Source organism: Streptomyces sp. NPDC049541, assembly GCF_044465725.1.
Taxonomy (GTDB): Bacteria; Actinomycetota; Actinomycetes; order Streptomycetales; family Streptomycetaceae; genus Streptomyces.
Genome location: NZ_JBITLY010000002.1, coordinates 856,372 through 1,080,348, shown reverse-complemented (window position 1 = coordinate 1,080,348; position 223,977 = coordinate 856,372). Strand labels below are relative to the sequence as shown.

Sequence of the window (223,977 nt, the reverse complement as noted above, 5' to 3'; positions counted from 1 at the left end):
CCCGCCAAGCACGCCGGCGCCCACTACCGGGAGACCGGCCACCCGGTGATCCGCAGTTTCGAACCGGGCGAGGAATGGTTCTGGAACTTCGACACCGACGAGCTGTACGAGTCCGGGCCCGACCTCGCTCCCCCGGTGAGCCATCCCGCGGACCAGCCCGCGCCGGGCCCTGCGGGGCGGGTGCCGGCGAACTGGGCGCAGACCTTGCGCTAGGCGCTCCGCCGATGAGTGTGCCGTCGGCCGTCAGCGGCTGCGTCCTGGCTGGTCGCGCCCGCGCGGCGGAGCCGCACAGTGATGCAGCCCCGCGCCCCTTTGGGGCGCTCCCGAAGCGCAGCGGACTTGTCAGTGGCGCGTGCCAGGATGGATGCGTGCCGCAGACCATGTTCACCACACCGCTCATCGGGCGGGACGAGGAGATCGCCCGGCTGGCCGGGGTGCTGGAGCGTGCCCGGGGCGGGGAGGCCCGGGCGGTGCTGCTCGCCGGGGACGCGGGGGTGGGCAAGACCCGGCTGCTGGACGAGGTCGCGGGGCGGGCCGCCCGGGCCGGGATGACGGTCCTCACCGGTCACTGCGTCGACCTCGGTGACGTGGGGCTGCCGTATCTGCCGTTCACCGAGGTCCTGGGCGCGCTGGCGGCCGACGAGCGGTTCGCGGACGCGCTGGCCCGGCATCCGGTGGTGGACCGGCTGCGGGGTGCGGGCCCGGAGGCGGTGGGGGACGAAGGAGATCTCGGCACGCGTTCGGACAGCGGCGGAGGGCGGCTGCGGCTGTTCGAGGGCATGGCGGGGCTGCTGGCCGACCTGTCGGAAATCGCTCCGCTGCTGCTGGTCCTGGAGGACCTGCACTGGGCCGACCAGTCCTCCCGGGACCTGCTGCGCTTCCTGCTCAGCCGCGGCATCCTGCAGCGGCCGGCCGGCGGCGCGCCCACGCACCGGCTGGCGGTGTTCGCCTCCTACCGGGCGGACGATCTGCACCGCCGCCACCCGCTGCGCCCGCTCCTGGCCGAGCTGGTACGGCTGCCCGCCGTGGAGCGGCTGGAGCTGCGCCCCATGGCGGATGCCGAGGTGACCCGGCTGGTCCGCGCGCTCGAGGAGCGCCCGCTGCCGGAGGCCACGGTCCGCGGGATCGTCGAGCGCGCCGAGGGCAACGCCTTCTACGCGGAGGAGCTGCTCGCCGCCACCGACACGGGGGCGGCCGGTGTCCCCAGCGGCCTGGCCGACGTCCTCCTCATCCGCATCGAGCAGCTGTCCGACACCGCGCAGCAGGTGCTGCGCACCGCCGCCGTCGCCGGGCGGCGGGTGGAGCACGACCTGCTGCGCGAGGCGGTCGGGCTGCCCGAGGACGAACTGGAGGCGGCGCTGCGCGAGGCCGTAGGCCGCCAGCTCCTGGTCCCCGGTGACGCCGACACCTACGCCTTCCGGCACGCTCTGGCCCGGGAGGCGGTCTACGCGGATCTGCTGCCCGGCGAACGGGCCCGGCTGCACGGCGCGTTCGCCCGGCTGCTCTCCGGACGCGGGCACCCGGCGGAGAGCGCCGCCGAGCGGGCCCACCACTACCGCGAGAGCCATGACCTGGCCGAGGCGCTCGCCGCTTCCCTGGAGGCGGCCGAGCACGCCGGCCGGGTGGGCGCGCCCGCAGAGGAACTGCGGCACCTGGAGACCGCCCTCGACCTGTGGGCGTCGGTGGACCCGGCGGCCCGGCCCGCGGGCGACGGCATCGACCGGGTGACGCTCACCCTGCGCGCCTCGGCGGCGGCCGCGCACGCCGGTGAGTCGCACCGGGCGGTGTCCCTCACCCGGGCCGCCCTCGCCGGCATCGGCCAGGACACGGACTCCGAACTCGCCGCCCGGGTCCGGTACACCCTGGCCGGCAATCTGATGAGCGTCGACAGTCTGACGGCCGCGTTCGCCTACAGCAGCGAGGCGCTCGCCATGATCCCCGCCGAGCCGCCGACCCGGACCTGGGTGTGGGCGGCGGCCACGCATGTCATGGCGGCCCGCCAGATCGGGGACGAGGAGACGGCGCTACGGGTCGCCCACCGGGCCCTGGACGTGGCCGAGCAGCTGCGGGTCACGGACGCGCAGGCCGACCTGCTCATCTCGCTGGCGGTCCTGGAGGGCGGCGGCCGGCGCACCGTCGAGGGCCGCGAGCGGTTGAAGGAGGCCCGGGAGCTGGCCCGACGGGCGGGGAACGCGCCGGTGGAGATGCGGGCCCTGTTCAACCTGGCCGTCGGCTGCTTCGAGGCGGGTGACCTCGAGGGCTGTCTGCCGTGGGTGACCGAGGGTCTGGAGCGCGCCCGGCGGGCCGGGCTGCTGTCCTCGCTGTATCCGCTGGAGATGCGTTATCTGCATCTGCTGGCGCTGTACACGCTGGGCCGCTGGGACGAGTGCGTGCGGGCCGCGGCGGCCGATGAGGCCGTGCTGCCCTCGGCGGGCGGCTATGCGATGGGACCCGCGCTGTATGTGGCGCTGGCCCGTGGGGACATGAGCGCCGTCGAGCGGGCGCGGGTGCTGCTGGAGGGGCCCTTCGACTGGATGGCCACGCTGGTCGCGGGCATCGCGCTGACCGAGGCCGCCGTGCTGCGCGGAGAGCCGGAGGCGGCGGTGGAGCGGGCCCGGGCGACGGTCGCGGCGCTGACCGACGAGGCGGGCCATCTGCCCTACGCCTCGGTGCGGTTCGCGGCTCTGGCCCTGACGGCGGTCGCCGACGCGGCCGTGGAACTGCGCGCGTCCGGCGGCGAGTGGCACCGCTGGAAGGACACCGCGGACGAACTGGTCGAGCTCGCACGGCATTCGGCCCTGCACGGCGAGGACGGCAGCCCGCAGGGGCCCGAGGGGATGGCCTGGCTGGCCCGTGCCGAGGCGGAGTGGCTGCGGGCGGTGTCCGGGCCGGACGCGGCGGCCTGGGAGGAGGCGGTGACCGCGTTCGGCTTCGGGGACGTGTACGAGCGGGTCCGCTGCCAAGTGCGGTTCGTCGAGGCCCTGTTGGCGGCCGAGCGGCGCGAGGAGGCGGCCGTGCAGGTCCGCGAGGCGCGAGCGGTGGCGGAGCGGCTCGGCGCGGCACCCCTGCTGGAGCGGATCGACGGCCTGATACGCCGCGGCCGTCTGGCCACTGCCCCGTCGGACGGGGAGCGCCCCTCGCCGCTGACCGCCCGGGAGCAGGACGTGCTGCGGCTGCTGGCCCGGGGCCGCAGCAACCGGCAGATCGGCGAAGAGCTGTTCATCACCGGCAAGACGGCCAGCGTCCACGTCTCCAACATCCTGGCCAAGCTGGGTGCTTCGAGCCGTACGGAGGCGGTGGCGATCGCCTACCGGCAGGGGCTGATCGCACCGGAGCCGACGGCATCGGGCTGACCTCAGCCGCCGGAGTGCCGGGCGGCGCAGTCGAGGCTCCTCAGGTCGACGGCGTCTGCCAGGGCCCGCATGCCCTTGTCGTTGGGGTGCAGATGGTCGCCGCCGTCGAAGACGGGACGGACGCGCTCGGGGTCGTAGGGGCTGCGCAGGACATGGTCGAAGTCGGTGACGGCGTCGAACTCGCCGCTGCCGCGGATGAACCGGTTCACTTCCCCGCGTACCTTCTCGCCGGCCGGATCCCATTCCGGCCAGCCCTTGTACGGGGCGACGGTCGCGGCGACGACGCACTTGCCGGCCGCGTGCACCCGCTCGACGATCTCGCGGTAGCCGGCGATCAGGTCCTGGGCGGTGACTCCGGTATGGGCCTTGATGTCGTTGACGCCCTCGAAGAGGAAGACGGTGCGCAGGCCCGGCTGGGAGAGCACGTCGCGCTGCAGACGCTTCAGGGCGCTCTGGCCGCCGCCGTCCGCGAGGACCTGGTTCCCGGAGATCCCTTCGTCCGCCACGCCTTCGACATGGGTGGCGGAGGACCGCAGCCGGCGGGCGAGGTAGTCGGTCCAGCGGCGGTCGAGGTCGGCGGTGGACTGCCGGCCGTCGGTGATGGAGTCGCCGAGGGCCACGACCGCTGCGGTTCCGGCCGGCGGACGTACCGAGACGGCGTCCAGGTAGAACCAGGAGTCGGTCGTGTGCGTCCAGTGCGCGGCGCCGGTCTCGGCGGTGTGGTCGCCCTCGCTCGTGTAGGACGTCTGCAGGGCCAGCCGGTGACCGGTCGCGGGTCCGGCCGCGTCCGGTGAGTGGATGCTGACCACGAGGTCGGTCGCGGCGGGCAGCCGGCCGGGCAGCGGATCGCTGAGGACGGCGGCGCCCGCGGGGACGGTGACGGAACGGGCGCCGTCGAAGGTCAGCCGGTGGTTGCTGCCCGGGACCAGTCGGGCGCCCTGCTGCCGCAGACCGGCGTAGGCGCTGTCGAAGGTCACCGGCCGGTCGCCGAAGGCGTTGGAGAGCCGGATCCGCAGATCGCTTCCGGCCGTGCTGGTGTGGACGACGAGCCGGTAGCCGCGGTCGGCGACCGCATCGTCCATGCGCTCGGCGCTCGCGCCCCAGGTGACGACCTCACGGTGGCCCGCGGGCGGTCCCACCACGGTGAACGGGGCCGGATCGTCGGTTGCGTGCACCGGGGTCGCCTGGATGGCACCGGCCAGCAGCAGGAGGGCGCCGAGTCGGCCGGCTCGGGTGAAGCGGGCGTCCACCGGGCGATGCCCTTCCAGATGACGGTGCCGCTCGCCGAGGTTTCCGGGGGACATCCACTCCTCCAGTCAGACGGGCTTCGGGCTCACCTGCGGGAGACACAGCTGTCTGCGCATTGTCGCACTTGCGTTCGGCCCCTGCAGTGCAGTGATGACCCGCCCTTCGGAAGCCGGGCGCTTCAGAAGAGGGTGGATGTGCCGGATCCGGGCGCCCCCACCTGACTGGGGCGCCCGCACCGGTGTCACCATTGCGCGGTCAGCGGTGTGCGGCCGGGGTGTTGGCCGAGGTGACGTTGACGGCGGCCCAGGCCTGGTCCACCGTGGTGTACTCCGTGCTGTTGGCACCGTAGAGGTCCTTGGCCGCCTTCAGCGTCGCGTTGCGCGCGTCGTGGAAGTCGGTCGTGGAGACCATGTAGCGGGTCAGGGCCCGGTAGAAGATGGCCGTGGCCTTGGTGCGGCCGATGCCCTTGACCGTCGAGCCGTCATAGGTCGGCGAGTCGTACTGGACGCCGCCGATCGTCTTCCGGCCGCTGCCCTCGGCGAGCAGGTAGTACGCGTGCGAGGAGACGCCGGAGCCGGCGTGCACCTCGGCGTCGTACACCTGGGGCGACCAGTAGTCGATGCTGTGCTCGAGCCGGTCGAGCGACGGGTGGTCGAGGCGACGCAGGAACTTCTGGGCCAGGCCCATCTTCTCGCCGATGAGGTAGTCCGGCTTGTCCGAAGCGTTGTTCGTGAAGAACTCGACGTTGGAGCCGAAGACATCGGCGAGCGACTCGTTCAGCGCGCCCGGCTCGCCGTACTGGTTGTCATGCTCGTCGATGCGGGTGGGTTCCAGCTTGGCGGTGGCGTCGACGACGCCGTGGGTCAGCTCGTGGCCGGTGACGTCCAGGGCGACCAGCGGCTTCTTCAACTGGTCGCCGTCGCCGTCGCCGTAGAGCATGCAGTCACAGACCGAGTCCCAGAACGCGTTGCCCACCTTGTTGCCGAAGTGGACCATGGCGTGGGCGCCCTTGCCGTTGTTCTCGATGCCCTTGCGACCGAAGGTCTTGTTGTAGAAGTCCAGGGTCTTGGTGATGCCGTACTGGGCGTCGGCGGCGGCAGTGTTGCGGCTGGTGACCCTGCCGTTGCCGAAGACGTCGTTGGTGGTGGTGATCTTCTTGCCGCGGGAGAAGTTCTCCAGTTCCTGGCCCTTGGCGTCCCGGGTCTCGGTGCCCCAGCGGGTCGGGTCCTTGAGGAGGTAGGTGGTGCGGGCCGTGCGGGTGGTGGTCAGCGGGACCGTGCCGACGAAGAGGGTCTTGCCGGTGCCGTGGGCCGTCGACGGGTAGCGGGTGGCAGCGGAAGAGGCCGACGCGGCCGTGAATCCGGCCGTCTGCGTACCGGCGGCCGTGGCGGGGTCGAGTTTCTCGCCGCGCTCGCGCAGGGTGTCGAGCAGCGCGGGCGAGAGGAACTCGTCGCTGTCGGGGGTGTTGCTGCGCACCTTGCCGGTGACGGCGTCGACGACGACCGTCCGGGAGCCGCCGGCCTCGGTCGTACCGCTGTCGCTGACCCGCACCTGGTAGGCGAGGGCGGAGGCACCGTCACGGGCGTCCACGACGAGTTCGGCGGGGCCGGCGTCGCCCTGGGCGGCCGTGGCCGCCTTCTGCTGCGCCTCGGCGGCCGACAGCTTGGCCGCGGTGGCGGCAGCGGGCTTGACGGTGTGTCCTGCGGCCCGGGTGACACCCGCGTACGTCAGCTGCCTGGTGAGGTGGACGACGAGGTCGCCGCCGAGCACCTGCATGCCCTGGTGCGCGCGGGTGAACCGAACGTGCCGGGCGCCCTCCGGGTCGATCATGACGTCCTCGACCTGCAGTGCGTCGCCCTGTAGGACGCCGGTCGCGGACGAGTGGGCGAAGGCGGCGGCGCGGGCGGCGGCCACCACGGACGCGGCCGAGGTGCCGGCGGTGGCAGCGGTGCGGTCCGTCCCCGCGGTGGTGCCGAAGGCGGTGCCGGCCAGGCCCGTGGCGGCCGTCGTCACGGCGACGGCAACCGCCACGCTGCGTATGTGCGGTCTACGCACTGATGAGGGTTCCTTCCTTGCAAGGCGGGCGGGATCACCAAGCGCCTTGACGCATGGCGCCGTTGAGCGCCATGGGGGCTGGTCGGGCCCCGGCAAGAAACCCTTTCGGACGAGTCATGTCCATGTAAAGACTAAAATATCGCTTTCCGTGCGATACATGGCATTACTTTGCAAATCCACATCGCTCAGTGATCAGTGGGTGACCAACTGTGCGTCGACTGTGGAGATGTGACGACACGGAAGAAAGTTGCCTCACGTGAATGTGACTCATCTCGCATCCAAGGGCACGGTCCTGGGAACGGTCGTGCTCTCCCTGCTCGCGGTCCCCTCGTACGCCACCCCCACCGCGCCGCTGCCCAGGCCCGACCTGGTCAGTCTGCAAAGCCATCTCGCCACCGCGCTGAAACAGGGCGCACCGGGCGCGATCGCCCGGCTCGACGACCACGGCAGGGTCGAAGGGGCCGCCATGGGCGTCGCCGACCGCAGGAGCAGACGGACGATCAGCCCTGCCGACCGGTTCCGCATCGGCAGTGTCACCAAGACCTTCACGGCCGTCGTGCTGTTGCAGCTGGCCGACGAGGGCAAGCTGCGGCTCGACGCCCCGGTCGACCGGTATCTGCCGGGGCTGCTGCCGGACCGCACGATCACGGTGCGCGAGATCCTGGGCCACCGAAGTGGCCTGTACGACTACACGAACACGATGTTCGCGAAGACGGTCCCCGGCTTCCAGGAGGTCCGCAGCAAGGTCTTCACCTACCGCGAGCTCGTCCAGCGCTCGCTGTGGCACCCGCGCACCAGCGCCCCGGGCGCGTTCTCGTACTCCAACACCAACTTCGTCGTCGCGGGCATGCTCATCGAGAAGCTGACCGGCCACTCCGTGCGGACGGAGTACGAGAACCGCATCTTCAAGCCGCTGAAACTGCGCGACACCTTCTACGTCCACCCCGGCACGCAGATCCCCGGCCGCCACGCCAGGGGCTATCTCGCCCCCGACCAGAAGGACGCGCCCCTGGTCGACGCGACCGAGCAGACGATGTCCTGGGCGCAGACGGCGGGCGCGATCATCTCCAGCACCCACGATCTGAACACCTTCCTCTCCGCCCTGCTCGGCGGCCGGCTGACATCGCCGGCGCAGCTGCGGCAGATGGAGCGCATGGTGCCGGTCAGCAGCACCCAGGGGTACGGGCTGGGGCTGGGGCGCCGCGACCTGTCCTGCGGAGTATCGGTCTACGGGCACACGGGCGTCGTCCAGGGCTACTACACCTACGCGTTCGCCACGAAGGACGGCCGGCGCAGCTTCACGGCCGTGGCCACCACGTCCAACAACGTTGCCGTGCTCAACACGATGCAGGGCACGATGGAGTCGGCGTTCTGCGGCAAGCAGTCGAAGACGCGGCGCGCCGTACCGCCCGTCGAGCGCTACGAGGACATCGCTCCCGGGATCGCCCGGAACTGAGCCGGTGGGAACCGGGCCGCCCCGGTGGACGTTGTCCGGTGGAGCCCATCGCGGGATGAGCGACGACACCGGGGCGGCGGGATGAGCGAGTTGGTGGCCGGGGCCAACATGCCCCTTCCGGACGGTGCCTTGACCGTCCGGGTGCCCGGCCCCTTCGACGTGTCCGCGCTGATCACGGACGACGGGGGCAGGGTCCGCGGCGACGAAGACTTCGTGTTCTACAACCAGCCCTCCGCACCGGGCGCCCGACTCGACGGCGACACCCTCACCGTCGACCCGCCCAGGCTGCGCCCGGCGGCCACCAAAGTCACGGTGGTCGTCAGCCCGGCCGAACCCGGCACTCCCCTGGCCCATCTGCCCGCGCCCACGCTCCATGTGTCGGACCTCGGCGGCCGCCTGCTCGCCCGCTTCGCCCCGCCACGACCGGGCCAGGAGGCGGTGCTGCTGCTCGCGGAGATCTACCGGCGGGGCGGCGGCTGGAAGCTGCGGGCCCTGGGGCAGGGCTACGCCGACGGGCTCGCCGGGCTTGCGCGGGACTTCGGCGTGGACGTCCTCGACGCAGGGACCGGGACGGCGCCCGCGACACCGGGTGGGCAGCCCGGCTCTGCGACGCGCGGTGCGCCCGGGGGGCATGCCTCGGCCCCGACACCGGTATCCCCGCCCGCACCGGCGGCCGCTCCCTCCCGCCCCACGGCCCCGGCCGCACCGCGCGCCGGAACCCGGCCGACGCCCGCGACACCGCCGCTGCCCCGGGCCCGCTCCCAGTCCCCCGACCCGGACGGCTTCATCGGCCTGGTCAACTCCGCCCGTTCCGCGGCCGGTTCACCCCCCGTCACCCCCGACGCCCGTCTGACGTCGGCGGCCCGCGCCCACGCGGCCGCCATGGCCTCGGCAGGCAGCCTCGGTCTCGAGGGCGAAGACGGTCTCTCCCTCTACCAGCGCGTCACGGCCGCCGGGTACGCCTATCTCACCGTCGGCGAGCACCTGGTCTCCGGCCCGCGTACGCCCGCCGAGTTCGTCCGCTACTGCCTGAGCCAAGAGCAGTCCGGCCGCACCCTGCGCGACCCGGCCTTCCTTCATGCCGGGCCGGCGTACGTCGGCGACGGCCGGTCGGGAGACATCTACTGGACCGTGCTGTGGGCCAGGCCGCTCACCCCGGGCGACCTGGCGCGGACGGCGGCCGAGGTCGTCGCCCTCACCAACCGGGAGCGCGCGGGCGCCGGTCTGCCACCTCTGGCCACCGACCCCCTGCTCACCACCGCGGCGCAGGCGCACAGCGCGGACATGGTGGCCCGCGCCTTCTACTCGCACACGTCCCCGGAGGGAAGTCAGCCCTGGGACCGGGCTGCCGCCGCGGGGGCACGACGGCGCTCGATCGGCGAGAACATAGCCTGCGGTCAGCGCTCACCCGCCGAGGTCGTCGACGGCTGGATGAACAGCCCCGGCCACCGCGCCAACATCCTCAAACCCGACTTCACCCACATCGGGATCGGCTTCGCGGGCGGCGGCCCGGCAGGCATGTACTGGACCCAGCTGTTCGGCGCCTGACCACCGGAAACCGACCCTCCCCGCGATCTTGGCGGAACGGAGTCCTCCGGGACAGGATGCCCGCATGAAGGGTTCCCTGTTTTCCAGCGAGCACATGGTCCAGCCGGCCACCGCGCCCGGCATGACGGTCGAGAACGCCAAGTGCATCAAATACGCGGTGAACGGCGAGATGCTCGCCCGCCAGGGCGCGATGGTCGCCTACCGCGGCAACCTCCAGTTCGAGCGCAAGGGCCAGGGCGTGGGCGGCATGCTCAAGCGCGCGGTCACCGGGGAGGGGCTGCCGCTGATGACGGTGCGCGGGCAGGGCGAGGCCTGGTTCGCGCACGAGGCGCAGAACTGTTTCATCGTCGAGGTGGACCCCGGTGACGAGTTCACCGTCAACGGCCGCAACGTCCTGTGTTTCGACGCCTCGTTGTCGTACCGGATCGCAACGGTGAAGGGCGCGGGCATCGCCGGCGGCGGCCTGTTCAACAGTGTCTTCACCGGACAGGGCCGGCTGGGTCTGGTGTGCGAGGGCAATCCACTGGTCATCCCGGTCTCGCCGCAGTTCCCGGTGTACGTGGACACGGACGCGGTGGTCGGCTGGACGGCCGGTCTGCAGACCTCGCTGCACCGTTCGCAGTCCATCGGATCGATGCTGCGCGGCGGCAGCGGGGAGGCCGTGCAGCTGATGCTCCAGGGCGACGGTTACGTGGTCGTACGGCCGAGCGAGGCGACCCCGCAGAAGGCCCAGCAGCACTGAGCCCCACGGAGTGATCTGCGCCTCAGGAGCAACCTCTTGGGCGCCGGCGACGTCTTGATCCCCAACAGGTGACGCCCTGGCCCCTGGGCCAGGGCCCATTTTTCGACCCTCTATACACGCCATGTATACGCGAAATGTATAGAGGGCGTGTATACATGCCACCGAAAGGGATCCATGTACGGCAAGGCATTCGCCCCGGAATACCAAGGCGCCCTGAACACCCTCTCCGTGAACTCCTCGCTGACCGACGTACTGGCCGTCGGCACGCGGGAGTTGAGAGCGGCCGAGCGGGCCGGGCGGCACGGAGAGGTCGCCCGTTCCGGCCTCGCGGTGGCCGAGGCGCACCGCCGGCTGGGGCAGGTGAGGGACGCCGACCGGGCGTGGAAGGCCAGCTACCGTGCGGCCCGCGCGGCCGGGGACACGGCGGCGATGGCGTGGGCGCTGTGGAGCGGCGGCACCCTGGCCCGGCAGCGCGGCGCGTTCCCGCTGGCCCGGCGGCTGCTGCGACTCGCGGCCGAACTCGGCGAACAGGGCGGCGACGTCGTCGTACGCGGCTACTCCCTCGCGGGACTCGCCGAGACCGGCCGCATCCAGGGCGACTACCAGGCCGTCCGCAGGCTGCACGAGCAGCTGCTCGCCGAGGCCCGGCGGCGCGGCGAGGCGCGGCACACGGTGTGGGCACTGGAGGGCATCGCGCAGATCCACCGCAACACGGGTGAGTACGACACCGCGTACGCGCTGTTCGAGGAGGCGGCCGAGATAGCCGCGCGCGCCGACGACCGGCGTGGCCACGCCTGGGCGCTGCGCGGGCTCGCCGACATCGTGTCCGTGCGGGACGGGAACGTCGAGCGGGCGCTGGCGCTGCTGTCCGAGGCGGAGAGGACCTGCCGGGAGATGAAGCTGTCCAGTGCGCTGGCCTACAACCACAAGATGCGCGGCAACGTCCTGTACCGAGCGGAGCGCTGGGCCGAGGCCCGCGACCTGTACGAGCAGGCTCTCGCGGAGTTCCGAGCGATGAGCGAGCCGCGCGGGGAGGCGCTGGCGCGGCTGGGGCTGGCCAAGTCCCTGGCCCGGCTGGGCCGCGACCGCGCCGAGACGGCAGCCGAACTCGCGGAGCTGGCAGGCGAGTTGGAGCGGATCGGGCTGCGGCATGCGCGGGAGATGGTGGCGCGGGCGCAGCAGGAGTTCGGCGTGGCCGCGGAGGTCGTACGGTGACGGCGCTTCCCCCGACGCTGCGGGCACCGGTTGATGCGCCCCAAGTCCTCGACCGCTGCCGCGAGTGGGTACGCCCCGCGCTGGTGGAGGCCGTGGGGCGCATGCATCCGTGGGTGGGTGAGATGGCCGCCTACTCCTTCGGCTGGTGCGAGGTGGGCGGTGCGCCCACCGGCGTCTTCGGCGGGAAGGGCGTGCGGCAGGCGCTGGCCGTGCTCGGAGCCGAGGCCGCGGGCGCGCACGGGCGGGCCGGGGTGCCCGCGGCGGTCGCCGTGGAGCTGGTGCACACCTTCTCCCTTCTGCACGACGACATCATGGACGGCGACGCGGCCCGACGGCGCCGGCCCACCGTCTGGAAGGCGTACGGCACCGGGCCCGCCGTCCTCGCGGGCGATGCCCTGTTCGCGCTGGCCGTCGAGACCCTCGCCGCGGCACCGGGCGGGCCGCAGGCGGTGCGGGTGCTGTCGGTGGCGCTGGGAGACCTGGTGCGCGGCCAGGCGGACGACCTGCTGTTCGCCGGGCGCCCGTGGACGGGGCCGCAGCGGGTGCGGCCGGCGGAGTACCGGGCGATGGCCGAGCACAAGACGGGCGCGCTGCTCGGCTGCGCCACCGCACTCGGTGCCCTGCTCGGCGGCGCGGCGCCTTCGGTGGTCGACGCTCTCGACCGTGCCGGGCGGCACCTCGGGATCGCCTTCCAGGTCGTCGACGACGTCCTGGGCATCTGGGGCGACCCCGCAGTCACCGGGAAGCCCGTGCACGGCGATCTGCGGGAACGGAAGAAGACGTTCCCCGTGCTGGCCGCACTCGACTCCGGCGCCCCCGCGTCCCGCCGGCTCGCCGCACTTCTGGATGCGGGCGGTGAGCCCGCGGAGGCGGCCGCGCTGATCGAGACGCTGGGCGGCCGGACGGAGGCGCTGGCCGAGGCGCGTGCGCACATCGCCGCGGTGGAGGCGGCTCTGACCGATGTGGCCCTGCCCGCCCGGCCGGTGGAGGAGCTGCGGTCCTTGCTGGCGTATCTGGTGCGGCGGGACCTCTGAGGCTCGCGGGGCGCCGTCGCCCTTCGCCCGCCATGAGCGGCCAAAGCGTTTGACCTGAGCCGTCTACGGCGTCAGGGTGCGAAGGGGCACGGGCCCTCGTCTCCCCCGTGCCGGGAAGGGTGACTGTCTTGATCGGAATCTCCGAGGTCGAAGCCGTGGCCGAGCGCATCGCCGGGCACGTCGTGCGTACGCCGACGCTGCCGAGCCCGGGACTGGCCGCGCTGCTCGGAGTTCCGGTCACCGTGAAGCTGGAACTGCTGCAGCGCACCGGGTCGTTCAAGGTGCGCGGCGCGACGGCGAAGCTGCTGTCGCTGAGTGCCGGTGAGCGGGCCGCCGGAGTCGTGGCGGTCAGCGGTGGCAACCACGGGATCGCCGTCGCGGTCATGGCGGCCGCCCTCGATGTGAAGGCCACGGTGGTCATGCCGCGCTCGGCACCCGCCCGCGCGATCGAGATCGCCCAGGCCGCGGGAGCGTCGGTGCGGCTGACGGACGCCATGGACGAGGCGTTCGCCCTGATGGAGCGGCTGCAGGAGGAAGGGCTGACGCTGGTTCATCCCTTCGACGACCCGGTGGTCGTCGCCGGACAGGGCACCGTCGGGCTGGAGTTCGCCGCCGACGCGGGTGACGTCACCGACGTGCTCGTCAGCATCGGGGGCGGCGGACTGATCTCCGGCGTGGCGACGGCGCTGCGGGACCGGTGGCCCGGGGTGCGGATCTGGGGCGTGGAGACCGAGGGCGCCCAGGCCATGTCGGAGGCGCTGGCGGCGGGCGGCCCGGTGCCCGTCACCCTGTCGTCCCTCGTGAGCACGCTCAGCGCACCGTCCGTTTCGCAGCTGACCTACGAGCATGTGTCCGCGCTGGTCCACGAGGTGCTCGTGGTGCCGGACCGGGAAGCGGTGCAGGGCACACTCGACCTCGCCGACCATGCCAAGGTGTGGGCCGAACCCGCGGCCGGCTGTCTGCTGCCCGCGGCCCGGCAGGTCCTGCAGCGGGTCGGTGAGGGCGCACGGCTCGGGCTGGTCGTGTGCGGGGGCAACGCGACGACCGCCGATGTCACGGGGTGGGCGGAACGCTTCGGGCTGCGCTGAGTTCCCGGCTCGTGGGCGCCGATGATTTGTGGATCCTTTGAACACACACCGTCGCGCTCCCCGTACCTCTGTGAAAGGTGAGACCCAGGGGTACGACGAGGGATGGCCATGGTCAAGGCGCATGTCTTCACGCACGAGTTGGTCGCCGGAAGGTACCGGCTCGTCGATGTCGTCCACCAGGAGACGAACCGCATCTGCTGGTACGGCAAGGACGTCAACGTCGGACGGGCCTATCTCCTCACCCAGATCGCGCTCCCGGACGACCCGGACGCCCAGGCCGCGCCCCGGGCGACCGCCCGTGTCATCCGCATGTCCGAGACGATGGGGCTGATGTGCCCCGGCGCGGTGGCAACGGTCGTCGACGCCGTGGAGCAGGACGGCACGCTGTGGACCGTGACCGAATGGATCGACGGGACGCCGCTGAGCGAACTCGTCGCCCAGCAGGCCACGTTCAACTATGTGCGGGCGGCCCGTATCGGGCTGGAGCTGCTCGAGGTACTGGAGGCGGCGCACGGCGAGGGCATCACCCACGGCGAACTCAGCCCCGGCCAGGTCTATGTGCAGGAGCGGGGCGGGATCGTGGTCACCGGCTTCGGCCTGGCCGGCGCGACCCTGGCACCGAGGCTCTCCGCACCGTCGTACGCCTCCCCCGAGCAGGCCCGTGACGAGCGCATCGGGCCGGCGGCCGACCTGTGGGCGCTGGGCGCGATCCTCTACACGATGGTCGAGGGACGTCCTCCGTTCCGGGACCGGGACCGGCCCGAGGCCACCTTGAAGGGCGTGGACCGGCTTCCGCTGCGCACCCCGGTGCACGCCGGGCCCCTCACCCCCACCGTGCAGGGGCTGCTCCGCAAGAACTCCAGGGAGCGGCTGACCCGCCCGGTGGTCCGCGAGGCTCTCACCCGCGTCCTGACCGAGGACCCCGACACGCTCTCGGCCAGCGTGCCGCGGCCCCGGCTGCGCGGGGTGTACACCGCCGCCTGCCATGCCGCTCCCGGCTGGAGCAGACGCACCATGGCCATAGGGACCGCACTGGCCGTGCTGACCGTGACGGCCGCCGTACTGGCCGCCACCGATCAACTGCCGGGCACCGGCACGTCCTCGACGGACACCGCGCCCCGGCCGCAGGTCTCCGCCACGGCGTCCGCCACGCCGCCGGAGAGCCGCACCGACGGCAGGAAGTCCGGCCCGTCCGCAGCGCCCGAGCCGACCGCGTCACCGACGACATCCGCGCCCTCCCCCTCGTCCTCCGCGTCGGCCGGCGCGCTGCCGCCGGGTTTCCGCCGCTACACCGCACCCGAGGGCTTCTCCGTCGCCCTCCCCGAGGGCTGGAAACGGGTGAACAGCTCGCGGGTCGGGAACCTTTCGACCCGGGTGACGTTCGGCGCGGACGGCGATCCCCGCACTCTCGCGGTCACCTACAGCACCGTCGTGGGCCCCGACCCGGTCGCCGTCTGGCGCGACGACGTCGAGCCCCAGCTGGAGAAGGACGACGGCTTCCAGCGCATCGGCGAGATCAAGGCCACGACGTACCAGGGGCACAAGGCCGCCGACATGGAGTGGCTCTCGGTGGCCGACGGCACGCGGGTGCGTACCTTCGGGCGCGGTTTCCTGCTCGGCGGCGGCCGCGGCTTCTCGCTGCGCTGGACGACCCCGGCCGCCGACTGGAACGACGCGGCGAACCGGCAGGCGCTGGAGCTCTTCCTGCGGACCTTCCGGGTGACGTCAGGCTGAGGTCCGGGGCGCGCGCAGCGCACGCAGCGGGGGGCCGTGCAGCGGAGTGGTGTGCCACCGCGCTGTGAAGGTGCGCTCCGCCAGCGCGCAGGTGACGGTCAGCCGGTGCGGTGTCTCCAGGAACACGACGTCCACGGCGAGGGTGTCCGCGTCGGTCCATCCGCCGCTCACGGCGGTCGGCAGCGGCTCGTCGGTGACGGTCCAGTCGCCCTCCCCGATCCGCAGTCCGAGTTCGTACCCGCCCTCGGTGAGGCACAGGGCCCAGCCGTCCGCACTTCTCGTCACCCCGGCCCGGGTCAGCTCCGGCTGGTCCGGACAGACGCCGCCGAACGGGGTGAACTCGGCGCCTGCCCAGTCCTGCGGCCGCTCCGGCGGTGCGGGCTTTCCCGCGGCCGGGGGCAGCGCGAGCCGCGTCAGCCGCTCCCGCAGGGCCGCGTCCTGGTGTGCGCGGTCCGGCAGCGGTGCGGGGCCGAAGGCCGGCAGAAGGTGCTGCCAGACGAGATCGAGCAGCAGCTGCGTCTGCTCGGTCGCCGCGGTGGTGGCGATCACGGCGTCGTGCTCGGGCAGCACCAGGCAGAACTGCCCGTAGGCGCCGTCGCCGCGGTAGCCGTGCCGGGAGTTCCAGAACTGGAGGCCGTAGCCCTGCTGCCAGTCCGGCAGCGCACCCGCGGCCGTACCGTCAGCGGTGCCGATGTGCGGGCGCGTGGCCTCGGCCACCCACCCCTCGGGCAGCAGGCGCCGGCCCTCCCACACCCCGTCCTGCAGATACAGCCGGCCGAGCCGGGCGACGGCGTCGGTGGTGGCGTGCAGCCCGCTGAAGCCCAGTTCGCGGCCGGCCCGGTCGCGCAGCCAGGCCGTCTCGCCCACGCCGAGCGGGTCCAGCAGCCGCGGGCGCAGGTACTCGGTCAGCGGCTGACCCGTGACGCGCTGCACGATCGCGGCGAGGGTGTAGGTGGTGGGCTGGTTGTAGGCGAAGGCGGTCCCCGGCTCCCGCTCGGGCGGTAGCAGCAGAAAGCCGCGCACCAGGTCCGCGCGGTCGGCGGCGAGCGCCCGGTCGAGGGTCTCCGCCTCGTGCCCGCTGGCCATCGACGCCACGTGCCGCACCAGCATCGCGCGGCTGCGCGGATCGGTGATGTCGGCGTCGAACTCGGGAAAGTACGAGATCACCGGGTCGTCGAAGCGCAGCAGCCCCTCCCCGGCGGCGATCCCGGCGGCCGTCGCCGTGAAGCTCTTGCTGAGGGAGTACAGCAGGTGCGGTCGTTCACAGGTGTACGGCGCCCACCAGCCGGACGCCACGAGCCGGCCGTGCCGCATGATCATCAGGCTGTGCGGTTCGATGTCCGGAGCGGCTTCGAGGGCGTCGAGGAAGGCGTGGATGCCTACGGCGTCGACGCCTTGGGCGGCGGGGCTGCCGACGGGCAGCGGGCGGGCGCTCATGAGGGCATCCTCCCCGCTGCGCGGAGGCGGATCGAGGGCTGTTTTCCGCTGCCTGTACCGGGGACTCGGTGGGCATGGTGCAAATCGGATACACGATGATGACCGAGCAGGCCGGCCCCCGTGACCTCGTCGACCATCTGGTGCGGGCCGAGGGCGCCGGATACGACTTCTCCGTGACCTCGGACCACTACTTCCCCTGGCTGCGCTCGCAGGGTCACTCGCCGTACGCGTGGAGCGTGCTGGGCGCGGCGGCCCAGGCGACCTCCACCATTCCGCTCATGACCTACGTGACCTGTCCCATCGTCCGCTACCACCCGGCGGTGGTGGCGCAGAAGGCGGCCACGATGCAGTTGCTGTCCGAGGGCCGCTTCCGGCTGGGGCTGGGCTCCGGGGAGAACCTCAACGAGCATGTGGTGGGCGGCGGTTGGCCGTCCGTGGACGTGCGCCACGAGATGCTGGAGGAGGCGGTGGAGATCATCCGGGCGCTCTTCAAGGGCGGCCATGTCAACCACCGCGGCACCCACTTCGACGTGGAGTCGGCCCGGCTGTGGGACCTGCCGGACGAGGCGCCGCCCATCGGCATCGCCGTCTCCGGCGAGCAGTCCTGCGCCCTCGCGGGCAGGCTCGCCGACCTGGTCATCGCCACCGAGCCCAAGGCGGGCCTGCTGACCGCGTTCGACGAGCACGGCGGTGCGGGCAAGCCGCGGGTGGGCCAGCTGCCCATCTGCTACGACCCGGACCGGGACACGGCGGTGAAGCGCGCGCACGCGCAGTTCCGCTGGTTCGGCAACGGCTGGAAGGTCAACTCCGAGCTGCCGCACCCGGACGCCTTCGAGTCGGCGACCCAGTTCGTCACCCATGACGACGTCGCCGCCTCGATCCCGTGCGGCGACAACCCGGACGACTTCGTCGAGGCCGTACGCCCGTACGCCGAGGCCGGCTTCGGGGAGGTCGCGCTGGTGCAGATCGGCGGCGAGTCCCAGCCGGCGTATCTGGACTGGGCGGAGAAGACGCTGCTGCCGGCGCTGCGGGACGCCTTCGGCTGATCGCGGAATTCCGGCGGACGGGCCCCGATAGGCTGCCGGTCTGCGCTTTTGCAGTCCGCCCAGCTTTGCACAGGAGAGTCGTCCGTGACCCTAGCGATCGTCCCGTCCGAGTCGTCCCCCGCCCCGCTGTCCGACCTCGTCGCGCGGGACGCGCGCGAGTTCGGCGTGTACGCGCGGACCGGAGGGTGGGCCTTCGGCCTGATGGTGGCGCGCAGCGTACGGCCCGGCGGGCAGGGTGCGGAGGAGACGCCGAAGGTGTCCGCGAAGGAGTTCGCGGAGCTGGCCGGGTGCTCTCCCGAGCGCGTCATGCGGTACTACAAGGCCTGGGACCGGGCCGCCGACGACGGCATGGTCCCGCACTTCGAGGCGCTGGCGCCGGGCCAGGAGGTGGAGCTGCCGGACGCGGACGTGTGGCTGAGCTACTACGTGTCCCGCAACAGCGCGACCTCCGAACGCGGCACCGCCATCGCGGAGGCCGCCGAGGCGGAGGGCATCCGGCCGACGAAGGCGCTGGAGGTCGCCGAGAACCCCACCGCCCTGCGCGCCGCGATCCTCGCGGACCCCTCCACCGCGCGGGCGGCCCGGCAGGCGCTGCTCGACCGGGTCCGTGAGGACCCGGAGCTGCAGGCCGAGTTGGCGCGGGACGTGGTCCGCACCGACGACCTGAAGAAGGCCGTGGCCACCGAGAGCCGGGCCGCCGACCGGATCGGCTATGTGCGTCAGATCGCCGAGTCGGGACAGGTCAAGACCCCGGCGGGGCAGACCATCGACGCGCCGGTCGAGCTGCGCCAGGAGGCCGAGCGGCACCTGTCGCTCATCGACGAGCTCGAGGACGACGAGGACACCGGCGAGTGGGCCGGCGAGGCCTACGACACGATGAAGGCCCTCGTCGCCGAGGTCGTGGAGGCCGATCCCGAACTGCGGGTGCAGGAGCGGCGGACGAGGTTCTACAGCAGTCTGCAGAAGGCGACGAAGGCGTTCGAGGAGCTGACCTTCGACGATGTGCAGGACTTCGTCGAGGACGACATGGTCCAGCGCCTGGAGGAGCTCCAGCAGGCCATCGTGATGTGCCTGAGCGCGCTGCGCGGCGACAAGGGCTGAGGATCCGGACCCGGGCGGCGCTGAGTAGCCGTACTCATGCCGCCGTCCACCCGCTCGGCCAGCATGGGGCTTCACGAGGAGGAGCCCCCATGACTGCTGTCCTGCACTCCGCCGTTCCGCGGCGGCGGCTGCCCGCCCTGCTGGCCGTCGCCGTGGCACTGGGACTGGCCGCCTCGGCCTGGGGCGCGCGCGATCGCACCACCTGGTTCCTGGAGACGGTGTGGGTGCTGGCCGGGCTGCCGCTGGTGGTGCTGACCTGGCGCCGCTTCCCGCTGACGAACCTGCTGTGCTGCCTGCTGGCCGCCCATGCGCTGGTCCTGGCGGTGGGCGGCCACTACACCTACGCGCAGGTGCCGCTGGGCGACTGGGTGCGGGACACCTTCGGCCTTGCCCGCAACCCGTACGACCGTTTCGGCCATCTGATGCAGGGCTTCGTACCGGCTGTTCTGGTACGGGAGTTGCTCAGCCGTACCTCGCCGCTGCGCGGCAGCCGCTGGCTGGCGCCGCTGACCGTGTGCGCGTGCCTCGCCTTCAGTGCCGTCTTCGAGATGCTGGAGTGGCTGGCCGCGGTGACCGGCGGGCATTCCGCGGATGCTTTCCTGGCCACGCAGGGCGACGTGTGGGACACGCAGTGGGACATGTTCTGCGCACTGATCGGCGCCACGGTCTCGGTGCTGCTGCTCTCCCGCCTGCACGACCGGCAGCTCGACGCCCTGGGTGTCACTCCGTATGGCGGCGCCGGGTCCACAGCGGCACCGCGTACCAGCACAGCGCGTACCACGCGACCACTGCCGTGACGAGCCAGGGCACGGCCCCGTTGTGGGTGGCGACCCGCAGGATCAGCAGCAGCGAGGAGGTCATGGTGGCGAGCAGGAGCGCCAGGCCGACGAAGGTCATCCGGGAGGCCCACTCCACGGCCTGCGGCTTGACCCGCCGCCCGGACACCAGGCGGTGCAGGGAGACCGGCCCGATCAGCGCTCCGGTCGCGGCGGCGCCCAGCACCACCGTCACGATGTAGATGGTCTTGTCGGTGTGCGCCAGCGAGTCGTACTTCTGCTGGAACACCACGGTGAGCAGGAAACCGAACAGGATCTGCACCCCGGTCTGGGCGACCCTGACTTCCTGGATCAGCTCACCCCACTTCCGGTCGGCCCTCTCCTCCTCGGTCTCGTGCCGCCCCCACTCGTTCAGTTCTGCTCTGCTGTTTGTGGCCGGCAAGGTTCCTCCCGGCTCGATCGCCCCGGATGCCTGTCCTGACCCGGGTTCCCTCTTCGCGCGGAATTGACCGGCCCCTGCGCAATCGGCCCCTGTTTGGGCGATCAACAGACGGTTACACGGAACGCATGGCGTACGACGACCACCCGAGGAGTCCGACGACCATGTCCGGCAGCGAGCTCACGGTCACCGTCAGCGGCGGCACCGCCGCGGACGCACGCGCAGTCGTGCGGGTCCTGGAGCCCGCCTTCGGAATGCCGAAGGAGGAGCTTCCCGCCGACGACGGGGTCACCGTCCACACGGCGAGGTTCGAACACGATCCGGCAGGCCGGCCGTCCGAGTCCGGTCCCGGCGGCCATCTGTCCGGGGCGGTGACGCTGACCGTGCAGGGTTCCCCCACGGCGGTGGCGCAGGCGCGGGAGACGCTCACCCACGCCTTCACGGCCCAGGACCAGGGCTCGGTCTCCGGCGACCAGGAGGAGGAGTGGCAGCTGCTCCTGGAGCCGTGAGCCGATTGCCGCGGTTACCAGCGGGCTTCCACCTGGTCCTTGATCCGGCGGTCGTAGAGGTCGCGGATCGCGGTGAGTGTCTCGTCCGTGAGCGGCGGGAGCTTGGCGGCGGCCGCGTTGGCGCGTGCCTGCTCGGGTGAGCGGGCGCCGGGGATCACGGTGGTCACGCCGGGCTGCTGCACGATCCAGCGCAGCGCGAGCGGGGCCGGGGTGTACCCCTCGGGCGCGAGCGCGGAGAACTCGGCGGCCGCCTCGACGCCCGTCGTGTAGTCGACGCCGGAGAAGGTCTCGCCGACGTCGAAGGACTCGCCGTGCCGGTTGTAGGTGCGGTGGTCGTTGGCGGGGAAGACGGTGTCCTTGGTGTACTTGCCCGACAGCAGACCGGAGGCGAGCGGGACCCGGGCGATGATGCCGACGCCGGCCTCCTGCGCGGCCGGGAGGACCTCGCGCAGCGGCTTCATACGGAAGGCGTTGAGGATGATCTGGACGCTCGCCACGTTCGGGCGGGCGATCGCGGTCAGCGCCTCGGCGCAGGTCTCCACGCTGACCCCGTAGGCCGCGATGCGCTCCTCCTCGACCAGGGTGTCCAGGGCGTCGAACACCTCGTCCGTGGAGTACACGGGCGTGGGCGGGCAGTGCAGTTGTACGAGGTCGATGCGGTCGACGCCGAGGTTGCGCCGTGAACGGTCGTTCCAGGCGCGGAAGTTGTCGAGGACGTAGTTCTCGGGGATCTGCTCGACGCGGCGGCCCATCTTCGTGGCGACCAGCACATGCAGGTCCGGCCTGCCGCTGAGGAACGCGGCGATGGTCTGCTCGCTGCGCCCGTCGCCGTACACGTCGGCGGTGTCGAAGAAGGTCACCCCCGACTCGGCCGCCGCCTCCAGCACCGCCAGGGCTTCCTTGTCGTCGACGTCTCCCCAGTCGGCGCCCAGCTGCCATGTGCCCAGACCGACGACGGATGCGTGCTGACCCGACCTACCGAATGTGCGCTCTTCCATGGGGGCAGTCTGTCATCCGTCACGCCTGTGCACGGAACCGGCCGCTCCGGAGCGCCACCTGGGAAACATTCACTCGGACGAGTGATGGTATTGGACACGAATCCTGCACGTGTCAACGGACCCCTAGCGTGAACCCGTGACTGATCGTTCAGCGAGCAACTCATCGTCCGGGTCGTCGGAGAACTCGTCGTTGAGCCGCCGCGGTTTCCTTGCGGGCGCGGCCGCGCTGGCCGCCGTCCCCGTGCTGATCGCGGCCGATCCGGCCCTCGCCGCGCAAGAGCTGCCGGACTTCCCCGCGGATGTCGCCCTGTATCGCTCGGCCTACCGCAACTGGGTCGGTGAGATCACCGCGGACGGGCTCTGGGCCTGCGCTCCGGCCGCCGCCGGTCAGGCGGTCGAGGTCGTCAACTGGGCCTGGCGGCACGGGTGGCGGGTGCGTGCCCGGGGTTCCGCGCACGGCTGGTCGCCGCTGACGATCACCGAGGGCACCAGGTCGGACGCTCCCGTTCTCCTCGTGGACACCGCCCGTCATCTCACCGGCCTCGCACTGGAGTCGGCGACCGCGGTGCGCGCCGGCACCGGCGTCGCGATGGAGGCCCTGCTCACCTATCTGGAGGAGCACGGCCTGGGGGTCACCGCCGCGCCCGCTCCCGGTGATCTCACCCTGGGCGGCGCGCTCGCGGTCGACGCGCACGGCACCGCCGTACCGGCGCGGGGCGAGCAGCGGCTGCCCGGGCACACATACGGCTCGCTCAGCAATCTGGTGCTGTCGTTGACGGCGGTGGTGTGGGACGAGACCTCCGGAGCGTATGTGCTGCGGACGTACGAGCGCGACGAGACGGACTGTGCCGCGCTGCTCACCCATCTGGGCCGTGCGCTGGTGACGGAGGTCGTGCTGCGGGTCGGCGCCAACACCAGTCTGCGGTGCGTGAGCCGTACGGACATCCCCGCAGCCGAACTCTTTGCGGCGCCCGGCTCCGAGGGGCGCACCCTCGCGAGTTACCTCGACACGTCGGGACGGGTGGAGGCGATCTGGTTCGCCTTCACCGAGTTCCCCTGGTTCAAGGTGTGGAGCGTGACGCCGACGCGGCCGCTCACCTCCCGGCATGTGACATCGCCGTACAACTATCCGTTCTCCGACAACGTCCCGACCGTGGTGGCGGACCTGGTCGGGCGGATGACCTCGGACGCGGCCTGGTATCTGGCTCCGGTGCTGGGCAACGCGCAGTACGACGTGGCGGCGCTCGGGCTGGTGGCGACGCTGTCGGCGGACATCTGGGGGCCGTCGAAGAACACCCTGCTCTACATCAGGCCGACCACGCTTCGGGTGACCGCGAACGGCTACGCCGTGCTCACCACGCGGGCCCAGGTGCAGCGCGTGGTCGCCGAGTTCACGTCCTTCTACCGGGAGCGGCTCGCCGCGTACGCGGCGCTGGGCCGCTTCCCGGTGAACGGTTCGGTGGAGATCCGGGTGACCGGCCTCGACGACCCGGCCGATGCCGGACTGGAGGGTGCCCGCGCGCCGTTGCTGTCGGCGCTGCGGCACAGCGACACCCACCCGGAGTGGGACACGGCGGTGTGGCTGGACGTCCTGACGCTGCCGGGCACGCCGTACGCGGAGGCGTTCCTGCGCGAGCTCGAACAGTTCCTGCTGCGCACGTTCGACGGGGAGCACGCGCTCACCCGGGTCGAGTGGTCCAAGGGCTGGGCCTACACGGACGAGGCCGCCTGGAGCGACGAGGAGGTGCTGGGCACGACGGTGCCCGCGTCGCTGGGCGAGGCGGCCTGGGGGCAGGCGGCCGGCATCCTGGACCGGCTCGACCCGCACCGCGTGTTCGGCAACGGGTTCCTGGACCGGTTGCTGCACTGAGCGGCGCCTTTGCCGTCGGCATGGCTACGGCCGTGGGGTGCCTGCGCCCGGTGTGAGGTGCGCCTGCAGCGCGGGCGCGTAGCGGGCCACGATCTCCTCCAGCGCGGCGCCCCGCACCTGGGTGCCGCGCGCGATGCCGTACATCACCCCGAGGCCCAGCAGGTTCGCGACGGCCAGCTCGGCTCGCAGGCCCGCATCGGGGCCGTCGAGGCGTTCGGTGAGGCGGTCGGTGACCTGGGTGCGGAAGTTGGTGCGCAGGATGTCGCCCTGCGCGCCGTGCAGGGGCGCGAAGACGATCCGCAGGAGCGGGTCGGCGCCCTCTTGCGACTGGCTGACCAGCACATGACGCACCATGTGCCGGCCGAGCTCGTCCAGCGGCGCGTCCAGCAGGGCGTCGGCGTCGGTCTCGAAGGACATGACGCGGGCGAAGAGGGTGTCCTTGTTGCCGAAGTACTTCAGGATCAACGGCGGGCTGACACCGGCCCGTTCGGCGACCGCCTTGAGCGTGATGTCGGCGTGGGCGTGCCGGGCCAGCAGGTGGCGGGCCGCCTTGAGGATGGCCGCCTTGGTCGCCTCGGCGTCCCGGCGGGCAGGCGCGGAGGTGGTGGGGGGAGTGCTCACGGCACTCATGCTCCCTCCAGCGCCTCGTCCTGGGGATCCGGGGTCCGCTCGCGGGCTCGGGGTGTCCCGCCCCTCTTCGCGTCGCCGGGGATGGTGAGGGCCGCGGCACTGGCCGCCAGGGCGACCGCGCCGGCGATGCCGAAGGCGAGCAGATAGCCGTGCAGGGTGGGCACGGGGACTGAGCCGACGAGGCTGGTGTGGTGGACCAGTACGGCGGCGACGGCGGAGCTGGAGACGGCCTGGCCGATGGTGCGCATCAGGACGTTGACGCCGTTGGCGGAGGCGGTCTGGTCGGCGGGGACGGCACGCAGAATCAGGGTGGGAAGGGCCGAGTAGGCGAGGGTGGTGCCGGTGGACACCACCGTCGCCCCCAGGATGATCATCCAGAGGTCGCGGCTGTCGGCGATGCGCACCACGTAACCGCAGGCGATGACCGCCGCCCCGAGTGCAAGAGTGATGCGGGGGCCGCGGGCGGCGGAGATACGGGCCGAGAGGGGTGAGAACAGCAGCATGGTGACGCCGCCGGGCAGCAGACACAGGCCCGTCTGCACGATCGACAGCCCCAGTCCGTATCCGGTGGCCTTGGGCGCCTGCACGAGCTGGGCGGTCACCAGCGAGTTGGCGTAGAAGGCGAACCCGGTGAGCAGCGCCGCCACGTGCGACAGGCCCACACGCGGCCTGGACACCAGCCGCAGGTCGACCAGCGGGAGTTCGGTGCGCAGCTGCTGCCACCACCACAGGGCGAGTACGACGACGGCACCGAGGAAGAGACCGACGACACGGGTGCTCCCCCATCCCCACTGCCCGCCCTGCGAGACACCCAGCAGCAGACACACCAGCCCTACGGCCAGCCCCAGCGTGCCCGTTATGTCGAAGCGGCCGGGCTGCCGTACGGGCGACTCCTTGACCACCCACAACACCGCCGTCACGCCGAGCGCGCCGAGGGCGCTGGTCAGCCAGAACATGGTGTGCCAGTCGGCGTACTGCACGACCAGCGCGGCCAGCGGCAGGCCCAGGGCGGCGCCGATGCCCACGGTGGAGCTCATCAGCGCCACCGCGGAGCCCCGGCGCTCCGGCGGCAGCTCGTCGCGCAGGATGCTGATCGACAACGGCACCACGGAGGCGGCGGCGCCCTGCAGGGCGCGGGCCGCGATGAGGACGACGATGTCGGACGACAGGGCGCACATCACCGAGCCGACGGTCATCAGGACGAGGGCCGACGTCAGCACCCTGCGCTTGCCGTACATGTCGCCGGCCCGGCCGAGCACGGGGGTGAGCACGGCGCCGGACAGCAGGGTCGCGGTGACCATCCAGGAGACCGTCCCGGCGGAGGAGCCCGTCAGCCGCGGCAGATCCGGCAGGAGCGGTACGACGACGGTCTGCATCACGGCCATCAGGATGCCGCCGAACGCCAGCACCGGAATCGTGAGCCGGTCACGGACCATCGGGACTCCAAGCGGTTGGTACCGGAAACAAAAGGTGAATGACGATTCACCATAGCGGGTGAATGGCAATTCACCCAAGAGGAATCCTGTGCACGGCCGGCTGGGTCGTTGATCACTGATGCGGATCACGCCAGTTCTGCGAGGTGAGACAGGCCACTGGCGGCGCAGGCGCCCGCGAAGGATCACCTCGAGCAGGGGGCACTCGGGAAGGAATTCCCCGTTCCGGGGGCAGGTGGGCCCCCACCTAGGCAAGATCGACTTCGTTCAATCTTGCATGACATGTACAGAATTGTCCTGATCACGGCCAACCACTCTCGGGAGATTTCTCCCGTTCGCCGCGGGGCCGATAGGCATTCCGGGTCGTCAATCGAACGCACCCTGGAGACCCGTATGCCGACCCTGACCCGAAGGCGCGCGCTCACCGCGGCGGCCGCCCTCACCGCGGCCGCCGCCCACACCGCCGCCGCGCCTGCCGCGACCGCCGCGGACCACCAGCACCCCGGCTCCCCCGAGCCGTTCGACGAGGTCTACAAGGGCCGCCGGATACAGGGCCGGCCGGCCTCCGGGGGCGGCCACCACCACGGCATGGGCTACACCGTCCTCGTCGACGGGGTCGAACTGCACGTGATGCAGAACGCCGACAGCACCTGGATCAGCGTCGTCAGCCACTACGCCCCGGTGCCCACGCCGCACGCGGCCGCACGTGCCGCCGTCGACGAGTTGCAGGGCGCCCGGCTCGTCCCCCTTCCCTCCAACTGACCCGTTCCGCAAGCCCTTTGGGAGCACCTGCAGCATGACCGTCCGCAAGAACCAGGCGAGCCTGACCCCCGACGAGAAGCGGCGCTTCGTCGCCGCCCTCGTCGAACTCAAGCGCAGCGGCCGCTACGACGCCTTCGTCACCACCCACAACGCCTTCATCCTCGGCGACACCGACAACGGCGAACGCACCGGCCACCGTTCACCGTCCTTCCTGCCCTGGCACCGAAGATTCCTGCTGGACTTCGAGGGCGCACTGCAGTCGGTGGACGCGTCGGTCGCGCTGCCCTACTGGGACTGGAGCACCGACCGCTCGCCGCGTTCCTCGCTGTGGGCCCCGGACTTCCTCGGCGGCACCGGGCGCGCGCGTGACGGCCAGGTGATGGACGGCCCGTTCGCCGCGTCCGCCGGCAAGTGGCCGATCAACGTACGGGTCGACGGCCGTACGTTCCTGCGTCGCCAACTGGGCGTGAACGTCAGGGAGTTGCCGACCCGGGCCGAGGTCGAGTCGGTGCTGTCCACGGCGACGTACGACATGCCGCCGTGGAACAGCGCCTCGGACGGTTTCCGCAACCACCTGGAGGGCTGGCGCGGCGTGAACCTGCACAACCGGGTCCATGTCTGGGTCGGCGGACAGATGGCCACCGGGGTCTCCCCCAACGACCCGGTGTTCTGGCTCCATCACGCCTACGTCGACAAGCTGTGGGCCGAGTGGCAGCGGCGCCACCCCGGCTCCGGCTATCTGCCGGCCGCCGGAACACCCGACGTGGTCGACCTCGACGAGACGATGAAGCCGTGGAACGACGTACGGCCCGCCGATCTGCTGGACCACAGCGCCCACTACACCTTCGACACCGACTGACGGCCGCAGCCGGCGGTGTTTGGTCAGCAGGTCAGGGGTACCCGCGTCGGACGCAACCGACGTAGAGCGAAGGAGGAGTTCGCCCGTGTCGCAGGTCGAGGAATCCATCGAGGTCGGCGTCCCGGTGCACACCGCCTACAACCAGTGGACTCAGTTCGAGACGTTCCCCGAGTTCATGAACGGCGTGGACCGCATCGAACAGCGCACCGACACGCTCACGCACTGGGTGACCAGCGTCAACGGCGTGCACCGCGAGTTCGACGCGGAGATCACCGAGCAGATCCCGGACGAGCGGGTCGCCTGGACGACCGTCGCGGGTCAGGCCCGGCAGGCCGGGGCGGTGACCTTCCACCGCCTCGACGACAACCACACCAAGGTCATGCTGCAGATGGACTTCCATCCGGACAGCATCACCGAACAGGTCGGCGACAAGCTCGGCTTCGTGAAGCGGCAGACCAAGGGTGACCTGGAGCGCTTCAAGAAGTTCATCGAGTCGCGCGGCCAGGAGACCGGCGAGTGGCGCGGCGTGGTCACCTGACCCCCGCCCGGCCCTGAACGGTGTGCCGTACGGCCCCGGCCCTAACCGGCCTCCGCCGTACGGCACTCCGGGTGTCCCCAGCCCTGCCCGTTCTTGGCGATGGGCTCGCCGGCCGCATAGGAACGGCCGCACGGGCAGCGGCCCGGGAACTTCGCCTTGATGGTGCGGGACGACGAGCCCGCACGCTGCCGGGAAGCGGTCGGCTTGCGGCGCGGGGCGCTCGCCTTCGGGGTGTCCGGGGAGGGCGGCGGCGCCGGTGAGCCGAGGTCGCTGCCCGCGGGCTCCTGGACCTTGGCGGCCTGGCTGGCGGCGCGGTCGGCGAAGTCGTTGAGCGGGTCGCCGTCGACCTGGTGGGCAGGCACATAGCGGAACTCGACCGTGCGGCCGTCGAGCAGTTCGTCGATGCGTACGACCAGTTCCTGGTTGGCGACCGGCTTGCCGGCGGAGGTCTTCCAGCCGTTGCGCTTCCAGCCGGGCAGCCAGGTGGTGACGGCCTTCATGGCGTACTGGGAGTCCATGCGGACCTCGAGCGGGACGCCGGGGTCGGTCGCCGCCAACAGGCGTTCCAGGGCGGTGAGTTCGGCGACGTTGTTGGTCGCCGTGCCGAGCGGCCCCGCCTCCCAGCGGGCCGGGGTCTCGGAGTCGTCGGAGACCACCCATGCCCAGCCCGCCGGTCCCGGATTCCCCTTCGAAGCCCCGTCGCACGCGGCCACCACACGTTCACGCATGGCCTCGATCATGCCACGGGCGCACCGGGACCTCGACCACCGTCCGGCAGACGCCCCCGCAGGTCCTAGACGTCCTTCGTCTTCGGCATCTCTCCCTCGGTCCTGGTGAGGTCGATCACCGAGAAGCTCGCGCCCTGCGGGTCGCTGATCGCCGCGAACCGCCCGTAGGGGCTGTCCATCGGCCCGAAGCGCAGGACGCCACCGAGTTTGGTGGCCTTGGCGACCGCGTCGTCGCAGTCGGGGACGACGAAGTAGAGATTGATGTAGGACGGCACCTCGGGCGGGAACTCCTCGCCCATCTTCATCCGGCCGAGAACCGTGTTGTCACCGAGGTTGAACATGCGGAAGTCGACGTTGTCGTCGACGATCTGCTGTGCCGTGTACGGGAAGACGGCGCTGAAGAACGCGTCGGTCTTCTCGGGTTCGCGGGTGAAGACCTCGGCCCAGCCGTAGGCGCCCGGCACGGCGGTCGCCTCGAAGCCCTCGTGGGTGCCGCCCTGCCACAGGCCGAAGACGGCGCCGCTGGGCTCGCGGGCGATGCACATCGTGCCGAACTCGCCGACCTGCATGGGCTCCATCAGCACCTCTCCGCCGTTCTCCCTGATCCTGGCGGCGGTGGCGGCCACGTCCGGTGAGGCGAAGTAGAGGCACCACTGCGAGGGGGCCTCCTGGCCCGGCATCGGCGGTACGACGGCGGCGACCGCCTTGCCGTCCGCATAGGCCTGGGTGTAGTTGCCGTACTCCGACGACGCCTCGCCGAAGGTCCAGCCGAGGACATCACCGTAGAAGCTCTTCGCTCCCTCGACGTCGCCGAACATCGCGTCGGCCCAACAGGGGGTTCCCTCAGGTTGTACGGCCATGGCTGCGGCCCTCTCCCGAATCGGCGGATGGTCCGTTTCCTCACGCTAGTCATGCATGCGGTGAAGCGCGCGCCGAACGCCCGGGCCCGTTCCAGACTGGACGGACAGGGCCTCGGCAACACCTTCGATGCGGCGGACGGGGTGCGGAATGACGGACGGGACGATGCGCGCGTGGTCGGTGGTGACTCCGGGGCCGCTCGCGGAGCACGGACTGCACCTCGTGGAGAAACCGGTGCCGGTGCCTGGCGAGGACGAGCTGCTCGTGCAGGTGCGCGCCTGCGGGGTGTGCCGCACCGATCTGCATGTCAGCGAGGGGGATCTGCCGGTGCACCGGGCGGGGGTGACGCCCGGGCACGAGGTCGTGGGTGTGGTGGCCGGGGCCGGGGCGGAGGCAACCGGCTTCGCGACCGGGGACCGGGTGGGGGTGGCGTGGCTGCGGCGCACGGACGGCACCTGCGGGTACTGCTCGCGCGGGGCCGAGAACCTGTGCCCGTCCTCGCGGTACACCGGCTGGGACGCGGACGGCGGGTACGCCGAGTACACGACCGTGCCTGCCGCGTTCGCCCACCGCCTGCCGGACGGCGTCGACGACGCGGCGCTCGCGCCGCTGCTGTGCGCCGGGATCATCGGCTACCGCGCGCTGCGGCGGGCGGCGCTGCCGCCGGGCGGACGACTGGGTCTGTACGGGTTCGGGGGCAGCGCCCACCTGTGTGCGCAGCTCGCGCTGGCCGAGGGCGCCACCGTGCACGTGATGACCCGCGGGGCGGCGGCGCGGCAGCTCGCGCTCGACCTGGGCGCCGCCTCCGCGCAGGACGCGTACGCCATGCCGCCCGAGCCGCTGGACAGCGCGATCCTGTTCGCACCGGTCGGCGACCTGGTACCGGTCGCGCTGCGGTCCCTGGACCGCGGCGGCACCCTCTCGATCGCCGGCATCCACCTCAGCGACACGCCGCCCCTTCGCTACGAGACCGATCTGTTCTACGAGAAACAGATACGCAGCGTCACCTCCAACACCCGCGAGGACGCCCGCGAGTTCCTGACCCTGGCCGCCCGCCACGGCGTCCACGCCACCACCCACACCTATCCCCTGACACGGGCCGACGAGGCCCTGCGGGACCTCAAGGCCGGGCGATTCGACGGGGCGGCCGTACTGGTGAACGACCTTTGACCCCCTGCCGGAGATCCAGGTCCTTGTCATCGCAGGGTGGTCAGCGCCGCCTCTTGGTACGTGGCTCCGGCGTTCCAGAGCAGGAAGGAGTTCATTCCGTCCCCGGCCGCGGCTCTGATCTGGTCGGCGACTTCGGTGGGGCCGTAGTGGACGCCCAGGGAGAAGTCCTGGAGCCAGGGGACGATCGCGGCCCCGGTGCCCTTGACCTGCTTGGCGAAGTCGGCCAGCGACCGGTTGACGATCTCGTACGGGCTGTTGTTCGGACTGGCGACCCCGTACTCACCGGCTGCCCAGTGCGAGGGGTAGACCATGGGAGCGATGTAGTCGGCGTGTCGGGCCATGGCGGGAATGTCCTGGGCGATTTCGGTGGGCCGGGTGGCGGCGACGCCGAAGACGGAGACGCCGAGGTACTTGCCTTCGGGCTGGATGCGTCGCTGGGTCTCGGCGACGAACTCGGCAATGGACTCTTCGGGGGTCTGGTCGCCCAGGCCGGGGAAGCGCATGGTGGAGAGCTTCCCGTCGGGGCGGCGCACGTAGTCGTACAGGATGTCGTCGAAGCCCAGCTCGGCCGCTTCGGTGGCCAGGGCGATGTTGTACTGGCGGACCTCCGGATCGGCGAAGTTGGTGAACGAGAGTGTGCCGTAGTGGCCGCCGTCGTACGGGCTGCCGTCAGGGGCCTGGACCAGGCGGTGGTCCTTGCCCTGGTGGTGGGAGGCCTCGGCCAGGATGGGGTCACGGAAGGCGACGATCCGGCCGATGACGCGGGCTCCCATGCCGTGCAGGGTCTCGATCACCTTGTGTGCGTCGTAGCGGTTCTTCACGGCCCCGATCTCGCGGGCCAGCGGCACCGAGGAGTCGTAGCCGACCTCGCCGTTCTCGTCCTTGATGTCGAGCTCGACGGCGTTGAGCTTCTTGTCCTTGACGAGTTGGAGAACGGGGTTGCGGACCTCGGTCGAGGACCAGCCGATGGCGGTCAGGTGCGCGGCCCGGGTGAGGGGATAGGGCACGATCGCGTTCACGTGCTCGCGGGTGACGTTGCCGGCCGCGTCCGTGGCCGCCACCTCGATCCGGGCGGGGGGCTTCTCGAACCGGCGGGAGAAGGTGCCGTCGTCGCCGACGGTCACGGGCGCACCGGCCATGGACACCTTCACCTCGCTGGCGTCCTCGACCCGGCCGCGTACCGTCACCGGTGCGCCGGGTCCGGTGGCTTTGGCGGGCGACAGCCGCAGTTTCGGGGCGGTGGTGTCCACGGTGAACGTCCGGGACATGTCGTCCAGGAACGGCAGGCCGCTGCGGGAGGTGGCCGTCAGTTCGTGCTTCCCCTCGGCGAACGAGGGGATGTCGAGTATGAGGCGGCCGCCGGCTTGGTGGGTGTGCACCGGACTGCCGTCGAGCCGTATCTCCAGCCCGGCCAGGTCGGCCCCTTCCTCGGCTGTGACGGCAAGGCGCGGATTGCGGGCGTCGGCCCGGCCCAGCACACCCTTGCTGCTGAGCCCTTCGACCTGGAGCCGGCTGGTGGAGGACTGTATCGCGAAGGCCCCTACCGCCGCGCAGACCGGGACCAGCAGGGAAATGGCTATGACGGTGAATCGCGTTCGGAGTCGTTTTCCGTGCATGGTCACTCTGCCGTTCTCGAAAGAGGGTTCCTTGCGATATGACATAGCCGCCACGCCGTCCACCCGAGATGTTTCGAGCGGGTAATCATGCATTCGGCCCATCGTGCCGGGGTGTGGGTCACGGTGTTGCCCGAGGCTTGGAAGCGGCGGGGAGCATCTCGTTCACATCCGGAGGCATCATGCGCCCATCCCACCGAAGCGGCGGCGCGGTCGTCGTCGCATCGGTCATCCTGCTGGCCACCGCCTGCTCGGCAGCCCAATCGCCGCCGGGAGGGGGCCAGGACGGGCCGTCGGTGCAGGCGCGCAAGGCCGGCGGGCAGGTCACGGTTGCCGACCCGGCGGCAGTGCAGGCCGACGAGCTCGGTGCGGTGCCGGTGCTGATGTATCACCAACTGGTGGCCGAGCCCAGAAGTGTGTACGACCGCACGCCTCAGGATTTCCGCGCCGAGCTGGAACGGCTGGCCCGGGAGAGATACGTACCTGTGACCGCACGGGAATTCAGCAGTGGGAAGATTGACATTCCCGCCGGTACCCACCCCGTGGTGCTGACCTTCGACGACTCGTCCGTCACCCAGTTCCGCCTCGCCGCGGACGGCCGGCCCGAATCCGACACCGCGGTGGGCATCCTGCTGGACGTCGCCCGGAAGCACCCCGGATTCCGCCCCGTGGCCACTTTCTTCGTCAACGCCGATCCGTTCGGCGAGCCAGGCGGCCGAAAGTCGTTGGACTGGCTCGTCAAGCACGACTTCGAGGTCGGCAACCACACGCTGCGGCACACCGCGCTGGGGACGGTGGACGAGGACACCGCCCAGAAGGCCATCGCCGACAACCAGCGGGCGATCACCCAAGCCGTGCCCGGCTTGTCGGTGGTGTCGATGGCACTCCCCAACGGTTCGATGCCCCACTCCCGGCAACTGGCGCTGCAGGGAACCGCCGACGGTGTGCACTACCGGCATCAGGGCGTCTACCTGGTGGGCGCCGACCCCGCCCCCGCCCCCTTCTCGACCGCCTTCGACCCGGGCGCCGTCCCGCGCATTCGCTCCCAGGCGGCGACCGGCCCGGAAGCCCAGTTCACCTCGACGGTCTGGCTGGACAAGCTCAGCGACGGCACGGTCAGGCGTTACACCTCGGACGGAAACCCGAAGAAGATCAGCTTCCCCAGGTCCGAGACGCCCCGCCTCGCCCCGGCTCACCGGCAGGCCGCCCAGCCTTACTGAGCGGGCGGGACCACGATCCCTGCGCTGCGGGACGCGGTCGTGGACCGGTCGAAGGGCGCGTCAGCCGGCCCGAAGACCGAGCGCCAGCGTCAGTTCAAGGACCCGCTGCGGGGATGCGAGATCCGGAAACAGCTCCCGCAGCTGCGACATCCGGTACCGGACCGTCTGGGGGTGGACGAACAACGCCGCCGCCACCTCGTCCCGCCTGCCCTGGTGCAGCAGCCACTCCCGCAAGGTCTCCTCCAGCCGCCGTGCCGTCGCGACGGGCAAGGTCCTGAGCGGTGCGAGGGCTCGGGCACGCAGGTCCGCGAACGCGTCCAGGTCGGCGCTCAGCACCAGCTCGGGCAGGTGGTCCTCGGTGTCGCGGATATCGGTGGAAAGGGAGCGTGCGCGCAGGGCTCGTGCGTACGAGGCGGAGGCACGAGTCCATGGCCGGGCCGGGCCGACCACGGCGGTTCGGTCGGTCAGCTGCCGCAGGAGATGTGATCGGTCGGCATCGGGGACGAGCAGCACACCCGTGGCATCCGGCAGATCGTCGAGGACGAGGGTGCTCGGGTCGAGCACGCGGTAGGCGGGCCGGGCCTGGTCGGCGGGCAGCAGGACCGCGGTCAGCGAAACCGGAGGCTGCCACCCGGCCCGTTGGACAGAGGCCAGCAGCACGTCCGGGCTCGCGCCGGCGAGGAGGTCGCGGGCCAGGTGTTCCAGGTGGCGCTCCTGGGCCCGGCCCCGGGCGGCCAGCTCGTCGGCGTGACCCGCGGCGCTCGCCGCGGACAGCTCGTCGATGTAGGCGAAGGTCAGCTCGGCGAACTTGGCGACCTCGGCGGCGGGCAGACCCGCGGGTACGGCACCCGCCGCCAGGCACCGCCAGGCCACACGGGCGCCGACGCGGTAGGCGCTGAGCAGGGCGTCCATCGAACGCCCGTCGCGCACCTCGCCGCGGCCCAGCTCGTAGGCTGCGTCACTGGCGTCGCCACCTGTGGCGTTCCCGCTCGCGAGGTCCAGGTAGTGCCCCAGGGCGGTGCGGACGGCTCGGCGGATGGTGGCGCCCATGTGGCCCGTAAGGGCGTTGGCGTAGGGAGGGACCTCGTCAATGATCGCCTGGACGACCTCGTCGGCAGTGGTCCTCAGCGCGGCCCGAAGCGCGGTGACCGTCGTCTCATCCAGGGCCAGTTCGCTGACCCTCCGCATTGCATGGCTCACGTTTTTTATTCCCTGCGAACAATTCAGCCGATCGGATTCACGTCCTGCGGTCAGGACTTTACGCCCTGAGGCACAGCAAGCTGGAGTCATGATGAGTGCGGCCCTCCGCGGCAGGGCGTGGAAACTGCTGGAGATGGTCACGACGCCGGTGCTGCCGTCGGACTACCTCGACCTGGTCAGCCCGCTGCGTGCGGGCGCTGACCTGCGTGGGCGCATCGAGGCCGTGCACCCCGAGACGCCGGACGCCGCGACCGTCGTGATCAGACCGGGACGGGGCTGGCGCGGCCACACGGCCGGTCAGTACGTGCGCATCGGGGTCGACGTCGACGGGGTGCGCCTGTGGCGTGCCTACTCCCTCACCTCACCGACGAACCGCCCAGACGGCCGCGTCACGATCACCGTGAAGGCGATCCCGGACGGCAAGGTCAGCAACCACCTGGTCCGCAGGGCGAAGCCGGGCACGCTGATCCAGCTCGACCAGCCGACCGGTGACTTCGTGCTGCCGCAGGGCACGCCCGCCAAGGTGCTGTACCTGACGGCCGGCAGCGGCATCACGCCCGTGATGGGCATGCTGCGCGACACCGAGTTCGCCGATGTCGTCATGGTCCACTGCGCGCCACGTGCGCAAGACGTGATCTTCCGCAAGGAACTGCACGACCTGGTCGCGGACAAGAAGCTGCGGCTCACCGAGGTGCACACCGACACGGACGGCATCCTCGACATCGCCCGTCTCGACGAGCTCGTGCCCGACTGGGCCGAGCGCGAGACCTGGGCCTGCGGGCCCGCGGGCCTGCTCGACGCCGCCGAGAAGCACTGGAGCGAGCACGGCGTACCGGAGCGCCTGCACACCGAACGCTTCCGCCCCAGCGTCGTCGCCACCGGCGACGGCGGCGAGGTCACGTTCAGCGCCACCGGCAGGACCGTCGACGCGGACGGCGCCACGCCGTTGCTGGACGTCGGCGAGGAGGCCGGCGTACTCATGCCCTCCGGGTGCCGCATGGGCATCTGCTTCGGCTGCGTCACGCCGCTCAAGGCGGGCGCCGTACGCGACCTGCGCACCGGCGAGATCACCGAGGCCGAGCCGGGCGTCCTCATCCAGACCTGCGTGTCCGCCGCGGCGGGCCCCTGCGACATCGAGCGTTAGGAACACCTTGACCGCCATCGACCCCACCGCCCACCTGACCGCGGAGCAGATCGAGGAGCTCGGCCGCGAACTGGACGCGATCCGCGACGAGGTGATCGCCGGCCGCGGCGAGAAGGACGCCGCCTACATCCGCAAGGTCATTGCGGCACAGCGCAAGCTCGAGCTGGTCAGCAGGGGCGTGCTGCTGTTCTCGATCTTCCCGCCCGCGTGGCTGCTCGGCACCGCCGGGCTGTCCGTGGCGAAGATCATGGACAACATGGAGATCGGTCACAACATCCTGCACGGCCAGTGGGACTGGATGCGCGACCCGAAGATCCACTCCACCACCTGGGAGTGGGATCACGTCTCGCCGGCCGACCAGTGGAAGCACTCGCACAACGAGCTGCACCACACGTACACCAACGTGATCGGCAAGGACAACGACCTCGGCTACGGCATCATGCGCGTCGACGAGGACCAGAAGTGGCAGCCGTTCCACCTCGGCCAGCCGCTGTGGAACTTCATCAACGCCTGCTTCTTCGAGTACGGCATCGCCGCGTACGACCTGGAGCTCGGCAAGAACCTGAACAAGCGCCGCCGCAAGAACCCGGAGTTCCGCGCGCGGGCCAGGGCCGTGGGCCGCAAGATCCGCAAGCAGGTGCTCAAGGACTACGTGATCCACCCGCTGCTGTCGGGCCCGTCGTTCCTGCCCACGCTCGCCGCCACGTTCACCGCGAACCTGGTCCGCAACATCTGGTCCCACTCGGTCATCATGTGCGGGCACTTCCCCGAGGGCGTACAGGTCTTCGAGCGCCGGTCGATCAAGGGGGAGACGCGCGGCCAGTGGTACCTGCGCCAGATGATGGGTTCGGCGAACATCAGCGGCAGCAAGGCCATGCACTTCATGACGGGCAACCTGTCGCACCAGATCGAGCACCACCTGTTCCCGGACCTGCCGAGCAACCGGTACGCCGAGGTCGCGGTGAAGGTGCGCGCGCTGTTCGAGAAGTACGAGCTGGAGTACGTCACCGGACCGCTGCCCAAGCAGGTGTTCTCCGCGTGGCGCAAGGTCTTCCGGCTCTCGCTGCCGAACAAGAATCCCAAGGTCGAGACGGCGGACCGCGAGCGGGAACTCGTGGCGGCCTGATCACAGTCGGTCAGATCTTTCGGCCGTAACTGCGGCGTCACCGGGCAGCCCGGTGGCGCCGCTTCGCTGTCTGGGCGTGCGGTTGGTTTGCCGACGGGCGAGCTGGGCGGAAGGCATGCGGCAGCGGGGCGCACGGAGTGACGTGAGGGGCGCGGGAGTGTGGAGGCGGCGGAGCGCTGCCTCGTTCGCGGGGTTTGCGTTACCAGGAGGTGAAACCGCCCCCTTCGCGCCGTACCGGGGCATCCGCGGGGCTGTTTGCCTTGTACATGCGACGCCGGGCTGTCGTCCACCGCGGCGTCGGCTTCAACTCCGACCACTCCGCTCACTCCTGTACGTCGCCAGGTACGTCCCCAGGGAGGGAATGTGTCCGCCCCCGTAAGCGCCACCGGACCCGCCACCGAGGAACCCGCCCCCGCACCCGACGGCGAGGGGCAGCTGACCAGTCTCAGCACGCAGGCGGCGCGCCAGCTCGCCACGACGACCAAGTCCGAACCTCAGATGCAGGCCATCAGCTCGCGCTGGCTGCTGCGGACGCTGCCGTGGGTGGACGTCAAGGGCGGCACCTACCGGGTCAACCGGCGTCTGCAGCTGCGGATCGGCCGCGGGCGGGTGCAGTTCGAGCAGAACGGCGCCGACGACATCAAGGTCATCCCCGAGACGCTCACCGAACTGCCGGTGCTGCGCGGCTATTCCGACACCGAGGTCCTCAAGGAGGTCGCCACCCGCTTCCGGGTCCGGGAGGTCCGGGCGGGACAGGTGCTGTTCGAGGCCGGGCAGCGGGTCACGGAGGCCTATCTCGTCGTGCACGGCAAGTTCACCCGCTTCACCGAGGGCAAGTACGGCGAGGAGGAGATCATCGGGGTCGTCACCGACGGCGACCAGATGGGCGACGAGGCCATCGGGCAGTCCGACCCGCTGTGGCTGAGCTCGGTGCGGGCGGAGACGGCCGGCGTACTGCTGGTGCTGCCCTGGGACGTCGTCACGGAGTTCAGGCAACGGGTGCCGTCCCTCGCCGCACATCTGGAGGCGTTCGCCGCGCGGCAGAAGCTGCCGATGAACCGCAAGGGCGAGGCGGATGTTCCCGTCCTGGCCGGCCATGTCGGCGAGCCGACGCTGAACGGCGGCTTCGTGAACTACGACCTCGCGCCGCGCGAGTACGAGCTGTCGCTCACCCAGACCGTGCTGCGGGTCCACACCCGCGTCGCCGACCTCTACAACAACCCGATGAACCAGACCGAGCAGCAGCTGCGCCTGACGATCGAGGAGATCCGCGAGCGCCAGGAGTGGGAGCTGGTCAACAACCGGGAGTTCGGGCTGCTGCACAACGTCGACTACGGCCAGCGGGTCAGCACCTTCACCGGGCCGCCGACCCCGGACGACATGGACGAGCTGCTGGCCATGCGCCGCAAGACCAAGGTGTTCCTCGCCCATCCGAAGGCGATCGCGGCCTTCTTCCGGCAGTGCAACCGGCGCGGTCTGGTGCCGGGCACGGCGAGTGTCGAGGGGCACGAGATCCCTGCCTGGCGGGGGGTTCCGATCTTCCCCTGCAACAAGATCCCGATCAGCCGCGATCACACGAGCAGCATCATCGCGCTGCGCACCGGGGAGTCCGACCAGGGGGTGATCGGGCTCTACCAGACCGGCATCCCGGACGAGTTCCAGCCGGGACTGAACGTGCGGTTCATGGGCATCGACACGGCCGCGATCATCCGCTATCTGGTGACCGCCTACTACTCGCTGGCCATCCTGGTGCCGGACGCGGCCGGGATCCTGGAGAACGTCCAGATCGGCCGGACGGCCGACTGAGGGTGGAGTACGCAATGAGCACGTCCGCCGCCTCTTCCTCGCTGCCGGGGCCGCCCGATCTGGCCCGCACCGTGCGCACCCGGCGCGGCGGGGCGATCCCCGGCCTCAAGTACCGGCAGGTCGCCCCCGCCGACCCGGCGAAGGTGGAGGAGGTCGACCGCAGGCTGGAGGCGTGGGCGCACGGCCTCGACCTGTTCCCGAAGGCGTGGTCGGGGGACTTCTCGGGCTTCCAGTTCGGCCGGGCCGTGGTGCTCCAGCATCCGGCGGCGGCCGACCTGGAACGCCTCACCGCCGCCGGCAAGTTCCTGCTGGCGGAGAACCTCGTCGACAGCTGCTACTGCGAGGAGGACGAGGGCAGGGGCGGCGCCCGCCGCGGTCTCGGCGGGCGGCTGATCCTGGCCCAGTCGGCGCTCGACCCCTTCCACAGCACACCCGGGCTGCAGGAGCAGTGGGCGCACGGAGTGCAGGCGGACGGCCCGCTGCGCTCGTACCACTGGGCGATGAAGGACTACGCCGCCGTCGCCACCCCGAGCCAGACCGACCGGTTCGTGCACGACATGGCGCGGCTGCACCTCGGTTATCTCGGCGAGGCCGCCTGGGCGGAGATCCGGTATGTGCCGCAGGTGTGGGAGTACCTGGTGATGCGGCAGTTCAACAACTTCCGCCCCTGTCTGTCGATCATCGACGCGGTGGACGGCTACGAGCTGCCGGAGGCCGTCTACGCCCGCCCGGAGATCCAGCGCATCACCGCACTCGCCTGCAACGCCACCACCATCGTCAACGACCTGTACTCCTTCACCAAGGAACTGGCGAGCGACCCCACCCACCTCAACCTCCCCCAGGTCCTCGCCGCCAACGAGCGGTGCGGGCTGAAGGCCGCCTATCTCAAGGCCGTCGAGATCCACAACGAGATCATGACCGCGTTCGAGGACGAGTCCGCCCTCCTGGCCGCCACCTCGCCCCTCGTGGAGCGCTACGCCCGGGGCCTGTCCGACTGGGTGGCCGGCAACCACGAGTGGCACGCCACCAACACCCACCGCTACCACCTGCCCAACTACTGGTAACGCCCGCTGTGCTGACAAGCCGTCAGACGCACCACGAGGAGTCCTAGTTGACCATCGCCCCCCACGCCGACACCAAGGCGGCACCGGTGCCGACCCAGTCCACGTACCAGAAGCGCGTCGCGGACTACTGGAACGCCGAGGAGAACCCGGTCAACCTCGAACTGGGCAAGATCGACGACCTCTATCACCACCACTACGGCGTCGGGAACGTCGACTGGACCGTGCTCGACGAGCCCGACCCCGACCTGCGGCGGGAACGGATCACCACCGAACTGCACCGCCTGGAACACGCCCAGGCCGAGCTCCTCGCCGGCCACCTCGGCCCCCTGTCCGCCGCCGACCGCGTCTTCGACGCCGGCTGCGGGCGCGGCGGCGGCAGCGTCGTGGCGCATCTGCGCTACGGCTGCCACGCGGACGGCGTGACGATCTCCGCCAAGCAGGCCGCGTTCGCCAACGAGCAGGCCCGCAAGCGGGGCATCGACTCCCAGGTGCGCTACCACCACCGCAACATGCTCGACACCGGCTTCACCACCGGCGCGTACGCGGCGTCGTGGAACAACGAGTCGACCATGTACGTCGAGCTGGAGCTGCTGTTCGCCGAGCACTCCCGGCTGCTGCGCCGCGGCGGGCGCTATGTGGTGATCACCGGCTGCTACAACGACACCTACGGCCGGGCCTCCCGCGAGGTCTCCCAGATCAACGCCCACTACATCTGCGACATCCACCCGCGCTCGGAGTACTTCCGGGCGATGGCCCGCCACCGTCTCGTCCCGGTCCACGTACAGGACCTCACGGCCGACACCATCCCCTACTGGGAGCTGCGCCGACAGGCGGACCACCTGGTCACGGGCATCGAGGACACGTTCCTGACCGCGTACAAGAACGGCAGTTTCCAGTACCTGCTGATCGCCGCCGACCGGGTGTGACCCCTCGGTCACGGCGTAGGGGCTCACCCTCGCCGTGGCGCACGTACCGGCACGGGCCTGTGCGATCCATGCGGCATCCCCGCATCGCACGAGCCCGTGCCGGAACCCCCCCGAGCGGCTCCCCCTTGAACCGTGGGCATTCACTGTTCTACCTTCGCCACATGGTCGGGGCATCAACGCCCGCTCATCAGCGGCACAACGGGCGGACGCCAGACGGTCCGGGTGATGCGGAATGCGACCGCACCTCGCTCTGATCGAGGACGACCCTGACTTCGCACTGATGTGCCGTTCCTATCTGGAGCGCGCGGGCTTCACGGTCACCTGGGCCATGGATGCGCGCGCCGGCAAGGCCGCCCTGTACGAGGGCGGCGTCTCTCTCGCCGTTCTCGATCTGGGACTGCCGGACGGCAGCGGCCTGGAGCTGCTGCGGGCGCTGCGGTCCACGAGCCGGCTGCCGGTCATCGTCGTGACCGGGCGCGGCGCGGAGGCCGACCGGGTGGCGGGCCTGGAGATCGGTGCGGACGACTACCTGGTCAAGCCGTTCTCCCAGCGGGAACTGGTGGCCCGTATCCACGCCGTGCTGCGGCGCTCGCAGCCGCCCGAGATGCCGAGCGTGCTCCAGGTCGGCGCGCTGCGCATCGACTCCGCGGCCCGTCTTGCGTCCGTCGACGGTGTCCAGCTGATGCTGCGTCCCAAGGAGTACGCGCTGCTGGAGATGCTGGCCGCCGCACCGGGCCGGGTGTTCTCGGCGGAGCAGCTGCTGGAGCGGATCTGGGGCACGTCCTGGCAGCAGGCCGCGACCGTCGTGGAGCACGTCTACCGGCTGCGCGGCAAGCTCGCCGCCCTGCCCGCACCGGCGCCGCGGATCACCACCGTCCGGGGCTACGGCTACCGCCTCGACCCCTGAGTCACCGCTTCGGCCGTGGAGGTCCGACCATGCCCGATGTGCCGGACTTCCGGAGCCTGTTCGACTCGACGCTGTCCCCGCTGCTCATCCTCAGCCCCGACTTCACGATCGTCGAGGTCAACCGCGCCTATCTCACGGCGACCCGCACCGAGCGGAGCATCGTGGGCCGCCCTGTCTTCGACGTGTTCCCCGACAACCCGGACGACCCGTCGGCCGACGGCGTCGCCAATCTGCGCCGTTCGCTCCAGACGGTGGTGGCGAGCGGTCGTACGGACACGATGGCGCTGCAGCGGTACGACATCCCGGCGGGCGAGGAGGGCGCCTTCACCGAGCGGTACTGGAGCCCGGTCAACACGCCGGTGCTCGGTGCCGACGGGCAGGTGCGGTACATCATCCACCGGGTCGAGGACGTCACGGAGTTCGTGCGTCTGCGGCGGGTGGGGCGGGAGCAGCAGCGGGCCGTCGCCGAGGCCGAGATGCGCGCCGAGGGCATGGAGATCGACCTGTTCGTGCGGGCGCGGGAGATCCGCGAGGTGAACGAGCAGCTCAGCCGGGCCAATCACGAACTGGACGCGGCGGGCCGCAAGCTGCGGGAGGAGCAACAGGCCAAGGACCGGTTCATCGCGACCCTCTCGCACGAGCTGCGCAACCCGCTCGCGGCCGCCACCGCTGCCACGGAGCTGCTGGCCCTCGACATGCCGCAGGGCCATCCGGCGCTGTCGGTCCTGGAGCGGCAGCTGAGCACCCTGACACGGATGAGCAACGACCTGCTGGACGGCACGCGCGCGGTGACCGGGCGGCTTGAGCTGGTGTGCGATCCGGTCGACGTGCGGTCCGTCGTGCAGGGCGCCTGCGCCGACATCCACGGCCTGTTCGGGCACGAGGACCGCACGCTGGCCCTGGTCCTGCCGACCGAGCCGGTCATGGTGGACGGCGACCGGCTGCGGCTGGCCCAGGTCCTGACGAACCTGCTGTCCAACGCGCTGAAGTACACCCGGCCGGGCGGCCGCACCGAGGTGGGCCTGACGGCCGCCGACGGGCAGGCACGGCTGACCGTGCGGGACGACGGCATCGGCTTCTCCCCCGCCCAGGCCGAGGAGCTCTTCGGGGTGTTCATGCGGGCCGCTCCGGCCGGTCCTGACACCCCCGAGGGCCTGGGGCTGGGGCTCGCGGTGGCGCGCACGGTGGTCGAACTGCACGGCGGCCGCATCTGCGCGCACAGCGACGGGCCGGGCAAGGGCGCGACCTTCACGGTGCTGCTGCCGACGACCGACGCCGTGAGCCCGCGCCCGTCCCGGTCGCCGGCTGTCCACGGCTCCCCGCGCCGGCTGTCCCTCCTGGTCGTCGAGGACAACGCGGACCTCGCCGCCACCTACCGCACCCTGCTGGAACGCCAGGGCCACCGGGTCACGGCGGTGCACACGGGCCAGGACGCCCTCACCGCCACCGAGGCGCACTCCTTCGACGTCGTCCTGTGCGACCTGGGCCTGCCGGACATCGACGGCTACGCGGTCGCACGGGCCCTGCGGGCGCGGCCGGGCGGCGGCGCGCTGCGTCTGATCGCGGTGTCCGGGTTCAGCCAGGGCAGCGACCGCGCCCTGTCGCGGACGGCCGGGTTCGACGCCCACCTCGCCAAACCGCTGCCACTGACCGACCTCCTGGTCCTGCTGGAGCGGCTGGAGCGCCCGGACGGCACCTGAACTCACCCCGGTGTCTTCCGCCTTGGGCCCGCCTGTGCTTGCCTGGGGAGCCGTTTTCGGTTGCCGGGGCTGGAGTTGCCGTATGCGGAAGCCGTGGATCGTGGGGACGCTGCTGGCCGGGGTGCTGCTGCTCGGCGCGTGCGGCGATCCCTCGTCCGGCCCGCAGGAGACACCGCCCTCCCCCGCCGTACCGGGAGCCTCGGCATCGACGACGCATCAGCAGGCCCCGGCCTCCCCGAACGCCCCTGCCGTGGCGCCGCGCGTGCTCTACCTCGGGGATTCCCTCGCGATGGAGGCCCAGAACGTGCTCGGGCACGAGCTGCGCCGGGACCTGAGGGCGAAGTACACCAGTGCTCCGTACTCGGGCACCACCCTGTGCGACTACCTGGAGGGCACCGGGGCGAAGTCGCTGGTGCCGGACGGGGACAAGGCGGCGGCACTGGTCCGTGCGCAGCATCCGGACTACGTGGTCATGCAGTTCTGGGGCAATGCGTGGGGGTTCACGTGGTGCATGGACGGCATCACCTACAACGCCTCGCAGCAGAAGTACTTCACCCGCTACCGGGCCGACCTGCGCCGGCTCACCGAGCAGATCGCCGCGGCGGGCGGCAGCCGACGTCCGCGGATCGTGTGGGTGCTGCAGGGCCCGGACCCGATCACACCCGACCGGGTCCGGCGCGTGAACCGGATGTACGAGCAGCAAGCCGCCGCCTCGGGCGACCTCGTCGCCGACGCGGGCGCCACGGTGAGCCCCGCCGGCGCCCGCTACACCTGGTCCCAGTACCTGCCGTGCACGGCCTACGAACACGAACACCGCGACTACTGCACCGAGCCGGGCCGCGACCGCACCGCCCTCCACCTCGACCAGGACTATCTGCACTTCTGTCTGGCCCCGACGACGTCCACGCCGAAGCCGTGCCCGGTGCGCTCCCCCGGCATCCTGCGGATCACCCGCGAGATCACGCGGGTGATCGGGGAACAGGCCCGCACGCGGTGACGTACGGAGCGGCGGTCACTCGCCCGTGTAGGCCCGCTCCAGGGCGGCGATGTCGAACTTGCTCATCGCCATGAACGCCTTGGTCGTGCGGGACGCCTTCTCCTGGTCCGGATCGCTGATCATGTCGATGAGCCTGTCGGGCACGACCTGCCAGGACAGGCCGTACCTGTCCTTGAGCCAGCCGCAGGGGCCGGGCTCGCCGCCGCCCTCGGTGAGCTTGGCCCAGTAGTAGTCGATCTCCTCCTGGTCCTTGCAGAAGACCTGGAAGGAGACCGCCTCGTTGAACTTGAACTGCGGGCCGCCGTTGAGCGCGACGAACTTCTGGCCGTTGGCCGTGAACTCCACCGCCAGCACCGAGCCGGCGGGGCCCGCGCCTCCCTCGACGTTGCGGCCGACCCGGCCGATGCTGGAGTTCTTGAAGATCGACACGTAGTAGTGCGCGGCCTCTTCCGCCTGGCCGTCGAACCAGAGACACGTGGTGAATCCGTCGGTGGTCATGAGCACCTCCTGGGGTGTGGAACGCGGTCACCTGTACCGACTGATCCTCGCCGCGGAACTCATCGGTCGGACGGCCGATTCACCCGGGTGGCCGCACCCCCGTACCGAACTAGGCTCGCGGCCATGACGTCTTCGCCCGCAGAGACCGCGGACAGCGGCATCCGGCCCTTCCGCATCGACATCCCGCAGAGCGACCTCGACGACCTCCACGCACGCCTGGACCGCACCCGCTGGCCGGACGAGCTGCCCGGCACCGGGTGGGCCTACGGCGTGCCGGCCGACTACCTGCGCGAGCTCCACCACTACTGGCGCACCTCCTACGACTGGCGGGCCGCCGAGGCACAGCTCAATGAGTGGCCGCAGTTCACCACCACCATCGACGGCTCGAACGTCCACTTCGCCCACGTCCGCTCCCCCGAGCCGAACGCCACACCGCTGATCATCACGCATGGCTGGCCGGGGTCGATCGTCGAGTTCCTGGACGTCGTCGGGCCGCTCGCCGACCCCCGCGCGCACGGCGGCGACCCGGCCGACGCGTTCCACGTCGTCGTACCGAGCATCCCCGGGTTCGGGCTGTCCGGGCCTGCCGCCGACACCGGCTGGGAGGCGGGCCGGGTCGCCGACGCCTGGGCCGAGCTGATGCGACGACTCGGCTACGAGCAGTTCGGCGCGCAGGGCGGCGACTGGGGTGCCGCCATCTCCCGTGAGCTGGGGCGCGCACACCCGGACCGGGTGATCGGCGTGCATCTCAACCTGCTCCCGGGCGCACAGCAGGCCACCGAGCCGACGCAGGAGGAGCTGGACGAGCTCGGCACCGAGGAGCAGGAGCGTGCGCTGCTGTCCTGGCGCCGGTGGAGCGAATGGTCCCGCGAGGGCACCGGCTACGCCGTCCTGCACGCCACCCGGCCGCAGACCGTGGCGTACGCCCTCAGCGACTCGCCCGTGGGCCAACTCGCCTGGATCGTGGAGAAGTTCCGGGAGTGGACGGACTCGGCTCTGCTGCCCGAGGAGGCCGTGGACCGGGACCGGATGCTCACCAACGTGATGCTGTACTGGCTGACCGGGACCGCCGGTTCCGCCGCCCGCATCTACTACGAGCGCGCCCATGCCACGGGCGGTGTCGCCCGGCCGGACGAGCCGTCGACCGTACCGACCGCGCTCGCCCTCTTCCCCGCCGAGCTCCAGATCCCGCTGCGCCACCAGGCGGAGCGCACGGAGAACATCGTGCGCTGGACGGAGTTCGACCGCGGCGGGCACTTCGCCGCCATGGAGGAGCCCGACCTGCTGGTCGAGGACGTGCGGGCGTTCTTCCGGCAGCTGCGCGAGAAGGGCTGAGAGGCGGCTCTGCCCGTGGCGAATCTGCCACGGGCAGAGAAACCGCATGCGGGGCCGGGCCAGGGCCAAGAGTGGAGTCGACGGCATCACCGCACCATGGGAGAGACCATGACTCCACTCACCACGCTCGCGCCCCGCGCCGAGGAGGGCGACACCCCGCCCAGCCGGCTCGACGACCATCTCGCCGCCCAACTCCTCGGCCAGCGCATCGTGTTCCTCGGCACCCAGGTCGACGAAGTCTCCGCGAACCGGGTCTGCGCACAGCTGCTCCTGCTGTCCGCGGAGGACCCGCGCACCGACATCAGCCTGTACATCAACAGCCCGGGCGGCTCCGTGCACGCGGGCCTCGCGATCTACGACACGATGCGGCTGATCCCCAACGACGTCTCGACGCTCGCCATGGGCTTCGCGGCCAGCATGGGCCAGTTCCTGCTGTGCGGCGGCACACCTGGCAAGCGGTACGCCCTGCCGAACGCGCGGATCATGATGCACCAGGGCTCGGCGGGCATCGGCGGCACCACCGCCGACATCGAGATCCAGGCGGAGAACCTGGAGCACACCAAGCGGACCATGGAGCGGCTCATCGCCGAGAACACGGGCCAGAGCCCCGAGACCATCGCCCGGGACGGCGACCGGGACCGCTGGTTCACGGCCGAGGAGGCCAGGGAGTACGGCATGGTGGACCGGGTCCTGGAGTCCCTCGCGGACGTCCGCCCGGCCGCCTCGAAGCGACGGATGGGGCTGTGACATGGGGAACTACACGATTCCGTACGTCGTCGAGCGGACCGCGAACGGCGAGCGCTCCTCCGACGTGTTCAGCCGGCTGCTGTCCGAGCGGATCATCTTCCTCGGCACCGAGATCGACGACGGCGTGGCCAACGTCGTCATCGCGCAACTGCTCCATCTGGAGTCGTCGGCGCCGGAGCACGAGATCTCGGTCTACATCAACTCGCCCGGCGGCTCGTTCACTTCGCTGATGGCGATCTACGACACGATGACCTTCGTGCAGGCGCCGATCTCGACGGTCTGCGTCGGCCAGGCGGCCTCCACGGCGGCCGTACTGCTGGCCGCCGGGGACCCGGGGCGGCGGATCGTGCTGGAGCACGCGCGGGTGCTGCTCGGGCAGCCCGCCGCCGGTGGCAGCCGGGGCATGATCTCCGACCTCACGCTCCAGGCCAAGGAGATGGTCCGGATCCGCTCCCAGGTCGAGCAGGTGCTGGCCCGGCACACCGGGCACGACATCGCGACGCTGCGCGCGGACATGGACCGCGACAAGGTGTTCACCGCCGAGGAGGCGGTGGCCTACGGGCTGGCCGACGAGGTGCTGAGCCGGCGCCTCTCCGCGGTCTGAGGAACCGGCCCGCAAGCGTGCGTCAGGCGGCCAGGCAGAGTCCGTTGTACGGCGCGTTGGACGTCCGGCGGCTCCGGTCGGGCTGTCGGCCGGCGATCCGGACGAGCTCGCCCTGCGCCCGTGACAGCAGGTCGCCGAGGCCCAGTCCGAGGGCGTGGGCGGCGGCCGCGAGGACCTCGGAGGAGGCCTCCTTGCGGCCGCGCTCCACCTCGGAGAGGTACGGCATGGAGATCCGGGCCTGGTCGGCCACGTCCTTCAGGGTGCGCTCCTGGGCGAGGCGTTCCCGCCGCAGGACGTCGCCGACGAGGTCCCGCCACAGGGGTTCCCTGGGCGGCGGAGGCGAGGCGGGGAGCCGCTCGCCCTGCGGGCGGCGCAGCGGAATGACATCGGCTTCGTTCGGCGCTTGGCTGCTCACGGCTTCAGACTAGATTCCCGCGCCGTGGGAAGGCACCGGCGTTCCGCTCTGGGTGGAATCACCGAGGGGAGTCCGCGGTGACGATCCGTATTCGATCCCGGTCACGGGCATGTCCCGGCGCAGAGCGGGTACGCGCCGTCCAGAAGGGCACGACGTAGACGACGTCGAACCGTGACTTCGTGGGAGAGGAAATGGACACCGCCGTGGAACGGTCGAAGGCAGAGGTCGTCGCGAAGACCGCCGGGACCAGCACGGGTGATGGGCCACTGCCGGGGATCGCGGAGCCACGCGCCGTGGCTCCGCGGGACGCGCGGGAGCTTTCTCGTCAGTTCTTCCAGCGCCTCGCGGAGCTCGAGGAGGGCACGCACGAATACCAGTACGCACGCAACACGCTCATCGAGATGAACATCTCGCTGGTGCGGTTCGCAGCCGGGCGGTTCCGGGGACGCGGCGACGACATGGAGGACATCGTCCAGACCGGGATGATCGGCCTGATCAAGGCGATCGACCGGTTCGAACTGTCCCGTGAGGTCGAGTTCACCTCGTTCGCGCTGCCGTACATCGTCGGCGAGATCAAGCGTTTCTTCCGTGACACCACCTGGGCGGTGCATGTGCCGCGCAGGCTTCAGGAGCTGCGTGTCGAGCTGGCCAAGGCGCGTGAGGAACTCTCCAGCCGACTGGACCGGGAGCCCACGGTTCCCGAACTCGCCACCTTGATGAACATCCCCGAGAACGAGGTGATCGAGGCGCAGATCGCGGCCAACGGCTACAACTCCTCCTCCCTGGACGCGGCGCTCACCGGCGACGGGCCGGAGGGCGGCGAGGCGGTGCTCGCCGACTTCATCGGAGTGGAAGAGGACGGGCTGCGGCTCGTCGAGGACTTCCAGTCGCTGGCCCCGCTGATGGCGGAACTCGGCGAGCGGGACCGGCAGATCATCCACATGAGGTTCGTGGAGGAGGCCACTCAGGCGGAGATCGGCGAACGGCTCGGCTGCTCGCAGATGCATGTGTCCCGCCTGATCAAGCGGATCATCGCGCAACTGCGCGAGGGAATGCTGGGTGAACTCGGCTGCGCGTGAGAGGCGGCCGGTCGCATCCGTGACCGCCGCGGTCGCCGCTAGCGGCGACCGCGGCGGTCTCGCGCTGGGCGGTCACGCGCTGGTCAGGTTCACGACGGCCGACACCCGCTTGCCGACCGGCACCCGCTCCACGGTGACCTGCCTCGCCAGGACGTGGACTATCTCCAGGCCATGCCGGCCGACGCGCTCGGGATCGCGCGGGAAGCGGCGCGGCAGGGCCGCGCTGCTGTCGTAGACGCCCACCGTGATCGCGGTGTCGGTGCCTTCGAGCTCCAGGATGTACGGTCCGTTGCTGTGCCGGTCCGCATTGGTGACCAGTTCGCTCACGACCAGCAACACCTCGTCCTCGACACGGGCGTCGATCCTGGCGCACCACTCGGTGCGGAGCCGCCCCACGAAGTGCGCGGCGAAGGACCGGGCCTCGGCGATGCATCCCGGTTCGCCGGTGTAGTGCGCCGCCCGCCGTAGCGGTTCCACGGGCACGTCGAAACCAGTCGGTATCACTTCCCCGCCCACGTGCTCGATCATGCATGTCTCTCTCGGAAGCCGGCCTGGCCGGACGCTGCTGCATCAGTCCTGCTACCCCGAGCCGCGCCCGGCAGTCCCCGTCCGGGCTGATGTGTCCGCCAACACGCGGAACGCCGGTCATGGGGTGCTCGCCCCTGGAGCACTGTACGTGCCGGTGTCGCCGGGCGACTCCGGTTCGGTCGTTCCGGGTTCGCTGGAGGGTGACTCGGAACTGGGCGTCGGGGTGGAGGGGGACGGGGAGGGGGAGGTCGACGTCGCCGGGCAGGGGCTGGGCGTGCCGGTGACCACGCTGGGCGCGGAGGCGCAGGTGGAGGACGACGAGGGTGCTGTGGGCGTGGACACGCTCACCGACGGGGAGGGCTTGGCCGGCGGCTGGGTTCGGTGGTCGTGGTGGCCGGTGTCGCCCCGGTGCCGGGAGATCCATTCGCCGTGGTCGGGGTCGTAGATGACGAAGATGTTGATGATCTGCGGGGCGGGGGTGACCACGACGACGTTCGAGGGGCGGTACGACGGCCAGCTGTCACCGGTCTGCTTCGGGGTGGTCTGCTGGGCGACGGGCGGCGTCAGCGGGTTGCCGCAGGCGCAGCGCACGCGCGGCACGCCGTGGCCGTCGACGAGGACGGCCGTGCCCGCCTGCAGGACGGCCTGGTAGCTGGTGGCGGCGCCGTCGCGGTAGCCGTGGTTGGTGACGCGGGTGTCCATGCGCAGCTGTACCGGGGTGAGCGCACGGAGGTAGGCGGGGACACGGGAGGGGGTGACGCCGGCGACCGAGGCGAACGCGGCGTTCTTCGCCGGGGCCGCCTCGAGGGCCTTGATCTGGCGCTCCACGTCGCAGCTGGAGACGTTGCGGGTGCCGCCGTACAGTCCGGGCGCCCCGCCGCCCACGGCCCGTACCGCGTTCGCCGGCGCCGATCCGCTGACCGGAGAAGCGGGGACGGCCGGGGCGGAGCTGTCCGTTGCCGTCGACTCGGTGAACGGCTCGGGGCCGGTCTTGCCCGCGGCCTGCAGGAAGACCTCTCCGCCCTTGCCCGAGCCGCCTCCGGAGCGGCTGAAGACGACGGCCAGGATGACGGCGGCGACCACCACGGTGGTCAGCACGGCGACGCGCGGCGCGGACTTCCACCAGGGCCGGCCGGGCGGTGGCGAAGGTGTGCCGCCGCCGCTGCCCGGTGGCTGCGAGGGTGGGCCCGAGGGCGGCTGGGAGGGGCCCGAGAGCGGGCCGGAAGGGGGGCCTGTGGGGCGTCCGGAGGTCGGCGGTTCGAGGCTCACGAGTTCCTCTTCCCGATGCGGTTTCCTGCGGCCTGCCCCGAGTTGGGCCGCTTTCTTACCTGCCGCATCCATTGTGTGCTCCGGTGCGGTGGCGCCCGCAAGCCGACGCGGACGGCCCTCCCGGCGGGCGGGGCGCGCGGACGCTGCTTAGCGTGGCTTGGGTGAGCCCGCGAACCCCCTCCGACCCGGCCGCCGCCCGCCATGGCTGGGTGCAGGCCGTGGCCGGGGTGCTGGCCGCGCTGATCGTCATGGGCATCGTGGCCGGCCTGGGGTTGTGGGCGGCCGGGGCGGAGGATCTCCCGGACGGCGCGTTCCCGCGGGTGGTCGCGGCGACGGTGGTGACGGCCGTCGGCGGCACGATCGAACTGTCGGGGAACGCCGGCGCCCTGGCCCGGTCCGCGGCCGGTCTGACCGTGATCCCGCTGTCGGTGACGCTGGCCGGGGCGCTCGTCCTCGCGGCGGGTTTCCTGCGCCCGCTGCGGCACCGGGCGGTCGCCGGCGCCCCGGAGCTGGCCGGGTGGGCCGCGCGGATTGCCGTGGTGTGGCTGCTGGCGCTGCTCGGCCTGGCCCTGGGCGCCCGCCAGACCTTCGCGGTCGACCTCGGCGACGGGACCCTCGGCGACATCGGCGGCCTGTTCGGCCTCGCACCGAAGGTCGGCTTCAGGACGGATGTGCCGCTGACCCTGTTCTTCGGTGCGCTGTGGCTGGCGGGGGTGCTGGTGCTGGCGCTGCTGGTCGCGCGCGGAGCGCCGCTGCCGGGGCGGCTGCTGCGCTTCCAGGAGTCGGTGCGCCCGGCCGCGTACGCCATGGTCGTGCTGCTGCTCGCGTTCGTCGTCCTGGGTGTCGTCGTCGCCTTGGTCGTCGCGGTGGCCCGCGGCCACTCCCGGGAGACGCTGGCGGTGATCCTGCTGGGTCTGCCGAACCTGGTCTGGCTGGCGCTCACGCTCGGTCTGGGTGCCACCTGGACGGGGCGGGTGCAGGGACCGTTCGGGCTGCCCATGCCGCATGTGCTGGACGAGGTGCTGCGCACGAAGGAGGTCTCCACGCTCAACCTCCGCACGCTCGCCCAGTACGACGGGCGGGTGTGGTGGCTGGTGGCCGTCGACGCGGTGCTGCTGCTGGCCGCCGCGTTCGTGCTGGCGGCACGCTCCCCGGCCCGGATGCGGGCCTGGCAGCACGCCCTGCACATGGCCGTCGCCCTCACGCTGACGGTGCTCATGATCTGCCTGGTGGGCCGGATCGACGCGCACTACGGGCTGTCTCTGCTCGGCGTCGGGGATCTCGGCGGGGGTCTGTCCGGGGATCTGTTCCTGAAGCCGAAGGTGTGGACCGCGCTGGGTCTGGCCGTGCTGTCGGGGCTGGTGACCGGTTTCCTCGGCGCGCTGCTGGCGCGGCCGGTGCGGCGGCGGGGGAAGACCGAAAAGGAGTGGGAGACATGATGCCGTCCGTGGCAGTGTCCGGTCAGTCGAGGTGCCGAGGGGAAGGGAACGCCATGGCGTTGGCTCTCGAAGACCGTCTGGCCGTCACCGAGTTGATCGCCCTGCACGGCCATCTGGTCGACGGCGGGGAACACGACCGCTGTGACGAGGTGTTCACCTCGGACGTCGTCTACGACCTGTCGGACTTCGGCCAGGGCGAGGTCACGGGCCTCACCGCCGTCAAGGAGGCCGCTCTGGCACTGGGCGTGAAGAACCCGGTGGCACATCACGTGACCAATGTGGTGATCGAGGAGGTGGCCGACGGCCGGGTCCGTGCCCGCTCCAAGGGGCTGGGGATCATGACGGACGGCTCGTGCGGGTCCGTGACGTACGAGGACGTCGTGGTGCGCGTGGACGCGGGCTGGCGCATCAGCCGGCGCAAGGTCGTGGCACGCCGTGTGCCGCTGGGCGGGCTCGGCCAGGAGGCCTGACGACGCGCCCCGAACGGGCGCGGGGCTGTTCTGGGGCTAGCTCCGGTTCCGGAAGACCGGCTCGGCCCAGCGCGGTGGGGGCTCGGGGCGGTCCTGCTCCGCGCGTACGACCCGCAGGTCCACCTCCGTCGGCGGGTGGTCGGCGCCCGGGGCGGCGCCGGTCACGGCACCGCGCAGGGCGGCGACGAACGCGAGGCAGGAGTCGTGGCGGTCATCCGGGCTCTTGGCCAGGGCCTTGGCGAAGACGGTGTCCAAGGCCGGGGCGAGGTCGGGGCGGAACTCCGTCAGCGGCGGCGGCTGGTCGTACTGGTGGGCCCACAGCAGGGCCATGTCGTCCTCGCGCCGGAAGGGCGGCCGGCCCGCCAGGCACTCGAACACGACACAGGCGAACCCGTAGACGTCGCAGCGCCCGTCGACGGGCCGGCCGGAGATCTGCTCCGGGGCCACGTAGTCGAGGGTGCCGACGAACTGGCCGACGGTCGTGAAGCCGGTCAGGGACAGCGACTTCTTGGTCAGGCCGAAGTCGGTGAGGTAGGCGTGCTCGGGGTGGTCGCTGTCGGTGCCGCGGGCGACCAGGATGTTCCCGGGTTTCACGTCCCGGTGCACCAGCCCGTAGTCGTGCGCGGCATCCAGCGCGGAGGCGACCTGCGCGGCGATCCGCAGCGCGGGCACGGGCGCGAGCGGGCCCCGCCGGTCGAGGAGATGGCGCAGGTCGCTCCCTTCGACGTAGCGCATGGCGATGTACAGGACGCCGTCCGTCTCGCCGGCCTCGTAGACCGGCACGATGTGCGGGTGGTCGATCGCGGCGGCCGCCCGGGACTCGTGGGTGAAGCGCAGCCGGAAGGTGTCGTTGCGGGCGAGTTCGGGGGCGAGCAGCTTGAGGGCGACCGTGCGGTCCAGGCGCAGGTCGCGGGCGCGGTAGACGACGGCCATGCCGCCGCGGCCGATCTCGCGCTCGATGCGGTAGCCGGCGACCTGCCGGCCGATCAGCTCGGACGGCCGGCCCGAGAACAGGCTCGTGTCACGGGCCATCGGGGGTCACGACCTGCGTGGGGGCGTGGCCGGGCCCGGCAGGTGCGGCCCGGGGCCCGTCGTCGGTGGCGTACGTGCTCAGGCGCTTCCCGTCGCCGTACACCCACCGTCCCTGCTCCGTGTCGTACAGCCACACGGACTCGCCGTCGACGACGATCCCGATGCGCAGTCCCTGCGTACGGCCGCGGAAGGACTCGCCGTCGAGGCCGCCGCGGGCCAGTTCCTCGACCGCGCCGCGGTAGCGGGCCAGGGTCTGTTCGGTGCGGGCGAGCAGGGGGCGCGGGTCGGCGGTCCGGTCCTGGGGGCCGCCGGTGGCGGGAGGGTCCTGGGGTACGGCGACCAGGCAGCGGCCGTCGACCCAGGCGGACCAGCCGTTGGCGCACAGCACATGCCCCCAGTCGCCGCGCCGCTCGACGAGCTGGACCGGCAGCAGCGGGTCGAGGGGCACGGTGGGGCGGGCCGGGTCGGGATCCTCCCAGGCGGGCATGCCGTGCTGGGGGACGACGTGGGTGGGCCGGAAGCCGGGGGTCGCCATCACGACTTCCGCATCACGGCGGGTTCATGGCGGCGCAGCAGCCGGGAGACGGCGAAGCAGAAGACCGCGGAGAGCACCACCAGCATGGCGATGTTCAGCAGCCACACCCCGGCCGAGTGCTTGAACAGCGGATCGCCGGTCAGGTCGCCGGGCACGATCCGCGCGAGGCCCACGGTGCCCGCCATCGCGCCGAGCGCCCACCGGGAGGGCACCAGCCAGGACAGCTGCTCGAGGCCCGGCACTCCGTGGAGCTTCAGGAGCGCGCCGCAGAAGACGACCTGGACGATGGCGAGCAGCACCAGCAGCGGCATCGTCACCTCCTCCTTGCGCACCAGCGCCGACACCAGCAGGCCGAGCGTCATCGCCGTGAACGCCAGCAGGGCGACGGCGACGGTGATTTCGACAAGGGGCGGCATCAACACGCCTTCGCCGCCGGGCGCGTTGAGGTCGACGCCCAGGAGGGCCACGAGGGTGAGCACCACGGCCTGCAGCACCGTGATGGTGCCCAGCACGACGACCTTCGACATCAGGTACGCCGATCTGGACAGGCCCACGGCCCGCTCGCGCCGGTAGATGGTGCGTTCCTTGACGAGTTCGCGCACCGCGTTGGCCGCGCCGGTGAGGACTCCGCCGACGCACAGGATGAGCAGCGCGTTCATCGCGGTCGCCTGGGTGAGCTTGCTGCCGGCCAGGGCGCGGGCCATGGCGCCCATCACGAACGGCAGGGCGATCATGATGGCGAGGAAGGTGCGGTCGGCGCCGAGCGCGGCGGTGTAGCGGCGCACCAGCGTGCCGAGCTGGGCGCCCCGGCTGCGCGGCCGGGCGGGCGGCGTGATCACGACCGGGCCCGAGCGTGGCACAGGGGGCTGGGCGGTGGCTTCGGTGATGTAGTGCCGGTGGAAGGGCGAGAGGCGGTAGTCGCCGGCCCAGTCGCGGTCGTCGTGCTCGAAGGCCTCGAAGGCCTCCGGCCACTGCTCGAAGCCGAAGAAGGCGAGGGCGTCCTCGGGCTGGCCGTAGTAGGCGATCCTGCCGCCGGGGGCGAGCACCAGGAGCCGGTCGCACACGTCGAGGCTGAGCACGCTGTGCGTGACGACGATGACGGTGCGGCCGTCGTCGGCGAGGCCGCGCAGCATGTGCATCACCGAGCGGTCCATGCCGGGGTCGAGGCCGGAGGTCGGCTCGTCGAGGAAGAGCAGTGACGGCTTGGTCAGCAGTTCCAGGGCCACGCTGACCCGCTTGCGCTGCCCGCCCGAGAGGCTGTGCACCGGCTGGTCGGCGCGCTGTTCGAGGCCCAGTTCGCGGATGACCTCGTCGACCCGGGCCCGGCGCTCGGCCTTCGCGGTGTCCTGCGGGAAGCGTAGTTCGGCGGCGTAGGACAGGGCGCTGCGGACGGTCAGCTGAGCGTGCAGGATGTCGTCCTGCGGGACCAGTCCGATGCGCTGGCGCAGCTCGGCGTAGTCGCGGTAGAGGTCGCGGCCGTCGTAGAGCACGGTGCCGTGGTCGGCGGGCCGCTGCCCGGTGAGCGCGTTGAGCAGCGTGGACTTGCCGGCGCCGCTCGGGCCGACGACCGCGAGCAGGCACTTCTCCCCCACCGGGAACGACACATGGTCGAGCAGGATCTTGCGGCCCTGGTCGACGGCGACGGTGAGGTCCTGCACGTCGAGGGAGATCTCGCCGGTGTCGACGTACTCCTGCAGCTGGTCGCCGACGAGGCAGAACGCGGAGTGGCCGATGCCGACGATGTCGCCGGGGCCGATCGGGGCGGCGGTGACGGGCGAGCCGTTGAGGAAGGTGCCGTTGTGGCTGCCGAGGTCGGCGATCTCGTAGCTGCCGTCGGGCAGGGCACGCAGTTCGGCGTGGTGCCGGGAGATCACGAGGTCGTCGACGACCAGGTCGTTGTCGGCGGCGCGGCCGATGCGGACGGTGCGGGTGGGCAGCGGCCGTACGGTGGTGGGCCGGCGGAAGGTGCTGGTCAGGCCGGGCATCGACACCGCGGAGGGACGCTCCGGAACCAGCGTCGAGGGGCTGACGAGGACGGCGCACGGGCCGTCGGAGGGGTTGCCGAAGCGGATGACGCTGCCGGGTCCCACGCCCCGCTCGTGGATGCGGCGGCCGTCGGCGAAGGTGCCGTTGGTGCTGTTCTCGTCCTCGATGGTCCAGTGGCCGTCCTCGGGGCGCAGCACCGCGTGGTGCCACGAGACCCGTGCGTCGTCGATCACGATGTCGCTGAGCGGGTCGCGTCCGACGTGGTAGTCGCGGCCCGGGCTCATCACCGTGGAGCCCGCCTCGGTCTCCAGGACGAGTTCGGGCGCAGTCGGCGCCATCGGCCGCTCTGCCATGATGAGAATTCTACCGATTCGTCCATATGTCCGCCCGGCGTGACGGGTGCCGCAGGCGCTCAGCCGACGGGCAGGAAGAGCGCCGGAATGGTCCGCTGCATCCGCAGGGCGTCGACGGACTCGGCCAGCAACTCGTACTCGGTGGTCTCGTCACTGGTCGCGATCCGCACCAGGTGCCCCGCGGCCAACTCGTCGGCGACCAGCTCCTGTTGGGCGATGTTGGCGCACCATGAGCGCAGTACGGCCGGTACGTCGGGGACGGTGTCGGCGACGGGGACGAGCGAGCTCGGCGGGAAGTGCTCCGCCTCCGGTTGGGGATCGAGACGGTCGGCGATCCAGTTGGCCCGGTCGCGCAGCCACCACAGGGCGAGGGCGAGCGTGGGAGCCCGGTAGGTGCCTAAAGGCACACCGATACGCTGGCCTGCGCAGGTCCCGTAAGCCGTGACATGGCATAAGAACTCGTCGTGCACGTTCGCTCCCCCGCTGCTCGCTCGCCTGTCGGCCGGCCTCGCTTTCGGTGCGGCTCATGTGCTGTGCGTGATGGCGTCTTCGCTCGCCGTGAAGTCCCTTGACTGTCGAGTATGTTCACTACTGAACCACTGTCACCACGACTTTCCGGCCAGTCTCCTGGCATATTCACAGGGGTAGTTGGCTGAAACCCTGCGAGTGCTCCATTACCCGAGGGGTAATCGACGGTCCCGCATGGGACGGGCATGGTGGTCGCACCGGGTCGCCGCAACCGCGAATCCGGGTCCTGACCAGCAGTTACGACCTCGATGGAGGCTGATTTCCCATGTCCGCGAACACCGAACGTCACGAGAACGCCGTCGCCCGCTACTTCGAGGCCTGGAACGCGGGCGAACCGGAGGCGCTGGCGAAGGCGGTCGCCGCCGCCTGGGCGATGGACGGCACCTACACCGACCCGCTCGCCGCCGTCAGCGGCCACGAGGAGATCGCGGCCCTGATCACCGCGGCGCACGGGCAGTTCCCGGGTTTCGCCTTCCGGCTGACGGGCGCCGTGGACGGCCACCACGACACGGCGCGTTTCTCCTGGGAGCTGGTGAGCGAGGCCGACGGCTCGGCGCCGGTGGCCGGGTCCGACGTGATCACGCTGGACGCGGACGGCCGTATCCGCTCGGTGTTCGGCTTCCTGGACCGGGTCCCCGCCGGGGCGTGAGCCCCGCGATGAGTTTCCGCGCTCGCGGCGGTCTCTTCGGTGGGTGACCACCACGAGCGGAGGAGCGGTCATGACCACGACCACCGAGCTGGACGAGAGGTTCACCGCCGTCCTGCGCAAGAGTCCCGGCGACGGCGGCTGGACCTGTCTCGTCTGGCCGAGGAGTGTCGAGTTCTTCGGCACCGGCGGGCTCGTCAAGGTCCGCGGCACGATCGACGGACACCCCTTCCGCAGCTCGTTCATGGCCTTGGGCGACGGCACGCACAAACTGCCGGTGAAGGCCGACCTCCGCAAGGCCATCGGGAAGGGCGAGGGTGACCGGGTGACCGTGCACCTGGAGGAGCGGCTCAGCTCCTGACGGCATCCCGACGCGGGGGCGAGCCGCCGGCACGCTGCCCGAGCCGCGGCGGACAGCACGTGGGCCGCGTCATGCGGCAGCGGACCGTCCTCCCGGAGGCGGCGGCCCGCCTCCGGGAGGACGGCGAAGGTCCTACGGCTTGATGACCGCGTCGATGCGGGCCAGTTCCTCGGCGTCGAAGTCCAAGTTGCCGGTGGCCGCGACGCTGTCCTCGATCTGCTGCGCGCTGCTCGCACCGACCAGCGCGGAGGTCACCCGGCCGCCGCGCAGCACCCAGGCCAGGGCCAGCTGTGCGAGGGTCTGACCACGGCCCTTGGCGATCTCGTCGAGGGCGCGCAACGTGTCGACCAGGTCCGCGGTGACCGCGTCCGAGTTGAGGAAGGGGCTGTCGCTCGCCGCCCGCGAGTCCTCGGGGATGCCGTCGAGGTAGCGGGAGGAGAGCAGGCCCTGCTCCAGCGGGGAGAAGACGATGGAGCCGACCTGGAGCTCGTCGAGGGCGTCCAGCAGGCCCTCCTCCTCGGGCCGGCGGTCCAGCATCGAGTAGCGCGGCTGGTGGATCAGCAGCGGAGTGCCCAGCTCACCGAGGATGCGCGCGGCCTCGCGGGTCTGCTCCGCCGAGTAGTTGGAGAGGCCGACGTACAGCGCCTTGCCCTGCTGGACCGCCGAGTGCAGGGCGCCCATCGTCTCCTCCAGGGGAGTCTCCGGGTCGGGGCGGTGCGAGTAGAAGATGTCGACGTAGTCCAGGCCCATCCGCGCCAGGCTCTGGTCCAGCGAGGACAGCAGGTACTTGCGCGAGCCCCACTCGCCGTACGGGCCGGGCCACATCAGGTAGCCGGCCTTGGTGGAGATGACCAGTTCGTCGCGGTACGCCGCGAAGTCCGCCTTCAGGAACTCACCGAGCGCGGACTCGGCCGCACCGGGCGGCGGGCCGTAGTTGTTGGCCAGGTCGAAGTGCGTGACGCCGAGGTCGAAGGCGCGGCGCAGGATGGCCCGCTGGGTCTCGACCGGACGGTCGGGACCGAAGTTGTGCCACAGGCCGAGCGAGATCGCGGGGAGCTTCAGGCCGCTGCGTCCGGTGCGCCGGTAGGGCAGGTCCGCGTAACGGTCGGGGTGTGCGGTGTACAACGCGACTCCAGAGGGGTTGGCACACGGTTTCCCGGTTCCCGGATGTTGAGGGAGGCCGGCACCCCATATCTTTCGCGACCTGCGAGCAGTGGTCCAACAGGAGAATGCGATGGGATTGAGCGGATAGGCTTCTCAATTATGGAACTGCGCCATCTCCAGCACTTTGTCGCGGTCGCCGAGGACCAGCATTTCACCCGGGCGGCAGAACGGCTGATGGTGTCCCAGTCGGGACTGTCGGCCTCGATCCGGGCGCTTGAGCGGGAGTTGCAGACCCCGCTGTTCGTACGGACCACCCGCAGGGTCACGCTCACGGAGGCGGGGCGGGCGCTGCTCGGCGAGGCGGAGCGGATCCTGGCGCAGGTGCGGTCCGCGCACGAGGCGGTCGCCGCCGTGCAGGGCGTGCTGCGCGGCACACTCGCGCTGGGCACCGAGCAGTGCATCGCGGGGGTGGATGTGGCAGGGCTGCTCGCTGCGTTCCGGCGGCGGCATCCGGATGTGGAGATTCGGCTGCGGCAGGCCGGCTCGGGCGCGCTGGCGGAGGAGGTCGCGGCCGGGCGCCTGGACCTGGCGTTCGCCTACCGGACGCAGGCGGACACCGACCAGCTGCGCTCGGTGTCGCTGACCGGCGAGCCGATGACGGTGCTGTGCCATCCCACCCACCGTCTGGCGACGGGCGGCGCCGCGGTCATGCCGGAGGAGCTCGGCGGGGAGGTGTTCGTGGACTTCCACCCGGACTGGGGGCCGCGCCGCACCACCGACACGGCCTTCGCGGCGGCGGGCGTCCGGCGCACGGTGGCGCTGGAGGTGAACGACGTGCACAGCCTGCTGGACCTGGTCGACGAGAACCTCGGCATCGCGGTCGTACCGCGGCACTTCCGGCACAAGCGGGAGGCGCTCACCGCCCTGCCGGTGAAGGGCACCGGCGAGGCGGTCTACGAGACGGTGGCGCTGCTCCCGCCGCCGCAGGCGACCAGTCCCGCGGCCCGGGCGCTGATGGCGCTTCTGGAGCAGGGCACGCACGACGGGCCGTAATGCGCGATGGTGGATGCATGCATGCCAAGGACATCCTCATCGACGGGTTCAACCGCATCCAGGAAGAAGTCCACGCAGCCGTCGAGGGCCTCGGCCCCGACGACCTCAGCGCCCGCCCCTTGGAGGCGGGCAACTCCATCGCCTGGCTGGTCTGGCACCTCACCCGGGTCCAGGACGACCATGTGGCCGACGCCTTCGGGCTCGACCAGGTGTGGCTCGCGCAGGACTGGGAGAAGCGCTTCGGCCTCGACCTCCCGCGCCGCGACACCGGCTACGGGCACAGTTCCGCCAAGGTGGCCAAGGTGCGGGTCGACTCCGGCGAGCTGCTGACCGGCTATTACGACGCCGTGCACGAGCAGTCCCTCGGCGTGCTGCGGGAACTGGCCGCCAAGGATCTCGAGCGGATCGTCGACGAGAACTGGGATCCGCCGGTCACCCTGGGCGTGCGGCTGGTCAGCGTCCTGTCCGACGATCTTCAGCACGTCGGACAGGCGGCCTATGTACGAGGGCTGCTTCAGAGCGCGGCGTCGTAGCCCGGCAGGACGACGTCCTCGATGAGGGCCTTGCGCTCGTCGAACGGGATGAACGCGCTCTTGAGCGCGTTGACCGTGACCGTGCGCAGGTCCTCGACCGTCCAGCCCGCCTGCTCCACGAGCAGGGACATCTCACGGGTCATGGTGGTGCCCGACACCAGACGGTTGTCGGTGTTGAGCGTGACGCGGAAGCCGAGGTCCTTCAGGGCGGTGATGGGGTGCTCGGCGATGGAGGTGGCGCACCCGGTCTGCAGATTGGAGGTCGGGCACATCTCCAGGGCGATCCGGCGATCGCGGACCCAGCCCGCCAGCCGGCCCAGCTTGCCGTCCACGATGTCCTCGGTCAGGCGCACGCCGTGGCCGAGGCGCTGGGCGCCGCACACCTGCAGCGCCTGGTGGATGCTGGGCAGACCGAACGCCTCGCCGGCATGGATGGTGAAGGGCACGCTCTCGCGGCGCAGATGCTCGAAGGCATCCAGGTGGTCGGCGGCCGGGAAGCCGTCCTCGGCACCGGCGATGTCGAAGCCCACGACCCCGGCGTCGCGGAAGGCCACCGCGAGGTCGGCGGCTTCCCGGACCCGGTCGAACATCCGCATGCCGCACAGCAGGGTGCCCACGCGGACCGGGGTGCCCGCGGCCGCCGCCTTGGCCATACCGGCGGCGAGGCCCTCCTGGACGGTCTCGACGACCTCGGCCATGGTCAGCCCGCCGTTGGTGTTCAGCTCGGGGGCGTAGCGCACCTCGCCGTAGACGACCCCGTCCGCGGCCAGGTCGAGGACGTACTCCTCGGCGACGCGCAGCAGGCCCTCACGGCTCTGCATGACGGCGAGCGTGTGCTCGAAGGTGGCGATGTAGCGCACCAGGTCACCGGAGTTGGCGGCCTCCACGTACCAGGCGGCCAGTTCGTCGGGGTCGGTGGTGGGCAGGGTGTGGCCGATCGACTCCGCGAGTTCCACCAAGGTGGCGGGGCGCAGGCCGCCGTCCAGGTGGTCGTGCAGGACGGCCTTGGGCAGGCGGCGGATCACTTCGGCGTCTACGCGCGTTGCAGTCATGGCGAGGGCTTTCCTTGAGCGGTGGTTCGAAGCGGTGGGGCGAAGGGGTCGTCAGTCGGCGGGCTGGAGCAGGTCCCAGCGGTTGCCGTACAGGTCCTGGAAGACGGCGACCGAGCCGTAGGGCTCGTGGCGCGGCTCCTCCAGGAAGGTCACGCCGGCGGCGAGCATGCGGGCGTGGTCGCGCGCGAAGTCGTCGGTGTGCAGGAAGAAGCCGACGCGCCCGCCGGTCTGGTCCCCCAGCCGGGCGCGCTGCGCCTCGTCCTTGGCACGGGCCAGCAGCAGCGCGGTGCCCACGGCCTCGGCGCCGGGCTGGACGACGACCCAGCGGGAGCCGTCGGGCCGGGGCGTGTCCCCGACGAGCCGGAAGCCGAGGGCCTCGGTGTAGAAGCGGATCGCCTCGTCATAGTCGTCGACGACGAGGGTGACCAGGGCGATACGTCTCATCGGGGCCTTTCGCGAGGTCGGAGGGTGGTTGACGGGTGAGGTTATACGTAAAACCCGAAAGTGCGCCAGTCGGCCTCTGTCACTGCGGTCGTCTACAGTTCAGTAGACCGTCTACATAGCTGTAGTCGATTGGTCGCGGCATGCTGTCGCGCCCGTACCGATCACACGAAAGGGGCAGCCCGCCATGACCACAGGGCCCCGCGCACACCCGCACGCGAGCACCCCGGTAGGCCGCTTCGCGATACCGGCGCTCCTTCTCCGCCCCCGCCCCACGACGGAAGAGCGCCGCCATGAGCCTTCGACCCGCGAAGACCACCGCCGACCACCAGCCGCGACCGCCCCGGCCACCTCGCACGTTCGCCCTGCTCCGGCGCCATCTCGGCGCGGCGATCGTCCTGACCTACGCGGCCGCGGCGCTGCTGCCCGCTCCCGGACTGTGGCTGCGGCGCCCGCATCCGATCGGCATCCCCGGTCCCGCTGAACTCTCCCTGAGCACACCGCAGTCACTCCTCGCGCTTGTGCTGTTCAGCGCCGGCCTCCAGGTGCCGCTGGGTGAGTTGCGGCTGCTGCTGAGGAGCCCGGCCGCGCTGGTCGCCGGGCTCGTGCTGCACGTGGTGGCGCCGTTGTTGATCGTCCCCGGGGTCGCCTTCGTGCTGCGGCACTCCCCGGACCAGGACGGCGGCAGCGGCATGGTCGCCGCCATGATCCTGATCGTCGCGATGCCGGTGGCGGCCGGGGCGACGGTGTGGACCGCCAAGGGGGACGGCGACCAGCCGACGGCCGTCGGACTGGTCCTCGCCTCCACGCTGGTCAGCCCGCTGACGGTGCCTTTGACCCTGGCGGTGCTGCGCCCGCTGCTGCGCGGCGAGTACGCGGGCCGGCTGGCCGACGCGGCGCAGACCGCCGGGCACGCCTTCGCGCTGACCTCGGTCGTGCTGCCCTGCGGCGCGGGCCTGCTGTGCCGGTTGCTGTTGCCCCGGCGCGCGTCGGAGGGGCTCGTGGGCGCCGCCGTCGCCGTGGCCCTCCCGGCCTCCCTGCTGCTGACGTATGTGAACGCCAGCGGCGTGCTGGGGCCGTTCCTGCGTCATCCGCGCCCGGCTCTGCTGGCCGGTGCGCTGGCCGTCGCGGCGACGGTGTGCGGGCTGTCCTTCGCGCTGGGGCGGGTCGCCGCCCACGCCCTGCGGCTGGATGCAAGAGCCAGCGCGTCCGTGACGCTGGCCTGCGGGATGAACAACAGCAGCGCCAGTGCCGTGCTCATCACCACGACGCTGCCCGACCGTCCGCACATCCTGCTCCCCGTGCTGGCGTACGGGCTGCTGCAGAAGGTGGCGGCGGGGCGGGTGGTGCGCGGGTTCGGCCCCAGGAGAGGAGGAGGCCCAGGGACTTAGGACCGCGGCCCGAGGTGCGATCCGGGCCGCGCCGGTAGCGTCCCGGGAATGAAGATCACCGAGCCGCCCCGCAGCGCCGAGCAGCGCAAGCAGGACGTACTGGCCCGACTGGCGCGGGAGTCGGACATCTGGGTCGCCACCGCCGGCACAGGCGGGCTGCCGTGTCTGGTGGCGCTGTGGTTCGCCTGGGACGGGGAGTCGGTCTGGATGTCCACCCGGGTCACCAACCCCACGGGCCGCAATCTGCGCGACGGTGGCCGCACCCGGCTGGCGTTCGGCGACACGCAGGACGTGGTGCTCGTGGACGGGGACGTGGAGACGTTCACCGGGCAGGACGTGCCGGCCGCGACGGCCGAGGTGTTCGTGGCGAAGACGCGGTGGGATCCGCGCAAGGACAGCGCGTCGTACGCCTTCTTCCGGGTACGGCCGCGTGATGTGCAGGCCTGGCGAGGACAGCCTGAGCTGCCCGGGCGGCATGTGATGCGGGACGGTGTGTGGGCGGTCTGAGACGCTCGGCACGGCGGCTGAGGGGCCCCGCCGAGGGGCCCCCTCGGCCTCAGTCGGCCTTGCCGTGCAGGGCGTTGAGCCGCTCCAGCTCGTCGGCGCTGAGGCGGAGCGCTCCTGCTGCCACGTTCTCGGCCAGGTGGTCGGGGTTGCCGGTGCCGGGGATGGCCAGGACGTGCGATCCCTGGTGCAGCGTCCAGGCGATGCGGATCTGGCTCGGGCTCGCGTCGTGGGCGCGGGCGACGGCGAGCACCTCCTCGTCGTAAGCGGTGCTCGCGCCCCTCTCCCCGCCCGACCCGGCGACGGCGAAGAACGGCACGAAGGCGATGCCCTGTTCGCCGCAGAGCCGCAGGACCTCGTCGGTGGCGGGGTCGTGGCGTTCGAGCCCGTACCGGTTCTGCACGCACACCACCGGCGCGATGGCCTGCGCCTCCGCAAGGTGCCGGGGCTCCACGCCGGATATGCCCAGGTGCCGGATGAGTCCCGCCTCGCGCAGGTCGGCCAGCGCGCCGAAGTGCTCGGCGATCGACTCCTGCTCGGTGCGGCGGAAGTTGACGACGTCAAGGTGGTCGCGGCCGAGCTGACGCAGGTTCTCCTCCACATGACCGCGCAGCTGGTCGGGGCGGGCCGGACTGCCCCATTCCCCGCAGTAGTTGCGGTAGGGACCGACCTTCGTGGTGATGACGAGGTCGTCCGGGTACGGCGCGAACGCGCTGTTGATGATCTCGTTGGCGGACCGCAGCTGGGAGAAGTAGAAGGCCGCGGTGTCGATGTGGTTCACGCCGAGCTCGATCGCCTGGTGCAGTACGGCGATCGAGCGCCCGCGGTCGCTCGGTGTCCCGTGGTGGAAGGCGGCGCTGCCCGTCAGCCGCATCGCTCCGAAGCCGATGCGGTTGACGGTCAGGTCGCCGAGTTTCCACGTTCCCGCAGCGTCCGCGGTGATCGTTTGGGAGGTCATCGGGGGAGTTTCGCACAGGCGCGGCGCCCCGACGCGGGGACTTTGCGGATACCTGTACGAAGTCGAGGGCAACGGTCGACAGGAGAGGCGGTCAGCTCGCGCCCCCTTCGCCCGGGTCGCCGCCCTCGCCCGCTCCCGTGTAGGCCGCCGTGGTCCGGTCCGCGGCCTCACGTGCCGTTTTCTCGTCCTCGCCGCCGGCGACGTTCGCCGCGTACCAGGCTTCACTGCTGGACGTCATGAAGCGACGGCCCTCGTCCGAGACCGTCCAGGCCATGAACTTCTTCGGGTCGACGGCCGCGCCACCGCTCCCGAGGTGCAGGGAGAGCCCCCGGACCATCAGGTCCCACCCGACGCCGACCGCGCCCGGGCCGAACTCCGCCCATTTCGTGTCGTCGACATGGGCGATGTGCTCCAGCTGGAAGCGTGTGCCGCCCTCCTCGGACGTCAGGTGGAGCTCGATCCAGCTGACCTCGCCGCCGTACTCCCAGGTCGCGGAGAAGCTCTTGGGCGGGTCGCAGCGCTCGATCACACCGCCCGCATTGCCTCGAGCTGATAGCGGCCTCCCAGCCGCAGCTCTCCCGTCACGGGCAGGAGCCAGCGAGGGATGCGCTCGGGGTTCGTACAGGCGTCCCACACATCGTCGAGCGAGGCGTCGTAGGCGCGGGTCACGGTCACCACGCGCGCCTCGCCCGCCTTGAAGGCGCGACGGCCGACCTGCCGGCGCACGTCGCTGATGTCATGGGTCACGTCGGTCATGGGTGCTCCTCGGGGTTTCGTCGGCATCCCGGAGTCGGCGTTCGCGCTTGCCGCGCGCCAGCTCGGTGGCTAGGGCGTCCAGATGCGGGGTCCAGAAGCGGCGGAAGCGGTCGAGCCAGGCGTCTATGTCCTGCAAGGGCTCGGCATTGACCGCGTACAGCCGCCGGGTTCCTTCGGGGCGGACGGTCGCGAAACCGTTCTCCCGCAGCACCTTCAGATGCTGTGACACTCCGGGCTGCGAGATCCCGAACTCCTCCCCGATGACCTCGCAGAGCGCTCCCGAGGTCATCTCCCCACCGGCCAGCAGCTCCAGGATCCGCCGGCGCACCGGGTCCCCGAGCACATCGAAGGCGTGCATGCGGACACTATATCAGCCAGAACTTATATAAGCAGCGATCGATATTATGCCGCCAAAAAACGCCCGGCCGCGTCGCGCGGCCGGGCGGCTCGCCACATTCAGCTCAGCGGCTTGTGCAGCACCGCCTTGCGGTGGCTGAACGTCTCGATGGAGTAGCGGCCGTGGTAGCTGCCCATGCCGCTCTCCCCCACACCACCGAACGGCAGGTCGGAGACGGTGAGATGGGCCAGCGGCAGGCCGTGGCCGAGACCGCCGGAGGACGTCTCGGCGGCGATCCGGCCGCGAGTCTCCTCGGACTCGGAGAAGACATAGAGGGCGAGGGGCTTGTCGCGGTCGTTGATGAAGTCGATCGCCGCATCCAGGTCCGGCACGGTGACGATCGGCAGGATCGGGCCGAAGATCTCTTCCTGCATGACGGGCGACTTGGGGTCGACGTCGGCGAGGACGGTGGGTGCGATGTACTTCGTCGTACGGTCGCTGCTGCCGCCGACGACGACGCGGCCCGAGTCGAGCAGGCCGGAGAGCCGGTCGAAGTGCCGCTCGTTGACGATCCGGCCGTACTCGGCGGAGGCGGACGGGTCGCTGCCGTACAGCGCCTCGACGGCGCGGGTGAAAGCGGGCTCCAGGGCGGCTGCGGTGGCCGGGTCGGTGAGGACGTAGTCGGGGGCGACACAGGTCTGCCCGGCGTTGAGGAACTTGCCGCGGGCCAGCCGGTCGGCGACGACGTCGAGATCGGTGTCACGGTCGACGAACGCCGGGGACTTGCCGCCGAGTTCGAGGGTGACCGGGGCGAGGTGCTCGGCGGCGGCGCGCATCACGATCCGGCCGACGGCGCCGTTGCCGGTGTAGAAGATGTGGTCGAAGCGCTCGGCCAGCAGGGCCGTGGTCTCCGGGATGCCGCCCTCGACGACGGCGACCGCGTCGGTGTCGAGGTAGGCGGGCAGCAGGCGGGCGAGCGCGGCGGAGGTGGCGGGGGCCAGTTCGCTCGGTTTGGCGACCACGGCGTTGCCCGCGGCGAGCGCGCCGACCAGCGGGGCGAGCAGGAGTTGGGCCGGGTAGTTCCAGGGGGCGATGACGAGGACGACACCGAGCGGGTCGTACTGCGTCCAGGCGCTCGCGTCCGCGCCGAGGTGGGCCGGGACCGGGGCGGCTTCGGGGCGCAGCCAGTCGGCGAGGTGGTCGAGGGTGTGGTCGATCTCGCGGATCGTGAAGTCGATCTCGGTGCGGTGGGCCTCGGTGGCGCTCTTGCCGAGGTCGGCGTGGAGGGCGGCGGCCAGGTCGGGGCCGTTCTCGGTGAGCATCTCCCGCAGCCGGCGCAGCTGGGCGGTGCGCCACTCGACGGGCTTGGTGCGGCCGGTGCGGAAGGTGGCGCGCAGCCGGGCCACGACGTCGGCGGGCTGCTCGGGGGTGGAGTGGTTCACGATGCCTCGCTGCTGGGACGGTCGGGGTCAGGTGTATATGGCAACCTTTCATACACCAAAATAAATCCCGCTGCCGAGGACTACTTTCCGCAGCGAACCCGTCACACCCGCCGCGGGCCCGTCACGCGCGGTCAATCCCGTCATGCGCCGCCGAGTTCCTGCCGACGCCGTTCCAGGTAGGCGCGTTCCGCCTGGCTCTCCGCGTGCGCGATGGCCGCCTCGTACGCCCCTGCCGCCTCGGTGTCGCGCCCCAGCCTGCGCAGCAGGTCGGCGCGGACGGCATGGAAGACGTGGTAGCCGTCGAGATGCAGCGCTTCGACGGCTTCCAGGGCCGCGCGGGGTCCCTCGGTCTCGGCGACGGCGACCGCCCGGTTCAGAGCCACGACGGGGCTCGGCGCGAGCGCCAGCAGCTGGTCGTACAGCCGGCGGATCTGATCCCAGTCGGTGGCGTCGGCGGTGGGGGCGTCGCTGTGGACGGCCTGGATGGCGGCCTGGATCTGGTACGGACCGGGCTGGTTGCGGCGCAGGCAGCGGCGGACCAGTGACTGCCCCTCGGCGATCAGCTCCCGGTCCCAGCGGCCGCGGTCCTGCTCCGGCAGCGGTACCAGCGCGCCGTCCTCGTCCAGCCGGGCCGGGCGGCGGGAGTCGACGAGGAGCATCAGCGCGAGCAGGCCGGTGACCTCGGGCTCGTCCGGCATCAGCTCGGACAGGAGGCGGCCGAGGCGTACAGCTTCCGCGCACAGTTCGGGGCTGCCGCCATAGCCCTCATTGAAGATCAGGTAGACCACGGCCAGGACGCCCTTCAGGCGGTCCGGCAGGTCGGCGTCGCGGGGCACGCGATAGGGGATGCGGGCGTCGCGGATCTTCGCCTTGGCACGCACGAGGCGCTGCGCCATCGTCGGCTCCGGCACCAGGAAGGCCCGCGCGATCTGCGGCGTGGTGAGGCCGCCGAGCAGGCGCAGGGTCAGGGCGACCTGCGCCTGGGGGGCGAGCGCCGGGTGGCAGCAGGTGAAGATCAGACGGAGCCGGTCGTCGCGCACGGGGCCCTCCTCGGCCGGTGCGTCGGGGGTGTGCAGCAGAGCCGCCTCGGCATGGCGGGCCTCGCGGGAGGACTCGCGACGCAGCCGGTCGATCGCGCGGTTGCGTGCGGTGGTGATGATCCAGCCGGCCGGGCTCGGTGGCACGCCGGTCTCCGGCCAGCGCTGCACGGCCGTCGTGAAGGCGTCCTGCACCGCTTCCTCGGCGAGGTCGATGTCGCCGAGGAAGCGGACGAGGACGGCGACGGCGCGGCCGTACTCCGCGCGGAAGACGGCCTCGACGTCGACGGGAGCGGACATCACTCCTCGGCCTGGTGCATGAAGGGCCGCACCTCGATGGGCAGGGTGGTCGCCCGGGTCGCCTTCCTGCCCCATTCCAGGGCCGCGTCCAGGTCGGGGGCCTTGATCAGGCAGATGCCTCCCAGGTACTCCTTGCCCTCGGCGTACGGCCCGTCGGTGATCAGGACGTCACCGTCGCGCGGCCTCAGCACGGTGGCCGTCTCGGGGCCGTGCAGCCCGCCGGCGAAGACCCAGGCGCCGGCCTCCCGCAGTTCCGCGTGGAAGGTGTCGAGGTTGCGGACGATCTCCGCCATCGCCTCGGGTCCGGGCGGCGTCCCGTCCGTCGGTGTGATCACGCTGAGCAGGTAGTACTGCATGACGTCCTCCTTGGCATCGTGTCGTTCTCTCACCTCCTACACGAACGGAACACCCCCGGATCGACACCCCGAACGACGACATCGGGAGAATCGTCCGCATGACCGCCGCACCGCACCCCCTCGTCTCCACCGCCCGCACCCTCGCCGACGATCTCCTCGCCCCGAACGCGGGGCGCGTCGACCAGGAGGGGGTGCCCGCGAGTCATCTCGAGGCCGTCCGGCGGTCGGGGCTGCTGGGCATGAGCGCGCCCCGCGAGTACGGCGGTGCGGGCGCCCCCGACCCGGTGGCGCGGGAGGTCCAGGAGATCCTGGCCGGGGCATGCTGCTCGACGTGGTTCGTGCAGACCCAGCACCACACGCCGGTGCGCCTGCTGGCGAAGTCCGAACTCCCGGTGCGGGAGAGGCTGTTGGCTCCGCTGGCGTCCGGTGAGCTGCTGGCCGGGATCGCCTACGCCCATGTGCGTGCCTTCCCCCGGGTGCCCGTGCGGGCCACGGCGGAGCGGGACGGCTGGCGGTTCGACGGCACCGTTCCCTGGTACACCGGCTGGGGCTTGAACGATGTGATGCTGCTCGCGGGGGTGACCGACTCGGCGGAGATCGTGTTCGCGTTCGCCGACGCCCGCACACAGCCGGGCCTGCGCGCCTCGCAGCCGATGCGGTTGGCGGCGCTCACCGCGGCCCGTACGGTCTCGCTGGAGCTGGAGGGCCTGTGGCTGCCCGGCGAGAACGTGGTGCTGCGCACCCCGCGGGAGAAGTTCGCCCTGGTCGACCTGCCGCGGAGCACGAACGCCTCCCCGGCGGTCTTCGGGGTGGCGTACGCCGCGCTGCGCCTACTGGAGGACGCCGGCGAGACGGAGACCGCCCGGGGGCTTCGCGCACGCCTCGACGATGTGCGGCGGCAGGCGTACGAACTGGCCGATCACCCCGTCCCGCACGAGCACGTCGCGGAACGGCTGGCGCTCAGGACGCGCTCCTACGACCTCATGCGTGCGGCCACGACCGCGGCGGTCGTGGCCGGGGGCGGCCGCACCATGGACGTACGCCATCCCGCCCAGCGGCTGGCCCGCGAGGGGATGTTCCTGCTGGTGCAGGGGCAGACGTCCGTGGTGCGGGAAGCGCACCTCGCCGCATTGGCGACGGCCGGGTAGAGCCGCTCTAACCGGCGAACGGCACCTGCGCCGACGGCGCTGCCTCCTTGTCGAAGGGATGCTGCCAAAGGCCCTGCGTGGCCAGGCGCGGCAGCACGCCCTCGCCGAACCAGTACGCCTCCTCCAGGTGCGGGTAGCCGGAGAGCACGAACTCCTCGATCCCCAGGGCCGCGTACTCCTTGATCCGCTCGGCGACCTCGTCGTGGCTGCCGACCAGGGCGGTGCCCGCGCCGCCCCGAACCAGGCCGATGCCGGCCCACAGGTTGGGGTGGATCTCCAGACCGTTGCGGTTGCCGCCGCCGTGCAGGGCGAGCATCCGCTGCTGGCCCTCGGACTCGCTGCGGGCGAGGCCCGCCTGGACGGACTGCACGGTCTGCGGGTCGAAGCCGTCGAGGAGCCGGTTCGCCTCCGCCCACGCCTGCTCGGCGGTGTCGCGGGTGATGACGTGCAGCCGGATGCCGAAGCGCAGGGTGCGGCCCTCCTTTGCGGCGAGCCCCCGGATCCAGGCGATCTTCTCGGCGACCTGGGCGGGCGGCTCGCCCCAGGTGAGGTACGTGTCGACGTACTTGGCGGCGATCTCTCCCGCGATGGGCGAGGACCCGCCGAAATACACCTCGGGGACCGGGTCGGGCACCCGGGCCAGCTTGGCGTCCGCGACCTGGAGGTGCTCGCCGTGCAGGTCGACGGTCTTGCCCTCCCACAGTCCCCGGACGACGTCCAGGAATTCGCCGGTACGGCGGTAGCGGTCGTCCTTGTCCAGGAAGTCCCCGTAGGCGCGCTGCTCGTGGCTCTCGCCGCCGGTGACGACGTTGAGGAGCAGCCGCCCGCCGCTCTGCCGCTGGAAGGTGGACGCCATCTGCGCGGCCAGCGTCGGTGAGACGAAACCGGGGCGGAAGGCGACCAGGAACTTCAGTCGTTCGGTGTGCTGGCTGACCATGGCGGTGGTCAGCCACGCGTCCTCGCACCAGGCGCCCGTGGGGGTGAGCGCGCCGACGAAGCCCAGGTCCTCCGCGGCCTTGGCGATCTGGCTCAGATAGGCCACCGTCGGCGGCCGGTCCCGGCCGGAGGCGGTGGCGGGGGTGCCGTGGCCACCGCCGACGACGTGCCGGCTGTCGCCGTTGGTGGGCAGGAACCAGTGGAAGGTGAGGGACACGTGGGGTCTCCGATCAGAGGTGTCGCTGGTGTCGCTAGAGGAGGCCGTGGCGGGGCGGCCGGGTGCCGTTCAGGACGTACCGGCCGATGTGCTGGATCTTCCAGCGGGTCGGGTCGTGCAGGGTGTGGGTCCGGGCGTCGCGCCAATGCCGGTGCAGATTCAGGGAGTTGAGCGCCGCCCGGGTGCCGGACACCTCGAACAGGGCGCTCGCCACCTCGACCGCGGACTGCGCGGCCTGCACCTTGGCCGCGGCGACCGCGATGGACGCCTCGGCCGCGGTGTGGTCGGTGAGGTCGGTGCGTGCCGCGTCGACCGCGCGGGCGGCCTCGCGCAGGAGGGCGTCGGACGCCCGTACCCGGAGGGCGAGTTCGCCGAACCGCTGGATGAGCAGCGGGTCCTCGGCGGCCGTGTCGACACCGCTCTCGAACCAGGGGCGGCTCTTGTTGCGCACGAAGTCGGCGGCTTCGGTGAGGGCTCCCGCCGCGATCCCCGCGTCGATGGCCGCGTGCAGCAACTGGGCCACGGCGCCGTGCAGTTGCGGTCCCTGGAAGGTGAGATGGTGCGGGAACACCCGGTCGGCGGGCACCTCGACGCCGTCCAGGCGCACGGTTCCGCTGGCGGTCGTGCGCTGCCCCATGCCGTCCCAGTCGTCGATGACCGTCAGGCCGGGGGCCTGCCGAGGCACGTACGCGACATGCAGGTTGTCGCCCTCGGCGCGGGCCAGCACCGGGATCCAGTCGGCGAAGAGGGCCCCGGTGGAGTAGTGCTTGACGCCGGTGAGGAGGTAGGAGCCGTCCGGCTGCGGTTCGAGGCGGGTGCGGATGTCCTGGATGTGCTTGGTGCCCGCCTCGGACTGGGCGTTGCCGAAGCGGCGGCCCGCGAGCAGCTCGGCGAAGAAGAACTTTCGCTGCTCCTCGGTGCCCTGGCGGCGGATCACATTGACGTAGACGAAGTGGCTCTGCGGGATCTGGGCGAGGCTCCCGTCGGCCGAGGCGAGCAGGCGGAAGACCTCGGCGAGGGTCAGTGCGGTGACGTCCGCGCCGCCGTGCTCGGCGGGGACGGTGACCGCGAGCAGCCCGGAGGCGGACAGCCGGTCCAGTTCCTCGCGCGGGAGCCGCCGTTCGGCGTCCCTGGCGGAGGCGCCGGCGCGGAACTCCTCGGCCAGGGCGGCGGCGACGGCGAGAGCCTCCGCGTCGTCGGCGATGACATGGGCGTGCACGGCGCTCAGCTCGCCGCGGCCAGGAGCGGGGTGCGGCCCAGGGCCGTGGAGAACTGGTCGACGACCTGGGCGAGGGCCTCGCCGGCGCCCGGTGCCACGGTGAGGCGGCCGTCCTCGTGCACGGTGATGTCCTTGTCGAGGGTGAACCAGCCCTGGACGATGTGGCCGGCGCCCATGGAGGACAGGACCGGGCGCAGCGCGTAGTCGATGGCCAGGACGTGGGCGGTCGAGCCGCCGGTGGCCAGCGGCAGCACGGTCTTGCCGGTCAGCGCGTACTGCGGGAGCAGGTCGAGGAGCGCCTTGAGGACCCCGGAGTAGGAGGCCTTGTAGACGGGGGTGCCGACGACGACGCCGTCGGCCCGCGTGAACAGTTCGGTGGCCGCGACGATGGCGGGGTGCGTGAAGTCCGCGCCGAGCAGGGCCTCGGCGGGGATGGTGCGCACGTCGAGCGGGATCACCTCGTGGCCCTGTGCGATCAGCCTCTTGTCCAGGTGACGCAGCAGGCGGTTGGTGCGGGAGGAGGCGGAGGGGCTGCCGGAGACGGACAGGACGGTGGCCATGGGTCCTCTTTCGGGGATGCGCCGGGATGCGCTGGGAAGGCGTCCTCAGGCGAGGAGGCGGGGCGCCCGCACGCGGCGGGCGCCCTCGGGGAAGCGGTCAGGAGTACCAGGTGGGTTCGGGCAGTTCGCCCTCGAGGACCCAGCGGCCGACCTCGCGCCGCTTGTAGGCGACGGGGTCGTGCAGGGTGTGGGTGCGGATGTTGCGCCAGAACCGGTCGAGGCCCTCGGAGGTGGCGGTGGAGCGGGCGCCGGTGACCTCGAAGATGCGGGTCGCGATCTCGAGGGCGACGTCGGTGGCGCGTGCCTTGACGGCGGCCACCCGTACCTCGAAGTCGCCGCGGGTCTGCTCCGTGACGGCGTCGGGGTCCTCATGCAGTTTCTGCCCCTCGGCGGCGACGGCGTCGGCGAGCGCCTCGACCGCCCACAGCTTGGCGGTGAGGTCCCCGTAGGTGTCGATCACGTAGGGCTCGTCGACCGCGCGTTCGTGGCCGCCGTGCAGCCAGGAGCGTGACTTGGTGCGGGTGTAGGTGGCCGCCGTCTCCAGCGCGCCGCCCGCGATGCCCAGGTAGAAGTTGGCGAAGACCAGTTGGATGGTGGGGACGTTGAGCGTGTTGTACGTGCGTGGCTGGAACTGCTTGTCGACGTAGCCGGCCGCGGAGGACCAGGGGGTGCGGACCCCGTCGAGGGTGACACCGCCGCTCTCGGTGAGCCGCTGGCCGATGTTGTCCCAGTCGTCGTGGAAGGTCAGGCCCTCGCTGTCGGAGGGCACGATGGCGAAGACGTGGTTGTCCGTGCCCTCCAGGACGCCTTCGAGGACGGTGACGTCGGACACCTTGCTGCCGGTGGAGAAGGACTTGCGGCCGGTGAAGACGAGGTCGTCGCCGTCCTCGGTGACGATGACGTCCTTGTCGCGGGGGTTGACCGCTCCCCCGAAGAACCAGCGGCCGCGGCTGGCCTCGGCCTCCACCTGCTCCCACTGTGCGCGGGTGCCGACCAGGCGGGCGGCCCAGAACCACAGGTAGTGGTAGCCGAGGAGCTGGCCGATGGAACCGTCGGCCTTGGCGACCTCGCGGACGACGCGGTAGGCGGTGGGCCAGTCCTGGCCTGCGCCGCCGTGCTCGGTGGGGCCGAGCAGGGTGACGAGGCCGGCGTCCTTGAGGAGCTGGACCTCGGCGTACGGGGTGGCTCCGGCGCGGTCGCGCTCGGCGGCGTCGGTGGCGAGGACGGCGGCGACCTCGGCGGCGCGGGAGATCCAGTCCTGGGCGGTCCGCGGGGCGGGGAGGGTGGTCCAGTCGGTGGGCGTGACGGTGCTCATGCTGATGACCTCTTTCGCGGTGGGGGCGCTCAGGCGTGCACGGGGACGGACTCGGGCTCCGTGTCCGGGAGCCCTGCCTCGAGTTCACGCACGAGCGGCAGCACCCGCTTGCCGAAGTACTCGACCTCCTCGTGGTAGTGCAGGAAGCCGAGGAGCAGGAGGTCCACACCGAGCTTCCGGTAGGCGACGATGCGTTCCGCGATCTGCTCGGGCGTGCCGATGAGCCCCGTACGGAAGCCGTCGTTGTACTGCACCAGGTCCTCGAAGGAGGAGTCCTGCCACATGCCCTTCTTGTCGGCGGTGGACTGTCCCGCCTGCTTCACCGCGGCGCCGAAGCCCTCGACGGCCTCGGTGTCCGCCTTGGCGACGATCTCGCGGAGCGTGTCACGGGCCTCGGCCTCCGTGTCACGGGCGATGAGAAAGCCGTTGAGGCCGAACTTCGGTGCGCGGCGGCCGACTTCGGCAGCCGACCTGCGTACGTCGTTGATCTGCTCGGTGACCCCGTCGAAGTCCTTGCCGTTGGAGAAGTACCAGTCGGAGACCCGGCCGGCCATGGCGCGGGCCGCGGTGGAGTTGCCGCCCTGGAAGATCTCCGGGTGCGGACGCTCAGCGGTGTTGAGGGGCTTGGGCTTGAGGGAGAAGTCGCGCAGCCGGTAGAAGTCACCGGCGAGTTCGGTGTGGTCCTCGGTCCAGATCTGGCGCAGGGCGCGGATGAACTCCTCGGAGCGGCGGTAGCGCTCGTCGTGCTCCAGCCAGGGCTCGCCGAGGGCGGTGAACTCGCCCTTGAACCAGCCGGACACGACGTTGACGGCGAAGCGGCCGTTCGAGAGATGGTCGGCGGTGGCGCCGAGCTTGGCGAGGACGCCGGGGTGCCACAGGCCGGGGTGGACGGCCGCGATGACCTTCAGACGCTGGGTGGCGAGGAGCAGGGCGAGGCTGAAGCTGGTCGACTCGTGCTGGTACTCGGCGCCGTAGCTGGCCATGTAGCGGACCTGGCTGAGGGCGTAGTCGAAGCCGTTGTTCTCGGCGAGGACGGCGAGTTCGCGGTTGTACTCGTATCCCCAGTCGGTGCGCTGCTCGATCTTGCTGGTGACGAGTCCCCCGCTGACGTTGGGGACCCAGTAGGCGAATTTCACGGGCGCGGCAGGCATGCGTGACTCCTGTTGCGGAATGTTTCCGGGCACGCCGAATTCAAGCCGTGCAGGGGCGCGGCGAATTCAGGCGGAGAAGACGGAAAAGGGCGGCGGATTCAGAGAGGTGATCAGGCCGCGGTGCAACAGGAGGCGCTGGAGACGCGCGCGAGGTCGACATGGCGTCGCCGCGTGAGGTCCAGTCGCATCTTCATGCCGTCGATCGTGGCAGTCGGCGCAGCGGGCCGTCAAGGAAAACCCGACCGGTCTCGCATCGCGGACCATTGAATTTCACGAACGTGTGACAGGGAAACCCTTGAACGCGCGGTGAAACGGGCCGCATTCTGCTGGGTGTGCGGACAGAACAACTGGAATACATCGCGGCCGTGACCCGGCTCGGTTCACTGCGCCGGGCCGCGGAAGAACTCCGCCTTTCCCAGCCCGCGTTGAGCGAGACGGTGCGCAATCTGGAACGCGAGCTGGGAGTCGACCTGCTGGAGCGCAAGCGGTCCGGGGCGACGATGAGCGCTGAGGGCCGGGAACTGCTGCCGCACATCATCGATGTGCTGGACGCGGTGGACCGGCTGCGCAGCGCGGCGGGGGAACAGCACAGGATCAGCCGGATGGTCAGGGTCGGCACGGTGAACGCCGCCACGGTCCCGCTGCTCATCCCGGCCGTACAGGCCTTCCGCACGGCTCATCCGATGACGCAGGTGGAGGTGGTGGGCGCCCAGCAGGCCGAGATCCACCGGGCGCTGCTGGAGGGCGGCTTCGACCTCGGTCTGGTGAACCATCTGGACGGCGACGATCTGCCCGCGGACTTCGAGAGCACCGAACTGCTGCGCGGGCGCCCGGTGTTGTGTCTGCGCCCGGACAGTCCGCTCGCCGCGCTGTCCGCCGTCACGGTGGACGATGTCCTCGACGGTCCGGAGCCGGTGATCGCGATGCGCTCCGGCTATGTCATGCACCGCTACGCCCACCGGCTGCTGCGGGGCCGCTCCCCCGACTTCTCCTTCTCCACCGACGGTGCCGAGATGGGCAAGCTGATGGTGGCCGAAGGACTGGGAGCCACACTGCTGCCGGACTTCAGTGTCATCGGCGACCCGCTGGAGCGACAGGGCTCGATCACCTACCGTCCGATCTCCGACGACTCCACCGAGGTTCTGCTGATGCTGCAGCGCCGCCGCGCCGTTTCGGCGCCCCGGGCGGCCCAGGACCTCCACGAGGTGTTCGTGCGCAGGGCGCACGAGTTGGGCGGCGCCCTGACGTGAGCGTCCGCCGGCTCAGTCCTCGTCGGCCGGCACCACGACGAGGAACGCGTCCGACTTGAGATCCATGATGACCGTCGCCGGCCTGCCCTCGGCTCGGCAGCGCGCCGCGTACTCCTCCGCCGGCCACGATCCGCGCGGAGCTCCCGCAGGAAACCGCTCCAACACCTTCGCGCCCATAGCGGCAAACACCTCCATATGCGAGACATGCGATTACAACCCCTCTATGGTCCGCATGCCCGCGATCTGCACAGCCATGTGCGGGAGCCGGAGGCGTGCCCCAGAGGCGGCTTCCGCCTCAAGCACCCCGCCGACCACTACACATAAAGATGAAATAAGGGCAGAATGGACTTACGCGGCGCTTACCCGCATACCGCACCAGACGCGGTCAGGCCTGTGAGTCAAAGGAGACGAGTCATGGCCAACGTCTCGCCCACCAGCAGGGGGGACATCACCACCCACCCTGATGTTTCCGAAATGCGGGATCGCTATGCCCGCATGCTTGGCGGTCGCGATGTGACGCTCTTGGACGGACCGGTGTTCCTGCTCGGTCTGTACTGCGCCGTATCCCCGTGGATACTCCACTACACGACGAGCCAGCCCCCGCTGGTCACGCACAACCTCGTCGTCGGCATCGCGATCGGCCTGCTGGCCCTCGGGTTCACCCGGGCCCCTGAGCGCATGTACGGCCTCAGCTGGGCGTTCTGCGCGGTGGGCATCTGGATGATCATCGCACCCTGGGTCGTCGGTACCAGCCCGGACACCGGTGTCGCCGTCAACAACATCATCATCGGCGCCCTCGCCGTGATCCTGGGGCTGATGTGCGCCGGTGCGGCGGCGAGGAGCGCCCCCAGGCCGTAGGAACGGACCAGGGAAGGATCGCATGGGCGGCCGGTCCGCGCTCTACACGCGGGCCGGCCGTCCCGCATCCCGTCACCGCTCAGTGGCCGGGGACCGCCCAGGGCTGCTGCGGCAGTGGACTGCCGGTCTCCAGCAGGGACTTGAGGTTCGACAGCACCGCCGGCCAGCCGCGGGAGACGTCGGACAGCGCGCCCTCGTCCCAGAGGTCCTCGTGGGTGACGGTGAGGCGGACGATGTCCTCGTGCGGTGTGATGTCGAAGGTCACCCTGGAGTGCTTGTCCTCCTGTCCCTCGTGCTGGGGGTCGACCCAGGTGGTGACCAGGCGGGTCGGGGGTTCGCTCTCCACGACGGTGCCGACGGCGTCGGCGGTGCCTGAGCCGTCCGTGCGGACGTGCTCCCAGCGTGAGCCCTGCCGCCAGTCCGACTCGTTGCGGTGGCCCCAGTAGGCGGCGGTCAGGTCCGCGTCGGTGAGTGCCTCCCAGACCTTCTCGGGTGTGCTGCGGATATAGGTGACGTAGACGTAACTGGGCTTGTCGGTCATGGTGGCTTCCTCGGCTCGTCGTTTGACGCCGCTCAGCGCGCTCAGGCGCGGGCGCTCGAACTTGTCGATCCACCGCTCCTGGATCTCATGGAGCGGGACCGGGTTGAGGTAGTGCAGCTTCTCCCTCCCCCGCCGCACCGTGCCGACCAGATTGGCGTCCTCCAGGACACCCAGATGCTGGGTCACCGACTGGCGTGTCATCGCGATGCGCTCGCACAGTTCGCCGAGCGTCTGGCCGTTCTGTTCGTGCAGCCGGTCCAGCAGCCGTCTGCGGGTCTCGTCGGCCAGCGCCTTGAAGACCTTGTCCATCCCGGAGTCACTCTCTGATCGCACACCCAACGTTATGCAGGCAATTACCTGCATGTCAAGGACGACGAAGCCGGACCGCACATCTTTCCCTGGACTTCGGGGTCGGCCCCGCGCCCCTCAGGGGCGCGGGGATCTGCGCGACCGACCCCCACAGACCGGCGTTTTCGTCACGCTCCCGCGGGCTCCGCGTCCGCCACCGCCGAGGCCGCCAGATACTCCTCCGTGATCTCCTTCGGGCCGAACGGCCATACCTTCTCGAAGCGCGCCCAGAGCACATACGCGACGCAGCCCAGAGCCAGCCAGGCCAGCGACCACTCGATGGGATGGCGGCCCGGCGAGTTCCTGTCCGCGTAACCGTAGATCACACACCAGCCGACGAACGCGACGATGCTCGGCACCGGATAGAGCCACATGCGGTACGGCCGCTGCAGGGCCGGCTGGCGCCTGCGCAGCACCGTCAAGGCGACGATCTGGGCCAGCGCCTGCACGATCACCATCACCGTCGTCAGCAGCTGGATCAGTGTCGCCAGGTCCGTGTGCCGGCCGATCAGGAAGCCCACGGCCGTGATCACGCCCATGGTCGCCAGGCCCAGCATCGGGAACCGGTGCTTGGGGTGCAGCTTGGCATAGGGGCGGAAGAAGACGCGTTCGCGGGCCGCGTCGTACGGCACCCGCGAGCCGCCCAGCAGGCCGGTGAAGACCGAGGCGAAGGCCGTCATCAGGATGAGGACGGTGACCGTGTCCGCCGCACCCTTGCCCCAGGTCTTCTCCAGGACCGCCGAGGCCACCGACGTGGACGCGATGTCGTCCGGGTTGGTCATGCGGTGCCAGTCGATCACACCGAGCGTGCCGATCTGCAGCAGCAGGTAGATCGCCATGATGCCGAGGATGGAGAAGATGATCGAGCGCGGCAGGGTGCGTCCGGGGTCCTTGATCTCGGCGCCCATGTAGGCCGTGGTGTTGTAGCCGAGGTAGTCGTAGATGCCGATGGTCAGACCGCCGGCGAAGCCGAGCCAGAAGTGGTTGCTGCCCAGGTCGAAGGCGTGCACCGGGTAGGTGAAGGCGAGGTGCGCGCTGAAGTCCGTGGCGGCGGCCAGGATGACCAGCACCACCGAGATGATCATGACGGCCCACATCACGGCGGTGATCCGGGCGATGTGCTCGATGCCCCGCCACAGCAGGATCACGACCAGGGCGATGACGCCGAGCCCGATCAGGTCACCGGAGGTCTGCCCGAGATGGGGGGCGAGATAGCCGAGGTACTGGACGAAGCCCACCACGCCGGTCGACATGATCAGCGGGATGAACAACATCGCCGTCCAGACGAACAGGAACGGCATCAGCCGGCCCGTGCGGTACTGGAAGGCCTGGCGCAGATAGACGTAACTCCCGCCGGAGCCGGGCATCGCCGCGCCCAGCTCCGCCCACACCAGCCCGTCGGCGAGCGCGAGCAGCGCACCCGCGATGAAACCGATCACTGCCTGCGGTCCGCCGAACGCGGCGACCATGAGCGGGATGGTGACGAACGGGCCGATGCCGCACATCTGGCTCATGTTGATGGCGGTGGCCTGGAACAGGCCGACGCGACGGACGAAACCACCGGTGGGTGGCGGACTACCGGACATGAGGACTCCTGAAACACCGGGCGCTGGGCTGTCCATGGCTGACCTCGGCCGACCTTGGCTCGCCCGGCGAAGAGCTGTTGGCCGATAAAGTTAAGGAGCCTTACTTGATGCGTCAAGAGGCCCCATAGAACGGCCCCGCGTATACGTGAGAATGGTGCGATGCCCGCCAGTGACGCCCCAGACCAGCAGGAACAGCCCTGGAACCGCCGGCGGCTGCGCAGCACGAACGAGCGGTTGCTGCTCGACCGGCTGCGCAGCGGCGGCGCCGCCTCGCGCGCCCAACTGGCACGGGAGACCGGTCTGTCCAAGCCGACCGTCTCCAGCGCGCTGGCGGCACTGGAGGCGGCCGGGCTGGTCCACGAGGTCGGCACCCTCGCCCCGGAGCGCGGGCGCACCGCGGTCCTGTACGCGCCGGACCCGGCGGCGGGTTACGCCCTCGGCATCGACGTCGGCCGCAGCTGGCTGCGGGTCGCCGTCGCCGACCTGGACGGCACCGTCGTCGCCCGCTCCGACGTGCGCAACCGGGCGCGCAGCTCGGGCGCGATGGCGGATCTGGTGGTGGCGACGGCCCGTCAGGTGGTCGGCGGCTCGGGCGTGGCCGCCCGGGAGGTGGTGCACGCGGTGGTGGGCACGCCCGGCGTGTACGACGAGCAGCAGCGCCGGGTGCGCTATGCGATGCACCTGCCGGGCTGGGGGCGCGCCGGACTCTTCGACCGGATGCGCGAGGAGCTGGGCGTCCCGCTGGAGGTGCACAACGACGCCAATCTGGCGGCGCTCGGCGAGTACACCTACGGCGTCGGCGCGGGCAGCCGGCTGTTCGCGTACATCCTCATCGGCACCGGTCTCGGGATGGGCGTGGTCAGCGAAGGGCGGCCGTTCACGGGGGCGCACGGGCTGGCCGGGGAGATCGGGTTCCTGCCCTGGCCGGGGCAGCAGAAGCCGGAGCGGCTGGAGGACGCGGTGTCGGGGGTGGCCGTGGTCGAGGCGGCGCGCCGGTTCGGCATGAGCGGGCAGCTGACCGCGAAGGCGGTGTTCGACGCGGCCCGACAGGGAAACGACGCGGCGGTCAAGGCGGTTCAGCTGGAGGGCGAGCGGATCGCACACACGGTGGCGGCGGCCGCGGCCGTGCTCGACCCGGATCTCGTGGTCCTGGGCGGCGGGGTGGGCCACAGCGTGGACCTGCTGCTGCGCCCGGTGCGCGAGCACCTCCGGTTGCTCACCCCGCTGCGGCCCAAGATCGCGCCCAGTCGGCTAGGCGAGGACGCGGTGCTGCTGGGTGCGGTGGCCACGGCCCTCGGGACGGCGCGGGACGTGGTGTTCGAGCGCCGGTCGGCCGGGGCCTGACCAACTCGGACCCGGGCCGCGCTCATTGACAGGGCCGTCTCGGCGCCCCTAGCGTGAGCCGAGTTAGTAAAGTTTCCTAACTTTACGAAAGGGCTGGACTCTCCGTGAACAGACACCGTCTCGCCACGGCCGCCGTAGTCCTCGGTCTGTTGGGTTCCCTGACGACCAGCGCCTGGGCCGGATCCCATGATCGAGGGGCCATCCCGCCGGACCGGGTCACCCGCGTCTCCGCCGCGGCGGGCAGCGCGACCGCGTTGACGGGCTACACGATCCAGTCGACAGCCAAGGTCTCCGACCCGCCGGCTGACATCTCCTCCCCCGGCTACCCGGCCACCGGCTGGTACCCGGCGGGCCCCCGCTCCACCGTCCTCGCAGCACTCCTCGCGAACGGCGTGTACCCGGACCCGTTCCACTCGACCAACCAGCAGAAGATCGCCAAGGCCGACTTCCAGGTCCCCTGGTGGTACCGCTCGGACTTCACGGTCGCCGACACCTCCGAGCGCACCTCCCTCGACCTCAGCGGAGTGATCTCGGCGGCCGACGTCTACGTCAACGGCCACCAGGTCGCCACGGCGCAGGACGTCACCGGCGCCTACACCCACCACGAACTGGACGTCACTTCACTCGTCCGCTCCGGCACGAACACCGTCGCCTTCCGCATCCGGCCCAACGACCCGGGCAAGAACTTGACCATGGGCTGGATCGACTGGCTCCAGCCGCCGCCCGACGAGAACATGGGCATCGTGCGCGACGTCCTCGTCCGCCGCGGCGGCCCGGTCGCCCTGCGCGACGCGCACGTGGTCACCAGGCTGGACGTGCCCTCGCTCGCCTCGGCCGACCTGACGGTGAAGGCGCAGGCCCGCAACGACTCCGGGGCGCCGGTGACCACCACGGTCTCCGGAAGCATCGGCACGACCACCTTCGAGAAGACCCTCACGCTGGCCGCGCACGAGACGAAGACCGTGAGCTTCGCCCCGTCCGACGTCCCCGGACTCCATCTGACCTCGCCGAAGGTGTGGTGGCCGGCCGGCATGGGCGGACAGCCCCTCTACGACCTGAGGCTCACCGCGTCCGTCTCCGGCACCGTCTCGGACACCGCGCGGCAGACCTTCGGCATCCGCGATGTGCAGGCGCCACTGAACTCCGACGGTGCCCGCCAGTACCGCATCAACGGCCGCCGACTGCTGATCAAGGGCGGCGGCTGGTCACCGGACGAGTTCCTGCGCTGGGACCGGACGTACGTCGAGGACCGGCTGAAGTACGCCCTCGACCTCGGCCTGAACACCATCCGTCTCGAAGGCCACCTGGAACCGGACGAGTTCTTCGACCTCGCCGACCGCTACGGCATCCTCACGCTGCCCGGCTGGGAGTGCTGCGACAAGTGGGAGGGCCAGGTCAACGGCAGCGAGCCCGGCGACAAGTGGAGCGCCGCGGACTACCCGGTCGCCAAGGCGTCGATGGCCGCCGAGGCCTCCCGGCTGCGCGACCACCCGAGCGTGATCTCCTTCCTCATCGGCAGCGACTTCGCCCCCGACGCGATGATCGAGAAGAACTACCTGGACGCCCTGAAGGCCGCCGACTGGCCGGTCCCGGTGGTCGCCGCCGCCTCCGCCAACTCCTCGCCGCAGCTGGGCAGTTCGGGCATGAAGATGACGGGCCCCTACGACTGGATTCCGCCGGACTACTGGTACGCCAAACGCGAAGGCGGCGCCACCGGCTTCAACTCCGAGACCAGCGCGGGCCCCGACATCCCCACCCTCGACACCCTGCGCCGCATGATGACCCCGGCCGAACTCGACACCCTCTGGAAGAACCCGGACGCCAAGCAGTACCACCGCTCCCCTTCATCGACCTTCGGCACCCTCAAGCTCTACGACGACGCGCTCACCGGCCGCTACGGTGCCCCGACAAGCCTGGCCGACTACCTCCGCAAGGCGCAGCTCGCCCAGTACGAGAACGTCCGCGCCCAGTTCGAGGCGTACGAGCGCAACGCCACAGACTCGTCGAAGCCGTCGACCGGAGTCGTGTACTGGATGTTCAACAGCGGCTGGACCTCACTGCACTGGCAGCTGATGGACCGATACCTCGACCAGGGCGGCGCCTACTTCGGGGCGAAGAAGGCGAACGAGCCACTGCACGTCCAGTACTCCTACGACGACCGCTCGGTGGTGGTCGTCGACAACCGGCACACCGCCGCCTCCGGGCTCACCGCCCGGGCCACGCTGTTCAACCCCGACGGGACGCAGAAGTACGACAGGACCGTCACCGGCGTGAAGGTGGGCGGGGACGGTGCGCACAGCACCGCACTCACTTTGCCGGCGTCGGTGACCGGGCTGGCGACCACCTATCTGGCCCGTCTGACGCTGAACGACTCCTCCGGCAGGGAGGTCAGCCGGAACGTGTACTGGCTGTCCACCAGGCCCGACACCCTCGACTGGGCACACACCGACTGGTACTACACGCCGACCACGAGCTACGCCGACCTCAAGGGCCTCGGTGCCATGGCGCAGGTACCCGTGTCGGCGACGGCGTCGACGGATGCGTCGGGCGACACGACGACCACGACCGTGACCCTGCGCAACACCGGCAGCGGGAAGACTCCGGCCCTGTTCACCGACGTCCATCTCGTCGACGCGCAGGGAAAGCCGGTGCTGCCCGTCGAGTGGTCGGACAACGAGGTGGGCCTGTGGCCGGGCGAGACGGTCACGTTGACCGCCACCTGCCGGACGGCGGATCTGCACGGATCGGCGCCGCGGGTGCGGGTGTCCGGCTGGAACACGCCGGAGCGGACGGTCCCGGCCGCATGACCGTGCGGGGCCCGGCGCGGAAGCCGGGCCCCACGGGCTTCAGCTGACGTTGAGCGCCGTGTCGTCGATGACGAAGGACGTCTGCAGCGTGGAGCCCTCGGTGCCGGTGAACTTCAGGGTGACCGTCTGACCCGCGTAGCTCGCCAGGCTGAAGCTGCGCTGGGTGTAGCCACTGGCGGCGTTCAGGTTCGAATAGGTCGCCAGGGTTCCCAGCACGGTCCCGGAGCTGTTGAGCACCTGGACCTTGAGCGTGTCGTACGCCGTGCTGGTGCTGGTCTCCGCCGTGTCGACGTGCAGATAGAAACTGAGCGCGGCGGTGGTGCAGCCGGACGGGATGGTCACCGACTGGGAGAGCGTGTCGGTGGTGGCGGTGCCGTAGCCGTCCAGCCAGGCGTAGTACGAGCCCGTACGGGCCGACTCGCTGCTGGAGTTGGTGACGACGCCGCTGGAGGCGCTCCACGTGGTGTTGCCCGACTCGAAGCCGTTGTTGCCGAGGAGCTGGGCGGCGGTGCAGGTGCCGGAGCCACCTCCGCCGCCCCCGCTGCTGCCGGCCCCGGCGAGCCAGGCGGTGGCGTTGAGGGCGAGGGCGGCGTTGGTGGCGCTGGAGTCGTTCCAGCCGTCGTAGAGAGTGTTGCCCGACTGGCCGGTGCCGTCGTCGATCGGCGAGCTGTCGCCCCAGAAGGCGACCCGCCCGCTGCCGAAGGTGCTGGTGAGGAAGAAGGCGCCGGTGTTGCCGGAATAACCGGTGCGGTACAGCAGGCCCTTGACGGAGGAGTTGTCCGAGGGCTTGAGGGTGGCGGTGGTGCCGTTGGCGACGAGGCTCTTGGTGACGGTGCCGAAGGCGCCGTGCAGCACGGGGTCGCTGCTGTCGCTGATGGCGGCCGGATGGTCGGAGCTGATGTTCAGCGAGTCGATGGAGAAGCCGAACGGGTCGGTCGAGTCGACGCTGTTGTTGGTCATCAGGTCGTTGAGGATCTCGACCGCGTCCTCACCGTCGTTGTTGCGGTCCGCCCCGGTGTGGTCGGAGATCATGAACAGTCCGCCGCCGTTCTTGACGAAGGTCATGATCGCCGTCTTCTCGGCGGTGGTGAAGAGGGTGTTGGGCTCCGGCAGGACGAGGGTGTCGAAGTTCGACAGGTCGGTGGCGGACGAGCCGCCGTAGGTGAGGGCACCGGTGGCGGTCTTGAGGCTGTAGCTGCCGGTCTTCTGCAGGGCCACGCCCCACGAGGACAGTGCGCCCGTCCAGTCGGTCTCGACGGACGGGGACGAGTCCTCGCCCAGCGGGTCGGGCTTGCTGGTGGAGATGATCCAGTCGGCGTTGCCGGCCTCCTCGGCGTGCCCGTCGTCGAACAGGACGCGGTGCGTGGTGGCCGCGTGGGCGGGCGTCGCGACGACGGTGGCCTGGGCGGCCGCGGCGGCGGTGAGCAGACCGAACGCGGCCACGGCGGTGGCGAGTCTTCGGCGGGATCTGGTGCGTGCGAGCATCCGGCGTACCTCCGTGTGGGGTTGGGGGCGAGCGAGCGGTGCGGGGCCGGACCTACGCGCGTAGACACAGGGCATCTGCGCGCGTAGACACTCGGCCGTACGACTGGCGGGCGGCCGATCGCTTGAACCGTACATGGCAGAAGTGGTGCTGAACAGGCGTCACCGGGGCCGGCGGACGGAGATTGACCCGGCGTTGACCCGTGGTTGAAGCGGAACGGACTGTCCCACGCGACAGCGGGCATCCGGATAGTGCGGGGGCCTTGACACAGAGGGGCGGAGATGGAGATCTCAGGCATCATCAGTGCCATCGTGATCGGCATCGTCATCGGTGTGCTCGGTCGGCTGGTCGTCCCTGGGCGGCAACGCATCGGCATTCTGCTGACGATCCTCGTCGGCATCGTGGCCGCGCTGATCGGATCGGCGATCGCCCATGCCTTCGACGTGGCCGACACCAAGGGCATCGACTGGATCGAATGGCTCATCCAGATCGGCCTCGCCGCGCTCGGAGTCGCCGCCCTGGACCGTACGAGGGCACGCCGCTGACCCGGCAACCGCGGTGACACACCGGCCGTTTCGAGCCCGGGCGGGGACGCTGCGCTCCTCGCCCGGGTGTCGTCCTCGCTGCTCGGCGGCGCGCGGAGGCCAGCCGAATTGCGCGTTCCGCATCCTTGCTCGGGCCACGTAGCGTGGGGGCAGCGGGAGGGCCCGGAGTCAGGCCCGCCGACGCGGCTCCCCTCGGCGATCGGCGGGCCTGCCGCCTCGACCGTGCACCCTCAGCGGGAGAATCGGGCACCTCGGGAGGCTGTCCCCCGGGGCGGTTGCTTCCTCTCCAGAGGTTTCCAACCGGAGTGGCTTGTGAGGCGGGGCCGTTCGGCCCTGGCAAGGGTCCGAACGGCCCCAGTGAGCACTCACCGCCGGGCCGCCAGCGCGGCGAGCCCTTCGCGGCTGGACGGGTAGCGGGGCGTCCAGCCCAGTTCCCGCTCCGCCTTCGCCGAGGACACACGCATGCTGGTCTGGAACACGGTGTGCGCGTACGACATCGGCCTGGTGAACCACCGGGGCACCGTCATGGGCTTGGGCAGGCCGAACTGCTCTGCCGCGCACAGGACATGGGCCCGGAAGCCGAGCGGGGTGCGGTCGGTGATGTTGTACGCCTGGCCGGGACGGCCGTGTTCGACGGCGGCGGCCACCGCGCGTGCCGCGTCGGTGAGTTCGGTCCACGGCAGGACCCGGCCTCGGTCGGCGGGGGCGGGCAGCTGCCGCTTGCGCAGCATGGGCAGGAGGGCGTCGGTGCCGCCGGGGCCGTAGAACAGTCCGAAGCGCAGCGAGATGCCGTCCAGTCCGCCGGCCTCGAAGGTGAGTTGTTCCTTGATGCGCATGCCCTCGACGTGCCGTTCCAGTTCCGGCGTGGTGCCACGCGGGCCGAACGGGTCGTCCTCGGTGATCACATGCTCGCCGAAGTCCCCGTAGCCGTAGCCGAAGACCATCCCCTCGCTCACGAAGCGGGAGGCACCGGTGGCCTGCGCGGCCTCCACGAGGTGGGCGGTGCCGGCGATGCGCAGGGCGTCGGTGGCATGCATGTCGCGGTGGCGCATGGGCGCCTTACGCAGGGCGGTCGCGGCGTGGATGACGGTGTCGAAGTGCTGCCCGTCGACGGCGCGCAGCAGCGCGTCGCGATCCATGAGGTCGGCCCGGACGCCGTTCGCCGGTCCCCGGCCGAGGCCGGTGACCTTGTGGCCGGCCTCGGTCAGGGCGCGGATGATGTGACCGCCCAGGATGCCGCTGGCTCCGGCGAGGAGGATGCTCTGGTTCTGCTGGTTCGTCGTCATGACCGTGCGACGGATCCGGCGGCCGCGGATGTGACATCGCGGTGGAGGCGAACCGGCTACGGCACGTGGATGTAGGGCGTCGTCGTGGTCAGCGGCTCGAAGCCCAGGCGTTCGAGGATGGGGCGGCTCTGGCTGGAGGCGTCCACCTGGAGGTAGCGGTAGCCGCGCTGCGCGGCGGCGCGGGCCCGGTGGGCGACCAGGGCACGGTAGATGCCGCGGCCGCGCCAGGCCTCGACGGTGCCGCCGCCCCACAGGCCGGCGAACCGGGTGCCGGGCACGAACTCCATCCGAGCCGCGCTCACCGGCTCGTCGCCGGCGAGCGCCACGGTGGCGACGACCGTGTCCGGCTCCCCGGTGAGCCGGGCCAGCAGCTGGTGGCGCAGGCGGGAGCCGTCGGTACCGAAGGCCTTCTCGTGCACGTCCGCCACCAGGTCGACGCCCGCCGCGTCGGTGACCGGCAGCAGACGGATGCCCTCGGGCGGCCCGGCGTCGAGGTCCAGGCCGGCCACCTCGGCGATCATCAGCGTCTCCTCGGGCTCGGGCTCGAATCCGGCGGCCCTCAGCCGCTGTCCCAGATCCGCCGGCCGGTCGTGCCCGTACAGCTTCCACTCGAACTCGTGGCCAAGGCCGGAGAAGTACGCGACCTGCTCGGCGATCGCCGCGTCCGCGCCCGTCTCGTCGAGGCCGGACCAGACGACGCCGTTCCAGCCGTGGGCCGAGGAGACCTGGCGGACCACACCGCCCACCCGCTCGACACGTGTATCGGGGCCGTCGGGCCGGGCGCCTTCGCGCATGTCACGGTCGAAGAGGGCGAGTACCCCGGCATGATCCATGTGCTCACTCCAGCATCCGGGGGCGGCCTGGGCAACAGGTTTACGGGCTCCCCTGCGGCCGTACCGCCGCCAGGTATGCGCTCAGCCGGTCCCGGTTGCGGGCCAGGCAGTCGATGCGCGCCTGGATGCGGTCGAGGTGGGCCTGGAGCAGCGCGGCGGTCTCGGGGGTCAGGCACCCGGCGGGCAGCAGGATCTCGTCCGGGCCGGACAGGTAGGGCAGGATCGCCCGGATCATCTCCGTGGTCAGACCGGAATCCAGCAGCCCGCGAATCTGCTGGACGTCCTGGACCGCGGGCTCGCCGTAGTCGCGGTAGCCGTTCTCGGTGCGGTCGGGGCTGAGCAGGCGCTGCTCCTCGTAGTAGCGCAGCAGCCTGGTGGGGACGCCGGTGCGGCGGGAGAGTTCGCCGATCTTCATGGCCGCCTCCGGGGTCACCCTTGCCTTCACACTGATGTGAAGGTCCGAGCATGGTCGCATGTCCACCACATCCATGGCCAAGGGCACCGCCATGCCTGTTTCGCTGCCGTGGCCGGGGCTGCTCGCCCTGTCCACGGCCGCCTTCACCGCGGTCCTGACCGAACTGCTCCCTGCGGGTCTGCTGCCCCGGATGGCTCCGGCGTTGGGGGTCTCCGAGGCACGCGTCGGGTTCCTGGTGACCGGGTACGCCGTCGCCTCCTTCATGGCGGCGATCCCGCTCACCGCGCTGCTGCGGGGCCTGCCCCGGCGACCGGTGCTGACCGGCGCACTGCTGGGGTTCGCGGTGAGCAACGCGGTGGTCGCGCTGTCGTCGTCGTACGTCCTCACCTTCACCGCACGGCTGTTCGCCGGATGCATGGGCGGACTGCTGTGGGCGATGCTCGTCGGGTATGCGGCCCGGATGGTGCCGGCCGAGCGGCGCGGACGGGCGATCGCGATCGTGCTGGCCGGGATCACGCTGGCCCTGGCGCTGGGAGTGCCGGCGGGGACCGCGCTGGCGGGGGCGCTGGGCTGGCGGACCACCGTCGGGGCGCTTGCCGGGCTGGCGGTGCTGCTGGTGGGCTGGGTGCGGTGGCGGGTGCCCGGGTTTGCGGGCGAGGCGCCGGATGCGCGGCTGCCGCTCGCCCGGGTGGCCCGGCTGCCGGGCCTGCCCGCCGTCCTGTCCGTCACGCTGCTGCTGCTCCTCGGGCATCAGGTGATGTACACGTACGTCGCCCCGTTCGCGGCGCACGCCGGTTTCGGCCGTACGGATGTGGTGCTGCTGGTGTTCGGGGCGGCCACACCGGCCGGGATCTGGATCACCGGGGTGGTCGTCGACCGGCATCTGCGGGCCACGCTGCTCGGCGCACTCGCGCTGTGCGCGGCCGTCATGCCCGCCCTCGCCCTGTACTTCCGCGCGCCCGCCGTGCTGCTCACCTCGGTCGCGCTGTGGGGCCTGGCGTTCGGCGGTGCGCCCACGCTGATCCAGACCGCGCTGGTCGACGCCTCGGGTCCCGCCCACGCGGACGTGGCCACCTCCTTGCAGACCACCGTGTACAACGCGGGGATCGCCGCGGGTTCACTGACCGGCGGCGTGGCCCTGGAGAAGCTGGGCCCGGGGGCGCTGCCCTGGACCGCACTCCCCCTGATGACGGCGGCCCTCGTCACCGTGGCACTCGCCCGCCGGCGCGCCTTCCCGCCCACTCGGAGTGCGCAGGTTACGCCGCAGTGCTGACGGGATCGGTCGCGTCCGTTCCTCCCGAGATGCACTCGTCCGGCCGCAGTGCCTACGATCTAGAAAGCCAGGACGACCAGACCAGGTGGACGGCCCGGTCTCCTCCAGCGGGGGGAGGCGCTTGCCCTTGCTGCCGGCAAAGCGGCTGATGGCCGCACATATCGCGCTGGTGGCCGCCGCCACGGCCGTCTACCTGACGGTGCCCGCCGCGCGCGCCCCGGTGTGGGCCGTCATCGGCCTGTCGGGCACCACCGCCGTACTCGTCGGCAGCAAGGTCAACCGGCCCGCACACCGCTGGCCCTGGTGGGTGCTCGCCGGCGCACTGCTCACCTTCATCGCGGGCGACACGTACTACAACGTCGTGGAGGAGTACTTCCACGCCTCCAACCCGTTCCCCTCCCCCGCGGACGCCTCCTACCTCACCACGTATCCGCTCTTCGCCATCGGACTGTCCGGCCTGGTCCGGTACCGCTGGGCGGGCCACGACCTGCCCAGCCTGCTCGACGCGCTGATCATCACCGCGGGTCTGGCGCTGCCCGTGTGGGTGTACCTGGTGCAGCCGCTCACCACGGTGCAGGGGCTCACCTGGCAGCAGCGGGCCATCAGCATCGCCTACCCCCTCGGCGACGTCCTGGTCCTGGCCCTGCTGGCACGGCTGCTGACACCGAATCCGGTCGACCGGCACAACCGGTCGGTGCAGTACCTGGTCGTCGGGACGGTGACACTGCTCGGCTTCGACATCGCCTACGGGATCCTGCAGCTCAACGAGAGCTGGCAGACGGGCACGCTGCTGGACTCGGGCTGGATCGTCTTCTACACCGCCTGGGGCCAGGCCGCACTGCACCCGGACATGGTACAGCTGACCGCTGCCCTGCCCCAGCAGGGCTCCCTGCTGCCGCCGCCGCGGCGGCTGGTGATGCTGGCCGTCGTCACGCTCATCGCGCCGGGAATCCTGCTCTACGAGGGGCTGACCCGCTCGGCGCACGACGCGGCCGTGATCGCCGCGTTCTCCGGTGTGCTCTTCCTGCTGGTGATCCTGCGGCTGGCGGGGATGGTGGTGGCCCACCGCAAGGCGGTGACGCGGGAACTGGCCCTGCGCAGGGCGGCCGCCTCGCTGGTCTCCGCCGTCAGGCAGCAGGAGGTCGCGCGGTCCTGCGAGGCCGCGGTCGACCGCCTCCTGGGCACCATGGTCGGCCACCGGACCCTGCTGCTGCCCGCCGAACGCGCGCCGGATCTGGGTCCGCATCACGCACAGATCGTGCACGCCCGCGACCTGGGCACGGACACCGGCGCCGAACTGGACGACGCGGCAACCGTCCTGGTCTGCCTGATGATCCCGCCCGACCGCCCGTACGGAGACGTCCCGGGCGTCCTGCTGGTCGCCGGGCCGCCCGAGGCCCTCGCCGAGACGCGGGGCTCGATGGAGATCCTGGCCTCGCACGCGGGCCTGGCCATGGAGCGCATCGCCCTGCGCCAGGAGATCGTCCGCAGGGAGAGCGAGGCCTACTTCCGCACGCTGGTGCGCAACACCTCGGACGTCATCCTCATCGTCGAGGACGACAACACCATCCGGTACGCCAGCCCCTCCGCGGCGACCGTCTTCGGCACCAGCGACGTGGTCGGCGAATCACTGCCCGACCTCGTCGACCCGCGGGACCGGCACCGTGCGGCGCGGGAACTGACGGCCGTGCGGGACACCGGGCCGCGGGCCACCCACGACCACTGGTGGGTGCGCCACCGGGCGGGCCGCGTCGAGGTGGAGGTGCGGTGCAGCGACTTCCGGGACGAGCGGACCGTGGCCGGGCTCGTCGTCACCCTGCGCGATGTGACCGAGCAGCGCCGGCTGGCCCACGAGCTGACCCAGCGGGCCTTCCACGACTCGCTGACCGGCCTGCCCAACCGCACCCTGCTGCTCGAACGGATCGAACGCGCCCTGCTGCGCGGCCGCCGCGAGTCGTCCATGACCTGTCTGCTCTTCATCGACCTGGACGACTTCAAGCAGGTCAACGACACGCTGGGGCACTCGGCCGGCGACCACCTGCTGATCGCCGTCGGCGACCGGCTCTCCAAGACGCTGCGTCGTACCGACACCGCGGCCCGGCTGGGCGGCGACGAGTTCGCCGTCCTGATGGAGGACGCCCGTGAACCGCTGGACGCGGAGCTGCTGGCGGCCCAGGTGATCCAGACGCTGACCAGGCCGTTCGCCCTCGCCGACGAGTCGGTGACGGTCTCCGCCAGCGTGGGGGTGGCCACGGCCCGCGACAGCACGGACGCGGAGGAGCTGCTCAGCCACGCCGACCTCGCACTGTATGCGGCGAAGTCGGCCGGCAAGCGGCAGTGGCGGCGCTTCCAGCCACTGCTGCACACCCGCATGGTCGAGCGGCACGACCTGCAGAGCCGGCTCGCCCAGGCGGTCGCCGGCCACGAGTTCGCCCTGCGCTACCAGCCGGTCGTGGACATCTCCGCGGGCGAGGTCGTCGGCTTCGAGGCCCTGGTGCGCTGGCCGAAGGCACCGCACCGGCCCGTCACACCCGAGCAGTTCATCGCGCTGGCCGAGGAGACCGGGCACATCGGGGTGCTGGGGGCGTGGGTCCTGGAGAACGCGGTCAGCGACATCGTGGGACTGCAGCAGCTGCCCGGCTCCGTCAGCCCGCCGTACGTCAGTGTGAACGTGTCCGCCCGCCAGTTCCGGGACGTGGGCTTCCTGGACCAGGTCGGCCAGGCGCTGCGCACGCCCGGCCTGGCCCCCGGTTCACTGCAGCTGGAGCTCACCGAGACGGTGCTGCTGCGCCGCGACACCCAGATCCAGTCGGTGCTGCGCTCTCTGAAGGAACTGGGCGTGCACATCGCGGTCGACGACTTCGGGACGGGCTTCTCCTCGCTGCGCTATCTGCGGGACTTCCCCATCGACGCGCTGAAGATCGACAAGACGTTCATCGACGACATCGCGCGTGACGCCCAGCAGGTGGCGCTCGTCGAGGGCATCGTGCGGATCGCCGACACCCTGGGCCTGCAGGTGATCGCCGAGGGCATCGAGGACGCGGCGCAGCGCGACCTGCTGGCCGGCATGGGGTGCCGGTTCGGGCAGGGCTATCTGTTCGCCAAGCCGATGACGGTGGAGCAGAGCGAGCGCATGCTGCGGGAGAGCGAGGGACGCTGCTACGCGCCCGGCAACGGCGCCGTCAAGACGGTGACCGTCCCCGCGGCACGGCCCGCGTCCCGGGCGCGGCGGGCGGCACTGTGGGCCGACCTCGAACACCTGCGGCGCACCAGCCCGATGAGCGACGCGGTGCTGGACGAGGTGCGGGGCCGGCACATCCGCAGCCGTGGCCACTGGCTGGTCGACTTCGCGTCCTGCAACTACCTCGGCTTCGACTGGGACCCGGAGATCATCGACTCCGTGGGCCCCGCCCTGCGGCGCTGGGGCACCCACCCCAGCTGGTCGCGGCTGCTGGGCAGCCCCCGCCTCTATCCGGAGATCGAGGCACGGCTCGCGGACCTGCTGGGCGCGCCGGACACGCTGCTGCTGCCCACGCTGACACTGATCCACGCCTCGGCGATCCCGGTGCTGGCCGAGGGCGGCCATGTGTTCGTGGAGGCGACGGCGCACAAGACGGTGTACGACGGCTGTGTGGTGGCCCGCGGTCAGGGCGCCACCCTGCACCGCTTCCACGCCGAGCGCCCCGACGAACTGGAGACCCTGCTGGCCTCGGTGCCCGCGGGCCTGCCGCGAGTGGTGTGCCTGGACGGCGTGAACAGCATGACCGGCAACGTTCCCGACCTGCCCACGCTGGCCGCGGTCTGCCGCGCCGGGGGTGCGACGCTCTATGTGGACGACGCGCACGGGTTCGGGGTGCTCGGGGAACGCGGCCCGGAGGAGCTGTCCCCCTACGGCTCGCGCGGCAACGGCGTGGTGCGGCACACCGGGGAGTCGTACGACGGGATCGTCCTGGTCGCGGGTTTCTCGAAGGCGTACTCCTCGCTGCTCGCCTTCCTCGCCCTGCCCACCGAGCTGAAGAACCGGCTGAAGACGGCCGCGGGGCCCTATCTGTACTCGGGTCCCTCCCCCACGGCCTCCCTGGCCACGGCGCTGGCCGGGCTGGACGTCAACGAGCGCCGCGGGGACGTGCTGCGCGCCGAGCTGTACCGCAGGACCGGCCGGGTGCTCGATCATCTCGACGGGCTGGACGTCAGGACGCTGAACACGGACCGGCTGCCGATCATCGAGATCCCGCTGGCGAACGCGGACGACCTCGACGCGGTCGGGGCGTTCCTGTGGGAGGAGGGCATCTATGTGACGCTGGCCGCCTACCCGCTGGTGCCGCGGGACCGGGTGGGCTTCCGGATCCAGATCACGGCACTGAACTCGGACGAGGACATCGAGCGGCTGAACGGCACCCTGACCCGGCTGGCCGCACGGTTCCCGCTGAGGGCGAAGGTCTGAGACGGCCATGAAGACGCACAACGACGACGTCGACTGGGACCGCTGGCCGGTCGCGGACTACCTCGCGGAGAACTACCGCGATCTGCACCCCTCCGACGCGGCGGTCATCACCCACCACTCGGCGTTCTACCGCCGCTTCGCGCCGGGCTCCGTCGAGCGCTCGGTGGAGTTCGGGGCCGGCCCCAACCTGTATCCCCTGATCCTCGCGGCCGCCGCGAGCCGCCGGATCGAGGCCGTCGACGCGAGTGCGAGCAACATCGCCTACCTGGAGCGCCAGATCCAGCGCGGTCCGGACGCCAGCTGGCTGCCGTTCCACGCCCTGTGCCGACGCCTCAACCCCGACCTGCCGGCCACGCTGGCCGCGGCGCTCGCGCATGTCAACGTCGTCCACGCGGACGTCAGGGAGCTGGAGCCCGCCGGGTACGAGCTGGCGTCCATGCACTTCGTCGCCGAGGGCGCCACCGAGGACTACGGGGAGTTCACGGACTTCTGCCGTGCCTTCGTCCGCTGCGTGGTCCCCGGCGGGCACCTGGTGGCCGCCTTCATGGAGAACATGCCCACCTACCGGATCGGGCCGGTGTCGCGCTGGCCGGCCTGTCCGGTGGACCCGGAGACCGTGACCAGGGTGTTCACCCCCATGACCCGCGACCTGGCCGTCTGCCACATCGACGCCGACCCGACCCTGCCGGACTACGGGGACTCGGGGATGGTGCTGCTGACGGCGGTGGCGCGTTAGGGCCTGTCGTTTGGGTCAGGTCGGCTGTAGACCGGTGCATTGCGGCCGCCCCGCGCGGGGTCATGGGGGGTCCCCCGCTCGAGCGAATTCGAGAGTGGGGGGAGAGCGACGACAACGCCCCGGGCGGAGGGCGTGCCAGACCCCACCATGCCGGGCTGATCCGCCGGACGGCCCTAGCCGAGTTCCAGTGTGGTGACGCCGAAGACGCGGTGCTGGGCGTAGGGGCGGACCGGGCCGGTGTACATGCGGGCCGTCTCGAACGAGGGCCTGAGCCCTGCCCGTTCTGCCAGGGCGATGCCCGGCGCGTTCGTCTCGGGCACGTCCACGGCGACCTCGCTGCCGGCCGCCTCGGCGGTGAGGGCGGTGAACAGGGCCTGCGCGTCCTCGGGGGTGTCGGCGAAGAGCGGGCCGATGCGGAGCGAGTCGTGGCCGGGGCGGATCACTCCGTAGCCGGTGACGCGGTCGCCGGTGCGGCGGACGAGGGCGCGGTGTCCGGTGCCGGTGAGCCAGTGGGCCAGGAAGCGGGGGCGGTCGGCCGGGTAGCAGGCGCTGTCGTAGGCGGTGAGGTCGGCCAGGTCGGCCTCCTGCACATGGTGCACACCGGCCGGGGCCTCGGCCGCGGGTGCGGTGCCGGTGAACCGGACGGTGCGGTGGGCGAGTTCGAAGCCGGAGCGGCGGTAGTTGTCCTGCTGGGCCACCACCCCGTCGAGACCGATCGTGCGGCTGCCCGCGTGGGCCAGCGCGGTCTTCCAGGTGGTGAGGCCGTGCCCGCGGCCGCGCAGGTCGGGCCGGACGAGGTAGCAGCCGAGGAAGGCGTAGTCGGGGCCGTAGTTGACGACGGAGATCGCCGACACCGGCTCGCCGTCGATCCGGCCGAGGAAGAAGCCGTCGGGATCCTGCGCGAAGAACGCCGCTTCGTCGGCCGCTCCCGGGTTCCATCCCTCGTCCGCGGCCCATCCGCTGATCACCGGCCAGTCCTCGGGTCCGGCCTGGGTGACGACGAGGTCTTCGAGGGCAGCGGAGGTCATCGCGCGCTCCATTCCGTGGGGGGTACTGCGGACAGGCGAGCGCGGTGATCGACCGCGCCCCGCAGCATCCTTGCGGATCTTGCGGGGCGCGTCACGGTGTGATTGAGCCGTTGGCCGCGCGGCCGGCTCAGCGCACCGAGCGTGGGCGGAAGCGGCTGCGCAGGACGGCTCCGCCCAGCACCAGGGCGGCGCCGGCCACGGCGGCGGGCAGGGTCCCGTCGCTGCCGGTGTGGGCGAGGGATGCCGGCGCCTGCCGCGGTGCGGCGTGCTGCGCGGTCGCGGGCTGCGGATGCGCCCGGGCCGGTGCGGGCTTGGTGCAGTGGTGGGTGTGGCCGCCAGAGGTGTTCGCGGACTTGTTGCCGTCGGCCGCGTTGCCGACGCCGACCACGTCGGCCGTGTTCCCGCTGACGTTTACCGGGAGGTGCACCGGGAGCTGGACGGTGTCACCGGAGATCACACCTGGCGAATCCTTTCCGCTGCCGTGCGCCGTGCTGCCGCCGGTGGCGGAGCCGCCCGCGGTGTGCCTGCCGCCCGCGCTCTTGTTGCTGCAGCTGTTGCCCACGGCCGGGTTGAGCAGTCCCACCACGTTCACGGTGTTCCCGCACACGTTGACCGGGACGTGCACCGGGAGCTGGACGGTGTTGCCGGAGATCACGCCCGGCGAGTCGGCGGACGCGCCGTCCGCCGTGGCTCCGGCATACGCCGGAACCGTCAAGGCCATCGCTCCCGAGGCAGCGGCGACGGCGATCACACCGTTTCGGGTAACCCTTCTCATAGGTTCCCTGCCTTCCAGACATGGTCGCGGGCACATACCCGCGCCGGAGAAGCGGGCACTGGCCCGCACCGGATAAAACGCGAGGGAAACCATCCGAGTTATGGCTTATCGGGCTTTCACTCCATCGAGCGGCCCGGTTGTCGAACGGGCGGCAAAACCGCCGTATCCGCGGGGAAGGTGCGCACGATAAGGCATCCTGCGCGGTCCCGCTCGCCCGGAGGCGCGCCCCGCGGCATCCGCTTATCGTGATCGAGGGCGCCGTTCCCCCCGGTCCCCGGCGGGCGCCCCGGGAGGCATTGATGCTGGTCAAGCTGTCAACGCGGCCCGCTGTCCGACGCTTCGCCGCCACCGGAGCCGTAGGCCTTTCCCTGCTGACCGCAGGGCTGCCCACGGCGGCCTCGGACGGCACCGGGCCCGACCTGTCGCGGTTCTACCGTCAGACGCTCACCTGGTCCGGGTGCAAGGGCGACGACATGCCCAAGGACCTCCAGTGCGCCAAGGTCACGGTCCCCCTGGACTACGCCAGCCCGAAGGCCGGCACGCTCGACCTGGCGCTCGCCCGCTACCGGGCGACGGGCAAGAGGCGGGGTTCGGTGCTGCTGAACTTCGGCGGCCCCGGCGCCGGTGGCGTCAGCCAACTCGCCTCCGGCGGCGAGGACTTCATGAGGCTCACCAACGGCTACGACGTGGTGACCTTCGACCCGCGCGGGGTCGGCAGGTCCTCGCCGGTCAGCTGCGGAGACGGCTCCGAGGAGGCCTCCGCCGCGGCCGACGGGATCGGGGAGAGCAACGATCCGCGGGCCGTGCTGCGGCAGTTGAAGGAGGCGGCCGCCCAGTGCGCGAAGCACTCGGGTCCGGTGCTCCCCCACATCGGCACGGTGAACGCCGCACGCGACCTGGATGTGATGCGTGCGGCGCTCGGCGACAAGAAGCTCAACTACCTCGGTTTCTCCTACGGGACCCGGCTCGGCGCCGTGTACGCGGCCGAGTTTCCCAAGAAGGTCGGGCGGTTGGTCCTCGACGGAGTGGACACGCTGACCGAACCGATGTCCGAGCAGGGGGTGGCGGGCGCCGAGGGACAGCAGAGGGCCCTGGACGACTTCATCACCTGGTGCACCAAGGACATCGCCTGTCCGTTCGGCCAGGATCCGCGCGCCGCCCGGCAGCAGGTCGTCCAGCTCGTCGGCTCCCTCGACCAGGACCCGTTGCCGACGGACTTCGGCCCGGAATTCACCGGGCAGGACCTCGTGGGGGCGATCAGCCAGGCGCTCTACAGCAAGGACCTGTGGCCGTCGCTGGAGCGCGCGATCGCCGAGCTGGTCGAGGACGGCGACGCGCGCGGGGTGCTGGGTTTCTCGTCCGGCGGGGCCGCGCTTCCCTTCCGGCAGCATGCCGGGGGCGGCCTGGTCGACGAGAACGAGGTGCCGCTCGACAATCTTCCGGCGGCGCTCATGGCGATCAACTGCGCGGACGATCCCGATCGCCCCGGCGCCGACCAGATCGTCAAGGACCTCGGCAGGCTGCGCGCCGAGTACGAGCAGGCGTCCCCGGTCTTCGGCCGCTACCGCCTCACCGAGCTGCTGATGTGCTACGGCCGCCCCAAGGGCACCGACTTCATCCGCGACCGTGTGCACGATCTCCACACGCCGAGGATGCTGCTCGTCGGCACCCGCGGCGATCCGGCGACGCCGTACCGCTGGACCGTGGAGACGGCGAAGCGCCTGGGGTCCTCGGCCGTGGTGCTCGACAACAAGGGCGAGGGCCACACCGGTTACGCGTCCTCCAAGTGCGTGCACGGCAAGGTCGACGACTTCCTGCTCTACGGCAGCCTGCCGCCGAACGGCAGCTCGTGCGGTCCGGAGGACCACGAGACCCCGGCCACCTGACGTGTCAGCCCTCCCAGGAAGCGAGCTGCTGCAGCGCCCCCGCCGTCCGTACGAACCCGTCGTCCCCGAGCAGCGCCCGCAGCTGCGCGTTCAGACGGTCGACCTCCGGCTGTGCGGCGCGCAGGGCGGCGGCGCCTGCCTCGGTCAACTCCAGCCTCACGGCCCGGTGTTCATGCTGATGCTGCTGCTTGAGCAGGAGACCCGCCGCGGTGAGCCGTCCGACGAGGGCGGTGACGGCGGATTCCCGCAGGCCGAGGATGCGGGCCAACTCCTGCTGGGTGAGCCCTGGCTGGTCCTGTACGGCGAACAGCGCGCCGAGCTGGGCGGTGGTGACGCCGGCGGCGGCCAGGCAGCGGCGGTCGGCCGTCGTGCGCAACTGGTGCGCCGCCCGCTGCAGCAGGAAGTAAAGACGCTGATCAGGCTCGGGCATGGGCCCGATCTTGACAGACGGCACCGGCTCCCGCCACCCTCACTTCACTAGTGAAGTGAGTTGAAGAGGTGAGCAGGAGATGGATCTGGAGCTGGCCCGCAAGATCCTCGCCCAGCAGCCTTTCAGCAGGATGCTGGGCGCCCGGGTGACGGAGTTCGGGGACGGCGAGGCCACCCTCGAACTGGACATCCGCGAGGAGCTGCTCCAGCAGTACGGCTTCGTGCACGGCGGAGTGCTCTCCTACGCGGCCGACAACACGCTGACGCTCGCCGCGGGCACCGTCGCGGGGGCGGGGCTGATCACGTCCGGGTTCACCATCGACTACCTGCGCCCCGCCATCGGCGAAATCCTGCGCGCACACGGCCAGGTGGTGCGGGCCGGCCGCACCCGGGTCGTCACCCGCTGCGACCTGATCACGATCGACGCCGCCGGGGCGCAGACCCTGTGTGCGGTGGCGCAGGGGAACATCGCGGTGATCGAGCCGAACGGCGAGCAGCGGTAGACCGGAAGCCAGAACTGACCTGATTGCCCTGATTGCCCAGTGCGGCCGTCCCTAATGCCCTTTGAGGCAAACGGCCCTATCGTGCTTGGTATGGAGCACGACCTGAGTCCCGCAACCCTCTCCGAGCTCCGGCGCCCGCGCGCCTATCCGGCCGTGTCGGTGCTGACGCCCACACACCGCCGGGAGCCCGAGAACGCCCAGGATCCGGTCCGGCTGCGCAATGTGGTGGCCGAGGCCAAGAAGCAACTGGAGTCCGATCCCGCGGTGACCCGCGAACGGCGCTCCGAGGTGGTCCGCCAGCTCGACCAGGCCCTTCGGGAGGTGGATCTGACGCATGCCGAGGACGGCCTGGTGATCTTCGCCGCGCCCGGTGAGCACCAGGTGTGGTCGCTCGCCCGCTCGGTGCCGGAGCGCGTGGTGCTCTCGGACACCTTTCTGACCCGCAACCTCGTCTCCGCGCACGCGGCCGAACGGCCGTTCTGGGTACTGTCGGTCTCCTCCGACCAGGTCACCCTGTGGAGCGGCGGCACCGACCGCGTCACGGAGGACCGGTCCGGCGGATTCCCCATGACCAGGCGCCCGGTGAACTTCGACGCCGAACGGCAGGAACGCATCGGCGACATGCCGAGCACCTTCCGCGACGAGGACACCCGCCACTTCCTGCGGGAGGCCGACGCCGCGATGGGCATGGTCCTGCGCGAGCAGCCGCGGCCGCTGTACGTCACGGGCGAGCAGGCGGCCCTGTCCGCCATGGACGAGGTCGGCAGCGTCACCAAGGAGGCGGTGCACGTGTCGCACGGCGGTCTCGCGCACGGCACTCCCGACGCCGTATGGCAGGCGGTGCGGCCGAAGGTCGCCGCGGAGGCCCGCAGAAGCACCGAGGCCGTGGCCCGGGAGCTCGAGGCGGCCCGCGGTCGCAAGGCGTTCGCCGCCGGTGTCGACGAGGTCTGGCAGAGCGCCCGCGAGGGCCGGGTACGGCTGCTCGCGGTCGAGGAGAACTACCGCGTGACGGTGCGCGACGTCCTCGGCGGCCATCTGATCCCGGCCGAGAGCGGCGATCTGGACTCCCGCGAGGACATCGTGGACGAGATCGTCGAACAGTGCCTGGAGACGGGCGCGGACGTCCGCTTCGTCCCGGACGGGATGCTGGGCGACGCCCACGGGATCGCGGGCATCCTGCGCTACTGAACCTCGCCCGCCTCGATGCGGGCCACCGTTCGCGGATTGGCCCGCGACCCGGGCACGGCACCGCTGGGAGACTGCGATCTCTGGTGCCGTGCCTCGAGGAGATGTTCATGCAGGTCGCCGTGGTCACCTTTGACGGATTCAACGAGCTGGACAGCTTCATCGCCTCCGCGCTGATCAACCGGTGCCGGAAGGACGGTCTGGAGGCGTTCATCACGACGCCCGAGCCGGTGGTCGCCTCCATGAACGGCGTCGAGGTGACCGGGCAGCGCCCTCTGGAGTTCGTGACCGAGGCCGACGTCGTGCTGATCGGCAGCGGGGTGAAGACGCGGGACGTGGTCGCCGACGACCGGCTGATCTCCCGGCTGCCGCTCGACCCCGCACGGCAGTTGATCGGTGCCCAGTGTTCGGGCGCCCTGGTGCTCGCCCGACTCGGGCTGCTGCGTTCCATGCCCGCCTGCACGGACAGGACGAGCCGGCCCTTCGTCCAGGCCTGCGGCGTCACCGTGCTGGACGCGCCGTTCCATGCCGAGGGGAACATCGCCACGGCGGGCGGCTGTCTGGCCTCGCAGTATCTCGCCACCTGGGTCATCACCCGCACCCTCGGGGAGGACGCCGCACGCGGCGTCCTCGACTACGTGGCACCGGTCGGCGAGAACGAGCAGAGCGTCGAGCGTGCCCTGCGGGCCGTCCGCGCGGGCGCGGCCGCACTGCGCTGACCGGTCGCGCACCGGACCTCAGACATTGCCGAACAGCGAGTTCAGCCCCTCCTCGACGGCCGCGCCGATGTCCTCCTGCCCGGCCGCCACCACGGCGTACGTGCGCAGCAGGAACCGGCGCAGGGCGGCGGTGCCGAACTGGAGCAGGGCCAGGCCGTAGGGAGAGTGCAGCTCCATGACGGTACGGCCCTGTCCGCACGGCCAGATGTGCACGTCACCGGTACCGGCGGGATGGCGCAGTCCCTCTTCCAGCAGGGCCCGGCCGAAGGTCCAGGTGACAGCTGTGCCGTCCAGGGAGACCTCGGGCGGGAAGTGGAGGTGCACGGCCAGCGGGTCCGTGGCGGCATAGCGCAGCGTGGCGGGAACCGGGAGCTCCCGCTCGTCGGCGGTGATCAGACGGCCGCGGGCGGGCTGCTCGAGGGTGAGGTCCATGGTCGGTCTCCACTGCGGTCGGAGGTCGGCCGGATTTCCGGTGTGCTTGTACGACCCCGCAGGAGCCGTTTGCATTACGCGGAAGCGCTTGCCATTCTGTGTGACCTGCGTCACACGGTGAGGACTAGAACAATGAGGCGTCGAACGCACGGCTGAACGCGCATCCGAAATTCACAACAACCCTTCAAATCACGTACGCTGCCTACGACTTGACCAGTCCGCGACGTACGCCATTCGCACCGCACGACCACTCCGTGAAGACTGTGGCATATGCCAGAAGCACCACCGTATCGTGTGTTGCCAAATCCCTTACGGGGAGTCGCGGGCTGTGCCACAGTCGTAACGGTCCTTCAAGCCGCCTGCCCCGGTCGAACCGTCCCCGCATCGGAGTGCGTCATGCCGTCCCACCTCTCTGCGGATCACCCAGCCGCCCAGCCGCCAGGACGCGGCTCGGTCGAGGCTCTGATATCGCAGACGCGGCGACTCAAGGGCGATGTGGACGCCGTACGGCAGGACGCCCGCGGCGACGGTTCGGACCCCCAGGAGCGGTGGCAGCGCGCGCTGTGCGATCTGGCACTGCACCAACTCAGCGACCTCGACACCCACTTGGGGCAGCTGCGCGACGGACCGCCGCCCGTGCCCTCCGCGCCCCGGCACGACTCGCTGCTCAGCCGGGTCGGCAGCGCCGAGTGGAACCTGCTGACGGACGAGGCGACCTGGTCCGACGAGCTCTACCAGATCCTGGGCCGCGACCCCGTCACCCCCGCTCTCACCCTCGACGAACTGCCCTCCCTGGTACTGGACGAGGACCGCGCGAAGCTGACGGCGATGGTCACGGACTGCCTCGTCGACGCCAAGCCCATCGACGGCGAGTTCCGGATCGTGCGCCCGGACGACGAGGTGCGCACGGTGCACATGATGGGCGAGCCCGTGCTCGACACTGACGGCAGCACCGCCTCGATGTGGGCCGTACTGCGGGACGTCAGCGAACTGCGCCGCAGCCAGAAGGTGGTGAGCGAGACCCGTGACTCGCTGCAGCGCCACCAGCACCGCGCGCAGACCGAGCACCGGCTCGCGGTCGAGCTGCAGGAGGCCGTGCTGCCGCCATGGCGCGGTTCCCTGCGGCTCCCGCAGCAACGGCCCGAGACACTGGACCTGGCGGCGCACCATCTGCCGTCCTCGACCAGTGCGCTGATCGGCGGCGACTGGTACGACGCGCTGGAACTGCCCGACGGCCAGACCCTGCTCAGCGTCGGCGACCTCACCGGCCACGGCGTGGCCGTCGCCTCGGGCATGGCGACGCTGCTGGGCGCCGTGCGCGGCATGGCGATGGCCGGCACCGAGCCCGGGCAACTGATGGCCTGGCTGAACCAGTTACTCGATGCCACCGTGCAACCCGCCCTCGGCACCGCCGTCTGCTGCCGCTACCGCCCCGAGACCCGCACGCTCACCTGGGCACAGGCAGCACACCCTGCCCCGCTGCTGTTCCGCAACGGGACGGGGCGCAGGCTGCACGCACCGAACGGCGTCCTGCTCGGAGCGACCTCGCAGGCCTCCTACCAGCAGGCGGAAGAGACCCTCGAGCCGGGCGATCTGCTCCTGCTGCACACCGACGGGCTGGTGCCCGGGCGCAGGACTACGGAGACCGTGACCGGGGAGCAACTCCTCGACCTGGCCCCGCTCTTGGGCGAGGCAGCGACCGCGCAGGATTGCCTACGGATGGTCGTCGAGGAGTACGGCGAGGCCGACCGCGAGAACGATGCGTGCCTGCTCGTCGCCAAGGTGAGGTGAACCGCCCGGGTGACCCGGTGAGATGAAGCAGCGGCAGCTGCACAGGCCCCCTATGCCCGTGCGCTGTTGCCGCCCTTCGCCGTCCTGGGCAACGCGAGTTTGATCTCCTCCCGCAGCTCGTGGATCTTCGGGTAGCTGGAGTACTCGGCGGTGAGCCGGTACATCTGGCGCAGCCGGTCCCAGGTGCGGTGGGAGGAGTTGGATCCCATCGACATCAGAGCGAGGCGTGCATAGCGGTCGGCCTGTTCGGGGTCGTCGGCGATGAAGCAGGCCGACGCCATGGACAGGAAGTCGAAGATCTTCGACCGCTGCCGTCCGTCGACCCTGAGGGCCAGCGCCTTCTCCGCGTAGTGCTGGGCGTGCACGGCCGCTCCCGGTTCGTGCTCGGCCAGGGTGCGGTAGGCCAGGGCCTGCATCCCGTACAGATCCTCCTCCTTGAACATCTGCATCCAGCTCGGCGGCGGCACATCGCCCCGGTCGGAGACGAAGAGGTCCTCCGCCCGGCCGAGGGTGCGGCGCATCGCCTGGCCCTTGCCCATCGAGGCCTGCGCCCAGGCCTCGATGGTGTACAGCATCGCCCGGGTGCGCGGCAGCACCTCGTCGCCGGAGCCGGACTGGGCGAGCTTCATCAGGTCCAGTGCGTCGTCGGGCCGGCCCAGGTGCACCATCTGGCGCGCCGCCCGGGAAAGTGCCTCTCCGGCGCGGGGCCGGTCGCCGCCTTCTCTTGCTGCATGGGCGGCGATGACGAAGTACTTCTGAGCCGTCGGCTCCAGGCCGACGTCGTGCGACATCCAGCCCGCGAGGACGGCAAGATTGGCGGCGACGCCCCACAGGCGTCGCTGGAGATGGTCGGGGTGACGGTAGGCGAGCATGCCGCCCACCTCGTTGAGCTGGCCCACGACTGCCTTGCGCTGCAGCCCGCCGCCGCGGGCGGCGTCCCAGGCCCGGAACACCTCGACCGAACGCTCCAGTTCCTCGATCTCCTGCGACCCGATGGGAGCGGCCTCGTAGCGGTCGAACCCGGCGGGGTCGGCGTGCAGGGGATTGTCGAAGTCGGGAGCGTCGGCGGAGAGGGTCGGATCGGTGTGCAGCCAGTCGTGCATGGCGCTGCTGAGTGCGGATCCTGCGGTGAGCGCGACACCCGCGCCCACCAAGCCGCGTCGGTTGAGCATGAGGTCCATTCCCGTGAATTCGGTGAGGACCGCCGCGGTCCGCTCGGGCGCCCACGGCACACCGTCGGGATGTTCCACACTCCCGGCGTCCTGCCGTTTCCCCGCACGCCCGTGCCGGACCAGACCGAGGTCCTCGATGGTCACGACACGGCCGAGACGCTCGGTGAACAGAGCCGCCAGCACCCGCGGCACCGGATCGCGCGGGATCTCTCCCATGTCGATCCAACGCCGCACGCGGGAGGTGTCGGTCGACAGCTGGGGGTGGCCCATGGCCGCCGCCTGCCGGTTGACCAGCCTCGCGAGTTCACCCTTGGACCAGCCGGCCAGGCCGAACAGGTCCGCAAGGCGGGTGTTGGGTTGTCCGCTCACGTCAAGCCCCCAGGTTCTCGGCTGAGTTGACAGTAGCCCGGTGCAAGTTGCCGGGCGACTATTCGCCAGGGTTCGCCAGGGTTCGCCAGATGGTGTGCCACCGGGCATCGGGTGTCAGGTAGGAAAGCGCCACCCCGACCCGGTCGCCTTCTGGAACAAGGGATGCATTCCCCAGGGTGCACCCGGGGCGCCGGGCCGGGCAGCGCACTGTCGTCGCAGGCACACGAAGGGATCTGTTTCGCCCATGTACGCAGCATCGTCCTCCGTGTCCGCCCCGCCCCGGTCGCTGCATTCCCGCCCGGCGGGCAGCGGCCCCTACCTCGATCCCGCCGCGCGTCCGGCGGCCCCCGCGCTCGGCGCGGCCCGTCCGCGGCGCGTGCCGGGTCTCGGCACCCAACCGCTCAGCGGGAGACTCGACTTGTCCGGCCCCCAGGGCGCCCAGCTGCGGACGGCGATCGCGTCGGTGCACCGGATCTGTCCCGAGTTCGCTCCGGTGCAGGTGCTGCGCCGCAGCGGCCGGTCCGTGCTCCTGGTCGGTACGACGGGGCGCAGCACGGCCGTCGCCAAGTGTTTACTGGACCACTCCCCCGCATGGGCCGAGCGGATCCGACATGAAATAGCGGCATACCGCTCGTTCGTCCGGCACCGCCCTCCGGTGCGGGTGCCGAGGCTGATCGCGGCGGACCCGGACAACTGCACACTGGTCATCGAGCGGATGCCGGGACGGGTCGCGGCACTGCAGCGGCACCCGGCCGAGGCACCGCCGCGCGCGGACATCAGGGCGGCCCTCGGCGCGATCTGCCGGCTGAACGCCTGGCGGCCGCCGGCGGGCACCTTCGACGCCCCGCTCGACTACGCGGCCCGTATCTCGCGGTACCACGAGCTGGGGCTGCTCACCGACCGCGACATGGGCGACCTGCAGAAGCTGCTGCACGGCATCGCGCATTCGGCGGGCCGGCAGGGCATGGGCCAGTTCTGCCACGGCGACGCGCTGCTCTCGAACATCCTGCTCTCACCGGCCGGTCCAGTGCTGGTGGACTGGGAGCACGCGGGCTGGTACCTGCCGGGCTACGACCTGGCCACGCTGTGGTCGGTGCTCGGTGACGCGCCGGTGGCGCGCCGACAGATCAGCCAGATCGCGCAGTCGGCGGGCCCCGCCTCACGGGATGCGTTCCTGGTGAACCTGATGCTCGTGCTGACCCGTGAGATCCGCACCTACGAGACAGCCGTGCAGCGTTCGATGCACGACACGACCCCGGCGGCACCGGGAGTGGCCCACCCGGGTGCTGCGCCGTCCGGCGAGGAACAGCGGCTGCTGCTGAGGCGGCTGCACGACGACTGCCAGCTGGCCCGTCGGGCCGTACGCGCGGCGGTCGGCACTCGCTGACGGGGACGAAGGTCCGCGGTGCGCCCAGGACAGCGGCGTACCGCGGACCTTCGTATGTCCGCACCCGCGTGGCAGACCTTTCGGGGAAGCCTCCGCACAGGGCCATTGGTGTACGCCACTGACGCCCCGCAGGCCCGCACACCGCCGCCGGGAAACTCCTGCACGCTCGTGTTGACATGGGAAATCTCCTGCCTCTGGGCATGATTGACGGATCGTCGGCCAGCGGGTACCACTGACCCACCGCTCGGCCCTGCACGCCCCGCTACGCTCGTTCGTCCCAGGAGGCTGCATTGCGAGGATCTGCCACCGATCCCACGTCCGCGCCCGGCCACAGACGCGCCCGCAGAACCGCCGGCGCCCTCGCCGCGGCGGCCCTGCTGCTGCCGCTGCTCGGGGCGGCCCCGTCCGACGCCCGGCCCGCCGGGGACCGGCTGCAACAGGCGTTCGCCTCGGCGTCCGCCGAGTACCACGTGCCGCAGAGCGTGCTGCTGGGCGTGTCGTATCTGCAGTCCCGATGGGACGCGCACGGGGGCGCGCCGAGCGTGTCGGGCGGTTACGGCCCGATGCACCTCACCGATGCCCATACGGCGATCGCCCGCATCGCGCGCCACAGCGACGGCACGGGGGACGCCCGCGGGGACACGGCCCGCGCCGCCCTGCACCCGGACACGAAGGTGCCGGAGAACTCCGAACTCCCGCCCCGGCTCAAGACGTTGCCGAAGGCGGCCGGCCTGACCGGGCTGAGCGCCGAGCGGCTCCGTACGGACCCGGCCGCCAATGTGGCGGGCGGTGCCGCGCTGCTGGCCGCCGAGCAGAAGGAGCTGGGAGAGCCGCTCAGCGCGGACCCGGCGCAGTGGTACGGGGCGGTGGCCCGTTTCTCGGGCGCGGACGACACCGCGGCGGCGGCGGCCTACGCGAACGACGTGTACGAGGTGATGCGCACCGGCGAGCAGCGCACGACGGACGCCGGAGAGCACGTCGTGCTGACCGCCCAGCCGGATCTCGCCCCCGCCACCGCACAGCTGGAGAAGTCCGGTCTGCGCACCGTCTCCGCGGGCGGGACGGAATGCCCGAAGTCGGTGTCCTGCCAGTGGATCCCGGCGCCGTACGAGGAGTTCGGGAACAACGACTACGGCAACCACGACCTGGGAGACCGTCCCGCCTCGCAGAGCATCAGGTACATCGTCATCCATGACACCGAAGGCACCTGGGACGGGGTGCTGAAGCTGGTCCAGGACCCCACCTACGTGTCGTGGAACTACACCCTGCGTTCCACGGACGGCCTCATCGCCCAGCACGTCAAGGCCAAGGACGTGGCCTGGCACGCGGGCAACTGGTACATCAACGCCAAGTCGATCGGCCTGGAGCACGAGGGCTTCCTCGCCGCGCCCGACGCCTGGTACACGGAGGCGATGTACCGCGCCTCGGCGCGCCTGGTGCGGTACCTCGCCGCGAAGTACCGCATCCCGCTGAACCGGCAGCACATCCTCGGCCACGACAATGTGCCGGGCCCGACGACGTCGACCATCCCGGGCATGCACACCGACCCCGGCCCGTTCTGGGACTGGCGGCACTACTTCGAGCTGCTGGGCCACCCCTTCCGGAAGACCGCGGGCAAGAGCGGCGGGCTGGTGACGATCCGGCCCGACTACGATGCCAACCAGCCGGAGTACACGGGCTGCGTCACCAAGGACGAGCCCTGCGCGGCGCACGGCTCCAGCGAGGTGCGGCTGTACTCCGATCACGACGAGCACTCCGCCCTGATCAAGGACGTGGGTCTGCACAAGAACGCCGACTCGACGATCGACGTCAATGACGTGGGCTCCCGGGCGTCCACCGGCCAGCAGTTCGCGGTGGCTGGCCACTACCGGGACTGGACGGCGATCTGGTACCTGGGCCAGAAGGCGTGGTTCAAGAACCCCAGGAAGCACCCGACCGCGGTGGACGCGTCGGGTTACGTGGTCACCCCGAAGCCGGGTCTTGACAGCGTCCCGGTGTACGGGCGGGCCTACCCGGAGGTCTCGGCCTACCCGGCCGAGGTGCCCGCGCAGGCCGTGTCGCCGCTGCCGTACACACTGCCGAAGGGGCAGAAGTACGTGGTCGGCGACAAGGTGCCGGGCGAGTACTACTACGCGGTCACCTTCACCACCGACTCGCACCGGGTCGTGGTCGGCAAGGACCTGTACTACGAGATCCAGTTCGGACACCGGGTGGCGTTCGTACGGGCCGCGGACGTGCAGGTGGTGCGGTCCCGCCGGTAGCCGGTGTCAGCCCTGCTGGAACAGCTCCGCCGGGAGCGGCTTCAGCAGGGCGTACAGGTCGTCGGTGATGGGGCGGTCCCAGGCGGCGATGGTCACCAGGACGTTGTCACTGCGGTCGAACTGCACGCAGGAGATGCGGGTCTCGGAGAGCTTGAGGCGGCGCACGATCAGGAGGTTGTCGCCCTGCATGACCGGCATGTCCTCGACGCCGACGACGCTCACCTCCTCCTCGTTCTCGAGCGCGATCAGCAGCTGGGCCACCTCGAAGGGGATCTCGTCCTCTTCCGTCTCGCGGGCCGGGGAGCCCTCGGGCAGGTTGCCGATGATCATCGCGGGGCCGCGGCCGCCGAACAGGTCGTAGCGCAGGAAGACGCCCTGGCAGGTGCCGTCGGGGGCGGGCAGCAGGCCGGCGCCCAGATTGCCGGGCCAGTCGCCCGGGTCCATGGCCAGGACGTCGAAGTCGGGCCCGGCGGGGGTGGCGCTGCGGCGGCGGAGGAACGACATGTCGCCAATGGTACGTGGACGCTGCCGGTTGGTGGGGCGGGGGCGGTCCTCGTTCGGGTGCGGGTTGTGGAGGCTGATCGCGCCCGCGCGGCGGAGCCGCGTGTCGATGCGGCCCCGCACCCCAGGGCGGTTTCCTTCGAATCAAGCCCTCTCGGTGCCCGTGGTCAATAAGATCTCGGATCTGTCGGGCGGGCGACCGACGCTGAGCCCCCTTCGCGCTGACTGGGAGAAGCATGACGAGCAGGTTCACCGAGTTGACCGTTGACTGCCATGATCCGGAGAGGCTCGCGGCCTTCTGGTGCGAGGTCCTGGACTTCAAGGTGATCGACCGCAGCGAGGGCAAGGTCGAGATCGGCTCTTGGGTGCCGACCGTCGAGGAGATCCGGGCCCGCCAGATGCCTCCCACCCTGATGTTCATCCGTGTGCCCGAGGGCAAGACCGTCAAGAACCGGCTTCACCTCGACGTCAGCCCGATCGACGGCAGCACCGCGGACGAGGTGAACAGATTGCTGGGTCTCGGCGCCACCAGGGTGGACGTGGGCCAGGGCCCGGACCGGAACTGGGTGGTCATGGCTGACCCCGAGGGCAACGAGTTCGACGTTCTGCGCACCTTGGCACCGCAGGACTAGCCCTGAGGGGTTACCCCCGGCGTTGACTGTCCAGGGCCCAGCGCTGCGCCCAAGCCCGTGATCTCCGTGCCCATCTTTCGGTAGACGGCGGAGAGGAGGCGGACGACCGTTGGCATGTCCAGGTGCAGTTGCTCGGCGATCTCCGCCTCGGTGCAGCCCTCGGCGGCCAGGGTCGCGACCGTGCGTTCCCGGGACGTCAGGGTGTCCGTCTCGGTGCTGTGGAGGCGGCGGGGGCGGAGGCCCGCTGCGGCCAGTTCGTCGCGGGCTGCTTCGGCGAGACCGTCGGCGCTGCACTGGACGGCGGCGTCGAGGCCTCGGTAGAGGTGTTCGGCGGCGTCTCGGGGGCGGCCGGTGCGGCGGAGTTCGGTGCCCAGGGCGACGAGTGCGCAGGCGAGTTCGTAGGCGGCCGGGGAGCGTTCCAGGTGGGCGACGGACTCCTCCAGGTATTTGATGCGGGCCGAGCCGGAGGAGACCTCGGCTGCCGTGCGCAGGGCCTGGCCGATGGCGGAGGGGGTGCCGAACTGGCGGGCGCGGGCGAGCGCTTCGAGGGCGGTGGCGATCGCGCGTTCGGGGGTGTCGTGGCTCTCGGCGCGGGCGAGGTGCAGCTGCCAGGGGCACCAGGCGGGGTTGCGCATGCCGCGCGGTTCCAGGCGGCGGCCGGCGGCGGCCAGCTCCTCGGCGGCTTCCTTGGTGAGGCCGCGGGCGAGCAGGAGTTCGCCGTGCACGGTCTGGGCGTCGGGGAAGACGACGGCGGCCGGGAAGGGGGCCCCGAAGGAGTAGTCCTCGGCAACCTGCGCGGCCTCGGTGATGCGGCCGCGGGCGAGGAGGACCTCGATGAGGATGCCCACGGCGTACCAGTGGGCGGGGGTGCCGGGGCCGACCCGCTCGGCGAGCCTCAGGCCCGCCATGACGAAGTCCTGGGCCTCGGAGAGCCGGCCGCGGCGGTAGCGTACGTAGGCGAGGAGCGTGTAGGCGAAGGAGAGGTGGGCGCCGCGCCAGCCCTGGCGTTCGAAGTCGGCGATGCCTGCCGCGAACAGCTCTTCGGTCCGCCCGGGCCGGTCGGCGTACATGAAGGCGAGCGCGACCAGGACGGGCACCTCGAAGCCGCGGTCGGGTTCGGCCCAGCCGAGGCCGCCGGCCAGGGCGCGTTCGGCGTGGTGGAGGGCGACACGAGCGGGTTCGCCGCGCAGGACCGCGTCCCAGGTGCGCAGGCCGATGATGTAGCGCTCGGTGAGGTCGCGGCCGCTGAGGCGGTCGGCGAGCCTGGTCAGGCGGCGGGAGCGGGAGGGGTGGTCGGGTTCGTCGGCGCGGAAGGCGTCCCACATGAACTGTTCGGCGGTCATGCGCAGTTTGACGCGGGCGTCGTCGGTGACGCGGATCTCGCGGGCGAGGGTGTCGGAGGCCTCGGCGAGGCGGTCGCTGTGGGCGAGGACCTGGGAGAGCCGGTAGACGATGTGCTGACGCAGGTGGGCGTCGGCGATGGGTTCTTCCAGGGCGGCCCGCAGGTGGTTGACGGTGGTGGCGGGTTCGGTGAGCAGGGAGGCGGAGCCCAGTTCGTAGAGGACGGCGGCGCGGTCCTCGTAGGGCGGGGGTTCGCGCAGGGCGCGGGCGAGGTAGCTGCGGGCGGCGTCGGGGGCGCCGGCGCGGAGGGTCTCCTCGGCTGCGGCGCGCAGTTGCTGGACGACCCAGTTGTCGCCGTCGGGGTGGGTCTCCAGGAGGTGCCGGGCTGCGGCGGAGGGCCCCTGTCCTTCGTTGATCACACACCAGGCGGCCTGGCCGTGCAGGGCGACGCGGACGCCGGGCGGGATGGCCCGGTAGACGGCGGTGGCGATGAGCGGGTGGACGAACTCGAGGGTCCCGGCGCCGGTGAGGATGCGGGCACCGCGCAGGGCGTCGGCGGCGTCGGCGGCCTCCTCCTGGCCGAGTCCCGCGACGGCGGCGGCGAGCAGCGGATGGATCTCGGTGCCGAGGACGGCACAGGCCCAGGCGAAGCGCACGGTGGAGGTGCCCAGGCGTTCGAGGCGGGCGACGAGACCGCTGCCCTTGACCGCGGCGGCGAGGTCGCGCAGCAGATGGGCGCCGGTCTCGGTCGGGGTGAGGCCGCGGTCGCGCACCTTGGCGACGAGCTCCACCGTCTCGAACGGGTTGCCGGCGGTGACGGCCCAGCACTCACGGCAGAACGCGTCGTCCGCGTGCGCGCCGAGCGTTTCCCGTACGAGCCGGGCGACGGCGGGGGCGCTCAGCGGCTCCAGGTCGAGGGGGCGGCCGCCCGCGCGCCCCGGTAGTCCCTTGAACGACTCGGCGTGGTCGGGGAGTTCCTCGGGCCGGTAGGCGACGACGACCAGCAGCGGGAGCTGTTCGGCGCGGGGCGCGAACGCGGCGAGCCAGCGCAGGGATTCGGGGTCGGCCCAGTGGGCGTCGTCGAGGACGAGGACCATCGGGGCGCGCAGCACGGCGAGATGGGTGAGCACCCAGTCGAGGCCGTCGCGCAGGCCCTGCTGGTCGGGTGGGGCGCCGTCGGTCGGGGCGCACAGGCCGAGGGCGGGGCCGACGATGTCGTACCAACTGCCCAGCGAGGCCCGCAGATCGGTCTCCGCGGACCCCGCCAGCTGGGGCTGCAGCAGCTGGCGGGCGACATGGAAGGCGACACGCTGTTCCTGGTCGCCGCCGCGGGCCGACAGCACGGTGCAGCCGTGGGCGGTGGCGCGCCGGCGGACCTCGGCGAGGAGGGTGGTCTTGCCGATGCCGGCGCGCCCGGCGAAGGCGAGAAGGGCGCCGCGGGGGCGGTCGGACGGCTCGGCGCCGTCCCTGCGCAGCCCGGTGAGCTCTCCCAACGCCTCGTCCACTGCGGCGAGTTCACTTTCGCGCTCGAAGATGGTGCGGCTGCTCCGCACGCTGCGCTGCCCCATGGCATACCCCCTGCCACGGTGGTGCGCCCGCGCGGGGAGCGGGCGCGCTCCGTGACCTACAGGCACCTCAGCGTACGCCTTGCGGGGGGCGCGCGACCCGGTCTGTGGATTTCTGACCGAACCGCTTCAGGGGCTGAATCCCGGGCGGTGGCGTCTGCCCTGAACACCGAGGCATCTCCATGCGTATCCCCCATAGAGGGTCTCTCGTGACATAAGCGAACAAGCCCGACGGGTGGCGGGCAGACCCGGAAGGGGATGAGCCACATGGCACTCACGGCACGCAAGGTCCGTACGACGCGTACGGCACTCGGGGTCACCGCGTCGGCGTTCGCCGCCGCTCTCGTTCTGGCCGCCTGCTCGAGCGGTGGCGGGGGAGGTGGCTCGGATTCCTCCGGCGCCTCCTCCGGCACGGGCAAGGCCTCGGGGACCCGGGTGACGGTCACGGAGACCGAGTACGGGCTGAAACTGTCCCGGTCGTCGTTCACACCGGGCACCTACACCTTCGTCGCCGACAACAAGGGCAAGATCACGCACGCCCTGTCCATCGACGGCCCCGGCGTGGAGGACGCCAGGACCAAGAACGTCCAGGGTGGCCAGGAGTCGAACGTGACGGTGACCCTCAAGAAGGGTTCGTACGACTTGTACTGTCCCATCCCTGGTCACAAGCAGCTCGGGATGAACACGCACATCCAGGTCGGCTGAGCCGTCACGTTCCTTGGCCGGTCTTGTGCCGGCTTGCACCACTGCTGGCGCGGGTGCTCCTTGAGGAAGCAGCGCACGCAGCGCGGCGCGTGGCAGGCGCGCAGCCGTTGCCGGTCGGGGCCGGCGAGGAAGGCGATCACGGCCTGCGCGAGAGTCGCGGTGAGGTCGTGCGCGCCGTCGGCCGCCCTTGTTCGGACGACAGGGTCGGCGCCCTCCGGCCAGTGGAGCGCGGGGGCGGTCGGGGCGCGGGCGGCCGCGCCGCCGAGGCGTGCGACGGCTTCGGCCACGGGCCGCGGCGGCGGGGCGAACAGCGTGGGCGAAGAGGGCACGGACGGCCGCCCGCAGGCGGTGTACAGCGGTGAGGCTCGCCCGGTCGGCGGCCAAGGCAGCGGCGTCCGGCACGGTGTCGGGGGTGGGCGCGGACCCAGGTGGTGAGACCCGCGAGGTCCGCCAGGTCGTCGGCGGCGCCGCAGAGGGCGAGGTCGAGAGCGAGGCGGGTGTCCCTCGTGAGCGTGGCGGACCTGCGTCGGCTGCCGCGCGGGCTCGAGGCGTTCACGGGCGAGCTGCCGCGGGGGGCTCCGGCCGCATGCGATGACACCTCGACGGCCGGCGCGAACGGGGGTCCGACGGCTCGGACGCTGATCCTCTAGGGCGTGGGGCCCCAGGGCCGGCAAGGGCGTGGGGCCCGAGGGCCGGCAAGGGCGTGGGGCCCGAGGGCCGGCAAGGACATGGGGCTCGACGGCCGGCGAAGGCGTGGGGCCCAAGGGCCGGCAGTTCGCGTCGGACGGCGGTAGTGTCAAGGCCTGCGCCCTCGCCGTGCGGCCCTTCGCGGCCCTCACCTTCTCCTGGCCGCAGCAGGCCGTCAGGCCCGGGTCCGCGGAGGTGTCCCGGCCACGAGGCGCGGGGACGGTGCGCCGACCTCCTCGCCCGGGGTGCAGGGGCCCGTGCGGAAGCGCTGCTTGGGCGCACAGCGACCGGTGGCGTCGGCACAGCAGCTGCTGCGGCCGTGGACCATGCCGACGCTCACGGCAGCGCCCTCAAGGGGCGCGGGGAACTGCGCGACAAGCCCCCACGTACCTGCACCGCACCCGCACCCCGCCGACGGCCAAATGCCACCGCGGGACCAACCCGGCGCCGCCCTCACTCCTCCCCCATGACCGGCGGTACCACCGCCACCGGGGCCGCCGCGTGCAGCAGGACCGCCTGGGCGACCGAGCCCATCATGCGGGCGGGGGCCAGCAGACGGCGGCGGTGGCGGCCCACGACGACCAGCCTGGCGTCCTTGGAGGCTGCGACCAGCTGACCTGCCGCATCGCCCGGCATCGCGTAGGTGTCGACGGGGACGTCGGGGTGTCTTGAGCGGTGCGGGGTGAGGAAGCCCTCGGCGAGGGTCCAGGTCTGGCTCTCGATGGCGTGCTGGTCGATCAACGGCGGGGTCAGTTCGCCGGGGGTGGTCCAGGTCTGCACGGGCCACATGTACGCGGCGACCACATGGAGGCGGGCGCCGCGCAGCCCGGCCTCGGTGAAGGCGAAGGCGAGCGTCGCCTCGTCGGGGCTGTCCACCTGCAGTCCGACGACCACGCGCGGACCGGACTCGACCGGTACGTCGCCGTGCACCTCACGGCCGGGTCGTGGCACCACCACGACCGGGCACTCGGCGTCGCGGGCGGCGGCCATGCCGTTGGAGCCGAGCAGCAGACTGGCGAAGCCGCCGCGCCCCCGGGAGCCGAGCACCAACAGCTGGGCGCCGGTGCCGAGTTCGGGCAGGAGGGCGCCCGGCACCCCCTCAAGGCCGTGGTACTCCACGGCCGGCAGGTCGGTCCGCCCCTTCAGATACGTGCGCACCTGACCGAGCACCGGGTCGTCGCCCGGCTCCGGCGGCCCGGCGGCAAGGATGTCGGGCTGCGCCCAGGCGGCGTACTGCCGTACATGGACCACCCGCAGCGGCACCGCGCGCCGGCGTGCGTCGTCGAGAGCCCAGTCCAGGGCGCGCAGGCTGTCGGCCGAACCGTCGACCGCCGCGATGACCGGCAGGGTGCTGCTCATGGGTTCCTCATCTCCGGGAGACGGCCGTCCCTTCCCGGGGCCAGCCTCGCTCAGGCATCGGCCCGGGAAGGGCGCTCAAGGTCGCGTGTCCGCAAAGACGGGTGGAACACCCCCGGATCGGCCCGTCGGCTCAGCCGTACGGACGCCGGGTCACGTCAGGTCGAACTCTCCTTCCCGCGCCCCCGACACGAACGCGCCCCATTCCGCGGGCGTGAAGATCAGGGAAGGGCTTTCCGGGCGGCCGCTGTTGCGCATCGCGATGAATCCCTCGACAAAGGCGATCTGGACATCCCCCAGGCCACGGCTGCTCGAGTGCCAATCGGCGTTGCTCAGGTCCAGCTCAGGCTTGTCCCAGCCCGCAAGCGGGTGCTGCTGGATGGTGCTCTCGGCCACGTCCGTGCTCCTCCCGATTCGTCGTCCGCGGCCAGCCTAGCGATCGGTTTCTGATGCCGACAGGCCACGTGAGGGGGACCTTTCCGGAGACTTTCACGACTCCGGCGGTTCGCTCCCCACGAGCCACATCGAGAAGAACTGCGATCCGCCCCCGTAGGCGTGCCCGAGGACCCTCCGGGCCCCTTCCACCTGGTGTTCTCCGGCCTGTCCGCGCACCTGGAGCGCCGCCTCGGCAAAGCGGATCATGCCGGAGGCGCCGATGGGATTGGTCGACAGGACGCCGCCCGACATGTTGACGGGCAGGTCCCCGTCCAGCTCGGTCACCCCGGACTCGGTGAGTTTCCAGCCCTCGCCCTCCTCGGCGAAGCCGAGGTTCTCCAGCCACATGGGCTCGTACCAGGAGAACGGCACATAGATCTCGACGGCGTCGATGTCGCGGCGCGGGTCGGCGATCCCGGCCTGCCGGTACACGTCGGCGGCACAGTCCCTGCCGGCCTGCGGCGACACGGCGTCCTTGCCGGCGAACAGGGTGGGCTCGCTGCGCATGGCGCCGCCCAGCATCCACGCGGGCGGCCGGGGCGCGCGGGCGGCGCCGACCCGGTCCGTCAGCACCATGGCGCAGGCGCCGTCGGAGGAGGGGCAGGTCTCGGAGTAGCGGATCGGGTCCCACAGCATGGGTGAGGCCTGGACCTTCTCCAGGGTGATGTCGTGCTCGTGGAGGTGGGCGTACGGGTTCTTCAGGGCGTTGCGCCGGTCCTTGTACGCCACCAGGGAGCCGACCGTGTCGGGCGCGCCGGTGCGTCGCATGTACGCGCGCACATGCGGGGCGAAGAAGCCGCCTGCCCCGGCGAGCAGCGGCTGCTGGAAGGGGATCGGCAGGGACAGGCCCCACATGGCGTTGGACTCGGACTGTTTCTCGAAGGCCAGGGTCAGCACGGTGCCGTGGACGCGGGCCGCGACCAGGTTGGCGGCGACGAGCGCGGTCGAGCCGCCGACGGATCCGGCGGTGTGCACCCGCAGCATCGGTTTGCCCACCGCGCCGAGCGCGTCGGCGAGGTACAGCTCGGGCATCATCACGCCCTCGAAGAAGTCGGGCGCCTTGCCGATGACGACGGCGTCGATGTCGGCCCAGGTCAACTCGGCGTCGTCGAGGGCACGTCGGGCCGCCTCTCGCACAAGCCCGGCGATCGACACGTCCCGCCTCGCGGCCACGTGCTTGGTCTGGCCGATGCCTACGACGGCCACGGGCTCCTTGCTCATCGCGCATCCCCTTCGAGTACGGCGACCAGGTTCTGTTGCAGACAGGGCCCGGAGGTGGCGTGGGCGAGCGCCCGGTCGGACTCGCCCCGGTGGATGCCGGCGGCGGCCTCACCGATGCGGATGAGCCCGGCGGCCATGATCGGGTTGGCGGCGAGGGCCCCGCCGGACGGGTTGACCCGCACGTCGTCGCCGAGCCGCAGTGCCTTGCGCAGCACGACCTCCTGCGAGGTGAAGGGTGCGTGCAACTCGGCGGTGTCGACGGGCCGTTCGAAGGCGCCGGCCTTCTCGGCGGCCGACCGGGTGGAGGGCGAGTCGGTCAGGTCGCGGACACCGAGGCCGTGGGCTTCGATGCGGTGGTCGATGCCGCGGATCCACGCGGGCCGTTCGCACAGCTGACGGGCCCGCTCCCCCGCCGCGAGGATCACGGCGACCGCGCCGTCGCCGATCGGCGGGCAGTCACCGGTACGCAGGGGCCGTACGAGGTAGTCCCCTTGCGGCACCGAACCCCGCAGCTGGGCATGGGGGTTGGCGGCGGCGTCCGCACGGCTGCGGGCCGCGACGGCGGCGAGCGCGGGTTCGTCGGTGTCGCCCGCGTCGATCAGGGCCTGCGCCTGAAGGGCTGCCAGGGTGACGGAGTCGGGCCACAGGGGGGCTACGTAGTACGGGTCGAGCTGTCGCGTCAGGACGTCGCGCACGAAGCCGGGCGAGGACTTGCCGTACGAGTAGACGAGGGCGGTGTCGGCGTCCCCGGTGAGGAGTTTCGTCCATGCCTCGTACAGGGCCCAGGCGCCGTCCATCTCCACGTGCGACTCGGAGATCGGCGGCCAGGCGCCGACGCCGTCGAGGGCGAGGGTGAAGGAGAACGCGCGCCCGGCCAGGTAGTCGCTGGAGCCGGAGCAGGTGAAGCCGATGTCGGCGGTCTTCAGACCGGTCTGGTCGAGGACGTCGTGCAGCACCGGCATGAGCATCTCCACCTCGGAGAGTTCCTCGCTGGTGCGGCGGTGGTCGGTCTGGGCGAAGGCCACCAGTGCTATGTCACGCATCACAGCAGCTCCTTGTACGTCTCGTACTCCGCGTCGGGTTCGCCGGTGGGCCGGTAGTGGTCGGGGTAGCGGGCCCCTTCGGTCCACACCGGTTCGACGCGCAGGCCCATGCGCACCTGGTCGTAGGGGATGCCGCCGATCCGGCCGTGCAGCGCGAGGCCGGCGCCGTCGAGGGCGATGTGGGCGTAGACGTAGGGGACTTCGATGTCCAGGTTCTTCGCCTTGATGTTGACGATGCAGAAGGTGGTGACCGTGCCGCGCGGCCCCACCTCGACCTGTTCCGACGTGGCGACGCCGCAGGTGGGGCAGGCGCCCCTGGGCGGCACGTAGACCTTGCGGCAGGAGGGGCAGCGTTCGCCGACGGTCCGCCGCTCGGAGAGGGCGTTGATGTAGGCGGTCTGGGCGCGGCCGGGCGAGTACGTGTAGTCGAGGCGGGCGTGGGCGACGATGCCGCTGATCGCGTCCTCGAACTGGCCGCTGTGACCCTCCGGTCGGACCGGTTCGCCGTGGTACGGCTCGAAGCAGGCGATGTCGGTGATGGCGCCCTCGCGTGCTTCGGCCCAGCGGATGCGGACGCGCAGGCCGGTGTGCACGGCGTCCGGTGCGGGGACGTCGAGGGCGTGCAGAAGGGCGGTGTCGGCGCCGTCGAGGCGGACCAGGACCCAGGCGAAGGGGGTGTCGAGGGGCTGGCCGCGGCGGGGGTCGTGGTTCCAGGCCCAGGTGGTGACCGTGCCGGTGGGGGCGACCTCCACCAGGTCGCGGATCTCCTCGGCGGTGACGGGGTCGTACTCGACGGGCGGGACCAGGACACGGTTGTCACCGGTCCTCACCCCGAGGACGACACGCTCACGCAGTCCCGTCAGAAAGGCACTCTGGACCGGTCCGAGGGAGCGGGTGAAGGGGAATTCAACGGCGAGGGGAGCCTTGAGGACTTCGGTCACCGGGCCTACCTCCTTGAGAGAACGACGGTCAGGACGCGCCCCTTCAGGGGCGCGGGGCTGTGACATGTGCGGCTCCGCCGCGATGGGGGTCCCCCCGCTCGAGCGAAGTCGAGAGTGGGGGAGCGACCAGCCTCATCCGGCCCGCAGTCTCCAAACCGGCCTGAGCCGGCGCAGCACTACGCGCGCCTGTAAACGGGCAGCCGTTTCTCCGCAAAGGCACGCGCCCCCTCCTTGGCATCGGCCGTGTCGAAGACCGGCCAACCCCGCTTGAGTTCGGAGGCGAGCCCGTCCGTCTCCGTCATCTCGGCGGTCTCGTAGACGGACGCCTTGACGGCCTCCACGGCGAGCGGACCGCAGGCGTTGATCTGTTCGGCGATCTCCAGGGCCTTGGCGAGGGCGGTGCCGTCGGGCACGACGTGGCCGATCAGGCCGATGTCGGCGGCCTCCTGGGCTGTGTAGGGGCGCCCCGTGAGCAGCATCTCCAGGGCATGGGTGCGCGGGATCTGCCGCTGCAGCCGCACCGTCGAACCGCCGATCGGGAACAGCCCCCGCTTGACCTCGAAGAGCCCGAACGTCGCCGACTCCCCCGCGACCCGGATGTCGGTGCCCTGCAGGATCTCCGTGCCGCCCGCCACGCAGTAGCCCTCGACGGCGGCGATCACCGGTTTGCGGGGGCGGTGGTGGCGCAGCATCGCCTTCCAGTGCAGGTCCGGGTCGGCCTTGAGGCGGTCCCGGTGCTGCTCGCCCTCCATGCCCTGGCCGGCGAGGGCCTTGAGGTCCATGCCGGCGCAGAACGCACCGCCCGCGCCGGTCAGCACGACCGAGCGGACGGAGTCGTCCTCGTCGGCCTCGATCCAGCCGTCGTACAGACCGACGAGCATGGACAGCGAGAGCGCGTTCTTGGCGTCCGGCCTGTTGAGCGTGAGCACCAGTGTGGCGCCTTCGCGCTGCACGGTGAGGTGTTCGGTCCCACCCATCACCCATCTCCCCTCTCAAAGAACGAGAACAGGTTGCAGTAGGCGGGGAGCCACTTCAAGGGTTTTCTGACAGGCAGTCAGATTTCTTCGCGCGGACCCTTCACAGTTGCCGTCCCCTTTGCTCTGATGACCGGCGAACCGACGGATGCGCCTTTCTTCGTCATGGCTGTTGGTCGTCATGGCTGCCGGGGTCAGGAGGAGCGGTGGAGTACAACCTTGCCGACCTGTTCGAGTCGGTCGTCGACGTGGTGCCGGAGCGCGAGGCCCTGGTGTACATCGACCACCCGGGCACGGGCGCGGAGCGGCGTCTGACGTACGAGGAGCTGGACGCGGCGGCGAACCGCATCGGCCACCATCTGATCGACGCCGGGATCCGCCCCGGCGAACACCTCGGGCTGCACCTCTACAACGGCATCGAGTATCTGCAGACGGTGTTCGGGTGCCTGAAGGCGCGGATCGTCCCGGTCAACGTCAACTACCGTTACGTGGAAGACGAGTTGGTGTACCTGTACCGGGACGCCGATCTGGTGGCGCTGGTCTTCGACGCGGAGTTCGACGGGCGGGTGGCGGCGGTGCTGCCGCAGTGTCCGAAGCTGCGGCATCTGGTGCGGGTGGGCGGGGCGCAGGAGGGGGTCTCCGCCGTGTCGTTCGCCGAGGCCGAGGCAGGCGGGTCGCCGGAGCGCGGCTTCCCGGCACGGTCGGGCGACGACCAGTTCATCATCTACACCGGCGGCACCACCGGGATGCCCAAGGGCGTGATGTGGCGTCAGGAGGACCTGTTCTTCTCCGGTCTGGGCGGGGGCGCGCCGACCGGCGAGCCGGTCAGGAAGCCGCAGGAGCTCGCCGAACGGGTCGCGGCCGGCGGCTCCGGGATCACCTTCTTCCCCACTCCCCCGCTGATGCACGGCACCTCCACGCTCACCTCGTTCATCGGCTTCAACTTCGGGCAGCGGGTCGTGATCCACCGCAAGTTCATGCCGGAGGAGGTGCTGCGGACCATCGAGAAGGAGAAGGTCACCAGCATCTCGCTGGTCGGCGACGCGATGCTGCGGCCGTTGATCGACGCCCTGGCCGGGCCCATGAAGGGCACGGACTGCTCGTCGGTGTTCAGTGTGTCCTCGTCCGGAGCGGTGCTCTCCGAGACGGTGCGCCGACAGTTCCAGGAGCTGCTTCCGAACGCGATGCTGCTGAACAACTACGGCTCCTCCGAGTCCGGCTTCAACGGCACGGCGACGGCCGATTCCGGTGCCGGGCAGTCCTTCCGCATCCGCGTCAACGCCCGTACTCAGGTGGTCGATCCGGCCACCCACGAGCCGGTCGCCGCGGGCGAGGTGGGCCGGGTCGCACAGTGCGGCCATGTGCCGCTCGGCTACTACAACGACCCGAGGAAAACCGCCGAGACCTTCTTCGAGAAGGACGGCGAGCGGTGGGTGCTGCTGGGCGACATGGGCACGGTGGACGAGGAGGGCGTGGTCACGGTCCTCGGACGTGGCTCGCAGTGCATCAACACCGGCGGCGAGAAGGTGTACCCCGAGGAGGTCGAGCAGGCCCTGAAGTCCCATCCCGACGTGTACGACGCGCTGGTGGCCGGGGTGCCGGACGCGAAGTGGGGCAGTCATGTGGCGGCGGTGGTGCAACTGCGCGAGGGCGCGCCACGGCCTTCGCTTCAGGACGTGCAGTCCTACTGCCGTACCCATCTCGCCGGTTACAAGATCCCCCGGCAGCTGGTGATCACCGAGGCGATACGGCGGTCGCCCAGCGGCAAGGCCGACTACCGGTGGGCCCGGGAGGTGGCGGTCGCGGCCGACCGCTAGACGGAAGGACGGGACCCGCGGTGGGCCGGTCCGGGCGGCGGGCGTACTCTTTGCGGGCGGTTGACCCGGGTGTTTGAACGGTGGGTGGCGTAGGGCCGTACGCGAGGTTGGCGGCTCGGCCCTGCGGGCCCGGTCCGCCGTGCCAGCAGCGGTTTCGCACGGAAGGACCCACGGGTGTCGCACCTCACGCCCCCTCGTCAACTGCCGGAGACGGACGCGGACACACCGGACAGGACCGGAGCCGAGGAGGCCTCGACCGCTCCGGAAGCCGACGAGCCTGCCGTGGACACCACAGCGCAGAAGACGGGCGGCGCGAAGGACGGGAAGGAGCCGGGCGAGGCCGTCGTCCCGGACACGGCTTCCACCGGTGAAGGTTCCGCCGACGAGGAAGCGGTCACCTCCACGTCCGCCGACGAGCCCGGCCCGACGGGCGCCGCCGGCTGGTTCGGCTGGCGCCGCCGTTACCCCCGTACGGCGGTTGCCGTACACGTGGGCACGACCGTCCTGGCCGCCGCCCTGGTGTTCGTCGTGCTCCTGGTGCCCAACCGCCTCGACTGGATCACTGTCCAGTCGTTCTTCCGGCTCCCCGTCGAGGCGATCTTCCTCGCGGCCGTCCTGCTCGTGCTGCCGTCGAAGGGGCGGCGGATCACGGCCGTCGTGCTGGGGGCGTTCGTCGGGCTGTCCGGCGTTCTCAAGTGCCTCGACATGGGGTTCCGTCAGACCCTGGCCCGGCCCTTCGACCTGGTCTTCGACTGGGTTCTGCTGAGCGACGGGGCGGACTGGGTGAAGGACTCCTTCGGGCGCTCGGGCGAGGTGCTCGCGGTGGCCGGGGTGATCGTCCTGGTCATCGCCGTGCTCACGCTGAGCGCGCTCGCGATGGTGCGGCTGGCCGACGTGCTGGCCCGGCACCGGCCCGTCGCCGTGCGCTCCACGCTGGTCCTCGGCGTCGTGTGGATCCTCTGCTTCACCCTGGGCGTGCAGTTCGGCGGTGTCACGCTCGCCACCAATGGCTACGCCCAGTACCTAGCCAACCGTGTGCAGTACGTCCGCGACGGCCTCGGTGACGCCGACGTCTTCAAGAAGCAGATGGCGGTCGACGCCTACGCGAAGACCCCGGCCGGCCAACTGCTGACCGGGCTGCGCGGCAAGGACGTCATGTTCACCTTCATCGAGAGCTACGGCCGGGTGGCGATCGACGACCCGACGACGGGACCGGAGGTCGACGCGACGCTCAAGGCGGGCGACGCCCGTCTCAAGGCGGCAGGCTTCGCGGCGCGCAGCGGCTGGCTCAGGTCGCCCGTGACGGGCGCCGGCAGCTGGCTCGCCCACTCGACGTTCCTGTCCGGGCTGTGGATCAAGAACCAGCAGCGCTACCGGACCCTGACCACCAGCGACCGCGCCACCCTCACCAGCTACTTCCAGAAGACCGGCGCCTGGCGCACGGTCGGCATCGTGCCGGGCGTGCGCAAGGCGTGGCCGGAGGGCAAGTACTTCGGCCTCGACCACATCTACGACTCCACGCACCTCGGCTACCAGGGCCCGTACTTCAGCTGGACGCCGGTGCCGGACCAGTTCAGCCTGGAGGCCTTCCAGAAGCTGGAGCACGGCAAGAAGAACCGCGGCCCGATCATGGCGGAGATCATCCTGGCCTCCAGCCACAACCCCTGGTCGCCCATCGCCCACATGATCGACTGGAAGGACCTCGGGGACGGCAAGGTCTTCTACAAGATCAAGAAGGAGGGCACGAACCCCACGGAGGTCTGGAAGAGCGCCCAGCGCGTGCGCACCGAGTACCGCAAGGCCATCCAGTACTCCCTGGACAGTCTGACCGAGTGGATGCAGCGCTACGGCGACGACAAGACCGTCCTCGTCTTCCTCGGCGACCACCAGCCCGTCCCGACTGTCACCGGGGGCACCGCCAACCGGGATGTGCCGGTGACGATCGTCGCCCGCGACCCGAAGGTCCTGGACCGCGTCTCCGACTGGGGCTGGACGGACGGGATCAAGCCCGCGGACAACGCCCCGGAGTGGACCATGAACAAGTTCCGGGACCGCTTCATGACGGCATACGGGCCGCAGGGCGGGTGAGCCGGCCGGCCGACGACGGTCCGGCAGGGGGTCCTTCGGACGGCTCAGCACGACGCGCCGGGGCGGGATGGCGTCCCTGGGGTCGCAGTGACGGTGAGCGGATCACCGGCCATGAAGGGGACCCCACATGCACATAGCGACGCGCGTGCTGAGCACAGCAGCACTGGCTCTCCTCGCGACCACCGGCCCGACGGCCGTCGTGGCCCATGCACAGACCGACGTGGACTGCCACGACTTCGCGTTCCAGGAACAGGCGCAGGCGGTACTCAGAGCCAATCCGAGCGATCCGTTCCGCCTGGACGCGGACCACGACGGCATCGCCTGCGAGGACCTGCCGCACCGGCCCTCGCCCTCGCCCACGGTCACCTCCACCGCGGTCACCCCCGCCACGCTCACTCCGGCGCCGGCGACCACCACGCCGGTTCCACAGCGAGGGGTGAACGCGGGCGTCGGCGGCGGCACGGGGCCGGCCGGCTTCGAGGTGGCGGGCGGTGTCGGACTCGCCGTCCTCGCGCTGAGCCTGACCGGCGGTCATGTCGTGCTACGGCGGCGTCGAAGCGCTGCCACGGCAGGACCGCGCAAGCCGTGACCCCCGGCCGCCGGCCGGGATCGGACACGTGCGCGCGTCCCCGGGTCGTGCGGCGGTGAGAGGGCCGTCATCGGATCCCCAGGCCGGCGTTGCTCTCCCGGTGGTACGGGCTTGCGCCGGACGGCGTCGTCGGCCCCGACCCCTGGTAGAAACTGCGCAAGTGAGCCCGGAGACGGCGCGGCCGGCCGGGCAGGCGCGGGGTGCGCGCCGGGGCGGGACTGAGCCTGGCCCAGCCGGCCCGGCGCACCCCGGCGAGGAGATCCACGTCGACACCGAGAACCGACAGCGGGCGGGTCGACAGGGTGTGCGGCGAGAAGACCGGGCGTGCCGCGCGTGCCTTCAGCGCGGTCCGGCTCTTCCGGCAAACGTCCGGCCTGCGGGTCGACGGCGTCGGCGAGGACACCGGCAGCAGCCGCCTGGACAAGCTCCGGGGCGGCGGCCGGCGCTTCGGCTGCTGCGAGCACCTGCCGAGCCGGCGCCGCTGAGCGAAGCGGACGTGCGTGGGGCCCTGTCCTCTCGGGGGAGGACAGGGCCCCTCGCACTCTTCACTCCGCCTCAAATGTCACGGCAGCCGGCGCATCCCGCAACTCGAGCGGCGCACCGCTCGGCCGATCTGCTACTCGCCCGCCGACACCAAGGCCTCGTCCCGGCTCAAGAACCGGGCGACCCGGCGTGCGAACCACTCGGGGTCGTCCACCCACGGATAGTGCCCCGCACCAGGCTGGACGGTGAACTCGGCGTTCGGAAACACATCGGCGGCGGTGCGCGCCAGCTCGGGCCGGGGGCCGCCGTCGAGCTCGCCGGCGAGGACGAGGACCGGTGCGGCCACTCGGGCGAGTGCGGCGGTGGTCGCGGGCGGGTCGTAGGCGCCGTCGGAGCCGTAGACGTCGGCGGCGTCGTCGTTGAACTCGACGCCGGCATCGTGATCCGCCGCCGCGTCGTCCCAGCGGCCGTAGAAGAAGGGCGCGAACGCCGGGTCGAAGTCGGTCTTCCCCGCCAGCCACTCCTCGAACGCCGGGAACACGTCCTGGAACCACGGCTCGCCGCTCCTCAGGCGGGCCGCAGCCAGCCGGTCCTCCGCGCTGGGCTGCCTTCCCAGGGCCCACGGGATGCAGGTGACCAGGACCAGCCGCGCCACCCGTTCCGGGTGCCGGGCGGCGTACAGCATCGCCAGACTGCCACCGGCCGAATGGGCGAGCAGGTCCATCCGCTCCAGGCCCAGATGGGTGCGGAGCGCCTCCACGTCGTCCACGAGCCGGTCACACCGGTAGGTGGCCGGATCCTCCGGTACCGCTGAGTCGCCGGTGCCGCGCAGGTCGAGCAGGACCAGCCGGCGGTGCTGCGCGAGCCCGCCCAGGTCTCCGAGGTAGGAGGAGGCCTGCATCGGGCCTCCCGGCAGCACGACGAGCGGCTCGCCGTCACCCCGGAGGTGGTAGGCCAGTTCGGTCCCGTCGGCGGCAGTGAAGATCGGCATGTCCCGATCTTCCGGCCCCATGGCCCGGTGGCGCAACGCAGTTTGGGGGCGCGGCAGAAAATGCGTGCCGCCCTCTTGCCTGCCTCGACGTGGCCTGAATTACTGATCCCGAACAGCTCGACCGAATGATCGGTCGCCCGTATTGGTGCGGTTGGTGAAGGAGACGTCCCCATGGTGGATGCGACGGAGCTGCGGGATTCAGGGGAACGGCTCGACGCCGGTGCGCTGCGGGCGCTGCAGCTGGAGCGGCTGCGGGCCTCGCTGCGGCACGCGTACGAGCACGTCTCCTTCTACCGGGAGTCCTTCGACAAGGCCGGCGTCCACCCGGACGACTGCCGGTCCCTGGCCGACCTGGCCCGTTTCCCGTTCACCACGAAGGCGGACCTGCGCGAGAACTACCCGTACGGCATGTTCGCCGTGCCACAGGACCGCATCCGCCGGATCCACGCCTCCAGCGGCACCACCGGGCGCCCCACGGTCGTCGGCTACACGGACAGCGACCTCTCCCTGTGGTCCGACATGGTGGCCCGCTCGATCCGTGCGGCGGGTGGCCGGCCCGGCGACAAGGTACATGTGGCGTACGGCTACGGCCTGTTCACCGGCGGCCTCGGCGCGCACTACGGGGCGGAACGGCTCGGCTGTACGGTCATCCCCGCCTCCGGCGGTATGACGGCCCGCCAGGTCCAGCTGATCCAGGACCTCGAGCCGCAGATCATCATGGTGACGCCGTCGTACATGCTCACGCTCCTCGACGAGTTCGAGCGCCAGGGCGTCGATCCGCGCGGCACCTCCCTGCGCGTGGGGATCTTCGGGGCCGAGCCGTGGACCGAGGAGATGCGGCGGGAGATCGAGGAGCGGTTCGCGATCGACGCGGTGGACATATACGGGCTGTCCGAGGTGATCGGCCCGGGGGTGGCGCAGGAGTGCGTGGAGACCAAGGACGGGCTGCACATCTGGGAGGACCACTTCTTCCCGGAGGTCGTCGACCCGATCACCGGTGAGGTGCTGCCGGACGGCGAGGAGGGCGAGCTCGTCTTCACCTCGCTGACCAAGGAGGCCATGCCGGTCGTGCGGTACCGCACCCGCGACCTGACGCGGCTGCTGCCGGGCACGGCGCGGGTGTTCCGGCGGATGGAGAAGGTCACCGGGCGCAGTGACGACATGGTGATCCTGCGGGGCGTGAATCTCTTTCCGACACAGATCGAGGAGATCGTGCTGCGCACGCCCGGTGTCGCCCCGCACTTCCAGCTGCGCCTGACCCGGGAGGGCCGTCTTGACGCCCTCACCGTGCGGGCGGAGGCCCGGCCCGACGCCGGACCCGAGGTGCGGGAGGCCGCCGCGCAGGCGATCGCGACGGCGGTGAAGGACGGCATCGGGGTGTCGGTCGCGGTGGAGATCGTCGAGCCGGAGTCGCTGGAGCGTTCGGTGGGCAAGATCCGGCGGGTCGTGGACCTGCGGTAGCGCTCCGCTGAGTGTGCCGATGTGCGGCTCGCCATCGCGTCACTGATGGAACCGCCACCGGCCCTCGGAGATGACATCCACCTTGCCGTCCCTGACACGAACGGCCGTCTCGTCGTCGATGAAGTAGATCGGGAAGTCCGCGCGCGCAGCGATGCGATCAGCCCAGGCGTCGTCCCGCTCCGGGAAATGCGGCGAGTACAGATGGGGCTTGAGGTACCAGTCGAAGAGGCCGAACGGCGGCTCCACGGTCGTCGCGCCAAGCACATGGAGGTCCGCGGTGTCCCCGATGACGTCGGCGGAGTGTGCGGTGAGATGACGGCTGAAGATCATTGATCCGGCGCTGACCCCCACATGGACCCGGCTCTCCAGCGCCTGAAGGAAGCCCTCGGCCAGACCGTTGCGGGTGATGCTGCGCGCGAGGTGGTAGTGGTTGCCGCCCTCGACGTAGATCACGTCGGCGTGGAGCAGCCGGTCGAGGACCAGCTGCCGGGGCAGGCCGTTCAGCTCCAGGACGTCGAACTCCCGCCAGCCGAGGCCGTACAGCCGGTTCATGCCCTCGACGAGCCAGCCGTGGTCCCCGGGCTCGGCCACGGAAGCCGTGGGAACGTACACGATGTTCGCCGATCCGAACGGCTTTCCCAGCATGTCCCGCAGCGCGTCCCGCAGTGTCTCGTTGCGCAGGCCACTCGCCGTCAGCAGAAGGTTCATCCGGCGAGCCAAGCACGGCTGACGGGCGGGCACAACGGCGGGGGCGCTGCCGGACCGCAGCGTAAATCGCTCGCCCGCCAGGGGCCGCGCTCCTAGGATCCGGCCGCAGGGCGAAGGAGCTTCATGCGACCGCGAGGGGAGCCGGCATGCAGATCGCGGGTGTGCGGACCGACCGTCTTGGCTTGCTCATCGACCAGTTCGACCGCGCCAGGGAGATGGCTCAGGTGCGGCTGACGGGGCTCGGCGACGAGGAGTACCTGTGGGAGCCCGCGCCCGGCGGCTGGTCGATCCGGCGCCGGAGCGAGGCGACGACGCCCAGGGCCTTCGGGCCCGGCGAGTGGGTGCTCGACCAGGGTGCCCCGGAGATCCCGTCGAACGAGTACGACGAGGTGGCCCGGCAGGCCGCCGCCGGTATGTCCGTCGCCAAGATCGCCGAGGACTGGAGCGTGAGCGTCGAGCGGGTCCAGGAGGTCCTCGCGCACACCGGGCCGGTGGAGCCCGACGAGGCGCCGATCACCACCATCGCCTGGCGGCTGGGGCACCTGCACTTCTGCTTCGCGGGCCAGTGGGAGTGGACCTTCGGTGAGCGGCGGCAGGAGCCGAAGCTGCTGGTCGACTTCACTCCGTCCGCCGCGCTGGCCCTGGAGCGGTTCTGGGCGCTGATCGACCGCTGGCGGGACAGCGTCGCCGCGATGACCGACGCGCAACTCGACACGGTCGGCTTCTCGCAGTACCCGTACGGCTCCGACCCCGACGAACCGTTCATCAGCGTGCTGTGGGGCGCCAACCTCGAGTTCATCCACCACATGGCCGAGATCGCGCTCCTGCGCGACCTGTGGCGGTCGCGCTAGCCGGAGAAGCGGTCCCGCAGTTCCCTCTTGAGGATCTTTCCGCTGGCGTTGCGCGGCAGCTCCGTCACGAACTCCACCCGCTTCGGTGCCTTGAAGTGGGGCAGCTTCTCGCGGGCGTGGGCGATCAGTTGGTCCTCGGTCACCTCGCCGCGCGGAACGACGACCGCGGTGACCGCCTCGATCCAGTGTTCGTCGGGCAGGCCGATCACGGCGACCTCCGCGACCGACTCGTGGGTGTAGAGGGCGTCCTCCACCTGGCGTGAAGCGACCAGTACGCCACCGGAGTTGATGACGTCCTTCACGCGGTCGACGATCGTGTAGTAGCCGTGCGCGTCGCGCACCGCGAGGTCTCCGGAGTGGAACCAGCCGTCGCGGAAGGCGTCGGCGGTCTCCTCGGGTTTGTCCCAGTAGCCCTCGCACAACTGCGGGGAACGGTAGACGATTTCGCCGGGTGTGCCGTCGGGGACGTCCTTGCCGTCCTCGTCGACCACACGGGCGTCGACGAACAGGACGGGGCGGCCGCAGGAGTCCATACGGCCCTTGTGCTCGTCGGGTGCCAGGACGGTGGCCAGGGGGCCGATCTCGCTCTGGCCGAAGCAGTTGTAGAAGGCGAGCTTGGGCAGTCGTTGGCGCAGCCGTTCCAGGACGGGCACCGGCATGATCGAGGCGCCGTAGTAGGCCTTGCGCAGTCCGCTGAGGTCGCGGGTGGTGAAGTCGGGGCGGTTGGACAGGGCGATCCACACCGTGGGCGGGGCGAACAGGCTGTCCGCACGACCGTTCTCGATGAGGTCGAAGAGCCGGTCGCCGTCGGGGGCGTCGAGGATGATGTTGGTGGCTCCGACCGCGAGGTACGGCAGCAGGAACACATGCATCTGCGCGGAGTGGTAGAGCGGGAGGGAGTGCACGGGGCGGTCACCGGCGCTGAGGTCGAGGGCGGTGATCGCGCTCAGGTACTCGTGCACCAGGGCGCGGTGCGTCATCATCGCGCCCTTGGGCAGGGCCGTCGTACCCGACGTGTACAGCAGCTGCACCAGGTCCTCGGTGCGCGGCTCGGGCCCGTCGTGGGCGGGGGCCGCGGCCAGCCGGGCCAGCAGTGAATCGTCGGCGTCCCGCAGGGGCAACGTCCGTACGTCCTGCGCGAGTCGACCGCTCAGGTCGGGGTCGGTGAGGACCAGCGAGCTGCCGGACTGTTCGACGATGTAGGTGAGGTCGTCGCCGGTCAGGTTCTGGTTGACCGGTACATGGACCAGGCCCGCGCGGGCGCAGGCGAGGAAGCCGATCAGATAGGCGTCCGAGTTGTGGCCGTAGGCGCCGACGCGGTCGCCCGGGGCCAGTCCCTGCGCGAGCAGGACGCTCGCCGCGCGGGAGACGGCCTCGTCCAGTTCCTCGTACGTCCATCTGCGGTCGCCGTACTCCACCGCGCTGCGCGCGGGGGTGCGCCGGGCGCTGCGCCGCAGCACCCCGTCAACCGTGCTGCCGTGTCCCTGCGTCATGACTGATGATCCTCGGCGTGTGGCCGGGGCAGGTCAAGCACCCGGGAGGCTCACGCACCCGCCCGTCGCGCGTTCAACCGCTCCTTCCCCCATGACTCTGGGAGGCACCTTGCGTACCCGTTTCAGACGACTGGCCGTCGCGGCCGTCGCGTTACTCACCGCCTCGTCCGCTCTGCAGGCCGCCGCGGCCGAGCGCACGAGCCGTCAGGACCGTCCCGCGCACGGCGATCTGTCCGCCGTCATCCGCTACACCGAGTACGGAATTCCGCACATCGTCGCGCAGAACTACGCGGACCTCGGCTTCGGCACCGGCTGGGCGCAGGCCGCCGACCAGGTGTGTCTGCTCGCCGACGGTTTCGTGACCGTGCGCGGCGAACGCTCACGCTACTTCGGCCCCGACGCGGCCACCGACCGCTCGCTGTCGTCGGCCTCCGACAATCTCTCCAGCGACCTGTACTTCCGCGGCATACGGCAGACCCGGACCGTGGAGAAGCTCCTCGCGGAACCGGCGCCACGGGGCCCGAGCCGCCAGGTGAAGGACATGCTGCGGGGCTTCGCCGCCGGGTACGACGCCTGGCTGGCGCAGAACCGGATCACCGACCCGGCGTGCCAGGGCAAGCCCTGGGTGCGGCCGATCTCCCCGACCGATGTGGCCGCCCGCTTCTACGCCATCGTGGTTCTCGGCGGCCAGGGCGGCTTCGTGGACGAGATCACCGGGGCGCAGCCTCCCACCGGCTTCACGGCGTCCGCCACGGGGGTCGACGCCAAGGCCCTGATCAAGGCGGTGCGCGAACGGTCCGCGAGCGCGGACATGGGGTCCAACGCGGTCGCCTTCAGCGGGGCCACGACGGCGAACGGCCGCGGTCTGCTGCTGGGCAACCCGCACTACCCGTGGCAGGGCGGGCGCCGGTTCTGGCAGTCGCAGCAGACCATCCCGGGCGAGCTGGACGTGGCGGGCGGCTCGCTCCTCGGCTCGCCGACCGTGTCGATCGGCTACAACTCCCGTGTGGCGTGGAGCCACACCGTCGCCACCGGCGTCCCGTTCAGCCTGACCCGGCTGACCCTGGACCCCGCCGACCCCACGGTCTATCTGGTGGACGGCGAACGGGAGCGGATGACGAAGCGCACCGTGACCGTGCCGGTCCAGGACGGCGCCCCGGTGACGCGCACCCAGTGGTGGACGCGCTACGGCCCGGTCGTGGCCGACCCCGGCGGTGATCCACCGCTGCCGTGGACGGCCACGACGGCCTACGCGCTCAACGACCCGAACGCCGCCAACTTCCGCTTCGCCGACACCTCGCTCGGCTTCGCCAAGGCGCGCTCCACCGCGGACGTGGTGACCTCCCTGCAACGGCACCAGGGCCTGCCTTGGGTGAACACCGTCGCCGCGGACTCCGCCGGCCACTCCCTGTACACCCAGTCGCAGGTGCTGCCCCGGATCACCGACGAGCTGGCGGCCCGTTGCTCAACCGACCTCGGCAAGCTCACCTACCCGCAGGCGGGTCTCGCGGTCCTCGACGGCTCGCGCGGGGCCTGCGCGATCGGCAGCGACGCCGACGCCGTGCAGCCCGGTGTCTTCGGGCCGGCCCGGATGCCCATGCTCAAGGACGCGCCCTACGCGGAGAACTCCAACGACAGCGCCTGGCTGGCCAACACCGACCGGCCGCTCACCGGCTACGAGCGGATCTTCGGCGACGTCGGCACTCCGCGCTCGCTGCGGACCAGGGGCGCGATCGAGGATGTGGCGGCGATGGCCAAGCGCGGCGGGCTGACCGTCCGGGACCTGCAGAAGCAGCAGTTCGCGAACCGGGCGCCCGCCGGTGCGCTGGCCGCGGCCGACGCGGCGAAGGCGTGTGCCGCGCTGCCCGGTGGCACGGCGAGGGCGAACGACGGGAAGTCGGTTGACGTCGGCGAGGCCTGCAGGGTGCTCGCCGCCTGGGACCGGACCATGGACACCGACAGCCGCGGCGCCCTTTTCTTCGACCGCTTCTGGCGGAAGCTGACCGCCGCCGTACCGGCCGGCCGGCTCTGGAAGGTGCCGTTCTCGGCGGCGGACCCGGTCCGCACGCCGAACACGCTCGACACCAGCGTGCCCGGCTTCGCCACGGCCCTCGCCGACGCGGTGGCGGAACTGCGCGGCTCGGGTACACCGCTGGACGCCCGGCTCGGTGACCACCAGTACGTCGTGCGAGGCGGCGAACGCCTCGCGATACCGGGCGGCTCTAACAGGCTCGGCGTGTGGAACGTGGTCGAGCCGACGTGGGACGCGGCGAGCGGGGCGTACACGCAGGTGCCGTTCGGCTCCAGCCATCTGCAGGCCGTCGGCTGGGACGGCAGCGGCTGCCCGGTGGCCCGCACCCTGCTGACGTACTCCCAGTCGTCGAACCCGAACTCGCCGCACCACAGCGACCAGACCCGGCTGCTGTCCGGTGAGAGGTGGGTGACGGCCCGTTTCTGCGAGAAGGACATCCTGTCCTCGCCCGCACTGCGGGTCATCCGGGTCGGCGAACACCACTGACCGTACAGCCCTGTCCCGCGCATCCCGCGTGGGACAGGGCCCCGGGCGTCACACGGCGCGGGTGCGCCCCTGCCAGTACGGGTCGCGCAGCCGCCGCTTGTACAGCTTCCCGTTCGGGTCGCGGGGCATCTCCGAGATGAAGTCGACGCTCTTGGGCCGCTTGTAGCCGGCGAGTTGCTCGGCGCAGTGGTCGAGGATCGAGGCGGCCAGGGCCGGGCCCGGCTCGTGTCCCGGTGCCGGTTCGACGACCGCCTTGACCTCCTCGCCCCAGTCGTCGTGCGGGATGCCGAAGACGGCGGCGTCGGCGACGGCGGGGTGGGCGAGCAGGGCCGACTCGATCTCGGCCGGGTAGATGTTGACCCCGCCCGAGATGATCATGTCGATCTTGCGGTCGCGGAGGAAGAGGTAGCCGTCCTCGTCGAGGTAGCCGAGGTCGCCGACGGTGAAGTAGTCGCCGATGCGGTTCTTCTTCGTCTTGGCCTCGTCCTTGTGGTAGGCGAAGCCACCGGTGTGCATCTTCATGTAGACGGTGCCGAGTTCGCCGGGCGGCAGACGGTTGCCGTCGTCGTCGAAGACCGCGAGTTCGCTGATGGGCCAGGCCTTGCCGACGGTTCCGGGCTTCTTCAGCCAGTCCTCGGCGGTGGCGAAGGCGCCGCCGCCCTCGCTGGCCGCGTAGTACTCCTCCACGCTGTGGCCCCACCAGTCGATCATCGCCCGCTTCACATGGTCGGGGCAGGGGGCGGCGCCGTGGATGGCATGCCGCATGGACGAGACGTCGTACGAGCGACGCACGTCCTCCGGGAGCGCGAGCAGGCGGTGGAACTGGGTCGGGACCATATGGGTGTGCGTGCACTTCTCCCGGTCGATCAGCCGGAGCATCTCCTCGGGCGTCCACTTGTCCATCAGGACGAGGCGGTGGCCGATGTGCAGGGACGCGCCCGCGAACTGGAGTACGGCCGTGTGGTAGAGCGGGGAGCAGACGAGGTGGACGTTGTCGTCGTACGGCTTGATGCCGAAGATGCCGAGGAAGCCGCCGAGATAGGCCTCCTCGGGGGTCTTGCCGGGCAGCGGGCGGCGGATGCCGCGGGGGCGGCCGGTGGTGCCCGACGTGTAGTTCATGACCCAGCCGAGCTCGCGGTCGGAGGGCGCCGACTCCGGCTGTCCGTCGAGGAGTTCGGCGTACGGGCGGAGGCCCTCGACCGTGCCGACGGCGTACCGCTGGGTGGCCGGCAGCCCGGCCTCGTCGGCGGCGTGGCGGGCGGGCCCCGCGAAACGCTCGTGGGAGATGAGCACCTTGGCGCCGGAGTCGGCGACGATCCAGCCGATCTCCGGGCCGACGAAGTGGTGGTTGACCGGGACGAGATAGAAACCGGCCTGGCTGGCGGCCAGATACGCGGTGAAGAACTCGATGCCGTTGGGCAGTACGACCGCGAAGGCGTCGCCGCGGTGCAGTCCGGCGGCGCGCAGGCCGTGCACCAGACGGTTGGCGGCCGCGTGCAGACGTCCGGCGGTCCACTGCTCGCCGTCGGGTGCGACGAGGACCGTGCGGTCGGGTTCGGCGGTGGCCTGGGCCCAGAATCCGGCGGGGGGCGTACTCGTCATGTGCCGCTCCTTCCGGCGATGCGGTTGATGCGGTCGACGGCCTGCTCGAAGCCGCGGGTGAGGTCGTCGAAGACGGCCTGAACGGTGCGTTCGCTCTTCATGCGGCCGACGATCTGGCCGACCGGGGTGCCGAGCAGGGGTTCGACCTCGTACTTCTGGATGCGGGTGAGGGCCTCGGCGACCAGCAGTCCCTGCAGGGGCATGGGAAGGGTGCCGGGTCCGGCCGGGTCGTCCCACGCGTCGGTCCATTCGGTACGGAGCTGGCGTGCCGGTTTCCCGGTCAACGCGCGGGAGCGGACGGTGTCGCCGGAGCCTGCGGCGAGCAGTTTCCGCGTCACCGCGGGCGCGGAAAGGTCGGCCTCGGTGCAGGTCAGCCACAGGGAGCCCAGCCACACCCCCTGCGCGCCGAGGGCGAGGGCGGCGGCCACCTGCTGCCCGCTGCCGATGCCACCCGCCGCAAGGACCGGCAGTGGATCGACGGCGTCGACGACCTCCGGGGTGAGCACCATGGAGGCGATCTCGCCGGTGTGCCCGCCGGCCTCGTAGCCCTGCGCGACGACGATGTCGATGCCGGCTTCCTGATGCTTGACGGCATGCCGGGCACTGCCCGCGAGGGCCGCGACGAGCACGTTGTGCTCGTGGGCACGGGCGACCACGTCGGCGGGCGGGGAGCCGAGGGCGTTGGCGAGCAGCCGGATGGGGTAGTCGAAGGCGACGTCGAGCTGGTTGCGGGCGACCTGCTCCATCCACCCGGTGATGCGCCAGCCGGACGCCTCCCCCTCGGCCAGCTCCGGGACGCCGTACTTGGCGAGGGTGTCCTTGACGAACTGCCGGTGGCCCTCGGGGATCATCGCCTCGACGTCGGCCTCGGTCACGCCCTCCACCTTCTTGGCGGGCATGACGACGTCGAGGCCGTACGGCCTGCCGTCGACGTGGGCCTCGACCCAGTCGAGGTCGCGCTTGAGCTCGTCGGGGGCGGTGTAGCGGACCGCGCCGAGCACTCCGAACCCGCCGGCCCGGCTGATGGCCGCGGCGACGGCGGGGAACGGCGTGAAGCCGAAAATGGCGTGCTCGATTCCCAGTTTCTTGCTCAGCTCCGTCTGCATGGGCGCAGGATGCCGCAGTCCTCCGGCCGACGGAAGAGCTTTTCTGATACACCGTCAGATTTATTGGGCGGCAGGCCTTGTTGACATGCTTCACAACCGACACGAGGGTTTCTCGGGTGACCGACGACGCAGCGGAAAGAGACGCGAGCGACCGCCGGATGCCGACGCGTCGCCAGATCGGACGAGTCGCCCTGGCCCTGGGCGGCGCCCTTACCATCGCCCCCTTCCCGGCGGGACCGGCCGCGGCGGCCACGGACTCCAGGCACCACCGCACGCTGCGCCACGGCAGCCCGGAACGCGCCGGCCTGCTCCCCTCCTCTCTGCGCCAACTGGTCGTGGACGCCGGGTCGTTCCTCGGCCCCTCCCCCAAGCACCCCTGGTACGCAGGCGTCGTGCTGCTCGCCGGGCGGGGCGGCACCGTGGCGCTGCACCGGCCCCTCGGGATGGCGGTGCGCTATGCGGCGTACGACGAGAAGACCGACACCGGTGTCGAGTTCCCGCCCGAGCGGCAGATCCCCATGGCCGAGGACACCGTGTTCGACCTGGCCTCGGTGTCCAAGCTGTTCACCTCGCTGCTGGCGGTGCAGCAGCTGGAACGGGGCGCACTGGAGCTGGAGGGAAGGGTCGCCTCGTACCTCCCGGAGTTCGGCGCGGCGGGCAAGCAGGACATCACGATCCGTCAGCTCCTCACCCACACCTCGGGATTCCGTGACGGGATCCCGCTGTACAAGGCGCCGACGCGCGAGGCGAGGCTGCGACTCGTCCTCGACGAAGCCCCGATCAATCCGCCCGGCACCAAGTACCTCTACTCCGATCTGAATCTGATCTCGCTCCAGCTCGTCCTGGAGAGGATCACGGGCCGCACGCTCGACGCCCTCCTCCACGACGAGATCACCGAGCCGCTCGGCCTCGACCGCACCCGCTACAACCCGCCCGCCTCCTGGAAGCCGAAGATCGCGGCAACGGAGGACGAGCGCGGCCCCTGGTCCGGTCTGGAACGGGGGCTGGTGTGGGGCGAGGTGCACGACGAGAACGCCTACAGCCTCGGCGGGGTCGCCGGACACGCCGGGGTGTTCTCCTGCGCCTGGGACCTGGCCGTGCTCGGCCGGACGCTGCTCAACGGCGGCCGCTACGGCCGGGTGCGCATCCTGCGGCCGGAGTCCGTGGAGCTGATGTTCACCGACTTCGACACCGCGTTCCCCGGCCACGAGCACGGCCTCGGCTTCGAGCTCTACAAGCACTGGTACATGGGCGCCATGGCCACCCCGCGCAGCGCCGGGCACACCGGTTTCACCGGCACCTCGCTGGTGCTCGACCCGACCACCGACTCCTTCCTCGTCGTGCTGGGCAACTCGGTCCATCCGGTGCGCACATGGCGCTCCGGCTCCGCTCCCCGGGTCGCCGCCGGCAACAATCTGGCACGCGCCGTACCGGTACGCCCGGCACACGGACGTACGGCATGGTTCTCGGGCATGGCGAACGCCACGAGCGCCACGATCACCCTGCCCCAGCTCGACACGACGGACGGCGGGGTACGACTGACCTCCGCCCTGTGGTGGGACACCGAACCCGCATCGGACGTCCTCGTCCTGGAGGCCACGACGGACGGCGGGACCACCTGGCAGCCGCTCCCCTTCACGACCGGGCGCCCCGGCGAGGTGCCGCAGCAGCACCCGTCGGGCTCGGTCGCCGGCTGGTCGGGCCGCGTCTGGCACCGCCTGACGGCCGATCTCCCGGCGCACCCGCAGCTGACCCTGCGCTGGCGGTACACGACCGACAAGCTGTACGTCGGCCGCGGTGCATACGTCGACGGGATCCGCGTCGAGACTCCGGACACCGTCCTGTTCGACGAGGCGCGCCCCGCGGACTCGGCGCGGATCGTCGCGGCGGGGTGGGTGGAGTCGACCGACTGACGGCGTCCCTCACGGGGAATCCCGCGCCGTCCCGTTACCGTGAGCGTTGATCAACGCACGGAACGTGGGAGGCGTCGGATGGCCGGAAGGGTGGCGACCGCGCTCGCGGTCGGCGCGGTGGTGATGTGCGCAACCGGACTGGCGGCCGCGCCCTCGCGCTCCGACCTGGAGGTGGTCCGGCTCGATCCGGCCGCCGCGCCGCCCGGCGGCCGTACCGTGGTGCACGCCTTCGTGGCCAACAGGGGGCCGGAGCAGACCGCGTCGCCGTTCACCGTGGTCGTGAGGCTGCCGGAGGGCTTCACGGCCGAGGGGCCGTACTTCCCCGGGGACTGCCGCGCCGAGGCCCGCGGACGGCTGGTGCGCTGCACCTTCGAGGCGGGTCTGGCACGGCTTCGGACGGCCACCGCGCTGGTTCCGGTGCGGGTGGACGCGGATGTGCCCCCCGGCACCGAGGCCGAGGGGCACGTCCAGGTGGTGAGTGTCGACGACGGCGATCCGCGCAACGACCGTACGCCGTTCACCCTGTCCGTCGACTGCTGATCAGCGGTAGACCCGCACGTAGTCCGCCTGCATGGTCAGCGGCGTCGAGCCGGAGGGCGCGGGGTGGTACTCGCCGGCGCTGACCGACAGGTTGAGGATCAGATACGCGGAGAAGTTGCTGCCCACGCCGTGACCGTCGGAGTAGACCTTCTTGCCGTTGACGTACCAGTCCACCGAGTTCGCACCGTAGTGGGTGCCGATGGTGACCCACTGGCCGGGGGCGACCGCCGCGGAGTCGGTGTAGTAGTCGGAGCCGGAGGTGACGTGGTTGGTCAACTCCAGCAGGTTCGGGTTGTCCGGGTGGTATTCGAAGGAGTCGATCTCGCCGTTGCCGTCCTTCCAGGTCCACAGGGCGGGCCAGGCGCCGGAGCCGGAGGGCATCTTGACCCGGGTCTCGGCGTAGTCACCGGTCTTCACCTGGAAGCCGCCGCTGGAGCCCTCGGTGGTGAGCAGGCCCGTGTCCCAGGCCTGCTTGCCGTTCTCCAGGGTGTGCGAGGAGGGCTGTGCGGTGAAGGTCGCGACGCCGCCCGAGGTGGTGACCTTGCTCTGGTCCAGCCAGTCGAGCTTGTTGTCGTCCGGGTTGTGGTCGCCGTAGGCGTAGGACGAGCTGTTGTCGCCGACCCACTTCGAGCCCCAGGCGATGCTGCCCGAGAAGTCGTCGGACCAGACCAGGGACTGGCCGGAGACCGGCGAGCCACCGCTGCTCGACGTCGCGGTCGAGGCCTTGTTGACGGTCAGCTTGTGCGAGGGCAGGTTGTGCCAGGCCCCGCCGGACTCCTGCCAGAAGCCGAAGATCGTGTAGGTGCCGGCAGGCAGGGTGCGCGAGCCGCTGGTGAACTTCACACCGCTCGGGCATATTCGGACATTCGAGGCGTTCCCCGGGAAGTCCAGGTTCTTTCCGGCCGCGTCCCGGACGCCGACACCGAGGGTCTTGGCCGTGAAGCAGCTGGAGGAGTGCACGGTCAGCTTGGCCGACGCGGCGACACCCGCGGTCATGGTGGTCGGCGTCACGCTGTCCTGAGTGACGGAGGGGGCGGCGAAGGCCTCGGGGGCCAACGGCAGGAGCAGCAGCGCGGCGGCTGCTCCGGCTGTGCCCAGACGGGCAGGAGAGAGGGAGTGGCGCATGGTGGGGGCTTCCTCGACGGCGCCTGCGAGGTGAGCTGTCCTGGGCGGACCTCTGACGTGTTTCGCAGGACTCGGCGTTCCGGCGGCGAAGGCCGCCCGGGACGGACCCCCGGAGACTAGGCAGATCCGCCGTTTACGGACAACGAGATCTCACTCACACACTCATGATCAACAGTCCCTCGGAGCCGGCACTCCGGCCCGGTCGTGACGCGCTAACCGTGCAGTTCCCGGTAGGCGGCGACGGCCCCGGGGTGCAGGGGAACCACGCCGGTGGAGATCAGGCTGCGGACGTCGAGGAACTGGGTGCCGAGCGCCGTGGCGGGAACCAGGCGCGTGGCCCGCTGCACCAGTACGTGGGTGAGGGCGGCGGCGATGGGCTCGGGCAGGTCGGGGCGGCACAGGAGCAGGTTGGCCACGCCGACGGTGACCACCTCGGGCGTTCCCCGGTACGCCCCCGCCGGCACCGTCACCGCTTCCAGCACCGAGCCGGCCCGGCCCGGACCGGTGCGCAGCCGGGGCAGCAGGTCGGCCAGCGGCAGGAGGTGGATGCCGGGGCGCGTGGCGAGGCGGGTCAGCACGGGCAGGGGTACGCCGCCTGCGACCAACAGGGCGTCGACGACACCGTCCCGCATCGCGCGCGCCGCCTGCGGCATCAGCAGGTGCCGGACCCGTACGTCGGTGCCCGGGACGAGGCCCGCCGCGCGCAGCAGCCGGTCGCCGAGCACGGCACCGCCGGATCCGGGCGCGCCCAGTGAGACGGTGCGCCCCGCCAGTTCGGCGACGCTGCGGACGCTCGCGTCGGCGCGCACGGCCAGCTGGATGTAGTTCTCGTAGACCCGGCCTATCGCGCGCAGCGGGACACGGCGGCCGAACGGTGCGGAGCCGCCGTAAGCGGCCCACGCGATGTCGGCCAGGGCCAGCGCCATCTCGGTCCGCCGTGCCTCGAGCAGCCGTACGTTGGCGACACTTCCCTCGCTCTGGATCACCTGACAGGACAGCCGGGGCCACACCGCCGTGACCTGCTCGCCGAGCAGTCGGCCGAAGGCGGCGTAGAACCCGTCCGCCTCGCCGGTCGCGATGCGCACCACGCCTTCCGCGCCACGGTCGGCGTGCCGTGCGTCGGCTGCCGCGGCGCCTGCCAGCAGTCCGGTGCATGCCGTGCCGAGCGCGGCCCGCAGAGCGGTACGGCGGGCGGTGCGGCCGTGTGCCTGCGTGCCGGGTATGCCGTTCGCTTGCTCTGCGGTCATGTCGTGGCCTCGTTCTGCTCCGTGGGGAGCACGACCCGGACCAGCAGGCCGCGCGGTTCGGCCACCGCGAACTCGACGCGTCCGCCACGGCCGCCGACCAGTTGCCCGGCGATCGCAAGACCGAGGCCGCTGCCACGTACCTCACGGTGGCGCTCCGAACGCCAGAAGCGGGTGCCCGCCCGGACGAATTCCCCGTCGGCCAGGCCCGGCCCGTCGTCGCGTACCTCGAACACCGCGTCCGCGCCCTCGGTGAAGCAGCGCGTCTCGACTCGGGCACCCTCGCCGGCGTACTTGATCGCGTTGTCGAGCAGGATGTCGGCCACCTGGGCCAGTTCGCCCTCCGTGCAGGCCATGAGGACGGCCGGCCCGTGGGCGAACTCCAGGCGGACTCCGCCCTGTTGGGCCAGCGGCTGCCACAGCCGGGCCTGGGCGGCGGCGACCGCTGTCGCGTCGCAGCGTGTTCCCCGCCCGTCCGTGACGGACAGTTCGCCGGCGCGGTGTTCGGCGTTCGCGAGCGCCAGCAGATCGTCCAGGAGCTGCTCCATGCGCTCGAGTTCGGCCGTGACTCCGCTGTAGGTGCGGGTGGCGGAGGCGGGCAGGCGGGACTGGAGCGAGTCGATGCGCAGGCGCAGCGCGGCGAGCGGATTGCGCAGCTGGTGCGAGGTGTCGGCCACCAGGCGGCGCTGCTGTTCCAGTGCCGTGGTCACCGCGTCGGCCATGCGGTTGAATCCGGTGGCCAGTTGGCGCAGTTCCGGTGGTCCGCCGGCCCGTGCGTGCTCGGCCGGCAGCCCGGCCGCCAGCGCACCCACCGCACGGTCGAGGCGGTGCAGGGGGCGTACGACCCACCGCGTGGCGGCGCGGGCGAGCAGCACGCAGGCCACGGCGAACAGACCCGCACCCGCGAGGACCAGCGCCCAGCGCAGGGCGATGTCGGCGGCGGCCCGGACCGAGGCGCGCAGCACGACGGCCCCGGACACCCGGGTGCCGGTGCCGACCGGGCGAGCCAGCATCTGCGCGCCATGGGACCAGGGGCGCAGCGTGCCCCCGGGCGAGACGCGCTGGTTGCGCAGCACCGCGTCGACCAGGCGGGCGACGGCAGGGTCGGCGGCATGCATGCCGCCCGTCTGCACCACCGGGGCGCGGCGGGCGTCGACGACGACCACCGCCTCGCCGTACAGCTCCGTGTAGCGGGTCACCTCGGCGGTCAGCGCGCCGCTGTCGCCGCCCTCGGCGGCCTGTTCGGCCAGCGAGGCGAAGCGGTCGAGATCGGCGGTGCGCGCCGCGACGAGCTGCTGGGTGCGCTGGGACGCCGTCACGCCCAGCAGCGGCAGGGCGAAGCCGGCCACCGCGAGCACGGCGAAGGCCAGGACGACGGTCAGTACCCGGGTACGCATGGCAGGACCCCGGCCGGCTCAACCGCCGAACCGGTAGCCGAAGCCCCGGATGGTGGTCAGCACCTCGGGGCGGCCGAGCTTGGCCCGCAGCTGGGTGAGGTGGACGTCGAGCGATCGGGACACGGCGAGGTAGGCGTCACCCCACACCTCGTCCATCAGCTGCTGACGGCTGACCGCGGTACCGGGCCGGGCCGCCAGCGCGGCGAGGACCGCGAACTCCTTGGTGGTCAGCCGCACCTCGGTGCCGCCGACCGTCACCCGGCGCGCGTCCAGGTCGACCTCGACGTCGGCGGCGCGGACCGTGCGCGGCGCCGCAGCGGCCGGTGTGGTGGCGCGGCGGGTGACGGCCTCGATACGGGCCAGCAGTTCGGCCAGCCGTACCGGCTTGACCAGGTAGTCGTCGGCGCCCAGCCGCAGACCGCGCACCACCGACCGCTCGTCGCCCCGTGCGGTGAGGACCACGACCGGAAGGCCGCTCACGGTGCGCAGCTTGCGCAGCACCTCCAGGCCGTCGAGATCGGGCAGACCGAGGTCGAGCAGCAGCAGATCGGCCTGGCGGTGCCGGACCAGGACCTCTTCCCCGCGCCGCACCCGGGTGGGCAGGTGACCGTGCTCGTACAGGACCTCGGTCAGCGCACCGGCCACACCGTCGTCGTCCTCGGCCAGCAGCACGCGCACGGTTCACCTCCTCTCGTCCCGTCGGCCCTACGACCGGGAGACATCCTCGTCCAGCGGCGATCCGTCCGACGTCTCGCGCATCCGAATGTAGACGAGCAGCGAGACCAGAACGCAGACGGTGACGTAGGAGAAGTACCAGCTCTCGTGCCCGGCGTTCTTGAACCACAGGGCGACGTACTCGGCGCTCCCGCCGAACACGGCCACGGTCAGCGCGTAGGGCAGGCCGACACCGAGCGCCCTGATCGAGGTCGGGAACAGCTCGGCCTTCACCACCGCGCTGATCGAGGTGTACAGCGAGCTGACGGCCAGTGGCACGACCATGAGCAGGAACGCATACACGGGATCGCTGGTGTGGGACAGGAGGGTGAGCGAGGGCACCACCACGGCGGCGCCCAGCACCCCGAACGCGATCAGCATCGGGCGGCGCCCCAGCCGGTCGGAGAGCAGGCCCACGACCGGCTGGAGCACGACGAACACGAGCAGCGCGAAGAAGTTGATCCAGGCCGCCGTCGGCTTGGCGATACCGCTGGTGTTGACCATGAACTTCTGCAGATACGTGGTGTACGTGTAGAAGAACAGCGTGCCGCCCATGGTCAGCCCGACGACGGTCAGGCACTGGCGCGGGTAGGACAGCAGCAGCCGCACGCTGCCGCGCCCCGGCCCCCCCTTGTCCTTCTCCTCGCCCCCGGCGGCGGCGCGTTCGAAGCTCTCCGACTCGTCCATCCCGCGCCGCAGCCAGAGCACGACGACCGCTCCCGCGGCGCCGACGACGAACGCGATCCGCCAGCCCCAGCCTTCCAGTTGGGCGGTGCTGAGCACCTGCTGCAGGATGATCTGCAGGCCCAGGGCCGTCAGCTGGCCGGCGATGAGGGTGACGTACTGGAAGCTGGAGTAGTAGCCGCGGCGGCCGGGCGAGGCCACCTCCGACATGTAGGTGGCCGAGGTCGAGTACTCACCGCCGACGGAGAGACCCTGCAGCAGCCGCGCGGTCACCAGCAACACCGGCGCGAAGGCCCCGATCGAGCTGTACGACGGGGTCAGTGCGACGATCAGCGAACCCGCGGCCATGAGGGTCACCGACAAGGTCAGGGCCGCACGCCGGCCACGGCGGTCGGCGTAGCGGCCGAGCACCCAGCCACCGATGGGCCTCATCAGGAAGCCGACGGCGAACACCGCGGCCGTGTTCAGCAGTTGGGCGGTCTGGTCGCCGGAAGGGAAGAAGACGGCGGCGAAGTAGACGCTGAACGCGGTGTAGGCGTACCAGTCGTACCACTCGATCAGGTTGCCGATCGATCCGCGCAGGGTGTTGCTGACGACCCTGCGCTCGTCACGGCGCGGCTTCCGCGCGCGCCCGGTCATGCTCTGTGTGGCCATCGGAACTCCCTTGTCTGCGGCCCGGGAGCTCACAGAGTCGACGCCGGCACAGGGCCACTCAACATCGCGAACCAAGTCCTAACAGTCCCTTAGGACTGAGGCAGCGGCCTGCACTCACAGCAGCGCGGCTGCGAGCCGGCACGGCACTGCAGGTCCTGCGGCAGGGGGGTCTCCCGGAAGCCTCAGCCGCCGACGACGAGGTTCGCGATCGCCGCCCGACGGCCGGTGATCGCCGGAGCCCGGTCCTGTCCCGGATCCCCTCGCGGGCCGGCCGGCGGCCCGAGGTGCGTCTGCCACGGCCGGGCGCATGCCGACGCGTGCGAGCGCGTGAGCAGCCCGCCCGGCCGTTGCGTGGCCGCCGCCTCCCTGACCCGCCTCGCCGGCGGTCGCGTCGAGGTGCGCTCGGCCGGGTCGGCTCATCGACATCTCTGCCGAGACCCTCAAGGTCCTCGCCCTCCGACATCCTCTTGGACAGCCTCGTTCCAGTCTCCGCAGACGCCCTTGGCCGCCCATACCACCAGGAGGAACCAGTGTCATACCCGCAGCCGCTCACTCCCGAGGAAAAACTCGCCGACGCGAAGCAGCAGCTGAACCTCCCGGGCATCGTCGTGATCTGCGGCTCCACCCGCTTCATGACCGAGATGACCGAGGCCGATCTGCGGGAGACCAAAGCCGGCAGGATCGTCGTCAAACCGGCCTGTGACATGAAGTCGCCGCACGCACTCTGGTCCGATCCTGTGGAGGCCGAGGCTTTGAAGCGTCGACTCGACGATCTGCACCGGGCGAAGATCCGGCTCGCTGATGAGGTGCTCGTGGTCGGCGAGTACATCGGCGACAGCACTCGAGCCGAAATCGCCTACGCCCGGTCGCTGGGCAAGCCCGTGCGGTTCACACACCCCGAGGTCGACCCCGCCGCCGGCCGTCCCGGTTGATCAGTGGGGCGTCGGGGCCGAAGCCCTCGCAGTCAGGACGGGTTGATAGAACCCACCGATGTCCGGCATGTGCCATGTGACGTCGGTGAAGCCGGCCGCGGTCGCGGCGTCGGTCACCTCGCTGCGCGTGAGGGCCCGGGAGGTGATGCGGCGGACCCGCACCTCCCAGCCCCCTCCCTCCGGCACGAGCTGGAAGTACTCCTGGTCGTAACGGTCGCCGTCGTCGTGCCAGTGCCACAGCTGGAAGGTGATCGACCGGCCGTCCGAGCCGTGCGAGACCTGCGGCGGTGTGGTGGCGGGCCGGGTTCGGCGGAGGTCGTCGTAGTCCCGGAGTGTGAGCAGGAGCAGGCCGTCGTCCGTCAGCACCCGCCGCATCTCGCGCAGGGCCGCCGCCACATCCCGCGCCGACAGCAGGTGGGCGACCGAGTTGTCCGCGCACACGACCACGTCGAAGGCGCCCGGCGCGAAGGGGAGCTGGCGCATGTCCGCCGCGACGGCGGGCAGGGCGACGCCGCGCGCCGCGGCCTCGACCGCGGCCCGCGCGGCGGCGACGGGGCTCAGGTCGCTGCCGACGACCTGGTGGCCGGCGCGCGCGAGTCCGATCGCCTGGGTGCCGATACCGCAGGCGCAGTCGAGCAACCGGTGCGGTCCGGCGCCGAGTTCCGTGTGGAGGAGAGCGCCCAGGGTCGCGGCCTGGCGTGCCACGCTCGCGTCCCAGTCCGGGAAGATGCGGTGGTAGTCGGCGGCGAGCGAGTCGTAGAAGTCCCGTGCGGATGCCCCGCTCACGTCAGTCGCCGCTCTCTTCCAGGACCGCCATGGCGGCGTTGTGCCCGGGTACCCCGCTGACTCCCCCGCCCCGCACCGCGCCCGCCCCGCACAGCAGCACGTTCGCTTGCCGGGTCTCCACGCCCCAGCGGCCCGTGTGGTCCTGGGCGTAGGGCCAGGCAAGTTCGCGGTGGAAGATGTTGCCGCCGGGCAGGCGCAGGTCGCGCTCCAGGTCGAGCGGGGTCTTCGCCTCGATGCAGGGGCGGCCGTCCGCATCGGTCGCCAGGCAGTCGGCGAGCGGCTCGGCGAGGTGGGCGTCGAGTTGGGCGAGGGTGGACTTCAGCAGTTCTTCGCGTACGGAGTCGTTGTCGTGTTCGAAGAGCCGGGCGGGTGTGTGCAGGCCGAAGAGGGTGAGGGTCTGGTAGCCCCGGTCGACGAGGTCGGGGCCGAGGATCGTCGGGTCGGTGAGGGAGTGGCAGTAGATCTCGGAGGGTGGCGCGGCGGGGAGCCGGCCGGAGGCGGCCTGGGCGTGGGCGGCGGCGAGTTGTTGGTAGCCCTCGGCGATGTGGAAGGTGCCGGAGAACGCCTCGCGCGGGTCGACGGAGCTGTCGCGCAGCCTCGGCAGCCGTCTGAGGAGCATGTTCACCTTGAGCTGGGCGCCCTCGGCTGGGGCGGGCGGGGTGTCGCCGGTGAGCTCGGCGAGGGCCTGCGGGGAGGCGCCCACGAGAACGTGCCGGGCAGCTGCGACGCCTTCCCCGTCCGCCGTGCGGTAGGTGATCTCGGCGGTCCGGCCGTCGGTGTCGATGCGTACGGCCTCGTGGCCGGTGGCGATGACGGCGCCCGCGTCCCGGGCCGCGGCGGCCAGGGCGTCGGTCAGGGCGCCCATGCCGCCGACGGGGACGTCCCAGGCGCCGGTGCCGCCGCCGATCACGTGGTAGAGGAAGCAGCGGTTCTGGGCCAATGAGGGGTCATGGGCGTCGGCGAAGGTGCCGATGAGGGCGTCGGTGAGGACGACGCCCCGCACGAGGTCGTCGGCGAAGCGGTCCTCGACCGCGCTGCCGATGGGCTCCTCGAAGAGCGTGCGCCAGGCCTCCTCGTCGTCGATGCGGCGGCGCAGTTCGTCGCGGGTGGGCAGCGGTTCGGTGAGGGTCGGGAAGACCCGCTCGGCGGCGCGGCCGGTCATGCCGTAGAAGCGCTGCCAGGCCTCGTACTCGCGGTCGGAGCCGGTGAGCTCGGCGAAGGCCTCCCGGGTGCGCTTCTCGCCGCCGCCGACCAGGAGCCCGGTGGGACGGCCGTCCCGTTCCACGGGGGTGTACGAGGAGATGGTGCGGGCGCGGACGCGGAAGTCGAGGCCGAGGTCGCGCACGATCTTCTTCGGCAGCAGGCTGACCAGGTAGGAGTAGCGCGACAGCCGCGCGTCGACACCGGCGAAGGGGCGGGTGGAGACTGCGGCGCCCCCGGTGTGGTCCAGCCGCTCCAGGACCAGCACGGACCGTCCGGCCCGGGCCAGGTAGGCGGCGGCGACCAGGCCGTTGTGTCCCCCGCCGACGATCACGGCGTCGTATGTCCGGTGTCCCTCGTGTGCAGCCATGGTTCTTGGTAGCACGCGATGATCGTCAGCGGCCAGAGGTGTACGGCGACGGGGTCACCGCCCACCGGCCGCACACTGCCGACGCAGCACCGCCACCCGGCGGTACAGGTCGACGGCCTCGGCGCCGCAGGGTTACGTCGTTGGGGGCGGCAAACCTGCGCGGCGGCCGGGCGCTGGGTGTTCGCGGGCTGCAACGACTCGGCCCTGCACGGCTGCCCCATCGCCCCGCGACGCGACCGACCAAGGCACCCGTCGACAACCGGCCGCGTAGGTCCCGGCCTTCAGCGCCCACCCGACGCCCCCTGCCGAGGCAACGCCGCAACCCGCCGGTACAACTCGACGGCCTCCGCGCCACGGCCGAGCCGCACCAGGCAGCAGATCTCGTCGTTGCAGCTGGCGGGGATGTGGAACGGCGGGCCTTGGCCAATGTGTGCGCGGGCGGCAGCCACACCACGGGGCCACGGCCCACCACCGACCCCCGTCAGCGTCCGTCGGACGCCCGCTGCCGACGCAGAGCCGCCACCCGGCGGTACCGGCCGACGGCCTCCGCACCGGGGCCGAGCTGCTCAAGGCAGCGGGCCTCGTCGTTGCGGCCGGCGAACATCCGGGGCGGCCGAGGCCCCGGGTATGGTCGTGGGCGGCACCCACGCCACAGTGCCCGACCCACCCACCGATCCGCGACCCCGCCGGCCAAGGCCCACGGCATGCCCAGGCGCTCATCGGCAACCGGCCACGAATCCCGACGCGTCTCAGCGCCCGCCCGACGCCCCCTGCTGGCGCAGTGCCGCCACCCGGCGGTACAGCTCGACGGCCTCGGCGCCGCGGCCGAGTTGTTCCAGGCAGTGGGCCTCGTCGTTGCGGCTGGCGAGGGTGTCGGGGTGGCCGGGGCCGAGGACGCGTTCGCGGGCGGTGGCCACGCGGCGGTACTCGGTCAGGGCGTCGGACCAGCGGCCCAGCCAGCCGAGGCCGACGGCGACCTCGCGGCGGCTGACCAGGGTGTCGGGGTGGTCGGGGCCGAGGACGCGTTCGCGGATGGCGCAGACGTCGCGCGACTCGGCGAGGGCCTCCTCCCAGCGGCCGAGGCGGCCGAGGTTGACGCCGAGGCCGTGGCGGGCGCGCAGGGTCTCGGGGTGGGTGGGGCCCTGGACGCGGGTGCGGTCCTCGATCAGGTCGCGGTAGAGGGTGAGGGCCTCGGCGCTGCGGCCGAGGCGGCCGAGGCTGATGCCGACCTCGTAGCGGGCGGCGAGCGTGTCGGCGTGGTCGGGGCCGAGGGCCCGGGCGCGGGCCTCGGCGACCTCGCGGTAGGTCTGCAGGGCCTCCGGCCAGCGGCCCAACTGGCCGAGGGCGTAGGCGACCTCGTAGCGGGTGACGAGGGTGTCGGGGTGCTCGGGGCCCAGCACGCGGGCGCGGGCGGCGGCCACGTCGCAGGCCATGCGGTACGAGTCCTCCAGGCGTCCGAGGCGGGAGAGGTTGAAGGCGAGGTTGTGGCGGCAGCGCAGGGTGTCGGGGTGGTCGGGGCCCATGCCGTGCTCCCGGGCGGCGAGCACGGAGGTGTACACCTGGTGGGCGTCGAAGTGGCGGCCCAACTGGCCCAGCACGTAGGCCATTTCCTGACGGGCGGCGAGGGTGTCGGGATGGTCGGCGCCCAGGGCGTGGGTTCTCGCGGCGGCCACGAACTTGTACTCCTGCAGAGCGTCGGCGGCGCGGCCGGTGCGGCTGAGGGTGAAGGCGACCTCGTAGCGGCTGGCGAGGGTGTCGGGGTGGTCGGGGCCGAGCAGATGGGCCCGTTCGGCGGCGACCGCGCGGTGCACCTCGCCGGCCTCCGCCCAGCGGCCGAGGCGTCCCAGGCTGAGCCCGGCGTTGTGCCGTCCGGCGAGAGCGGCGAGGGCCCGCGTGGAGGGGGCGGGAGGTCGGTCCGGAGCGGGGTCCTCGCTCCGTCCGTCCGCGAGCCGCGGAATCCATTCGCCGGTGAGGCCCGCCCCGGCGTCCGGAGGCGTGGTGCCTAGGCCGGTGCCGGTGGCCTTGTGGCCGGTGGTCATGCCGCGTGTCCACGAGGGCAGGCGAGGTTCACGGGAGGGGATCTGCTCCGGCGGTCGGAGCACCGGCTGTGGGGTCACGACGGTCGGTACGTACGCCGGTGTCGTGCGGCCCGCGGTGATACGGCGGCCCAGCTCCCGTGCGTCGTGCGGGCGTTGCTCGGGGAGTTTGGCCAGCAGGTCCAGGATGATCTTCTCGAGGTATTCGGGGAGCTCGGCCCGCCGGCTGCGCGGCGGCCGGGGCGGGGTGTCGCGGTGGCCGACGAGGATCGCCCAGGCGTCGTCGAGGTCGAACGGCGGGGCTCCGGTGGCGATCTCGTACAGGACACAGCCCAGCGAGTACAGGTCGCTGCGCTGGTCGACCTCCGAGCCGCCGATCTGCTCCGGCGACATGTAGTGCGGGGTGCCCATCGCGATGCCGGTACCGGTGAGGCGCGAGGTGAAGCCGATGTCGTGGCCGAGGCGGGCGATGCCGAAGTCGCAGATCTTCACCGTGCCGTCAGCCAGCCGCATGATGTTGGCGGGCTTCAGGTCGCGGTGCACGATGCCCTGCTGGTGGGTGTAGGCGAGGGCGGAGGCGACCTGGTCGGCGATCTCGACGATGTCGCCGACCGGCAGCGGGTGGTGCTTGTTGTCCTCGAGGAGCTGGGAGAGGTTGCGGCCCTCCAGGAGTTCCATCACCAGGTAGAGGATGCCGTCGGACTCGCCGAAGTCGTGCACGACGGTGATCCCGCGGTGCTGGAGGGCGGCAGCCACGCGGGCCTCGCGGCGAAAGCGTTCCCTGAGGACCCGGGTGAAGGACTGGTCGTGGTGCGGACCGAGGGGCTTGAGGCACTTGACGGCGACATGCCGGCCGAGGGACTCGTCGCGCGATCGCCACACCTCGCCCATGCCGCCTCGCCCGATCAGGTCGAGCAGCCGGTACCGGCCCTGGATCAGCCTGCTGTCCCCCATCTGCTGCGATCGCCCCCGTAACTTTTCGTCCCGGCCACCCCTGGCTCGTCCAGTATGGCGAGCTATCGTCCGAGTTTGTACGGTGCCGGGCGGGAGCCGGGGCCGAGCCGTGACATGGCCCGCAGGATGTGTTTGGGCGGGAGTTGCCAGCGCAGACGTGCGGGAATGCAGCGAAGCAGGGTGCCTGTGGCACGCAGTTGCAGGGTGACGGTGTCGGGTTTCGGGGCGGGTCGGCCGTACAGCTCGTGGGCGTACGGCGGCAGGGCGGCGTACGCCAGCCGGGCCACGCGCCGCCACAGCACCTCGCGCGCGGGGACGAGGAGGGGGTGTGTCGGCGGGCGGAGCAGGAAGTCGTCCACTTCGCGTGCCTCGGGTCCGACGGCGAGTTCGGGCCGCACCTTCTCGAAGTAGGCGGCCAACTCCTCCTGGTCGGCCGGTACGGCGTCGGGGTCGAGGCCCACCAGGCGGGCGCCGGCGCGCTGTTCGCCGATGTAGCGGTCGGCCTGCGCGTCGGTGAGCGGGAAGCCGGAGCGGCGCGCGACCTGCAGATAGGAGTCGATCTCGGCGCAGTGCACCCACAGCAGCAGCTCGGGTTCGTCGACGCCGTACCGCTCCCCCGTGTCCGGGTCGGTCGCCGACAGCATGGTGTGGATCTTCCGGACGCGGGCGCCGGCCCGCTCGGCGGCCTCGGTGGTGCCGTAGGTGATGGTGCCGACGAAGTTGGCGGTGCGCATCAGCCGGCCCCATGCGTCCTTGCGGAACTCGGAGTTCTGCATGACACCGCGCACCGCCCGGGGATGCAGCGCCTGAAGGTAGAGCGCGCGGACTCCGGCGACCCACATCATCGGGTCGCCGTGCAGCTGCCAGGTCACCGAGGACGGTCCGAAGAGCCCGGGGTCACCTGCCTGGATCTCCGTCACCCTTGCAGGCTAACGCCGCACCCTCGGCATCCCCAGACCGATCCACGAGATGATCTCCCGCTGGATCTCGTTGTTGCCGCCGCCGAAGGTGAAGATCACGGCGGAGCGGTAGCCGCGCTCCAGTTCGCCGTGGAGGACCGCGCCGGCGGAGCCCTCCTTCAGCGCGCCCGCCGCGCCGACGATCTCCATCAGCCAGGCGTAGGCGTCCCGGCGCGCCTCGGAGCCGTAGACCTTGACCGCGGAGGCGTCCTGGGGGGTCAGTGTGCCGTTCTGGACGGCGTGCACCATGCGCCAGTTGAGGAGCTTCATCGCATCCAGCCTGGTGTGGGTCTGGGCGAGGCGGCGGCGTACCCAGGGCAGGTCGATGACGCGGCGGCCGTCGGCGAGCTTGGTCTCCATGGCCCAGCGCTGGACGTCCTGCAGGGCGCGGATCGCCATGGTGCCGTGGGCGGCGAGGGTGACGCGCTCGTGGTTGAGCTGGTTGGTGATCAGGCGCCAGCCCTGGTTCTCGGCGCCGACCCGGCGGGAGACGGGGACGCGGATGTTCTCGTAGTAGCTGGCCGTGGTGTCGTGCGAGGCGAGGGTGTTGATGACGGTGCAGGAGTAGCCGGGGTCACTGGTGGGGACGAGGAGCATGGTGATGCCCTTGTGGGGCGGGGCGTCGGGGTCGGTGCGGGTCGCCAGCCACACCCAGTCCGCGGTGTCGCCGTTGGTGGTCCAGATCTTCTGCCCGTTGACGATGTACTCGTCGCCCTCGCGCACCGCGCGCGTCTTCAGGGACGCGAGATCCGTGCCCGCGTCGGGCTCGCTGTAGCCGATCGCGAAGTCGATCTCGCCGGCGAGGATCTTGGGCAGGAAGTACGCCTTCTGCTCGTCCGTGCCGAACTGCATGATCGTCGGTCCGACAGTGTTCAGCGCCATCAGCGGCAGAGGTACGCCGGCCTGGGCGGCCTCGTCGAAGAAGATGAACTGCTCCATCGCGGTCAGCCCGCGCCCGCCGTACTCCTTCGGCCAGCCCACGCCGAGCCAGCCGTCCGCGCCGAGGCGCCGGATGGTCTCGCGGTAGAAGCGCTTCTGGGCGGCCGGGTCGCCGTGCCGCGCGTAGGCGTTGTCCGGCACCAACTCGGCGAAGTACGAGCGCAGTTCGATGCGCAGCCGCTGCTGCTCGGGCGTGTATTCGAGGTGCACGGCGCCTCCAGGCTTCCCAGGCCGGTCCTGACGGCGCACACCGTAGAACGTGTTCCAGAAATTGGGAATGGCGAGGGAGAGGGAAAGGGCCCCCGGTCGTCGACCGGGGGCCCTGTGCCGATTGAGCCGGTGGAACCGGTCAGTGGGCGACGGGAGTTGCCCGGGTGGCGCCGTTCGCCCGCGCCGGCTTCGGGGCGAGCGTCCGCTCCGCCAGCACCCCGAAGACCAGCCCGAAGGAGGTCCACAGGGTCAACTGGACGGCCAGGGCCGCCAGTCGGAACTGCCAGAGCAGGGTGGCGGAGAAGTCCTTGGGGACCTCGTTGAAGGACGGCAGGAACGCGTACGCGAGCCCGATGGCGAGGACCAGGAACGCGCCCGCGGCGAGCGTCGCGTTCCAGTTGCCCAGGCGGGGCGCGAGGCGCTTGCCCAGGATGACCGCGGCGACGGCCAGCAGCACGCTGAGCACCACCATCAGGAAGTACAGCGTGGTGCGTGTGCCGATGGTGTCGGGGTCTCCGACGGACGGCGGGTTGGCCGGGTACTTCAGGAACGGCACGACGTACACGGTGATCAAACCGGCGGCCGCCAGGAGCAGCGCGCTCGCGCGCGGCCCGAAGCGGCCGATGCGGCCGAGCGCGAAGCAGTACGCGAGGGCGGCGATGCCGCCGAACGCGACGCCGTAGACCAGCACACCGGTGGACAGGCCCGCGGTGGACTGCATCGTGCGGCTGACGGCTTCCACGCCGTGCTCGTGGGAGTGCGCCTCCTCGTAGGCGATGGCCGCGTCGACGCGCGGTTCACCGAGGAAGTAGGCGACGACGAGGGCGAGCAGGCCCGCGGCCAGTCCCGCGAGCATGCCGCGCACCAGGAGGTTGCGGACGGTTGCCGAGTTCATGGGCGGCTGTGCTTTCTCGCCGCCCTCAGTGGCAGGGGAAGCCGAGCAGGTGGCGGGCGTCGTGCACCCACTCGTGGACGTTGTCCCCGCTCATCACGGAGGTGGCGCCCTGCTCGGCGCCGACGAAGTAGAGCAGAACCAGCATCAGGATGCCGAAGAAGACCGCCCAGGGGACGATCGCGCCGATCGGCAGCTTCGCCGGTACGGCGGTGGGGGTGGTGGTCGGCTGAGCGACAGACTGCGCCATGGCAGGCCCTCCTGGGGAACTCGCGTCCCGTCTCGGTGGTGCACACGACGACGGGGCGGGTCTGACTCGCCCGGCACACACCCTGGGTGCGTGCCCGGCATACAGTGGCGCGACCGTGCCGGACTTCCACCGGCTTCCGCTGTGCCGTCGTCAATATCCACGAGAAGGTACCGCGAAGCAGAGACGGGGCCAAGGGCGCATGGAACAGCCGTGAGCGCCCCTGGTGAGCCGTTCTCGCCGCCCGATCACGGTCAGTTCAAGGATTTCGAAGCGATGTCGAGCGCGGGAGTGGACACATGACGAGCCGAGTGATCTTGATCTCAACTGCGATCACCGCGTCCCTCCGGGAGGCCCGCTTCGACCACGACTGCCCGCTGGACGCCTCCGGGCTGCGCCAGGCACGGGCTGCCGCCGGCATGCTTCCGGCGGCGGAACGGGTCTGGGTCTCCCCCACCGTGCGCTGCCGCGAGACCGCGGCCGCCCTCGGCCTCGACGCCGTGGAGGCGCCGGAGTTGGCGGCACTGGACGCGGGCCGCTGGCGCGGGGCGACGCTGGCCGAGGTGAGTGAGCGCGAGCCGGAGGCGCTGGCCCGCTGGCTGTCGGACCCCGCCGCCGTGCCGCACGGCGGGGAGTCGGTGGCGGCGCTGTGCGACCGGGTGGCGGTGTGGCTGGAGACGGTCGCGCAGACGCCGGGCCGCACTCTCGCCGTGGTCGAGCCCGAGGCCGTACGGGCCGCGGTGGTCCGGGCCCTCGGGGCGCCGGAGTCGGCGTTCTGGCGCGCGGATGTGCCGCCGCTGACGGGCGTCGAGCTCAGCGGCAGGTCCGGGCGCTGGAACGTGCGCCTCGGGCAGCCGGTCGGCGCGTCGCTGTGAGGCTCAGTTCAGGGTGGCGAGGAATTCCGTGCACGCCTCGGCGCACTGCCGGCAGGCCTTCGCGCCGTCCTCGGCACCCGGCAGCCGGTCGAAGGCATGCGCGCACTCCAGGCACACGGTGCGGCACCACTCCACCTGGATGCGGATGGCGGCCTCGTCCAGGCGGTTCTGCTCGGACAGCACACGGCAGGTCGCGTCGCACACCTCCGCACACATGATGCCCTTGCGTCGTACGAGTTCCTGCTCCTCCGTGCCGTCCGGGTCCACGAGACTTGCGCGCAGCGCACACGCGCGTGCGCACTCGGTGCACGCCTGCGCACAGGCGAAGCGGTCCTCCAGGAAGCGGAAGAGCTCCTGCTGGGTCGTCGAAGTCACACCTGGCGGGTTGCCCCCGCCGATCGCCTCAAACACGAGGTGTACGAGGTCCGGCCGGGCCGGTTCGGTTGGCACCGGGTCCCCTGGGTACCCGCGAGCCCATGAGCACCTCATGGATGGACATCGCCGCAGGCCGCGGCGCACTCGGAATCGGCCTGGTCGTCGTGGGGGTGGCGGTCGTGGCCCTGCTGATCGGTGCCTTCTTCCTGGGCGCCCGCATCCGCCGCCGCGAACCCGCTCCGCCACGCCCGGAGGATCAGCCGCAGCTGCCGGACGACGGCCCGGTCCGCGAGGTACAGGAGAACCGCGAGCCCGCCGAGATCCCCCACACCGAGCATCGGCTGACCCCGCACGAGCTGCCCGGTCACGGCAATACGCCGAGCAGGACGAGTGCGTCGCAGAAGCGCATGCGCTGGAGCGAGGGCAACAGCGGGGCGTTCGGAAGCGGCGGGCCGGGCACCCGCTGACCGACAGCCCTAGGCCCGGCGAAGATCGTCGTCGACCAGGGCGGCGATGTGGGCGGTGACCGTGTCGAGGATGTCGGCCCAGGCCGACTCCTCGCCGAGGACGAGGTAGTTGAGCGTCAGCCCGTCGGTCATGGCGGCCAGATAGCGGGCCAGCACCGAGGCGGGGACGGCGAGCCGGAGGCCCATGGAGCGGCGCAACCCGTCGATGAGTTCGGTGTAGGCGGCGCCGTACAGCTCGTACTGCCGTCGCGCCAGGTGCTCGAAACCCGGCTCGCGCAGGGCGTACTGGGTGAGTTCGTAGGTGAGCATGTGCTCGTCGGGGTGGGCGCGCACATGGTCCCAGTACGCCTGGAAGCCGGCCCGGACGGTCTCCACGAGCGTGGCCCTGGGCCGCAGGGCCTGCTTCACCACGGTCACCGAGTGGTCGGTGAGGGTGGTGATGACGGCCTCGACCAGGGCCTGCTTGGAGTCGAAGCAGTAGTGGAAGACACTCAGGGACACGCCCGCCTCGGCGGCGATGGACCGGGTCGTCGTCCTGGCGACGCCGTCCCGGGCCATCGCCCTGATCGCCGCTTCCGTCAGCTGTCTGCGCCGCTCGGCCGACGGCATGCGTGCCATGTGCGTCCTCGGGGGTGGTGAGGGACCTCAGGCGCTGTGGACGCCCACTTCGTACAGGGAGTAGCCCCAGTCGGTGCCGCGCTGCAGGCCGTGGATGCGGACGTAGCGGGCCGGGGTGCCGCTGAAGCGGGCGGTGTCCAGGCCGCCGTCGCCGGACGTGGTGGACCAGACGGTCTGCCAGTCGGTGCCGTCGGTGGACAGTTCGATGCGGTACGACTTGCCGTAGGCGCGCTCCCAGGCCAGCGTGACCCGGCCGACCCGGTGGGTTGCGCCGAGGTCCGCCTGCCACCACTGGTCGTCGCTCCAGTCGCTGGCCCAGCGGGTGCCGTCGTCACCGTCGACGGCCCGGCCCGGCTGGTAGCTGGTGAACGGGTTCCACTCGGACGAGCTGGCGGTGGCCGCCGCGCCCTGGGCGAGGTCGACCGATGCCTGGTGCTGCTCGGTCGCTCCCCAGGTGTCGAGGTAGGACTCGGCGCCCCGCATCAGGTCGTTCACCACGCCCTGGCCGCCGTTGAGGCGGATGTCCTCGATCCAGTCGGGGATCAGGCCGACGTGGGCTGCGCCGTCGGTGTTGAAGTCGAAGGTGCGCTCACCGGTGGTCTGCCGGTCGATGACCGAGCCGCCGTCGGCGCTCCTGAAGGGGTAGGCGACCTTGTTCGGGGCGTCGGCGCCGCGCGGGGCCGGGTGGTCGCCGATGCCGTTGAAGTCGGTGCCGTAGCCGTAGCCCACGTGGTACTTGTCGCGCAGTGCCTTGGTGCGGGCGGCCTCCGCGACGAAACCCTGGGAGCCGTGCATGTACTGGGCGACGAAGCCGCCGAGGGAGTAGACGCGCTCGGTCCAGTTCAGGTCCATCCAGCTGTGCGAGGAGAGCACGCCGGGGTAGGACGCGGACTCGAAGATGTCCAGGGCCTGACCGACCGCCTTGACGCCCATGTGGTCGATCTCCAGCATCATCTTGCGTTTCATCATGCCGCGCACGGCGTAGGCGCCGAGGTCGGTGAGGCCGCGCTTGTTGCACTGGGCGTCGGAGTCGTACGAGGGGACGTCCACGCCCGCCGGCAGGTCCTTCTCCGCGGCGGAGGAGGCGGTCCCGATGGGGTTGTCGTGCTGGGGGCCGGTGCACTTCTCGGTCTGCCAGAAGGTGCCGGTGGACAGGAACTGCCCGACGTTGATGGCCGTGCCGAGGCCGCCCGAGTCGAAACGGACTCCGCACAGCGCGTTGTCGAACTTGTGGCACAGGAACATCGAGCGCACGCCCAGCGAGTACAGCTCGTCGAGGCCCTTGTCGATGTCGGCCTTGCTGCACTGCGGGATGTCGAGGATCTGCTTGCAGCCGAACGGCTCGGAGGTCTCCACACCCAGGACGACGGCCAGCTTGCCCTGCCTGATCACCTCACGGGCCTGTGCGCTGTCGGTGACGATGCGGAACCAGCCCTTGCCGGGGCCGCCGTACATCTTGTCGATGTAGTCCTGGAGTTGGTACGTCAGCTTCGCCTGCAGCCGGATGGAGGTCATCTCGTCGCAGCCGCGGTCCTTGAAGGGGTAGACGGAGCAGATCATGCCGTTGGTGACGAGGTCGTTGACCAGCACCCGCTGCCCGCCGCGCCAGGCCCGCTCCAGCCAGGCGTAGTAGTTCGCCTGATGGGTCATCGAGTCGTACGCCGGCCAGTCCTTGAAGGTGGGCCAGCCGACCGGGTCGTGCCTTCCGTCGCCGCCGTGGGTGATGTAGTCGAAGACCGCGAGGGTGCCGTCGGGGTAGTGCTCGGGACAGTCCTTGAGCGCGTCGGTGACCCCGGCCTCGGAGAACACCTTTCCGCAGATCAGCCGGCCTCCGAAGGCCTCGTTGGAGAACAGGTGGTTGTGCGCGTCGACGAATCCGCGGACCTCGCCCGCGGAATCGGTGCCGGTGAACGGCTCACCGGTGACATCGATCTGGGCGTCCGGAGCCGGCGGCGAGGTCGGGGTCCACCAGTCGTTTCCGGCCGCGGAACTCGGCGTGGGGCCGAAGGTCAGGGCCAGGAGGAAGAGAAGCAGCGACACCACGGTGACGTTCTTGCGTCTGCGGTACGAGCGTCGAGTCGGCGTCACGGCCCACGTCCCTCGGTCGGCGGGATCGCGCGGTTGACCAACCCATGAGGTTGTCATGACCAGCGCAATATATGGGTCGAGGATCGGGGCGGGCACCTTCCGAGTCAAGGGTCCGGGACGCTTGACCTGATGGCGCGCACCCGGCACGGGCGGGATGTCCCCGCTCCGAGGCCCAGGCGTCGAGCCGGCGGCTGCTGGTGCCGGCGGGCTCGCCTGCAGGTGCGTCGACGGACCGCCGTCGCACATGATGGAAAGGGAGCCGAACGGCGCTCGGAGTTCACGTCCGCGGAGGTGAGCGAAGCCATGAAGGTGGGAGTGCTGACGGGCGGCGGTGACTGTCCCGGTCTCAACGCCGTGATCCGCAGCGTCGTCCGCAAGGGCGTCCAGGAGTACGGCTTCGACTTCGTCGGTCTGCGCGACGGCTGGCGCGGTGCGCTGCGGGGCAACGTCGTGCCACTGGGCATCCAGGAAGTGCGCGGGATTCTTCCCCGTGGCGGCACCATCCTCGGCTCCTCCCGCACCAACCCGTTCAAGCACGAGGACGGGGTGAAGCGCATCCGGGACACGCTCGCCGCACACGAGGTGGACGCGCTCGTCGTGATCGGCGGCGAGGACACGCTCGGTGTGGCCACCGAGCTGAGCCGTCAGGGGATTCGTCTGGTGGGAGTGCCGAAGACCATCGACAACGACGTGTCCGGCACCGACTGCACCTTCGGCTTCGACACGGCCGTGGGGATCGCGACGGAGGCGATCGACCGTCTGCACACCACTGCCGAGTCGCACATGCGAACGCTGGTGGTGGAGGTGATGGGCCGCCACTCCGGGTGGATCGCGCTGCGGGCCGGTGTCGCGGGCGGGGCCAACGTGATCCTCGTTCCGGAGCGGCCGTTCGACATCGACCAGGTCTGTGCGTGGGTGAAGAGCCGGTTCAAGATCAATTACGCGCCGATCGTCGTGGCGGCCGAGGGGGCGGTCCCCAAAGAGGGCCAGATGATCCTCAAGGACCGGACGCTGGACGAGTTCGGCCATGTCCGGCTGTCGGGCATCGGCGAATGGCTCGCCCAGGAGATCGAGCGGCGCACGGGCACGGATGCCCGCACCACGGTCCTCGGTCACATCCAGCGCGGCGGCACCCCGAGCGCCTTCGACCGCTGGCTGGCCACGCGCTTCGGGCTGCACGCCGTCGACGCCGTCAACGACGGTGACTTCGGGATGATGGTGGCCCTGCGTGGCACCGAGATCATCCGCATTCCCCTCGCCGAGGCCACCGCGCACACCAAGCTGGTGGATCCGTCGCTGTATGACGAGTTCCAGGTGTTCTTCGGCTGAGCTCCGGGCTGCCATGGCACGGCTTCGACGTTCCACCCGCCCTGCACCCGGAGGTCGGGTATCGGGCCGCGAGGTCGAAGACAACCCGCTGGAGCATGCACTCACCCAGATCGTGCAGTGTCTGCACGGCCGGAGCCGGGACCGCATCGTCCGCGAGCGCCGGAGAGGCATGCGCGAGACGCGGAGGAACGCCGGGCAGCGCAGCTTCCCGCGCGGCCCGGTCGGCGGCGACCGGCCGCGTTCGGACCCGTCGATGCCCATCAGCGCAGGGAGACTCATCGCGTTCTCCCCTGGATGCACGCCGTTCCGCCAGGTGTCGGCTGCCGATCAGTTGTTGTCCGCCACCGGACAGGCGCAGTGGTGCGGCACCGGCGTGGACTCAGGCCCCGCCCGCCGCCTCGTCGTCGTCGACGGGAACGCCCAGTCGGTCTGCCACCGTGGTGAGGGCCGCTCCGAGCGGTAGGTCGACCCTGGTGACGGCGTGCCGGTCGCCACGCGTCACGTCCCGGTTGATGATGAGCACCGGTTTCCCCGCCTGCGCGGCCTGGCGGACGAACCGCAGTCCGGACATCACCGTCAGCGAGGATCCGAGGACGAGCAGTGAGTCCGCCGCGTGGACGAGGTCGCGGCACTGCTCGACCCGGTGGCTCGCCACCGCCTCGCCGAAGAACACCACGTCCGGCTTGAGGATCCCGCCGCAGAGTGCGCAGGGCACCACCTGGAAGTCTCCGACCTGGTCGTCGGTGAGGTCGGCGTCACCATCGGGGTTCATACCGGCGGCGACCGGCGAGAAAGCGGGATTGGCCTCCTCCAGTCGTCGGGCGAGCTCCGTGCGTGCGACGAGAACGCCGCACCCGAGGCAGACCACCCGGTCGAGCCCGCCGTGGAGTTCGACGACGCCCTCGCTGCCGGCGGCCTGGTGCAGCCCGTCCACGTTCTGGGTGATCACGCCGGAGAGCAACGCCTGCCGCCCGAACGCGGCCACCGCCCGGTGCCCGGCGTTCGGCCGCGCCCGGCCGAAGGCCCGCCAGCCGAGGTGACTGCGTGCCCAGTACCGCCGCCGCGCGTGCGCGCTCTCGGTGAAGTCCTGGTAGAGCATCGGGGTGTGCCGGCTCAGGCTGCCGCCCTCACCCCGGTAGTCGGGGATGCCCGACTCGGTCGAGATGCCCGCCCCGCTGAGCACCAGCACCCGGCCGGCCGCCAGCGCGTCGACGACCGGCCGCAGGTCCGTCGTACTCGGCGGCAGGTCCTCGGTGGGGGTCCAGCTCAGGGTGGGGCGCATGCGCATGGCGCCAGGGTACGAAACCCGCCGACCGAAGCGGCGACGCCAACGCCTTCTGGTCGACCACGGGAAGGCGGGCGGTAATCCGCTGCCGGTGCCCAAGGGCCGCACCGGTGTCAGCCGTCCGCAGCCCGGGGCGACGTCGGCGGCGCCCGCCGCGGCCAGGGCGCCCGTCGGCGCCGACTGCCCGCGTGTGTCCCCCTCGGCGGGAGGCCGGATGGTCAACGCGCCCCGTCGTCGACTTACACGGTGACCGGGGTGCCCGCGGTGCTGCTCGGGTCGACCCGTGTCAGACCGGCGTGCGTGTTCCCGTCGGCGGCCGTCCAGCGGACGGTTCCCCAGACCGTGGCACCGTCGTCGGTCGACACGTTCGAGGTGCTGTCCGCGCCGGGGGTTCGGCCGACACGGCGTGCACGGCGGCGCGTCGTGCGGCCAGGCTGTGCTGCATGGCCGCGTGTGCCGCAGAGCCCGCGATCAGGCCGCCCACCAGGGCCATGGTTCAGGTCTCCGGGACGATCCACGCCTCCATGGCGTCGCTGTGCCGGCACAGCGGGTTGTGCCGCCACCGCCAGAACCGCACCTTCCTCACCGGGCGGGACGCGTCTGTGCCATGGCCAGACACCCCCTCGTCTGCCGACTCGAAGATCGCCCGTCGCCTTCTTACAGGCTTGGTCAGGGCCGCCCGGAGCGCATGGGCCGATCGGCCCCCCGTCGAGCAGGCCGGACTCATCCGCTCCAGGTCCACTCCGCGACCTCCGGCAGGTCGGTGCCGTGGGTGCGGATCCAGTCGTGGTGGCGCAGGCGTGCGTCCTCCATGCGCTGGCGCACGGCCGCCGCGCGCACCGCGAGCCCGGGCACGCGGTCGATGACGTCCATGACCAGGCGGTAGCGGTCCAGGTCGTTGCGGACGACCATGTCGAACGGCGTGGTCGTGGTGCCGGACTCCTTGTAGCCGCGCACATGCAGGTTCCGGTGGCCGGTGCGCCGGTAGGCGAGGCGGTGGATCAGCCATGGGTAGCCGTGGTAGGCGAAGATCACCGGCTTGTCCTCGGTGAACAGGCCGTCGTACTCGAAGTCGCTCATGCCGTGCGGGTGCTCCTCGCGGGGCATCAGGCGGGCCATGTCGACGACGTTGACCACGCGGACCGCGAGGTCGGGCAGGTGGCGGCGGAGCAGCTGGGCGGCGGCCAGCACCTCCTGGGTGGGTACGTCCCCGGCGCAGGCGAGGACGACGTCCGGTTCGCCTCCGTTCCCGGTGCCCGCCCACTCCCAGATGCCGGCTCCGCGGGCGCAGTGGGCGCGGGCCTGGTCCATGGACAGCCAGTCGAAGCAGGGCTGCTTGCCGGCCACGATCACGTTCACGTAGTCGCGGCTGTGCAGGGCGTGGTCCGCGACGGACAGCAGCGTGTTGGCGTCCGGCGGCAGGTACACCCGTACGACCTCGGGGCTCTTGTTGAGGACGTGGTCGACGAAGCCCGGGTCCTGGTGGGAGAAACCGTTGTGGTCCTGGCGCCACACATGCGAGGTCAGCAGGTAGTTGAGCGAGGCGATCGGTGCGCGCCACGGCAACCGCCTGGACGTCCTCAGCCACTTGATGTGCTGGTTGACCATCGAGTCGACGATGTGCACGAAGGCCTCGTAGCAGGAGAACAGTCCGTGCCGACCGGTCAGCAGATAGCCCTCCAGCCAGCCCTGACAGGTGTGCTCGGAGAGGATCTCCATCACCCGACCATGCCGGTCCAGGTGCTCGTCCACCGGCAGGTGCTCGGCCTGCCAGGCCTTTCCGCTGGCCTCGAAGACGGCCTGCAGGCGGTTGGAGGCGGTCTCGTCGGGGCCCACGACCCGGAAGTCGCGGCGGTCCGAGGTGTCCTCCATGACCTGCCGGAGGAGGTCGCCGAGGACGCGGGTGGGCTCGTGGAGGGTCGTGCCCGGCTTGTCGAGGGGGACGGCGAACCGGTCGAGGGGCGGAACCGGAAGATCGCGTACGAGCAGGCCGCCGTTGGCGTGCGGGGTGGCACCCAGGCGCCGGGGTCCCTCGGGGATGCAGGCGAGGACGTCGGCGACCGGCCGGCCCTCGCCGTCGAACAGCTCCTCGGGGCGGTACGAGCGCAGCCACGCCTCCAACTGCCTCAGGTGTTCCGGGTTTTCGCGTACGGCGGCCAGGGGGACCTGGTGGGCGCGCCAGGTCCCCTCGACCGGCACTCCGTCGACCTCGGCGGGGCCGGTCCAGCCCTTGGGGGTGCGCAGCACGATGACGGGCCCGTGCGGGCGTTGCGTGCCACCGCCTTCGCGGGCCGACCGCTGCAGCAGGGCGATGCGGTCCAGGGCGGTGTCCATCGCCTGGGCCATCGCTCGGTGCACGGCGACCGGGTCGTCGCCGCCGACGTGGATGGGCGCATGGCCGTAGCCGCGCAGCAGCTCGTCGAGCTCGTGCTCGGGCAGCCGCGCGAGCACCGTCGGGTTGGCGATCTTGTAGCCGTTGAGGTGGAGGACCGGCAGCACGGCCCCGTCGTGGACCGGGTCGAGGAACTTGTTGGAGTGCCAGGAGGCCGCCAGCGGTCCGGTCTCCGCCTCCCCGTCGCCGATCACGCAGGCGACCAGCAGGTTCGGGTTGTCCAGGGCCGCTCCGTAGGCGTGCGAGAGCGAGTAGCCCAGTTCACCGCCCTCGTGGATCGAGCCGGGGGTCTCCGGCGCCACATGGCTCGGCACGCCGCCGGGGAAGGAGAACTGGCGGAACAGACGCTCCATGCCGGCGCCGTCCCGGCCGACATCGGGATACGTCTCGCTGTAGCTGCCCTCCAGCCAGGAGTTGGCCAGCACGGACGGTCCGCCGTGACCGGGCCCCCAGATGCACAGGGCGTCCAGGCCGCGGGCCCTGACGACCCGGTTGAGATGGGTGTACACGAGGTTCAGGCCGGGCGAGGTGCCCCAGTGGCCGAGCAGCCGCGGCTTGATGTGCTGCGGATCGAGGGGTTCGCGCAGCAGTGGGTTGGCCATGAGGTAGATCTGCCCGGCGGACAGGTAGTTGGCGGCCCGCCAGTGGGCGACCAGGGTGCGCAGCTCCTCGTCGGAAAGTACGGTGGCGTCCTGATGTTCGACCATGGGCATGAGTGGCTCCGGAAGTCATCGACGTAGGTCAGCGGGCGGTGGAGGCGGCATGGCCGGCAAGAAGGCGGCGAAGCTGCCGCGCAAGACGTATGAGAAGGAACTGCTGCGCCTGCAGACGGAGTTGGTGAAGCTGCAGGAGTGGGTGCGCACCGAGGGCGCCCGCGTCGTCATCGTCTTCGAGGGGCGGGACGCGGCCGGCAAGGGCGGCACCATCAAGCGGGTCACCGAGCACCTCAACCCCCGTGTCGCCCGGATCGCGGCCCTCCCGAAGCCGACCGAGCGCCAACGCACCCAGTGGTACTTCCAGCGGTACATCGAGCATCTGCCGGCCGCCGGGGAGATCGTCCTGTTCGACCGGTCCTGGTACAACCGGGCCGGGGTCGAGCATGTGATGGGCTTCTGCACCAAGGAGGAGTACCAGCTCTTCCTGCGGCAGTGCCCGATCTTCGAGCGGATGCTGGTGGAGGCCGGGATCGTGCTGCGCAAATACTGGTTCTCGGTGAGCGACACCGAGCAGCAGGAGCGCTTCCGGCGCCGGCTGGAGGATCCGCTGCGGCGCTGGAAGCTGTCGCCGATGGACCTGGAGTCGATCACCCGCTGGGAGGCGTACTCCCGGGCCAAGGACGAGATGATGGTGCACACCGACATCACCGAGGCGCCGTGGTTCGTCGTGGAGAGCGACGACAAGCGCCGGGCACGGCTCAACATGATCGCCCATCTGCTGGACTCCCTGCCGTATCACGACGTACCGCCCCCGGTCCTTGAGCTGCCGGAGCGGCCGGAGTCGACCGGCTACCAGCGCTCGCCCCGTGACCTGCAGACGTACGTCCCCGATCACGCAGCGACCCTGTAACCCCGTCACGGCGCTCACGCCCACTGCGGTACGACGGCGACCGGGCAGGCGGAGTGGTGCAGCACCGCGTGGGTGACACGGCCGAGCTGGACTCCGAAGCGCCCCCCGCGCCGCTTGGCCCCCACGACCAGCAGGTCGGCGTCGCGCGAGAGGTTCGTCAAAACCCTGCGGGCGTGGCCCTCGACGGTGCTGCAGTGCACGTCGACGTCCGCCGGCACGTCGCGCAGCGCCCACTCCAGCGCCGACACGGCACCCTCCTCGTACTGCCGGGCGGGTTCCCCGGCCATGGCCGGATATCCGGTGGTCTCGTGCACGGGGCACCGCCAGGCCCGTACGGCCTCCAGACGGGCCCCGCGGCGGCGCACCTCGTCGACGGCGAAACGCACGGCCGGGGACTCGGCCCCCTCCGCGCCCACGCCGAGGACGACACGTCCGTGAGCGCCCGGCACCGCCTGCTTGTCGCGGCCGCCGCGCAGCACGATCACCGGGCAGTCGGCGTGCGCGGCCACGGACAGGCTGACGGAACCGAGCAGAAACTCCGCGATGCCACTGCGGCCGCGGCTGCCCACCACCACTGCCAGGGCCCGGCGCCCCTCGTCCACCAGGGCGTGCTCGGGCTCCTCGGCGAGCACCACCGGTGTCACCTTCACCTCCGGACGGCGGGCGTGCACCCGCCGGGCCGCGCTGTCGACGACGTCCTCGGAGAGCACCGCCTCGGACGGCTTCCCCAGGTCCGTGGCGAGCGCGGTGCCCTCGTAGCGCTCCCACAGCGAGGCGTACACCACCCGCAGCTCCGCCCCGCGCAGCACCGCCTCGTCGGCCGCCCAGTCGACGGCACGCAGGCTCGGCTCGGAGCCGTCCACGCCCACGACCAGCGGGAGATCCATCGTCCTCACCCTTCCGTCGCCGAGCCCGCCCGATACGGGCCCTGACCTGGTCCTGCCGGGTACCCACGATCGAACCGATCACCGAGCTGCCGTGCACGACGGCGGCCACCCGACCGGGGTTCCGCTTCCAGCATCGCTGCCCGGCGGCGGGCGTTGCAGGGGCCGCATGTCCTCGCCCGGGGCCGACCGGCCCCTGGTTCGTGCCGGGCCGCGCCCAACGTGGGGAGTGGTAGTCCGTACGCCCCAGTGGAGGCACGCCACGGCAGCGGCTGTCGCGGATCGCCCGGGAGGTGTCGTTCCCCCCAGGGCGCCCGGATCTTCGAGGAGGGCGGTCACGCCGCCCGGTTCTGGATCATCCGCACCGGCACGGTCGATCTCGACCTGCGCGTGCCCGGCCGCCGGGCGGCCGTCAACAAGGGCCTCGGGCACAACGAACTGGTCGGCCGGTCGCGGCTGTTCACCCCGTTCACCTGGCACCTCGGCGCCGAGGCGGCCTCGCCGCTGCGGGCGTACGAGTTCGACGCCACGACCGTGCGCACCATCTGCCAGGAGGACCCCGCGTTCGGACGGACCATCGCCCGATGGGTCGGCGAGGTCTTGGCCCACCGGCTGCAGGCGGCCCGGGTGCGGCTGCTGGACCTGTACGCGCCCTACGGCAGCGGGACCTCGCGGTGAGCCGAGCGATCGAGGGGAGTGCCGCCCGGCTCCGGCACGGTCGGCCGTTCGGCTCAGCCTGTCCTGTGCCCCCACTGCCGGTCGACCCGCTCCCATTCGGCGCCCCATCGCTCGGTGGCCCGCCGCTGTACGCGCAGCCGCACCAGCCGACCGCCGCCCAGAACCGTAAGTCCCGTGGCCAGTCCGACTCCGGTGCCGGCCAGCACCACACGGGTCGCCGCCTCGGTGGAACTCACCGGCTGCGACACCAGCCGGCCGCGCCCGTCCGTCCAGGCCTGCACGTGACTGCCCGGCTTCGCCGTGGGCTTCACGTCGGCCGTGCCCGTACGGACCGCTCCCTTCGCATCCCTCCAGCGCACCGTCGCGAGCATCCGGTCGTAGCGCACACCGGTGACGACGTCCCGCCCGCTGCCGGGCACGGTCTTCAAGACGACCGCGGTCACCGGCCGACGGCCCGCCCGGTCCTGGTTCACCACGTGCTCCGCCGCCTGCGCCCCGGCCATCCCGGCGGCCACGCCTCCGGCCGTCGCGGCCGTCCAGGCGGCCAGCACGATCCACGCCTCCACCACGTCGCTGTGCCGCCGCAACGGATTGCTGCGCCAACGCCACCCCATGACCTGCGTGCGTCTGCCCTTCCGCATCGGTCACACCCCCTTACGGGCGCAATGAGGACGGACACACCTAAAAGGTCTCACCACTTCGCCGTCGGCGGGAGAGGCAGTCGCGACTTCGGGCGGCGGGCGGTCGGCATGGGGTGGCGAGAAGTGGGGCCGGTCGACCCTGGTGTGTCCGGTCCCCGCACGTGGTGATCGTCGTGACGAACGTCCCGCAGCCCGTGCGTCGCACATTCGGGGAACGAGGGGCCCACATGACCGAGGCACGCAGCTTCACGGCGCAGAACCCGATCCGTGTCTTCCTGCTCGACGACCACGAAGTCGTCCGGCGCGGACTGGCCGACCTGTTGGACGCCGAGCCGGACATCTCGGTCGTCGGCGACGCCGAGAACGTCGAGCACGCGCTCGTCCGCGCGCCCGCCGTACGCCCGCACGTCGCCGTCCTGGACGTGGGCCTGCCCGACGGCGACGGCATCTCCGACTGCCGGGAGCTGCGCAGCCGTATGCCCGAGCTCGCCGTGCTGATGCTCACCTCGTGCGACGACGAGGACGCCCTCCTCGACGCCATCATGGCCGGCGCCGCCGGCTACGTCCTCAAGCAGATCAAGGGCTCCGACCTGGTCTCGGCGGTCCGCACGGTCGCCTCCGGCCAGTCCATGCCCGACCCCGCGACCACCGCCCGGCTCATGCGCTCCCTGCGCACCGAACCGGCCCGACCACCGGCCGGCGGCACCGGAGTTGGCCGGCCTGTCCGCACGTGAACGCGAGATCCTGGCACTCATCGGGGAGGGGCTCACCAACCGCGAGATCGGCAGACAGCTCTACCTGTCGGAGAAGACCGTCAAGAACCACATCTCCCGGCTCCTGGCCACGCTGGGCGTCCAGCGCCGGGTGCAGGCCGCGGTCCTCGCCACACACCTGGACCAGCCGGAGACGAGCGACCGCCCCTGCCGTTGATCACACCCTTGCATGCCCCTGCATCAGGTCCGGTGTCCTCGTGCAGGAGGCGTCCGCGGCGAGATGCGTACCGCTACTCCCCTGGCAGCGGCACGTGCCACACCAGCACGGTGCCGCCCGTGGATCCGCCGTCCACCTCCAGTGCCCCGTCCCACTGCCCGGCCCGTTCAGCCATGCTCGCAGACCGCTGCGGCGGCCGCCGGGCGGGATGCCCCCGCCGTTGTCCGTGGCCGTCAGCCGGACTTCGCTGCCGTCGGTCGCCAGGACGACATCGGCACGGTCGGCGCCGGCGTGCCGGGCGATGTTGGTCAGGGCCTCGGAGAGGACGGCCTCGACCTGGTCGGCGATTTCCTGCGGCACGTCGGTGTCCAGGAGGCCTTCCATCCGCGCGCTGGGGGCGAAGCCCAGCACCCGGGCCGCCTCGCCCACCACGCGCACCACGCGCGCCCGCAGCCCGGTCCCGGCGCCGCCCTCGCGGTCCCGCAGCCCGAAGATCGTCGACCTTATGATCTTGATGGTCCCGTCCAGGTCGTCGACGGCCCGCGCCACGCGCGCGGCGGCCTCCGGGTGGTCGATGAAGCGGCCCGCCACGGCGTGGTCGTCGTCGCGTGCCCGCACGGCGCAGGCCACCGGCTCGCAGGTCTCCTCGGTGAAGCCGAGAGCGGTGTGCACCTTCACGATGCACACCGCTCAGTGGCTTTCAGGCGAGCACGGACAGGAGGAGCGCCATTCCGAGGCCGAGCACGCTCACCAGGGTCTGCACCACGGTCTGTGTCTTCGTGGCCTGAGTGAGATCCATGCCGAAGGATTCCTTGACCAGCCAGAATCCCGCGTGGTTCACGTAGTTCAGCCCGAGGGAGCCTGCCCCGATGGCCACCACGAGCAGCGATGCCTCCAGGCCGCCTCCGCTGACCATCGGGGCGATGATGCCGGTGGCGGAGACGATGCCGACGGTGGCGGAACCGGTGGTCAGCGACAGCAGGAGCGCGATCAGCCAGCCCAGCACGATGACGTTCAGATGCGCCCCCTGGGCGGCGGAGGCGATCGCGGCGCCGATGCCGGAGTCCTGGAGAACCTGCTTGAACGCACCACCGCCACCGATGATGAGCAGGATGGCGGCGATGGACTTCAGGCTGTCCGTCAGGGATGCGCGGACCTCCTCGCCGGAGCGGCCCGTGCCCAGAGCGGTCACGCCGAGAGCGAAGAGCAGCCCGGCGAGCATCGCCACGACGGGCTCGCCCAAGAAGGTCAGCGCGGAACTCACGGTGCTCGTCCCGTCGAGCACCGTTTCGGCGAGGGTACGCAGCAGCATGAGGGCGACGGGGACGAGCACCGCGGCGATGGCCAGCCCGGTCGGTATCCCGGAACGGGACGTGACGTCCGTTTCCGACGCCGACGCGTTCGGAGCGCCGACCGTGACGCTGACAGGCGACTTCTCCCGGACGGACTGCGACGCACCCGTGAACTGCGCGACAAGAGCCGCGTCCGGGCGGACCTCGGCAACGCGCGGCGCGATCCACCGGGCGTAGACGGGGCCGGCCAGGATCACGGTGGGGACGGCGCAGACGAACCCGACGACCATGGTGAGGCCCAGGTCGGCGTGGAGACCGGTCATGGCGGTGAGCGGCCCCGGGTGCGGCGGCAGCATGCCGTGCAGGGTGGACAGCGCGGCGATGGCCGGTACGCCGAGCAGGACGTACGGGGACCCCTTCGTGCCGCCCTGGGCCTCCAGCCTGCGCGCCACGCTGAAGATCAGCGGCAGCAGCACGATCAGGCCGACCTCGAAGAACATCGGGATGCCGATCACGAACGCCGCGGCCGTGACCAGCCAGGGCAGCATGCGGGTGCTGGAGCGGTCGATCAGGGCGTGGGCGAGGGCGTCGGTGGCGCCCGAGTCGGACAGCAGGCGCCCGAGCATGGCGCCCAGGGCCAGGGTGATGCCCACGTCCCCGAGGGTGCCGCCGGCACCGTCCTCAAGGGACTCCACCAGTTTGGCGACGGGTTCACCGGCGGCGAGGCCGGTGCCGACGGCGACGACGATGAGCGCGACGAACGGATGGATGCGCAGGCGGGAGTTGATGAGGTAGATCAGGGCCGTGATCGCGATGGTGAGGATGAGCAGCAACCACCAGGTGTGCGTGGTCATGCGGGTGCCCTACTTTCTTTGCTGCTTTCGATGGACAGGTGATGGGCGCGGCGAAGTGAGCCGCGGCGCAGAGGGGTGGTGTGCGGCTGGTGTCAGGAGGGGCGGGCGGTGGCCCGGTCAGTCCAGTGCGAGATCTCTGACGAGACGGGCCACTGAGGTGTCCTGTTCGGACAGGTACGCGGCGAAGGCGTCGCCGGTGGTGAACGCGTCGGTCCAGCCATGGCGGCGGAGTTCCGCTTTCCATTGCCGGGACCGGTGCATCGTTGTCAGCGCTTCGATCCACCGCTTCCGGTCGGCGCCTTTGATGCCGGGCGGCGCCACGACTCCCCGCCAGTTGCTGAAGACCAGGTCGATGCCGGACGCCTTGAGGGTCGGCACTCCGGGCAGTGCGTCGATCGGTCGTGGGCTGGTCACCGCCAGGACCCTGAGCTGACTGGCGTCGATCTGGTCGAGGAACTCGCCGAATCCGGTGGTGGCGAAGTCGACCTTGCCGTCGAGGAGAGCGGGCAGCAGGTCGCCGCCACCGCCGCCGTAGGCGACGTAGCCGACCCGGTGCGGGCTGATACCGACTGCCTTGGCCAACTCCATGGCCAAGAGGTGGTCCGGTCCGCCGAGTGAGGATCCGCCCCCGACCTTCAAGCGCGCGGGGTTCCCTTTCCAGGCGGCGATCAGATCGTCGATCGACCGGTAGGGCGAGTCACGGCGCACGACCACCGCGCCGGCCTCCTCGACCAGCCGGGCCAGCGGAGTGGTCTCGATGACGGACGCCTTCGCGTGTGCCACGTGCGACGCACCGAGCACTCCGAGACCCATCTGCAGGACGAGCCTGCCGTTGCCCCGCTCGTTCACGATGCGCTGCAGGCCGACCGTGCCGCCTGCTCCCGGCAGGTTGAAGACCTGCACGCCGGAGTCCACGCCGGTCTCCTGCAGCACGCGGGCCACTGTCCGGGCCGTGGTGTCGTATCCGCCACCGGGGGTGTTGGGAACCATGATCCGCAGCCCGGTGTCGGCCGGTTCCCCGTCGGGCAGCACCTGGCACCCGGTGACGAGAAGCAGTGGCAGCGCGAGGAGGGCGCCGCGAAGGGCGAGCGAGCGACCTCTCATGGCACCTCTCTTCCGCAGCCTTCGCGATGGACGTCATGATTGTGCGGCCCGTGGTGCGAGCCGCCCAGTTTGTGTCAGCAGTAGAGATTGAGTTCGTTGTGGTCACCAGTTTTCGGCGTCATACCCTCGCGGGCGAGATGCTGGCGCTGCAGCTCGCCATCGTCGTGGTCGTGCTGCTGGCGGTCGCGGCGCTCTCGCTCGCCCAGTCGGAGGCCACCTTCAGCCGGGTCGAGGGCCGCCGTGTGAGTGCGCTGGCCGAGCAGTTGGCCGCCAATCCACTGGTGCGCAACCAGCTCCCGCGTCCGGCGCCGGAGGAGACGCTGGCCCCGCTGACGCATTCCACGCTGGTGCAGTCCGGGGTCACCTCCGTGACGATCGCCGACTCCTCCGGTCGCGTCGTCAGTTCGACCAACCCGACGGTCATCGGTGACCGGCTGCGGCTCGGACCGGGGGTGGCCCGTGGACGCGGCTGGTCCGGCTCGCTCACCTGGGACGGCAGCCGAGAACTGGTGGCGCAGGTGCCGGTACTCGGCGCGGCGAGCGGTGACCTGGGTCGGACCCTGGGCACCGTCATGATCGGGGAGGCGTCCCCGACGGTGTGGCAGCGGCTCAGTGGTGCGTCGTCCTATCTCCTCGCCTACCTGGGCATCGCCAGCGGGCTGGGCCTCGCCGGCTCCTGGCTACTGGCCCGACGGGTCAAACGGCAGACGCTCGGTCTGGAGCCGCGAGAGATCACCGGGCTCGCCGAACACCGTGAGGCCATGCTGTACGGGATCGCCGAGGGCGTGGTCGCCCTGGATCCTCAGCAGCACCTCACCCTGGTGAACGAGGTGGGCAGACAGCTGCTCGACCTGCCCGAGGAGTGCGTGGGCCGGACGCTGGACGAGCTCGGCATCGACGGACGTCTGCACGACGTGCTCACCGGCACCCGGCCCGAAGCGGAGCACGGACCCGACGAAGTGGTCATACGGCACGGTCGCGTGCTGGTGATGAACAGGATGACCGTCACGAAGAACGACCGCCTGCTCGGCTCGGTCACCACGCTGCGGGACCGCACCGAACTGGCCCGGCTGGAACGCGAGATCGGCTCCTTCCGCAGCACGTCCGAGCTGCTACGGGCCCAGACCCACGAGTTCGCCAACCAGCTGCACACCATCTCCGGACTCATCCAGATCGGCGAGCAGGACGAGGTCGTACGCTACGTCCGTGCACTCACCCGGCGCCGCCAGTCCCTGGACATGACCATCGGCCGCCGCATCCACGATCCCGCCGTCGCCGCCCTCCTCATGGCGAAGGACTCCCTCGCGGCCGAACGCAGGATCACCCTGAAGATCTCGGACGTCACCTCCCTCGGCCGGCTCGCCCCGGAGGACGCCGCCGACGTGGCCACCGTGGTCGGCAACCTGGTCGACAACGCCATCGACGCCGCCGCCGGAAGCGGCCCCGACGGCCGGGAGCCCTGGGTCGAGGTCGAACTCCGGCAGGACGCATCCAGCGTGGAGATCGCGGTGTGCGACTCGGGCCCGGGCGTAGCTCCCGAACTCGCCCAGGAGGTCTTCCAGCACGGTTTCACCACCAAGGCCGCCGCGGAGGGCGAGCGTGGCATCGGCCTCGCACTCACCCGGCTCGTCTGTGAACGACGGGGCGGGGAGATCAGGGTGACCAACACCGCCGAAGGCGCCCGGTTCACCGCGCGCATGTCCGTGAGCCACTCGACGGAAGCGACGGAAGCGATCGAGGAAGGGTCGACACGTTGACGGACACCTCCGGCATGATCGACGTTCTCGTCGTCGACGACGACTTCATGGTGGCCCGGGTCCACCGCACCTTCGTCGAGAGGGTGCCTCCGTTCAGGGTCGTCGGCACCGCGGGCACGGGTGAGCAGGCCATCACCGCAGTCGACGAACTGCGCCCGGATCTCGTTCTCCTCGATCTCTATCTGCCCGATGTCTTCGGCCTGGACGTCATCCCGCGGCTGCGCGCCGCCGGACACGACTGCGACATCATGGTCATCAGTGCCGCGCGTGAGGCCGACACCGTGCGCGGCGCGGTCCGCCACGGTGTCGTGGACTACCTGCTCAAACCCTTCGACTACGAGGACCTCAAGCCCCGCCTGGACCGGTACGCCGCACGGCGCGGCCGGCTTCTCACCACGGTGGTGCGCGGCCAGGCCGACATCGACCGGGCTCTGTCCGCAGGGTCTGTCCCCGCTGCCGTCGCCAGACTCCCCAAGGGCCTGAGCGTGGAGACCGCCGCCCTCGTCGAGCGCACGCTCCGCGATACGGACGGCACCCTGTCGGCCGCCGAATGCGCGGCCGCCACCGGCATCTCCCGTGTCAGCGCCCGCCGTTACCTGGAGCACTTCCACACCACGGGCACGGCGGATGTCTCCCTGCGTTACGGCGCCGCCGGCCGGCCCGAGCGGCGCTATGGCTGGCGGGGGTGAGAGAGGGGTGCTGCCGAGCGTACGTTCACGCGGGCATCGGCTTCGAGCTGGTCCCTGATCAGGTGGCAGGCCGAGGAGCGCGACGAGCGGGGCCCCGAGCTGTTGATCGAGATGTCTGACGTCTCAACCACGCTGCTCCGGGGGCCTCGTTGGTCATCTGTCCTGCCCGACTCGATTGTGCCTCGTGCACTCGTGGACCGCCCACGCCTGCACCAGCCAGGTCATCGACCAGCGTCAGCCCGGAGCCCGCCGCCCGGGGCGGTCCTGGGCCTCGCCCGCACGCCTGACGCACTTACTGAACGGCAGCAGATCGTCCAGGTGTGCAGTCCGCGATCGACAACGGGCCGCCTCGGCATCGATCTCCACCCCGTCCAACGCCCGCACGGCGCCCACGGGTTCACGATCACCCCGAGACTGTGGACCATCGAGCGCAGCGACACACCCGCACCGCTGCGAAGCCGTGATCCACCTCGCCATGATCGACCTCAGGGCCCGCAGGCTCACCGGCGAGGTCACCCTGAACCGGCGCGGAACCTGACCCGGAACCACGATCACACTCGGTCAACCGCCCACCTTGGCCTTCGGTCAACCGTTCGGTTGAACTGCGCTTACCACTCCAGCCCGCCCCTCGCTCCGCGCGGAGGACGCGGGCGCCTGCCGGTGGCGAGCAGGATGCGTACGTCACCCCCCAGCAGAGAGGTCTCCGCAACATGGCCAGCTTCCTCAGCAGACGACGTGTCCTCGCCACCGGCGCCGCCGCAGGTGCCGCCATCGGGATCGGCGCGCTGGGCGCCGGCCCCGCGCGGGCCACCACCGGGTCCGAGGAGACCAGGACCCTCGACGAGCTCTACCAGGCCGCGCTCGCCGAGGGCGGCAAGCTCGTCATCTACGCCGGTGGGGACACCCCGACCCAGCAGGACTTCACCAAGGCGGCGTTCCTCGAGCGCTTCCCGGACATCGACCTGACCCTGGTCGTGGACTACAGCAAGTACCACGACGTCCGCGTCGACAACCAGCTCGCCACCGGCACCCTCGTCCCCGACGTCGTGCAGCTCCAGACCCTCCAGGACTTCACGCGCTGGGAGCGGCAGGGCCATCTGCTGCGGTACAAGCCGGCCGGGTTCTCCAAGGTGTACGACAAGTTCAAGGACCCGCACGGCGCCTGGGTCGCCATCGGAGCGATCGCCTTCAGCTTCATGTACAGCCCGTCCGCGGTCGGCTCGGACGCCCCGCGGACCCCGCTGGACCTGGTCGACCCGAAGTGGAAGGGGAAGATCGCCTCCTCCTACCCGCACGACGACGACGCGGTCCTCTACCTCTACTCGCTCTACGTCCAGAAGTACGGCTGGGAGTGGGCGGCCAAGCTCGCCGCACAGGACGTGCGCTTCGCGCGGGGCAGCAACTCCCCCGGCGACGCGGTCCGGGCCGGCACCCATGCGATCGGCGTCGGCGGCTCGGGCGCCCCGCTCTCCACCGGGCCCGTGAAGTGGGTCGTCCCGGACAGCGCCCCGTTCATGGCCTGGGGCCAGCGCGCCGCGATCCTGAAGCAGGCCGCGAACAGGACCGCCGCCAAGCTGTACCTCAACTGGCAGCTGTCCCTCCCCACGCAGCAGGGGTCCTTCAACGGCTGGTCCGTACGCACCGACGTCACTCCCCCGGCGGGCCTGAAGGCGCTCTGGGAGTACCCCGAGGCGCACCTCGACGGCTTCCCCCGCTTCATGGCCGACCGCGCCGCGGTCGAGCGCTGGAAGCAGACCTTCGCCCTGTACTTCGGCGAGGTGAAGGGCGACCCCACGCCCGGCTGGCTGGGGCTGCACCCGGGCGCGTAGCGCACGGCTCTCACATGGGTCACACCAAGCCCCGATAGACTCGGACGCCCGTCCAAGTGGATCAGTCCGTTCAAGGGGATCTGCCGTGACCGACCGCGCTCCCGCCCCCGGCGCCCGACGCGCCCTGGAACACGCCCCGCACTACGTGTTCTTCCTGGTCGTCGGTGCCGCCGTCGTGCGGCTCGTGGATCTGAACAGCCCGCTGTGCTGGCACATGGTCGGCGTCAGCGGGCTGTTGGCCGTACTGTACGGGGCCGGTCTGGGGCTGTGGAGCCGGTTCGGTCCGGCCGTCCGGCTCGGCTGGATCACCACGCTGGTCGGTCTCTGGGGCGTCCTCGTGTTCCTGGCTCCGGCGCCGCTGACCTGGGCGTACGCCTGGTGCGGGGTGCCGCTCGCGTGCGCGGCCCTGCGGGCTCTCGGGCGCCGGGCGGCGCTGGTCGCGGTGGGCGCTGTCTCCGTCGTACTGGGCTGGCGGCTGGTCGGTTCCACCGGCCGACTCGACCTGGAGATGGCGCTGATCCCGGTCGCGGCCGTCTGGGGCACCGTGGCCCTCTACCGGGCTCAGCAGCGGGACGCAGCCGAACGTCAGCGTCTGCTGGAGGAGTTGCGGAGCACCCGGGACATCCTGGCCGAACGGCAGCGCCGGGCCGGTGTACTGGCCGAGCGCACACGGATCGCCCGGGACCTGCACGACACGCTGGCCCAGGAACTCGCGGGCAGTCTGATGCTGCTGCAGGCGGCCGAGCGGGACTGGGAGCGGCGGCCGGAGGCGGCCCGCACCAGGGTCCGCGCGGTGGCCGACGGCCTGGACGGCCATCTCGCCGAGACCCGCCGGATCATCCACGACCTCACGCCGTCCGCCGTCGCCGAGGCCGGACTCGAGGGCTCGCTGCGGCTGCTGTGCGCCCAGGTGGAGCAGGAGGGGACCGCGGCCCGGGTGCGCTTCCGCTCCGTCGGCGAGACTCGTCCCGTTCTGGACGAGCAGGCGGCGGCCACCCTGTTCCGCGTCGCGCAGGGCACCCTGGCGAACGTGCGCGAGCACGCCCGCGCGGTGAACGTGCTGGTCACCCTCCGCCATGAGGCGGATCGGATCGAACTCGACGTACAGGACGACGGAGTGGGCTTCGAACCGACCGGGACCGCCGCCCGGAAGACCCGCGGCTTCGGCCTCCCGGCGGCCCGAGCCCGGCTCCGCGAGTGCGGCGGCGACCTGCGGGTCACCAGCGCACCGGGCCGGGGCACCCGGGTGCGGGCCGTGCTCCCGGCGACGGCTCCCCGTCTGACCTCGGCGACCGCCGGATGACCGTACGTCTGCTGGTCGCGGACGACCACGCCGTCGTACGGGCCGGACTGCGGGCCCTGCTGGAGGGGGAACCGGACCTCGAGGTGATCGCGGAGGCGGGCAGCGGCGAGGAGGCCGTACGGCTCGCCGTGCGGCTGAAGCCTGATGTCGTGCTGATGGACCTCCGGTTCGCCGGTGCCGACATCGACGGCATCGAGGCCGTCCGGCGGCTCGCCGTCGAGGCCCCGGCCGTGCCGGTGCTGATGCTCACGAGCTTCTCCGGACGGGCCGACGTCGTGCGGGCGCTTGAGGCGGGCGCACGCGGATATGCGCTGAAGGCGGGGCCGCCCGAGGAGCTCTTCCGGGCCGTCCGCGGCGCCGCCGCCGGTGCCATGGCCCTCGCCCCCGAGGTCGTCGGGGAGCTCGTCGGCCAGGTGGTCCGGCCCGACGCGGACCTGACCGAGCGCGAGGTCGAGGTCGTCCGGCTGGCGGCGGAGGGCCTGACCAACCGGGCCATCGCGGAGGCGCTGTTCCTCAGCGAGGCGACGGTGAAGACCCACCTCGTGCGCATCTACCGCAAGCTGAAGGTCGAGAACCGCGCGGCCGCCGTGACGGAGGCCGCGCGCCGGGGGCTCATCCCGCTCGACTGACCGCCCGATCCTCTCCTCGGTGGCCGCGGAACGCCTCCTCCAGCCATCGGGCCCCGTACTCGCCCGCCACCTTGGCGTCGACCAGCAGCGGCGCCGACCGCGGTCCGGCCACCCAGTCCTCGACGGCCTTGAGTTCGGCGGACGTCCGTAGAGTCACCGCCTCGCAGCCGCCGGCGATGGCCGCGATGCCGGTCGGCGGGAAGGTGACTGTGTCGAGCGGGCAACCGCCGGGCCCGAAGTGGTGCACCTCCGCGCCGTAGCCCTCGTCACGGGACACGTCAGGCGAAGCGCTCCCACGTTCATGGGGGGCATCTCCGACACACACTGTCCTGCGTCGCGCCGCCGCCCGGCGTGACCTTCACCGCCGCAAGGTCGATACTGCCGAAAGGGGCGCTCTCCGCTCGCTTGCATCCGACCACGCCATACACCTGACGTCCCGTCACCGAGATCAGCACTCAGCCGGCATCAGTACCGCCGGAACCCGCTTCCGATCGCCATGGACCGCCAAGATCGACAACCAGTCAAACCCGCACTGACCTGCAAAAACAGAGGCCATGGGCTCATCTGTTAGTCTCACCGGGAGGTACCCATGAAGATGTTGATCAATGTGCCGGAAAGCGTGGTCGCGGACGCCCTGCGGGGCATGGCGGCCGCCCATCCCGAGCTGACCGTCGACGTGGAGAACCGGGTGATCGTGCGGCGGGACGCCCCGGTCGCCGGGAAGGTCGCCCTGATCTCCGGGGGTGGCTCGGGGCATGAGCCGCTGCACGGTGGATTCGTCGGTCCCGGCATGCTGTCGGCAGCGTGTCCGGGTGAGGTGTTCACCTCGCCGGTGCCCGATCAGATGGCGCGTGCCGCGGCGGCCGTGGACAGTGGGGCGGGCGTGCTGTTCATCGTGAAGAACTACACCGGCGACGTGCTGAACTTCGACATGGCGGCCGAGCTCGCCGAGGACGAGGGCATCCAGGTCGCTAAGGTGCTGGTCAACGATGACGTGGCGGTCACCGACAGCCTCTACACGGCCGGGCGGCGCGGCGTCGGCGGCACGCTGTTCGTGGAGAAGATCGCGGGCGCGGCGGCGGACGAGGGGCAGCCGCTGGAGCGGGTGCAGGCGATCGGCCATCAGGTGAACGAGAACTCCCGCAGCTTCGGCGTCGCGCTCAGCGCCTGCACCACGCCCGCCAAGGGCAGTCCCACCTTCGACCTGCCCTCGGGCGAGCTGGAGTTGGGCATCGGCATCCACGGCGAGCCCGGCCGGGAGCGGCGGGCGATGATGACCTCGAGTGAGATCGCCGAGTTCGCGGTGAACGCGATCCTGGAGGACATGCCGCCGCGCAATCCGGTGCTCGTCCTGGTCAACGGCATGGGTGCGACGCCACTGCTCGAGCTGTACGGGTTCAATGCCGAGGTGCAGCGGGTGCTCGCCCAGCGCGGTGTCGCGGTCGCCCGGACGCTGGTGGGCAACTACGTCACCTCGCTCGACATGGCCGGTGCCTCGGTCACCCTGTGCCAGATCGACGAGGAGCTGCTGCGGCTGTGGGACGCGCCGGTGAAGACGCCCGGGCTGCGCTGGGGCATGTAGAGCGGCGGACCGAGGTGTCAACGTACCTACCACGCAAGGAGATCCAGTGCTCGACGCCGACTTCTTCCGCCGTTGGATGACGGCGACCGCCGCGTCCGTGGACCGCGAGGCGGAACGGCTCACCGCCCTCGACTCCCCCATCGGGGACGCCGACCACGGCAGCAATCTGCAGCGCGGGTTCCGGGCCGTGACCGCGACGCTGGAGAAGGAGGCTCCGGACACACCCGGTGCGGTCCTGACGCTGGCCGGGCGGCAGCTGATCTCGACCGTCGGCGGTGCGTCGGGGCCCCTCTACGGCACGCTGCTGCGCCGTACGGGCAAGGCGCTCGGGGACGCCGGTGAGGTCAGCGAGGCGCAGTTCGCCGAGGCGCTGCGGGCCGGGGTGGAGGCGGTCATGACGCTCGGTGGCGCCGCACCGGGCGACAAGACGATGATCGACGCGCTGGTGCCGGCCGTGGACGCACTCGACGAGGGCGGTTTCGCCGCGGCCCGCACCGCCGCCGAGGAGGGCGCCCTCGCGACCACGCCGTTGCAGGCCCGCAAGGGCAGGGCCAGCTATCTCGGGGAGCGCAGCATCGGGCACCAGGACCCCGGCGCCACCTCGTCGGCGCTGCTCGTGGCCGCTCTGGCGGAGGCGGACGGTGAGTGACGGCAAGCAGGTCGGGATCGTGCTGGTGTCACACAGCGCCGAAGTGGCCGCCTCCGTGGCCGAGTTGGCGAAGGGGCTGGCGGGCGGCGGGGTCTCCGTGCCGGTCGCCGCGGCGGGCGGCACCGAGGGCGGCGGGCTCGGCACCAGCGCGGAGCTGATCGCCGCGGCGGCCGCGTCCGTGGACCGGGGTGCCGGGGTCGCCGTGCTCACCGACCTCGGCAGCGCCGTGCTCACGGTGAAGGCGCTGCTCGCCGAGGGCGACGAACTCCCCGACCGGACACGGCTGGTGGACGCCCCGTTCGTGGAGGGCGCGGTGGCCGCGGTGGTCACGGCGGCCACGGGCGCCGACCTCGCGGCCGTGGAGGCGGCAGCGGCCGAGGCGTACACCTACCGGAAGGTCTGAAGCCACCGAACGGTCCGAGAAGACCCCTTACCGGAGTCCCTCCGCGGCGACGGCGAGGGCCGAGCGCATGGTTGCCGTCAGCTCGGCCTCCGCCGTCGCGCGGTCGGGCTCCGCCTCCGCGGTGCGCCAGGCGTAGTGCTCGACGGCCGCACGCAGGACCGCATTGAACATCGCCGCCTGTATGGCGGGCCGCAGGTCGTCCGCCGGCAGCCCGGCGCGCTCGGCGAGGGCGCGGGCGAACGCCGGTTCCGCCTCGTCGTAGGTCTGGAGCCAGACGGCGCGCAGGTCCGGCTCGGTGCGGGTCAGCCGTACCAGCGCACCGACGGTTGCGCGGTGGGGCCCGGCGACGACACCGAGGTCCGCGGTCAGCTCCGGCGTGAAGACGTCCTCCAGGGGCTTCCCGACCGCCCATTCCCGCAGCCGGGCGGCGATCATGCCGATCCCGGCCGTGAACAGCGGCCGTACACAGGCCTCCTTGCTGGGGAAGTAGCGCCACACGGTGCGCGCGGAGACGCCGACGGCCTGCCCGATCTGTTCGCCGGTGGTCGCCGCGACGCCCTGGGTGACGAACAGGTCCACCGCTGCCCGGGCGATCTCCAGCCGGATCTCGGCCTTGCGCTCCTCGGTCAGGGGCGGTCGCCCCGTGCGTCCGCGGGCTGCGGTCATGTGTCCCTCCGGCTCCGGCGATCACTCTCCGGGAATTCTCCCCCACCTATTTATGTCACTCACAGACATTAAGTCGTAGGGTGTGCGCACACCGGGCCCGCAGGCAGCTGCGCGGGCCCTCTCACGCATGGACAGGAGCACCTCATGGCCAGTGGACTCGCCGGGCGGAGCGTCATCGTCACCGGAGCGGGCTCGGGCATCGGGCGCGCCGCCGCGCTGGCCTTCGCGACTCGGGGGGCGCGGGTCGTGGTCGCCGACCTCAACGCCGAGGGCGCGGACGCGACCGTCAGGGAGATCGAGCAGACGGGCGGCGCCGCGGTCGCCGTCGTGGGCGACCTGAGTGAGCAGGCCGTCGTCGACCAGGTGGTCCGGACGACTGTGGAGAGCTTCGGCGGCGTGGACGTCCTGGTGAACAACGCCGGGATCATGGACCGGATGTCGGCGCTGGCGGATGTGGGCGACGCCGAGTGGGAGCGCGTCATACGGGTCAATCTCACGGCGCCCTTCCTGCTCACCCGGGCGGTGCTGCCGCACATGCTTCAGGCGGGCAGGGGCGCGATCGTGAACACCGCCTCCGAGGCCGGCATCCGGGGCAGCGCGGCGGGCGCGGCGTACACGGCCTCGAAGCACGCAGTGGTGGGCCTTACCAAGTCCCTCGCGGTGATGTACCGCAATCAGGGGATCCGCGCCAATGCCATCGCCCCGGGCGGCACCGCCACGGGGATGGTCCCCGGCATCGACGGGAGCGCGCACGGGCCGGCGGCGCTCGGCCCCTACATGGGCAATGTGGGGCGCGTGTCCCAGCCGGAGGAACAGGCCGCCGCGATCGTGTTCCTCGCCTCGGACGCGGCGAGCAACGTCAACGGTGTGATCCTGCCGGTCGACAACGGGTGGGCGGCCGTCTGACGACTCCGGGCGCCTATCCACCGCCAACGAACTTCCGCGCCAGCCGCCGCCCCACCGCGACGGCGGCGGCATGGCTCTCGATCGGTTTGACCTGCGAGTACTTGAAGACGATGTAGGTGACGCCGGAGGGCGTGCCGCCGCCGTTCGGGCCCGGACGGATGCCGAGGCCCTTGGCGGTGGCGTAGGACGCCTCGCCGATGACACCTTCCGGGCCGATGTCGCCCACGACCGCGTACTGCACACGCCCCCGGTAGACGACGGCGGCGACCGAGCCGCCGCGGACTCCGTCGTCGAGGGGGGCCCAGACGCGGCTCGCGGCGGGCACGACGATGTACGGGAGGCGTTCGGCGCTCAGATAGCGCCCGTCGGACTGCTGGTAGGCGGTGGCCTGCGAAAACGAGGGATCGGTGCGACGGTTGCAGTGTGGCCCGGGCTGTCCGTCGCAGTCGATGTCCATGTCGGCCTTCCAGAAGACGGCCCGCCGGGTGCCGCACACCGCGATCGAGGCCGGTCTGCCGGCGTCGCTGCGCAAGCGGCCGTGCGAGATCTGGGTGCAGTCACGCACCTTGGCGAGCAGGTCCGCGGCACGGACATCGCCCTCGCGCGAGGCCACCGGCTCCGCCCGGACACGGGCCGCGGCCTCGGACAGCATCGGCGGGACGAGTAAGGCGGTGCCGGCCACGGCCAGGGTCAGCGACTGGACACGCACCATGAGAAGCCCTTTCCCTCAGGGGCACTGACGGGCATTCAGCCCGCTCCGGCGCCGTAGCGATCATGGGGCCACCGTAGGCGGACGGCACGGCGCAGAGCTCCAGGCGGGTCACGGCGTGGCGGGTCTTCGGCCCTCCGACAGGGGGGCCGGGCGCCCGAGCCCGTGTCGGCTCCGGCGGCCCGGCCACCCACGTCCGGCGCGGGAAAGCGACGACAGCGGCCCGCACCACCGGCATGAACTCACCATCCCTCAGGGAGGGTTCAGCCGCGAGGAGCTTCAGCATACGTAACTCCGGCGGGCGGTCCGCAACGCCGGCCCCCATGACCGCCAGCCCCTTGAAGCGATCACGTCAATCGCGTCATATTGGTACGGACCATTACCCTCGTGCCGTCCGGGGAGGCAGCGCCGTGCGTCGCGACAGCGTGCTCGTGCACCGATCCCTCGCCCTCTGTGCCGCGCTGGCCCTGGTCGGATCCTGCGGCAGCAGCGGCGGCGGGGAGGACGCGGGCGGACTGCCGGCGGCGCCCACCGGAGTGACCGCGACGGCGGGCAGTTCGACCAGCGTGCACGTGATGTGGAACGCCGTGTCCGCGAACCCCCGCGTCAGCGTCTACGAGGTGTATCGCGGCACCACCGAGGTCGAGGAAGTGCCCGCTTCCCAGCACATGGTGGACGTCACCAGGCTCACGCCGTCCACCTCGTACGTCTTCACCGTGCGGGCCCGCGACACCGAGGGCAGGGCAGGACCGCCCGGCCGCCGGGTGCGGGCGGTGACTCCGGCGGCCGTGGCGGCGGACGACACGGCACCGACCCGCCCGGGAAAGCTGCGCGGCCGGCCGGTCGGCGGCAGGGCCGTCGAGCTGTCCTGGTCCGCGTCGAGGGACGACCGGGCCGTGGCGTCCTACGACGTCTACCAGGGCACCGTCAAGATCCACAGTGTGGGCGGCGGCCAGACGGCGACCGTGGTCACCGGGCTGCGGCCGGGCACCCACTACACCTTCACCGTCCGCGCCCGCGACGCGGCCGACAACCTCTCGCCTCCCGGCAGCGCCGTCCGCCTCACCACGCCGGGCTCCGACGACGGGCGCGGCACGGCACCCACGGCCTTCCGGGCGACGAGCCACCGCGGCGGCGGGGCGTACTACCTCGACCTGCGCTGGACCCCGCCGCGCACCGGCGGCGTGGTGACGGAGTACCAGATCAGCCTGGACGGCCGAGTGGCCACCTCCCTGGTATACGAAGGAGGCGCGCCGCGCGACCGGGCGTCGTACTCGTTCTACGTCGGCCGGGATGCCGGCGTGCGCTTTCACGTGCGGATCCGGGCCAGGCTGCCCGACGGCACCTGGGGCGGCTTCTCGGTGGAGCGGACGGTGATCACCGGGGCGGCCGACGGCTGACGGCGGTGACGGCTCCGTGGCATGGGCCGGATGGAGGAATCCTTCACCTGCCCGGAGGCGGTCCGCATGCGGGCGGGGCCGCGGGGACGTTGGCTGCCCCTGAGGCAGCACGGGCGTTTCCCGACTTCGGCGGCGCTAGGGATGTACCGCCAACCGTGCCGTCGGAGGGCAGTCCAATGCGCAACTTTCAGCCAGTCGTTCGCTCCGCCCTGACCGCGGCAGCCGCCGCCGCGCTCCCGCTCGCCCTGGCCGCCGTGCCGGCCGAGGCGCAGGGGACAGGGATCTCCGTGAGCACCAGCGGGTCCACCGTTTCGGTGACCACGAGCGTGTGCTCCACGCGCGGCAACAGCGGGTTCGGCACCGCCACACTGCTCAGCAGCAGCCAACCGGCCCGTCAGATGCCACTGTCGGGTACCGCCGCCCTGCAGTCGGCGGCCTGGTCGAACGTCAGCCCGGGCACATACACGGTGACGGCCGTCTGCATGAACGGCACCCCTGCGGGCACCCAGAGCGTCGTCGTCTCCTCTGCCTCCACTCCCACCGCGAAGCCCACCACCACTCCGGCCGCCACCATCTCGGCCACCACCAGGCCCTCGCCCTCGCTCGGCGTCAGAGGCGGGCTGGGTGGCGCCGTCCAGGACTACGGTCCGCTGACGGTCGGGGTGGGCGCCGCCCTGGTGGGCACGGGCGTCATCGCGACGGGCTGGTACCTGCGTCGGCGTGCCCGGCCGAACCGGCTCTGAAGGCGGCGGGCACGCGGACCGCAGGCCTCACGCCGGTTCGGAACCGGGCAGTTCGGCGAGTTCCTCCAGGGCGTGCGTGAGCCACTGCGTCCAGAAGGTCTCCAGGTCGATGCCGGCTCGCAGCACCAGGTGCCGCAGCCGGTCCTGGGGGGCGTCCTTGCCGGGCGGGAAGTCGCGCTGCTCGATCTCCTGGTACTCGGCCAGCTGCAGCCGGTGCAGATCGAGATGGCGGCGCAGGTCTGCCTCCAGGCCGTCGGTGCCCACCACGGCCGCCGCCCGCAGCCGCAGCAGCATCACATCGCGGTGCGGCTTGGGGTCCTGGGACGCGGCGGTCCAGCGGGCCAGTTCGGCGCGGCCCGCGGGCAGGACCTCGTAGCTCTTCTTCTGCCCACGGGCCGGCTGCTCGGACGGCAGCGCCCGGATGTGCCCCTCGGCCTCCAGCCTCCCCAGCTCGCGATAGATCTGCTGATGCGTCGCCGACCAGAAGTAGCCGATCGACTTGTCGAACCGGCGGGTCAGCTCCAGCCCCGAGGACGGCTTTTCGAGCAGGGCGGTGAGGATCGCGTGCGGGAGTGACATGGAGTCATCCTAGGGACGGCCGCAGGGCCTCCTAGAGGGCCGCCGCCAGCTCCGTGCCCTGCTTGATGGCACGCTTGGCGTCCAGTTCGGCGGCCACGTCGGCGCCGCCGATCAGGTGCGCGCCGACACCGGCGGCGACCAGTTCCTCGTAGAGGCCCCGGCGCGGTTCCTGTCCGGTGCACAGCACGATGGTGTCGACCGGCAGGACCGTGCTCTCCTCGCCGACGGTGACGTGCAGTCCGGCGTCGTCGATGCGGTCGTAGCGGACGCCCGGGACCATGGTGACGCCCCGGTGCTTGAGCTCGGCGCGGTGGATCCAGCCGGTGGTCTTGCCGAGGCCCGCGCCGACCTTGCTGGTCTTGCGCTGGAGCAGGTGGACGGTGCGCGGCGGGGCGGGCCGCTCGGGGGCGGCGAGTCCGCCGGGCGCCTGGTAGTCCATGTCGACGCCCCACTGGCGGAAGTACGTCTTCGGGTCCTCGCTCGCCTTGTCACCGCCGTCGGTGAGGAACTCGGCGACGTCGAAGCCGATGCCTCCCGCGCCGAGGATCGCCACCCGGTCGCCGACGGGGACGTCGTCGCGCAGCACGTCGAGGTAGCCGACGACGCTGGGGTGGTCGATGCCCGGGATGTCAGGGGTGCGCGGGGTGACGCCGGTGGCGACGACGACCTCGTCGTAGCCCGTCAAGTCCCCTGCTTTGACAAGGGTGTTCAGGCGTACGTCCACGCCGTGCGCGTCGAGCTGGTGGCGGAAGTAGCGCAGGGTCTCGTCGAACTCCTGCTTGCCGGGGACCTTGCGGGCCACGTTGAGCTGGCCGCCGACCTCGCTCGCGGCGTCGTACAGGGTGACCTCGTGGCCGCGCTCGGCCGCCGACACCGCGCAGGCGAGCCCGGCCGGCCCGGCCCCGACGACGGCGACACGCTTCTTCAACCGGGTGGGCGAGAGGACCAGTTCGGTCTCGTGGCAGGCGCGTGGGTTGACCAGGCAGGAGGTGATCTTGAGGCTGAAGGTGTGGTCGAGGCAGGCCTGGTTGCAGCCGATGCAGGTGTTGATGGCCTCCGGTGTGCCCTCGGCGGCCTTGTTGACGAAGTCGGGGTCGGCGAGCATCGGACGGGCCATGGAGACCATGTCCGCATATCCCTCGGCGAGCAACTCCTCGGCCAGTTCCGGGGTGTTGATGCGGTTGGTGGTCACGAGCGGGACGGAGACCTCGCCCATGAGCTTCTTGGTGACCCAGGCGTAGGCGCCGCGCGGCACGGAGGTGGCGATGGTGGGGATGCGGGCCTCGTGCCAGCCGATGCCGGTGTTGATGATCGTGGCACCGGCCGCTTCGACGGCCTTGGCGAGGGTGATGACCTCGTCGAGGGTGGAGCCGCCGGGGACCAGGTCCAGCATGGACAGCCGGTAGACGATGATGAAGTCCTCACCGACCGCATCGCGCACCCGCCGCACGATCTCGACCGGGAAGCGCATGCGGTTCTCGTACGAGCCGCCCCAGCTGTCGGTGCGCCGGTTGGTCTGGGCGGCGATGAACTCGTTGATGAGGTAGCCCTCGGAGCCCATGATCTCGACACCGTCGTAGCCGGCCTGCCTGGCGAGGCGGGCGGCGCGGGCGTAGTCGTCGATGGTCCGCTCGACGTCAGCGTCGGTGAGCTCGCGGGGCGGGAAGGGGCTGATCGGCGCCTGGAGGGGGCTCGGGGCGACCAGGTCCTGGTGGTAGGCGTACCGGCCGAAGTGCAGGATCTGCATGGCGATCCGGCCGCCCTCGCGGTGCACGGCCTCGGTGATCCGGCGGTGCTGCTCGGCCTCCGCTTCGGTGGTGAGCTTGGCGCCGCCCTCGTACGGGCGACCCTCGTCGTTGGGCGCGATACCGCCCGTGACGATGAGCCCCACTCCCCCGCGCGCCCTGGCGGCGTAGAACTCCGCCATCCGCTCGAAGCCGCGCTCGGCCTCTTCCAGGCCGACATGCATGGAGCCCATGAGGACGCGGTTGGGCAGCGTGGTGAAGCCCAGGTCGAGCGGGTTCAGCAGATGCGGGTAACGGCTCATCGGGCCCTCCATGCGCGGCGTGATGTCTCTGTTCTAGAGGACCCGGGCCACTTTTTGCAACTAGTTGCATAAGCCGGAAGGGGTGATGCGGACCACCCGCGGGCACAGTGGCCTCATGAGCCCCGAAGACTCCGAGGTGGTCGAGCTCGCGCAGGCACTGATCCGCCGCCCCAGCCGGGCCGGGATCGACGACTACGGTCCCGTCCTCGCCGTCCTCCAGGACTGGCTCGGCGCCCGCGACCTGCCGTATCGCCGCCTCCACGACGATGCGGGCCGGCCAGTCGCCCTGCTGGTGGAGGTGGCGGGTGGCCGGCCCGGGCCCTGGTGGGCGCTGGACGCCTGCGTGGACACCGCGCCCTACGGCGACGAGAGCGCCTGGTCGTTCCCGCCGGACTGCGCAGACGTCGTGGACGGATGGCTGCGGGGGCGCGGCGCGGCCGACTCCAAGCTGGCGGCGGCGATGTTCTGCCGGATCGCGGCGGACCTGCACACCCGGGCGCAGGAGCTGCACGGAGGGCTCGCGGTCCTGCTGGACGCCGACGAGCACACCGGCGGTTTCGGCGGAGCCCGCGCCTATCTCGCTGACGCGGCCGCGGTGCGCCCGGCAGGGGTGATGATCGGCTATCCCGGCCCGGACGAGGTGGTGGTGGGCGGGCGGGGCCTGTGGCGGGCCACGATCGCGGTGCACGCGGAGGCGGGACACTCCGGGTCCAGGCGTACGACGCTCGGCGCCGTCTCCCGCGCGGCGCGGCTGGTGCAGCTACTGGAGGAGGCCGAACTCCCGGGCGCCGAGGGCGAGTTCCCCCTGCCGCCGAAACTCACGGTCACCTCCTGCCACGGCGGCGAGGGCTTCTCGGTGGTCCCCGGCCTCTGCGAGCTGGGCGTCGACATCCGCACCACGCCGGCCTTCGACGCCGACGCGGCCGAGGCTCTGGTGCACGGAGCAGTTGCCGAGCTCGACGCGTTGCTCCCCGGCCCCAGGCCGACCGTGATCACCCCGATCGCCTCCTGGCCGCCGTACCGCCTGACCGAGAACCAGCAGCCCGCTGCCGCACTTCTCGACGCGGCCGAGCGTGAGGGCCTGACGGTCCGCGCGAAGACCGCGGGCCCCTCGAACATCGGGAACCTGCTGGCGGCGGAAGGCATCCCGGCAACAGCAGGCTTCGGTGTCCGCTACGAGGGCCTGCACGGCACGGACGAGCGAGCCTGCCTCACAGAGCTGCCCAGGGTCCACGCCATCTACAGGCAAGCCGTGCTGCGCTTGCTGACCGACGGCCCGGCACTCTCCTAAGGGGCGCGGGGCACTATTGATCTGCGGCTCCGCCGCGTGGGCGCGACCAGCCCCCACGGCGCCGCGGACAAAACCCTCACCGACTCTCAAGAATGACGTGCAACTCCCGCTCCTGATCCCCCGACGCCGAGGAAAGATCACGCACCGTGAACAGGGGATCCAGCGTGCTGCGCAACCGCTCGATCGCCCAGTACCCACCCTGCGCATCGACCTCGACGGTGGACGACAACCGCCCCGGCGCCGGACACTGATGCGCGTCGGTGACCTCGAACGTGCCGAGCCACACCATCGGCCGGGTCTCGTGGAGCTGCTGCGGCACCTCGTCGGGACCCCGGTCGGACTCGAAGCACGCACACAGGGCGTCGAACACGATCCGGGCGTCCTCCTTGCTGCATCCACTGATCTCGAGGGAGACCGGCTCCTCGTGCGAGCGCTGACGATCCATCGTGACCGCTCCTCTCGTGGGTGTGGCGCGGCACCGCGCGAGTTCCCCGCGAATCGCGCCACACCCCCAGAAAAGCACCACCGGCCGCACCGGACCAGCGAGGAGTCAGCTCCGCTTGAAGCGGTACGTCTTGCTGTCCGTCAGGACGCAGAAGCCCGGCGACACGACGATCACCCGCAGGGTGCCGTCCCGGCGGTCGTAGTCGATGCCCTCGACCTCGAAGGTGCCCGAGCAGGAGCTGCGCAGGGGAAGCTGCCGCAGGGCCGTGACATGGCCCGAGACGTCAGAGGTGCCGTTCGGCTGGGCGGACAGGTCGACCTGGAGCAGCGGCTTGGTGATGCCGAAGAGCGTGCCGGCCGGGTCGTCGGAGGAGCACAGCAGCGTCGTCGGGCCGGAGAAGTCGCAGCCCTGCACGTCGCGGACCGCGTGGTCGAGGTTGACGGTGGAGGCCTGCGGGAGGTTCGCCGAGGGCGAGGTGCTCGCGTTGACGCCGGGGGTCGGGAACACCAGGAAGCGGGTCATGGTGCCGTACTCGCCGGCCAGCATCCACTGTCCGTCGGGCGAGATCGCGACCCAGGAGTTGTTGAGTGCCTCGCCGGAGCTGAGCGTGTGGACGTACTCCGACCAGGCACCGCCCGGCGCCTGCACGCGGAACATCTTCGCGTTGCCCGAGTCGGCCTGGTAGGGCTCGACGTAGTAGCCGTTGGCGGAGGCGTCGGGGTCGCCGACATGGTTCCAGCCGCGGCTGGAGACGCCGGCGGGGATCGTGCCGATGCCGGTGTAGCGGTTGGGGCTGCCCGCCGGGACCTCCACGGAGGTCAGGCCCTGGCTCTCGGTCAGGGGGTCGGCGCGGTCCGAGCCCACTTCCGTCCAGGTGTCGGCCGCCGATGCGGGCGGAGCGGCGGACAGGACCGCGGCGGCCGCGAGGGCGAGGGCCGCGGTCAGGGCCGCGTGACAACGTTGCCGGGCGCGCAGGGGCATGGGAGCTCCTCGATGGGGGGCGGGGCGTGCTCGGCGGACAGTCTGGCCCGACGATCTAGTCATGTACAGACCAATTCGGTAACGGGGGCTGTCGGTTCGGTGACGGTCCGTACCGGGTACTGTCGTCACGCTCCGGGGGACGGCTCCCGTCGTGTTGAGGGATGGTGGAGGTGGGCGACGGGGTCGTCACAGGGACGGTTGAGCGCGGTAGAACATGGGGAGTCGGCACGGGGGACGGCGTGCCGCGCGAACGGGCGAAGGCGGTGCGTGGAATGAGTGCACCTGGGTTTCCGGTGGCCGAGGGCGAGGAGTCGGTACGTCCGAGCGGGCTGCTCGACGTACTGGGCGTGGCCTCGGTGGTCCTGGATGCCGAGGGCCGCATCGTGCTGTGGAGCCCGCAGGCCGAGGAGCTGTTCGGCTATCCGGCGCAGGAGGCCCTCGGCCAGTACGCGGCCCGGATCATGGTGCACGAGCAGCATCTCGACCTGGTGGTCAAACTGTTCGCCGATGTCATGGTCACCGGTCAGAGCTGGGCCGGTGCCTTCCCCATCCGGCGCAAGGACGGCAGCACACGCCTGGTGGAGTTCCGCAACATGCGCCTGCTCGACGACCACGGCGACGTCTACGCGCTGGGGCTGTGCGCCGACCGCTCGACCGTACGGCGGCTGGAGCGGGACGTGGCACTGTCCACCCGGATGATCGCGCAGTCCCCCATCGGGCTGGCCGTCCTGGACACCGATCTGCGGTACGTGTCGGTCAATCCGGCCCTCGAACGGCTCAACGGCATCACCGCGGAGGAGCACATCGGCCGCTCGATCGGGGAGGTGCTGCCGCACCTCGACGTCGAGGCCATCGAGGGCGCGGCGCGCCATGTGCTGGAGACCGGGCGTCCCCTCGTGGACCAGAAGGCGACCGGGCGGACCCCGGCCGACCCGGACGAGGAGCGTGCCTGGTCGCTCTCGCTGTACCGGCTGGAGGACGCCGTCGGGACCGTGCTGGGCGTGGCCGGTTCGGTCGTGGACATCACCGAGCAGCACCGGGCCGGCGTCGAGGCGGAGGCCGCGCGCCGGCGGCTGCAGGTGATCGCGGACGCCTCCGCCCGTATCGGCACCACTCTGGAGCTGGACCGCACCGCCCGCGAACTGGCCGACGTCGCCGTACCGGAACTCGCCGACATAGCCGCCGTGGACCTGCTGGAGGCGGTGGTGGCGGGCAGACGCAGCAGCCTGGGGCCCACTGAGCCGGCGGTGATCCGGGCCCTCGCCGTGCAGGCGGACGGCGCCCCGGAGGCGCTGCGGGCGGCCGACCCGCCCGGACAGGTCGCCCGGTACGGCCCCGACCGCCTGGTCACCGAGTGCGTGCGCACCGGCAGACCGGTGATGGTGCGGGAGGTCGCGCCCGCGGACCTGCCGCGCATCGCCCGCTCCCCCGAGGCGGCCGGGCTGCTGGCCGAGGCGGGCGTCCACTCGTATCTGGCGGTGCCGCTGATCGCCCGTGGCGAGGTGCTGGGCGCCCTGGACCTCAAGCGCACGCACAACCCGGAGCCGTTCAGCGAGGACGACCTGCTGCTCGCCCGCGAGCTGGCGTCCCGCGCGGCCGTGCAGATCGACAACGCCCGCTGGTACCAGAACGCCCGTGACACCGCCCTCACCCTCCAGCGCAGCCTGCTGCCCAGCCACCCGCCGGTGACCGGCGGCCTCGAGGTCGCCTCCCGCTACCAGCCCGCGGGAGCCACCAGCGAGGTCGGCGGCGACTGGTTCGACGTGATCCCCCTGGATGGAGGCAAGACGGCGCTGGTGGTGGGCGATGTGATGGGCAGCGGCATCAGCGCGGCCGCGACCATGGGCCGGCTGCGCACCGCGACCAACACCCTCGCCTCCCTCGACCTCGATCCCGCCCGGCTCCTCGAACACCTCGACAAGATCACCGAGGGCCTGGACCACTCGATCGCGACCTGTGTGTACGCCGTCCACGACCCGCAGCTGCGGCAGTGCCGGATCGCGAACGCCGGGCATCTGCCGCCCGTGCGGCTGCGGCCCGGTCATCCCCCGGAGCTGTTGGAGCTGCCCACGGGCGTACCGCTGGGCGTGGGCGGGGTCGCCTTCTCCACCACCACGGTCGACCTGGAGCCCGGCGACCGTCTCGTCTTCTACACCGACGGGCTGGTCGAAACCCGGCAGCATCCCCTCGACGAGCGCCTGGACGCCCTGCTGTCCCTCCTCGAAGGCCCCGACCGCCCCCTGGAGGAGGTCTGCGACCTCCTGCTGCGCACCCTGCACCAGCCCGACAACTCCGACGACGTGGCGCTTCTCATCGCGCGCGTGCAGAAGCCGGGCTGACCACGCAGTGATCACGGACTCTCACAGCTACTGATTACGGGTTCCTTATCGCCCGCATTCGACAATCACAGGAAGGCATGGCATGCAGACGCGGCCTGCCGTGGCCGATGGGAGCGAGCCGTGATGCACGAACCGGAGCAGGAACCCGCTGCCGGGGGCGAGCCGTCCGACGGGCGCTTCGGGGCGCCCCCGGGCATGGAAGTGATGACCGGTCCTGGCGGCCCGGACCGGGAGCCGGGGCCGTGGCGGCGCCGCTCCCGCCGGGCGCGCGCCGTGGCCGCCGCGGCCACGGTCGCCGTGCTGGCCCTCGGCGGCACGGTCGCCTACGCCGCCACCTCGGGCGACTCCAGCCAGAGCCCCACGCCCTCCGCATCCGGGTCCGCCTCCCCGTCGCCGAATCGCCCCGGCGGCCGACACGGTGTCGGCCCCTGGTTCGGTTTCGGCATCGGCGGCATGGGCGTGCACGGCGAGACGACGGTCAAGGACCAGGACACCGGCAAGTGGGTCGTACGGATCTGGCAGCGCGGCACCGTCGAGAAGGTCGCCGGCGACCAGGTCACGCTCAAGAGCGACGACGGCGCCCAGTGGACATGGACCGTGAACTCCGACACCACCGTTTTCCGTGACGGTACGAAGGGTTCGGGCGCCGGCGCCCTGAAGAAGGGTGAGACGGTCCTCCTGGCCGGCACCCGCTCCGCCGACGGCACCCGGACCGCCACCCGCGCGATCTCCGGCACCTTCGACCGCAAGGGGCCCGGCGACCGGCACGACAGGTTCCGGGGCCCCGGCAACAGGGACTGGCGGAACCACGCACCGTCCCCGAGCCCGTCGGGCAGCGGCGCGAGGACCTGAGGCACCGGTAGCCTGCGTCGTCATGACGCGTCCTTGGATACGGCCGCTTCTGCTGGTGCTCGGCGGCTCGGTCGTCGCGGCCGGGCTCCTCTTCAGAGGCAGCCCGGCCGCCGCCGTGGCCGTCCTGCTGGTGTTCATGGCGTTCGCGGGCGTGAACTCGCCCCTGGTCTTCCCGCAGTCGATCGGTTGGCCGGAGGCACAACGCCGCAGCGCCGCCGACGGCCGACCGGTCGTCCTCTGGCGCCCCGGCTGCACCTACTGCATGCGCCTGCGCCTCCGACTGGGCCGCAGCGCCCGACGGTTGCACTGGGTCGACATCTGGCGCGACCCGGCCGGCGCGGCGGCGGTGCGGGAAGCCAACGACGGCAACGAGACCGTACCGACTGTCGTCGTGAAGGGCCGGCCGCACACCAACCCCGATCCGGAATGGGTGCGCGAGCAGCTCGCCCCTTCCGCCTGACCGGAACGGTGTCGGCAAAGGCGGGTTCAGGGGCGGACGCCGATCACGACATGGGCGTACAGCTCCTCGGAGGCCGCAAGGCGCACCCTCAACCCGCCGGTGGTGAAGGCGTCCACGGCCGCCGCGGCCTGCCGTTCGCTCGTCTCGACCAGGAGGCAGCCGCCGGGGGCGAGCCAGCGGGACGCCTCGGCGGCGACCCGGCGCAGGACGTCGAGTCCGTCCGCGCCGCCGTCGAGCGCGACCAGCGGTTCGTGCTCGCGGGCCTCCGCGGGCAGCAGCCCGACCTCGCCGGTGGGAACGTAGGGCACATTGGCCGCGAGGATGTCGATACGGCCGCGCAGCTCGCCCGGCAGCGCCGCGAACAGGTCGCCCTCGTGGACCCGGCCGCCGACGGCGCCGACGTTGCGGCGGGCGCAGCGCACCGCGGCCGGGTCGATGTCGGCGGCGTGCAGTTCGACCTGGCCCAGCGCGGTGGCCAGGGCCGCGCCGACGGCGCCCGAGCCGCAGCACAGGTCCACGACGACGGATGCGTCGGGGGCCTGCGCGAGGGCCTGTTCGACGAGGAACTCGGTACGGCGGCGCGGCACGAACACACCGGGTTCCACGGCGACGCGCAGGCCGTGGAACCCGGCCCAGCCGACGACGAGTTCGAGGGGCAGCCCACGGGCCCGGCGGTCGACGAGTGCGGCCAGTTCCTCGGGCGTGCGCGCGGCGGCCAGGATCAACTCCGCCTCGTCCTCGGCGAAGACGCAGCCCGCGGCGCGCAGCGCGGCGACGACCGATGCGCGGGTGGAGGGCGACGGAGGGGAGGAAGGTGAAGGAGACAAGGAAGGCATGGAAGCCGAGAGCCTTTCGGTAAGTCGAAGGGCGCTCTCGCGGTCGCCTACTGCCGGCGGCCCGCGTCGACTCGAGGTGTGAGCACCCGACCTGACATTGCGGTAATGGGTCTCACCTCCTCGGTCTTCGGCGGCCGGGAGCTTCCACGGCCGGGCGCCAACACTACCGCAACGCGTCAGACGCCGACCGTCTCCTCGACCTCTTCCTCCGCTTCTTCCTCGGCCTTCCGCTCCTCGGGAACGTGAGCCAGGGCGGCGGCGGTCACGGGCGCCTCCGCCCGGCCGCGCGCCCGCTCGTGGGCGGCGGCGATCGCCGTGACGGCGAGACCCAGCAGCAGCCACACGGTGAGCGTCCACACGTTGCGGGACAGACCGTCGCTGTGGAAGTACAGGAGGCTGCGGGCGCCCTCGACGAACCCGGCGCCGTTCCAGAAGGCGTGCAGAGTGCCGAAGAAGCCGTTCTGCAGGTCGGGGCGGAACAGACCGCCGGAGCTGGTGAAGTTGAGCATGACGAACAGCACCATCATGGCGAGGGTGGTCCAGCGCTTGAGGAAGGTGTGCAGGCCGACGCCCACGAAGAGGATGCCCGCGGAGTAGAGCCAGGCCATCCCCCACAGGCTCGCGAGGTCGTGGTGGGCGAGGTGGAAGACGGGCCCGGCGAGCAGTGCGCCGATGCCGCTGACGACGGCGGAGACGCCGAGTGCCAGCAGGGCACGCAGCCGCATGCGCAGACCGGCGCCGGCGGCGCCGAGTGCGGCGACGGAGGCGTAGGAGCCGATGCTCAGCGCGATCAGCAGGAAGAACAGGCCCTGTCCGGTGGGGTCGTCGTCGACCGGTGCGGCCACGTCGGTGACCTTGAGCGGGACGCCCTGCCCGGCGGCGACGGGGGTGAAGACCTTCTCGACGGCCGTGGCGTCCATGTCGGAGGCGGCGCTGGCGACCACCAGTTCCGGCGTCTTCGCGCTGGGCACATAGGCGCCCGTGATGGCACGGGAGTCGAGCAGGCCGACGGCCTCGGCGCGGGTGGCGACCGTGCGGACGTCGAGCCGGTCCCCCGCCTTGTCCTTGACGGTCTGCGCGAACACCTTCGCCCGCGGGCCGGAGCCGACGACGGCGACGGGCAGGTGGTGGGGCTCCGGGGTGACGAACGCCCCCATGTACGCGAGTCCCATGCCGATGCACATCAGCAGCGGGGTGATCAGGTGCGTGATCACATGGCGCAGGGCCGGCGACCTCATCGCTCACAACCTCCAGGTGGTTGGCTTATACAACTCCCACTTCAAGTTGTACTATACAACCAACTGGTGCGGGGTGGTATTCCGTGGTGAACGAGGGAGGTCCGGTGGAAGCAGACGAAGCCGTGGAGACGATCCAGCGCGAGATGACGGCCTTCGCGCGCCGCGCCCGCGCCTCGGCGGGCCGCATGCACCCCGAGCTGTCGCTGGTCTCGTACACGCTGCTCGGACATCTGGAGGAGAGCGGCGGCTGCCGGGCCACCGACCTGGCGGCGCACTACGCCCTGGACAAGTCCACGGTCAGCCGCCAGGTGGCGGCCCTGGAGCAGGCCCGGCTCATCGAGCGGCGCCTGGACCCGGACGACCACCGCGTCCAGGTCCTGCATCTGACCGAGGCCGGGCGCCGGATCCTCGCCCAGGTCACCGACAGCCGCCGGGCGGCCTTCCGGGAGCGGCTGGCGGACTGGCCGGAGGAGGATCTGCGGCGGTTCGCGGGCTACCTCGTGCGCTACAACGCCTGGACGCCGGCCGGCGGTGAGGCCTAGGAGGCCGCCAACTCCCTTCCGTCCGTGAGGGGTTCGGGGGCGCGGGCCGCGAGGAACGCGGTGGTGCGGCGCAGCCGGAAGCCGAGGGACTCGTAGAGGCGGATGGCGTTGGTGTTGCCCGCGCCGGTGTGCAGGAACGGCGTCTCGCCGCGCTCGCGGATGCCATGGGCCACGGCGAGGATCAGCCGGGTCGCCAGGCCCTCGCCGCGGAAGGCGGGGTCGGTGCACACGGCGCTGATCTCGGTCCAGCCCGGCGGGTGCAGCCGCTCCCCCGCCATCGCTATCAGGGCGCCGTCCCGGCGTATGCCGAGGTAGGTGCCGAGCTCGACGGTGCGGGGCAGGAAGGGACCCGGCCTGGTGCGCTCGACCAGGTCGAGCATCTCGGGCACGTCGGCGGCGCCGAGACGGACGGCCTCCGGGTCCGGTGCGGCGGCGATGCCGTCGTCGACGAGTTGCACGCCGTCCACATGGAAGGTGACCTCCCAGCCCGCAGGGAGTTCGCCGCAGTAGCCGGCGAGCGGCACCTCCGCCCCGCGGCCCGCGAGCGCCGCGAGGTCGGCCCAGTCGTCGGGGCCGGGATCATCGGGCAGCGCCAGCCACGGCGACACGTCGACGGGGTAGCGCAGCACCCGGCCGCGCCGCTCGGCGAAGCGCGCGTGCGGACCGGTCAGGGAGGCGAGGGCGGGGTTGTCCAGGACGTGGCTCACTTGGCGACCTCGATCACGATCTTGCCGCGGGCGTGGCCCTCTTCGACGGCACGCAGCGCCTCGCCGGCCCGCTCCAGCGGGAAGGTCTGCGTCACGTGCGGGTCCAGATCGCCGCGGACCACGAGGTCGGCCGCCGCCGCGAGCCGCTCGGAGGTGCGCACCCGGGCGACGCGTGCACCGCCCAGCTTCTCCACGGCCTCGGGCGGGGCCCCGGCCGTGATCAGCTTGGTCCGGTCGCTGAGCAGCGTCGCCGCCTCCTCGAGGACGTCACCGCCCACCAGGTCGTACACGCCGTCGACACCGCCCCTCACGCGCCCGGTCCAACCCGGGCCGGACGCGACGTGCTCGGCCCCGAGCGATTCGACGAGGTCCTTCTTGCCCTCGCTCGCAAGCCCCACGACCCGCAGGCCCAGCGCGCGGCCGATCTGCACCGCCGCGACACCGACCCCGCCGCCCGCGCCGGTCACCAGGAGCGTCGCGCCGGCCCGCAGGCCGAGCTGGCGGATTCCGTCGTACGCCGTCACGGCCGCGACGGGCAGGGTGGCGGCGTCGGTGAAGGACAGCGCCTCGGGCTTGTGCGCGATCAGGTCGACCGACAGCAGCGCGTACTCGGAGTACCCGCCGACGACGGGCCGGCCGAACACCGCTTCCCCGACGGCGAACCCCTCGACTCCCTCACCGACCTCCTCCACGACGCCGGAGACCTCGTTGCCGAAGCAGGCGGGGAAGTCACGCTCGCCGCTCTCGCCGGGGCGGCGGTAGCCGGTGCGCTGCTTCCAGTCGACGGGGTTCACCCCCGCGGCGCGCACCGCGACGAGCACCTCACGGGGGCCTGGGCTCGGCCGGTCCACGTCGACGAGGGCCTCGGCCTCCGGTCCGCCGTAGCGCGTGAAGACGTACGCCTTGGGCATCTGCTCCCACTCTCCTTCGCTGCCGCCTGGTCACCGGTTGTACGGGGCACCGGTTCCGGCACCAGTCCGCAAGGACGGTCACGGGCCGGCTATTCCCGGGCCGCAGGAGTCTTCATACGGCCTTAATGATCGAGGCCCGGCCCGGGGCCGGAGCACCCTGCGCGAACCCGTACGGTTGGATGCGTAAGCAATCACTTCCGTCCCGCTGGATCCGTATGAACGTCACCCGAGGCTTCACCGGGCGCGCCCGTGTCAACAATCCGGGCCTGCCGCCCGGCCAGTACGACGCGGGCGACGACTGGCCCGTCCTGTCCGCCGAGGTCACCCCCGAACTGGCGCCCGCCGACTGGACCTTCCGCGTCGACGGCCTGGTGGAACGGCCGCACACCTGGGACTGGGAGCAGGCGCACGCGCTGCCGGAGTCGGCGTACGAGGGCGACATCCACTGCGTGACGAGCTGGTCGAAGTTCGGCGTGCGGTTCACGGGCGTTTCCCTGGACGCCTTCCTCGACGAGGTGCGCCCCCATGCGTCGGCCACCCATGCCGTCGCCTACGCGCACACCGGCTACACCACCAGCCTCCCCCTCGCGGACCTGACCGGCGGGCGGGCCTGGATCGCCTGGGAGTACGACGGGCGGCCGCTTGCCCCCGAGCACGGCGGGCCCGCCCGGCTGCTGGTGCCGCACCTGTACTTCTGGAAGAGCGCCAAGTGGATCGCGGGCCTGACGCTCCTCGACCACGACGAGCCGGGGTTCTGGGAGCAGAACGGCTATCACGCGCGCGGCAACCCCTGGCAGGAGCAGCGGTACTCCGGTGACTGAGCAACTGACGCAGCCCTCCCCTTCCCCCGGGTTCACTCCCCCGACCCGCTTCGCGGTGCCCGGCCGGATCGCCGTGAGCCACCGGGCGGCCTCGGTGTGGCAGACCGCCACGCTCACCGAGATCCGCCGCGAGACCCCGCACGCGGCCACTTTCCGCTTCGCGGTGCCCGGCTGGGAGGGGCATCTGCCCGGCCAGCACCTGATGCTGCGGCTGACCGCGCAGGACGGCTATGTGGCCCAGCGCCACTATTCGATCGCGTCCGCGCCCGACGACCCGGGGCACATCGAACTGACCCTGGACCATGTGGAGGGCGGCGAGGTATCGGGCTGGTTCCACACCGTGGCCGAGCCCGGTGACCAGGTCGAGGTGCGCGGACCACTGAGCGGCTTCTTCGCCTGGCCGGGCGACCGGCCCGCGCTGCTGGTCGGGGCCGGTTCCGGGGTCGTACCGCTGATGTCGATGGTGCGGCACCACCGGGCGCGCGGCCTGGATGTGCCGCTGCGGCTGCTGGTGTCCGCGCGCAGCCCCGAAGAGCTCATCTACGCAGGGGAGTTCGGCGCGGAGACGACACCTGTCTTCACGCGCCGCGCAGCGGCGGGTGCGCCCGTGGGCCGGCTGGCCGCGGCACATCTGGCTCCGCTCCTGGCCGAGCAGCCGCCCGGTGGGTGGGAGGCCTATGTCTGCGGCTCGAACGCCTTCGCCGAGCACGCCTCACGACTGCTCGTCGAGGCGGGCCAGCCCGTGGACCGGATCCGCATCGAACGCTTCGGCTGACGCTCCCAACGGCAGGCCGGGCAGATTGAGCGATCTCCCCTCTGCTGGGTACACGATTCTCCTGGGCACTCGCGCGGACAAGCGGCGCGGAGGGACAATACGGACCGAAGACGATACGGCCCCTCCGGCTCCGGCGACGGTGAGGAGGTGGACATGCGAACCCGGGTGCGCGGCTGGCGCTGGCGGCGCAATCCGCTGCGGCGCCGGTCGGACGTGGTCGAGGCGTGGACGGCGCTGGTCGTCGCCGTCCTGTTGTTCGTGGGCGCGCCACTGGCGGGAGCGCTCGCGGGCTGGTGGGCCCATGACGACGCGCGGTCCGTCGCGGCCGCGGAGCGCGCCGAACGCCACCGGGTACGGGCCGAGGTCGTCGGCAGGACACCCGAGAGGCTGCCCTCGGCGCAGAGCGGCCGGGACCGCTCGTACCGGGTGGATGTGCGCTGGACGGACGCGACCGGCACACACACCGCGAACGCCCGTGTCCCGGCGGACACCAAGCACGGCGACACCGTCGACGTCTGGTTCGACGCCGCAGGAAGGGCCGTTCCCCCGCCGCCGGGCGAGACCCAGGTCTGGCAGCACACCGTGACCATCGGCATCTGCGCCACGGGCGGCGCGGCCGCCGCGGTGCTGCTGGCGCACACGGTCGTACGCCGGGTCTCCACCGGCCACCGGTTGGCCGAGTGGGAACGGGAGTGGGCACGGACCGAGCCGGAGTGGACTCGACGCCGGGCGTGATGCCCGCGGAGGCCTGCCCGACGCGATGGCCGCAGGCAGGCCGCCGGGTGTCCGGTCGTTCGTCAGGCGCGGCAGCGCAGCATCTCGAGTGGGGTGTTGGCGGTGAAGTCCGCCCAGAAGTCGGCACCGAACGCGCGCACACCGGCGTCGGAAACCTTCAGGGGCACCCAGGTCAGCTCGCTGAATCCGGCCGCCCGCAGACAGTGTTCGTAGACCTCGCGGCGCGGGGCGGTGGAGACGATCTCGATCGGCGGGTCGAGCAGCGCGGTGACCCGGACGCGCGGTCCGGTCTCTGTCTCCTCGCCGGTCGGCTCGCACAGGAAGCCGTACTTCTCCAGGGAGACCTTGTCGAAGACGTAGTCGGGTGACTGCATGAGCGCGAAGAACTCACCGCCGGGCTTCAGGCTCCGGTGTACGTGACGGCACATGCGCTCCATGGCGGCGATGTCCTGCGCATAGTTGAGCAGCTGCACGCCCGTGACGATGTCGAACTGGCCCTCCAGGGGCCGCAGTTCGGCCACATCGCCCACCTCGTAGCGCACGCCCAGCGGATCACGTTCCTCCAACTCCCTTGCCGCAGCGACCATTTCGCCGGAGATGTCGATTCCGAGTACCTCCTCGGCGCCGCGCCGCTTGAACTGCCGGCTGTAGAAGCCGGTACCGGAGGCCAGGTCGAGGACCGACTTGCCGCGCACGTCCCCGACCAGGGCCAGGAAGCCGGGTACTTCCGCGTACTGCGTCAGCGGGAGGGACTTGAAGCCCTCGAAGGCCTCACCGATCTTGTCGTACTGCTGGACACTCACGTTGCTTTCTCCCCTGCGCTCGGTCATGTCCTTGGGCCCCGGCCCCCGCGCCCTGGGCACGCCGCAGCCACTGACCGGCAGTCTCCCGGCCCCCCGGTGGACCGTCGTACTGACAGAAGCCACAAAGATCCGGACCCCGCCCCGGCCTCATGTACAAGCGGCCTCAGGGACGCGACGCGCTCAGGAGGGCTGCCACAGCTCGATCCGGTTGCCCTCGGGATCGGTGACCCAGCCGAATCGCCCGACGCCCTCCATGTCCTGTGTCTCTTCGGCCACGTCCGCACCCTTGGCGCGCAGTTGCGCGAGCATCGCATCCAGGTCGCGGACCCGGAAGTTGAGCATGGTCTGCTGGGTGCGGGACCCGAAGTAGTCGGTCTCGGCCTCGAACGCGGCGAAGACCGTCGGCCCGGCTTCCGGACGCCACAGGCCGTGCTCGTCGGTGTCGAGGCCGAGGCAGTCGCGGTACCAGGCGCTCAGGGCCGCCGGATCGGCGGCGCGCAGGAAGTAACCACCGATTCCAAGCACACGTTCCATGCGGCCATCCTGCCAGGACGGCGACCGGCCGAGCGGGCACCACGCCTGCTTCGCTCTCTGTCTCGGCCTTCGGACGAACGAGCCTTGAGCCAGACGACTGGATTCGCCCCGCCGGCCGCCGGTGCCTACGCGGACCTCGCCCCCGTCGCACACGAGGGCGTACGGACGCTGCTGTCCGGCCTGGAGGGATGGAGGGGAGACGGGGAGGCCGCAGCCCGCCACATTCTGGACGGCTTTTCCCAGCTCGAAGTGCACCCCGATGTGCCGGACGGCGTACGGAAGTTGAGCGATGCGGGGTACCGGATGACGGCGATGACCAACGGCAGCACCACCCTGACCGAGCGACTGCTGGATACGGCAGGAGTGCTGGACCGCTTCGAGGCCCTGTCGGACGTGGACGGGCCGCGCTGTTGGAAACCGGCACCGGCCGCCTACCACTATGCCGTCGAACGAGTCGGCGTCCGGCCTGAGCAGGCGATATTGGTCGCCGTGCATCCCTGGGACATCGACTCGGCGCGCAGAGCCGGGCTGGCGGGCGCGTGGCTGCGGCGCGGAGCCTCCGTGTACCCGCGCACGATGACCCCGCCCGGCTTCAGCGCGCAGGATCTGAAGGAGCTTGCGGAGATGCTGGTCGCCGACCACTGACGACGCCAAGCCCTCCCCACCCTGGCCATGATGGGCATCGGCGTCACGCCGGTCACGCCCCCTGCTGCATCCTCCGCGCGATCCGCCCATGGTCCCGCAGCGCCTCCGTCAGCCCCGGCAGCACCGGTTCACCCCGGTCGACGAGGATCCGGCCGCCGACCACCGTCGTCCAGGCGCGGGCCGGACCGCAGCGCAGCCAGGCCTCGACGGGGTCGCTCAACGCGCCCGCCAGGGCCACCTCGTGGAGGTCCCAGACGACCAGGTCCGCGCAGGCACCCGGGCGCAGATGGCCCAACTCGTCGGCGCGGCCGAGGCATTGGGCCGAGCCGCGGGTAGCGATGTCGAGGGCGTCGCGGGCGGTCATCGCGCCGGGCCCGCCGCGGTAGCGTCCCAGCAGCAGGGCGCCGCGCGTCTCCATCCAGAGGGAGGCGTGGTCCGTGGAGGCGGAGCCGTCGCAGCCGATGCCGACGGGGAGGCCGAGTTCGCGCATCTCCTTGACTCGCGCGGTGCCGCCGCCGATGAGCATGTTGGAGCTGGGGCAGTGCGCGACGCCGACGCCCGCTGCCGCGAGCCGGCCGAGCTCGTCGTCGTCGGGGTAGATGCAGTGGGCGACCCAGGTGCGGTCGCTCATCCAGCCGCAGTCCTCGAAGTGCTCCACGGGCCGGCAGCCGTAGGTCTCCAGGCAGTAGGTGTCCTCGTCGCGGTCCTCGGCGAGGTGGGTGTGCAGGCGCACGTCGTGCCGCTCGGCGAGTTCGGCGGTCGCCGTCATGACCTCCTTCGTCACCGAGAACGGCGAGCAGGGCGCGAGCGCGACCCGGATCAGGGCGCCCGGCGTCGGGTCGTGGTGGGCCTTGATCAGCCGTTCGCTGTCGGCGAGCACCTCGTCGACGGTCTGGGTGACGCTCCTGGGCGGCAGTCCGCCGTCCTCGACGGAGCGGGTCATGGAGCCGCGGGTCGCGTGGAAGCGGAAGCCGATGTCGCGGGCGGCGCGGACCTCGGCATCCACGAGGTACGGGCGGGGGTGGACGTACAGGTGGTCGGAGGAGGTGGTGCAGCCCCCCATCAGCAGTTCGGCCATGCCGACGTACGCCGACACATAGGCGGCCTCTTCGTCGAGGGCCGACCAGAGCGGGTACAGGGTGGTCAGCCACTCGAAGAGGGTGCCGCTCACGGCGGGGGCGTAGGCGCGCGTGAGGTTCTGGTAGATGTGATGGTGCGTGTTGATCAGTCCGGGAGTGACCAGCCGTCCGGCCGCGGAGACGGTCGTACGTGCCTCGGGCTCGGTCCCGGCCGTGCCCACGGCGGTGACCCGACCATTGCTGACGGCCACCCAGCCGCCGGGGATCTCGCTCTCCCCGTCGACCACCAGCAGGACGGCGTCCTTGACCAGCAGATCCACAGCTGACGTCATGGCGCCCATCGTAGACAGGCACGGCCGGAAAGACCTGGCGAGTCGTCCGACGACCCACGTACGGTGTGATCATCCGCAGAGTCCTTTCGTAACTGTCCCTTCGCAAAGGCGGTCCTACATGGCCCTGTTCGACCTCCCCCTCGACGAGCTCCGCGACCACCGCAGCGAGTCCGTCGAGCCAGAGGACTTCGACGCGTTCTGGTCCAAGACCCTGCAGGAGGCCCGCGAGCACGATCTGGACGCCCGTTTCGAACCGGTCGACACCGGCCTGACGACGGTCCAGGTGTACGACGTGACGTTCGCGGGGTTCGGCGGGCACCCGGTGAAGGGCTGGCTGACGCTGCCCGCCGGGGCCCAGGAGCCGATACCGCTGGTCGTGGAGTTCCTCGGCTACGGCGGCGGGCGCGGGCTGTCGCACGAGCACCTGCTGTGGGCGTCCACGGGCCGGGCGCACTTCGTGATGGACACGCGCGGGCAGGGCAGTGGCTGGGGCGGGGGCGGCGACACCGCGGACCCGGTGGGCGGCGCGCCCGCCTACCCCGGCTTCATGACCCGCGGCATCGACGCGCCCGAGAACTACTACTACCGGCGGGTGTTCACGGACGCGGTGCGTGCCGTCGAGGCGGCCCGCTCACACCCCCTCACCGACGCCTCCCGCACGGTCGCCCTCGGCGGCAGCCAGGGCGGCGGCATCACGATCGCCGTGGGCGGTCTGGTCCCGGACCTGGCCGCGATCGCCCCGGACGTGCCGTTCCTGTGCGACTTCCCGCGCGCGGCGACGATGACCGACCGGCACCCGTACCGTGAGATCGGCCTGTTCCTCAAGACCCACCGGGGCCGCACCGCGGACGCCCTGCGCACCCTGTCCTACTTCGACGGCGTCCACTTCGCCTCCCGCGGCCGCGCCCCCGCCCTGTTCTCGGTGGCCCTGGAGGACCAGACCTGCCCTCCGTCCACCGTCTTCGCCGCGTTCAACGCCTGGGCGCACGAGGACAAGGCGATCGAGGTGTACGACTTCAACGACCACGAGGGCGGCGGGCCGTTCCAGGAGGCGGCCAAGCTGAAGTGGCTGCGGTCGTACGTGTGAGGAGCGAGCGGCATGGACACGCGTGAGGCTGCCGAACGCTTCGTAGGGGTCTGGGAGCGGGCGTGGGCCGCGCACGACGTGGACGCGCTCCTCGATCTGTATGCCGAGGACTGCGTCCACCGCTCGATGCCGTTCCGCGAGCCGCACCGGGGGCGGGGCGAGCTGGCCGGATATCTGCGGTGGTCGTTCAGCCAGGAGCGGGTGACGGATGTGCGGTTCTCGCCGCCGGTCGTGGGCCAGGACGGGGTGGCGGTGGCCGAGTTCCGTGTGCTGGCCGAGGAGGACGGCGTCGCCTCGACCCTCGCGGGCTGTGTGTTCGTCCGGTTCGACGGGGCGGGTCTGGCCGTCGAGACGCGGGACTACTGGCATACGACCGAGGGTCACCGGGAGCCCGCCGGGAAGCTGTTCCTCCTCTGACCTTCCCTCCAGTCCGACCAGTCGGTACGTTCAGGTTGCCCGGGCGGCAGCGTCGCGGCCCGGGTTTCCGGCGGACGACGGAGGACCCATGGCGGAGCACGAGCCCGAGGTGCACGGTTACTGCGACGAGCGGTTCGCGGCGGTACGGACGGCGCTGGAGGAGAACTTCCGGGAGCGGGCGGAGCTCGGCGCCGCGGTCGCCGTCACCGTCGGCGGCAGGACCGTCGTGGATCTGTGGGGCGGCTGGGCCGATGCGGCGCGCACCCGGCCCTGGGAGCGCGACACGCTGGTCAATGTGTGGTCGACGACCAAGGGCCCGACCGCGCTGTGCGCGCACATCCTCGCCGACCGGGGGCTGCTGGACTTCGACGCGCCGGTGGCCGCGTACTGGCCCGAGTTCGCCGCGGCCGGCAAGGACAAGGTCCTCGTACGGCATCTGCTGTCGCACCGGGCAGGACTGTCCGGGCCGCGTGAACCGCACTCGCTGGAGGAGCTGTACGACTGGGGGTTGACCACGCAGCGGCTCGCGGCGACGGAACCCTGGTGGGAGCCGGGCACTCGGTCCGGGTACCACGCGCTCACCTACGGCTTCCTGGTCGGTGAGGTCGTACGCCGCGTCTCGGGGCTGCTGCCGGGGGCCTTTCTGGAGCGGGAGGTGACCGGGCCGCTGGGGATCGACTTCACCGTCGGGCTGCCGGAGAAGGAGGCCGGGCGGGCCGCCGAGCTGGTGCATCCGCCGGCCGCGTCCAGCAGCGAACAGACGGCGATCTTCAGCCAGTTGGGTCCGGAGGCGCTCGCCGCGCTGGCCAATCCGCTGGTGGGTGCGGGCGAGGCCAACACTCCCGAGTGGCGGGCCGCGGAGATCCCGGCCGCGAACGGGCACGGGACGGCGCGGGCGGTCGCCGCGCTGTACGGGATCTTCGCGGGCCGGGGCGCGTACGACGGCCACCGCATCCTGTCCCCCGAGGCCGTCGAGCGGGTGCGCGAGGGGCAGGGCAGCTGCCTGGACCTGGTGCTCGGCGCCGGGCTCGGGCATGAGACGGAGATCGGCCTCGGCCTGTGGCTGAGCGGTGCGAACGGCTCGTACGGGCCGAACCCGCGGGCTTTCGGACATGACGGCTTCGGCGGTTCCTGCGGGCTGGCCGACCCCGAGGCGGGGGTGGCGGTGGGGTATGTGATGAACCGGATGGGGCCTCATATCGCGGACGACCCACGGAAGATGGCCCTGATCGAGGCCGTGTACCGGGCGCTGTGAGCGGCGCTCGGCGCGGACCGGTTTCGGCCGAACCACCGGGCCGGTCTTCCCTGGTGGTTTAGACCAATGCTAGATCTGGTGGCGCAATGAGCCCGCACGGCTACGTTCCGTCACCAACAGGAGGCGCGGCATGGCCCGCACCACCCCGCACGACCCTCCCCTCGCCGAAGGCGATCGCCGAGGGGACCCGCTGTACTGGCGCGTCGCGACAAAGCTGCTCGGCGAGTTGCGCGACGGCACCGTCCCGCCCGGTGAACGGCTGCCGGGCGAGCGGCAGCTGGCCGGGCACTTCGGCGTCAGCAGGGAGACCGTCCGGCAGGCACTGGAGGTGCTGCGCCGGGACGGCCTGGTCGCCACCGACCGGCGGGGCAGCCACGCCGTCCTGCCCGGCCTGCCGGTGGAGACGGCATCCTCGCTGACCTTCCCGGTCGGCGCCCGGGTCGCGGACCCGTGTGCCGTCGACCGGGCTACGGTCACCTGGGAGACGCCTCCGCCCGAGCACGCCGAGGCCCTTGGGCTCGCCCCGCGCACGCAAACGCTCGTGCATCGCTACGAGTCCGCCGGCGCCGACGGCCGCGGCCGCCGCGCGGCGGTGACCTCGTTCTCCGCGGTGGCCCTCGCCGAGGTCGAGGAACTGGCCCGCTACCGTGACCGTGCCGACGGCACCGCCTCGGCCCAACTGCGCCGCGCCTACGACTGGATGCGCAGGGCGGGCCTGACCCTGCACCACCGGGACTCCATCAGCCCGCTCGCGGACGCGCCCTCGGTGCGGGTCAGACGACGCGTGCACGACCAGTACGCGCGGCCGTTGGAGATCACCGACCTGGTGGTGGACGCCCAACCGGACGCCCTGGTCTACGAGTTCACGCTGCCCGCCGCGGGGTGAGCGGGCCCCGGGTATGCCTGGCGGACGAAGCCGGTCACGGTCCTTCTCCGGACTGCGCTTCCGGTGCGATGGGCAGGCCCGGCACCCGGTCCCAGCCGGTCACCCGCATCACGCGCTGGACGTGCGGGGCGACGCCGGACAGTTCGAGGGTGCCGCCCGCCGCGTACAGGGCGAGCGCCGTGAACACCAGCAGGCGCCGTGCGCCGACGTCGATGAAGCGCAGTTCGTGCAGGTCGAGATGGATGCGGGCGCCGTCCGCCGCGCGGGTCCGGGCGCGGGCCGTCTCGGAGTGCAGGGCGCGGGCGACGGCCGTGACAGCGCCGCCTATGTGTGGCTGGCCGAGGAGCGCCGACTGCCGGTGCCCGCGCTGCCGTTGACGGGGGCCCGTCTGGCCCTGCGGGGCGAGTCGGCGCGGTCGGCGGTGCTGTACGGCAGTGTCCGGCAGGCTCCGGCCGGGGACGGCGGCGCCGAGTTCTTCCAGCTGCTGACGCCGGCCGTCCAGGCGTATCTGCTGGCGAGCCAGGCCGCCTTCGAGCGGTGCGCGGCGGTCGCCGAGCGGCTGCGTGCCGAGTGCGCCAAGCGCGGGGAGCTGTGGATGCGGGCCCGGGGCGACTTCTTCCTCTCGCTCGCGGGGATCGGTCTCGGCCATCCGGACGAGGCGGTGCTGTCGGCGCGCGAGGCGCTGACCGCCAAGTGGCGGGTGCACGACCGGATCGGCGCGGCGGCGGTCGCCGACCTGCTGGTGGTCGCGCAGGCCTCGCGCGGCGAGGAGGAACCCGCCGCCCGCCTCCTGGGCATCAGCCGGAGCCTGTGGCACGCGGCGGGCCTGCCGCAGCTCGGCAGGCCCGACCGGACGGTCTTCCACCGCGAGTACGAGCGCCGGCTGCGGGCCTCGCTGGGGGACGTCCGGTTCGGCGAAGCGGTGCGTGAGGGGCGGGAGCTGGGGCCGGACGCGGCGATCGCACTGGCGCTGGGCGGCGTCGCCGACCCGAACGGCCCGTGACCGCTCTCCCCCGCCCTGGTCAGGAACGGACGGCAACGACCATCCGCACGCGCGGGCTGCCGTCGCCGCGCCGCCCGAACTCCGGCAGCTCCTGAAGACCCACGCGGAACCCGGCCCACTCCAGCTCCCGCCGCACGTCCCCGAGCCGGAAGGCGCGGTAGTACATGACGAACGGCGGCCGCCACAGGGCGTTGCGCACCCGCATGACCGCGTCGAAGCCGAGCAGCATCCAGAACGCCGGGGAGGTGGGCCTCGGTGGGGCCAGGACTGGGAAGGCGAAGCTGCCGCCGGGCCGCAGCACGGTGTGGACCTGGGCGAACAGCCCCGGCAGTTCCTTGGGCAGGAAGTGTCCGAACGCCCCGAAGCTGACCACCAGGTCGAAGGCACCCGGAGCGAACGGGAGCGTGCGGGCGTCCCCCCGCACCCAGGACACCGCGGGCCCGGCCGGCCGTACGCCCTGCCGGGCCACGGCGAGCATGCCCGCGCTGAAGTCGACCCCCGTGACGCTCCGCCGGCACACCCGCGCCAGCACATCGACTCCTGCCCCGGTGCCGCAGCACAGATCGAGCCCCGCGTCGAAGGGCCCCGTCCGCGCCAGCGCCGAGGCGACGGCGTCGAGCACCGTGTCGGGGGTCCGGAAGGGGGTGCGGTCGAACTTCGGGGCGAGCAGGTCGTAGCCGTGCTCGACGGACGAGAGCGCCTGGACGGCGAGCTCGCGCAGACTGGGGCCTTCGGGGCTGAACATCGGCGTCAGCTTAGGGGAACGGGCGCTGGACACGCCCCCCGCAGCTGATTACTCTCATCAGCACCTACTCAACTAGTTCACTATGAGGTGATCGGATGCGTGCGTTCCGCGAGGCGGTCGAGGCCGGCGACATGGACGCCGTCGAGGCACTGCTGGCGGAGGACGTCGTCTTCACCAGCCCGGTGGTGTTCAAGCCGTACCCGGGCAAGGCGATCACCGCGGCGATCCTGCGCGCGGTCTCGCAGGTCTTCGAGGACTTCCGCTACGAGCGCGAGCTCGCCGGGGCCGACGGCCGCGACCACGCGCTGGTGTTCGCGGCACGGGTGGGCGACCGCGAGCTGAGCGGCTGCGACTTCATCCACCTCGACGAGGCGGGCCTGATCGACGAACTGACCGTCATGGTGCGCCCGCTGTCCGCCGCGCAGGCTCTGGCCGCGGCCATGGGCGCCCAGTTCGACCGGATCGAGAAGGAGGCGCAGGCGCGGGCCTGACGGCTCAGCCGGTCTTGAAGAGCAGCTTGGGGTGGTTCGGTTCCCTCCTGAAGGCCTTCAGCGCGTGGTAGACAACCTTCTCGATCAGCCAGAAGAGGAGGAGCCAGACGCTGATCACGACAGCCGGCACTGCCAGGAACACCGCGGCCGGTACGGCGACCAGGAGCCATCCCGCGGCTCTCTTCAAGACCGCGGGCGAGCGGACCGCCCGCCACACTCCGCCTCCTTTCACGACCTCCCACATGCCACCCGCGCGGACTCCGGCCCACATCACCCAGCGACGGAGCAGCGCCACGTCGAGTTCCCTCATCGAGACGCGGAAGATCCTGTCGGCTTCGGCGCGCTGCACCGACGCGTCCCTGCACAGAGAGTCGTGCAGGATGGCCGAGCGGGTGTACACGCCGTAGCGCGGAAACAGCCAGACGAAGGCACGCGGCACTGACGCGAAGTCCGTCTTGAGCAGGGCGGGAACCGGAATGGGACCGGTCGTGCCCCCGTGTTCGAGATGCTCCGGGTTCGTGTAGCAGAACTCGCGCCGGAGCTCCCACAGTTTTCCGGCCACCGTCGCCTTGACCACCACATCACCGGTGAAGGGATCCGCGCGATCCATGCTGCCCGCCTTCCTCGGATCGAGTCCCGCACCGGAGATATAGCCGCAAATCCACCGCGGCAAGCACCGAGGTCGGGCGACGGTCAGCGCGACCGCACCGGCGTACGACTTCCTGGCGGTGAAGGCCGTCTCGGTGCCGTCGACGGTCATCGCCAGCGACTTGCCGCGCGGCGCCGGCGAGGGTGTCGGTGAGCCGGCCGCGCGGAGTCAGCGAAGGCCGGCGGTCAGCGTGTCGGCGGGCAGCGAAGGCGACGGCCAGTCGGGCTCGGAGCGCCAGTGCCGCCAGCCCGCCGCGGCCGCGAAGGGACCCGTTCTCTCCTCGACCATCGCCGTGGCTTCCTCACGGGCCTTCTCGACCGCCCGGTGGTCGGCCTCGGTCACGACGCCCAGGCGGCGGCCCTGGGCGTACTCGTCCTCGTCCTTCCAGCTCCACTGTGCCAGGTCGGGTGCGATGACCAGGTCCAGGAGGAGGTCGAAGGTGTCGAAGCCGATGGCTGTGCGGCGCATCGGCTGCTGGAAGTTGATGTACCAGTGCGCCAGTCGGTGGCCGTCGGACAGGTCGTAGAAGGCGTGCACGCTGAACCAGCCACGGGGTGGGACCCACTGCAGATGGGCCGTGCTCCGCCACGTCCAGCGGTCGAGTTGCCAGTGTCCGTCGGCCAGGTTCGGCAGTGCGCGGGCCCGTGCGCTCTCGTCGCCCGTCAGCAGCCACTCGATCCAGGTCGTCGACGCCAGGAGCTCCGCTCCGGGCCGTCCGGCCAGGACGAGTGCTTCGGGGCCGTCATCGACGACGCGCAGGGCGTGTGCGCTCCACACCTTGCCGCGGAACACATCCCGTCGAACTGCGGTCTCCCCCGGCCTCAACGCCCCCATGGCCCACCTCCCGACACCACAACGCCTCGCACGGCTGCGAAGGTTCCACGGGGAGACGATCATGAGCGCACGCGGCGCCTCGTGGCCGCCCCGGCGGCCGGTACGGGCTGCGGCTCCCGTCCCCGCGGCCTGCGCAGCAGCACCAGCGCGCAGGCCAGACCGGTCGCCGCAAGTGCGACACATGCCGTGAACGCCGACCGGTAGCCCTCGGTCAGGGCCGCGAGCCGTTCCGGGCCACCGCTGTGGGAGAGGGCGACGGAGGTGACGACGGCGACGCCGAAAGCCCCACCGATCTGGAAGGCCGCGGTGTTGATGCCGGAGGCCACCCCGGATTCCCGCTCCCCCACACCGGTCAGGGCGGCGACGGAACCGGCCACCGCGCAGGCGCCCAGACCAGGTCCGAAAAGCAGCAGGCCGGGGAGGAGGTCGCGGACGAAGGCGCCGTCCACCGGGACTCGGGCCAGCAGCAGGCTGCCCGCGCCGACCAGGGCGAGTCCGCCGACCGCGACCGGTCGGGCGCCCATGCGGGTGACCAGGGCCTGCCCTGCGTAGGAACCGACGACGGCGCCGGCCGGCATCACCACATTGGCGAGGCCGAACTCCAGCGGCGAGTAGCCGAGGACGCCCTGCCCGTACTGGGACAGCGTGTACGACATCCCGAAGGCGGCGGCGCCGAGCAGGAAGACGACCAGATTGCCGCCGCTGACCGTCCGCGCACGCAGCAGGCGCAGGGGGACCAGGGGTGCCGTGGACCGGGCCTCGATACGGAGGAAGAGCGCGGCGAGCAGCACGGCCGCGGCCAGCAGGACCGTCGTGCGGGCCGACAGCCATCCGGCGCGGGGCGCCTCGACGACTGCGTACACACAGGCGACGAGCGCGGCGGTGGCGGTGAGTGCCCCGGCGGGGTCGAAGGAGAGGGGGCGCGCAACGGTACGGCTCTCGCGCAGGAGCAGAGGGCTCAGGGTCAGCAGGAGCAGCGCGACGGGGACGTTGAGGAAGAAGACCCATTCCCAGCCGAGTACGTCGGTGAGGGGCCCGCCGATCAGCAGCGCGGCGGTGGCGCCGAAGCCGCCGCTGCCGGACCAGATGGCGAGCGCCTTGTTGCGGTCGTGGCCCTCCTCGAAGGTGTCCACCAGCAGGGAGAGCGCGCTGGGCGCCATGACGGCGGCCGACACGCCCTGCACGGCGCGTGCCGCGATCAGCACTCCGGCGCTCCAGGCGCATCCGCACAGCAGTGAGGACAACCCGAACAGCAACGTTCCGGTCATGAAGACGCGGCGGCGGCCCAGCAGGTCGGCGGTGCGGCCGCCGAGGAGCAGCAGCCCGCCGAAGGTGAGCAGATAGGCGCTCATCACCCACTGGGCCCCGTCCGCGGACAGGCCGAGGCCGCGGGTGATCGACGGCAGGGCGAGCAGGACGATCTGCGCGTCGAGGATCACCATGAACCCGGCTACGCAGAGCAGGGCGAGCGCGTACCAGCGGCGGGCGTTGTCGACGATCATGGTCAGCCTCCCAGCCGGAGGGCTGCCAGCCAGACATCGGGTGTGCCGGGGGTGCCGGCGGTCGGGCGCGCCGGCCGCAGCGAGGCGAGGAGCCGGCGAAGCCTGCTGGGGCGAGGGGCGTGAGTGGTCATCGGGGTCTCCGGTGTGATGGGGTTGTCTTCACCCCACCGACGAACGGCTGCTACGTGGATCGACACTCCGCGAGCCGCTTCTCCAGAAACCTCCGCTCGGCTTCGTTCTCCACCAGCTCCACCGCCCGCTCGTACGCCTCGGCGGCTTCCGTCGTACGTCCGCTGCGGCGCAGCAGGTCGGCGCGGGTGGCGGGCAGCAGGTGGTAGCCGGCCAGGTCGCCTTCGTGTTCCAGTTCGGCGACCAGGGCGAGGCCCGCGTCGGGGCCCTCGGACATGCCGACGGCCACGGCCCGGTTGAGGCGGACCACCGCGGAGGGCACGAAGCGGGCCAACTCGCCGTACAGTCCGGCGATATCGGCCCAGTCGGTGGCGTCGGCCGTGGTGGCGGTGGTGTGGCAGGCGGCGATGGCGGCCTGGATCTGGTAGGGGCCGGGGCTGCCACGGCGCAGTGCCGTCTCCAGCAGGGCGGTGCCCTCGTCGATCTCGGCGCGGTCCCAGGCGCTGCGGTCCTGGTTCTCCAGGGTCACCAGCTCCCCGGCCGCGTCCACCCGCGTGTGCCTGCGGGCGTCGTGCAGCAGCAGGAGGGCGAGCAGGCCGAGCGTCTCGGGCTCGTCGGGCATCAGGCGGGCCAGCACGCGCGCGAGGCGGATCGCCTCCGCGCACAGGTCCGTACGCACGAGGTCACCGCCGGTGGTGGCCGCGTACCCCTCGTTGAACAGCAGGTAGAGCACGCCGAGCACGCCCGTGGTGCGTTCGGGCAGGAGGTGCGCGGGCGGCACCCGGTAGGGGATGCCGGCGTTGCGGATCTTCTTCTTGGCGCGCACCAGACGCTGCGCCATGGTCGCCTCGGGGACCAGGAAGGCGCGGGCGATCTCCCCAGTGGTCAGTCCCGCCAGGGTGCGCAGGGTCAGGGCGACCCGCGCCTCGATGGCCAGCGCGGGATGGCAGCAGGTGAAGATCAGCCGCAGCCGGTCGTCCTGGACACCGCTGTCCTCGCCGTCGTAGTCCGGGTCGTACGGTCCCTCGTCGCGCGCCAGCACGGCCGCCTCCCGCAGTTTCGCCGCCCCCACCGCCTCCCGGCGCAGCACGTCGAGGGCGCGGTTGCGGGCGGTCGTGGTCAGCCAGGCCCCGGGGCGGCGCGGTACTCCGTCGCGCCGCCACCGGTCCAGGGCCTGGGCGAAGGCGTCCTGCGCGCACTCCTCGGCGAGGTCCCAGTCGCCGGTCACCCGGATCAGGGTGGCGACGACCTGGCCCCACTCCTCACGGAAGGCGGCGGCGACGGCCTCCTCGGCTTCGGGCATGTTCATTCCCGTACCGGCCGCACCTCGACGGTGGCGCCGCCGAGGGCGGTGGAGTGCCGCGCGGCGAGGGCGATGGCCTCGTCGAGGTCGTCGGCCTCCACGAGGTCCACGCCCGCGATGTACTCCTCGGTGCGGGCGAACGGCCCGTCGCCGAGGAGGACTTCGTCACCGGCGACGCGCACGGTGGTGGCGTCGGCGGGCGGCTGCAGGCGGGCGGTGACCCGTGTGGGGGTGGGCTCCTCCTCGTCCGCGGGGGCGCAGACGAACAGCACGTACTTCACGGCCTGTCCTTCGCCGGGCGGGCTTCGGGGGCGGGCGAGACGTGCTGGTGGGTGATCAGCCAGCGCAGGCCCGCGTTGCGGTAGCCGGTGGTCACGCGCAGCACGTCGTCCACGGGGGTGCCGTCCGTGCGGGTGGCCCGGGTCCGCACGAGGGCGTGGGCGAACGCGATGCTCTCGTCCACGTGGATGCGCATTTCCAGGACCTCGCGGGTGACGGGCCCGGTGACGGTGGCGAACTCGTCCTCCAGCGCCTTGCGGAAGGCGTCCAGGCCCTGTTGCTGCCCGCCGTCGGCGAGGTGGAAGATCTCGACGTCGGGCGCGTAGCAGGCCAGCATCCGTTCCACGTCGCGCTCGCGGGCCGCCTCGGTCAGCTCGGCGTCGAGCCGACGGACCGACGTCTCCTCGTCCTCCTCGTCCCACATCGGCCAGAACGGGCGTACCTCCATGGCGCCGATGGTGGCCACCGGGTGCCTGGCGGCGGCCTCCACGGCCTCCTCCAGGCTGTCGCACTCCAGGACGTCGAACCCGGCGACGTACTCCTTGGTCTCCGCGAACGGGCCGTCGGTGCGCAGCACCTCACCATCGCGCACCCGCACGGTGACCGCCTCGGAGGGCAGGGCCAGCCGGTGGCCGTGCAGCCGGACGCTGCGGTCGCCGAGCTCCTCCACCCAGGGTTCGACGGGTGCCATGCCCGAGGCGTCGGCGGTGTCGTCGCCACAGACGAGCAGCATGTACTTCATGGGTCCTCCCGGTCGTCATGAGCTTCCTACACCCCACCGACGAACGGGGGCCGCCGCAATCGACACCCCGGAGGAACCGTCCCCTGGACGGGCTCACTCGGGGGCGTCGACCTCCCGTACGAGTTCGATCGCCCGGCCCAGGGTGGCGAGCCGGTCGTCCAGGGTCTGCCCGGCCGGATACAGACGTACGGTGTTCACGCCCGCCGCCCGCCACACCCGCAGCCGTGCGCGCACCATGGGCTCGGTGCCGATCAGTGTCGTGCCGAGCACCATCTCATCGGTGATCAGGCCGGCCGCACCGTCCCGGTCGCCGGCCTGCCACCGCTCGCGCACCTCGGCGGCCGTCTCCGCCCAGCCCTGGCGGCTGTAGGCGCGGTTGTAGAAGTTGGTCGACGCCGAGCCCATGCCGCCGAGGCTGAAGGCCAGTTCCTTCTTGCGGCCCGCCACCATCGCGCCCAGTGCCTCCTCGTCGGGGGCGAAGGCGACCTCGGCGCCCTGGCAGACGTCCAGGTCGCTGCGGCTGCGGCCGCCGAGGGCCAGGCCTTCGTCGAGGTGGGCGAAGTACGCCTCCGCGGCGCCCTCGGGCACGAAGCTGGTGCCGAGCCAGCCGTCGGCGATCTCGCCGGTCAGCCGCAGCATGGCCGGGGACAGGGCGGCGAGGTAGAGGGGGATGTCGTGTTCGGCCCGCGTGGACAGCCGCATGGGGACAGTGTCGCCTCCGGGCAGTGGGATGGTGAACTCCCTCCCGGAGTAGGAGAGTTTGCCGCCGTCGAGCACTCGGCGCACGATCTCCACGGTCTCCCGGACCCGGGACAGCGGCCGGGCGAACGGGACGCCGTGCAGCCCTTCCATCACCTGCGGGCCGGATGCCCCGAGGCCCAGCAGGAAGCGTCCGCCGGAGAGGTTGGACAGCGTGATCGCGGTCTGCGCGACGGCGACCGGGGTGCGGGTGCCCACCTGTATGACGCCGGATCCCAGCAGCATCCGGTCGGTGAGGGCCGCGTAGTAGCCGAGGGCGGAAGGCGCGTCGGAACCCCATGCCTCGGCCACCCAGCAGATGTCGAGGCCGAGCTTCTCGGCCTCGACGACGAAGTCGGCCTGCTGCGACCAGCGTTCACCGCCGGAGGCCTCGATCGTGGTCGCGGTACGCATCAGTGGGCCTCCGCCAGCTTCTTGATGTGCTCCAGGGTGACGGTCATGTTGTGCTCGAACTCCCGCATCCGCACGAACACGATCTTCTGTTCCTTCTCCGGCATCCGGTCGATCGCCACGGACAGGCCGGAGCGGCCGGGTCCCAGCTGCATCCACTGCGACAGCTCGGTGCCGCCGTCTCCCGCGTGCAGCCGGAAGCGCCAGATCGCGGAGGGCTCGGCGGGGTCCTGCACCGCCCAGGCGAAGACGTGCTCCGGCTCGTACTCGATGACGTACGAGGTGGTGGCCCACTCGCCGAACGCCGGGTGCTTGCTGCGGCCGAGGAAGCGGGCGCCGACCGCCGGCCCGGTGGCGCCGTCGAGCCATTCGACCGACTGGAGTTCGTCGCTCAGGCTCGGCATCAGCGCGATGTCGGCGACCAGTGCCCACACCCGCTCCGGCGGGGCGCCGATCCAGGTGCGGACCTCGACGGTGGGTTTGTCCGTGTAGTGCGCGCCGGTCCACTTCACACCGGTCAGCCTCCTCGCCGTTAAGGGGTCTGACCATCAGAGTTGCTTTATAGGACTTGGGATGTCAAGGGGGCCCGGGGTGGCCCGGCGGCACCTCCGGCGCCGTCAGGCCGCACCGAACCGGCGCTGGATGTCGGGCCGTTGCCGCAGCCGTTCGGGGTAGCCGGGACCCATCCGCATGGAGGTGTCCTCGGCCCGCAGCGGCTGCCGGCACTCGGCGCAGACCACCTCCGCCTCGGTGTCGTGGCCGCACGCGTCGTGATGGAAGACGACCGGGGCGCCCGCCTCCTCCGCAAGCCAGCGGTCGCCCCACCGGGACAGCGCGGCGAGCACGCCGAAGAAGTCCCGTCCCTTTTCGGTCAACACATAGTCGTGCCGTACGGGTTCGTCCTGGTAGGGCCGCTTGTCGAGCAGACCTTCGTCCACGAGAAGGCGCAGCCGGTCGGCCAGCGTGTTGCGGGCGATGCCCAGTCCCTTCTGGAATTCGTCGAAACGGCGGACCCCGTAGAAGGCCTCGCGCAGCACGAGGGGCGTCCACGCGTCACCCACCAGGTCCACGGCTCTGGCTATCGAGCACGGCCAGTTCGAGAACGACGTCCGCTTCATGCACTCACGATAGCCAGTCTCACGATGAGACCCACTCTTCCGGCCATCAACTTCACTGCTTTCCTTAAGCATTGACGGCGGCAGCGGACCCTGTCATGGTCTGGACCAGCTGCAAGGCTGCCACGATCCGTCCAACCAGGAGCTGCCATGGGCAAGTTGACCCCCCTCATGAAGGCCGTCGTCGGTGCTCTCGGCGCGCTGACACTCGTCGTGGCGATCCCGGCGAGTGCCCACGCGAACGTCCTGCAGTTGCTGCCGCAGAACGCCGACGGCCTGGAGCAGTCCTTCTCCCCGGCGTACGACTACGACGGCGACGGCTGCTACGCCACCGCCGCCATCGGCGCCGACGGCACCATCAACCCCGGCCTGAAGCCGGGAGGCGACGTCAACGGCCACTGTCACGACCTGGCCCAGCTGGCCAACGCCAACACCTACTCGCGGGAGAAGTGCAACAACGGCTGGTGCGCCGTGATGTACGCCAGCTACTTCGAGAAGGACCAGGCCACCCTGGGACCGGCCGCCATCGGACACCGGCACGACTGGGAGCACGTGGTCGTGTGGATCAGTGACAACGAGGTCCAGTACGTGTCGGTGTCGCAGCACAGCGGCTATCAGGTGGCGGCCCGCTCGTCGGTGCGCTTCGACGGCACCCACCCGAAGATCGTCTACCACAAGGACGGCGTCTCGACGCACTGCTTCCGCTTCGCCGACAACCACGACGAGCCGCCGGAGAACGTCACCGGCGGCTGGTTCTACCCCCGTCTGATCGGCTGGAACGGCTATCCCGACGGCTTCCGCGACAAGCTCCTGAGCGCGGACTTCGGAGCCGCCACCATCAAGATCAAGGACGGTGACTTCCCCTACGCCCTGGCCCGTTCGATGCCCGCCGGAATCCCGTTCGACCCCAATGCCTGAGCGGAACGGGCGCCGGCAGCAGCGGGATCAGCTGCTGGAACGCGAACGGCATGCCTCCCCTGTGCCCGCTCGGATGCACCACGGAGCCGAGGCGGATGGACACGCAGTAGGCGGCGCCGATGAACCGAACATGCCGGCCGTGCCCGACGGCCGCCGAAGTGCGGGGGAGGCAGCGTAGGCAGAGGCATTAGCCGGAACGAGAAACAGGTAAGTGAAGGGCCATCGGGGGTTCGGACGGCTGGTGTGCGGGACGGACCGAACTCACTCGATGTCGAGGATCGCCTTCCCTCGCAGACTGCGGCTGCCGAGCGCCTCCACGGCATCCGCGATCTTGTCCCAGGGGCCGCGCCAGCCCACCGGCACGCGCAGTTTCCCGGCGGCGACCAGGGTCAGCAGCCGCCCCAACTGGGCCTGCCGGTCGGTGAGTCCGCCGCCGTTGTAGACCGACACGATCGCCTTGGGTGCCGGGCTGCCCAGCGTCGACCCGACGGGCAGCACGGCCTCCCGCCCCGACGCCCAGCCGATGCTCTGTACGCTGCCGCCGGACGCCAACAGGCCGTAGGCGGCGGCCAGTTGGTGACCGCCCACGGTGTCGACGACCACGTCGAGCGGGCCGTTCACCTCAGCGACCTCGCCCACCACCTCGTCCGCCCCGAGTTCGGCGACCCACCGCCGTCCGTCCTCGGACCCAGCCACCGCCACGACATGCGCCCCGCCGAGCCGCGCGAGCTGTACCGCGAAACCGCCCACCCCGCCGGAGGCCCCGGTCACCAGCACCCGGCGGCCCAGCAGCGCCCCCGCCTGGTCGAGCGCCCGCAGCGCGGTGCCCGCGGCGACCGGCAGCGCGGCGGCCTCGCCGAGGCCGACGCCGTCCGGAACGACGGCGACATCGGCCACGTCCATGGTCCGCAGCGCCCCGAATCCGCCGCCCTCCGCGAAGCCCACGACCCGGCTGCCCTGCGCCGGCCCGGTGCCGTCCGCCGCGGCGCCCACGACGACGCCGGCCGCATCGAATCCGATCACCTCGCCCGGCGCCGCCTGCTGCGCGAACCACAGCTCGGCCGCGTTCAGCGAGGTGTGCCGGACCTCGACGAGCACCTGGCCCGGCGCGGGCCGGGGATCAGGGGCCTCCCCCAGGCGCAGTCGTCCGGGTGCCTCGGGGTCCACGATCAGTGCGCGCATGACTTGCCCTTCTCGTCGTCGGACACTCGTCCCACGCCAACTGTGACCGATCCGGAGTTCTTCCCTCTGCGCCGGGCGGCAACCGACCGCATCTCGTCGAGTTGCGCCGGATGCGTGGAATAAGCGAAGCCGTCAACGCGTTGGCCGGTGCAGAAGAGCAGTTTGGCGCCGTACATGCTGTGGTACGGTCCTGACAGCACTTGTGTACGCCCCCCTTGAGGGCGCCGGTGTCAGTTTCTCTTCAGTTCGCCGCATCGCCCGCCGCTCCCGGTCGGCGCACCGGCTTTCCAGCACCGCCTCGCGACCGGCACGGCCGTGCCGTACCCGAGGTGCTGTTCCTGCCGCCGAAGGCGCTTGGTCCGCCTCCGTTCCGCGGCCTCCCACCCCTTCCTTCCGCATGTCTCATGCCATCCGTCCTCGAAAGGACCGACCACCATGACCACCACTCTCGAACACCCCCCTGTCAAGCAGGAGCCCACGACCCAGCAGGCCACTGGTGTCCTCGACATCGACGCGGGCGGCAAGGGGCACCTGCGTGCCGCGAGCCTGCTGGCCTCGCCCTCCGACGTCTCGGTCTCCCCCACACTGATCCGCCGTCACGGGCTGCGCAAGGGCGATCTCGTCGAAGGCGTACGCGACGGCCGGCGCGCCCTGACCGAGGTCGTACGGGTCGACGGGCGCACGCCCGACGAACTGCGCGGCCGCCGCCACTTCCGCGACCTCACACCGCTGCACCCGCGCGACCGGCTGCGCCTGGAACACCCGGCGGCCGGCCTCACCGGGCGCGTCGCCGACCTGATCGCACCCGTCGGCAAGGGCCAGCGCGGCCTGCTCGTGGCCCCGCCCAAAACCGGCAAGACCGTGCTGCTGCAGCAGATCGCGGCCGCCGTCGCCGGCAACCACCCCGAGTGCCGCCTGATGGTGGTGCTGCTCGACGAGCGCCCCGAGGAAGTCACCGACATGCGGCGCTCCGTGCGCGGCGAGGTGTACGCCTCGACCTTCGACCGGCCGGCCAAGCAGCACATCGCCCTGGCCGAACTCGTCATCGAGCGGGCCAAGCGGCTCGTCGAGACCGGCGAGGACGTCGTCATCCTGCTGGACTCACTGACCCGGCTGTGCCGGGCCCACAACAACGCGGCCGCCTCCGGTGGCCGCACGCTGAGCGGCGGCGTCGACGCGACCGCGCTGCTCGGACCCAAGCGGTTCTTCGGCGCCGCCCGGCTGGCCGAGGAGGGCGGCTCGCTCACGATCCTCGCCACCGCGCTGGTCGAGACCGGCTCCCGCGCCGACGACTACTTCTTCGAGGAGCTCAAGAGCACCGGCAACATGGAGCTCCGCCTCAGCCGCGACCTCGCCGCCCGGCGCGTCTTCCCGGCCGTCGACATCATCCCGTCCGGCACCCGCCGCGAGGAACTCCTGCTGCCTGCCGCAGAGTTGACCGCCGTACGCGGCCTGCGCCGCGTCCTGCAGTCCCGCGACGGCCAGGCCGGCCTCGAAACCCTCCTGGAGCGCATGCGGGACACCCCCGACAACGCGACGTTCCTGCGCCGCATCCAGCCGACGCTGCCGGCCGACTGACCCGGCACCGGGAGACGACGAAGGGCAGCTTGCCGGGTGCGGCCCGTCCGCCTGCCGGAACCCCACCCCGGGGAGGAAACTCTCCCCCTTTGCTGCGGGGCGTTCGGTCTCAGGCTGGGCCGCATGACCGAGCACACTCCTCGAGAAGCACCGTTCGGAGCTGCGGCCGTGTGCTCGAGAGCCTCGCCCACGTCCTCCACCTGGACGCCGACGAGCGGGGCCACCTCTTCCAGCTCGCGGGCAAGACCACCGTCCGCGCCCGCCGCCTCGGCAGACAGCAGGTCCCCTCCGGTCATCGAGTCCTCCCGCATCCTGGCGTCGTGGGCCGCCGACCAGGACCTGTCACCCACCTCGGCCCTCGGCTGAGCACCCGCTTCGGCACTCGGCGACATCTGCTCAGTCGAGGACCGCGGTGGCTTCGATCTCGACCAGATGCTCGGGGACGTCCAGGGCCGCCACGCCGATCAGCGTGGTCGGCGGCGTCGGAGTGACCCCCAGCTTCTCGGCCGCCCGGGTCACTCCCTCAAGGAGCGGGGACATCTTGTCGGCGGTCCAGTCGACGACGTAGAAGGTCAGTTTCGCCACCTCGTCGAAGGATCCCCCGGCCTCGGCCAGCGCGGCGGCGATGTTGAGGTAGCACTGCTCGACCTGCGCGGCGAGGTCGCCCTCACCGACCGTGACGCCGTCGGCGTCCCAGGCGACCTGCCCGGCGATGAAGACCAGCTTCGAACCGGAGGCGACCGCCACCTGCCGGTAGACGTCGATCTTCGGCAGTCCGTCCGGGTTCTTCAGGGTGATGGCCATGGTGTCCTCCTCCATGTGCGGGCTCTTCGAGCCCATGCGTGTCAGACCAGTCCGTGGTCTCTTGCGGTTACTCAGGAACCGTAGGAGAGTGTGCGTTGACATGGAAGAACGCACTTTTCAGTGACTGGGGAACCAGATGGTGACCAAGCAGCTCAGCGGCTTGCCCGAGGATGCCGACCTGCGCCGTGCCGACTCCCTGGGGCGGGAGATCTTCTCCGACGTCGCCAACAAGTGGGCACTGCTGATCATCGAGGCTCTGGGGGACGGCACCCTGCGCTTCAGTGAGCTGCGCGGCCGGGTCGAGGGCATCAGCCACAAGATGCTCACCCAGAACCTGCGCATGCTGGAGCGCAACGGTCTGGCCGAGCGGACCGTGCACCCCACGGTCCCGCCCCGCGTCGAGTACACCCTCACCGAGGCGGGCCACGCGCTGCGGGCGACGGTCGACGGGATGTGCGAATGGACCTACCGGTACTTCGAGCACATCGAGTCGGCGCGGCGGCGGTTCGAAGCCTGACGAGCCCGGGCTGCCGCTCTTTCAGGCTCCGGCGCCGCCGTCGACCGGGAGGATCGCGCCGGTCACGTACGAGGCGCGGTCGCTGAGCAGCCATGCGGCCGCCTCGGCGATCTGCCGTGGTTCGGCCATCCGGCCGAGCGGGATGCTCGCGGTGATCTGCTCGACGATGCCCGGAGTCGCCGCTTCCCAGGTGTCGATCATCTCGGTGGAGGTGCCGCCGGGGGTGATGCCGTTGACCCGAATGCGGTCACCGGCCCAGTTGACCGCCGCGGTCTCGGTGAGGCTGTTGAGCGCGCGCTTCATGGCGCCGTAGGCAGGCAGCGCGGGGTTCGCGCGGCGACTGCCGATGCTGGAGGTGTTGACGATCGCCCCGCCGCCGCTCCGCCGCATGAGGGCGGCCTCGGCCGTCATGGCGGTCCAGTGCGCGCGGAAGTTCACGGCGAACTGCTCGTCGATGTCCTCGTCGCTGGTGGTGTCGACCGGGCCGACCTGCTGCTGGATGACCGCGCCGTTGTTGAAGGCGCCGTCCAGCCGGCCGTGCAGCTTCTCGACGTGGTCGACGGCGGCGCGGATGCTCGCGCGGTCGGCGAGATCCAGCGGGACGGCGTCGGCGGCGCCCCCTTCGGCGCGGATGTCGGCGACGATCGCGTCCAGGGCACCGGTGCTGCGGGCGGCGAGCACGACGGCGGCGCCCTCGGAGGCGAAGAGCCGGGCCGCGGCCGCGCCGATACCGCGGCTGGCGCCGGTGATGAGGACGACCTTGCCGGTGAGCAGGCCCACGGTGGCGATGTCAGTGTCAGTGGTGTTCGTCATGACAGCAGCGTCGGCCAGGCTGCCGGGCCGGATACAGGCACAGCCAGTACCAGGATCCGCCGCCCAGCCGCGGGCACACTTGCCGTATGGACAAGCAGGAGCTCGGAGCGTTTCTCCGCAGCCGCCGCGAGCGGCTCAAGCCGCAGGATGTGGGCCTTCCCGCCGGGCCGCGACGCCGGACACCGGGGCTGCGCCGCGAGGAGGCCGCGGTTCTCGCCCACATCTCGACCGAGTACTACGTCCGGCTCGAGCAGGGCAGGGCGCCCAGGCCCTCCGCCGAGGTCCTCGGCGGGATCGCGGGCGCGCTGCGCCTCACCGACGCCGAGACCGACCATCTTCACGTCCTCGCGGGGACCGCGCCGACCCGTACCCGGCTGCACCGGCGCGACGTCCGGCCGAGCATCCTCGCGCTGCTCGAGCGGCTGCCGC

The 223,977-nt window shown here is 71.4% G+C and carries 212 protein-coding genes, 3 pseudogenes and 1 riboswitch (2 of these 216 cut by a window edge); of the genes and pseudogenes, 103 read left to right on the top strand and 112 right to left on the bottom strand.

Annotated features, from left to right (window positions below; genetic code table 11):
* Window positions 1-213: the 3' portion of a UBP-type zinc finger domain-containing protein gene (locus ACIBW9_RS12060; RefSeq protein WP_398953852.1), read on the top strand. 138 nt of this gene lie to the left of the window's left edge; 213 of the gene's 351 nt are visible here — the last part of the coding sequence; the start codon falls outside the window, past its left edge; the stop codon is at window positions 211-213.
* Window positions 214-380: 167 nt separating this feature from the next.
* Entirely contained in the window at window positions 381-3,353 is a 2,973-nt protein-coding gene (locus ACIBW9_RS12055) for an AAA family ATPase (RefSeq protein WP_398954009.1), read from the top strand.
* 2 nt (window positions 3,354-3,355) lie between these two features.
* Here the strand turns inward: ACIBW9_RS12055 and ACIBW9_RS12050 are convergent, their stop codons facing one another.
* Window positions 3,356-4,603 carry an SGNH/GDSL hydrolase family protein gene (locus ACIBW9_RS12050; RefSeq protein ID WP_398954007.1) on the bottom strand — a complete coding sequence of 416 codons (1,248 nt, stop codon included), beginning with the start codon at window positions 4,601-4,603 and terminating at the stop codon, window positions 3,356-3,358.
* Between the two features lie 253 nt (window positions 4,604-4,856).
* Window positions 4,857-6,656: a M4 family metallopeptidase gene (locus ACIBW9_RS12045; protein ID WP_398953850.1), complete on the bottom strand. Its 1,800-nt coding sequence runs from the start codon at window positions 6,654-6,656 to the stop codon at window positions 4,857-4,859.
* A gap of 247 nt (window positions 6,657-6,903) precedes the next feature.
* Here ACIBW9_RS12045 and ACIBW9_RS12040 point away from each other — a divergent pair, with 247 nt between their 5' ends.
* The 7 genes from ACIBW9_RS12040 to ACIBW9_RS12010 all read left to right on the top strand — a co-directional run bounded on the left by ACIBW9_RS12040 (window position 6,904) and on the right by ACIBW9_RS12010 (window position 15,473).
* Window positions 6,904-8,112, top strand: coding sequence for a serine hydrolase domain-containing protein (locus ACIBW9_RS12040; protein WP_398953848.1), 1,209 nt, complete (start codon window positions 6,904-6,906; stop codon window positions 8,110-8,112).
* 81 nt (window positions 8,113-8,193) lie between these two features.
* Window positions 8,194-9,660 carry a CAP domain-containing protein gene (locus ACIBW9_RS12035; protein ID WP_398953846.1) on the top strand — a complete coding sequence of 489 codons (1,467 nt, stop codon included), beginning with the start codon at window positions 8,194-8,196 and terminating at the stop codon, window positions 9,658-9,660.
* Between the two features lie 64 nt (window positions 9,661-9,724).
* On the top strand, window positions 9,725-10,402 hold the full coding sequence (locus tag ACIBW9_RS12030; protein WP_398953844.1) for an AIM24 family protein: 678 nt from the start codon (window positions 9,725-9,727) through the stop codon (window positions 10,400-10,402).
* Between the two features lie 174 nt (window positions 10,403-10,576).
* Window positions 10,577-11,617, top strand: coding sequence for a tetratricopeptide repeat protein (locus tag ACIBW9_RS12025; RefSeq protein WP_398953842.1), 1,041 nt, complete (start codon window positions 10,577-10,579; stop codon window positions 11,615-11,617).
* Window positions 11,614-12,651 (top strand): polyprenyl synthetase family protein, encoded by a 1,038-nt coding sequence (locus ACIBW9_RS12020; protein ID WP_398953840.1) that lies wholly within the window; start codon window positions 11,614-11,616, stop codon window positions 12,649-12,651. Before ACIBW9_RS12025 ends, ACIBW9_RS12020 begins: the two co-directional genes overlap by 4 nt.
* A gap of 128 nt (window positions 12,652-12,779) precedes the next feature.
* Window positions 12,780-13,739, top strand: coding sequence for a threonine/serine dehydratase (locus ACIBW9_RS12015; protein WP_398953838.1), 960 nt, complete (start codon window positions 12,780-12,782; stop codon window positions 13,737-13,739).
* A gap of 102 nt (window positions 13,740-13,841) precedes the next feature.
* Window positions 13,842-15,473, top strand: coding sequence for a serine/threonine protein kinase (locus ACIBW9_RS12010; protein ID WP_398953836.1), 1,632 nt, complete (start codon window positions 13,842-13,844; stop codon window positions 15,471-15,473).
* Here the strand turns inward: ACIBW9_RS12010 and ACIBW9_RS12005 are convergent.
* On the bottom strand, window positions 15,465-16,910 hold the full coding sequence (locus tag ACIBW9_RS12005; protein WP_398953834.1) for a serine hydrolase domain-containing protein: 1,446 nt from the start codon (window positions 16,908-16,910) through the stop codon (window positions 15,465-15,467). The genes ACIBW9_RS12010 and ACIBW9_RS12005 overlap by 9 nt on opposite strands.
* A 74-nt stretch (window positions 16,911-16,984) precedes the next feature.
* On the opposite strand from ACIBW9_RS12005, the gene ACIBW9_RS12000 reads away from it, so the two are divergent.
* The 3 genes from ACIBW9_RS12000 to ACIBW9_RS11990 all read left to right on the top strand — a co-directional run bounded on the left by ACIBW9_RS12000 (window position 16,985) and on the right by ACIBW9_RS11990 (window position 19,854).
* A complete protein-coding gene (locus ACIBW9_RS12000) occupies window positions 16,985-17,956 on the top strand; it encodes an LLM class F420-dependent oxidoreductase (protein WP_398953832.1) in 972 nt (323 codons plus the stop codon).
* Between the two features lie 84 nt (window positions 17,957-18,040).
* Entirely contained in the window at window positions 18,041-19,057 is a 1,017-nt protein-coding gene (locus ACIBW9_RS11995) for a hypothetical protein (RefSeq protein ID WP_398953829.1), read from the top strand.
* 89 nt (window positions 19,058-19,146) lie between these two features.
* Complete coding sequence (locus ACIBW9_RS11990; RefSeq protein ID WP_398953827.1) at window positions 19,147-19,854, top strand: DUF2238 domain-containing protein; 708 nt, start codon at window positions 19,147-19,149, stop codon at window positions 19,852-19,854.
* On the opposite strand, the gene ACIBW9_RS11985 is transcribed toward ACIBW9_RS11990, so the two are convergent.
* The gene (locus ACIBW9_RS11985; protein WP_398953825.1) at window positions 19,778-20,275 is read right to left on the bottom strand and encodes a DUF6328 family protein; all 498 of its coding nucleotides are present in this window, start codon (window positions 20,273-20,275) and stop codon (window positions 19,778-19,780) included. The genes ACIBW9_RS11990 and ACIBW9_RS11985 overlap by 77 nt on opposite strands.
* A gap of 161 nt (window positions 20,276-20,436) precedes the next feature.
* On the opposite strand from ACIBW9_RS11985, the gene ACIBW9_RS11980 reads away from it, so the two are divergent.
* Entirely contained in the window at window positions 20,437-20,781 is a 345-nt protein-coding gene (locus ACIBW9_RS11980; protein ID WP_398953823.1) for a hypothetical protein, read from the top strand.
* A gap of 14 nt (window positions 20,782-20,795) precedes the next feature.
* Here the strand turns inward: ACIBW9_RS11980 and ACIBW9_RS11975 are convergent, their stop codons facing one another.
* On the bottom strand, window positions 20,796-21,779 hold the full coding sequence (locus tag ACIBW9_RS11975) for an aldo/keto reductase (RefSeq protein WP_398953820.1): 984 nt from the start codon (window positions 21,777-21,779) through the stop codon (window positions 20,796-20,798).
* A gap of 136 nt (window positions 21,780-21,915) precedes the next feature.
* On the opposite strand from ACIBW9_RS11975, the gene ACIBW9_RS11970 reads away from it, so the two are divergent.
* On the top strand, window positions 21,916-23,649 hold the full coding sequence (locus tag ACIBW9_RS11970; protein WP_398953818.1) for a cholesterol oxidase substrate-binding domain-containing protein: 1,734 nt from the start codon (window positions 21,916-21,918) through the stop codon (window positions 23,647-23,649).
* 24 nt (window positions 23,650-23,673) lie between these two features.
* Here the strand turns inward: ACIBW9_RS11970 and ACIBW9_RS11965 are convergent, their stop codons facing one another.
* A complete protein-coding gene (locus ACIBW9_RS11965; protein ID WP_398953816.1) occupies window positions 23,674-24,279 on the bottom strand; it encodes a TetR family transcriptional regulator in 606 nt (201 codons plus the stop codon).
* The gene (locus tag ACIBW9_RS11960) at window positions 24,276-25,715 is read right to left on the bottom strand and encodes an MFS transporter (RefSeq protein WP_398953814.1); all 1,440 of its coding nucleotides are present in this window, start codon (window positions 25,713-25,715) and stop codon (window positions 24,276-24,278) included. The genes ACIBW9_RS11965 and ACIBW9_RS11960 overlap by 4 nt, the downstream gene beginning before the upstream one ends.
* A gap of 390 nt (window positions 25,716-26,105) precedes the next feature.
* On the opposite strand from ACIBW9_RS11960, the gene ACIBW9_RS11955 reads away from it, so the two are divergent.
* The 3 genes from ACIBW9_RS11955 (at window position 26,106) to ACIBW9_RS11945 (ending at window position 27,871) form a co-directional block, all read left to right on the top strand.
* Window positions 26,106-26,474, top strand: coding sequence for a tyrosinase cofactor (locus ACIBW9_RS11955; RefSeq protein WP_398953812.1), 369 nt, complete (start codon window positions 26,106-26,108; stop codon window positions 26,472-26,474).
* A gap of 34 nt (window positions 26,475-26,508) precedes the next feature.
* Window positions 26,509-27,333, top strand: a complete 825-nt coding sequence (locus ACIBW9_RS11950; RefSeq protein WP_398953810.1) for a tyrosinase family protein — start codon at window positions 26,509-26,511, stop codon at window positions 27,331-27,333.
* 85 nt (window positions 27,334-27,418) lie between these two features.
* A complete protein-coding gene (locus tag ACIBW9_RS11945; protein ID WP_344398215.1) occupies window positions 27,419-27,871 on the top strand; it encodes an SRPBCC family protein in 453 nt (150 codons plus the stop codon).
* Between the two features lie 41 nt (window positions 27,872-27,912).
* Here ACIBW9_RS11945 and ACIBW9_RS11940 read toward each other — a convergent pair whose 3' ends face one another.
* Window positions 27,913-28,611, bottom strand: a complete 699-nt coding sequence (locus tag ACIBW9_RS11940; protein WP_398953808.1) for a ribonuclease H — start codon at window positions 28,609-28,611, stop codon at window positions 27,913-27,915.
* Window positions 28,612-28,664: 53 nt separating this feature from the next.
* Window positions 28,665-29,459: a VOC family protein gene (locus ACIBW9_RS11935; RefSeq protein WP_398953805.1), complete on the bottom strand. Its 795-nt coding sequence runs from the start codon at window positions 29,457-29,459 to the stop codon at window positions 28,665-28,667.
* Window positions 29,460-29,622: 163 nt separating this feature from the next.
* Between ACIBW9_RS11935 and ACIBW9_RS11930 the strand changes: the two genes are divergently transcribed.
* Entirely contained in the window at window positions 29,623-30,627 is a 1,005-nt protein-coding gene (locus tag ACIBW9_RS11930; RefSeq protein WP_398954004.1) for a zinc-binding alcohol dehydrogenase family protein, read from the top strand.
* Between the two features lie 26 nt (window positions 30,628-30,653).
* Here ACIBW9_RS11930 and ACIBW9_RS11925 read toward each other — a convergent pair whose 3' ends face one another.
* Window positions 30,654-32,243: a putative glycoside hydrolase gene (locus ACIBW9_RS11925; RefSeq protein ID WP_398954002.1), complete on the bottom strand. Its 1,590-nt coding sequence runs from the start codon at window positions 32,241-32,243 to the stop codon at window positions 30,654-30,656.
* Between the two features lie 179 nt (window positions 32,244-32,422).
* Here ACIBW9_RS11925 and ACIBW9_RS11920 point away from each other — a divergent pair, with 179 nt between their 5' ends.
* The gene (locus ACIBW9_RS11920) at window positions 32,423-33,460 is read left to right on the top strand and encodes a polysaccharide deacetylase family protein (RefSeq protein ID WP_398953803.1); all 1,038 of its coding nucleotides are present in this window, start codon (window positions 32,423-32,425) and stop codon (window positions 33,458-33,460) included.
* Between the two features lie 60 nt (window positions 33,461-33,520).
* Here ACIBW9_RS11920 and ACIBW9_RS11915 read toward each other — a convergent pair whose 3' ends face one another.
* A complete protein-coding gene (locus ACIBW9_RS11915; protein WP_398953801.1) occupies window positions 33,521-34,660 on the bottom strand; it encodes a PucR family transcriptional regulator in 1,140 nt (379 codons plus the stop codon).
* Window positions 34,661-34,748: 88 nt separating this feature from the next.
* Here ACIBW9_RS11915 and ACIBW9_RS11910 point away from each other — a divergent pair, with 88 nt between their 5' ends.
* From ACIBW9_RS11910 to ACIBW9_RS11875, 8 genes are all read left to right on the top strand, one after another.
* The gene (locus ACIBW9_RS11910) at window positions 34,749-35,804 is read left to right on the top strand and encodes a ferredoxin reductase (protein ID WP_398953799.1); all 1,056 of its coding nucleotides are present in this window, start codon (window positions 34,749-34,751) and stop codon (window positions 35,802-35,804) included.
* Between the two features lie 7 nt (window positions 35,805-35,811).
* The gene (locus ACIBW9_RS11905; RefSeq protein ID WP_398953797.1) at window positions 35,812-36,930 is read left to right on the top strand and encodes a fatty acid desaturase family protein; all 1,119 of its coding nucleotides are present in this window, start codon (window positions 35,812-35,814) and stop codon (window positions 36,928-36,930) included.
* 363 nt (window positions 36,931-37,293) lie between these two features.
* Window positions 37,294-38,736 (top strand): family 2B encapsulin nanocompartment shell protein, encoded by a 1,443-nt coding sequence (locus ACIBW9_RS11900; protein ID WP_398953794.1) that lies wholly within the window; start codon window positions 37,294-37,296, stop codon window positions 38,734-38,736.
* Window positions 38,737-38,750: 14 nt separating this feature from the next.
* Window positions 38,751-39,800: a family 2 encapsulin nanocompartment cargo protein terpene cyclase gene (locus ACIBW9_RS11895; RefSeq protein WP_398953792.1), complete on the top strand. Its 1,050-nt coding sequence runs from the start codon at window positions 38,751-38,753 to the stop codon at window positions 39,798-39,800.
* 47 nt (window positions 39,801-39,847) lie between these two features.
* The gene (locus ACIBW9_RS11890) at window positions 39,848-40,726 is read left to right on the top strand and encodes a geranyl diphosphate 2-C-methyltransferase (RefSeq protein WP_398953791.1); all 879 of its coding nucleotides are present in this window, start codon (window positions 39,848-39,850) and stop codon (window positions 40,724-40,726) included.
* Between the two features lie 232 nt (window positions 40,727-40,958).
* Window positions 40,959-41,633, top strand: a complete 675-nt coding sequence (locus ACIBW9_RS11885) for a response regulator transcription factor (protein WP_398953789.1) — start codon at window positions 40,959-40,961, stop codon at window positions 41,631-41,633.
* Between the two features lie 29 nt (window positions 41,634-41,662).
* A complete protein-coding gene (locus ACIBW9_RS11880) occupies window positions 41,663-43,333 on the top strand; it encodes an ATP-binding protein (protein WP_398953786.1) in 1,671 nt (556 codons plus the stop codon).
* An 82-nt stretch (window positions 43,334-43,415) separates the two neighbouring features.
* On the top strand, window positions 43,416-44,330 hold the full coding sequence (locus ACIBW9_RS11875; RefSeq protein ID WP_398953784.1) for an SGNH/GDSL hydrolase family protein: 915 nt from the start codon (window positions 43,416-43,418) through the stop codon (window positions 44,328-44,330).
* Window positions 44,331-44,345: 15 nt separating this feature from the next.
* Here ACIBW9_RS11875 and ACIBW9_RS11870 read toward each other — a convergent pair whose 3' ends face one another.
* A complete protein-coding gene (locus ACIBW9_RS11870; RefSeq protein ID WP_398953782.1) occupies window positions 44,346-44,828 on the bottom strand; it encodes a VOC family protein in 483 nt (160 codons plus the stop codon).
* A 123-nt stretch (window positions 44,829-44,951) separates the two neighbouring features.
* On the opposite strand from ACIBW9_RS11870, the gene ACIBW9_RS11865 reads away from it, so the two are divergent.
* The 3 genes from ACIBW9_RS11865 (at window position 44,952) to ACIBW9_RS11855 (ending at window position 47,514) form a co-directional block, all read left to right on the top strand.
* Entirely contained in the window at window positions 44,952-46,163 is a 1,212-nt protein-coding gene (locus tag ACIBW9_RS11865; RefSeq protein WP_398953781.1) for an epoxide hydrolase family protein, read from the top strand.
* 108 nt (window positions 46,164-46,271) lie between these two features.
* Window positions 46,272-46,910: a ClpP family protease gene (locus ACIBW9_RS11860; protein WP_030927332.1), complete on the top strand. Its 639-nt coding sequence runs from the start codon at window positions 46,272-46,274 to the stop codon at window positions 46,908-46,910.
* Between the two features lies 1 nt (window position 46,911).
* Window positions 46,912-47,514 carry a ClpP family protease gene (locus ACIBW9_RS11855; RefSeq protein WP_398953779.1) on the top strand — a complete coding sequence of 201 codons (603 nt, stop codon included), beginning with the start codon at window positions 46,912-46,914 and terminating at the stop codon, window positions 47,512-47,514.
* Between the two features lie 22 nt (window positions 47,515-47,536).
* On the opposite strand, the gene ACIBW9_RS11850 is transcribed toward ACIBW9_RS11855, so the two are convergent.
* On the bottom strand, window positions 47,537-47,929 hold the full coding sequence (locus ACIBW9_RS11850) for a helix-turn-helix domain-containing protein (RefSeq protein ID WP_398953777.1): 393 nt from the start codon (window positions 47,927-47,929) through the stop codon (window positions 47,537-47,539).
* Between the two features lie 191 nt (window positions 47,930-48,120).
* On the opposite strand from ACIBW9_RS11850, the gene ACIBW9_RS11845 reads away from it, so the two are divergent.
* Window positions 48,121-49,008 carry an RNA polymerase sigma factor SigF gene (locus ACIBW9_RS11845; protein WP_398953775.1) on the top strand — a complete coding sequence of 296 codons (888 nt, stop codon included), beginning with the start codon at window positions 48,121-48,123 and terminating at the stop codon, window positions 49,006-49,008.
* A gap of 72 nt (window positions 49,009-49,080) precedes the next feature.
* On the opposite strand, the gene ACIBW9_RS11840 is transcribed toward ACIBW9_RS11845, so the two are convergent.
* Both ACIBW9_RS11840 and ACIBW9_RS11835 read right to left on the bottom strand, forming a co-directional pair.
* A complete protein-coding gene (locus ACIBW9_RS11840; RefSeq protein ID WP_398953772.1) occupies window positions 49,081-49,536 on the bottom strand; it encodes an ATP-binding protein in 456 nt (151 codons plus the stop codon).
* A gap of 117 nt (window positions 49,537-49,653) precedes the next feature.
* Window positions 49,654-50,805, bottom strand: coding sequence for a DUF6777 domain-containing protein (locus ACIBW9_RS11835; RefSeq protein WP_398953769.1), 1,152 nt, complete (start codon window positions 50,803-50,805; stop codon window positions 49,654-49,656).
* A 161-nt stretch (window positions 50,806-50,966) separates the two neighbouring features.
* Here ACIBW9_RS11835 and ACIBW9_RS11830 point away from each other — a divergent pair, with 161 nt between their 5' ends.
* Window positions 50,967-52,244 carry a streptophobe family protein gene (locus ACIBW9_RS11830; RefSeq protein WP_398953766.1) on the top strand — a complete coding sequence of 426 codons (1,278 nt, stop codon included), beginning with the start codon at window positions 50,967-50,969 and terminating at the stop codon, window positions 52,242-52,244.
* 53 nt (window positions 52,245-52,297) lie between these two features.
* Window positions 52,298-52,714 (top strand): nuclear transport factor 2 family protein, encoded by a 417-nt coding sequence (locus ACIBW9_RS11825; protein ID WP_398953764.1) that lies wholly within the window; start codon window positions 52,298-52,300, stop codon window positions 52,712-52,714.
* A 36-nt stretch (window positions 52,715-52,750) separates the two neighbouring features.
* On the opposite strand, the gene ACIBW9_RS11820 is transcribed toward ACIBW9_RS11825, so the two are convergent.
* The 4 genes from ACIBW9_RS11820 to ACIBW9_RS11805 are packed head-to-tail and all read right to left on the bottom strand — an operon-like array spanning window position 52,751 to window position 57,090.
* Window positions 52,751-53,746 (bottom strand): serine/threonine-protein kinase, encoded by a 996-nt coding sequence (locus ACIBW9_RS11820; RefSeq protein WP_398953762.1) that lies wholly within the window; start codon window positions 53,744-53,746, stop codon window positions 52,751-52,753.
* Window positions 53,736-54,281 (bottom strand): hypothetical protein, encoded by a 546-nt coding sequence (locus ACIBW9_RS11815; RefSeq protein WP_398953760.1) that lies wholly within the window; start codon window positions 54,279-54,281, stop codon window positions 53,736-53,738. The genes ACIBW9_RS11820 and ACIBW9_RS11815 overlap by 11 nt, the downstream gene beginning before the upstream one ends.
* The gene (locus tag ACIBW9_RS11810; protein WP_398953758.1) at window positions 54,281-56,620 is read right to left on the bottom strand and encodes an FHA domain-containing protein; all 2,340 of its coding nucleotides are present in this window, start codon (window positions 56,618-56,620) and stop codon (window positions 54,281-54,283) included. The genes ACIBW9_RS11815 and ACIBW9_RS11810 overlap by 1 nt, the downstream gene beginning before the upstream one ends.
* Before the next feature lie 59 nt (window positions 56,621-56,679).
* Window positions 56,680-57,090: a hypothetical protein gene (locus ACIBW9_RS11805; protein WP_398953756.1), complete on the bottom strand. Its 411-nt coding sequence runs from the start codon at window positions 57,088-57,090 to the stop codon at window positions 56,680-56,682.
* Window positions 57,091-57,413: 323 nt separating this feature from the next.
* On the opposite strand from ACIBW9_RS11805, the gene ACIBW9_RS11800 reads away from it, so the two are divergent.
* Both ACIBW9_RS11800 and ACIBW9_RS11795 read left to right on the top strand, forming a co-directional pair.
* The gene (locus tag ACIBW9_RS11800; protein ID WP_398953754.1) at window positions 57,414-57,797 is read left to right on the top strand and encodes a nuclear transport factor 2 family protein; all 384 of its coding nucleotides are present in this window, start codon (window positions 57,414-57,416) and stop codon (window positions 57,795-57,797) included.
* 70 nt (window positions 57,798-57,867) lie between these two features.
* Complete coding sequence (locus tag ACIBW9_RS11795; RefSeq protein ID WP_398953752.1) at window positions 57,868-58,155, top strand: DUF1905 domain-containing protein; 288 nt, start codon at window positions 57,868-57,870, stop codon at window positions 58,153-58,155.
* A 132-nt stretch (window positions 58,156-58,287) separates the two neighbouring features.
* Here ACIBW9_RS11795 and mgrA read toward each other — a convergent pair whose 3' ends face one another.
* The gene (mgrA, locus tag ACIBW9_RS11790) at window positions 58,288-59,280 is read right to left on the bottom strand and encodes an L-glyceraldehyde 3-phosphate reductase (RefSeq protein ID WP_398953750.1); all 993 of its coding nucleotides are present in this window, start codon (window positions 59,278-59,280) and stop codon (window positions 58,288-58,290) included.
* 138 nt (window positions 59,281-59,418) lie between these two features.
* On the opposite strand from mgrA, the gene ACIBW9_RS11785 reads away from it, so the two are divergent.
* Both ACIBW9_RS11785 and ACIBW9_RS11780 read left to right on the top strand, forming a co-directional pair.
* A complete protein-coding gene (locus ACIBW9_RS11785; RefSeq protein WP_398953748.1) occupies window positions 59,419-60,312 on the top strand; it encodes a LysR substrate-binding domain-containing protein in 894 nt (297 codons plus the stop codon).
* A 17-nt stretch (window positions 60,313-60,329) separates the two neighbouring features.
* Window positions 60,330-60,845: a DUF664 domain-containing protein gene (locus ACIBW9_RS11780; RefSeq protein ID WP_398953746.1), complete on the top strand. Its 516-nt coding sequence runs from the start codon at window positions 60,330-60,332 to the stop codon at window positions 60,843-60,845.
* On the opposite strand, the gene ACIBW9_RS11775 is transcribed toward ACIBW9_RS11780, so the two are convergent.
* Together ACIBW9_RS11775 and ACIBW9_RS11770 are read right to left on the bottom strand one after the other, a co-directional pair.
* Window positions 60,827-61,897 carry an adenosine deaminase gene (locus ACIBW9_RS11775; protein WP_398953744.1) on the bottom strand — a complete coding sequence of 357 codons (1,071 nt, stop codon included), beginning with the start codon at window positions 61,895-61,897 and terminating at the stop codon, window positions 60,827-60,829. The two genes, ACIBW9_RS11780 and ACIBW9_RS11775, sit on opposite strands and share 19 nt — an antisense overlap.
* Before the next feature lie 51 nt (window positions 61,898-61,948).
* Window positions 61,949-62,341, bottom strand: a complete 393-nt coding sequence (locus ACIBW9_RS11770) for a VOC family protein (protein ID WP_398953742.1) — start codon at window positions 62,339-62,341, stop codon at window positions 61,949-61,951.
* A gap of 290 nt (window positions 62,342-62,631) precedes the next feature.
* Between ACIBW9_RS11770 and ACIBW9_RS11765 the strand changes: the two genes are divergently transcribed.
* Together ACIBW9_RS11765 and ACIBW9_RS11760 are read left to right on the top strand one after the other, a co-directional pair.
* Window positions 62,632-63,729, top strand: a complete 1,098-nt coding sequence (locus tag ACIBW9_RS11765) for a sodium-dependent transporter (RefSeq protein ID WP_398953740.1) — start codon at window positions 62,632-62,634, stop codon at window positions 63,727-63,729.
* Window positions 63,730-63,777: 48 nt separating this feature from the next.
* Window positions 63,778-64,236, top strand: coding sequence for a pyridoxamine 5'-phosphate oxidase family protein (locus ACIBW9_RS11760; protein WP_398953738.1), 459 nt, complete (start codon window positions 63,778-63,780; stop codon window positions 64,234-64,236).
* A 49-nt stretch (window positions 64,237-64,285) separates the two neighbouring features.
* On the opposite strand, the gene ACIBW9_RS11755 is transcribed toward ACIBW9_RS11760, so the two are convergent.
* The 7 genes from ACIBW9_RS11755 to ACIBW9_RS11725 all read right to left on the bottom strand — a co-directional run bounded on the left by ACIBW9_RS11755 (window position 64,286) and on the right by ACIBW9_RS11725 (window position 69,419).
* Window positions 64,286-65,191: an aldo/keto reductase gene (locus ACIBW9_RS11755; RefSeq protein ID WP_398953736.1), complete on the bottom strand. Its 906-nt coding sequence runs from the start codon at window positions 65,189-65,191 to the stop codon at window positions 64,286-64,288.
* A 91-nt stretch (window positions 65,192-65,282) separates the two neighbouring features.
* Window positions 65,283-65,720, bottom strand: coding sequence for a hypothetical protein (locus ACIBW9_RS11750; RefSeq protein ID WP_398953734.1), 438 nt, complete (start codon window positions 65,718-65,720; stop codon window positions 65,283-65,285).
* Window positions 65,717-65,947, bottom strand: coding sequence for an SRPBCC domain-containing protein (locus ACIBW9_RS11745; protein ID WP_398953732.1), 231 nt, complete (start codon window positions 65,945-65,947; stop codon window positions 65,717-65,719). Before ACIBW9_RS11745 ends, ACIBW9_RS11750 begins: the two co-directional genes overlap by 4 nt.
* Window positions 65,928-66,305, bottom strand: a complete 378-nt coding sequence (locus ACIBW9_RS11740) for an ArsR/SmtB family transcription factor (protein WP_398953729.1) — start codon at window positions 66,303-66,305, stop codon at window positions 65,928-65,930. The genes ACIBW9_RS11745 and ACIBW9_RS11740 overlap by 20 nt, the downstream gene beginning before the upstream one ends.
* Before the next feature lie 98 nt (window positions 66,306-66,403).
* Complete coding sequence (locus ACIBW9_RS11735) at window positions 66,404-67,726, bottom strand: aldehyde dehydrogenase family protein (RefSeq protein WP_398953727.1); 1,323 nt, start codon at window positions 67,724-67,726, stop codon at window positions 66,404-66,406.
* Between the two features lie 140 nt (window positions 67,727-67,866).
* Entirely contained in the window at window positions 67,867-69,063 is a 1,197-nt protein-coding gene (locus tag ACIBW9_RS11730) for an RNA polymerase sigma factor (protein ID WP_398953725.1), read from the bottom strand.
* Window positions 69,063-69,419, bottom strand: coding sequence for a YciI family protein (locus ACIBW9_RS11725; RefSeq protein WP_398953723.1), 357 nt, complete (start codon window positions 69,417-69,419; stop codon window positions 69,063-69,065). The genes ACIBW9_RS11730 and ACIBW9_RS11725 overlap by 1 nt, the downstream gene beginning before the upstream one ends.
* A 98-nt stretch (window positions 69,420-69,517) precedes the next feature.
* Between ACIBW9_RS11725 and ACIBW9_RS11720 the strand changes: the two genes are divergently transcribed.
* Complete coding sequence (locus tag ACIBW9_RS11720; RefSeq protein ID WP_398953721.1) at window positions 69,518-70,567, top strand: acyl-CoA dehydrogenase family protein; 1,050 nt, start codon at window positions 69,518-69,520, stop codon at window positions 70,565-70,567.
* Window positions 70,568-70,574: 7 nt separating this feature from the next.
* Here ACIBW9_RS11720 and ACIBW9_RS11715 read toward each other — a convergent pair whose 3' ends face one another.
* The 6 genes from ACIBW9_RS11715 to ACIBW9_RS11690 all read right to left on the bottom strand — a co-directional run bounded on the left by ACIBW9_RS11715 (window position 70,575) and on the right by ACIBW9_RS11690 (window position 76,153).
* Window positions 70,575-71,720: an LLM class flavin-dependent oxidoreductase gene (locus ACIBW9_RS11715; protein ID WP_398953719.1), complete on the bottom strand. Its 1,146-nt coding sequence runs from the start codon at window positions 71,718-71,720 to the stop codon at window positions 70,575-70,577.
* Between the two features lie 34 nt (window positions 71,721-71,754).
* On the bottom strand, window positions 71,755-72,939 hold the full coding sequence (locus tag ACIBW9_RS11710; RefSeq protein ID WP_398953717.1) for an SfnB family sulfur acquisition oxidoreductase: 1,185 nt from the start codon (window positions 72,937-72,939) through the stop codon (window positions 71,755-71,757).
* Between the two features lie 5 nt (window positions 72,940-72,944).
* The gene (ssuE, locus tag ACIBW9_RS11705) at window positions 72,945-73,499 is read right to left on the bottom strand and encodes an NADPH-dependent FMN reductase (RefSeq protein ID WP_398953715.1); all 555 of its coding nucleotides are present in this window, start codon (window positions 73,497-73,499) and stop codon (window positions 72,945-72,947) included.
* A 97-nt stretch (window positions 73,500-73,596) separates the two neighbouring features.
* The gene (locus tag ACIBW9_RS11700; RefSeq protein ID WP_398953713.1) at window positions 73,597-74,814 is read right to left on the bottom strand and encodes an acyl-CoA dehydrogenase family protein; all 1,218 of its coding nucleotides are present in this window, start codon (window positions 74,812-74,814) and stop codon (window positions 73,597-73,599) included.
* A gap of 29 nt (window positions 74,815-74,843) precedes the next feature.
* The gene (sfnG, locus tag ACIBW9_RS11695; protein ID WP_398953711.1) at window positions 74,844-75,965 is read right to left on the bottom strand and encodes a dimethylsulfone monooxygenase SfnG; all 1,122 of its coding nucleotides are present in this window, start codon (window positions 75,963-75,965) and stop codon (window positions 74,844-74,846) included.
* A 110-nt stretch (window positions 75,966-76,075) separates the two neighbouring features.
* A complete protein-coding gene (locus ACIBW9_RS11690; protein ID WP_351520955.1) occupies window positions 76,076-76,153 on the bottom strand; it encodes a putative leader peptide in 78 nt (25 codons plus the stop codon).
* A gap of 144 nt (window positions 76,154-76,297) precedes the next feature.
* Between ACIBW9_RS11690 and ACIBW9_RS11685 the strand changes: the two genes are divergently transcribed.
* On the top strand, window positions 76,298-77,215 hold the full coding sequence (locus ACIBW9_RS11685; protein WP_398953709.1) for a LysR family transcriptional regulator: 918 nt from the start codon (window positions 76,298-76,300) through the stop codon (window positions 77,213-77,215).
* Window positions 77,216-77,227: 12 nt separating this feature from the next.
* Here ACIBW9_RS11685 and ACIBW9_RS11680 read toward each other — a convergent pair whose 3' ends face one another.
* Complete coding sequence (locus tag ACIBW9_RS11680; protein ID WP_266964205.1) at window positions 77,228-77,392, bottom strand: hypothetical protein; 165 nt, start codon at window positions 77,390-77,392, stop codon at window positions 77,228-77,230.
* 237 nt (window positions 77,393-77,629) lie between these two features.
* On the opposite strand from ACIBW9_RS11680, the gene ACIBW9_RS11675 reads away from it, so the two are divergent.
* On the top strand, window positions 77,630-78,073 hold the full coding sequence (locus ACIBW9_RS11675; protein WP_398953707.1) for an SPW repeat protein: 444 nt from the start codon (window positions 77,630-77,632) through the stop codon (window positions 78,071-78,073).
* Between the two features lie 79 nt (window positions 78,074-78,152).
* Here ACIBW9_RS11675 and ACIBW9_RS11670 read toward each other — a convergent pair whose 3' ends face one another.
* Window positions 78,153-78,923, bottom strand: coding sequence for an ArsR/SmtB family transcription factor (locus tag ACIBW9_RS11670; RefSeq protein ID WP_398954000.1), 771 nt, complete (start codon window positions 78,921-78,923; stop codon window positions 78,153-78,155).
* 167 nt (window positions 78,924-79,090) lie between these two features.
* Complete coding sequence (locus ACIBW9_RS11665; protein WP_398953705.1) at window positions 79,091-80,548, bottom strand: APC family permease; 1,458 nt, start codon at window positions 80,546-80,548, stop codon at window positions 79,091-79,093.
* Between the two features lie 159 nt (window positions 80,549-80,707).
* Between ACIBW9_RS11665 and ACIBW9_RS11660 the strand changes: the two genes are divergently transcribed.
* Together ACIBW9_RS11660 and ACIBW9_RS11655 are read left to right on the top strand one after the other, a co-directional pair.
* Window positions 80,708-81,892, top strand: coding sequence for an ROK family protein (locus tag ACIBW9_RS11660; protein WP_398953703.1), 1,185 nt, complete (start codon window positions 80,708-80,710; stop codon window positions 81,890-81,892).
* Between the two features lie 104 nt (window positions 81,893-81,996).
* Entirely contained in the window at window positions 81,997-84,699 is a 2,703-nt protein-coding gene (locus tag ACIBW9_RS11655) for a glycosyl hydrolase 2 galactose-binding domain-containing protein (protein ID WP_398953701.1), read from the top strand.
* 39 nt (window positions 84,700-84,738) lie between these two features.
* On the opposite strand, the gene ACIBW9_RS11650 is transcribed toward ACIBW9_RS11655, so the two are convergent.
* Entirely contained in the window at window positions 84,739-86,184 is a 1,446-nt protein-coding gene (locus ACIBW9_RS11650; protein ID WP_398953699.1) for a hydrolase, read from the bottom strand.
* 279 nt (window positions 86,185-86,463) lie between these two features.
* Here ACIBW9_RS11650 and ACIBW9_RS11645 point away from each other — a divergent pair, with 279 nt between their 5' ends.
* Window positions 86,464-86,727, top strand: coding sequence for a GlsB/YeaQ/YmgE family stress response membrane protein (locus tag ACIBW9_RS11645; protein WP_398953698.1), 264 nt, complete (start codon window positions 86,464-86,466; stop codon window positions 86,725-86,727).
* A 365-nt stretch (window positions 86,728-87,092) separates the two neighbouring features.
* On the opposite strand, the gene ACIBW9_RS11640 is transcribed toward ACIBW9_RS11645, so the two are convergent.
* Genes ACIBW9_RS11640 through ACIBW9_RS11630 form a run of 3 tightly spaced genes read right to left on the bottom strand, consistent with a single transcriptional unit; the run spans window position 87,093 to window position 89,261 of the window.
* Window positions 87,093-88,013: an NAD-dependent epimerase/dehydratase family protein gene (locus ACIBW9_RS11640; RefSeq protein ID WP_398953696.1), complete on the bottom strand. Its 921-nt coding sequence runs from the start codon at window positions 88,011-88,013 to the stop codon at window positions 87,093-87,095.
* 56 nt (window positions 88,014-88,069) lie between these two features.
* Complete coding sequence (locus tag ACIBW9_RS11635; RefSeq protein WP_398953694.1) at window positions 88,070-88,846, bottom strand: GNAT family N-acetyltransferase; 777 nt, start codon at window positions 88,844-88,846, stop codon at window positions 88,070-88,072.
* 40 nt (window positions 88,847-88,886) lie between these two features.
* Complete coding sequence (locus ACIBW9_RS11630) at window positions 88,887-89,261, bottom strand: MerR family transcriptional regulator (RefSeq protein WP_398953692.1); 375 nt, start codon at window positions 89,259-89,261, stop codon at window positions 88,887-88,889.
* Between the two features lie 58 nt (window positions 89,262-89,319).
* On the opposite strand from ACIBW9_RS11630, the gene ACIBW9_RS11625 reads away from it, so the two are divergent.
* The 3 genes from ACIBW9_RS11625 to ACIBW9_RS11615 all read left to right on the top strand — a co-directional run bounded on the left by ACIBW9_RS11625 (window position 89,320) and on the right by ACIBW9_RS11615 (window position 95,714).
* Window positions 89,320-90,534: an MFS transporter gene (locus ACIBW9_RS11625; protein WP_398953690.1), complete on the top strand. Its 1,215-nt coding sequence runs from the start codon at window positions 89,320-89,322 to the stop codon at window positions 90,532-90,534.
* Window positions 90,535-90,682: 148 nt separating this feature from the next.
* Window positions 90,683-94,978, top strand: coding sequence for an aminotransferase class I/II-fold pyridoxal phosphate-dependent enzyme (locus ACIBW9_RS11620; protein WP_398953998.1), 4,296 nt, complete (start codon window positions 90,683-90,685; stop codon window positions 94,976-94,978).
* A 7-nt stretch (window positions 94,979-94,985) separates the two neighbouring features.
* The gene (locus ACIBW9_RS11615; protein WP_398953688.1) at window positions 94,986-95,714 is read left to right on the top strand and encodes a class I SAM-dependent methyltransferase; all 729 of its coding nucleotides are present in this window, start codon (window positions 94,986-94,988) and stop codon (window positions 95,712-95,714) included.
* Window positions 95,715-95,887: 173 nt separating this feature from the next.
* Here the strand turns inward: ACIBW9_RS11615 and ACIBW9_RS11610 are convergent, their stop codons facing one another.
* Window positions 95,888-96,742 carry a GNAT family N-acetyltransferase gene (locus tag ACIBW9_RS11610; protein WP_398953686.1) on the bottom strand — a complete coding sequence of 285 codons (855 nt, stop codon included), beginning with the start codon at window positions 96,740-96,742 and terminating at the stop codon, window positions 95,888-95,890.
* A gap of 127 nt (window positions 96,743-96,869) precedes the next feature.
* On the bottom strand, window positions 96,870-97,517 hold the full coding sequence (locus tag ACIBW9_RS11605) for a chaplin (RefSeq protein WP_398953684.1): 648 nt from the start codon (window positions 97,515-97,517) through the stop codon (window positions 96,870-96,872).
* A gap of 299 nt (window positions 97,518-97,816) precedes the next feature.
* On the opposite strand from ACIBW9_RS11605, the gene ACIBW9_RS11600 reads away from it, so the two are divergent.
* Entirely contained in the window at window positions 97,817-99,403 is a 1,587-nt protein-coding gene (locus tag ACIBW9_RS11600) for an alpha/beta fold hydrolase (RefSeq protein WP_398953682.1), read from the top strand.
* Window positions 99,404-99,407: 4 nt separating this feature from the next.
* On the opposite strand, the gene ACIBW9_RS11595 is transcribed toward ACIBW9_RS11600, so the two are convergent.
* A complete protein-coding gene (locus ACIBW9_RS11595) occupies window positions 99,408-99,833 on the bottom strand; it encodes a MarR family winged helix-turn-helix transcriptional regulator (protein WP_398953680.1) in 426 nt (141 codons plus the stop codon).
* Between the two features lie 79 nt (window positions 99,834-99,912).
* On the opposite strand from ACIBW9_RS11595, the gene ACIBW9_RS11590 reads away from it, so the two are divergent.
* The 3 genes from ACIBW9_RS11590 to ACIBW9_RS11580 all read left to right on the top strand — a co-directional run bounded on the left by ACIBW9_RS11590 (window position 99,913) and on the right by ACIBW9_RS11580 (window position 102,239).
* Window positions 99,913-100,335: a PaaI family thioesterase gene (locus ACIBW9_RS11590; protein WP_398953678.1), complete on the top strand. Its 423-nt coding sequence runs from the start codon at window positions 99,913-99,915 to the stop codon at window positions 100,333-100,335.
* Between the two features lie 90 nt (window positions 100,336-100,425).
* The gene (locus tag ACIBW9_RS11585; protein ID WP_398953676.1) at window positions 100,426-101,523 is read left to right on the top strand and encodes a chemotaxis protein; all 1,098 of its coding nucleotides are present in this window, start codon (window positions 100,426-100,428) and stop codon (window positions 101,521-101,523) included.
* A 107-nt stretch (window positions 101,524-101,630) separates the two neighbouring features.
* Window positions 101,631-102,239, top strand: coding sequence for a DJ-1/PfpI family protein (locus ACIBW9_RS11580; RefSeq protein ID WP_398953675.1), 609 nt, complete (start codon window positions 101,631-101,633; stop codon window positions 102,237-102,239).
* 18 nt (window positions 102,240-102,257) lie between these two features.
* Here ACIBW9_RS11580 and ACIBW9_RS11575 read toward each other — a convergent pair whose 3' ends face one another.
* A complete protein-coding gene (locus tag ACIBW9_RS11575) occupies window positions 102,258-102,671 on the bottom strand; it encodes an SsgA family sporulation/cell division regulator (protein ID WP_398953673.1) in 414 nt (137 codons plus the stop codon).
* A gap of 396 nt (window positions 102,672-103,067) precedes the next feature.
* Here ACIBW9_RS11575 and ACIBW9_RS11570 point away from each other — a divergent pair, with 396 nt between their 5' ends.
* Window positions 103,068-104,462 carry a PP2C family protein-serine/threonine phosphatase gene (locus ACIBW9_RS11570; RefSeq protein ID WP_398953670.1) on the top strand — a complete coding sequence of 465 codons (1,395 nt, stop codon included), beginning with the start codon at window positions 103,068-103,070 and terminating at the stop codon, window positions 104,460-104,462.
* Window positions 104,463-104,512: 50 nt separating this feature from the next.
* Here the strand turns inward: ACIBW9_RS11570 and ACIBW9_RS11565 are convergent, their stop codons facing one another.
* Window positions 104,513-106,003, bottom strand: a complete 1,491-nt coding sequence (locus ACIBW9_RS11565; protein ID WP_351476676.1) for a hypothetical protein — start codon at window positions 106,001-106,003, stop codon at window positions 104,513-104,515.
* Window positions 106,004-106,247: 244 nt separating this feature from the next.
* On the opposite strand from ACIBW9_RS11565, the gene ACIBW9_RS11560 reads away from it, so the two are divergent.
* Both ACIBW9_RS11560 and ACIBW9_RS11555 read left to right on the top strand, forming a co-directional pair.
* Window positions 106,248-107,390, top strand: a complete 1,143-nt coding sequence (locus ACIBW9_RS11560; protein ID WP_398953667.1) for an aminoglycoside phosphotransferase family protein — start codon at window positions 106,248-106,250, stop codon at window positions 107,388-107,390.
* Window positions 107,391-107,680: 290 nt separating this feature from the next.
* On the top strand, window positions 107,681-109,651 hold the full coding sequence (locus tag ACIBW9_RS11555) for an N-acetylmuramoyl-L-alanine amidase (RefSeq protein ID WP_398953665.1): 1,971 nt from the start codon (window positions 107,681-107,683) through the stop codon (window positions 109,649-109,651).
* A gap of 6 nt (window positions 109,652-109,657) precedes the next feature.
* Here ACIBW9_RS11555 and ACIBW9_RS11550 read toward each other — a convergent pair whose 3' ends face one another.
* The gene (locus tag ACIBW9_RS11550) at window positions 109,658-110,155 is read right to left on the bottom strand and encodes a hypothetical protein (protein WP_398953663.1); all 498 of its coding nucleotides are present in this window, start codon (window positions 110,153-110,155) and stop codon (window positions 109,658-109,660) included.
* Window positions 110,156-110,388: 233 nt separating this feature from the next.
* Between ACIBW9_RS11550 and ACIBW9_RS11545 the strand changes: the two genes are divergently transcribed.
* Window positions 110,389-110,784, top strand: a complete 396-nt coding sequence (locus tag ACIBW9_RS11545) for a VOC family protein (protein ID WP_398953661.1) — start codon at window positions 110,389-110,391, stop codon at window positions 110,782-110,784.
* On the opposite strand, the gene ACIBW9_RS11540 is transcribed toward ACIBW9_RS11545, so the two are convergent.
* On the bottom strand, window positions 110,781-113,693 hold the full coding sequence (locus ACIBW9_RS11540; protein ID WP_398953659.1) for an ATP-binding protein: 2,913 nt from the start codon (window positions 113,691-113,693) through the stop codon (window positions 110,781-110,783). The genes ACIBW9_RS11545 and ACIBW9_RS11540 overlap by 4 nt on opposite strands.
* 264 nt (window positions 113,694-113,957) lie before the next feature.
* Between ACIBW9_RS11540 and ACIBW9_RS11535 the strand changes: the two genes are divergently transcribed.
* On the top strand, window positions 113,958-114,395 hold the full coding sequence (locus tag ACIBW9_RS11535) for a plastocyanin/azurin family copper-binding protein (protein WP_398953656.1): 438 nt from the start codon (window positions 113,958-113,960) through the stop codon (window positions 114,393-114,395).
* On the opposite strand, the gene ACIBW9_RS11530 is transcribed toward ACIBW9_RS11535, so the two are convergent.
* The 7 genes from ACIBW9_RS11530 to ACIBW9_RS11500 form a co-directional block, all read right to left on the bottom strand.
* Window positions 114,353-114,724, bottom strand: a complete 372-nt coding sequence (locus ACIBW9_RS11530; RefSeq protein ID WP_398953654.1) for a hypothetical protein — start codon at window positions 114,722-114,724, stop codon at window positions 114,353-114,355. The two genes, ACIBW9_RS11535 and ACIBW9_RS11530, sit on opposite strands and share 43 nt — an antisense overlap.
* An 811-nt stretch (window positions 114,725-115,535) precedes the next feature.
* The gene (locus tag ACIBW9_RS11525) at window positions 115,536-116,441 is read right to left on the bottom strand and encodes a universal stress protein (RefSeq protein ID WP_398953652.1); all 906 of its coding nucleotides are present in this window, start codon (window positions 116,439-116,441) and stop codon (window positions 115,536-115,538) included.
* A 150-nt stretch (window positions 116,442-116,591) separates the two neighbouring features.
* A complete protein-coding gene (locus ACIBW9_RS11520; RefSeq protein ID WP_151478766.1) occupies window positions 116,592-116,834 on the bottom strand; it encodes a DUF397 domain-containing protein in 243 nt (80 codons plus the stop codon).
* A gap of 93 nt (window positions 116,835-116,927) precedes the next feature.
* Complete coding sequence (locus ACIBW9_RS11515; RefSeq protein WP_398953650.1) at window positions 116,928-118,094, bottom strand: thiolase domain-containing protein; 1,167 nt, start codon at window positions 118,092-118,094, stop codon at window positions 116,928-116,930.
* Window positions 118,091-119,137: a thiolase domain-containing protein gene (locus ACIBW9_RS11510; protein ID WP_398953648.1), complete on the bottom strand. Its 1,047-nt coding sequence runs from the start codon at window positions 119,135-119,137 to the stop codon at window positions 118,091-118,093. Before ACIBW9_RS11510 ends, ACIBW9_RS11515 begins: the two co-directional genes overlap by 4 nt.
* Window positions 119,137-120,078: a Zn-ribbon domain-containing OB-fold protein gene (locus ACIBW9_RS11505; RefSeq protein WP_398953646.1), complete on the bottom strand. Its 942-nt coding sequence runs from the start codon at window positions 120,076-120,078 to the stop codon at window positions 119,137-119,139. The genes ACIBW9_RS11510 and ACIBW9_RS11505 overlap by 1 nt, the downstream gene beginning before the upstream one ends.
* Window positions 120,079-120,254: 176 nt before the next feature.
* Window positions 120,255-121,055, bottom strand: a complete 801-nt coding sequence (locus tag ACIBW9_RS11500; RefSeq protein WP_398953643.1) for a crotonase/enoyl-CoA hydratase family protein — start codon at window positions 121,053-121,055, stop codon at window positions 120,255-120,257.
* Window positions 121,056-121,258: 203 nt separating this feature from the next.
* Here ACIBW9_RS11500 and ACIBW9_RS11495 point away from each other — a divergent pair, with 203 nt between their 5' ends.
* From ACIBW9_RS11495 to ACIBW9_RS11480, 4 genes are all read left to right on the top strand, one after another.
* A complete protein-coding gene (locus ACIBW9_RS11495) occupies window positions 121,259-122,869 on the top strand; it encodes an acyl-CoA synthetase (protein ID WP_398953641.1) in 1,611 nt (536 codons plus the stop codon).
* 174 nt (window positions 122,870-123,043) lie between these two features.
* Entirely contained in the window at window positions 123,044-124,957 is a 1,914-nt protein-coding gene (locus ACIBW9_RS11490) for a sulfatase (protein ID WP_398953639.1), read from the top strand.
* Between the two features lie 127 nt (window positions 124,958-125,084).
* On the top strand, window positions 125,085-125,546 hold the full coding sequence (locus ACIBW9_RS11485) for an excalibur calcium-binding domain-containing protein (RefSeq protein ID WP_398953637.1): 462 nt from the start codon (window positions 125,085-125,087) through the stop codon (window positions 125,544-125,546).
* A gap of 200 nt (window positions 125,547-125,746) precedes the next feature.
* Window positions 125,747-126,031: a hypothetical protein gene (locus ACIBW9_RS11480; protein ID WP_398953634.1), complete on the top strand. Its 285-nt coding sequence runs from the start codon at window positions 125,747-125,749 to the stop codon at window positions 126,029-126,031.
* 131 nt (window positions 126,032-126,162) lie between these two features.
* Here the strand turns inward: ACIBW9_RS11480 and ACIBW9_RS11475 are convergent, their stop codons facing one another.
* Complete coding sequence (locus ACIBW9_RS11475; RefSeq protein ID WP_398953632.1) at window positions 126,163-127,020, bottom strand: alpha/beta fold hydrolase; 858 nt, start codon at window positions 127,018-127,020, stop codon at window positions 126,163-126,165.
* 171 nt (window positions 127,021-127,191) lie between these two features.
* Here ACIBW9_RS11475 and paaK point away from each other — a divergent pair, with 171 nt between their 5' ends.
* Window positions 127,192-128,481, top strand: coding sequence for a phenylacetate--CoA ligase PaaK (gene paaK / locus ACIBW9_RS11470; RefSeq protein WP_398953630.1), 1,290 nt, complete (start codon window positions 127,192-127,194; stop codon window positions 128,479-128,481).
* Between the two features lie 39 nt (window positions 128,482-128,520).
* Here paaK and ACIBW9_RS11465 read toward each other — a convergent pair whose 3' ends face one another.
* A complete protein-coding gene (locus ACIBW9_RS11465; RefSeq protein WP_398953628.1) occupies window positions 128,521-129,189 on the bottom strand; it encodes a Type 1 glutamine amidotransferase-like domain-containing protein in 669 nt (222 codons plus the stop codon).
* 146 nt (window positions 129,190-129,335) lie between these two features.
* Between ACIBW9_RS11465 and ACIBW9_RS11460 the strand changes: the two genes are divergently transcribed.
* Entirely contained in the window at window positions 129,336-130,040 is a 705-nt protein-coding gene (locus ACIBW9_RS11460; protein ID WP_398953626.1) for a DinB family protein, read from the top strand.
* Here the strand turns inward: ACIBW9_RS11460 and ACIBW9_RS11455 are convergent.
* The gene (locus ACIBW9_RS11455; protein ID WP_398953624.1) at window positions 130,037-131,533 is read right to left on the bottom strand and encodes an acyl-CoA synthetase; all 1,497 of its coding nucleotides are present in this window, start codon (window positions 131,531-131,533) and stop codon (window positions 130,037-130,039) included. The two genes, ACIBW9_RS11460 and ACIBW9_RS11455, sit on opposite strands and share 4 nt — an antisense overlap.
* A 109-nt stretch (window positions 131,534-131,642) precedes the next feature.
* Here ACIBW9_RS11455 and ACIBW9_RS11450 point away from each other — a divergent pair, with 109 nt between their 5' ends.
* Entirely contained in the window at window positions 131,643-134,051 is a 2,409-nt protein-coding gene (locus ACIBW9_RS11450) for a penicillin acylase family protein (RefSeq protein ID WP_398953622.1), read from the top strand.
* Window positions 134,052-134,099: 48 nt separating this feature from the next.
* Here ACIBW9_RS11450 and ACIBW9_RS11445 read toward each other — a convergent pair whose 3' ends face one another.
* Both ACIBW9_RS11445 and ACIBW9_RS11440 read right to left on the bottom strand, forming a co-directional pair.
* Complete coding sequence (locus ACIBW9_RS11445) at window positions 134,100-135,653, bottom strand: acyl-CoA synthetase (protein ID WP_398953620.1); 1,554 nt, start codon at window positions 135,651-135,653, stop codon at window positions 134,100-134,102.
* Window positions 135,650-136,759 (bottom strand): NAD(P)H-dependent flavin oxidoreductase, encoded by a 1,110-nt coding sequence (locus ACIBW9_RS11440; protein WP_398953618.1) that lies wholly within the window; start codon window positions 136,757-136,759, stop codon window positions 135,650-135,652. Before ACIBW9_RS11440 ends, ACIBW9_RS11445 begins: the two co-directional genes overlap by 4 nt.
* 158 nt (window positions 136,760-136,917) lie before the next feature.
* On the opposite strand from ACIBW9_RS11440, the gene ACIBW9_RS11435 reads away from it, so the two are divergent.
* Both ACIBW9_RS11435 and ACIBW9_RS11430 read left to right on the top strand, forming a co-directional pair.
* Window positions 136,918-138,672 (top strand): serine hydrolase, encoded by a 1,755-nt coding sequence (locus ACIBW9_RS11435; protein WP_398953996.1) that lies wholly within the window; start codon window positions 136,918-136,920, stop codon window positions 138,670-138,672.
* A gap of 78 nt (window positions 138,673-138,750) precedes the next feature.
* A complete protein-coding gene (locus ACIBW9_RS11430) occupies window positions 138,751-139,212 on the top strand; it encodes a hypothetical protein (protein WP_398953616.1) in 462 nt (153 codons plus the stop codon).
* On the opposite strand, the gene ACIBW9_RS11425 is transcribed toward ACIBW9_RS11430, so the two are convergent.
* The 5 genes from ACIBW9_RS11425 to ACIBW9_RS11405 all read right to left on the bottom strand — a co-directional run bounded on the left by ACIBW9_RS11425 (window position 139,213) and on the right by ACIBW9_RS11405 (window position 145,030).
* Complete coding sequence (locus ACIBW9_RS11425) at window positions 139,213-140,337, bottom strand: hypothetical protein (protein ID WP_398953614.1); 1,125 nt, start codon at window positions 140,335-140,337, stop codon at window positions 139,213-139,215.
* A 212-nt stretch (window positions 140,338-140,549) separates the two neighbouring features.
* Window positions 140,550-141,584: a TAXI family TRAP transporter solute-binding subunit gene (locus tag ACIBW9_RS11420; protein WP_398953612.1), complete on the bottom strand. Its 1,035-nt coding sequence runs from the start codon at window positions 141,582-141,584 to the stop codon at window positions 140,550-140,552.
* The gene (locus ACIBW9_RS11415; RefSeq protein WP_398953610.1) at window positions 141,581-142,978 is read right to left on the bottom strand and encodes an ATP-binding protein; all 1,398 of its coding nucleotides are present in this window, start codon (window positions 142,976-142,978) and stop codon (window positions 141,581-141,583) included. Before ACIBW9_RS11415 ends, ACIBW9_RS11420 begins: the two co-directional genes overlap by 4 nt.
* A gap of 18 nt (window positions 142,979-142,996) precedes the next feature.
* A complete protein-coding gene (locus ACIBW9_RS11410; protein WP_398953608.1) occupies window positions 142,997-143,656 on the bottom strand; it encodes a response regulator transcription factor in 660 nt (219 codons plus the stop codon).
* Between the two features lie 27 nt (window positions 143,657-143,683).
* Window positions 143,684-145,030, bottom strand: a complete 1,347-nt coding sequence (locus ACIBW9_RS11405; RefSeq protein ID WP_398953606.1) for an MFS transporter — start codon at window positions 145,028-145,030, stop codon at window positions 143,684-143,686.
* Window positions 145,031-145,560: 530 nt separating this feature from the next.
* Here ACIBW9_RS11405 and ACIBW9_RS11400 point away from each other — a divergent pair.
* Window positions 145,561-145,962, top strand: a complete 402-nt coding sequence (locus ACIBW9_RS11400; RefSeq protein ID WP_398953604.1) for a hypothetical protein — start codon at window positions 145,561-145,563, stop codon at window positions 145,960-145,962.
* On the opposite strand, the gene ACIBW9_RS11395 is transcribed toward ACIBW9_RS11400, so the two are convergent.
* From ACIBW9_RS11395 to ACIBW9_RS11365, 7 genes are all read right to left on the bottom strand, one after another.
* On the bottom strand, window positions 145,963-146,748 hold the full coding sequence (locus ACIBW9_RS11395) for a class I SAM-dependent methyltransferase (RefSeq protein ID WP_398953602.1): 786 nt from the start codon (window positions 146,746-146,748) through the stop codon (window positions 145,963-145,965).
* 1 nt (window position 146,749) lies between these two features.
* The gene (locus ACIBW9_RS11390) at window positions 146,750-148,318 is read right to left on the bottom strand and encodes a phytoene desaturase family protein (RefSeq protein ID WP_398953600.1); all 1,569 of its coding nucleotides are present in this window, start codon (window positions 148,316-148,318) and stop codon (window positions 146,750-146,752) included.
* Between the two features lie 749 nt (window positions 148,319-149,067).
* A complete protein-coding gene (locus tag ACIBW9_RS11385; protein ID WP_398953598.1) occupies window positions 149,068-151,308 on the bottom strand; it encodes a tetratricopeptide repeat protein in 2,241 nt (746 codons plus the stop codon).
* Between the two features lie 62 nt (window positions 151,309-151,370).
* Window positions 151,371-152,219 carry an oxygenase MpaB family protein gene (locus tag ACIBW9_RS11380; protein WP_398953994.1) on the bottom strand — a complete coding sequence of 283 codons (849 nt, stop codon included), beginning with the start codon at window positions 152,217-152,219 and terminating at the stop codon, window positions 151,371-151,373.
* Window positions 152,220-152,237: 18 nt separating this feature from the next.
* A complete protein-coding gene (locus tag ACIBW9_RS11375) occupies window positions 152,238-153,416 on the bottom strand; it encodes an acyl-CoA dehydrogenase family protein (RefSeq protein WP_398953596.1) in 1,179 nt (392 codons plus the stop codon).
* A 139-nt stretch (window positions 153,417-153,555) separates the two neighbouring features.
* A complete protein-coding gene (locus ACIBW9_RS11370; protein ID WP_398953594.1) occupies window positions 153,556-154,311 on the bottom strand; it encodes a CbtA family protein in 756 nt (251 codons plus the stop codon).
* A gap of 25 nt (window positions 154,312-154,336) precedes the next feature.
* A complete protein-coding gene (locus ACIBW9_RS11365; protein ID WP_398953592.1) occupies window positions 154,337-154,558 on the bottom strand; it encodes a CbtB-domain containing protein in 222 nt (73 codons plus the stop codon).
* A gap of 36 nt (window positions 154,559-154,594) precedes the next feature.
* A riboswitch (cobalamin riboswitch) is annotated at window positions 154,595-154,748 on the bottom strand.
* A 106-nt stretch (window positions 154,749-154,854) separates the two neighbouring features.
* Between ACIBW9_RS11365 and ACIBW9_RS11360 the strand changes: the two genes are divergently transcribed.
* Window positions 154,855-155,430, top strand: coding sequence for a histidine phosphatase family protein (locus tag ACIBW9_RS11360; protein WP_398953590.1), 576 nt, complete (start codon window positions 154,855-154,857; stop codon window positions 155,428-155,430).
* Window positions 155,431-155,433: 3 nt separating this feature from the next.
* Here the strand turns inward: ACIBW9_RS11360 and ACIBW9_RS11355 are convergent, their stop codons facing one another.
* The gene (locus tag ACIBW9_RS11355; RefSeq protein ID WP_398953588.1) at window positions 155,434-155,805 is read right to left on the bottom strand and encodes a ferredoxin; all 372 of its coding nucleotides are present in this window, start codon (window positions 155,803-155,805) and stop codon (window positions 155,434-155,436) included.
* A gap of 101 nt (window positions 155,806-155,906) precedes the next feature.
* Here ACIBW9_RS11355 and ACIBW9_RS11350 point away from each other — a divergent pair, with 101 nt between their 5' ends.
* A complete protein-coding gene (locus ACIBW9_RS11350) occupies window positions 155,907-156,272 on the top strand; it encodes a DUF6479 family protein (protein WP_398953586.1) in 366 nt (121 codons plus the stop codon).
* A gap of 9 nt (window positions 156,273-156,281) precedes the next feature.
* Here ACIBW9_RS11350 and ACIBW9_RS11345 read toward each other — a convergent pair whose 3' ends face one another.
* On the bottom strand, window positions 156,282-156,890 hold the full coding sequence (locus tag ACIBW9_RS11345; protein ID WP_398953584.1) for a TetR/AcrR family transcriptional regulator: 609 nt from the start codon (window positions 156,888-156,890) through the stop codon (window positions 156,282-156,284).
* 27 nt (window positions 156,891-156,917) lie between these two features.
* Window positions 156,918-158,978 carry a discoidin domain-containing protein gene (locus tag ACIBW9_RS11340; protein ID WP_398953583.1) on the bottom strand — a complete coding sequence of 687 codons (2,061 nt, stop codon included), beginning with the start codon at window positions 158,976-158,978 and terminating at the stop codon, window positions 156,918-156,920.
* Window positions 158,979-159,281: 303 nt separating this feature from the next.
* Between ACIBW9_RS11340 and ACIBW9_RS11335 the strand changes: the two genes are divergently transcribed.
* A complete protein-coding gene (locus ACIBW9_RS11335) occupies window positions 159,282-160,307 on the top strand; it encodes a 6-phosphofructokinase (RefSeq protein WP_398953581.1) in 1,026 nt (341 codons plus the stop codon).
* Window positions 160,308-160,686: 379 nt separating this feature from the next.
* On the opposite strand, the gene ACIBW9_RS11330 is transcribed toward ACIBW9_RS11335, so the two are convergent.
* The 3 genes from ACIBW9_RS11330 to ACIBW9_RS11320 form a co-directional block, all read right to left on the bottom strand.
* Window positions 160,687-161,595, bottom strand: a complete 909-nt coding sequence (locus ACIBW9_RS11330; RefSeq protein WP_398953579.1) for an NAD-dependent protein deacetylase — start codon at window positions 161,593-161,595, stop codon at window positions 160,687-160,689.
* Between the two features lie 236 nt (window positions 161,596-161,831).
* Window positions 161,832-161,957 (bottom strand): hypothetical protein, encoded by a 126-nt coding sequence (locus tag ACIBW9_RS11325; RefSeq protein ID WP_398953577.1) that lies wholly within the window; start codon window positions 161,955-161,957, stop codon window positions 161,832-161,834.
* Between the two features lie 358 nt (window positions 161,958-162,315).
* Entirely contained in the window at window positions 162,316-164,697 is a 2,382-nt protein-coding gene (locus tag ACIBW9_RS11320) for a phosphoketolase (RefSeq protein WP_398953575.1), read from the bottom strand.
* Window positions 164,698-164,746: 49 nt separating this feature from the next.
* Between ACIBW9_RS11320 and ppk2 the strand changes: the two genes are divergently transcribed.
* A complete protein-coding gene (gene ppk2 / locus ACIBW9_RS11315) occupies window positions 164,747-165,550 on the top strand; it encodes a polyphosphate kinase 2 (protein WP_398953573.1) in 804 nt (267 codons plus the stop codon).
* Between the two features lie 14 nt (window positions 165,551-165,564).
* On the opposite strand, the gene ACIBW9_RS11310 is transcribed toward ppk2, so the two are convergent.
* Window positions 165,565-166,437 carry a universal stress protein gene (locus ACIBW9_RS11310; RefSeq protein ID WP_398953571.1) on the bottom strand — a complete coding sequence of 291 codons (873 nt, stop codon included), beginning with the start codon at window positions 166,435-166,437 and terminating at the stop codon, window positions 165,565-165,567.
* A gap of 269 nt (window positions 166,438-166,706) precedes the next feature.
* Between ACIBW9_RS11310 and ACIBW9_RS11305 the strand changes: the two are divergent.
* Window positions 166,707-167,112, top strand: a pseudogene (locus ACIBW9_RS11305) (Crp/Fnr family transcriptional regulator).
* 53 nt (window positions 167,113-167,165) lie between these two features.
* Here ACIBW9_RS11305 and ACIBW9_RS11300 read toward each other — a convergent pair.
* Window positions 167,166-167,753: a hypothetical protein gene (locus ACIBW9_RS11300; protein ID WP_398953570.1), complete on the bottom strand. Its 588-nt coding sequence runs from the start codon at window positions 167,751-167,753 to the stop codon at window positions 167,166-167,168.
* Between the two features lie 227 nt (window positions 167,754-167,980).
* Here ACIBW9_RS11300 and ACIBW9_RS11295 point away from each other — a divergent pair.
* A pseudogene (locus tag ACIBW9_RS11295) lies at window positions 167,981-168,683 on the top strand (response regulator).
* A gap of 73 nt (window positions 168,684-168,756) precedes the next feature.
* Here ACIBW9_RS11295 and ACIBW9_RS11290 read toward each other — a convergent pair.
* The 3 genes and pseudogenes from ACIBW9_RS11290 to ACIBW9_RS11280 form a co-directional block, all read right to left on the bottom strand.
* Window positions 168,757-169,271: pseudogene (locus ACIBW9_RS11290) on the bottom strand (sensor histidine kinase); the annotation flags it as partial.
* Between the two features lie 112 nt (window positions 169,272-169,383).
* Complete coding sequence (locus ACIBW9_RS11285; RefSeq protein WP_398953568.1) at window positions 169,384-170,829, bottom strand: GntP family permease; 1,446 nt, start codon at window positions 170,827-170,829, stop codon at window positions 169,384-169,386.
* Window positions 170,830-170,946: 117 nt separating this feature from the next.
* Window positions 170,947-171,933 (bottom strand): tripartite tricarboxylate transporter substrate binding protein, encoded by a 987-nt coding sequence (locus tag ACIBW9_RS11280; RefSeq protein ID WP_398953566.1) that lies wholly within the window; start codon window positions 171,931-171,933, stop codon window positions 170,947-170,949.
* 98 nt (window positions 171,934-172,031) lie between these two features.
* Here ACIBW9_RS11280 and ACIBW9_RS11275 point away from each other — a divergent pair, with 98 nt between their 5' ends.
* The 5 genes from ACIBW9_RS11275 (at window position 172,032) to ACIBW9_RS11255 (ending at window position 178,140) form a co-directional block, all read left to right on the top strand.
* Window positions 172,032-173,690: an ATP-binding protein gene (locus tag ACIBW9_RS11275; protein WP_398953564.1), complete on the top strand. Its 1,659-nt coding sequence runs from the start codon at window positions 172,032-172,034 to the stop codon at window positions 173,688-173,690.
* Between the two features lie 14 nt (window positions 173,691-173,704).
* On the top strand, window positions 173,705-174,379 hold the full coding sequence (locus ACIBW9_RS11270; RefSeq protein WP_398953992.1) for a response regulator: 675 nt from the start codon (window positions 173,705-173,707) through the stop codon (window positions 174,377-174,379).
* Window positions 174,380-175,089: 710 nt separating this feature from the next.
* Complete coding sequence (locus tag ACIBW9_RS11265) at window positions 175,090-176,208, top strand: ABC transporter substrate-binding protein (RefSeq protein WP_398953563.1); 1,119 nt, start codon at window positions 175,090-175,092, stop codon at window positions 176,206-176,208.
* An 85-nt stretch (window positions 176,209-176,293) separates the two neighbouring features.
* Entirely contained in the window at window positions 176,294-177,511 is a 1,218-nt protein-coding gene (locus ACIBW9_RS11260) for a sensor histidine kinase (RefSeq protein WP_398953561.1), read from the top strand.
* A complete protein-coding gene (locus tag ACIBW9_RS11255) occupies window positions 177,508-178,140 on the top strand; it encodes a response regulator (protein ID WP_398953560.1) in 633 nt (210 codons plus the stop codon). The genes ACIBW9_RS11260 and ACIBW9_RS11255 overlap by 4 nt, the downstream gene beginning before the upstream one ends.
* Here the strand turns inward: ACIBW9_RS11255 and ACIBW9_RS11250 are convergent.
* Window positions 178,124-178,417: a hypothetical protein gene (locus ACIBW9_RS11250; protein WP_398953558.1), complete on the bottom strand. Its 294-nt coding sequence runs from the start codon at window positions 178,415-178,417 to the stop codon at window positions 178,124-178,126. The genes ACIBW9_RS11255 and ACIBW9_RS11250 overlap by 17 nt on opposite strands.
* A 312-nt stretch (window positions 178,418-178,729) precedes the next feature.
* Between ACIBW9_RS11250 and dhaK the strand changes: the two genes are divergently transcribed.
* Genes dhaK through ACIBW9_RS11235 form a run of 3 tightly spaced genes read left to right on the top strand, consistent with a single transcriptional unit; the run spans window position 178,730 to window position 180,774 of the window.
* Entirely contained in the window at window positions 178,730-179,722 is a 993-nt protein-coding gene (dhaK, locus tag ACIBW9_RS11245) for a dihydroxyacetone kinase subunit DhaK (protein WP_398953556.1), read from the top strand.
* Between the two features lie 46 nt (window positions 179,723-179,768).
* Entirely contained in the window at window positions 179,769-180,371 is a 603-nt protein-coding gene (gene dhaL / locus ACIBW9_RS11240) for a dihydroxyacetone kinase subunit DhaL (protein ID WP_398953554.1), read from the top strand.
* The gene (locus ACIBW9_RS11235; protein ID WP_398953552.1) at window positions 180,364-180,774 is read left to right on the top strand and encodes a PTS-dependent dihydroxyacetone kinase phosphotransferase subunit DhaM; all 411 of its coding nucleotides are present in this window, start codon (window positions 180,364-180,366) and stop codon (window positions 180,772-180,774) included. Before dhaL ends, ACIBW9_RS11235 begins: the two co-directional genes overlap by 8 nt.
* A 27-nt stretch (window positions 180,775-180,801) precedes the next feature.
* Here the strand turns inward: ACIBW9_RS11235 and ACIBW9_RS11230 are convergent, their stop codons facing one another.
* Window positions 180,802-181,440, bottom strand: coding sequence for a TetR/AcrR family transcriptional regulator (locus ACIBW9_RS11230; RefSeq protein WP_398953550.1), 639 nt, complete (start codon window positions 181,438-181,440; stop codon window positions 180,802-180,804).
* 144 nt (window positions 181,441-181,584) lie between these two features.
* On the opposite strand from ACIBW9_RS11230, the gene ACIBW9_RS11225 reads away from it, so the two are divergent.
* Window positions 181,585-182,346: an SDR family NAD(P)-dependent oxidoreductase gene (locus ACIBW9_RS11225; protein ID WP_398953548.1), complete on the top strand. Its 762-nt coding sequence runs from the start codon at window positions 181,585-181,587 to the stop codon at window positions 182,344-182,346.
* 13 nt (window positions 182,347-182,359) lie between these two features.
* Here the strand turns inward: ACIBW9_RS11225 and ACIBW9_RS11220 are convergent, their stop codons facing one another.
* Entirely contained in the window at window positions 182,360-183,055 is a 696-nt protein-coding gene (locus ACIBW9_RS11220; protein WP_398953991.1) for a glycoside hydrolase family 75 protein, read from the bottom strand.
* 410 nt (window positions 183,056-183,465) lie between these two features.
* On the opposite strand from ACIBW9_RS11220, the gene ACIBW9_RS11215 reads away from it, so the two are divergent.
* Both ACIBW9_RS11215 and ACIBW9_RS11210 read left to right on the top strand, forming a co-directional pair.
* On the top strand, window positions 183,466-184,455 hold the full coding sequence (locus ACIBW9_RS11215) for a fibronectin type III domain-containing protein (protein ID WP_398953546.1): 990 nt from the start codon (window positions 183,466-183,468) through the stop codon (window positions 184,453-184,455).
* Between the two features lie 176 nt (window positions 184,456-184,631).
* Window positions 184,632-185,198 (top strand): hypothetical protein, encoded by a 567-nt coding sequence (locus ACIBW9_RS11210; RefSeq protein WP_398953545.1) that lies wholly within the window; start codon window positions 184,632-184,634, stop codon window positions 185,196-185,198.
* A gap of 27 nt (window positions 185,199-185,225) precedes the next feature.
* On the opposite strand, the gene ACIBW9_RS11205 is transcribed toward ACIBW9_RS11210, so the two are convergent.
* Complete coding sequence (locus ACIBW9_RS11205; RefSeq protein WP_398953543.1) at window positions 185,226-185,777, bottom strand: PadR family transcriptional regulator; 552 nt, start codon at window positions 185,775-185,777, stop codon at window positions 185,226-185,228.
* A 31-nt stretch (window positions 185,778-185,808) separates the two neighbouring features.
* Entirely contained in the window at window positions 185,809-187,824 is a 2,016-nt protein-coding gene (locus ACIBW9_RS11200; RefSeq protein WP_398953541.1) for an FAD-dependent oxidoreductase, read from the bottom strand.
* A gap of 115 nt (window positions 187,825-187,939) precedes the next feature.
* Here ACIBW9_RS11200 and ACIBW9_RS11195 point away from each other — a divergent pair, with 115 nt between their 5' ends.
* On the top strand, window positions 187,940-189,115 hold the full coding sequence (locus tag ACIBW9_RS11195) for a M20 family metallopeptidase (protein WP_398953539.1): 1,176 nt from the start codon (window positions 187,940-187,942) through the stop codon (window positions 189,113-189,115).
* Between the two features lie 76 nt (window positions 189,116-189,191).
* Here ACIBW9_RS11195 and ACIBW9_RS11190 read toward each other — a convergent pair whose 3' ends face one another.
* Together ACIBW9_RS11190 and ACIBW9_RS11185 are read right to left on the bottom strand one after the other, a co-directional pair.
* Entirely contained in the window at window positions 189,192-189,560 is a 369-nt protein-coding gene (locus ACIBW9_RS11190) for a hypothetical protein (protein WP_398953537.1), read from the bottom strand.
* A 105-nt stretch (window positions 189,561-189,665) separates the two neighbouring features.
* Complete coding sequence (locus ACIBW9_RS11185) at window positions 189,666-190,541, bottom strand: hypothetical protein (RefSeq protein ID WP_398953536.1); 876 nt, start codon at window positions 190,539-190,541, stop codon at window positions 189,666-189,668.
* A 272-nt stretch (window positions 190,542-190,813) separates the two neighbouring features.
* Here ACIBW9_RS11185 and ACIBW9_RS11180 point away from each other — a divergent pair, with 272 nt between their 5' ends.
* The 3 genes from ACIBW9_RS11180 (at window position 190,814) to ACIBW9_RS11170 (ending at window position 194,192) form a co-directional block, all read left to right on the top strand.
* Window positions 190,814-192,880 carry a SpoIIE family protein phosphatase gene (locus ACIBW9_RS11180; protein WP_398953534.1) on the top strand — a complete coding sequence of 689 codons (2,067 nt, stop codon included), beginning with the start codon at window positions 190,814-190,816 and terminating at the stop codon, window positions 192,878-192,880.
* Between the two features lie 123 nt (window positions 192,881-193,003).
* Complete coding sequence (locus ACIBW9_RS11175) at window positions 193,004-193,732, top strand: DUF5666 domain-containing protein (RefSeq protein WP_398953990.1); 729 nt, start codon at window positions 193,004-193,006, stop codon at window positions 193,730-193,732.
* Between the two features lie 22 nt (window positions 193,733-193,754).
* Complete coding sequence (locus tag ACIBW9_RS11170) at window positions 193,755-194,192, top strand: glutaredoxin domain-containing protein (protein ID WP_398953532.1); 438 nt, start codon at window positions 193,755-193,757, stop codon at window positions 194,190-194,192.
* Window positions 194,193-194,218: 26 nt separating this feature from the next.
* Here ACIBW9_RS11170 and ACIBW9_RS11165 read toward each other — a convergent pair whose 3' ends face one another.
* Both ACIBW9_RS11165 and ACIBW9_RS11160 read right to left on the bottom strand, forming a co-directional pair.
* The gene (locus tag ACIBW9_RS11165) at window positions 194,219-195,028 is read right to left on the bottom strand and encodes a putative protein N(5)-glutamine methyltransferase (RefSeq protein ID WP_398953530.1); all 810 of its coding nucleotides are present in this window, start codon (window positions 195,026-195,028) and stop codon (window positions 194,219-194,221) included.
* A gap of 176 nt (window positions 195,029-195,204) precedes the next feature.
* A complete protein-coding gene (locus tag ACIBW9_RS11160; RefSeq protein ID WP_398953528.1) occupies window positions 195,205-196,266 on the bottom strand; it encodes a hypothetical protein in 1,062 nt (353 codons plus the stop codon).
* Between the two features lie 104 nt (window positions 196,267-196,370).
* Here ACIBW9_RS11160 and ACIBW9_RS11155 point away from each other — a divergent pair, with 104 nt between their 5' ends.
* Window positions 196,371-196,808 carry a MarR family winged helix-turn-helix transcriptional regulator gene (locus tag ACIBW9_RS11155; protein ID WP_398953526.1) on the top strand — a complete coding sequence of 146 codons (438 nt, stop codon included), beginning with the start codon at window positions 196,371-196,373 and terminating at the stop codon, window positions 196,806-196,808.
* Here the strand turns inward: ACIBW9_RS11155 and ACIBW9_RS11150 are convergent.
* Complete coding sequence (locus ACIBW9_RS11150; RefSeq protein WP_398953524.1) at window positions 196,805-197,515, bottom strand: GNAT family N-acetyltransferase; 711 nt, start codon at window positions 197,513-197,515, stop codon at window positions 196,805-196,807. The genes ACIBW9_RS11155 and ACIBW9_RS11150 overlap by 4 nt on opposite strands.
* Window positions 197,512-198,426 (bottom strand): NADP-dependent oxidoreductase, encoded by a 915-nt coding sequence (locus ACIBW9_RS11145; protein WP_398953522.1) that lies wholly within the window; start codon window positions 198,424-198,426, stop codon window positions 197,512-197,514. Before ACIBW9_RS11145 ends, ACIBW9_RS11150 begins: the two co-directional genes overlap by 4 nt.
* Window positions 198,427-198,641: 215 nt before the next feature.
* Here ACIBW9_RS11145 and ACIBW9_RS11140 point away from each other — a divergent pair, with 215 nt between their 5' ends.
* The 3 genes from ACIBW9_RS11140 (at window position 198,642) to ACIBW9_RS11130 (ending at window position 200,757) form a co-directional block, all read left to right on the top strand.
* The gene (locus ACIBW9_RS11140) at window positions 198,642-199,247 is read left to right on the top strand and encodes a sulfite oxidase-like oxidoreductase (protein ID WP_398953520.1); all 606 of its coding nucleotides are present in this window, start codon (window positions 198,642-198,644) and stop codon (window positions 199,245-199,247) included.
* 55 nt (window positions 199,248-199,302) lie between these two features.
* On the top strand, window positions 199,303-200,022 hold the full coding sequence (locus ACIBW9_RS11135) for a ferredoxin reductase (RefSeq protein ID WP_398953988.1): 720 nt from the start codon (window positions 199,303-199,305) through the stop codon (window positions 200,020-200,022).
* A 153-nt stretch (window positions 200,023-200,175) separates the two neighbouring features.
* A complete protein-coding gene (locus tag ACIBW9_RS11130) occupies window positions 200,176-200,757 on the top strand; it encodes a hypothetical protein (protein WP_398953518.1) in 582 nt (193 codons plus the stop codon).
* Between the two features lie 62 nt (window positions 200,758-200,819).
* Here the strand turns inward: ACIBW9_RS11130 and ACIBW9_RS11125 are convergent, their stop codons facing one another.
* Window positions 200,820-201,560, bottom strand: coding sequence for a class I SAM-dependent methyltransferase (locus tag ACIBW9_RS11125; protein ID WP_398953516.1), 741 nt, complete (start codon window positions 201,558-201,560; stop codon window positions 200,820-200,822).
* Between the two features lie 180 nt (window positions 201,561-201,740).
* Window positions 201,741-202,094: a VOC family protein gene (locus tag ACIBW9_RS11120; RefSeq protein WP_398953514.1), complete on the bottom strand. Its 354-nt coding sequence runs from the start codon at window positions 202,092-202,094 to the stop codon at window positions 201,741-201,743.
* Window positions 202,095-202,178: 84 nt separating this feature from the next.
* Here ACIBW9_RS11120 and ACIBW9_RS11115 point away from each other — a divergent pair, with 84 nt between their 5' ends.
* The gene (locus tag ACIBW9_RS11115) at window positions 202,179-202,739 is read left to right on the top strand and encodes a haloacid dehalogenase type II (protein ID WP_398953513.1); all 561 of its coding nucleotides are present in this window, start codon (window positions 202,179-202,181) and stop codon (window positions 202,737-202,739) included.
* 52 nt (window positions 202,740-202,791) lie between these two features.
* Here ACIBW9_RS11115 and ACIBW9_RS11110 read toward each other — a convergent pair whose 3' ends face one another.
* Entirely contained in the window at window positions 202,792-204,150 is a 1,359-nt protein-coding gene (locus ACIBW9_RS11110) for an 8-oxoguanine deaminase (protein WP_398953511.1), read from the bottom strand.
* Window positions 204,151-204,268: 118 nt separating this feature from the next.
* On the opposite strand from ACIBW9_RS11110, the gene ACIBW9_RS11105 reads away from it, so the two are divergent.
* From ACIBW9_RS11105 to ACIBW9_RS11090, 4 genes are all read left to right on the top strand, one after another.
* Window positions 204,269-205,237, top strand: coding sequence for an acetylxylan esterase (locus ACIBW9_RS11105; protein ID WP_398953509.1), 969 nt, complete (start codon window positions 204,269-204,271; stop codon window positions 205,235-205,237).
* Window positions 205,238-205,249: 12 nt separating this feature from the next.
* Window positions 205,250-205,654: a nuclear transport factor 2 family protein gene (locus ACIBW9_RS11100; protein WP_398953508.1), complete on the top strand. Its 405-nt coding sequence runs from the start codon at window positions 205,250-205,252 to the stop codon at window positions 205,652-205,654.
* An 88-nt stretch (window positions 205,655-205,742) separates the two neighbouring features.
* Entirely contained in the window at window positions 205,743-206,909 is a 1,167-nt protein-coding gene (locus tag ACIBW9_RS11095; protein ID WP_398953507.1) for a serine hydrolase domain-containing protein, read from the top strand.
* 130 nt (window positions 206,910-207,039) lie between these two features.
* Window positions 207,040-207,795: a GntR family transcriptional regulator gene (locus tag ACIBW9_RS11090; protein WP_398953505.1), complete on the top strand. Its 756-nt coding sequence runs from the start codon at window positions 207,040-207,042 to the stop codon at window positions 207,793-207,795.
* Between the two features lie 34 nt (window positions 207,796-207,829).
* On the opposite strand, the gene ACIBW9_RS11085 is transcribed toward ACIBW9_RS11090, so the two are convergent.
* A complete protein-coding gene (locus tag ACIBW9_RS11085) occupies window positions 207,830-208,090 on the bottom strand; it encodes an STAS domain-containing protein (protein ID WP_398953986.1) in 261 nt (86 codons plus the stop codon).
* Here ACIBW9_RS11085 and ACIBW9_RS11080 point away from each other — a divergent pair.
* The gene (locus tag ACIBW9_RS11080; protein WP_398954013.1) at window positions 208,022-208,798 is read left to right on the top strand and encodes a hypothetical protein; all 777 of its coding nucleotides are present in this window, start codon (window positions 208,022-208,024) and stop codon (window positions 208,796-208,798) included. The genes ACIBW9_RS11085 and ACIBW9_RS11080 overlap by 69 nt on opposite strands.
* A 19-nt stretch (window positions 208,799-208,817) precedes the next feature.
* On the opposite strand, the gene ACIBW9_RS11075 is transcribed toward ACIBW9_RS11080, so the two are convergent.
* Window positions 208,818-209,543, bottom strand: coding sequence for a methyltransferase domain-containing protein (locus ACIBW9_RS11075; protein ID WP_398953503.1), 726 nt, complete (start codon window positions 209,541-209,543; stop codon window positions 208,818-208,820).
* 95 nt (window positions 209,544-209,638) lie between these two features.
* Between ACIBW9_RS11075 and ACIBW9_RS11070 the strand changes: the two genes are divergently transcribed.
* Window positions 209,639-210,034 carry a nuclear transport factor 2 family protein gene (locus ACIBW9_RS11070; protein WP_389073421.1) on the top strand — a complete coding sequence of 132 codons (396 nt, stop codon included), beginning with the start codon at window positions 209,639-209,641 and terminating at the stop codon, window positions 210,032-210,034.
* A gap of 4 nt (window positions 210,035-210,038) precedes the next feature.
* On the opposite strand, the gene ACIBW9_RS11065 is transcribed toward ACIBW9_RS11070, so the two are convergent.
* The 9 genes from ACIBW9_RS11065 to ACIBW9_RS11025 all read right to left on the bottom strand — a co-directional run bounded on the left by ACIBW9_RS11065 (window position 210,039) and on the right by ACIBW9_RS11025 (window position 217,739).
* On the bottom strand, window positions 210,039-210,644 hold the full coding sequence (locus tag ACIBW9_RS11065) for a DUF1353 domain-containing protein (protein WP_398953501.1): 606 nt from the start codon (window positions 210,642-210,644) through the stop codon (window positions 210,039-210,041).
* Between the two features lie 207 nt (window positions 210,645-210,851).
* Window positions 210,852-211,517, bottom strand: coding sequence for a DUF402 domain-containing protein (locus ACIBW9_RS11060; protein WP_398953499.1), 666 nt, complete (start codon window positions 211,515-211,517; stop codon window positions 210,852-210,854).
* A 59-nt stretch (window positions 211,518-211,576) separates the two neighbouring features.
* Window positions 211,577-213,019 carry an MFS transporter gene (locus tag ACIBW9_RS11055; protein ID WP_398953497.1) on the bottom strand — a complete coding sequence of 481 codons (1,443 nt, stop codon included), beginning with the start codon at window positions 213,017-213,019 and terminating at the stop codon, window positions 211,577-211,579.
* 181 nt (window positions 213,020-213,200) lie between these two features.
* Window positions 213,201-214,457 carry an RNA polymerase sigma factor gene (locus ACIBW9_RS11050; RefSeq protein WP_398953496.1) on the bottom strand — a complete coding sequence of 419 codons (1,257 nt, stop codon included), beginning with the start codon at window positions 214,455-214,457 and terminating at the stop codon, window positions 213,201-213,203.
* The gene (locus ACIBW9_RS11045; protein WP_398953494.1) at window positions 214,454-214,732 is read right to left on the bottom strand and encodes a YciI family protein; all 279 of its coding nucleotides are present in this window, start codon (window positions 214,730-214,732) and stop codon (window positions 214,454-214,456) included. Before ACIBW9_RS11045 ends, ACIBW9_RS11050 begins: the two co-directional genes overlap by 4 nt.
* Complete coding sequence (locus tag ACIBW9_RS11040) at window positions 214,729-215,472, bottom strand: SgcJ/EcaC family oxidoreductase (RefSeq protein WP_398953492.1); 744 nt, start codon at window positions 215,470-215,472, stop codon at window positions 214,729-214,731. Before ACIBW9_RS11040 ends, ACIBW9_RS11045 begins: the two co-directional genes overlap by 4 nt.
* Before the next feature lie 93 nt (window positions 215,473-215,565).
* Window positions 215,566-216,624 (bottom strand): LLM class flavin-dependent oxidoreductase, encoded by a 1,059-nt coding sequence (locus ACIBW9_RS11035; RefSeq protein ID WP_398953490.1) that lies wholly within the window; start codon window positions 216,622-216,624, stop codon window positions 215,566-215,568.
* Window positions 216,624-217,133: an SRPBCC family protein gene (locus ACIBW9_RS11030; RefSeq protein WP_398953488.1), complete on the bottom strand. Its 510-nt coding sequence runs from the start codon at window positions 217,131-217,133 to the stop codon at window positions 216,624-216,626. The genes ACIBW9_RS11035 and ACIBW9_RS11030 overlap by 1 nt, the downstream gene beginning before the upstream one ends.
* Before the next feature lie 105 nt (window positions 217,134-217,238).
* Window positions 217,239-217,739 carry a winged helix-turn-helix transcriptional regulator gene (locus ACIBW9_RS11025; RefSeq protein ID WP_398953486.1) on the bottom strand — a complete coding sequence of 167 codons (501 nt, stop codon included), beginning with the start codon at window positions 217,737-217,739 and terminating at the stop codon, window positions 217,239-217,241.
* 147 nt (window positions 217,740-217,886) lie between these two features.
* Here ACIBW9_RS11025 and ACIBW9_RS11020 point away from each other — a divergent pair, with 147 nt between their 5' ends.
* Complete coding sequence (locus ACIBW9_RS11020) at window positions 217,887-218,654, top strand: NPP1 family protein (protein WP_398953484.1); 768 nt, start codon at window positions 217,887-217,889, stop codon at window positions 218,652-218,654.
* Between the two features lie 261 nt (window positions 218,655-218,915).
* On the opposite strand, the gene ACIBW9_RS11015 is transcribed toward ACIBW9_RS11020, so the two are convergent.
* Window positions 218,916-219,836 (bottom strand): zinc-binding dehydrogenase, encoded by a 921-nt coding sequence (locus ACIBW9_RS11015; RefSeq protein ID WP_398953482.1) that lies wholly within the window; start codon window positions 219,834-219,836, stop codon window positions 218,916-218,918.
* Window positions 219,837-220,271: 435 nt separating this feature from the next.
* Between ACIBW9_RS11015 and rho the strand changes: the two genes are divergently transcribed.
* On the top strand, window positions 220,272-221,414 hold the full coding sequence (rho, locus tag ACIBW9_RS11010) for a transcription termination factor Rho (protein WP_398953480.1): 1,143 nt from the start codon (window positions 220,272-220,274) through the stop codon (window positions 221,412-221,414).
* A 396-nt stretch (window positions 221,415-221,810) separates the two neighbouring features.
* Here the strand turns inward: rho and ACIBW9_RS11005 are convergent, their stop codons facing one another.
* Window positions 221,811-222,218 (bottom strand): RidA family protein, encoded by a 408-nt coding sequence (locus ACIBW9_RS11005; RefSeq protein WP_398953478.1) that lies wholly within the window; start codon window positions 222,216-222,218, stop codon window positions 221,811-221,813.
* 136 nt (window positions 222,219-222,354) lie between these two features.
* On the opposite strand from ACIBW9_RS11005, the gene ACIBW9_RS11000 reads away from it, so the two are divergent.
* The gene (locus ACIBW9_RS11000; RefSeq protein WP_398953476.1) at window positions 222,355-222,735 is read left to right on the top strand and encodes a winged helix-turn-helix transcriptional regulator; all 381 of its coding nucleotides are present in this window, start codon (window positions 222,355-222,357) and stop codon (window positions 222,733-222,735) included.
* A 21-nt stretch (window positions 222,736-222,756) separates the two neighbouring features.
* Here ACIBW9_RS11000 and ACIBW9_RS10995 read toward each other — a convergent pair whose 3' ends face one another.
* A complete protein-coding gene (locus tag ACIBW9_RS10995) occupies window positions 222,757-223,548 on the bottom strand; it encodes an SDR family NAD(P)-dependent oxidoreductase (RefSeq protein WP_398953474.1) in 792 nt (263 codons plus the stop codon).
* An 86-nt stretch (window positions 223,549-223,634) separates the two neighbouring features.
* Between ACIBW9_RS10995 and ACIBW9_RS10990 the strand changes: the two genes are divergently transcribed.
* Window positions 223,635-223,977: the start of a helix-turn-helix transcriptional regulator gene (locus ACIBW9_RS10990; RefSeq protein WP_398953472.1), read on the top strand. The gene runs 509 nt beyond the window's last position; 343 of the gene's 852 nt are visible here — the first part of the coding sequence; it begins with the start codon at window positions 223,635-223,637; its stop codon lies beyond the right edge, outside the window.

Coding starts and splice junctions, on each gene's coding strand:
- ACIBW9_RS11965 (WP_398953816.1), bottom strand. CDS start 24,279: ATGAGTGCCGTGAGCACTCCCCCCACCACCTCCGCGCCTGCCCGCCGG.
- ACIBW9_RS11425 (WP_398953614.1), bottom strand. CDS start 140,337: ATGCGCCACTCCCTCTCTCCTGCCCGTCTGGGCACAGCCGGAGCAGCC.
- ACIBW9_RS11015 (WP_398953482.1), bottom strand. CDS start 219,836: ATGCGCGCACTGATCGTGGACCCCGAGGCACCCGGACGACTGCGCCTG.
- ppk2 (WP_398953573.1), top strand. CDS start 164,747: ATGGCCGGCAAGAAGGCGGCGAAGCTGCCGCGCAAGACGTATGAGAAG.
- ACIBW9_RS11100 (WP_398953508.1), top strand. CDS start 205,250: ATGGACACGCGTGAGGCTGCCGAACGCTTCGTAGGGGTCTGGGAGCGG.
- ACIBW9_RS11740 (WP_398953729.1), bottom strand. CDS start 66,305: ATGCACGCCTTCGATGTGCTCGGGGACCCGGTGCGCCGGCGGATCCTG.
- ACIBW9_RS11075 (WP_398953503.1), bottom strand. CDS start 209,543: ATGTTCAGCCCCGAAGGCCCCAGTCTGCGCGAGCTCGCCGTCCAGGCG.
- ACIBW9_RS11590 (WP_398953678.1), top strand. CDS start 99,913: ATGGATCTGGAGCTGGCCCGCAAGATCCTCGCCCAGCAGCCTTTCAGC.
- ACIBW9_RS11170 (WP_398953532.1), top strand. CDS start 193,755: ATGACGCGTCCTTGGATACGGCCGCTTCTGCTGGTGCTCGGCGGCTCG.
- ACIBW9_RS11175 (WP_398953990.1), top strand. CDS start 193,004: ATGCACGAACCGGAGCAGGAACCCGCTGCCGGGGGCGAGCCGTCCGAC.
- ACIBW9_RS11000 (WP_398953476.1), top strand. CDS start 222,355: ATGGTGACCAAGCAGCTCAGCGGCTTGCCCGAGGATGCCGACCTGCGC.
- sfnG (WP_398953711.1), bottom strand. CDS start 75,965: ATGCCTGCCGCGCCCGTGAAATTCGCCTACTGGGTCCCCAACGTCAGC.
- ACIBW9_RS11960 (WP_398953814.1), bottom strand. CDS start 25,715: ATGGTCCGTGACCGGCTCACGATTCCGGTGCTGGCGTTCGGCGGCATC.
- ACIBW9_RS11500 (WP_398953643.1), bottom strand. CDS start 121,055: ATGGGTGGGACCGAACACCTCACCGTGCAGCGCGAAGGCGCCACACTG.
- ACIBW9_RS11270 (WP_398953992.1), top strand. CDS start 173,705: ATGATCGACGTTCTCGTCGTCGACGACGACTTCATGGTGGCCCGGGTC.
- ACIBW9_RS11925 (WP_398954002.1), bottom strand. CDS start 32,243: ATGCACGGAAAACGACTCCGAACGCGATTCACCGTCATAGCCATTTCC.
- ACIBW9_RS11025 (WP_398953486.1), bottom strand. CDS start 217,739: ATGAAGCGGACGTCGTTCTCGAACTGGCCGTGCTCGATAGCCAGAGCC.
- ACIBW9_RS11445 (WP_398953620.1), bottom strand. CDS start 135,653: ATGACGAGTACGCCCCCCGCCGGATTCTGGGCCCAGGCCACCGCCGAA.
- ACIBW9_RS11550 (WP_398953663.1), bottom strand. CDS start 110,155: ATGTCGTTCCTCCGCCGCCGCAGCGCCACCCCCGCCGGGCCCGACTTC.
- ACIBW9_RS11940 (WP_398953808.1), bottom strand. CDS start 28,611: ATGATCGAGGCCATGCGTGAACGTGTGGTGGCCGCGTGCGACGGGGCT.
- ACIBW9_RS11035 (WP_398953490.1), bottom strand. CDS start 216,624: ATGCGTACCGCGACCACGATCGAGGCCTCCGGCGGTGAACGCTGGTCG.
- ACIBW9_RS11665 (WP_398953705.1), bottom strand. CDS start 80,548: ATGTCCGGTAGTCCGCCACCCACCGGTGGTTTCGTCCGTCGCGTCGGC.
- ACIBW9_RS11050 (WP_398953496.1), bottom strand. CDS start 214,457: ATGAACATGCCCGAAGCCGAGGAGGCCGTCGCCGCCGCCTTCCGTGAG.
- ACIBW9_RS11870 (WP_398953782.1), bottom strand. CDS start 44,828: ATGACCACCGACGGATTCACCACGTGTCTCTGGTTCGACGGCCAGGCG.
- ACIBW9_RS11455 (WP_398953624.1), bottom strand. CDS start 131,533: ATGACGCAGGGACACGGCAGCACGGTTGACGGGGTGCTGCGGCGCAGC.
- ACIBW9_RS11040 (WP_398953492.1), bottom strand. CDS start 215,472: ATGAAGTACATGCTGCTCGTCTGTGGCGACGACACCGCCGACGCCTCG.
- ACIBW9_RS11105 (WP_398953509.1), top strand. CDS start 204,269: ATGGCCCTGTTCGACCTCCCCCTCGACGAGCTCCGCGACCACCGCAGC.
- ACIBW9_RS11020 (WP_398953484.1), top strand. CDS start 217,887: ATGGGCAAGTTGACCCCCCTCATGAAGGCCGTCGTCGGTGCTCTCGGC.
- ACIBW9_RS12035 (WP_398953846.1), top strand. CDS start 8,194: ATGAGCGAGTTGGTGGCCGGGGCCAACATGCCCCTTCCGGACGGTGCC.
- ACIBW9_RS11745 (WP_398953732.1), bottom strand. CDS start 65,947: ATGACCGACGTGACCCATGACATCAGCGACGTGCGCCGGCAGGTCGGC.
- ACIBW9_RS11955 (WP_398953812.1), top strand. CDS start 26,106: ATGCCGACCCTGACCCGAAGGCGCGCGCTCACCGCGGCGGCCGCCCTC.
- ACIBW9_RS11205 (WP_398953543.1), bottom strand. CDS start 185,777: ATGTCACTCCCGCACGCGATCCTCACCGCCCTGCTCGAAAAGCCGTCC.
- ACIBW9_RS11765 (WP_398953740.1), top strand. CDS start 62,632: ATGAGCCTTCGACCCGCGAAGACCACCGCCGACCACCAGCCGCGACCG.
- ACIBW9_RS11110 (WP_398953511.1), bottom strand. CDS start 204,150: ATGACGTCAGCTGTGGATCTGCTGGTCAAGGACGCCGTCCTGCTGGTG.
- ACIBW9_RS11420 (WP_398953612.1), bottom strand. CDS start 141,584: ATGACCGCAGAGCAAGCGAACGGCATACCCGGCACGCAGGCACACGGC.
- ACIBW9_RS11365 (WP_398953592.1), bottom strand. CDS start 154,558: ATGGCGCAGTCTGTCGCTCAGCCGACCACCACCCCCACCGCCGTACCG.
- ACIBW9_RS11625 (WP_398953690.1), top strand. CDS start 89,320: ATGTCCACCACATCCATGGCCAAGGGCACCGCCATGCCTGTTTCGCTG.
- ACIBW9_RS11535 (WP_398953656.1), top strand. CDS start 113,958: ATGGCACTCACGGCACGCAAGGTCCGTACGACGCGTACGGCACTCGGG.
- ACIBW9_RS11650 (WP_398953699.1), bottom strand. CDS start 86,184: ATGCTCGCACGCACCAGATCCCGCCGAAGACTCGCCACCGCCGTGGCC.
- ACIBW9_RS11800 (WP_398953754.1), top strand. CDS start 57,414: ATGTCCGCGAACACCGAACGTCACGAGAACGCCGTCGCCCGCTACTTC.
- ACIBW9_RS12055 (WP_398954009.1), top strand. CDS start 381: ATGTTCACCACACCGCTCATCGGGCGGGACGAGGAGATCGCCCGGCTG.
- ACIBW9_RS11415 (WP_398953610.1), bottom strand. CDS start 142,978: ATGCGTACCCGGGTACTGACCGTCGTCCTGGCCTTCGCCGTGCTCGCG.
- ACIBW9_RS11770 (WP_398953742.1), bottom strand. CDS start 62,341: ATGAGACGTATCGCCCTGGTCACCCTCGTCGTCGACGACTATGACGAG.
- ACIBW9_RS10995 (WP_398953474.1), bottom strand. CDS start 223,548: ATGACGAACACCACTGACACTGACATCGCCACCGTGGGCCTGCTCACC.
- ACIBW9_RS11320 (WP_398953575.1), bottom strand. CDS start 164,697: ATGCCCATGGTCGAACATCAGGACGCCACCGTACTTTCCGACGAGGAG.
- ACIBW9_RS11460 (WP_398953626.1), top strand. CDS start 129,336: ATGCAGATCGCGGGTGTGCGGACCGACCGTCTTGGCTTGCTCATCGAC.
- ACIBW9_RS11640 (WP_398953696.1), bottom strand. CDS start 88,013: ATGACGACGAACCAGCAGAACCAGAGCATCCTCCTCGCCGGAGCCAGC.
- ACIBW9_RS11895 (WP_398953792.1), top strand. CDS start 38,751: ATGAGCACGTCCGCCGCCTCTTCCTCGCTGCCGGGGCCGCCCGATCTG.
- ACIBW9_RS11980 (WP_398953823.1), top strand. CDS start 20,437: ATGTCCGGCAGCGAGCTCACGGTCACCGTCAGCGGCGGCACCGCCGCG.
- ACIBW9_RS11910 (WP_398953799.1), top strand. CDS start 34,749: ATGATGAGTGCGGCCCTCCGCGGCAGGGCGTGGAAACTGCTGGAGATG.
- ACIBW9_RS11145 (WP_398953522.1), bottom strand. CDS start 198,426: ATGCCCAAGGCGTACGTCTTCACGCGCTACGGCGGACCGGAGGCCGAG.
- dhaK (WP_398953556.1), top strand. CDS start 178,730: ATGAAGATGTTGATCAATGTGCCGGAAAGCGTGGTCGCGGACGCCCTG.
- ACIBW9_RS11120 (WP_398953514.1), bottom strand. CDS start 202,094: ATGGAACGTGTGCTTGGAATCGGTGGTTACTTCCTGCGCGCCGCCGAT.
- ACIBW9_RS11265 (WP_398953563.1), top strand. CDS start 175,090: ATGGCCAGCTTCCTCAGCAGACGACGTGTCCTCGCCACCGGCGCCGCC.
- ACIBW9_RS11300 (WP_398953570.1), bottom strand. CDS start 167,753: ATGCGGAAGGGCAGACGCACGCAGGTCATGGGGTGGCGTTGGCGCAGC.
- paaK (WP_398953630.1), top strand. CDS start 127,192: ATGGTGGATGCGACGGAGCTGCGGGATTCAGGGGAACGGCTCGACGCC.
- ACIBW9_RS11225 (WP_398953548.1), top strand. CDS start 181,585: ATGGCCAGTGGACTCGCCGGGCGGAGCGTCATCGTCACCGGAGCGGGC.
- ACIBW9_RS11385 (WP_398953598.1), bottom strand. CDS start 151,308: ATGGGGGACAGCAGGCTGATCCAGGGCCGGTACCGGCTGCTCGACCTG.
- ACIBW9_RS11070 (WP_389073421.1), top strand. CDS start 209,639: ATGCGTGCGTTCCGCGAGGCGGTCGAGGCCGGCGACATGGACGCCGTC.
- ACIBW9_RS11785 (WP_398953748.1), top strand. CDS start 59,419: ATGGAACTGCGCCATCTCCAGCACTTTGTCGCGGTCGCCGAGGACCAG.
- ACIBW9_RS11360 (WP_398953590.1), top strand. CDS start 154,855: ATGACGAGCCGAGTGATCTTGATCTCAACTGCGATCACCGCGTCCCTC.
- ACIBW9_RS11180 (WP_398953534.1), top strand. CDS start 190,814: ATGAGTGCACCTGGGTTTCCGGTGGCCGAGGGCGAGGAGTCGGTACGT.
- rho (WP_398953480.1), top strand. CDS start 220,272: ATGACCACCACTCTCGAACACCCCCCTGTCAAGCAGGAGCCCACGACC.
- ACIBW9_RS11440 (WP_398953618.1), bottom strand. CDS start 136,759: ATGCAGACGGAGCTGAGCAAGAAACTGGGAATCGAGCACGCCATTTTC.
- ACIBW9_RS11880 (WP_398953786.1), top strand. CDS start 41,663: ATGCCCGATGTGCCGGACTTCCGGAGCCTGTTCGACTCGACGCTGTCC.
- ACIBW9_RS11875 (WP_398953784.1), top strand. CDS start 43,416: ATGCGGAAGCCGTGGATCGTGGGGACGCTGCTGGCCGGGGTGCTGCTG.
- ACIBW9_RS11575 (WP_398953673.1), bottom strand. CDS start 102,671: ATGGACCTCACCCTCGAGCAGCCCGCCCGCGGCCGTCTGATCACCGCC.
- ACIBW9_RS11310 (WP_398953571.1), bottom strand. CDS start 166,437: ATGGATCTCCCGCTGGTCGTGGGCGTGGACGGCTCCGAGCCGAGCCTG.
- ACIBW9_RS11405 (WP_398953606.1), bottom strand. CDS start 145,030: ATGGCCACACAGAGCATGACCGGGCGCGCGCGGAAGCCGCGCCGTGAC.
- ACIBW9_RS11600 (WP_398953682.1), top strand. CDS start 97,817: ATGCTGGTCAAGCTGTCAACGCGGCCCGCTGTCCGACGCTTCGCCGCC.
- ACIBW9_RS11950 (WP_398953810.1), top strand. CDS start 26,509: ATGACCGTCCGCAAGAACCAGGCGAGCCTGACCCCCGACGAGAAGCGG.
- ACIBW9_RS11345 (WP_398953584.1), bottom strand. CDS start 156,890: ATGGCACGCATGCCGTCGGCCGAGCGGCGCAGACAGCTGACGGAAGCG.
- ACIBW9_RS11280 (WP_398953566.1), bottom strand. CDS start 171,933: ATGAGAGGTCGCTCGCTCGCCCTTCGCGGCGCCCTCCTCGCGCTGCCA.
- ACIBW9_RS11660 (WP_398953703.1), top strand. CDS start 80,708: ATGCCCGCCAGTGACGCCCCAGACCAGCAGGAACAGCCCTGGAACCGC.
- ACIBW9_RS11160 (WP_398953528.1), bottom strand. CDS start 196,266: ATGAGGTCGCCGGCCCTGCGCCATGTGATCACGCACCTGATCACCCCG.
- ACIBW9_RS11195 (WP_398953539.1), top strand. CDS start 187,940: ATGAGCCCCGAAGACTCCGAGGTGGTCGAGCTCGCGCAGGCACTGATC.
- ACIBW9_RS11755 (WP_398953736.1), bottom strand. CDS start 65,191: ATGACCTCCCAAACGATCACCGCGGACGCTGCGGGAACGTGGAAACTC.
- ACIBW9_RS11585 (WP_398953676.1), top strand. CDS start 100,426: ATGGAGCACGACCTGAGTCCCGCAACCCTCTCCGAGCTCCGGCGCCCG.
- ACIBW9_RS11595 (WP_398953680.1), bottom strand. CDS start 99,833: ATGCCCGAGCCTGATCAGCGTCTTTACTTCCTGCTGCAGCGGGCGGCG.
- ACIBW9_RS11210 (WP_398953545.1), top strand. CDS start 184,632: ATGCGCAACTTTCAGCCAGTCGTTCGCTCCGCCCTGACCGCGGCAGCC.
- ACIBW9_RS11005 (WP_398953478.1), bottom strand. CDS start 222,218: ATGGCCATCACCCTGAAGAACCCGGACGGACTGCCGAAGATCGACGTC.
- ACIBW9_RS11610 (WP_398953686.1), bottom strand. CDS start 96,742: ATGACCTCCGCTGCCCTCGAAGACCTCGTCGTCACCCAGGCCGGACCC.
- ACIBW9_RS12005 (WP_398953834.1), bottom strand. CDS start 16,910: ATGAGCGCCCGCCCGCTGCCCGTCGGCAGCCCCGCCGCCCAAGGCGTC.
- ACIBW9_RS11285 (WP_398953568.1), bottom strand. CDS start 170,829: ATGACCACGCACACCTGGTGGTTGCTGCTCATCCTCACCATCGCGATC.
- ACIBW9_RS12030 (WP_398953844.1), top strand. CDS start 9,725: ATGAAGGGTTCCCTGTTTTCCAGCGAGCACATGGTCCAGCCGGCCACC.
- ACIBW9_RS11430 (WP_398953616.1), top strand. CDS start 138,751: ATGGCCGGAAGGGTGGCGACCGCGCTCGCGGTCGGCGCGGTGGTGATG.
- ACIBW9_RS11390 (WP_398953600.1), bottom strand. CDS start 148,318: ATGGCTGCACACGAGGGACACCGGACATACGACGCCGTGATCGTCGGC.
- ACIBW9_RS11630 (WP_398953692.1), bottom strand. CDS start 89,261: ATGAAGATCGGCGAACTCTCCCGCCGCACCGGCGTCCCCACCAGGCTG.
- ACIBW9_RS11810 (WP_398953758.1), bottom strand. CDS start 56,620: ATGGCAGAGCGGCCGATGGCGCCGACTGCGCCCGAACTCGTCCTGGAG.
- ACIBW9_RS11350 (WP_398953586.1), top strand. CDS start 155,907: ATGAGCACCTCATGGATGGACATCGCCGCAGGCCGCGGCGCACTCGGA.
- ACIBW9_RS11560 (WP_398953667.1), top strand. CDS start 106,248: ATGTACGCAGCATCGTCCTCCGTGTCCGCCCCGCCCCGGTCGCTGCAT.
- ACIBW9_RS11845 (WP_398953775.1), top strand. CDS start 48,121: ATGGACACCGCCGTGGAACGGTCGAAGGCAGAGGTCGTCGCGAAGACC.
- ACIBW9_RS11990 (WP_398953827.1), top strand. CDS start 19,147: ATGACTGCTGTCCTGCACTCCGCCGTTCCGCGGCGGCGGCTGCCCGCC.
- ACIBW9_RS11525 (WP_398953652.1), bottom strand. CDS start 116,441: ATGAGCAGCACCCTGCCGGTCATCGCGGCGGTCGACGGTTCGGCCGAC.
- ACIBW9_RS11815 (WP_398953760.1), bottom strand. CDS start 54,281: ATGGCGACCCCCGGCTTCCGGCCCACCCACGTCGTCCCCCAGCACGGC.
- ACIBW9_RS11060 (WP_398953499.1), bottom strand. CDS start 211,517: ATGGGGGCGTTGAGGCCGGGGGAGACCGCAGTTCGACGGGATGTGTTC.
- ACIBW9_RS11095 (WP_398953507.1), top strand. CDS start 205,743: ATGGCGGAGCACGAGCCCGAGGTGCACGGTTACTGCGACGAGCGGTTC.
- ACIBW9_RS11700 (WP_398953713.1), bottom strand. CDS start 74,814: ATGAGCACCGTCACGCCCACCGACTGGACCACCCTCCCCGCCCCGCGG.
- ACIBW9_RS11065 (WP_398953501.1), bottom strand. CDS start 210,644: ATGGATCGCGCGGATCCCTTCACCGGTGATGTGGTGGTCAAGGCGACG.
- ACIBW9_RS11670 (WP_398954000.1), bottom strand. CDS start 78,923: ATGGACAAGGTCTTCAAGGCGCTGGCCGACGAGACCCGCAGACGGCTG.
- ACIBW9_RS11680 (WP_266964205.1), bottom strand. CDS start 77,392: ATGGGCGCGAAGGTGTTGGAGCGGTTTCCTGCGGGAGCTCCGCGCGGA.
- ACIBW9_RS11975 (WP_398953820.1), bottom strand. CDS start 21,779: ATGGAAGAGCGCACATTCGGTAGGTCGGGTCAGCACGCATCCGTCGTC.
- ACIBW9_RS11620 (WP_398953998.1), top strand. CDS start 90,683: ATGGCCGCACATATCGCGCTGGTGGCCGCCGCCACGGCCGTCTACCTG.
- ACIBW9_RS11485 (WP_398953637.1), top strand. CDS start 125,085: ATGCACATAGCGACGCGCGTGCTGAGCACAGCAGCACTGGCTCTCCTC.
- ACIBW9_RS11795 (WP_398953752.1), top strand. CDS start 57,868: ATGACCACGACCACCGAGCTGGACGAGAGGTTCACCGCCGTCCTGCGC.
- ACIBW9_RS11230 (WP_398953550.1), bottom strand. CDS start 181,440: ATGACCGCAGCCCGCGGACGCACGGGGCGACCGCCCCTGACCGAGGAG.
- ACIBW9_RS11840 (WP_398953772.1), bottom strand. CDS start 49,536: ATGATCGAGCACGTGGGCGGGGAAGTGATACCGACTGGTTTCGACGTG.
- ACIBW9_RS12025 (WP_398953842.1), top strand. CDS start 10,577: ATGTACGGCAAGGCATTCGCCCCGGAATACCAAGGCGCCCTGAACACC.
- ACIBW9_RS11055 (WP_398953497.1), bottom strand. CDS start 213,019: ATGATCGTCGACAACGCCCGCCGCTGGTACGCGCTCGCCCTGCTCTGC.
- ACIBW9_RS11635 (WP_398953694.1), bottom strand. CDS start 88,846: ATGGATCATGCCGGGGTACTCGCCCTCTTCGACCGTGACATGCGCGAA.
- ACIBW9_RS11090 (WP_398953505.1), top strand. CDS start 207,040: ATGGCCCGCACCACCCCGCACGACCCTCCCCTCGCCGAAGGCGATCGC.
- ACIBW9_RS11200 (WP_398953541.1), bottom strand. CDS start 187,824: ATGAGCCGTTACCCGCATCTGCTGAACCCGCTCGACCTGGGCTTCACC.
- ACIBW9_RS11435 (WP_398953996.1), top strand. CDS start 136,918: ATGCCGACGCGTCGCCAGATCGGACGAGTCGCCCTGGCCCTGGGCGGC.
- ACIBW9_RS11580 (WP_398953675.1), top strand. CDS start 101,631: ATGCAGGTCGCCGTGGTCACCTTTGACGGATTCAACGAGCTGGACAGC.
- ACIBW9_RS11930 (WP_398954004.1), top strand. CDS start 29,623: ATGCGCGCGTGGTCGGTGGTGACTCCGGGGCCGCTCGCGGAGCACGGA.
- ACIBW9_RS11140 (WP_398953520.1), top strand. CDS start 198,642: ATGAACGTCACCCGAGGCTTCACCGGGCGCGCCCGTGTCAACAATCCG.
- ACIBW9_RS11545 (WP_398953661.1), top strand. CDS start 110,389: ATGACGAGCAGGTTCACCGAGTTGACCGTTGACTGCCATGATCCGGAG.
- ACIBW9_RS11825 (WP_398953764.1), top strand. CDS start 52,298: ATGGCGTTGGCTCTCGAAGACCGTCTGGCCGTCACCGAGTTGATCGCC.
- ACIBW9_RS11935 (WP_398953805.1), bottom strand. CDS start 29,459: ATGGCCGTACAACCTGAGGGAACCCCCTGTTGGGCCGACGCGATGTTC.
- ACIBW9_RS11615 (WP_398953688.1), top strand. CDS start 94,986: ATGAAGACGCACAACGACGACGTCGACTGGGACCGCTGGCCGGTCGCG.
- ACIBW9_RS11465 (WP_398953628.1), bottom strand. CDS start 129,189: ATGAACCTTCTGCTGACGGCGAGTGGCCTGCGCAACGAGACACTGCGG.
- ACIBW9_RS11335 (WP_398953581.1), top strand. CDS start 159,282: ATGAAGGTGGGAGTGCTGACGGGCGGCGGTGACTGTCCCGGTCTCAAC.
- ACIBW9_RS11820 (WP_398953762.1), bottom strand. CDS start 53,746: ATGGCCCGTGACACGAGCCTGTTCTCGGGCCGGCCGTCCGAGCTGATC.
- ACIBW9_RS11330 (WP_398953579.1), bottom strand. CDS start 161,595: ATGCGCATGCGCCCCACCCTGAGCTGGACCCCCACCGAGGACCTGCCG.
- ACIBW9_RS11865 (WP_398953781.1), top strand. CDS start 44,952: ATGACGTCTTCGCCCGCAGAGACCGCGGACAGCGGCATCCGGCCCTTC.
- ACIBW9_RS11725 (WP_398953723.1), bottom strand. CDS start 69,419: ATGCAGTACTACCTGCTCAGCGTGATCACACCGACGGACGGGACGCCG.
- ACIBW9_RS11510 (WP_398953648.1), bottom strand. CDS start 119,137: ATGCGTGACATAGCACTGGTGGCCTTCGCCCAGACCGACCACCGCCGC.
- ACIBW9_RS11885 (WP_398953789.1), top strand. CDS start 40,959: ATGCGACCGCACCTCGCTCTGATCGAGGACGACCCTGACTTCGCACTG.
- ACIBW9_RS11165 (WP_398953530.1), bottom strand. CDS start 195,028: ATGCCTTCCTTGTCTCCTTCACCTTCCTCCCCTCCGTCGCCCTCCACC.
- ACIBW9_RS11475 (WP_398953632.1), bottom strand. CDS start 127,020: ATGCCGATCTTCACTGCCGCCGACGGGACCGAACTGGCCTACCACCTC.
- ACIBW9_RS11730 (WP_398953725.1), bottom strand. CDS start 69,063: ATGTCCGCTCCCGTCGACGTCGAGGCCGTCTTCCGCGCGGAGTACGGC.
- ACIBW9_RS11130 (WP_398953518.1), top strand. CDS start 200,176: ATGCGAACCCGGGTGCGCGGCTGGCGCTGGCGGCGCAATCCGCTGCGG.
- ACIBW9_RS11370 (WP_398953594.1), bottom strand. CDS start 154,311: ATGAACTCGGCAACCGTCCGCAACCTCCTGGTGCGCGGCATGCTCGCG.
- ACIBW9_RS12000 (WP_398953832.1), top strand. CDS start 16,985: ATGGTGCAAATCGGATACACGATGATGACCGAGCAGGCCGGCCCCCGT.
- ACIBW9_RS11690 (WP_351520955.1), bottom strand. CDS start 76,153: ATGCGACTGGACCTCACGCGGCGACGCCATGTCGACCTCGCGCGCGTC.
- ACIBW9_RS11190 (WP_398953537.1), bottom strand. CDS start 189,560: ATGGATCGTCAGCGCTCGCACGAGGAGCCGGTCTCCCTCGAGATCAGT.
- ACIBW9_RS11605 (WP_398953684.1), bottom strand. CDS start 97,517: ATGAGAAGGGTTACCCGAAACGGTGTGATCGCCGTCGCCGCTGCCTCG.
- ACIBW9_RS11760 (WP_398953738.1), top strand. CDS start 63,778: ATGAAGATCACCGAGCCGCCCCGCAGCGCCGAGCAGCGCAAGCAGGAC.
- ACIBW9_RS11185 (WP_398953536.1), bottom strand. CDS start 190,541: ATGCCCCTGCGCGCCCGGCAACGTTGTCACGCGGCCCTGACCGCGGCC.
- ACIBW9_RS11570 (WP_398953670.1), top strand. CDS start 103,068: ATGCCGTCCCACCTCTCTGCGGATCACCCAGCCGCCCAGCCGCCAGGA.
- ACIBW9_RS11645 (WP_398953698.1), top strand. CDS start 86,464: ATGGAGATCTCAGGCATCATCAGTGCCATCGTGATCGGCATCGTCATC.
- ssuE (WP_398953715.1), bottom strand. CDS start 73,499: ATGGCCACCGTCCTGTCCGTCTCCGGCAGCCCCTCCGCCTCCTCCCGC.
- ACIBW9_RS11540 (WP_398953659.1), bottom strand. CDS start 113,693: ATGGGGCAGCGCAGCGTGCGGAGCAGCCGCACCATCTTCGAGCGCGAA.
- ACIBW9_RS11860 (WP_030927332.1), top strand. CDS start 46,272: ATGACTCCACTCACCACGCTCGCGCCCCGCGCCGAGGAGGGCGACACC.
- ACIBW9_RS11920 (WP_398953803.1), top strand. CDS start 32,423: ATGCGCCCATCCCACCGAAGCGGCGGCGCGGTCGTCGTCGCATCGGTC.
- ACIBW9_RS11720 (WP_398953721.1), top strand. CDS start 69,518: ATGACCGCCGCACCGCACCCCCTCGTCTCCACCGCCCGCACCCTCGCC.
- ACIBW9_RS11515 (WP_398953650.1), bottom strand. CDS start 118,094: ATGAGCAAGGAGCCCGTGGCCGTCGTAGGCATCGGCCAGACCAAGCAC.
- ACIBW9_RS11855 (WP_398953779.1), top strand. CDS start 46,912: ATGGGGAACTACACGATTCCGTACGTCGTCGAGCGGACCGCGAACGGC.
- ACIBW9_RS11675 (WP_398953707.1), top strand. CDS start 77,630: ATGGCCAACGTCTCGCCCACCAGCAGGGGGGACATCACCACCCACCCT.
- ACIBW9_RS11780 (WP_398953746.1), top strand. CDS start 60,330: ATGCATGCCAAGGACATCCTCATCGACGGGTTCAACCGCATCCAGGAA.
- ACIBW9_RS12010 (WP_398953836.1), top strand. CDS start 13,842: ATGGCCATGGTCAAGGCGCATGTCTTCACGCACGAGTTGGTCGCCGGA.
- ACIBW9_RS11775 (WP_398953744.1), bottom strand. CDS start 61,897: ATGACTGCAACGCGCGTAGACGCCGAAGTGATCCGCCGCCTGCCCAAG.
- ACIBW9_RS11255 (WP_398953560.1), top strand. CDS start 177,508: ATGACCGTACGTCTGCTGGTCGCGGACGACCACGCCGTCGTACGGGCC.